The sequence below is a fragment of the Granulicella arctica genome (assembly GCF_025685605.1).
In the GTDB taxonomy this organism is placed as follows: Bacteria; Acidobacteriota; Terriglobia; order Terriglobales; family Acidobacteriaceae; genus Edaphobacter; species Edaphobacter arcticus.
On sequence record NZ_JAGTUT010000001.1, the window covers coordinates 1,959,984 to 2,190,669 of the forward strand.

Below are 230,686 nucleotides of genomic sequence, written 5' to 3' on the forward strand. Positions count from 1 at the left end.
GAAGCCGGGCCAGTCCTGACCCCATTGTGCGGGCTTCTGGGTACCCTGGGCGAAGACAGCACGGACTGTAGAGCGGCCAAATGCAGGTAGCCCATAGGAATCGCGAAGATAGTCGCGGAGCTGCTCCTTATGGGTTGGGTGCTTATATGGTCGGCCGTTGATGATAACGGCTGACTGGCTGGAAGGATGCTGAACAAGCGCGGGTGCCGGTGCCTCGGGCAGCGATTGCTGCCCAAAGGCGCGGAAACCACAAAGGACCAGGCTCAGGCATACGAGTCGTGAAGGGCACAATGCCCTGTGATGGTCCATTAAAGATTCTCCGCGATGACACTATCCTACGACAGGGTGAAATTGCTTGGTGAGTCGCGGTGAATTTACATCCAGGCTAATGCGAAGTACCTTCTGCGAGATAGATGGCCGTGTAGTCGAGGTAATTACGGGCGTACTGGAGGATGAGTTCTCGGTCGGCATCGCCCAGTGTTCGGCGAATTTTGCCTGGGACGCCGGCGACCAGCGAACGCGGCGGGATGATCATATGCTCTGGAATAACGGCTCCTGCGGCGATGATGGAACCTTCGCCGATACGGGCATTGTTGAGGATCGTTGCCCCGATGCCGACAAGAACCGTGTCTTCAAGGATGCATCCGTGGACGGTGGCATTGTGGCCGATGGTGACCATCTCGCCAACGATGACCGGGTAGAGATGGCGCATGCCGTGGAGAACGGCGCAATCCTGCACATTGCTGCGCGCGCCGATACGAATTGCGTTTACGTCGCCGCGGATCACGGCGTTCATCCAGACGCTGGCCTGTTCGCCGAGCATGACGTCGCCAATCACCTGGGCGGACGGGTCAACATAGCAGCCGGAGGCGACCGTGGGAGTGGTGCCCTGATAAGGACGGATCATAGCGTCATGATATTCGCAGCGAGGTCCAGAAACCGGTTACCGAACGGTTACGAAGATGATAGATGTTTGTTTTCTGCGGCCTACGGCAGCAACTGTGCGAAAAATAAAGCTATTTTTATGTATGATGCTGCGAACCGGGCGTATGCTTTAAGTATCCCGATTGGGAGTGTTTGGAGGTGTATTTCTTTTGGCAGAGGTTCGAGTTCAAGAAGGCGAACCCCTTGAGAATGCCCTGCGTCGCTTTAAGCGTAAAGTGCAGACTGAAGACATCATCAAGGAAGTCAAGCGTCACTCTTTTTATCTGAAACCAGGTGAGAAGAAGCGCGTGAAGGAAGCGTTAGCGCGCAAGCGTAACCGCAAGAAGATTCGTAAAGAGCAGGACTAGTTCCGCTCTTCCAACAGGCGAGAGCCGTCTTGTTTCACAACAATGACGGCTCTCCTCGACTACCGGTCGTACTTTAGATCGCTGGTATGGCATGACAGCAGCCGATCTCTCGATCGTTGGCTTCTGGTAATACGCAGCACTGTTTCAACTTTTTTTACTGCCGCAGCACAGCCACGGCACGGGCCCCCGAACATCAGTGAAGACAAAAGTGATCGCTTGTTATGCGATTGCTTGTTGCGCACGTACCTATCTTCTTCCCGTTGGAACGGAGAAGTGATATGAACTTTATGGACCGGCTCCTGACCTGTAGTGATTGCGGCGGTGAATTTATTTTCACCGCAGGCGAGCAGCTCTTTTTCTTCGACAAACAATTTAAGAACGATCCCAAACGCTGCAAACCATGCAAGAGCAAGCGCGCCGTGGGGCGTCCGGGAGCCGGCGCATCCGCTTCGGGCCTCTCGAGGACAGAGACACGGACGGAGTGTTCTGCCTGCGGGGTTGAAACTACTGTGCCATTCAAACCGACCCAAGGCCGACCGGTACTTTGCCGGCAATGCTTCCAGGGGCGGCCCGGTGTGCCCGGTACGATGCCGGAGATCTCGGCGGCTCGGGCAGAGCTCGAAGTCGCTACGGCGAAGCTAATCGCCGCTGCCTCGACCGGGGAGCATGGATCGGCGATTGATCTGTCTTCACGTCCTCCGCGCGCCTAGCCTTCCGCTGATTATGATGGTGCTCATAGCGGGTTGCAGCTGACCCGAGGAGACCCATGCATCCTGCTTCGCTGCCCTCAGACGCTGATCTTGTTCGCGCCAGAACTCAAGTTGGTGACTTCGAACTGACTGTCTGCACAGATGGAACCTATCTGCTCGATGGTGGAGCGATGTTTGGCGTTGTGCCCAAAACGCTATGGGAGAAGCGGATGCAGGCGGACGATGAAAACCGCATCCTTCTGGGGCTGAATACGGTTGTGGTGCGGACCGGCAGGCACACGGTCGTCATTGAGACAGGGATCGGCAACAAACAGCCGGCAAAGATGCGCGCCATTCATGAGAATCAGGAGCTGCTTCCGGCTTCCCTCACGGCAGCGGGCGTGCGACCGGAGGAGGTCGACATTGTCATCAACACTCATCTGCATTTTGACCATTGCGGCTGGAACACCACGCTCCAGCCTGACGGCTCCGTGACGCCAACCTTCCCAAATGCGCGATACTTCGCTCACCTGGGCGAAGTCCAGCATGGGCATCTCCAACTTGATCGTGATCGGGTGAGTTATCTCGCGCCTAACTACGATCCGCTGGTGCAATCGGGGCAGATGACCCTGCTCGACAATGAGCGGCTACGGTCCGATCCGAAGATCTGCCATGGGATCTCGGTAGAGTTGTTTCCCGGGCATACGGATCATATGATGGCCGTCCACATCGAGTCAGGCTCTGAGCACGCCTGTTACATCGGCGACCTGATCGCAACGAGTGCTCATCTCAATCCAACCTGGGTGATGGGCTACGATCTCGATCCGCTCGAATGCATCGCGCAGCGCAAACGGTTCTACGAGCGGGCGATCCCCGAGAAATGGCTGGTTCTGTTCACGCACGATCACCAAACGCCGATGGCGCGGATCGAGGTCAACGAGAAGGGTAAGCCGGTGGTGCAGTCGACAGAGTAGTGGAGACGCACGAAAGCCCCGCCGAAGCAGGGCTGTGCATGAAACTCCCGAAATCTAGGCAGGAACTGCGACAACATCGGCCGGATCGACGAGGACGAAGCGGCCCTTCTGGCCACGATCCTGAAAGCGGACGACGCCGCTGATCTTGGCGAAGAGGGTGTCGTCTTTGCCGCGACCGACGTTTGCGCCGGGCTTGAGCGGTGTTCCGCGCTGGCGAACGATAATGCCGCCGCCGAGAATTGCCTGACCGCCGAATACCTTGACTCCCAGTCGCTGGGCGTTTGAATCGCGACCGTTCTTAGAGGAGCCTAGACCTTTTTTATGTGCCATTTCTTTACCTCATCTGCACCGCACGCAGGCGGTCGAAAGTGATGGATCTAAACTTTTGCTGAAGCGTTTTTACGCCTTGAAGCTTTGGCCGTTTACCAGAATCTCGTTGATCTTGACTTCAACGTAGTTCTGCCGATGACCCTGCATCTTCTTGTACTGCTTCTTGCGCTTCAGTTTGAAGACGAGAATCTTGTCGCCGCGGCCTGTGCCTACGACCGAGGCAAGGACCTTTGCGCCGGTCAGTTCCTGCTCGAATTTGCCCTCTTCGCCGCTGAAGGCGAGGACATCGGAGAACTCGACGTTGCCGTCTTCGTGGGCGGTGGTCTCAATCTTCAACTTGTCGCCTGGGGCGACGCGATACTGCTTGCCACCGGTACGGATCACTGCATACATGGGTCAAACCTCAAGCGGGAAGCACCGGATAACCGGCCCGCTTTCTTCATAAAATATGTCGCGTTGGGGGCGAGAGACTCGCACCGGTTCCTTCAAAACGATTTGCGATCTCAAAAGTGTTCCCGATCGCCGCCTGAGTTCACCGGCCCTGCAGCCAGAGATCAGGCTGCAACGCCAAGCTCTGTAAGTGTACCGTGGCTGTCGGCTGGGGTCAATGATTCATCTGACCGAGATTGAAGCAGAATGGGAGATGATCCGAAATTTCGGCCTGGAAGGCTTACCGATGCTTAGAATCAAGGTCCTGAAACTCAATCCGGCAGCCCGGCTGCCCCGATACGCGCATACGGGAGCATGGGGCGATCTGGCCGCCGACCTGCACGCGATTGACGAAGCGACGCTGGCTCCGGGGCAGACGCTCGCTGTAGCGACTGGTATCGCCCTGGAGCTTCCGTCAGAGTACGGCGCGCTGGTCGAAGACCGCTCCGGGTTGGCTCTGCGCGGTTTGACGACGCTGGCGGGGGTCATCGATCCGGGGTATCGAGGGGAGATTAAAGTCGTCCTGACGAATCTGGGTAGTGAGCCTAAAGAGATCATCGCTGGAGATCGAATCGCGCAGCTCAGGCTGGTGCGGCGGTATGAGGCGGTCTTTGAAGAGGTCGATGAGTTGATCGAGGCACCGCGCGGAGTCGGTGGTTTCGGCAGCACAGGGCAATAATCGCCTTCGGCCGGAGTATGCTCTTGGCGAAGAGGGTGCATGATGACTGAGGAACTGAACGATAGCGGACCCTGGCCCGCGCTTCCATGGGCTGCATGGGAGGCAACAGCCGCGACGCTGCACATGTGGACGCAGATTGTCGGCAAGACACGGCTCGCCCTCACGCCTCTTCAAAACCATTGGTGGAATGTTCCGCTCTATGTCACTGCGCGCGGCCTGGGAACCTCAGCGATGCCTTGTGGCGATGGCCTGCTTGAAATCGAGTTTGATTTTGTGACCCATGCATTGCACCTGCGGCCAAGTTATGGTGACGCCCTCTCGCTTCCCCTGCGGGCACAATCCGTCGCGGCCTTCTACGGCGAATACGAAGATGCGCTGCGGTCGCTGGGGATCGTAGTTCCTATCAATCCGATGCCCGTCGAACTTGCTCGCCCTATCCGCTTCGACCTGGATACGGTGCATGCGAGCTATGATCCGGAATACGCTCACCGGTTTTGGCAGATTCTTGCCCGCGCCAACACGATCTTTCACCAGTTTGGGACGGAGTTTCTAGGCAAGGTGAGCCCAGTGCACTTCTTCTGGGGCAGCTTCGACCTTGCGGTCACGCGATTCTCTGGCCGCCCGGCGCCGCCTCGGGAGGGAGTTGACGGTATCCAGCGCGAGGCCTACTCGCACGAGGTGATCAGCGCTGGTTTCTGGCCTGGGAACGGAGGCTACGGAGCACCGGCTTTCTACTGCTACGCCGCGCCAGTTCCCGAGGGAATGTCGAAGGCGGTCATTCGCCCCGACATAGCGCATTTCGATACGGTACTGGGTGAGTTCCTGCTTCCGTATGAGGCGCTGCGGGAGCAGTCGGACCCGGATGCAGCGGTGCTCGAGTTTCTCCAGAGTGCATACTCCGCAGCCGCCGACCTCGCGGGATGGGATCGGGTCGCCCTCGAAAGGCATGCCGGATCGAGATGGGCTTGAGCGGATACCGGTCGCCTCGGCCTATCGACCATGCGACAATCGATACAGCGAGCCATGCCTATCCAGCAAGTTCAGCATCAAAGCTTAGTCCCTGTCCCCGCCTCCATCACACCGGCGCTGCTCAAGCAGCACAGCATTACAGCGGACGAGTACACGCGACTCGAAGCCGCGCTGGGACGCACGCCCTCACTGACTGAACTTGGAATCTTTTCGGTCATGTGGTCGGAGCACTGCTCCTACAAAAGCTCGCGCGTTCACCTGAAGCGGCTTCCGACCGAGTCCCCGCTCGTTGTGCAGGGACCGGGAGAGAACGCGGGCATCATTGATGTCGGTGATGGCTGGGCTTGTGCGTTCAAGATTGAGTCGCATAACCATCCTTCGTATATTGAGCCGTATCAGGGCGCAGCGACGGGTGTTGGCGGCATTCTCCGCGACATTTTCACCATGAATGCGCGTCCGCTTGCCGTGATGGACTCACTGCGCTTCGGCCCGCTCGATGAAGCCGAGAAGGACGCACAGCTTCGCCGTCGGAACCACGCTATCGTCAACGGCATCGTCGCTGGCGTTGCCGGCTATGGCAACTGTTTTGGCGTTCCGAACCTCGGTGGCGAGACACGTTTCGAGGAGTGCTATTCCGGTAATCCCCTGCTCAATGCGTTCGCGCTGGGCCTGGTTCGCATCGATGAAATCTTCTACGCGAAGGCTACCGGTGTGGGAAATCCTGTTATCTACGTTGGCGCCAAGACTGGTCGGGACGGCATCCATGGCGCGACGATGGCGTCTGAAGAGTTCACCGAAGGCTCTGAGCAGAAGCGTCCCAACGTGCAGATGGGCGATCCATTCCTCGAAAAATTGCTGCTTGAAGCCTGCCTCGAGGCAATGGCGACCGGCGCTGTTCTTGGTATTCAGGATATGGGTGCGGCTGGCCTTACCTGTTCCACCTGCGAGATGGGTGCGCGCGGCGAGCTTGGTCTGACGATTGAACTCGATCTCGTTCCGCAGCGCGAAACCGGTATGTCGAGCTACGAGATCATGCTGTCCGAGTCGCAGGAGCGGATGCTGCTCGTTGCCGACAAGGGCCGCGAGGGCGAGGTGCTGGATGTCTTTAAGAAGTGGGGCCTTGACGCGAGCATCGTTGGAATCGTTACCGCGGACGACACGATGCGCGTTACGCATCACGGAGAGCTGGTTTGCGAGATCCCCAATAAGGCGCTCACCGATAATGCCCCGGTCTACCATCGGCCCGTAGGGGTCTGGAATGCTCCTGTTCCGAGCGATCCAACACCAGAGATTCTGCAAGAGCTTGAGCATCTGCGCGATTACACGGCTGATTTAAAGACGCTGCTGACGAGCGCCAACATCTGCAGCAAGCGATGGGTCTTCGAGCAGTATGACTCGATGGTTCAGACGAACACCGTACAGGGTCCGGGCGGCGAAGCTGGCGTCATGCGCATCAAGGGCACAGGCGGTCTGCGGAAGAACTCCAGCAACGGTCCCAGCATCGTGAAGGAGGTTGCGGAGTTCTTCGCTGCCTCTACCCCGCGTGGCGAGGCAACGCTCGACGCGGATGCCCGGTCCACCAAGGGAGATCGTGGCCTTGCCATGGCGCTTGCTGGCAATGGCCGCTGGTGCTATCTCGATCCGAAGCTTGGCGCGATGCATGCCGTGGCAGAAGCAGCCCGCAAGGTCGCCTGTACGGGCGCAAAGCCTGTTGCGGCGACGAACTGCCTCAACTTCGGCAATCCGGAGAAGCCGGAGATCATGGCGCAGCTTTCGAATGCTATCGACGGCATTGCCGAGGCCTGCATCGCGCTCGGAACTCCTGTAACCGGTGGCAATGTCAGCCTCTACAACGAGACGCGCGGCGAAGGGATCTATCCCACCCCGGTTATCGGTATCGTCGGCATCATCGAAGATGTGACGAAGGCTACGCCCTCCGGCTTCCAAAAGGTTGGCGACAAGGTGATGCTCCTGCAATCGACCAACGGCTCGCCTGCTTCGCAGATTCAGGAGTTCGGCAGTTCGGATTACGCTAAATCCATTACCGGTAGTCTTTGGGGCACACCACCATGGATCGACCTTGCAGCCGAAGCATCTCTGCACAAGGCCCTGATTACGCTGGCTGAGCGCGGTCTCATCCATTCCGCAAAAGATATCTCTGACGGCGGACTTGCAGCAGCGCTGGCTTCGTCAAGCTTCGAGCGAAACATTGGTGTTCGCGCAACGCTTGGCGCGCTTTCGGAAGCGGAGTATTCGACTGCGCTCTTTGGGGAAAACGCTACTGAGGTGCTGATTACCTGCGCCTTTGAGGATTACGGGACCATCTGTACGCTCCTGGATGAGGAAGGCGCAATCTGGCCCCTCGATCTTGGAGAGACGATCGAGGACGACATAGAAATCTACGCAGGGGATGTGCCGCTGGTACAGGCAACAATCCTCGAACTAAAGCACGGTTGGACGCATGCTCTTGAATCGCAACTCGCTGCGGAGGTGCTGGTTTGATCGAGGAACTTACCCTGCCCTTGAATGCTGCCCTTGTAGACGAATCCCACGACGAAGCAGATGACGCCGACCCCTTCGACAAGCTTCGCGAAGAGTGTGGTGTGATGGCGGTCTACAACCACGCCGATGCAGCCCGGATGACGTACTGGGGTCTCTACTCACTCCAGCATCGCGGGCAGGAGTCTGCAGGCATTGCGTCTGCTGACGGCACCGAAGTCAACGATATCAAGGGCATGGGTCTAGTCTCCGAGATATTTACGGACGACGTGCTCGCCAAACTGCCAGGCCATATGGCTATCGGGCATACACGCTACTCGACCACAGGCGACTCCGCCCTGCTGAACGCTCAGCCTATTTCGGTCGAATCGACCAAGGGTCTCATCGCCATCGCGCACAATGGCAACCTCATCAATCTTGGAACGGCCAAGGAACGTCTCGAGCGCGATGGTGCAATCTTCCAGACGACCAGCGACTCCGAGATCATCATCCAGCTCATCGCGCACTGCACCAAGAACACCTTGATTGACTGCATGGCCGATGCCCTCCAGCAGGTTGACGGTGCTTTCTCGATCGTCATGATGACGCGCAACCGTATCTTCGCCGCGCGCGATCCGCACGGCTTCCGGCCACTCTCGATGGGTCGCATTGAAGGCAAGGACGGTGCGCCTGATACGTTTGTTTTTGCGTCCGAGACCTGCGCGTTTGACCTGCTGCATGCGAAGTATGAGCGCGACGTAAAACCCGGGGAGCTCGTCATGGTCTCCGAGGATGGCGTGACCAGTCGCTACTTCGATACCACCAAGGAGCAGTCGAGCTGCGTCTTTGAGCACGTGTACTTCGCGCGCCCGGACTCGAAGATCTTCGGTCGCTGGGTCCAGCAGAGCCGCGAGGAGATGGGCCGGCAACTAGCCCGCGAATCAGGTGTAGCGGCAGACCTTATCGTGCCTGTTCCTGACTCGGGCGTCACCGCAGCGATTGGCTACGCGGCGGAATCCGGCATACCTTTCAACTTTGGCCTTATTCGCAACCACTACGTTGGCCGCACTTTTATTCAGCCAGAGCAGCGCGTCCGCGACTTCGGCGTCCGCATGAAGCTCAATCCTGTCCGCAGCCTGCTCGAAGGTAAGCGCGTCATTCTGATTGATGACTCCATCATCCGCGGCACGACCTCGCGCAAGATCGTCCGTATGGTCCGCAACGCGGGTGCAGCCGAGGTTCACATGCGCATCTCGTGTCCTCCAACGATCTCTCCGTGTTTCTATGGCGTCGATACCCCTTCGAAGAAGGACCTGATCGCTGCGAACAAGACTGTCTCCGAGATCTGCGATTTCATCGAGGCAGACTCGCTGGCGTACCTCTCTCTTGTCGGCCTTACCCACTCCTGCACCAAGGGCGAAACCTCCGAAGGCCTCTCTCCAGCAAGTTTCTGCACCGCCTGTTACACCGGCGAATACCCCACCCAATGGGTCGATGTTGAAGAGATCCTGCCTGCTCCTGCACTCGCGCTTTAGATCGAGAGGGCAGAAAGCCAGCGATGCGTAGAGTCTATTGTTCTGCGCCTACTTATCTTCCGTGGCGGTAGGATGCTTTCCCATGAACGGCGAGCAGCAAGGTGTAGAACTCGGCTTGAACTCCATATATTCAATCCGCGTCTGATCGGGATCGAACAGGTTCAACTGCACCTTTCCGTCCACACCAACCTGGGTCTTGCTGCAGATTGGCTTTGTGCATTTGTTCGCTGCAAGCCCTGTCACTACCTGGTCCATCGTCTCCGTGCCTAGCGAGAAATGATTCATCATCCCGTAGGTATGCAGGTCGGGGATGGCGGGATTGTTCAGCATGTACTCCAGCCAGTCGCTTCCGTCCGGCACCTGAAGACTTACATAGTCTGTTCGCTCCGGTGTCTTGCCACCGTGCCAATATGGATGGAAGCCAAGCAGGTCCTTGTAGAAGCGATCCTCCGCAGCAGCATCGCGCACGATAAACCCGGCATGGATGATCCGATGGGAGGTCGCCCGCGGACTGGCTACAGACGAACCTGGGTGCTTCATGCCCTCCTGCACAAAGACGATGAGATTGCCCTCGGGATCTTTGACGGCGAAGCGTCCACGCTCAGCCTCCGGCAGGATCGACTGCCCGTGAGCACGCAGGTAGCGTTCCAGGCCAGCCTCATCCCGCGTTGTAAACCCGACCGCAGCAAGGTGAGAGGATACCTCTGGCACATGCAACGGAGCGATCTGAAACCATTGTGAGTCGCTGACCGAGTAGAAGTCTTCCGTGCCTATTTTTGTGCGTATGAAGCCCATGTCGTTGTCGTACAACTTCGCCGCGGCTTCCGGGTCCCCGGTGTACAGGCTAACGAACGCGATTCCCGTAATTGCAGGACGAGCCTGTGCCACGAGAAAGTGGCAGCAGGTGAGGAGGAGGGCGAAAGCGCTCAGTTTCTTCACGGGCTGCCACTTTAGGGTAGCGATCATACGAAAGTCAAACGCTTTAAACGATTTAGTACTTGGTTATGCCAGGTCGAAGAGAAGGAACTCGCCGCCCTCGGCGCTGCTGACCGTTACGGATGCCTCTCCTGTCAGGGCGAGTCCATCCCCAGCTTTCAGCAACTCTTCGCCTACCGACACCGCCCCGCGAGCTATCTGTAGATAGCCGTTGCCGAGCTTGAACTCATGCGTCACTGACGTCGCCGGATCAAGCTTCGCCGCCAGCAACTCCGCATCTGCATGAAGCTGGAACGAACCGTCGCGTGCATCCGTGCTCGCCAGAAGATGAAGCCGATTCGGCTCCGTCTGGACCGCGAACTTCTTCTGCTCGTACTTCGGCGGAATGCCCGTTTCGTTTGGCATCAGCCAGATCTGCAAGAGATGCAGTGTCTCCGTATCCGACGGATTCATCTCGCTGTGCTTCACGCCCGATCCCGCTGTCATGTGCTGTAACTCACCCGGAACAAGCGTCTCGCTTGCACCTGTCGTGTCCTCGTGATTCACGGCGCCTTCAAGCACGTAGGTGAGGATCTCCATGTCGCGATGAGGATGCTTGCCAAAGCCCATTGAAGGTGCGACAAAATCCTCGTTGATGACGCGGAGCGCACGGAATCCCATGTGCGCGGGATCGTAGTACTCGGCGAAGGAAAAGCTGAAGTTGGAGTCAAGCCATCCGTGGTTTGCATGCCCGCGACTCGCCGCGGGACGAAGAGTCATCATAAGATTTACCTCGATTCGTCCCTTTAGATGGAGCCGCCTTCAATTCGATTCAAGCCACCCTATAACGCGTGCCAGCCGATATCCCGGCGAAATTGCATACCGTCGAAGCGAATCTGATCGAGCGCCGCATAAGCCGCTGCAAGCGCTTCCTTCAGGCCACCGGAGGCCGTAGCTGTTACAGCGAGTACACGTCCGCCAGCCGTACGGAGTGAGCCCGACTTATCCAGCGCCGTACCCGAATGAAAGACCTTTAGCGCAGCGTTTGAGGTGGGAGATGGCACGCCCGTAACGACCTTGCCCATGTCGTATTTGCCTGGATAGCCACCGCTGGCAGCAATGACGCAGGCTGCCGCACCCGGTCGAAGCTTGATCGTCAGTCGGTCTGCGGTTCCATCGATGGCGGACTCGAACATCTCCAGCAGATCCGTCTCAAGCCGCATCACGATCGCCTGCGTCTCCGGATCGCCAAAGCGCGTGTTGAACTCCAGCACCATGGGCCGCACTGCACCGTGCCTCCCGAGTATTGGCCCACGCGCGTCGGGAACCATCATGATTCCGCAGAACAAGATGCCTGTAAACGGCGTACCCTCTCGATCCATTTCGCGGACGACTACCTGGGCAACATTTGCCGTCAGCCACTCCTGCATTGCTGGAGGCATCAGGGCGTCCGTCGAATACGCTCCCATACCCCCCGTATTGGGGCCAGTATCGCCTTCGCCGACGCGCTTGTGGTCCTGCGCCGCGGCCAACGGAACCGCCGTCTTTCCGTCGCACAATGCAAAGAACGAAAGCTCCTCACCCGTAAGGAACTCCTCCAGGACGATCTCGTCCACGGCGCTTCCGAGCAGCACGCCCGAGAACATCTGTGCTGCTGCCATCTCCGCCTCGCGGTGGGTCTCGCAGATTACGACGCCCTTACCCGCAGCCAGTCCATCTGCCTTGACTACGACGGGCACTGAAAAGCTCCGCAGCTGATCGCGAACCTCGTCGAGGCTCGTACAAAGCGCGTATGCCGCGGTTGGGATCCCTGTTCGCTGCATGAAGGACTTCGCGAACGACTTGCTGGATTCGAGGCGCGCAGCAGCCTTCGTCGGGCCAAACGCCCTGAGGCCAAGCGCATTGAGTCGGTCCACCAGACCGAGAGAGAGGGGAAGCTCCGGCCCAACAACGGTCAGGTCGGGTGACTCCGCCTGCACGAGGCGAATCATGGCCTCAAGATCGCCTAAATCGACACCAACGCACCTCGTCTCCTGGGAGATCCCGCCATTGCCGGGAGCGCACACAACCTCCGTCACGCGCGGACTTTGCAATAGCTTCCACACCACAGCATGCTCCCGTCCGCCACCGCCAAGTACCAGAACCTTCATCTCTGCTGCGCTCCTTGCAACGATCAACTTCTTGAAACCAGAAATCCTTTGCGGGTAAATCAATTGGCCTAGCGAGTCGCTACTAAGATAGCGTCCGCAAGGGATTCGCTTAGAAGAATAAGCGTGCTGGCTTTGCCAACGCGCACTTGAAATGCACCCTTGAAGGGAAGCTGTTCGCTCAGCGTAATTCGCACCCCGGGGCGAATGCCTTGCGTAGCGAGGTAGCGCAGCATCGCGGGATCCTTGTCGGAGACACTCGCAATCTTTGCCCCTTCACCCGGTTTGAGCTGCGAGAGCGCTTGCGGCTCCTGTCCTGGGATGGATCCATCGAGAGCGGGTATTGCATGGCCATGAGGGTCGAACTCCGGATGGCCAAGTTTCGCTGCGATCCGCTCTTCAAGCCGCTCCGAGATGAAGTGCTCGAGGCGCTCCGCCTCCTGGTGAACCTCGTCCCACGGGTAGCCAAGAACCTGAGTTAGAAACGTCTCAAGAAGTCGATGATGGCGGATGATTTCGAGCGCGCGTTTCTTGCCGCTCTTGGCTAACTTTACGCCGTGATGTTTCTTGTAAAGCACCATGGGCGGCTCGCCGGCGGAGAGCTTTTGCAGCATATTCGTCACGGAAGCAGCGGTGATGGAAAGGTGCGTGGCTATCTCGGTGCTGGTGACAAGACGCTCGTCCCGCCCGCTTAGCTGGAAGATTGCCTTGAGGTAATCATCAATTGCCTCACTGCCTGCAGTGGCGGTTCCGGCATCCCTGGTCGGTCGAGGTCTGTTTTGGAGCTTCGCCATAAAGATAACTTCATATTAGCTTAGCACTGCGTTATTATTTAGGCATGGCTAATATCCAGATTAGTGAACAGAAGATATTGCCGCGCACCAGAAAGCAGCAACTCTGGAGCTTCTTCGGTCCCGCCTTCGTGGCCTCGGTCGCCTATATTGATCCCGGTAACTTTGCTACTAACATCGCCGGGGGATCGCAATTCGGCTACCGCCTGCTGTGGGTTCTTCTGTGGTCGAACGCCATGGCCATCCTGATCCAGTATCTGTCGGCCAAACTCGGCATCGTTACTGGCCTCACGCTCCCTCAGAACTGCCGGAAGCACTTCGCGCGGCCCATTACCATCCTGCTTTGGGTCTGCGCAGAGATCGCTGCTATCGCTACCGATCTCGCTGAATTTCTGGGAGCCGCACTCGGACTCTACCTGCTCTGCGGACCCGCATTGCTCGCTCACGGATGGACCCGCACCGGTACCTTGTTAGCCTCTGCTCTCATCTCGGCTGTGGCGGTCTTCCTCATCCTTGCGCTCGACCTCAAAGGGTATCGCTGGCTTGAAGGCGGCATCATGGCCTTCGTCGGGGTCATCGGCCTTTGCTATGGATTCGAAGTTCTGCTGGTCCATCCTGACTGGCGGCTCGCGGCCTTCCATACACTGATGCCCACGCTCGATACAAGCAGCCAGAACAGCTTCTATGGCAGCATCTATTTAGCTGTCGGCATGTTAGGTGCCACGGTCATGCCGCACGTCATCTACCTGCACTCTGCCCTCGTACAGCCGCGTCTCAGGAAGATGGCCAGTGAAGGACTTACCCCGGTGGACGCGCCGGCAAACTCCAAGGCCCAGTCGACAAGTAACGGGCTTCGTCGTCTCTACCTCCGGTTCGAGCTTATCGACATCATCTTCGCCATGAACGGCGCCTGGCTCATCAACTCCGCCATGATCGTTATGGCCGCAGTCGCCTTTATCCACCTCGGCGCCCCAGTGACTGATGTCGAACAGGCCTATAAAACGCTCGGTCCGCTGCTAGGACCCGCCGCCGCAACGGTCTTTGCGGTTGCGCTCCTCTGCTCCGGTCTGTCGTCTTCGACCGTTGGAGTAATGGCCGGCCAGGTCATCATTGAGGGATTTCTTAACATTAAGTTCTCGATCTTTCTCCGCCGTCTCATCACGATTGTCCCGGCGATCCTTGTCATCGCCATCGGCCTCGATCCGCTCAGAATACTTATTCTTTCGCAGGTAGTTCTCAGCTTCACGCTGCCCTTCGCTCTGATCCCTCTCCTCATCCTGACCAACCGCCAAAGTGTCATGCGAAGCTTTACCAGCCCCCGACTCACGCGAGCCGCAGGCTGGACCTCCGTCACTATCATCGTCACCCTGAACGTGGTTCTGTTGGGTCAACTGGCACTCGGGCACTAAACATAGCCAGTGCAAAAAAAGAGGCGGTGCCGATGTGGCACCGCCTCTTTCTGTCTTACCCATTCTCTAGTGATGTTCGCCGTGCGGAGCTGGCGCCGGACGAGCTTCCTGCTGCGGAGCTGGGCGCGGCTGCTCTACCCGCTGCTGTGGTGGAGATTGCTGATGCTGTGGTTGCACCTGCTGCCGCTGCGGTTGCTGCACCTGCTGCCGTTGCTGCTGAACCTGCTGCTGTTGTTGCTGCTGATTTCTTTGCTGCTCCTGCTGTTGCGTCCGCTGCTGTTGCACCTGCTCATTGCGCTGCTGCAGTTGCTGTTGATTTTGCTGTTGCGTCCGCTGTTGCTGTACCTGCTCATTGCGCTGTTGAAGTTGCTGCTGATTCTGCTGTTGCGTCCGCTGCTGCTGTTGCACCTGCTCGTTACGTTGCTGCTGTTGTTGCTGGTTTTGTTGTTGGGTCCGCTGTTGCTGCTGTACCTGCTCATTGCGTTGTTGAAGTTGCTGTTGATTCTGTTGTTGCGTTCGCTGCTGTTGCGTCTGCTCGTTATGTTGCTGTAGCTGCTGCTGGGTCTGTTGCTGATTCCTCTGCTGTAACTCCTGCTGATTTCTCTGCTGCAACTGCTCCTGTCCGTTCCGTTGCTGTACTTGCTGCTGCTGATTCCTTTGTTGCAAGTTGTTATGTTGCTGCAGCTCTTGCTGGTTGCGTTGCTGGTCATTTCTCTGTTGTAGTTGCTGCTGCTGACCACTCCGCTGTAGTTGCTCGTTTCTTTGCTGGTTCTGCTGTTGGTTGAGGCCGCCCGGGGTTACAGCACCAGGACGATTTTGCTGATTGCCGAAGCCGCCTGTCGTGACGCCCGGACGATTCTGCTGTTGCTGTTGGAATCCACGCTGCGGCGCAACAACTCCGCGATCCGCTACAAGGCCACGTTGAGCCACGGCTGCGGCAGGACGTCCCTGGTTCGCGCTGAAGAACTGCTGGCGATTCTGCTGAGCTTGCTGGTGAAGCTCCCGCTGAGCGGCCATCGGCGGAGTGTGCTGCTCCCGCATAGCCGCGACCTCGAACGCAGCGGGTCGCGCCTGGATGCCACCGCGACCACCGTTATAGCTCACACGGTTATTGATCACCGTGTTGTTGATCGTCACATTGCGAACGTAGACGTTATGGAAGTTGTTTCCATTGATGCGGTTATAGGCACGGTTGTAGTAAAAGTTGTTGCCATTCCAATAACCACCCTCATAGCCGTGGCCGAGATATCCAAAACCATAGTTGATTCCACCGTAGAAGCCGATGTGCAGGCCCCAGTATCCGCGGTGAAAGCCATAGCGATTGCCATATACGCCCCAGTAACCCGGCGTCCAAAGTGCCCCACTGTACGGAGCCGCACACCATGCGCCCGGAACCCAGTAGTAGCCCTGCGGCGCATAGCCCCAGTAGCCCGGTGTCCAGAGGTAGTTTGGATCGGGAGCAGGCGGCTGCTCGTAAACAGGTAACGGCGGTGGTGCCTGCTCGGCATACTCATCGACCGTAGCATCGAAGTTCTCATCAGCTTGCTGGGAACCTTGGTCCTGCTGGACCCCATAACCCTGTTGACCCTGGATGCCCTGCTGATTCTGGTAGCCTCCGGGCGGCGTGTAGTTTTCGGGATCGGGAGCGTGCTGCTGACCCTGAGCGTTGTTCTGTTGGTATGTCTCAGACTGCTGCTGGGCGACCGTCTCCTGGGTCTGCCCGAGCACCCGTGTACGTGCAGGCTGGGTCGCGGCAGGGTAAGGTGCCATCTGTCCAGCGAACTGCTGTGCCTGATTCGGGTCGGTCGGAGCTTCATTCGCCGCTGCTGGATCAACTCCGGTCGATGCAACGTCAGCATTTTTCTTGCAACCAGAGACTCCTGCAAGTCCTGCAATTCCAAGTACAGCCCCGAGAAAGTAGGTACGCCCTGCGAATTGCTTGATGTCAATCATTGTCGTCTCCTGCTACTGCATACCCTTATTCAAAACACGTTCCATCGAAATAAGATGCGCCAGCGGCTATGGTACCGGCAAAACAGGACTTTATTTCTCCTCCCTGCAGCGATAGACTTGGTTCATGAGCCTGCGAACACCAGTGTGCTGCCCACCACCCGCTCCGGTGGTGAAGCGCTTTCGCCATGGCCGCCGCGATCGCGGTCGTTCCTAGTCGTCTCTAGTCTCCGCTTGTCCCCTCTGCTACGCTTCGTAACGTTACGCCCCGCCGCCCCGTGCTGCTCTGGGACATCCCGCGGCACAGCCATCGGTCAGACCGCGCATCGGCTCTGACCAAATTTAGGAGAGTTCTACCATGTCGACTCCGCATCCTGATTCTTTTCGCAGCCAGGCAGTCCTGACCAGCGGCAACGCCACGTACACCATCTTTCGCCTGCAGGCGTTAGCCGAGCAACAGGGAGGTGGAACGAGTGTGGACCTAGCCCGCCTGCCATTTTCTCTTCGCGTGCTTCTCGAAAACCTGCTCCGCCACGAAGATGGCCGGACCGTTACTGCTGACGACATCCGCTTTCTCGCCTCGTGGGACGCCAAGGCCGAGCCCTCGCGCGAGATCGCCTACATGCCCGCGCGCGTCCTCATGCAGGATTTCACCGGCGTTCCTGCCATTGTCGACCTCGCTGCCATGCGCGATGCCATGCGCTCCCTTGGTGGTGATCCCGAGAAGATCAACCCACTTCAGCCTGCCGAGCTGGTCATCGACCACTCCGTTCAGGTCGATGAGTTCGGCACGGTCAACTCCTATGACCTTAACGCTGCCCTCGAGTTTCAGCGCAATCGGGAGCGGTATGCCTTCCTCAAGTGGGGCCAGACGGCTTTCGATAATTTTTCAGCCGTTCCACCCGGCATGGGCATCTGCCACCAGGTCAACCTCGAGTTCCTAGCCCGCGTGGTGTTCACCACCTCGCCGGATGCAGAGGGCAAGCTCATGGCGTACCCCGACACGCTTGTCGGCACCGACTCCCACACCACGATGGTCAACGGTCTCGGCGTACTCGGCTGGGGCGTTGGCGGCATCGAGGCCGAGGCGGCCATGCTCGGCCAGCCGGTCTCCATGCTCATCCCGCAGGTTGTCGGCTATAAGCTTGTCGGCAAGCTGAAGGAAGGCACCACTGCCACTGATCTTGTTTTGACTGTGACCGAGCAACTCCGCAAACTTGGTGTTGTCGGCAAGTTCGTCGAGTTCTACGGCCCCGGCATCGCCGAGCTCCCCCTTGCCGATCGCGCCACCATCGCCAACATGGCCCCAGAGTACGGCGCCACCTGCGGCTTCTTCCCCGTCGACGCCGAAACCCTCCGCTACCTTGCCCTCACGGGTCGCCCCGCCGAGCAGATCGCTCTCGTCGAGGCCTACTATCGCGAACAGGGGATGTTCCACACCGCTGACGCTCCGGAAGCTGTCTATTCTGCCAGCATGACGCTCGATCTCGGCTCCGTCGAACCGAGCGTCGCCGGGCCCAAGCGCCCCCAGGATCGTGTTCTGCTCTCCGGGGCAGCGGCAAGTTTTGCCGAGCAACTCCCTGGTCTTCTCGGTCCAAAGGCGAACAAGGATGCAGTCCGGCAGATGGTTCGCTGGGAAGGTGAGGGCGGAAATCCCAGCGCCACTGGCGATGTAACCAGCGGTGTCGGCGCACCGAGCCCCATCGTTGAGGGAGACGAGATCGCCGTCGCTACTCTGCCTGTGAATACGCTCACCGTCGCTCCCACCAGTGTCGAAGGCCGCTTCGGCATCGACCCCGACAAGTACCTCGACCACGGCAGCATTGTTATCGCCGCCATCACCTCCTGCACGAACACCTCGAATCCTTACGTCATGGTTGCGGCTGGCTTGCTCGCCAAGAAGGCTGTGCAGAAGGGTCTCCGCACCCCACCCTGGGTCAAGACCTCGCTTGCTCCTGGTTCCCGCGTGGTTACGGACTACTACAAGAAATCCGGCCTTCTGAAGTATCTCGACCAGCTCCGTTTCCAGGTCGTCGGCTATGGCTGCACCACCTGCATCGGCAACTCCGGTCCTCTGCCCACAGACGTTTCCAAGTCCATTGAGGACCATGGTCTTGTCGCCGTATCCGTGCTCTCTGGCAATCGAAACTTTGAGGGCCGCATCTCTCCCGAGGTTCGCGCCAACTATCTTATGAGCCCACCGCTTGTCGTCGCGTATGCGCTCGCCGGGACGATCAACCACAACTTCGACACCGAACCCCTCAGCCACGGCAAGACCGGAGAGCCTGTCTTCCTGCGCGATATCTGGCCTACCCAGCAGGAGGTCAACGATACCGTCGCGAGCTGTATCGACTCCGAGATGTTCCGGACCCAATACTCCACAGTGACCGATGGCGATGCCAACTGGCAGCAACTCAAATTTCCCGAAGGCGACACCTACGGTTGGGAACCTGACTCCACCTACATCCGCAAAGCTCCCTACTTCGATGGGATGACGGCTAACCCCGCGCCCGTCGAGGACATCCACGCCGCCCGGTGTCTAGCTGTGCTTGGGGATTCGGTCACCACCGACCACATCTCCCCCGCCGGGTCGATCAAGCTCACCGGTCCCGCCGGCAAGTACCTCGTCGAGCATGGTGTGAAACCAGTCGACTTCAACAGCTACGGCTCCCGCCGTGGCAATCACGAGGTCATGGTTCGCGGCACCTTTGCCAACGTGCGCCTGCGCAACAGGATGGCGCCCGGCACTGAGGGTGGTGTCACCCGCCTTCTCCCCGAGGCCACCGAGATGTCGATCTATGACGCCTCAGTCGAGTACGCCCGTCGGGGTACGCCACTCTGCATCCTGGCTGGCAAGGAGTACGGCTCCGGCTCCTCTCGCGACTGGGCCGCCAAAGGGCCAAAGCTTCTGGGCATCCGCTTCGTGATTGCCGAGAGCTACGAGCGCATCCACCGTTCCAACCTCGTTGGCATGGGCATCCTCCCATTCCAGTTCGAGCCTGGCGAATCCGCCGAAACACTTGGGCTGACCGGTGAAGAGATCTTCCACATCGGTGACGAGCCCGGTCAGCTTCAAGCCATGCTCGACAGTAAGTTTGCCAATGGCAAGAACCTCACGATCGTCGCGGAGTCTGAACTGGGCATGACGAAATCTTTCCCTGCGACCCTCCGTATCGATACACCGCAGGAGATTCTCTACTACCAACATGGTGGGATCCTCCAGTATGTCCTGCGCTCCCTGATCGCTCAGTAACTGGCAAGCCGAGTGCCCCATTCTTTGCAGCTCAACCTGCAAAGGGTGGGGTAGTAAGCCAGCAGCGCTCTCCATTCATCCTCTGTCCATGTACGATCGTTACGCTTGAGGCTCACTCCAGGGCAAGGATCGACACTAATGAAGAAGCACGCGCTAGCACTCATGGCTATTGCCGCCACGGCATCCGCTCAGCAGGCATCGAATCCAACCATGAACCCCTTCCTCACCCTGATGACCAAGGCAGGCACGCACGCCGCAGCTCACGGCGCGAAGACTCCGCCCGTCCTTTCCCCGAACGATGCCACGCTCCTCGGCCCTAATCCCGCTGTCAATGTCGCTGAGCTTCACAAAGCTGGCTTCCGCGTGATCCCCTGGACTACCAATGACCCAGCCAAGATCCGCGCCCTCATTGCCCTTCGCGTGGACGGCATCATCTCCGATCGCCCCGACATTCTGCAGTCGGTCCTCAGAGAGGAGAAGGCCGCCGCCCCGGATGCCGCCGCCTACTTTGCCAGCTTCGACGTGGCCGCCCATCGTGGGGGCCGGGGCCTTCGTCCCGAAAACACGTTGCCCTCCTTCGAATCCGGCCTTGACCAACTCGCGACCACCCTTGAGACCGATACTGGCGTTACTACGGATGGCGTCTCGCTCATCTGGCACGACCAGTTCCTGAATCCGCAGTCCTGTCGCAAGTCGGACGGGTCGCCCTACACCCTTGAGAACAAGGTTTATACCCGAGACATCTCCTCAGTCGAAGCTCAGAAGACCTTCATCTGCGACAAGCTTCACTTTGGTGCTGATCAGAAGAACGACCTCACCCTGTCGCCAGTAGCTGTAGCTTTCGCGAAGCAGGAACACCTCATCAGCCCCTACGTCCCCACCTATGCGGAGCAGCTCTTCCGGTTCGTCGCTTTCTACACCCACTTCTATAAGGATGGTCCCGGTAAGGGCACTCCTGATGCTGAAGTCCGATGGCGCAACGCTGAGACAGTCCGCTTCAATCTCGAGACCAAGATTCTCCCCGAGCTTCCACCCGCCATGGCCAAGGCGGCCGGCGAACCCGATGGCAACCATACTGTCGGCCCAGAAGCCTTCGTCAAAGCACTATGCGGTGCCATCAAGCGCAACCGCATGGAGGGGCGCGCGGAGGTTCAGAGCTTCGACTACCGCACCCTCATCCTTGTCGAAGAGCAGTACCCGGAGATTCCTACCTACTACCTGACCGGCGATCCCAAAACGTTGAGCTCTGAGCTGGTCCCGTCGGCTTTACGACCGTAGCTGTCATGCGATCTAGAGGAGTGTCGCACCCGTCAGCTGTTCACACGTCGTCCAAAGCTGCTTCGCAGCATTCAGATCCAGCGCCTGCGAGGCCACCTTCGCTTCGCCCACATCGCCGCCGCGCATCTCCATAAAGCCCTGCGGCCCATAGTAGCCGCCACCCCTGGCTTCGAGTGCTGTCGCCGCGAATAGCGTAGGCAATGCTCCCGCCGCCTCGGAGTTCAGCAGCACCTCCATCAGTCGCCCCATTGCTTTGCGTGCTGTCCGCTCGAACGACGAGAACTCGCCTTTATGAAAGAGTTCTGTGTTCGCCACACCCGGGTGAGCCGCAACGCTCAGGATCGGAGATCCCGCCGACCGCAGCCGTCGGTCGAGCTCAAACGCCAGCATCAGATCGGCTAGCTTCGACTGATAGTAGGAGCCGTTCGGGTTGTAACTCCGTGTCGCCTGAAGGTCATCGAAATTTAGCTTGCCCTGCTTATGAGCGATGGAGGCAAGCGCCACAATGCGTGGAACACCCGCGGCCTTCTGCAGCGCTGGCATCAGGAGTGCCGTCAGCGCGAAGTGGCCCAGGACGTTTGTCCCAAACTGCATCTCGAAGCCATCCGCAGTCTCCAGCCGCTTCGGCGGGGCATACACGCCTGCATTATTGATGAGCACATCGAGCGGCTGCCCCTCTTCTACAAGCGTTGCCGCGACCTGTCGGATTGAAGCCAACGACGCGAGATCAAGCAAGAGCAGTTCCGCAGAAGCATGCGGTACCTCTGCGCGCAGCCTGTCCAGGGCGGTCTCACCACGCGTCTGATCGCGTACGGCAAACAGCAGATGTGCTCCGCGCCGTGCAAGCTCGAGTGCAGCGTAGTAGCCGACACCGCTATTCGCGCCAGTGATGAGAATGCGGCGCCCAGTCTGATCGGGCATGTTGGCAACAGTCCATTGGCTCATGCCTTTTGGATGCAAAGCTATTCTCCATTGGTACATTTCGTTGACGAAGCCATCGTCTTTGCTTATAGTTTCGCTACCGCCCGACGAAACATTACCATGGCTTTCCCGGGCGGAATCTAAAGCGGAGTGAGCCGCTCTTCCCTGTACACCCGCCGAAGCATCATGGTGAATGGTAGAGAGCGGCTCAAACCCGGCCCCCTGTCTATGCTGTCTCTCAGTAGGCAGGGGCTCGTCTTCACGTGGCAGCTACTAAGCCAATAAGCAGAATTCACCACTGTAGAACTTACCCGGGCCCTTGAACCGTCTCCTGCCATGTTGCTATCCATCCAGTTTCCGTTCGCCGACTTCCGAAGGTTCCTGCATGCTTCCACTGGCTGCATAAGCCAGCCCGGCTGGCCGTCCCCGGTCATCCATATCGAAGATGAGTCCAAGAAAAATCAACCCTTTGTGCGGGGTTTTGGCGAGGTCGAAAAGCGAGAGGATGGCGGCCTTAGCTTCTGGGGCGAGGACATCATCTGCAACGCCCAGCACGCGATCAAGTGGGAGCGGCAGGACACTTATACCGCTGGTAATGGTCACTCTCCCCTTCAGTTCGAAGTAGCTTTCCGGCGATTCCTCTCGGACGGGACCACCGCAGGTAAGTGCGAGCTCGGTATCGCCACGGTAGGTCGTCCAAACCTCCAACTCGACCTAACGCAGGTCGCCGGCATCTCCCAGTGGTTTCTTGGTCACGGCGTCACTGTTCCCGTCTACGGCGGAGAATCAAAAGCGATACGAAGGCAGCGCACCGCTCTCCGGGATATATCCCTGCCTCTCAAGCGTCACCTGCTACGCGCCACCACCCGCAGCCGCTGGATGCAGCAACAGCCTGTTCAGGATTGGTGGATTGGCAGCGGTTTGCCCATGTTGTTCCTACAGCTCCAGGCCCCTAATGAGAGCATCGACTTCGACGAGTTTCCAAACAGCCAGATCCAGCTTCCCGCACTTGGCGTCACGCTGAGCTGTCAGATCATTTCATCGAATGGTCTGGACATTCCCCTCTGGATTCTGAGGACGGAAGCGAAGTTCAACAGGACCTGGACCCGTCAGTTGCGGCTCAGCCTGCTCCGAAGGCATGCCGCTCATGAGTCGCTCCGCCTCGTTCTTGGCAACCTGAATTCCGGAAGAATCAAGGTTAAGCGCGATACGATTCCCACGAGTTTGCTGCAGGATTACCTTGAAGAGGCGAACGCGAACCTCGCTCGTACACAGATCAACCTGCAGCACATGTTCCAACCATCGACGCCTCAGGATCCCGACATTGCCGCGATCGCGATGGCTGCCTCAGAACAGATCTGGCCGGGAGAGATGGAGTCGCTTAAAGCTCTTATTCGCCAGATGAATCTCCGTAAGAACATCGGTATTGACCTCAAACGCTACACCGCCAACCAGGCACTCACGATCGGAGCACTCACCATGAACTCGATTACTGGCAGCACCATAGGCAATGTCATTCAGGGCCATGACATCCATGACGTTCAGCAGACGGTGGGGGCTCCGGCGACACCCATCGATCTCGACGCTCTGAAGAAGCAGTTGGAAGCTCTCACCAAGGAGCTATCGGAAGCTCTCGCCAAACTCCCGCCGGAGCGCGCCGAGGACAAGGAAGCGGTCGCGGATAAGGCTGCCGAGCTTAAGGCTCTCGCGGAAAAGGAAACGCCCAATAAGAAGTCGCTCAACATCACCGCAAGCGGCATGATGGAGGCGGCAAAGGGAATCGCCAGCGTCGTCCCGATCGCGCTCAAGATCTCAGGATTAGTAGCCAGCTTTATTGCTGGTGTCTGAAGCGTGCCTGGATGGTCAATCTACTCGCCGCCGGCGGTCGGAGGGCGAAGCGCGGCTTCGATACTGGAGTTCACCTCGGCCTGCGCATACTCAGCAGCCACGCGAATCCCGTTCATCACGGCTTTCTCGTTTGACGAGCCGTGTCCGATGATGCAGGCTCCTCGCACTCCGAGCAGCGGAGCGCCGCCGTATTCCGAGTAGTCCAGCCGCTTTTTGAAGTCGTTGAACGCCTTCCGGGAGAGCAGCGCCCCAACCTGCGAGGTCACCGTCGATTTCAGTGCATCCCGCAGCGAGACGCTCACGAGCTTTGCGACTCCTTCGGAGGTCTTCAGCGCGATATTACCGACAAACCCGTCGCAGACTGCAACGTCGGTCCGGCCGTTGTTCAGGTCGCGGCCTTCAACGTTGCCAATGAAGTTGATGCACGTCAGTGCTCGTAACAGCGGCAGCGTATCGCGTGTAAGCGCATTGCCCTTTGAATCCTCTTCGCCGATCGAGAGAAGCCCAACCCGTGGATTGTGTATCTTCAGTACGTTCTGCGCATAGATGCTTCCCATGACGGCAAATTGCACGAGGTTGTCCGGATCAGAATCGACGTTGGCGCCAACGTCCAGCAGGAAGGAGGGGCTGCCGGTAGTTGTCGGAAGAATGGTTGAGAGCGCCGGCCGATGAACGCCAGCCAGCATGCCCAGCACCATCTTCGCCGTGGCCATTGCTGCGCCAGTGTTTCCAGCCGTGAAGAAGGCGGCGGCGCGACCCTCGCGCACCATCTTCAGCCCGACGCGCATGGTCGAATCGCGCTTTGAGCGGACCGCCTGGGCAGCCTTGTCGTCCATGCTGATCCACTCGGACGCAGGAACGATGAAGATAGGAAGGTGCTGTCCGTTCAAGTGCTGCCGAAGTACCGGACGCAGAATATCTTCCGGTCCAACAATGTGGACGCGGACGTCAAGATGTTTGCATGCGAGGATGGCCCCGCGAATCTCAGATTCGGGGGCCTTATCAGAACCCATTCCATCGACAACGATGTCTATCGGCATCTAGTTCGGGTGCCTGCGTTGCTGATGATGGAGCTAGCTTGCTTCCTTGACCGCGAGTACTTCGCGGCCCTTGTACGTACCGCACTTGCGGCAAGCACGGTGAGGCAGCTTGCGCTCGTGGCAGTTGGGGCACTCGGAGAGGCCGACGGGGGTCAGGAAGTCATGGCTGCGGCGCTTGGCGGTGCGCTGTTTGGAATGGCGCCGTTTCGGATTAGGCATTGCGTTTACCTTTCAGAATCTTCAACATACCGCGGTACGCGCAGGTAGTGAAGGAGAACTTATACAACAAAACTTAGTGCTTCAGCTCAAGCTTGTCAGCTAAACCGGCAAGTGCGTTCCATCGCGGATCAGCTGGAGTGTCTTCACAGGAGCAACTTGCCTGGTTCAGATTCTGGCCACAGCGGGAACAAAGCCCCTTACAGTCCGGCTGACAGAGGGCTCGTCCAGGCAGGGAAAGTAACACCTGCTCACGCACGACATCCTCCAGCAGCAAGCCACTCTTTTCATAATACCCGATTTCGGTCTCGTCGACAGTAATTGCTCGCTCGCCGGAATCTGCATCGGCCTCCTGCGGACGAAAGATCAGGTCGAAGTTGCCCTTGAGCGGCATGCTGACTGGCTCGACGCAGCGAGCGCAGTCCATCTCAAAGTCGCCGGCGTAGTGAGCGCGGATGCGGATATCGGCAATCTGCTGATTTCCTTCGCGATGTTCGAGCAGCAGGTCTGCCTGCCCGTCGACCGGAAGCGAGCCAACCTGGACGATGCCTGTGGTGAAGTCGATGCTGCCGGGTGCGAAGGACTCGGCGATATGCAGCGGCTCATTTTCAAGTTGAAGCGGCGTGATGAGCATGTGTTAACGCTATGCGGGTATGGGGTGCAGGTCAACTGCATCCCCTCCAGCAGCGTAAACTTGCATCCGACAGCACGAGCGAGGTTTCATGGACTTCTCCCCAGCCAGCATCACCGCCCTGGTCATCGCCGCAAGCTTCGCCGCTGGCCTCAATATCTATGCGACTGTCCTGACGCTTGGCATCCTTGCCCGGACGCACTGGGTAGCGCTTCCGCCGGGCCTCGACTCGCTCGGACATACCTGGGTTCTCGTTGCCTGCGGCATCCTGTTCGCGGTCGAGTTTTTCGCCGACAAGATTCCAGCGTTTGACCTCGTATGGAATAGTCTCCACACGTTCGTCCGGATCCCGATCGCCGCGCTTGTCGCCTTCCACGCCAGCTCGCAGCTCACTCCGCAGATGCAGATGGTCGCTACGGCGCTCGGAGCAGCCGTCGCGCTGGCGGCACACAGCTCGAAGACTGGTCTTCGTGTCCTTGTTACGCCAAGCCCGGAGCCGATCTCGAACATCGCTCTTAGCACCAGCGAGGATGTGGTCGCCGTAGGCCTCACCTGGTTTGCGACACGTCATCCGGTTATTGGTGCTTCGGTAGCCGGAGCGCTGCTCGTCATCGCAGTCATCGTTGGCTGTTTCTTGTGGAAGACGCTGGCGCGGATCGTTAGAGGCCTCCGGCAAAATAGCCGACCATCTGGTCAGGCTCTTCCAGGCTCAAAAGCCAGCATGGAGATCTAAGCCACTCATCAGCGCAATATCCGCGTCATCCACATACGACCCATGCTCGATTGAATCCACCCCAGCCTCGGTAGCAAACAGAATTCCCTGTGCCCCATGCGCATGCGCCGCCACCTTGCGGCCCAGCCGATGCGCATCCGCCACCAGTGCCTGCAGTTCCTCCAGTGTGTACTGGCTCGCCTGCGGATCATCCCCCTTCGACAGCACGCCGCCCGTCGCGCACACCTTGATCAGGTCCGCCCCATACTTGATGTTCTGGCGAACCTTCTGCTGCACCGCCGCCACTCCATCCGCCACGCCCTCACCCTTCACGTGATACTCGTACGGCAGCAGGTTCTCATCGCAGTGCCCACCCGTTATCCCCAGCGGCGGCCCGGACACCTGCATATGCGGCCCCGGCACATGCCCCTCGTTGATCTCATCCCGCAGCGCCACATCCGCATAGTCATTCGCCCCGACGTTGCGCACCGACGTAAACCCGGCCTCAAGCGTCACCTTCGCATTCTCGACGCCAATGATCCCCTCCTTAGCCGGTGTCATCGTCAGCTCATAGTAAGGATCGAAGTTAGGCGCACCGGTAATGTGCGTATGCACGTCGATCAGCCCCGGCAGCACCGTGTACTTCGTCAGGTCGACCACCGTATCCCCGGCCTGCGTAGGAGTAGCTGCCGTAGCCGCAATCCCGCGCACCCGATCCCCCACTACGATCACCGTCTGCCCCGCGGCCTCCGCACCCGTCCGTACATCCAGCAGCTTGCCCACACGCACCAGCGTCCGCTTCGCTGCAACACTCGGCACCGGAGCCACCACCTGTGCCAAAACAAAAGTATGTAACCCAATCAGGCACAATAACAAACCAACCCTACGCAGCTTCGCCATCGACACTCTCCTCTGGATGGACAACATCATCTCACCCCTCAACATAAGAGCCTGTCGTTCTCAGCGAAGCAGCCTCCCACCCGCAGTTCAATCTCTACTCAAGCCGCTTGACCACCTCATAAAGCACCTCGGGCCCCGGACCAGTAATCGCCTGCCCTGGCCGATAGTTGGCCTGCATCCAAACCAGCAGAAACACCAGCGGGATCCAGCCGCCACGATCCTCGCTCACCTGCGCTCCAAGCTTGTATAGCAGCCTCGAAAGCTTAAGTGGAACCGGCACCCCCACCACTGGCATCGTCGAGGGGTCATCACAAAACTCAGGAGGCGACGTAACAAGGTACTCGCGGCAGGCAAACGGACGAATCGGGTGGATGCTGCACGACTCGTTCTCAAGGAACGGGCAGGGGATAGCCAGGCGCATGTAGTCGATCGCAAGCGCCTTTGCCTCTGCGTGGTCGACCTCCTTGCTGGCATCCATGCGCGCGATCATCCCTCCATCGCGGACGGCTGTCAGCGCAGTATGAAATCGCTGCGCAAGCACCGCCCTCTGCTCGATCGGCAGTGCAGCGACCCATGCACCAAGCGCCTCCGCTTCGAAGAGACTCAGCGGCACCATCTGTCGGCAGCACGCACCGCAGCCTGCCCGGCACGAGATGGAGTATCCCTCTGCCTCAACAATGCTCACCGTACTGGCGATCACATTGCTGCTCAACGTCTGCAGCGCAGGCAGTATCTGCGTAAGGGTCACCGTGCCCGCAGGAACGTCGAGCGAAGCGTCAAGGCGGCCGGCGCCGATCGCAAGGGTGAAATCAACCTGTACGGTTGCAAGGTCAGGCGCATCCATAATGCCGTCAGTATAGCGAGCGGCCACGGCAAAGCGTATGAAATGGATCCGGCAGCAGACAAAAGGGTCACGCCCAGTCAATCGGCGAACCCAACGAGCAAAAGGCCCCCGACCGACTCCGCTGGCCTACTCCCCGGCATCCCCATCGAGCGCCGTTAGAATCGCGTCAAAATCCGCCACCCCCGAGTACTCGATAATCACCCGCCCCTTACCCCGCTTGTCCTCAATCTGTACCTTCAACCCGAGCGCCCGCCGCAGCCGGTCCTCAGCGTCCCGCACATTCGGGTCCCGCACCTCCGCAGGCTTCTTATCCTTATCCTTCAGCTCAGGATTCAGCAGCCCCTGCACATAGCTCTCCGTCTGCCGCACCGACATCGACAGCGCAATCACCTTCTGGGCCGCAGCCGCAATCGCCGGCTCGTCCTCAAGCGCCAGCAGCGCCCGCGCATGGCCAAACGTCAACTCGCCAGACTCCACCTTGTCCTGGATCCCCTTCGGCAGCCGCAGCAGCCGCAGGAAGTTCGTGACGCTCGCCCGGTCCTTACCCGTCCGCACCGCCATCTGCTCCTGCGTCATCTGGAAGTCCCGCGCCAGCCGCTGATACGCCCGCGCCTGCTCCATCGGGTTCAGGTCCGCGCGCTGCAGGTTCTCGACGATCGTCATCTCCATCGCCTGCTCGTCCGAAGCCTCGCGCACAATCGCCGGAATCGTCGCCTTCCCAGCCTCCTGCGAAGCAAGCCAGCGCCGCTCCCCCATAATCAGCTGGTACATCCCGTCCGGCAGCGCCTTCACCACAATCGGCTGCACCACGCCGCTCGCCTTGATCGACGCCGCCAGCTCCTTCAACTTCACCGGATCGAACTGCGTCCGCGTCTGCTGGGGGTTCGGAACAATCTGGGTCAGCGCGATCTCAAGCGGCTTGCCCCACACCGTCACCTGCTCAGCAACCACCGGCGTTGGAGCCTCGACGACCGGCGGAGCCACGACCCGCGCAGGCGGAAGCAGAGACTCAAGACCCTTACCCAACGCCCGACGCTTCAAATTCTCATAGTTAGACATAGTATGTAACCCTCACAGCTACAATCTCTACACTCATGCCAAGACCTCTAAGCAGGTCTCGTCTCGTTAAGGACACGGCTTCAGCCGTGCCATAAGCTCAAATCTTGCAATCGGCTTTAGCCGCTGAGGTCCGCTTCCTCTTGTGTTGCGCCACAGATTACTTCGTATAAGGCCAGAACTTCATCTCTTTCTTCTGCTTAGGCTTCTTCGCCTCTTCTTCAGCAGCCGTAGCCCGCTTCTTCGCCTCAGGGCTCTCGATCTTGTTCCGCGTCAGCAACTCTTCTGCCAGCAAGCGGTAAGCCTCCGCGCCACGCGACCGCGGATCGTAGAGCGCCACCGGCTTTCCGTGGCTTGGAGCCTCAGCTAACCGAATGTTCCGGGGAATCGCCGTCTTGAACAGCTTGTCGCCGAAGAACGTTCCAAGGTTCTCCGTCACCTGCTGCGAAAGGTTCGTCCGATCGTCATACATCGTCAGCACCACGCCCTCAAGCGCCAGCTTTGTATTGAACGTCTGCGCCACGCGATCCAGCGTGCTCATCAACTCCGAAATACCTTCAAGAGCAAAATACTCTGCCTGCATCGGGACGAGGAGCCCATCCGCAGCAACTAATGAATTGAGAGTCAAGAGATCCAATGCAGGCGGACAATCCAGAAGAATGAAGGCAAAGTCCTTCCGAACCGGGTCAAGAATGTCTTTGAGCCTATATTCGCGCCGTTCCTGGGTGACCAACTCAAGATTTGCCCCAATCAGGTTCTTGCTTCCAGGGATCAGCTTCAGCCCGTCAATCTCGGTCGCGAGCATCGCCTCCGCAGCCGTCGATGTACCCATCAATAACTCATAGATGGTCGGCTTACCTTCCGTCTCGAGATCTTTTCGCGATACACCCATACCCCCGGTCGTATTTGCCTGGGGATCGCAGTCGATCAGCAGCACCTTCACTCCTTCGAGCGCGAGTGAAGCCGCAAGGTTGATTGCAGTGGTCGTCTTCCCGACTCCACCCTTCTGGTTGACGATTGCGAGGATCTTGGACGAATCGGGCTGGTTCACTATCTGAGGAAGCATGAGGTTTGAGACTAACCCCTGCAGCCGTCACTGGCAACAACGAGACAAGCGAATGTTCCACGTGGAACATTCCTTCTACATACTCACCAATCGCAGAACTGCAGAATCGCTGTTCGGCAACGGAATCTCATTCCCCACACCAGATCGGACAGTCAATATAGCCAGCATTCCATTAGTTTGAACGCGAGGTCTCGCCGCGATCAAAGCAGCGTCCATATCATCGACCGCTCTGAGGGTCACCACGTCGAAAAGCCGTTCTGCCGGCAAAGCCTCCACGCGTCCCGCCCAGACTTCCGTCTGCAGGCCCAGTGTACGAACAGCCTCGCGCAGGAAAGTGGCCTTCTTGTTTTGGGACTCGGCAAGCAAAACGTGAAGCTCAGGACGGAGTAACTGGATCGGAAGGCCAGGAAAGCCAGCACCACTTCCAAAGTCCAGTAACGTTCGAGCCTGCGGCAGATGGCGCCCGGCAAACAGGCTCTCCCCAAAGTGGCGCGTCACAATCTCCTCAGGGCTTCGGATCGCCGTCAGATTGGTACGAGCGTTCCACTTCAGGAGCAGGTCAAGGTAGGTCGAGAGCTGATCCAGCAGAAGATCAGTCGGATTCCCGAGGTATGGCGCAAGAAGACTGGATATCGCGGAGTTTGTCAGTGTCGGCATCAGGTGACCTCGAATTCGGAATGTTCCACGTGGAACATTGTTCAGGCGACCGAGGTGCTGATCGTCCGCGGAAGCCACTTTCTGGCCTCGTCCACGAAACGAGTGAAGATTGCGGCGCTCGCAGGGCTGGTGTCGTAGCTGCGTTCCGGGTGCCACTGCACTCCAAGGACAAAATGATCCTTGCCAAACTCGGGCGACTGTCCACCCTCCACCGCCTCGATAACGCCGTCCTGCGGGCATCGAGCCGCCACTTTAAGCCCGTCGCCGGGAATCCCAATTGCCTGGTGATGGCTGGAGTTGATTGGCAAGCGGAGGAAATCATCGACCTCTGGAGCCTCAACAGGTTGCGTCAGCGAGCCGAGGATTGATTGCGGGGCTACTGCGACAGAGTGCGCTATGGCCACAGAGCGACCGGCAGCATGGTTTACAGGGAGAACCGTCACATCCTGGATCAGCGTGCCGCCGCGCCACACGTTCAGGATCTGGGTTCCATAGCAGATACAGAGAAGCGGCTTATAGAGGTTGTGGGCCTCCTGCAGCAGCAGTTCGTCTACATTCTCCCGAGGAAGATCGGTCGGTGCCGTCGCAGGGTCGGCCTCCTGACCGTATTTCTGAGGATTTACGTCAGCGGGGCTACCTGGAAGCAGGATGCCCTGACAGGAGCTGACAAGGCGGGCGGTCTCCGCAGGGGTGGACGAGAGTGGAATCTCGATAGGCTCACCACCTGCGCGTTCTACAGCGACGGCGTACTCGGGCCATGACTGCTGGTTGTAGCTGAAATCGTTACTGGTCGGGATCGGTATGGCGATGCGAGGGCGTGTCATCTCTCTTGATGATAGAGCGTCACGAATGTTCCACGTGGAACATTGCTAGGCGTGCTCGCGATAAAGCGTCGAAATTGCCTCGTACAGGCGAGCCGTCAGCTCATCCGCATCGCGCGTCGTCAGGCCTTCAGTGATTAGCGGGTCGCCAACGATCAACTTCAGAGGGCGCGGGGACAGGTGGTAGGTATGGATGGGAAGAAGCTCGTAGGTGCCGATCAATGCGATCGGGATGAGGGGTACACCCGCCCGGATGGCCATGAAGGCACAGCCGGACATCATCTCCTGGATCGTTCCGAACTCGGAACGGCCGCCTTCAGGGAAAAGAACGAGTGGCAGGCCCGACTTGATGGTGGCGACTCCCTTGAGGAGCCCGGCAATCGCGGTACGGGAGCTCTTCTGATCGATGGGGACCTGTCCGGAGCGATTGAGGTACCAGCCGATGAACGGGATCTTCCAGAGCCCCGATTTCGCGAAGATGCGGAACTGGAATGGGAGCTTCGCGAAAAGTACGGGCGTGTCCATGTAACTAAGGTGGTTTGAGGCGAAGACGGCCTTCGGGTGGTTGCGAAGTTTTTCGCTGCCCGTCATGGTCACCGGCGAGAAGGTGATCGCCAGAAGTGATTTGCCCCAGATGCTTGCGATGGCGTGCTGCTGACGCCCTGATTTATCCCAGAGGCCACAGACGAGCGAAATGCAGCCAAAGAAGGTGGTTGATGCAGCCATCAGCGGGATAAAGAGCAGGTAGGTCAACCAGCGGAGTACGAAGCCGCGGTTATGGCTGGGTGGAGGTGGTGCTTCGTCCCCCGCCCGAATGTTTGGGTCCGAGGCACTCAGGATCTCGTCTGGTTGCACGTTGCTCATACGCTGAGGGCCAGGTGGCGGAGTTCGCCGATGAGGTACACGGAGCCGGTGGCGAGGATGAGGCCGTTCGGTGGGGTGATGGCTCGGGCCTGGGCGAGGGCTCCAGCCATGTGGGGTGCAGCGTGCGCAGGGATCGAGAGCGCGTGGGCGGCGGCGAGTAGATCGTCTACGGCGGCGGCGCGGGGATTGGAAATAGGGGCGAAGACGATGTGGTCGTGGCGTCGAGCGGGGTCGGCGTCGAGACTTGAGTCGAAGAGAGGAAAGAGGATGCGGGACATCTCTTCGAGGCTCTTGTCGCGGAGGCAGGAGAAGAGGAGGGTGCGGGGTCTGTCTTCGGGTAGCTGGGCGATGGCGGCGCGGAGGGTCCACGCGCCTGCGGGGTTGTGGGCTACGTCGAGGAGGAGGTCCGGGCCTTCGTTGAAGTGTAAAAGCTCGAGGCGACCGGGCCAGTTGGTGCTGCGAATTCCCGCTTCAATGGCGCCGTTTGTGATGTTGTAACTGTTTTGGTTACGTGTTGCTGATGGATTGTTACCTGTTGGGTTACGTAATTCGACTGCTGCGGCTATGGCGAGGGCTATGTTGCGCTGCTGGTGCTGGCCGGGCAGGGGTGAGTCTACTTCGAGGGGTTCATTGTTCAGGGTCAAGGGGTAATGGTTTGGGGTGAGCGGGCCTTGTGGATGGTTGAGAGAGGCAAAAGCAACCGCAGGTCCTTCGACTTCGCTCAGGATGACAGGGTTTTTCGGTGGTGTTTGAGGGAGGTAGGTGGCGGCGTTGATGGCGTGGAGGTGAAGCGTGGCGGCGGCTTCGCCGATGGCCTGATTGGCCTCGGGGTGCTGGGGGAGGGTGATGAGGGTGCCGTTGGGGCGGAGGATGCCGGCCTTTTCGCGGGTAATGGCGGCGATGGTGGTGCCGAGATAGTCCTGATGGTCGAGCGCGATGTCGGTGAGGATGGAGATAAGGGGTTCGACGATGTTGGTCGCGTCGAGGCGGCCGCCGAGGCCGACTTCGAGGACGGCGATGTCGACTTTCTGCTCGGCAAACCAGGTGAAGGCTACGGCCGTGAGGACTTCGAAGAAGCTGGGGGGGTGCGGGAGTGAGCCTTCTGCCACGAGGCTAGTGGCGGTGTCGTCTACGTGGAAGTAGAGGCGGGCGAAGTCTTCGTCGTCGATCTGAAGGCCGTTGAGCTGGAGGCGTTCGTTGACGCGGACGAGGTGGGGCGAGGTGTAGAGGCCGGTCCGGTAGCCTGCGGCGATGAGGATGCTCGCGAGGGTGGCGGCGGTGGAGCCTTTGCCGTTGGTTCCGGCGATGAGGACGGAGGGCCACTGGAGCTGGGGGTCGCCCAGGGCACGGACGAGGGTGCGCATGTGGGCGAGGTCCCACTTGCGGCGTTCGGGGATAGTTCCGTCGGCGTTCGGGGCCGGTGGGGCGAGTTCCTGGCCGAGGTTATAGAGGTGGTCGATTGCCGCGGCGTAGGTGGTTGTGGTCATCGAGATCATTCTAGGGGATGCGCTGCCGGGGGTCGAAATCACACGTAACGCAGGGAAGAGGACTTCCCTTGGCCGGGTTCGGGAGAATGCTAGTCCCCTTACGACACATTCGTATCGGTGCGACAATTCATTGTCTTTAGTAACCGTCCTTTGACGGGTATGAAATCTGTACAACACGGCACTCAGCGGAGATCCTATGCAACTCAAGTCGCGGACAGCGTTCCACAACACCCTATACCTTGCAGTTTCTCTCTTCGTTTTAGCAATGATCCCGGCTGTCGCGGCGTTTGCCCAGAAGGGTCCCCGCCCCTGCGATCTCTTTGCGTCTACGACGCCCTGTGTTGCCGCAATCAGCACAACACGAACGCTCTATAGCAGCTATGCGGGCCCGCTCTATCAGGTCACACGACAGTCGGATAAGGGTCACGCCGACATCGGTCTGCTCGCTGATGGCTATGCGAACGCCGCGATGCAGGACAAGTTCTGCGCTGGCACTGCGTGCACGATTACGAAGCTTTATGACCAGTCACCGAACCACAACGACCTTACCCCTGCACCTCCTGGCGGGGCCGCCAAGGGGCCTGGCACCGGCGGCTACGACATTCCTGCTGTCGCTGACTCGCTCCCGGCCACGATTGCCGGGCACAAGGTCTACGGGATAGCCATCACGCCCGGTATGGGCTACCGCAACGACACTCCAAAACAAACGGCAGTGAAGGGCCAGCCCGAAGGCGTCTACATGGTGACCTCTGCTCTCCACCTGAACGAGAAATGCTGCTTCGACTTCGGCAATGCCGAGACGAACGACCTCGACAACAAAGAGGGCCACATGGATGCCATCAACATCATGTATCGCGAGAAGACAGGCCAGCCCGACGCCGGGTTGATATGGAGGACGGGATCTACGGTCACCTCAAAGTTCCCGCGAACACTCCCTTTGTTACCGTGATGGGTGCCTGCGATGGGCAGCATAGCTACGTCATCTATCAAGGCAATGCCCAGTCCGGGGCCCTGACGAATACCGGTACGCTTGCCCTGCCGAAGGGCTATCAACCGATGCAGCAGGAGGGAGCCATCATCCTTGGCATCGGCGGCGACAACAGCAATTCGGCCAATGGCTATTTCTTCGAAGGGGTGATGACCCAGGGGATGCCGGCTGGGAAGATTATGGAATCCATCCAACACAATATCGTATCGGCTCGGTACGCAGGCCAACTGCGCTAAGGATCTGTAGATCTGTACGTTATTGCCAGGAGCGTCTGGGCGACATTGGCAAAGGTGGCTTTTGGAAACTGGTCCGGGATCAGGAGCGTGACGTGAATCGCTCCTGTGTCGCGGGCTTCGCCATGTTCGCTCCGGGAAGCTGTGACCTTTGCTGAAGCGCGATTTGGCTTGAAAGAAGGTGCCTCAGAATTCTGAATCGACTGTTTCTTTTACCTCATCTATTCGATGGTTGTCGAAGTGTAGAAGACAAATTCTGAGGAGTGTAGAGCGATGAGCAAGCTGACAGGTAAGGTTGCAGTGGTTACGGGAGCTTCGAAGGGTATCGGCGCTGGGATTGCGAAGGCGTTTGCCGCTGAGGGTGCTTCGGTTGTGGTGAACTATTCGTCGAGCCGCGAGGGAGCGGACAAGGTTGTGGCGGAGATTACGGCTGCGGGCGGTAAGGCGATTGCGGTGCAGGGATCGGTTTCGAAGGCTGAGGATGTAACGCGGCTGTTCGCGGAGACGAAGAAGGCGTACGGCAAGCTGGACGTGCTGGTGAACAACGCTGGCGTGTATGAGTTTGCACCGCTCGAGGCGATTACGGCAGAGCAGTTCCATCGGCAGTTCGATACGAACGTGCTGGGGCTGATCCAGGCGACGCAGGAGGCAGCGAAGTACTTCAACGGTCATGGCGGCAGCGTGATCAATATTGGTTCGACGATCAGCTCGATCAACTCGCCGCAATCGACGGTGTATACAGCGACCAAGCATGCGGTTGACGGCATCACGCGCGTGTTGTCGAAGGAGCTTGCAGCGCGGAAGATCCGTGTGAACTCGATCAACCCGGGACTTGTCGTGACGGAAGGAACGCATACGGCGGGCGTGATTGGTGGCGAGTTCGAACAGCAGTTGATCGAATTGACGCCGATGGGCCGTGTTGGCCAGGTGTCGGACATTACACCGGTTGCAGTGTTCCTGGCTTCGGATGATTCCGGCTGGATTACGGGTGAGCTGTTGCTGGCATCGGGCGGCGCGCGCTAAATATAGCTGCTGCAGTGGTGAATGATGGGGACCGTGGGTGCGGTCCCCATTCCTGTTTGTGAAAGGTCTGTCATGGTGCCGGTTTAGTATGAAGACTCCCCCGGACGGTGCCGATGGAGAGAGTATGTCCGGGCTTGGAGTGTACGTGAGGGTTCGTTTGTGTTGTTGTGGGATGTTGGCAGGCTTGCTGCTGCCTGGTTCGATGGGTGCGGCAGGACAGGCGCGGTCAACGGCGACGCAGACGTTACGGCTTTCGGCGTTCGGCGGGATCAATGGAACGTACACGGGACTGGAAAGTGGAAGGAACGTGGGGATCACCGCAGGCGCTGATCTGGGCTTTCGACCCTTCTTTGGGCTGCGGCCTTCAGTCGAAGTACGTGGGACTTACCCCATCCATGACGACGGTGTGGACAGCCAGCGGAACGTGCTGGCGGGCGGCAAGATCGAGCGAGCGTTTGGGCGGCTTCGGCCGTATGGGGATGTCCTGTTCGGGCGTGGCGCGATCGACTATCCGCACGGCTTTGAAGACCCGACGGGGGCGGTCACCTACTCGCGGACGGTATCGAGCGTGCCGGCGCTGGGTGGTGGGCTGGACTTCGATCTGACGCCGCACTTCGCTGTGAAGGCGGATGTGCAGGTGGAGCGGTATGTGACGCCGGTGACGGTCTCGGGCGATGTGTATGCGAAGTCCGGGACGTTGGGGGTTGTGTATCGGTTCGACTTCAACCATCATCCCCGGGGATTGCGCCGAAACTAATTGGGTTGCGGACTCGTCTTTCTGGAATCCTGATAATCTTCACGTCTCAGTACAAAGTTTTCTGGAGGAGTTCCTCGCATGTCATTCGTCCGTTCGTTTGTTCGCTGCTGCTCGTTGACGGCAGTTGTTGCCAGTTTTGTTGTTTCTGCCTTTGCTGCGGATAAGACTCCGAAGAAAGATGCGGAGGTGGTGCCGTCGTACTACGGGCCGCAGCCGGCGACAGAGAATGTCGACCTGACGATGTATGCGCGGATTCGTGAGGAGGGCTTCAAGCACTCGCACGTGATGCAGTTTGCGGGCGCACTGAACGATGGGATCGGGCCACGGCTTACGGGATCGCCGAACATGGCGAAGGCGAATGCGTGGACGCGGGATACGCTGACGACGATCGGGCTTGAGAATGCGCACCTTGAGGACTGGGGCGAGTTCGGGATGGGCTGGCAGCAGATCAACACCTGGGCGCGGATGGTTTCGCCTGATCCGGAGCCACTCTGGCTGCAGGCTGCGCCGTGGTCTCCGGCTACGAAGGGTCCTGTGTCGGGCGAGGTTGTCTACATCAACCCAGCGACTGCCGATGCAGACAAGCTGAAGGGAACGCTGGCGGGGAAGATCGTGATGCTTGGTGCGATGCGCCCTACGCCGGATATTACGGAGCCGTTGTTCCACCGCTACACGGACGCTGAGCTTGCGGAGATGACGACCTACCCGAACGGCCAGGGTCGGGGTGCGCTGCCTCCGGGGCAGTCGGCTGAGCAGGTGCGGGCTGATCGTGCGCGGCAGCAGGCGCAGCGGACGGCGCTGGTAAAGATGATCATGGGCGAGAACGTCGCAGCGATCATTACGCCTTCGCGCGATGGTGGGGATGGCGGCGGGACCGGCATCATCTACGACGACAACGGTGCGAACCTGATGCGGAACGCGCAGACGCGGGAAAACGCGGTCACGGTGCCGAATGCGGTAATGATGATCGAGCACTACAACCGGCTTGGACGGCTGATCGAGAACCATGTGCCGGTGACGCTCGAGGTGAACATCGATACGAAGTTCACGAGCGACCATGAGCATGGATTCGATACGGTGGCCGAGATTCCGGGGAACGATCCGAAGCTGAAGGACCAGGTGGTAATGGTCGGCGGACACCTCGATAGCTGGATCTCGGGTACGGGCGCGACGGATAACGGTGCTGGTTCGATTGTGGCAATGGAGTCGGTGCGCATCCTGAAGGCGCTTGGCTTGAAGCCGAAGCGTACGATCCGGATTGCGTTGTGGTCGGGCGAGGAGCAGGGCCTGTTTGGATCACTGGGCTATGTGAAGAAGCACTTCGGCACGTTTGCGGAGCCGGAGCATGCGGACGCGGCGACCCCGGCCTTCCTGCGGGAGCGCGGCAAGCTGACGACGACGAAGGAGTGGGAGACGCTGGACGCCTACTACAATCTCGACAACGGTACGGGCAAGGTGCGCGGCGTGTACACGCAGGAGAACTTCGCCATCGGACCGATCTTCAAGCAGTGGATTGCGCCGCTCGCGGACCTTGGAGTGACGACGATCAGCTACCGGAATACGGGTGGAACGGATCACCTGGCGTATGACGCGGTCGGGCTGCCGGGCTTCCAGTACATCCAGGACCCGATGGACTATGAGACGCGGACGCACCACTCGGATATGGACACTGTCGACCGGCTGCATGCGGCGGACCTTGAGCAGGCGGCGATTGTCGAGGCAATCTTCCTCTACAACACGAGCGAGCGCGAGGCGATGATGCCGCGCAAGCCGTTCCCGCATCCTGAGAACGAGAAGAAGGCTACAGCTCCGATTGCGGGGATTTACCCGGGAGCCGTTGAGAAGTAGTTTATTGTGATTACCGCCCGGCGGTCAGGTAGAGGGGTCGAATGATGGCCACTCACCTGGCTGGACGAGTGTTCCTCTAAATGCTTCGGACGATGGCCGGGTTAAACACTACGTTCGCAGGGCCCTGAGGGAAAAATCTGTTGAAGATCATGGGGCGGGCGACACCGCGGGTAGTTGTGACGGTTTTGTTCGAAAAGGTTTGCTTCTTGATCTTGGTGTAGATCACGGTAGCGTTCTGCTGCAGGTAGAACGCCCAATGACCATTGTCGCCACGGATTCCCATGACGCAGCCGAAGGGTGAAGTCATCTGAACGTTGAGATCCTGTGGGCCGTTAGCTTTCAGCCACGCCTCGTAGGCGTCGGATTCAGTCGTTCTCAACTGGCCCAGGCCGACTCCTGAACAATAGTCAGTCTTATTGACCTCGAAAAATGCACCGCCCTCGTGCGTTTGAACCATATCCCTCCAGAATTTCGCGCCTGCAACATTATCGTTACCGGTGCCGGTCTGGCCTCCTGCATGGTAGACGATGGGCTGCTGGGGAGTTCCGCGGACGAAGATGGAGCAACCGGTGATGCCTGCGGTGAAGAAGTATTTCACGTCATCGTGAGCAGCGGAAAAGCCAAGCGCCGGTATGTCGAGTTTAATGATGCCGCTGTCATACCAAGGGAGAAAGTAGGCTTTCACGCGGCCTGGTGTTGGCGTGTATGAGCCCCCTACAGAGATGGATTCGTCGGCGACGGCAGCGAATCCAGCGTTAAAGCTCGAGCCGCGTGGACGTTTGGCAAAGTCCAGATAGGTGATTTTGTAAGCATCCTCCATCTTGTTAATTGGATAGAGCTTATCGTTGCCGTTTATCTGCATGGGAATCTGCTTCTCGGGCCGACCTTGCTGGCCCTCGAGCAAGTCTGCTGGAAAGCAGGCGTATTTCTTCATAAAAGCGATTGGATCTGCCATAAACAGCTTGTTCTTGCCACCAGACATAAGATCACTCCATGAACTTATTTGAGATTTGGTTGGGGGCCCGTGGGTCGGACGATTCTACTCCGTGCGTGGCGATAATGCGAAGCTTTGTATGCGCCACTCATAGCCAGGCGGAGAGGAGGCGGCCGGCGGTCCCGACGAGGCGGAGTTTGTCGGGGCGGGTATCGAAGTAGAGGGCATTGATTTCGGGAGCGCCGAGGTCTTCCAGGTCATAGAAGGCGGCTAGTTCAGCGGCGGCTTCGCGGGGCGTGAAGAAGAGCTGGAAGGGCTCACCGGCGAGGATGACGCGGGCGGCGAGAGAGTCGTGCGCGAGCTGCTCCAGGAAGGGGAGAGCAGAGCGGGGCTGGCTGTAGTCGAAGATGAGGCCTGAGTTGGCAGGCTGGGCGGCGATAAAGGCTATGGTGGCGCGGAAGGCTTCACGGGTGAGATACGGGACGACGCCGAGCATCGCAAAGACTGTCGGGAGCGCTGGATTGTGGCCTGCTATTTGTAACTGCTGAGGTAGCGTATCGACCTCGAAGTCTACCGGGACGTAGGTGAGCGCGGCAGGATGGGGCAGCGTTGTAGTGGCGAGGAGGTCGCGCTTCCACTGCTGGGTCGCGGGATGATCGACCTCGAAGACGTGCAGGTTGGGGTGGGGGCTGCGATGGGCGAAGGTGTCGAGGCCTGCGCCGAGGAGGACATACTGCTGGACGTTGTTCTCGACTACTGCGCGGGCGAGCTGGTCTTCGGCGTAGCGGCTGCGGGCGACGAGATGCGCTCGCATGCCGAGGGAGAACGGCTTGTTGAGCTTGGTGGCTGATTTGTGAAGCTCGGAGAGGTATTCGGGGCCGAGGATCGGGATGGCGATGGGGTCGTCGAGGACGAGGGGCTTGGCGTCGTAGCGCTGATGCGCGGCGCGGCGGAGGGCTACGCGGAGAGCCGTGCGTGAGGGGATGGCGGCTTGCACTCTTCGAGTTTAGTGGCAGCGGTGGAAAAGGCTCTGCAGCGATTCGAGCGGCTGACGCTGATTCGCATGGGTGGTGCTGAACAACGAGCAGGAGCGAAAGGGGACGTTCGCGATTAGGATGGATGCGACTGCTTGAGGTTCGATGGGGTTGCAGATGGGGTTCCGTGTCTCGATTGTGCGGGCGATGCTACGGTGCGGCGCTTGCGTTCTGCTGGCGGGTGCGGCGTTCGCGCAGGACGAGCCGACGATGACGCTCCATGCGTATGCGGACCTGGTCCAGATGCCGGTGCTGGTGCTTGATTCCCAGCGGGGACGGCTGCCGACGGTCGATATGACGCGGTTTCGGATGACGCTGAACTCGGGGCCGCCGTTTCGGCCGACCCATGTGCGGCTTGAGGGAGACGATCCGATCGAGATGGCCATCCTGATCGATAGCGATCAGCGGCGTAATCGGCTGCTGTTGGAGATGGCACGAGGTGTCGCCTCGATGGTGACGGAGTCGCTTGGACCGCAGGATAAGGTCGTGGTGTACGTGCTGGATTGTGGGGGGATTCGCCACTCGATTCACCTTCCGGTTGAGCGAAAGCAGATCGAAGAGGCGATCAAGATGCTGCTGGTTCACCAGCCTCTTGCGGCCGATGCGAGGCAGGATGCGAAGGCCTGCAAGGCTCCTCCTCATCTGTGGAGCGCGATGGCGTACACGGTGCGGGAGCTTTCGACATCGCCGGGGCGGCGGGTGCTGCTCGCGGTGAGCGACGGGCAGGATGGGGGTAGCTCGGTCCCGTGGCAGGCGCTGAAGGATCTTGCGACGCGGGGTAGTGTTGCTGTCTTCAGCCTCGCGACGAATGAGCAGCAGCCGTTACGCTTTCTGGAAACGGACGACCATATGGCGATGGTTTGCGAGTTCAGCGGGGGGCTGCGCCTTTGGAGCACGGATTACGATCTTCAGCGCAAGTTGCGGGAGTTCGTGCGGATGCTTCGGGAGCGATACATCCTCGACTTTCCTCGACCGAAACGTAGTCCGGCGGGGACGGTCGGGGTACAGGTGACGCTGGGCGAGTCTCAGGTGTTTATTCGCGCATCCGGAGTTTCATTTCCGCTTGCGGATGACAAACTGCTGGCCGATCCGACGACTGTTCCCTCGGACCCGACGCGCGCGCCTGAGGTTGGGTCGCGGCGGGTGTTGAAGTCGCAATGATGGTCCTTGCGACGTTGTGCCGGGGCTGCATCGTATTTGCCCTGCTCCTCCTGATGGAGGTTGGTCTGGGCTTTGGGCAGAGTGAAGTGGCGAGCGGCACAACGAATGATGGCTTGATGACGCTACATGCGTATGTGGATCTCGTGCAGATTCCGGTGCTGGTGCTTACACCGCAGCGGAAGCCGATGCGGTCATTCGATCCTCGCAAGATTGTGGTCAGCCTGAACTCTGGCCGGCCGTTTGCGCCATCTCATGTGCGCCTGGAGGGAGACGATCCACTTACGGTGGCCATCCTGGTCGACACACATGAAGGGGATAACGAGCTGTTGCCGGGCCTTGCGGATGCGATTGATTCGCTGGTGCCGACGTCTTTGCGGCCACAGGATACGGTTGCAGTCTACGGAATTAACTGTGGACTGGTGCGGTATGCGAGGAGTCGAAGCGCCGAGGGAGATTGGCTCAGGCATGCAGTGGAGGATGCTGCGGCGCACAAAGGGGAAAAACCCATCCGTGCGATTGAGGCGCCACGGAGTCCGGGCGATTGTGAGCATTACGCGCATCTCTGGAACTCCATGGCGTATCTCGTGAAGGAGCTTTCGACGCTGCCTGGTCGGCGCGTCATCCTGGCTGTCAGCAAGGGAGGCGATGGCGGAAGCCCGATGGAATGGCCGGACCTGAGGATCTATGCGACGAGCCAGGGCGTAACCATCTTTGGGCTCGCTCCCTCAGACGGCAACCGCAACTTAGTGAAGGAGGCGCGTGAAACTCTTGCGGCTGTGAGCGAACTTAGCGGTGGGCTGACGATGCGGAGTTCGGCCAGCGAGCTTCCGGAGGTGCTCAAGGGGTTCGTGGGCATGCTTCGCGGTCGATACATTATCGATTTCCCGCGTCCGGTAAGCAGTGAGCCCGGAAGGATCGACATCCTGGTTTCATTGGCGAAGCAATCAGCATTCGTGCGCTCTTCGGGGATCTCATTTCCGATCGCTGATCCGAAGCTGCGAACTGACCCGAACACGGTACCCTCTGACCCGACGCGCGCGCCTGAGATTGGGTCGCGGCGGGTGCTGAAGGCGCAGTAGAAGAGGCTTAGGGGGTTGGCTGGTCGGTCATCCAGGTGAGGCTCTGGGCAAGATAGGACTTCATATCTTTGCGAAGGACGATGGCGTCGAGAAAGCCGTGGGCGAGGAGGAATTCGCTGCGCTGGAAGCCCTCGGGGAGCTTCTGGCGGATCGTCTGCTCGATGACGCGGGGGCCTGCAAAGCCGATCAGGGCACCGGGTTCGGCGATGTTGAGGTCACCCAGCATGGCGAAGCTGGCGGTGACGCCGCCGGTGGTGGGGTCGGTCATGACGGAGATGTAGGGAACCTTTGCATCGTCGAGTCGAGCCAGTCCGGAGGAGATCTTGGCGAGCTGCATGAGCGACGCGATGCCCTCCATCATGCGGGCTCCACCGGAGGCGGCGACGATGATGAGCGGGTGGCGCGTGGCGAGCGAGCGGTCGATGGCGCGGGCGATGGTTTCGCCCACGACGGCACCCATGCTGCCGCCGATGAAGGCGTACTCCATCACGCTGAGGACTACGGGATGAGGACCGAGGAGGCCGGTGGCATTGATGATGGCGTCGTTGAGGCCGGTCTTCTTTCGGGCTTCTTCGAGGCGGCGCTTGTAGGGTTTGAGGTCTGTGAACTTGAGGGGGTCGGTGGAGAGAAGTCCGAGATCGACGAGTTCGTAGCCGGGCTCGAGGAGATTATCGATGCGGCTGCGGGCGTCGAAGCGGAAGTGGTAGCCGCACTTGGGACAGACCTGGAGGTTGGCGGTGAGGTCAGCCTTGAAGATGGGCTGTCCGCAGGCTCCGCATTTCGTCCAGAGGCCTTCGGTGCGGACGGTCTTCTCGGCGTCATTGATGATCGCGTGATCTTCGCGCTTGAACCAGGTCATGCTTGGTGTGCCCTTCCCGACGTACTGGACCATTGTAATCGGGCGGAGGGCGGGAGGGGGCAACGCGTGCCATGGAAGGTAAAAAGTGGCTTGCTGTCATCCGCATGCAGCAAGCCACTGAGGCTAGATCGAATATTTCCCTAACTTCGCCTCACCTGGTTAACGACGGATACCTTCAGGTGGATTCGGCAGGGATTATGCGAGGGTGAGTTGAAGAGTGGTGACGCTGGCCGCGGGGAAGGTGTGCACGAGGCGGCCCTGCGTCGGGGCTCCAGTGGTGGCGGGGACGGGGTGAACGGCGTTGGGATGGTCGAAGACGTTATGGTCGTGGATGTTGGCGGAGACCAGAACGGTTGCCTTGACGTTGGCAATAGTCATGCCGCCGAGATTGATTTCGGTGGTCATGGGGCGGTCGAGGTGAGGATTGACGACGGAAAGGGTGACGGTTTTACCGTTCATCGAAGCGGAGCCGCTAAGACCGGCGAGGCGGGTGATGGGGGCGGTAGAGCCTACGGTGCTGTTACCGCCTACGGGCGAGAGGGTGGCGAGAGTATTGGTGATGGAGGGCGCGGCGAACTCGACCCGGAGAGCCTTCGCTCCGCGATGCGGCATATACATCTGGAAGACGTGGAAGGTGGGGGTGACGGTGAACTTGTCCTCGCGGGCGAGCATGAGGGAGTGGATGCAGTTGATGGACTGGGCGACGTTGGCCATGGCCATCTTGTCGGCATGGCGCTGGAAGATATCGAGCGTGATGCCGGTGAGGAGAGCGTCGCGCATGGTGGATTGCTGCGAGAGATTGTAGTTGGGGCCGATCTCGGTGGACTTGCCGTACCAGGCGCCCCACTCATCTACGACGAGCTTGACCTTGTGGCGGGTGTCGACCTCGCCGAGAGCCTCCCAGTGGTGGTTGATGACGTTCTCCATATAGCTGCCGCGGGTGAGGAGATCGTAGTGGGTGGCATCGTCGAACTGGAGGGCGTCGCCGTGGGCAAAGTGGATGGCGTCGCCGGAGGTGTAGTAGTGGACGGAGAGGCCGTAGGGGAGGTGGTCGGCGGTGATGGACTTCATGACGCCGCGGGTCCAGGCGATGTCGTCGCCGTTGGGGCCGCAGGCGATGAGCTTCAGTTCGGGGCGGGCGCTGGGCTCGGCTCCGGCGGCGGGCTGGTCGCCCTGGCGGGGGTACCAGGTGGTGAAGCGCCGCCAGGCTTCGCCATACTCCTCGGGGGTCTGGTTGCCACCGCAGCCCCAGCTTTCGTTGCCGACGCCCCAGAACTGGACGTTGTACGGCTCCTTGTCCCCGTTCGCAGCGCGCTCGTTCGCGAGAGCGTTGCCGATTCCGGGAGCGGAGTTGCAGTACTCGATCCACTGATAAAAGTCTTTTGCGGGCAGGGCGCGGAGGTCGCCGGCGAGATAGGGCGCACAGCCGATGGCGCGGCAGGTCTCCATAAATTCGTGGGTGCCGTAGCGGTTGGTGTCTTCCTGATCCCAGAAGGCGGCGCGCTGCGGGCGCTTTGAGGCGGGTCCGATGCCGTCGCGCCAGTCGTAGGATTCGGCAAAGCAGCCGCCGGGCCATCGAAGGACGGGGGCCTGGACGGCCTTCATGGCGTCGATGAAGGCTTTGCGGATGCCGTTGACGTTGGCGATCTTCGACTTCTCGCCTACCCAGACACCGTCGTAGATCACGCCGCCGAGCTGCTCAATGAAGTGAGAGTAGATCTCGGGAGCGATGGTGGCGATGGGTTCGGAGGGAAGGATCTCGATGTGGGCGTCGACCTGGGTGGCGGTCTGCGAGAGTAAGCGTTTTCCTGAAAGCGCCAGCGAGGTGGCGGTCAGCGTAGAGGTCTGGAGGAAGCGGCGGCGCGTGGTGCTCATGGGGAGGGATCTCCGAGGGGCAGAACCAGAGTATAGATTGTGGTTGTTGTTGGGAATGGCAGAGCGCGTTTCCGACAAGGCAGATGCGTTCTTCAGACTGTGAAAGGTCGGTAACAATCTTATTCTGCGTCGTTTAAAAACAATCCATTTACTTTGGAGATGCGTCAGAATAGCTATATGCAGCCCTATTCTTGTGTTTTCGGAGCCTGTCGAGGGCTTCTTGTCTGTCTGGTTTTGTGTGTCCTGGCTGGTTGCGGCGGAAACGTTGGTACCAGCTCTCAATTAGTGACCGCCACATCGGTGCCGACGAGCCCGAAGTGGGTGGGTGCCTGGGGAGTGGCTCCGACCAATTTGACGGACACGGGTGGCTCCGAACAGACCTACCGTTTTCTGATCTATCCAACAGTCGGCGGAACCAAGGAGAGGCTGAAGTTTTCAAATTTCTATGGAACTGCGCCCGTGACTATTGGAGCCGGTCGGCTTTCCATTGGCAAAGACGGTTCACCATCGATTGACGCCGCGAACGATGTAAAGCTGACCTTCAATGGAGGTTCCACGAGCGTAACGATTCAGCCGGGTCAGACGGTTGTCTCCGATACGGTCAATCTCACGTACAGCTATGGGCAGACGCTGGCAGTCTCGATGTATCTACGTGGAACGTTTCCATCGTTAAGCCGGCACAATGCCCTGTTTAATCAGAACTATCAAAATGCTTCAAGCGCTGGAGACGCAACCACCGACGTTACGGGAGCGGCATTTACGGAGAGCCAGGCGGACTGGCTGTTGCTGAGCGGCATGGATGTCTACGGTCCGTACCAGGGAACAGTGGTCCTGTTCGGGAGCTCGACGACGGATGGCTTCCACTCAAACTACGGTCACACCCAGTCCTACCCGGCGCAGAACGCGCCTGTGGTCGGACAGCACACCAGTCGCATTTCGGATTGGCTCGCCAAGGCACTGAACGCCAATGGCTACCAGATCGGCGTATTGAACGAGGGAATACCCGGCAACATGATTACGGACCCAAGCAGCACGAATACCAATCCTCTACCCTCCGGGGTCCGGCGCTTCAGCCGCGATGTGGTTGCGCAGTCCAACGTAATTGCTGTCGTCAGCTACTTTGGGGCGATCGATCTGCGGTCCTCGGACTGCACATCGGCCAACGCGATCGAAGCAGCTACTCAGAACCTGATTACGGCTGCAGGGGCGGCGAAGCTGCCACTATTCCTGGCAACGCTTCCCCCTTCCGCCTTCTGCACCAATCCGGCACAGCCTTACTATGGGCTGATACCAACCCCTGCCGATCCGTACGCCGGTGGCGAGACAGGTTCCGTCAACGGATCAGAGCAGCAGCGGATTGCCTTCAACCAGTGGATTCGCTCGACAGGCGCGGGGCTTGCTGGTGTGGCGGGGATCGCGGATATCGATAAGGCGCTCGCCGATCCGGCAAGACAGGATTTCATGCTACCCCTCTATAACTCTGGCGATAACTACCATCCGAATGGTGCCGGATATCAAGCGGCTGCGGGCGCAATTCCAACCCATTTGTTTATTCCACTCCCATAACGGAAAAACTGTCACGACGAAATCGTGAACTGACCCGCAACTTTCGACGGAACTTGCCGTCAATAGGTGAATGCCCACCCTCGCCGTTGATTCGTCCTGCCTGAAGCGTTCGTACTGCCTTACGATTCTGATCGGGTTTGCACTGCTGACTGGATGTACGAGCTACAGCAACTCTGTTGTCGTGCCGGTAACCACGGTGAAGGCTACACCGAAGTGGGTGGTCTCATGGGGGGCATCTCCTGAGAACAACCTGTCTTCAACGACGAACCAGGGAGGCTCGGAACAAAGTTATCGATGGCTCTTTTCGCCAACTGTTGCCGGCACCCAGGAGAGGGTTCACTTTTCGAACTTCTTTGGGACAACTCCCCTTACGATCGGTGCGGCGCGACTGGCGGTCAGCACAAACGATACAGCGGCAATTGATACAGCGCACGACTCAGCCCTGACCTTCGCGGGAGCGGCAAGCGTCACAATCCCGCCCGGCGGAGCGGTCGTCTCCGATCCCGTAAATGTGACGTATCTCTTCGGACAGAAGCTCGCAGTCTCCATGTACCTGACCGGAACCTATGGCCCGTTGACGCACCACAATGCTGAGTTTCAAACGAGCTATGTCTCTCCGTCCAACTCCGGAAATGTGACGGGTGATGCCTCGGGCGCGGCTTTCACGCAGACTACCGCAGAGTGGTTCCTCCTCAGCGAGGTGGATGTTTACGGTCCTTATCAAGGAACGGTTGTTCTGTTTGGCAGTTCTTCGATCGATGGGCATGCGTCGAACTACGGCAACGCGAATTCTTATCCGGTGCTGAACGCCCCAGTTGCGGGTCAAGATAGTGACCGGCCTTCAGATTGGCTGGCTCGTCAGCTAGTGTCGGCGGGGTACAACATGGGCGTCTCGAACGCTGGCGTATCCGCAGATCCGGCAGGTCCAAATAGCGGAGCTACGCCGGCCAAAGGTGTCGCGGATGGTATTGACCGTGAAGCGCGCGATGTCTTCTCCCAACCTGGAATTACGACAATGATCACCTACATTGGTGCTGTCGATATTAAGTCGTCCGACTGCAAGTCGGCTCCTGAGGTCGAAGCTTCGCTGATGCAGATCATCAGCGCGGCCGCGGCGCAAAATATTCGAGTCATTGTCGGAACATTGCCACCATCGACCTTCTGTCAGAACTCCGCAGCGGCGAACTTCGGACCCTCCCCTTCGACGGCTGCACCCTATGCGGGCGGAGCGACGCCGGGACCAATCAATCCGGGCGAGACACAACGCATGCTTGTGAATACGTGGATTCGTTCGACAGCGGTAAATCTACCAGGAGTGGTGGGGATTGCGGACTTTGCAAAGGTTCTGACAGACCCGGCGAATCCCAGCTTCCTCATTCCGAACATCAACTCGGGCGATAATAATCATCCTAATGGCCCTGGGTATAGCGTGCAGTCCTCGGCGATTCCGCTGAACCTGGTTCTGCCTCCCGCTACGAACTAAGAGTCCGGGACTCACTCGAATGAGAGAGCTCCTAAGAACTTAGTTGACAGATTTCTGAAGACTGGCGTAGTGTCCTAATCAGTTAGGAGACACGCTCATGGGTGATCAGGAAAAAGAGACGCTGACGAAGCTGGAGCTGCAGATTATGCAGGTGATCTGGCGGATGGGAACAAGCAGTGTCAGTGCGGTGCAGGAGGGGCTTGAGCAGCAGCTTGCCTACACAACTGTTCAGACAATGTTGAACATTCTGGCGCGTAAGGGCAAGTTGACGCGCTCGCTACGGGGGCGGGCGTTTGAGTACAGCGCAACCGTCACTGAGGCGAAGGCGTTGAGCCACGCGGTGCGCGACCTGGTGGACCGGATGTTCGGTGGGTCGAACGAAGAGCTCGTTATGAGCCTGATCAAGAGCAAGCAGATCGACGCGAAGCTGATTGCGAAGTTGAGCAAGCGGATGGACGAGGAAGGCGGCGGCGAATGACTCCCCTCTGGAACTGGGTGCTTGGCTATTTATTGAACTCGATCTGGGAGGTGCCCCTGCTGTTTGCTGCTGGCGCGTTGGCGGCGTGGCTGATCCGTCGACTGGCTCCGCAGCCCAGGGTGGAGCACCGGGTATGGGTCGGCGCGATGTTGCTCGAGGTGATTCTGCCGGCCTGTAATCTGCGCATTGGGCAGCTGACCCGTCAGCTCGGCTCGATCGTGTGGCGTCATCGGGCGGCAGGGGACGGAGTCGGAGCGTTTACCGCCTCCGGGACTGACGCGACCTTGAGGCATGTTTTGCTCAGGGTGCCAGCGCCGGTGATCGCGATCTTCCTGGGGGCCTATATCTGTAGCCTCGCTTACTTTGCGGGCCGCATGGCGTGGGGTCTGTGGCAGACGAGCCTGATGCAGCAGAGAGCCGAGCCAATCGAACTGTTGCGAGACTCGGAGCAGGCACTGGACCGATGCCGCGACCGATTCGGAGTGGCGGACGCGGTGATCAGGACGTCTTCCATAATCTCGGGACCGGTGACGGTCGGGATTCTCCGGAGAGTCTTGCTGGTGCCCCCCGCGTTTCTCGACCAGGTGGCTGGGGGCGACCTTGAGGCTGTCGTCGCGCATGAGTTTGCTCATATGCGGCGGCGCGACTTCGCGAAGAACGTGGCGTACGGGGTGCTGACGCTGCCTGCCTCGTACCATCCCATGCTGTGGTGGACACGGTCGCGGGTTGCCGAGAGCCGGGAGATGGTGTGCGACGCCCTGGCCGCAGAGGCTGTTGCAGGAAGGGAGCGGTATGCACGGTCGCTGCTGCGGCTGGCGGCGATGCTTGCGGATCGAACGCCAGCCAGAACACTTCACGCCATCGGAATCTTCGATGCCAACATATTCGAGAGGAGAATCATGAATCTGACTCAAAGGCGTGTGGAGATAAAGGGTGTACGACGGCTTGTGATGGCCGCCGTGTGTGTCACGGTTGGACTGGCTACCTGTGCATCCGCGCTGGCGCTCCGGGAGAATGTTGGTGTTCCCGTGGTCGCGAGCGGAGGCGGGAAAGCTGCTGCTGCCGACGAACCAAGACGCGTATCGGGTGGTGTGATGGCGGGGAATGTTCTGAGCCGCGTTACGCCGGTCTACCCCCAGGATGCAAAGGACGCCAAGATCTCTGGTGCAGTGGTTCTGCAGGCAATCATCAGCAAAGAGGGCGTGGTGGAGCATCTTGAGGTGGTCTCAGGACCGGAGAAGCTGCGGGCCTCTGCGCTTGATGCCGTACGACAGTGGACGTATAAGCCATACCTCCTGAACGGCAATCCTACCGATGTGGAGACGACAATTACGGTTAATTATTCCTTTAGTAAGTAGAGCGGCCTACGATCCCTTGCAGACTTATCAGGCTTACCCTGCAAGGGACACCGTCCCAAGCTCGAATGCCGAATTCGCGGCTAATGACCGGAGTGGTAGGGGTGTCCGGCGAGGATGGTGAGGGCGCGGTAGAGCTGCTCTGCCGCGATCACACGAGCGAGCTGGTGCGGGAGCGTGATGCGGCCGAACGAGAGCAGCAGGCTTGCGCGCGTACGGGCTTCGCTCGACCAGCCATCTGCAGGGCCGACAGCGAGGATGACGCGCTGAGTCCCGGAGTCGCGGAAGCTGCCAAGACGAGTGGCGAACTCCTCAGAAGAGAGCTGCTGGCCCCGGCTATCAAGCAGGATGACGGTAGCTGCGGTTCGGCCAGGCTGCTTGTCCAGCGAATCGAGAAATGCGGCTTCAGTGTCGTAGACGACGGACTCTGTCGGCAGGTAGCGACCGCATCGTTCCTGATAGTCCGTCAGCAGGCGGTCGGTTGGTTCCGTCTTCGTGCGTGAGCGACGCGGGAGAATGGCAGTCAGCGAAATCTTCATCTAGCTTGAATTGTCATAGAAAATACGTTAAATTTTATTCCAATTTTCATATAAATGGCGGTTTGCCTACTCAACAGGTCTGAATTTTCGCCTGATTTCACCTTTCCCAAATTGGCACGCTACGTGCATATACCTAGGTAATGCCCTTATCCCTCTCTTCGTTTTAGTGGAGAGACACCTGCCACCTAGTTTGCCTCCCTTGAGGGAGGTTTGTCTCATTCAGTTTTTGTCCAGGAGTAGGTTGCTTATGCGCTTCAGAGGTTTAGTTGCTGCTTTTGTCACTTCCACTGTGTTTGCCAGCATCGCAGCCTCGCAGACCAGTAAGGGTATTCTCGTTGGTGTTGCCAGAGACTCGTCTGGAGCGGTCATCCCCAATGCAAACGTAACGATTACGGGGGATGCTGACAAGGCAATCCGCAGCATCTCCACGAAGCCAGACGGCAGCTACCGTTTTGAAGCTCTCGATCCTGAGAGCTACACGGTTACAGTTCAGCAGGCCGGGTTCCAGGGCTTTTCAGCCAAGAAGGTCATTGTTCAGCCCTCCCTGGTTACAACTTACGACATCAAGCTTTCTGTCGGCTCTGCGAATGACACGGTAAACATCACGGCCGACTCGCAAGCAATTAATACGGAAAACGGCCAGTTGACCGGCATCATCAACACGACCGACATCACGAAGCTGCCGATCTTTTCGCTAAGCCCCTACGAGTTGACGACGACCGTTCCGGGAGTGCAGATTGTTGACCAGAGCGGTTTCAGCAACGGCATCAACATCCAGGTAAACGGCGCACGTCCTCGCGCAAACAACTTCCTACTTGATGGGCAAGAGATCAACGACGTATCCATCGGTGGCCAGGCTTTCCAGCCTTCTATTCCTGATATGTACGAGTCGGTTGCCGTCCTCACGAATTCGGCTTCGGCCGAATTTGGCCGCGCGGGTGGTGGTGTCGTCAACCTGGTGACCAAGTCCGGAACGAACCAATTTCATGGCGAAGCATACGAGCGCTACACAGGTTCAGGCCTGAATGCACTCGGCGGCCAGGAGCGTGGAACCGGCGCCGTGAAGGCCCGCTTCGACAATCATGTCTATGGCTTTACCGCTGGTGGACCAGTCATCAAGGACAAGCTGTTTGCTTTCGGTGGCCTAGAATTGTCACGCTTCTATGGCAGCGAGACGCCGTCCGTTCTTGAATTGCCTGATGCAAATGGCTATGCGCAGCTCCAGAAGATTGGCGGCCCGCAGGTCGCCCTGCTGGACTCTTACCTTAGCAATGGAAACTACCTCGCTTCTTACGTCAACGTGCAGGGCCGTACTCTTGTGAACACCAACGTAGGGCCACAGAATGGCTGCCCTACGACTGGCTGCATCATCACAGAGAATTTCTTTCAGCGGCCTAGTCAAGCGACCAGCAACCCCGACACCCAGTGGACCTACCGGATCGACTATAAGCCATGGGATAAGGATAGTTTCTCCTTCCGCTACCTCCACGATCGGAGCTCGTTGAGCCCTGACTTCGGCAACAATGGTTCTGCTCTTGTGGGTTTCGACACGCTCCAAGGTGGCCCTGGCGAACTCGGTGAAGGAACTTGGACACACATCTTCACGCCGAACTTTCTGAATGAGTTTCGTGTTTCTGAAACAAGGATCAACTTTCAGTTCGGTCCAACAGCAGAGACCTCTGCCAATCCTCTTTTCGCTCTTCAGTCAATCAGCATTCCCGGAATCATCAATGCTGCGGGGACCTCAGACCTCGGACCGAATCAGAACTTTCCACAAGGCCGCGGTGAGGACCTCTATCAGCTCCAAGATACCGTGGGAATCACGAAAGGCATTCAATCCTTTCGCATCGGTTTCGACATCGGTCGCCAACTTGAGAAGGACCTCGTCTCACAGAATGCAAAAGGAACGCTCAGTTTTGTCAAAGGTGGAACCAACGCAGCTGGAGTAAGTTACGTTACTGCTCTCGGCAACTTCCTCCAGAACCAGCTTGGACCTTCAGGCACGGCGACGAAGACATTCGGCAACACTCGGGTCGATCCACACGGGTGGCGCTCGGGTGTGTTCGCACAGGACGATATCAAGCTGACCTCGGACCTGACCGTCAATCTTGGTGTTCGGTTTGACTATCTGACCAATCCTGAGAACTCGCTTCAGTTCCCTGGCCTTGACCCAGCGAATCCGCTCGGCATCATTACCCTCGTATCGGGTGCGCCTACAGCACAGGTCTTCAAGATCAAGAACGATACGAATAACATCTCGCCTCGCTTCGGATTTGCATACTCACCGCACAACGGCAGCTTCATCGGAGATGGTAAGTCGGTTATTCGTGGCGGCTTCGGTATCTTCTATGACAGTGACTTCAGCAACTTTGTGATCAACGCGGCACAAAGCTCGCCGAACGCAGTCGCAGGGACCCTGGTCCAGACGACTGGAGCAGGTCTTGCAAATGCAACCTCACTCGTCCCGACAATTGCTCCGCAGTTGAAACTGAACTCCTCCGTCACAAGCGTCGTCAACAACATGGTCAACCCGGTGACCTACCAATACAACCTGGGCATTGAGCGTCAACTGCCAGGCAATCTGTTCTTAGCCGTTCGGTATGTCGGTACGTCCGCACACAAGCTATTTGCGAACCAGCAGTACAACTACTTCTCCGGTGCAACCGGTGCACGCTTGAATCCTGCATACGGAGCAGTTGTTGCTCGCGGCAACTTTGCGGACTCCAACTACAACAGTCTTGAGGTTGAGGGTTCTCACCTCTTCTCACATGGTTTCCAGATTCGCGGAACCTACACCTACTCGAAGACGCTTGATGATGGCTCGGAGATCTTCACGACCTTCAGCTCGCCGACTTCGTACACAGCAAACCTGGCACCCGGTGGCCGCGGTCAGGACTATGGAAATTCAGCGTATGACCATCGTCATTATGCTGTCATTTCGTATGTCTGGTCTCCTGCCGGTCTGCATGCAGAGAATGCGATCACTAACGCTGCGCTTGGCGCACTCACGCGGCATTGGACCCTGTCCGGCATTGAGCGCTTTCAGTCTGGACCGTACAGCACCTTCGCTGTCAACGGCCTTGACATCAATGGCGACGGCAGCACAGCGAATGATCGTCCTATCAACGGTAATCTCGCTGCACCGGCACAGTCGGCTGGCATCGATGGCCATTTCATCGGCGGAACCAACGGTGTGTATTACGATCTGGCGGCCAACAATTCGACTGGAGCGCTAACGCCAGTCTCCACATCGGCTGTTCGCTGGCTCGTTCCGTACGGTCCTGGCAATCAGTACCTGCGCCAGGAGATTGGCCGCAACAGCTACTCTAACCCTGGTCTGCAGTTCCATGATCTGGCGCTCGAGAAGGGCATTGGCCTCTCGTACCTGCACTTGGAGCGTGGTCAGTTGATCCTGCGTGGCGAAGTTCAGAACATCGGCAACCACAACAACATCGGACCTCTGGATACGAACGTGCTTGATATCGGGACAGGTAACTACTTCAACCGATTGAACGCACAGGAAGATGCAGGCCGCACGATGGTTCTCTGGGCTAAGGTCGCTTTCTAACAAAAGCTAGAAAAAAGAAAAGGCCAGATACCTTCATAGGTATCTGGCCTTTTCCTGTTTGTAGTTGGTAAATCAGGAAGCCTGATCGACAACGGCAAGCGCGGTGACAACTATTTTTTTGAGATCTTCTTCGCTGCCTTCGTAGGATTTTTCTTGGCTGAAGACTTTACAGGTGCTTTCACAGCCATCTTCTTAGCCGCCGCTTTCTTTGACTTTGGCGCGACAGGAGTGGCTGCGGTGGGTACAGTCGTTTTCTTAGCTGGTGCATCAGCTGAAATTGTCTTAGCTGCTGAAGACTTACTGCGGGTGGCGGCTATGGCTGATTTGATCTCGGCGTTCAGGTCGTCGATGCTGAGGGTGGTTGCGGTTTTGCGGAGGCGTTCGAGGCCGTAGAAGGCGCGCTTCTCGGCGGAGAAGACGTGGACGATGAAGTCGACGTAGTCCATAAGGATCCATTCGCCGTTGCGTCGGCCTTCGACGGAGTTCGGGTAGGTGCCAAAGTCGCGCTTGAGACGGATCTCGATCTCGTCGGTGATGGCGACGTTCTGGCGCTCGTTGGTGCCGTTGCAGATGAGGAAGTAGTCGGTAAGACCGCTCTCTGTGGGGTCGAGTGCGAGAATGCGAATGTCTTCGGCCTTCTTGTCTTCGCAGGCTGCGGCTGCAGCGGCGAGGAGCTGGTTGCTTTCAATGGACGGCATGATGCTCCTTCAACCTTTTATGGTAGCGGGTTGCGGGCGCCGAAGCTACTTTTTCATACGCTTCAATTGGGCAGAGCGGCTTTATCGCCGCAATTGAGCGAGCCTGTACCAGGCGATAAGTGGAAAGGGCAGCATGCAGAAGAGCGAGACCAGGAGACAGGCTTCGAGGATTGAAGCGGTGGGCCACGAGATTCCTGACGGATCTGTCATAGCGATCGGCAGCGCCGCAGAGCCATGCGCGGGAATAGCAAGCAGCAGATTCCCAAGAGCGCACACTATGTAGAAGAGAATCGCCAGTCGATCCCATGTTGCAGGTACTTCTGCTGGTGTTGGTTGACGCTGCAGGTAGAGGGTGAAGCAGAGATACACGGTGAACACGGTAAGGAACCAGCCGAAGTAATTGCTGATCGGCACACCAACCACGCTCCGCCATCGCGCCAGATCCAGGCTCGATTGATGGTCGCCCAGACGGGGTCCATCGCCAGGTCCCACGCGACCATCATGACACTGGCAAGCAGTGGAGGAAGAAGGATTCCGGCGATACTGGAAGGCTTATGACGGCTCCTCAACATACGTTGAGCTTCAGTCCACGAGATGTAGCCGATGCCCAGGTAGGCGAGGGCAAGCAGGATAGGAAGCTCGAAGAGCTTTGGACCCATCACCTTTGTAAAGGCGTAATGCCCGAAGGGAAAGCCTGTGCGGAGGCTGAGCGTCTCGAAGAAACTTGCAATACCAAGGCAGAGGACGGTAAAGGTAAGCATCCCCCTGGGTCCATAACGTTCGATGCCATGAATCAGAGCGAATGCTGCAGGTGGGATAACGTGCAGAACCACAACAAGGAGTAACGGCACCCATGCCGTGTAGAGCTGCAGGATGCGGGAGCCGGAGTATAGCAAGAGGAGGCTGCCGAGAAGGTAGGTTGTGCGCCGGCTTGTGGGAGTTGACAGCATGGCAGATGAGAGACGGCTGACTCAGCGATAAAGATGATGAGCGGCGATATAGCTGGAGACACTGGTGGGGATGAGGTCGAGGCACGGGTCGCCCAGCTTCAGCCGGGGGCGGAGATGGGTTGCGGCGACATCCTCGTGGACTGAGTCGAGGGGATGAATGCGGGCGCGCTGACTGAGACTCAAGCTGGCGGAGTCGAGTGTGAAGCCGGGGCGGCTGACGATGATCCACTCTACCAGCGCCATAAGACGTTCTGCCTCATGCCACCTTGGTAGACCAAGGAAGCTATCAATACCGACCAGATTGAAGAGCTTTGCCTCCGGCATCTGCGCGCCGAGTGCGGTAAGCACGTCGATCGAGTAGTTTGGCTTGCCGTCGATGCGAGGCGCATCCAGGGCGCAGGGGCTGAAGCGGGCGTCCGCAGTACAAGCGAGCGTGACCATGGCGAGACGATCTTCGAAGGAGGCCGTCGCACCTGACGGCTTGAGGGGCTGCCGACCTGTGGGAGCAAAGAGAACTGTATCCAGGGAAAAATGATTCGCGGCGGCGGTGGCAACTGCCAGATGGCCGCGATGGACCGGGTCGAAGCTGCCACCGAAGAAGGCTACGCGCATGAGATATTGTAGGGCGATCAGCGCGCCGACTCTGCCACATCTGGCTTTCTTAAGAGATCTCAAGTAAATGGGCAAGCAGTTCGGCTAGGCCGTGGCACAATGTCTGGGATCAAAGAATGACCACAGTGACAGCCGTATTCCTGTGCAAGTCTCCTGAGCTCCAATATCTTGCCAAGGAATTTCTATGACACCGCAGCAGCAGTTGAATGCGTTTCTTACCCATTGCAGTACCCTTCGCCAAGGGTATTTCTACAACTTCAAGAAGAAGACGAGCTCGATGCGGCACTTTGTTACGGCGCTGGAGCAGCAGATCGCGCAGAACAACGTCAAGGGTTTCCAGCAGGAAAAGTACGACGGCGCTCTGGCGACGTTGAAGCTGCAGAGCCCGAAAGATCATCTGAAGTACCTGGACTCGATCTTTTCGCTGACCATAGTTTGGGGAACGCAGAAGAACTATGTGGCCCTGGCGTCTGCTCCGTTGCCGGTCTCGACGTTGTTCTGGAACCAGGTGACGGGTGCGCTCGCGACGACGGCGCTCCCCATCTCCATCTCGTCGCGGTATCCGGGATATCACGAGGCGGTGGCGACTCACCTGACTGCGCTGGCAGGGACGACTCCCGGGGGGCTGATGCTTGCGGCATTGGCCGCTCATCCGACGTACACGACGAGCATCGTGGACCATCCGTTGAGCAATCAGTGCGGCTCGAACGGATCGCCGCATGGCATGAACCCCGTTGCACGCGAGCTGTATTCGGATATCGTAAGCTCTCTGGGCGCCGAGACGAAGGCGGCCCTGTTGCGGGCGCCCCTGATGGTAGGCATGACGCGAGCTGCATGGTTGGCGGACAAGATTAATAAGACGCCGAAGTATCATTTGAAGGGTGTTCCGCCCATAGCAGCGAGCAATATGGGCGTAACAGAAGGTATGGTGCAGGCGTGGGTGGGTGGCCAGTCGATCTGGACTGACTTCGGGAACGACCCTGATCTTGAGCAGATCAAGAATGCCATCATCGTGGCGCTCTATCCGTATTCGGGGACAGGCAATGGATGCAGCTCCATGGTGAACTACAGCCTGGGGTCGGCGAACCCGCTGAACGTAGAGCGGCCACCAGCGATCGGCCTGGCGCATGAGCTGGTGCATGCATACTTCAACATGAAAGGTAAGCAGCCGGGGTATGAAGTAGAGAATTCAACGACCGTGCTCTTTGAGTATCGCTGCGTCGGGCTGGGGCCGTGGCACGGCAAATCGATCTGCGAGAATGCGATCCGGACGGACTGGAACTCTGCACTGGCTGGCTTCGATGGAGACGATACGCGTAACCTTGTGAATGTGGCGACGCGAGACTTCTATTCAAAAGCCTGACCTTAACCGCGGCCTCGTGAGGAGGGTGCGGGCGGCGGATAGTGCGGCTTGAGCTTCGTGGCGGCTACCGGTTCTGGCTCCAGATTGATGGGTCGGTGGAGCGCTACCAGATCGGCGATAGCGTACTTAAGCGGCTCGATCCCCTCACCGGTGACGGCCGAGATCGTGTAGAGCGGAATCTTGCGGCGCTTCGCCATGGCTGTCAGCTTCTTCAGCTTGGCCGGGTCGGCAACATCGGCCTTGGCGGCTACGAGAACCGTCGGCTTCTTAGCGAGGGCGGGATCGAAGCTCTTTAGCTCTTCGGTGATGACCTTGAAGTCTTCTACCGGATCGAGACGGCCTGAGCCGTCCGATACGTCGACCAGATGAACGACGACGCTGGTGCGCTCAATATGCTTGAGAAACTGAATGCCAAGTCCGTGGCCGAGGTGAGCGCCTTCGATGAGGCCCGGAAGGTCGGCTACCGTAAAGGAGTTCACATGGGGCCAATCTCCCACAGAGACGACGCCGAGGTTCGGCTCGAGCGTGGTGAAGGCGTAGTTAGCGACCTTTGGGCGAGCGGCGGAGATGCGCGAGATCAGGGTCGACTTACCGACGTTTGGATAGCCAACCAGGCCGGCATCCGCGAGAAGACGGAGTTCGAGACGATAGTTGCGCTCTTCGCCGGAGCGGCCGAGTTCGTGCTCGCGTGGCGCCTGGTGGGTGCTGGTGGCGAAGTGCTGATTGCCGCGTCCGCCGCGTCCGCCGCGGGCGATGACGATGGTCTCGTCGACGCGGGCGAAGTCGTGGATCAGTTCGCCGGTATTGTCGTCGTAGAGGAGAGTGCCGACAGGAACCTTGAGGGTGGCAGGCTCGCCAGCAGCGCCGGACATGTTCGAGCCGAGGCCGTGGCCGCCGCGCTCTGACTTGTGCTCGGGATTGAAGCGAAAGTGGACGAGGGTGTTGTGGCTTAGCGAGGACGACATGAGGATGTCGCCACCGTGGCCACCATCGCCGCCCGAGGGTCCGCCACGCGGAACGAACTTCTCACGGCGAAATGCCATGCAGCCATTACCACCGTCGCCAGCTTTGATACGAATTCGTGCTTCATCGATAAACATTGCAATATCCAGTGTACCGGAAACCCGCTAGACTAAAGGCATACCAACTATGCAGAAGGCGTGTAAACGTCAGTCAGTGGCAATGACGCGCGCTCCACTTGAAGCCACGTTACGGACCGTAATCGTCTATTAACGCTTATCTGGCAGACTTCAGGTAATTCATAAAGATTCCGAATGTCGCAGGGGAGGAACGCAATCTCGCCGCGCCTCGGATGAATCAAGGACTTTCAGGAGACAGTAATGCTTAGCAAAGTAAGTCAATGGGCCATGTTTGCGGTCGCTTGTACAGCGGTCAGCGTAGGAGCTTATGGGCAGTCGGCAGTGGATGGGGCCATTGCTGGAACAGTGGAAGATGCCGGCGGAGCGGTTGTTCCCGGTGCCACCGTGGTCATTCATTCCAACAAAACAAACGCCGAGCAGACATTAACGTCCGATAGCTCGGGCTACTTCCGTGCGATCCATCTGCAGCCCTCCACCTATACGGTGACGATTACGGCTGCTGGATTCCAGAGCTACAAATCAAGCGACGTGACGGTCGATGTAGGCCTGCTCACAGATCTTTCCCCGAAGCTTCCCGTCGGTGCCTCCAGCGACACGGTCACGGTGACGAGCGAGACTCCGGCGATCAACACGACCTCTCCCGACTTCGCGGGTCTGGTGGATCAGCGCGTATTGCAGGACATTCCCGTCAACAACTATCGCTGGTCGGCCTACGCTGCGCTGACGCCTGGTGTTGTCTATGACTCCAGCGGATTTGGCCTGCTGAGCTTCCGCGGCCAGAGCACGCTGCTGAACAATGTGACGATCGACGGCGCGGACGATAATCAGGCCTACTTTTCCGAAGAGCGCGGACGGACACGTGCTGGTTATTCGACGGCGAAGGCATCGATCCAGGAGTTCCAGGTCAACACGTCGAACTACTCGGTTGAATATGGCCGCTCGGCTGGCGGCGTCGTGAACTCCATCACCAAGAGCGGCGGCAACCAGTTTCATGGCGAGTTGTACTTCGACGATCGCGATGCAGAGTGGGGCGCGGCGAATGCCTTCACGAAGAACAACGTGCAGAACGCCGCTGGTGCCTTCGTTTCGCAGAACATCAAGCCGAAGGATGTGCGCAAGCAGTACGGCGGAGCCATCGGCGGTCCGATCATCAAGGACAAGCTGTTCGGCTTCTTCGCAGGCGACCGCTTCCAGCGGAACTTTCCCGCAGTAGCTGTTGCCAGCAATCCGAGCAGCTTCTTTGCAAACCCGGATAGCGCTCTTCCGGCTGGCAAGGTCTGCGGCGGAACAGGCGCTGCTGCTCCCACAACGCTTGATGCGAGTGTTTGCACGTTGCAGACAAATCTGGGTCTCACCAGCTACGCCGCAGCGGTAACAAGCTACAACAATGGCCTCGGCGGCTTGAACTCCATGTTAGGAACTGTGCCACGTACCGGTTTGCAGGACATCTTCTTCCCGAAGCTAGACTGGCAGATCAACTCGCGCAATCACGCTTCATTTGAAGTGAACCGCCTGCGATGGGTTTCGCCTGCCGGTATCCAGACCGCCTCGACTGTGGCTGACGGTACCTCCAGCTTCGGTAACGACTACGTTCGCGACACCTTCGGCATTGCCAAGCTGGATACGGTGATCACGAATAACATCAGCAACGAGGTTCGCTACCAGTATGGCCGCGACTTTGAGTTTGAGTTCGGCCAGGCTCCTACGGCCTATGAGAAGCAGAACCTTGTGGGACCGACGGCGAACGGCTATGTCAACCCGCTGGGTCTGCCCCCGAGCGTCAGCATCACGAATGGCTTTACCTTCGGTACGCCGAACTTCCTCGAGCGGGCAGCGCTGCCGGATGAGCGCCGCTTTCAGATTGCCGATACGGCGAACTGGGTTCGTGGAAACCACAACCTGAAGTTCGGTATCGACTACGTCCACACCAACGACCTGATCAACAATCTGTTCTCAGGCTTCGGTGTCTATAGCTACAGCAACCTGACGAACTACTTTACGGACTTCTACGACGGCCAGAGCGCCAATCCGGCTACGGTCGCCAAGGCGAAGAACTACAGCAGCTATGTTCAGGGCTTTGGTCTACCGGGTCTCGAATTCCAGACCGGCGACTATGCAGGCTTCGTCGAAGACAATTGGAAGGTCAACAAGCGGCTAAGCCTGACGCTCGGTGTTCGCTACGAGTATGAGCAGCTTCCTTCGCCTGTCGCGAACCTGACGATTACCAACGATCCACGTCTGACCGCAACAACACAGATGCCGAACAACAAGACGAACATCGGTCCTCGTGTCGGCTTCGCGTATGACGTTTCAGGTAATGGCAAAACGGTCCTGCGAGGCGGCTACGGTGAGTTCTTTGCGCGCATCCTCAATGGCACAATCTACAACGCTCTGATCAACACCGGTTCGCTCAACGGTCAGTTCACGGTCAGCGACACGACCACCACACCGGGTGCGCCGACCTTTCCGCAGATCGTTGCAACTGCCGGTAAGGCTGGACCTCCAAATGCAGTCTTCTTCGATAGCAACTTCAAGGCACCCGAGATTCATCAGGCTGACTTGACGATTGAACAGGACCTCGGCTGGAACACCGTGATGAGCGTCACCTGGCTCGGATCGATGGGCCGCAGGCTGCCGAACTTCACCGATCTCAATCTGAACGCGCCGACGACGGTCAACTACACCGTCATCGACACCTCAGGTAAGGGGCCACTGCCGAATGGTTCGACCCTCACGTCGAAGTTCTACGCAAAGAGCGGAACGGCTGCTGCCTGCCCGAGCCAGCGTCCGGACTGCGCCTATGGTTCGCAGACGGATATCTTCAGCGGTACGACGTCGAACTACTCCGGCCTCGTGGGGCAGATCAATCATCGCTTCTCGAACCACCTGCAGTTCAGCGCAAACTACACCTGGTCGCATGCACTTGACTACGGTCAGAACAACCAGACCGCCACCACCGCGAACAACCTGCTCGATCCGCAGAACATCAAGGCTGAGTATGGTAACTCCAACCAGAACGTGCCGAACCGCCTTGTAGTCAACGGAGTGTTTACGGCTCCCTGGACCTATCATCGCTGGCTGGCTTACCTGCTGAACGACTATGAGCTTGCACCGAGCTATGCGCTGCAGAGTGGTCTCCCCTACTCCATCGGAAGCAGTGGAACTCTCTCGACCGCCTTCACTGGTACGGGTTCGCCCACGTTGAGTGCAATCGGTGGCGGTGTCAATGGTTCGAACGGTGTCTTCCGGATACCGGGGTTTGAGCGCAATGGCTTTGTGCAGCCGAAGACGAACGTCCTCGACCTGCGCATCTCCAAGCGCTTCACCGTCCACGAGGGAGTCAAGCTGGAGCTGCTGGCGGAGAGCTTCAATATCCTGAACAAGCAGAACGTGACCGCCGTCAACACGACCGGCTACTTCCTCGGCAACACCACCAACGCCACAACGAAGGCAGTAACCGGCAACACGTTGAGCTTCAACACCAGCAGCACGAACAGCGCATTGCCGCTCTTCGGCACGGTCACCAACTCCAACTCGAGCGGATTCTCGTTCTCACCTCGCCAGGTCCAACTGGCAGCTCGTGTGCAGTTCTAAGCAAAGCCGACCTACTGGCGTTGCAGGGCGGTGGCTTCGGCTGCCGCCCTTCTCTTTGTGAGGCCGGAGATGCTGCTTCCCAAGATGGGAATCTTTCGTTAGTCTCCGGGTATCACCTGTAGCAACTTGGCAATGTTCCATCCCGGACAGTTATGGGTCGGAATGAGCCGTATGCCTGCCTCTCCTATGTCTTACGTTCTGGTTCCTACTGCGACGGAGAGCTGATGTCAGTAGGGCGTTGCCGAAGATCTTTCGGCACGATGGTTCAGAGGTTCGCACAATTCCTTCTTCTGTCAGCTCTGGGGGCTGCAGGACTTGGTGCGTCTGCAGTGGCACAGTCCGAGGTGGATGGGGCAGTTTCCGGCCGGGTCGTCTCGGCTGAAGGCGCTGCGATCGCCGGTGCGGAGATCGTGCTGGACGGCGAACAAGGTGTGCAGCGGCTGGCTACGTCAGGACGCAAGGGTGAGTTCCTGATGATCCGCCTGCCGCCGGGCGCCTACCGGCTCCGCGCACGAGCGCCAGGCTATCGCGGAGCCGTGGAGATCGCCGTCACGATTGAACTGGGACGAACGACAGAGGTACAGGTCGGCAGGGCCGTGATCGCGCCGATCCGAAAGAGGCACAAGGGCGACGGCGGACGCATACGCCTGGTCGCTCCTTCAATCGCCGGCCTCAGCGGATTGGTGGGCACAAGGGCAGGCGTGTCGACGATCCAGTCAGCGACTCCTGCATCGACAGGTATTGTGCTCACAGGCCGCGATCTCGAACGATCGCCCATTGCTGGCAACGATTGGAACTCCCTCGCCCTCGAGTCGCCTGTGGCCCACGCGGATCCAGAAGCCGATGGGGCAACTCTGCTGACGCTGCGGGGACTCGATACAACACAGAACAGCAGTCAGATCGACGGGCTGAGCCATGACCAGAGCTTCGGCGCGGTGCCGGTGGGAACGGGTGCTTCGGTCGGGCTGGAGCAGGAAGATAGTAGTCAACAGACGCTTGCAGGTGGCTCGAGCGGCGAAGGCATCGGGCATGGGCGACACGCAGGAGCGGCGTATACATTCTCGCAAGCGGCGGTGCGGGAGTTTCGTCTGAGCGAGCAGAGCTACAGCGCGCTCTATGGCCGGGCAGTCGGCGGGGTTACGACCGCAGTGTCGAAGAGCGGCACGAACGCGCTGCATGGGACGGCCTTCCTCACGCTGCGCGAGAGTGCATGGGGAGCGGCCAATCCGTTCTCAGTACAGACAACATATGCAGATGGTTCCATCGCAAGCAGCGTCGTCAAGCCACAGGACCAGCGGCAGCAGTTTGGAGGCAGCGTTGGTGGGGCAGTGATACAGAATCGCCTCTTCTACTTCGCTGCATATGATCAGCAACGACGCGGCTTTCCTGCGATCTCCTCTCCTGCATTCGCAAGCTTTTATGCGCTTACAGCGGTACAAACGGGTCTATTGGGAACGCGCGGGGTGAAGCCTGCGCAGACGAATGCGGCGCTCGATTACCTATCGAGTCTCACGGGCTCTGTAGCAAGGCGTCAAGATCAGACGGTTGCCTTTGGCAAGACCGACCTGCGGGTCAATGGGAGTAATCACGTCAGCGCGCAATACAACCGGGTGCGATGGACCTCGCCCGCAGGCGCGACGACTGCCGCAGTAGTAGCCCGCGGGAGAGCAAGCCTCGGGAATAATGATGGCCAGGTGGACGAAGTTGTAGGGCGATGGACGGCATTCCTTGGCGCGCGCTTCAGCAATGAACTGCGGGTGCTGTACGGGCGCGACTTCCAATATGAGACCGCACAGACTCCGCTGCCGCAGGAGCCGGGGATAGGCCCAGGAGGCTTTGCGCCGGAGATCAACGTCGGGCCGCAGGGGCTGCTGTTTGGGACACCAGCCTCGCTCGGACGCAAGGCCTACCCGGATGAACGCCGACTTGAATTTGCCGACACGTTTGCCTGGACGAAGGGCCGGCACCTCCTTCGCATCGGCGGCGAGTTCAGTGCAGTTCATGACCTTGTGGACGCATTGAACAACCAGGAAGGAACTTTCAGCTACGACAGTGGCCTCACAAACGGACACGCCGGCGGGCTTGTCGACTGGATCACGGACTACACGTTCAACGTTCACGCCTATCCGAACGGGGCCTGCCCTTCGATCAATGCGAAGATCCATGACTTCTGCTTCCGCTCGTTCAGCCAGAGCTTCGGAGAACAGACGACAAGCTTCGACACGCAGGAGTGGTCAGGGTTTGTGCAGGATGACTGGCGTGTCCGGCCTGGGCTAACGGTGAACCTTGGGGTGCGATACGAGTACGAGCTGCTGCCCTTCCCACAGACTCCTAATGTCGCGCTCGACGCGGTCTTTGGGAAGATCGGTTCGACGAGCGTCTTCCCTGAGGATCGCAACAACTTTGGCCCTCGTGCCGGCCTTTCATGGCAGGCAGGATGGATGCACGGCGGCGTAGTCCACGCCGGGTATGGGCTGTACTTCGGACGGCTTCCCGGGCTAACAATCCGCAGTGCCCTGGTGGATTCAGCACTGGCGAGTTCGACGACGCATGTGCGCATTCTGCCGACGACCGAGACGGACTGTCCGCAGGTAGCAAACCAGGGCTTCGGGTACGCCTGCGCCTACGTGACTGCGCCGCCTGCGACGATCGCGGCGACTACTTCAGCGACGGTGTTCGATCGACACTTTCGGCTCCCCGCGGTCCAACAGGCGAGCGTGTCGTTCGAGCATGGTGTCGGCGCGGGGATCACGACAACGGCAAGCTTTGTAATGAATATGGATCGGCAGTTGCCGAATTCAGTCGATCTCAACATCGCTCCGTCTACGGCCATGGGAACGTTTCAGTTGAGCGGTGGCACCGGTGCGCTCGGCGTACAGACCGGGGAGAGGTTTGTCGTGCCCGTCTACACCTCGCGCGTGACGAACAGCCTTGGACCAGTGACGGATATCGTCTCCAACGCCAATGGAACGTACGACGGTCTGATCCTTGAAGCTCGGCGGCGTAGCCGGGGCGGGCTTGATCTGCGCGTGAACTGGACGTGGTCCAAGGCCATCGACTACGGGCAGGCCAGCGGTGGCATCCCGCGAACGAATGGGCAATTCGACCCGTTCGCGCTGGGTTACGACAAAGGCCTATCAAGCTTGAACTATCCGCACCGTTTTGTTGCAACTGCCATCTGGACGCCGACAGTACACAGCGAGACCCACTGGCTGAGAGCAGCGGCAAACGGTTGGGATGCTGCACCAATGCTGCTCGAAAGCAGCGGTCGAGCGTACAGCTACGAGATCTTCGGTGGAAGTCGTCTGACCGGGGGCTACGAGAGCATCAACGGCTCCGGCGGCGCAACGTACCTGCCGACGCTCGGGCGCAACACCCTTCGCTTGCCGCAGTCGATCCGCGTTAACCTGCGGGTGAGCCGGGCGATCACGCTGACAGAACACGTGCAGATGCGAGGAGTCGCAGAGATCTTCAATGTTTCGAATCGTGTGAACTACTCGGGCGTCACCCAACGAGCGTTTCTCACTGGAACAGAGGCCGCTGGCGTAACGCCCTTGATCTTTCAGGATGCTGCGACCGTCGCGTCGGAGGGGCTGAACGTGCGTCCCTTCGGTGCATTTACGTCTGCGGGCACAAGCGACGCACGGGAGCGGCAGGTGCAGTTGGGACTTCGGCTGGAGTTCTAAATCGTATCGTTGCAGCTGATTCCGTCAAGAGGTTCCTAGCCCCTGTTCCACCATCTCCAGAAGGCGTTTCGAGGTCTGGTGAAGGAACTGCTCCGGCGCGCTGTTCAGTGGGCCTTCGATGATCAGAAAGGCAAGACCATGCACCGCAGACCACGCAAGATATTCGGCCCCCGGGCGTCGATCTTCGGGGAGAACACCAGCCTCCACCATCATGTCCAGAGCCGAGGCGAGAAGCTGAAAAGGATTGAGACCACTCCTGCCGCCCTTCGCTGGATCGACATCTCCCTCTACCGGGTTCGCCGCAGAGAAGGCCGTTCGGAAGAGTCCCGTCTCCGTCGTCGCAAACCGTAGATAGCCTGTTCCCACGGCACGAAGCGTTGCGCGTGCCTTCTCCGCTGGAGCCTTTCTGCGCGGCACGGCAGCGATCTCTAGCTCAATCGCAATGGCCAGCGATGAGAGTGCGGCAGCCCGCACGGCTTGAAGCAGATCGCCCTGGCTGGAGAAGTGCCGGTACGCCGCGTTCGGTGCGACACCAGCCCGCCGCGTCACCTCCCGCAGCACAACGGCCTGCGGTCCGCCAGCCCGCGCAAGCTCGATTCCAGAGTTGATCAGAGCCCGGCGCAGATCGCCATGATGAAAGGTCCCACGGACCGGCGGCTTAATTTTGCGGATAACAGCCATGCTTAGTGTGGACAGTGTACAGTTCCTTTGGTAGCGTGTTGTGGACGGCGTACACATAGAAACGCGCATGCCAGCGAAGAGGTGCATTTATGGGCAAGGTACGACTGCTCGTCGGTACTCGTAAAGGTGCGTTCATCCTCACGAGTGATGGAACGCGGAAGGATTGGACCGTCTCCGGTCCTCACTTCGCAGGCTGGGAGATCTATCACCTGAAGGGCTCGCCGGTCGATCCCGATCGTCTCTATGCCTCGCAAAGCTCCGGTTGGTTTGGTCAGGTCGTTCAGCGTTCGAACGATGGCGGTCTCACCTGGGAGGCTGTGAGCAACAACTTCGTCTATGAGGGTGTAGCCGGTACACATCAGTGGTACGACGGCACGCCCCACCCATGGGAGTTCAAACGGGTCTGGCACCTCGAACCCTCACTTACCTGTCCCGATACCCTCTATGCAGGGGCGGAGGACGCAGCCCTGTTCCGTTCAGTCGACGCCGGTGCCTCGTGGACCGAGCTTGCCGGACTTCGCACCCACGGAACTGGCCCCGCATGGCAGCCCGGAGCTGGTGGTATGTGCCTGCACACCATCCTGCTCGACCCTTTGAATCCGCAGCGAATCTTTATTGCTATCTCGGCTGCCGGAGCCTTCCGAACCGATGATGGCGGCCAGTCCTGGAAGCCAATCAACCGGGGACTGCATTCGCTCTACATTCCAGACCCTGCGGCTGAGGTTGGCCACTGTGTTCATCACATGGCGCTTCATCCCTCCCGTCCCGAGACGCTGTACATGCAGAAGCACTGGGATGTCATGCGGTCCGATGATGCGGGTGATTCCTGGCGAGAGATCAGCGGCAACCTGCCCACTGATTTTGGGTTCGTGGTCGATGTCCACGCTCACGAGCCGGAGACGCTGTACGTCGTTCCCATCAAGAGCGACTCGGAGCATTTTCCCCTGGATGGTCAGCTTCGGGTCTACCGCAGTGTGAGCGGGGGCGACGAGTGGGAACCCCTGACGAAGGGACTTCCTCAAAGCAACTGCTATGTCAATGTTCTCCGCGATGCCATGGCAGTCGACACGCTGGACGATTGCGGGATCTACTTCGGCACCACGGGCGGCCAACTCTACGCGTCCGCTGACTCAGGTGACAACTGGCAGGCTATCGTGCGCGACCTTCCCGCAGTGCTCTCCGTCGAGGTACAGACTCTTCCATGACCTCATGCGTTCGGGTGGAACTGCCTGCCCATCTGCGCCTGCTCGCGGGGGTTGGTCAGGAGATCGTGGTTTCGCTTACAGGCCCTGTCACCCAGAGGACCGTCCTCGATGCGCTGGAGGCCGATCATCCCATGCTGAAGGGCACCATCCGAGACCGCACCAGTAAACTCCGGCGACCCTTTATCCGGTTCTTTGCCTGCGAAGAAGATCTGTCCCACCTGTCGCCGGACGACACCTTGCCGGTCGCGGTGATCGACGGCCAGGAGCCACTCTTGGTCGTCGGAGCTATCGCCGGAGGGTAGCGCCTGTGAGCTCTTATGGGGCGGGCTCGCCTTCCAAGGTGCGTGAGATGTCGCGATTCCTTTAGAGTGGACATATGACGAAATCGTCGAAGGTTGACCTTGTCGGTGTGGGATTGAACGCGACGGACACACTGATTCCGCTTGCGCAGTACCCGGAGGCCGGGTCGAAGACGGAGTACCGCACGGCCACCGTGCTTCCAGGGGGGCAGGTTGCCACTACGGTCATTGCCTGTCAGCGCTGGGGCATGCAGACTCGCTATGTAGGCAAGTTGGGCGATGACCTGGGAGCGATCCTCCACCACAAGGAGTTCGCGCATGCTGGTGTTGAAACCCAGATCAGGACGGTCGCCGGTGGGTCGAGTGCCCAGTCGCTCGTGCTGGTCGATGGCCAGGGAGAACGAACCATTCTGTGCACGCGGGATGAGCGGCTCGCGCTTGAGCCAGCCGACCTCGATCGCGAGTGGATTGTGAATGCCCGCGCCCTCCACGTGGACGGGTACGATACGGCCGCGGCGACCCTGGCAGCCCAGTGGGCACGCGATGCAGGAGTGCCCGTGATCGCCGATCTGGATGAGATTTACCCCGGTGTAGAAGCGCTGCTTGAGAACATCGACTACTTGATCGTCAGCCGCGACTTTCCCTGCAGATTGATGAACGAGGCGAACCTGGAGCACGCACTGGAGCAGATGCATCGGCGCTACGGAGGCCTGCTGACCGCGGCAACGCTTGGGCAGGATGGCGTCGTAGCCTGGGATGGCAAGCAGCATCACTACACGGCCGCCTACCGGGTTCCTGTGGTCGATACGACGGGAGCAGGGGACATCTTCCACGCAGGCTTTATCTACGGTCTGCTGCAGGGCTGGCCGCTGCATCGCCAACTGGACTTTGCCTGTGCCGCAGCAGCAATGAACTGCATGGGTGTAGGCGCCAGGGGTGGTATCCAGACCGTCGAGACGATTGAGGGGTTGATGCTGACCGGCCTCCGCTACCCGGTCCCGGTGGCCGCGGTCGCTGCAGACGCATAGCTGTCCGCTGACCCCTCTGGTAATTATCTCGGAACGCGTCGGCAGATTGTCGACCTAAGTCGTTTGTTATGAGGACTGTTGTACTTAAGCCACCTGAATACAATACCTTAGCTTGACCTGACGGCCTATCTGTTGCAAACAATAGGCTTAGCTGACTTAGGCAAATGAAATTAGTGGGGCTTCACAGGGGTCGGTTGTGCAGACTGCTGCCGTTCTGCAGTTTTCTGAATAGCCCGAAACACCTGGGCGATCTCCCGCTCCAGCGTCGCAAAGTCCAAGGTCAGCACGGTGCGGCGGGGATGAAGAATCACGTCGACAGGGATGCGCAGCAACGGCAGGTGCCTTCGAATTCCCTCGCGCATGCGCCGCTTGATGCGGTTCCTGTCGACCGCCTTACCCATCACCTTGCCAACAGTCAGGCCAACGCGCGGGGTGAGGTCCTCTCCCGGCGCAGCTGTTCGCACGGTGAAGAAGTAGGTCATCTGCTTCGCAAACTGCTTGCGGCTGGCCTTGTAGACGATCTGATAATCAGCGTGTTTGCGTAGGCGAAAGGTCTGGGCAATCATAGCGGCTCGAACGGGGTCTCTCTTGAGTTTACCTAGTCGCGAAGTGATGACAAGCTGTAGATAACCGATGCCGAAAGCGATTCATCTTATCGGGGGTTGGCTCTATGGCTACGACGCCGCCAATCAGTCGGGAAGGATAAGGACGGCTCTACACGATACGAGGGTAGCTATGAGTGACACTCCAAAGCTTGAAGTTGTAGAAGCAAGTCGACTGGAAAAAGGCGACCTCTTGATTACCTTCTCGAACGATACCGTGGTGCTTTACCACGCGAAGTTCCTCTATGATGTGCGCAACCATGACAGCAATATCGAGATCGTCGATCCGTTCGAAGAGTAAAGCTGCTTTGCCCACACACGTTGCGTTCCTGCGCGGCATCAACGTAGGAGGCAAAAACAAACTGCCCATGAAGGATCTGGCAGAGATCTTCGCTGTAGGGGGATGCACCGCCATCCAGACATACATTCAAAGCGGCAATGTCCTCTTTGCTGCTGATCCAGCCCAGGTAAACATCGACACGTTGCCCGAGCAGATTGCGGACGCTATACGCGACCGATTTGGACTACGTGTTCCGGTTGTCCTGCGAAGTGCAGCCGAGATGAAGAAGGCCTTGGCAAGAAACCCATTTGTACAAGCTGGCATTGCCGAAGATCTTCTGCATGTCTACTTCCTGGCTAACGCCGGTGCTTCGGACGCTATCAAGGCGCTGGACTGCGAGCGTTCTCCGGGCGACACCTTTGTTGTTGCAAGACGTGAGATCTATTTGCATCTGCCAAATGGGGTTGCGCGAACCAAGCTGACAAACGCCTACTTCGATAAGCAACTGGCAACAGTTAGCACGCTGCGAAACTGGCGGACGGTGCAAACGCTATGCAACCTGATGGAAGGACCAGTTCAGGTTGCTCTGGACTGATTGCGTCGCAGCGCACAGAATCCCATGCCCGCGTTGGAAAACCTTCGCATGCATGGAATCAGGCTCACTTCAGAGGGGATAAAACTAGTCGCGGAACCCTGCGCTGACGGCGATCTTGTGACGGCCCTTGGCGCGGCGGCGATTGAGAACAGCTGCTCCAGCCTTGGTCTTCATGCGGGTAAGAAACCCGTGGGTCTTCGCGCGATGGCGGCGGTTGGGTTGAAAGGTACGCTTGGGCATGGGAACAACTCCTGATTCTAATCTTGATGACGCACTTGCTTATTGCGTTTGGGCAGTAGCCACAAACCCCGAGTATACCTGACCGGTCCAGATTTTCACAGGTAATCTCGACCCGCCCTGTCAGTCAGCCTCGAGGTATTCGGGTTCCAGATCAGTGATGTCGTCTGCCTGAGGGAAGATCATGGACAGGAGTATTGCCGAGTAGACAGCGGACCGCCCGTCCTCGAACGAGATGATGACGGCGTTCTCGAGTCGTTCCGCTGACAAGATGCGAGGCGCAGACGGCAGGTCCATAGCCAATTCTTTCGCGAAGAAAAGTTATCGTCTGTGCCGTTTTGCTCACTTCTAAGTGTCGCCCGTTCATGGGGTGAATTTTAGAGAGAAGGCGATGGGAAGGCTTATGTTTCGGCTGTGTAGCGCATAGCACACTCCATCGCATACAGCACGTAATTACTCACGAAAACAGCATGTTTTTTGCAGCGGGAAGCGCTACTTTTGCGAACTTCACCATGGATGGTGCAAACGAATTTTTATCCGGCACAGGCATAAATAACGGCTGGTTTTCCGTGCTACGCTGGAATCCGTTTCGTAAGAAAAGTTTCGCGCACGTCCAGCTGTATTCGCACCTTGCGTATCTTGTATTGACTCTTCTCCGCTGGCTGTTCGGTTGCGTGTGCCAGTGGGAGATCTTCCTGCAGATAGGTCTGTTCCATCACCTGCCGCTTCTTAGCGGGGAGGGACTCCTGTTGCTTTGACCGTGCCTTGTGGGGGCGGCTGTTCCAAAGTGCCTACAGTCTGAATATGGGACAAGGAAAGTATCGATGTCATTCGTACCAACGGCGACCGCCGTCCTCAATCCGTGGACTCTCATACTTGGAGCCCTTGAAAAAAAGATCAACCGCCAGTCGTTTGAGACGTGGCTGAAGCCTACTCGTCACTCGCATGTAGCAGGAAAGACGCTCTTTGTGAGGATTCCCTCGGGCGAGTTCCAGCATATCGGCGACCGGTATGCCGACCTGATCCAGGAAGCGATCGATAACCTGGGGCTGGCGGAAGAGATCGAGACCGTAACCTTTACGACGCCGCAGCAGGAAGAGCCCAAGCGCCGCGAGGATGGTGGGTTCGCTCCCGTACCTACGCATGGCAGCAATGTGCCTCGTACGGGCAGCCTGAACCGCCAGAGCGCACCGGCAGCACCTACCGTCGAGCAGGCACGCTTCGACTGGAACTCGGCATCGCAGTTGAACCCGCGCTATCAGTTCGACGCGTTCGTGATCGGCAGCGGCAACCAGTTTGCGATGGCAGCGGCCCAGGCTGTTGGTGAGCGACCTTCGAAGGCGTATAACCCGCTGTTCCTCTACGGTGGCGTGGGCATGGGCAAGACGCACCTGATGCATGCGATTGGGCATGACGTGAAGCGCCGTCAGCCACATGCATCGATCAGCTATGTGAGTGGCGAGAAGTTCACGAACGAGATGATCAACTCGGTTCGGTATGACAAGATGACGAGCTTTCGGGACAAGTTCCGGAATGTGGACGTGCTGCTGATCGATGACATCCAGTTTCTGGCCGGGAAAGAGCGGACGCAGGAGGAGTTCTTCCATACCTTCAATGCGCTGCACGAGAGCATGAAGCAGATCGTGATTGCGAGTGACCGGCCTCCGAAAGAGCTTGCGGACTTCGAAGACCGGCTGCGGTCGCGCTTTGAGTGGGGCCTGATTGCGGACATTCAGCCACCGGATCTTGAGACGAAGGTCGCGATCCTCCAGAAGAAGGCGGAGAGCGAGCATACGCAGCTACCGACCGATGTGGCGCTCTTCATTGCGAGCAACGTGCGGACGAATGTGCGCGAGCTTGAGGGCGCGCTGGTGCGGTTGATCGCCTGGTGCGGGATGCATGGCGTCGAGATTACGCTGGCGGTGACGCAGCAGTGCCTGAAGCAGTTCATCGACACGCAGGTTCGCAAGATCTCGATCGAGGCGATTCAGCGTGCTGTCGCTGAGCAGTTCGGGATGCGGGTGGCGGAGCTGAAGCAGAAGAACAACTCTCGGCAGATCGTGGTGCCGCGGCAGATCGCGATGTACCTGGCGAAGCAGCTGACCGAGGCGTCGCTGCCGGAGATAGGACGCCAGTTTGGCGGTAAGCACCACACGACGGTGATGCATTCGATCTCGAAGATCGATGAACACCGGCGGACGGATAAGGATATGAATCGGACCATCAACAAGCTGATGGAGACGCTGGCTTAGGACTTATTTGTTTTTTCCCAGAAGTCCAAAGTCTTCGAAACAAAGTACTTAGGTCTGGACCTGTCACAAGGTCCAGACCTGCTTTTTGGCCAAGCTGCTGCCAGGGACCCCGTCGGCAGCTCGGTGATTGTCAAGTTGTTTCGGCTTTTGCAGTGAGACACCTCCAGCCTGTAAGTAATTTTCTCTGAGGTCCAAAGTCTTCTCAACTAAGCACTTAGGTCTGGACTTGGCTGCAACGGGTCCAGCCCGCATTGAGGAGCCGAGGCTACAAGGCACCCCTTCCCAGGCTCGAAGATTGTCAAGTTGTCCGACTTAACGGCTTGATTCCAGTAAGCGAAGGGCGCAAACGCGGGTTCTCTTCGGGAATGACAGAAAGAAAATGCAACGACAACAGGCTCCGCTTCGTGCAGAGCCTGTTGTCGTTATGGCATGTCATGCTGCGGGAGCTTTGTGGGTCTGGTGGGTGAAGCGGTCTTTGTAGGTGAGTAGGGGACCTTCCAGGAATCGATAGCTGAGCCATGCAATGGCCCATGATGCGGTGAACGCGAGAGCGATCGTGACGGGAGCGGCGTAGGCACCACACCAGCGGTTGCCGATGTAGCTGTAGAAGTCGTGCAGAAGGTCGTGGTAGACGTAGAAGCCGTAACTGATCTGGCCGAAGTGGCGAAGCCCTCTAAGGCTGAGGATGCGGCTGCATGCGCTGTTCGGATGAATGACCTCGAGGATCAGCGCGGCGGCGGCGAGGTCGATCAAGGTGAAGGCGAAGATGCCGGTATGGTTGACCGCTGCTCCTTTGAGCGGCATATGGAGAAGGCTGGACGACAGAGCAGCCGCCAGGGCGAGAAGCGTTACCGAGGCTGCGAGCAGGAGGTGACGGTAGCGGCTCAACCAATGCTGCTGCGGTCCACGGAGACAGAGGGCGAGCAGACCGCCGATCAGCAGGGCATCCATGCGTGTGGGCAGGCTGCGGTAGAGAAGTTCCATCTCGATCATGCGTGGCGTGACCGAGGAGGCGAGCACCCAGCGTAGCAATGGTACGGTGACGATTACGGCCACGCAGATCCGCATCAGGGTTGTGCGGCGGCGAAGCTGGTAGATGACCAGTGGCCAGAGGAGGTAGAACTGCTCCTCCACGCAGAGCGACCAGAGATGGCCGATGTAGAGGTGCATGGGGCTGCCGAACCATCGCTGCACAAGCGGACCGAAGGTGAGGCGGTCGAAGCGGTAGGGATCGCCTGAAATATTCAGGAAGAGGAATCGGGCATAGTTGCCGAGGTAGGCAGGCCAGAGGAGCATATGCCAGTCGTTTTGCCATTGTGCAATCGGGATGGCGATGAGCACGGCGAACCAGAGCGCGTAGTAGAGCGGAAAGATGCGCAGGGTGCGGCGCATGTAGAAGTCTCGGTAGCGATGGGGTTGATTCTGGCTGTCATAGAGGATGCCGGTGATGAGAAAGCCGGAGAGCACGAAGAAGAGGTCGACGCCGGTCCATCCCCAGCCAAAGATGGAGAAGTATCGCGACACATAGTGGTGCAGGAAGACCATGACGACGGCGATGGCGCGCAGGCCGTCCAGACCGGGATAGTAGCTTCGTTGCGGCATCTCCATAGGGGACTGCCGTAGCTTATACGCTTTTGGTGTTGATGTTGTACGACTCATCTCCTGGTAAGCACTTTGCCAGGGCAAACGGCGTTTGCGGGTGTGCATCTCAGAACTCAGAGGTGGTACAGCATGAGTGTTTTAGAGATGACGAAGGATCTATATACCCTTCAGGACCCGACCAAGCAGTATCCGCAGCCCAAGTTCAAGCATCAGCCACAATCGGTACCGGGACTCGATTCCGAGATGACCCCGAAGGCGGATCACGGCGAAACGAGCTATCGCGGCAGCGGTCGTCTGCGGGATCGTAAGGCGCTGGTGACTGGCGGCGACTCCGGAATTGGACGTGCGGCGGCGATTGCGTTTGCGCGTGAGGGAGCGGATGTTGTGATCAACTACCTGCCAAGCGAAGAGAAGGACGCCAAAGAGGTGATCGCGCTGATCGAGAAGGAAGGCCGGAAGGCGTTTGCGATGCCCGGCGACCTGAGCGATGAGAAATTCTGCGTGAAGCTTGTGACCGAAGCTCACAAGAAGCTGGGTGGGCTGGATATTCTGGCATGTGTTGCAGGCAAGCAGCACGCTGTCGAGAAGATTGCCGACGTGACGACTGAGCAGATGGAAGAGACCTACCGGGTGAACGTGTTTGCGCTCTTCTGGATCTGCAAGGCGGCGCTGCCGTTGATGCCTCCGGGTGGTTCGATCATTACGACTGCTTCGATCCAGGCGACGCATCCCAGTCCGAGCCTGGTGGACTATGCACCGACCAAGGCGGCGATCCTTGCATTCACGCGCTCGTTGGCGCGGCAGGTGGCTGAGGACGGGATTCGCGTGAACTGCGTGGCTCCGGGACCGGTGTGGACGCCGCTGCAGACGAGTGGTGGACAGCCGGACAAGAAGATTCCGGAGTTTGGCTCGGAGACGCCGATGAAGCGGCCGGGACAGCCGGTTGAGATGGCACCGCTGTATGTGCTGCTGGCTTCGCAGGAGTCGAGCTATGTGACGGGCGAGGTGTATGGAGCTACGGGCGGGCTTGAGGTTGGATAAAGGTACCGCGGATGATCGCGGAGACACGCGGATCAAGGCGGATAAGGCCAAGGATTTCGATCGATGCTTGTCCGTGTGATCCGCGGTCTCCTTTGTTTCAGGTGCGGGGGGCTTCGGCCCGGGTGAAGGTGTAGCCGTCGCGGAACTTGAACTCTTCGCCTGCTGGGCGGGTTTCTTTGCGGAGGGTGTAGAGGTTGCGGCGGAGGGTCAGGGTGAGGCGGACGTCCACGGGGTGGTCGTTCTCCTTGCCCTTGCCGGTTAAGACGAGGGTGCCTCGGTTGAGCTTCGTGAACTCGGCGAGACCCTGCACCTCGAAGGCTTCGCTGGTGTGATCCGTGTCGCTGGTCAGGGTCGCTTTCTGGGTGCCTGGCTGGAAGGTCAGGGTCGAGCTCTCGCGGACGGTTTTGGTGGGGCCGTCGTCGTAGGTGTAGGCGATTTTGACGGAGTTGCCATCGGGATCAGGGTTGAGGGTGAGCCAGGTTGGCAGGAAGACCTGCTGGTTGGACTGGAAGTCGCGGTACTCCAACTGGCCTACCCAATCACCATTGAAGTTGCTGTTGATGCTGGTTGAGGGCGAGGCGGCTGACGGCAGATACTTTGTCGGAATCGGCGTGGTCGGCGTCTCGGCACCCCAGAAGATGTTGACGACCCAGTACCGGTTGCCATCCTTGAGGAACTGGAAGCTGTTGATGCCGCGGGCAAAGGGCATTGGGTCGGCGAGCGTGTGGCGGCTCTCGTAGGTGCTCCAGATCTGGACGATGTTGCCGTACTGCTCGACCTCGTTGTGGATGCTGTGTTCGAAGAAGCCGACGGTGGCGGTGCGGGCGCGGCTGCGGGCGATGTAGCCGTCGATGGTGAGGATGATGGCGTCGGTGTTGGGACTGGCGGCATCGGGGCTGCCGGGCAGGATGGTGGCCGGAATGAGGCGGGCGTCGGGCAGGAAGAGCGAGCGCATGCGGTCCCAGTCGCGAGGCTGGCCGGCGGGGCCGGAGATGACATCGTAGACGGCGGCGAGGATTGCGTCGGGGGAACTCACGTCGGCTGGCTTTGGCTGGGGCCAGCCGGGGTGTCCGGCGATGGAGCCGACTGGTTGGGGCGGGACGGGTTGGGACAGGACGGCGGGCGGCGGAGTTGCAGCCGGCGTCTGGGCGGGCGATTGGGCCAGCGATGGGAGCGTTGCGACTAAAAGCAGGGCGATTGCGGACAGGCGGTGCTTCATCGGCGGGTTCTCGGCTTTCTGTGGAAGATGTGGATTACCAGCTAATGTAAACGCCTTTGCGGAGCCATTCGGTTGAAGTGAGCTGCTTCATCATGAAGTCTGCCACGTCGGTGCGGGAGATTCTGGCGCCGTTGCGGGGTAGCGCATCGCCGTCCATCCTGAAGGAGCCGTGGCCTGGACCGTTGGTGAGCATGGGCGGCATGACCATGGTCCAGTCGAGGTGGCTGGCGGAAAGGATGCGGAACTGGGCGATCTGCGAGGCTACGGGATATTTGAGGAAGGTGTTGTAGACGATGTTCTGGACGATCCAGGCTCGCCATGCCGGTTGTTTGTCGAGGGCGGTAGGCAGGGCTCCGGCTGAGCCGAGAGCGACGATTCGGCGGATGCCCGCCTGTTCCATTGCCGCCACGAGAAGCGGAATTGCCCGCTCGAGTACGTCTTCCTTCTTGAGGGAGCGCGCTCCCAGGGCGGAGAGGATGGCATCGGCGCCTATAAGGGTGTCGGCGATGGCAGCCCGGTCGAAGGCGTTTCCCTGGACGACGCGTACGCGATCGCGCTGCGGAAATTTTTCCGGTCTCCGCACGAGTGCTGTGACCTCGTGACCGGCTGCCAGGCAGCGGTCTGTGAGGAGCTGACCGGTCGCTCCACTGGCTCCGAAGATCGCGATTCGCATGAAGGCCTCGTTTTCTGATTGTGTCCGATTATCCTCTACGCGTTGCCGGATGTGTGAAGAATCAGACGCGGGTAAGGTTCTGTATTGAAGGGAGTTGTACGAAATTTGAACGGATCAAGCCTTGTCTTCTCAACTCCATGTGGACGAGCCTGTGGGGAACTTGGACAACCTGGGTCACGTCGCGAGGTTCAGGGCTTGTAGTACACCGCGTTGTTGCTGGCTATGGCGGGATTTCTAAATCGGGACAGCAGGGTAAGTTGATGACTTTGAAGCACCTTGCGCTGATATCCACTTTTCCAGTCACAACGGTTACTGCTACTAGTACTTGTTCTCCTTTTATGTAGTTTCTTAGGAGCAGTCTCGGCACGTGGAACAGTCGTGGCTCAGGGGAGGGTTTGGGTGGGTGGAAGAGAGCAGATCCGCCGCCCTCGGCTGGAGTGTTCCGAAAGGGGCCGACGTCGGCGTCCGCACACAAGTACGTGTGTTTCCCACAAAGAAAGCAGTCGCAGGGTGGACGGTTCCTCACTAGAATCGGAAGACTGGCTGGGATAGGGACGTGGATGCTCGCTGCGATTCGGTGGTAGAGTTTTCGCAGCGCCCCCCGGCACCATTTGCAACTTCAGGAGACACCCGTGACGACTGCTATCGAGGAATCTGACATGAGCACAACGACAGCACCCACTGGTAGTCCGGTTGGGAATCTCGAGATCACAGTCTCCCGTGCGGAGCTGCTGCGCGAGTTGACGGCGGCGCAGAGTGTGGTCGAGCGCAAGACGACGATTCCGATCCTGTCGAACTTCCTCTTTGAAGCCATGGACGACCGCCTGATGATTACGGCGACCGATCTGGACCAGAGCCTGCGGACGAGCTGCGCGGCGAAGGTGAAGAAGCCGGGCGCATGCACGATTCCTGCGAAGAAGCTGTACGACTACATCAAGCTGCTGCCCGAGGGCGAGATCAGCATCAAGCTGATGGATAACCACTGGGTCCAGATCCGCGCTGGCCGCTCGAACACAAAGATGGTTGGAATGGCCCGGGCGAACTTCCCGCAGGTAGCTGAGTTTCCGACCACGGGTGCGGTCAAGATCTCTGTTCCTTCGCTGAAGAACATGGTTTCGAAGACGATCTTTGCGATCTCGAACGAAGAATCTCGCTACACGCTGAACGGCGCGTTGCTGGTGTTGAAGGCCGAGTCGATGGCGATGGTGGCGACGGATGGCCACCGGCTGGCGCACATCGAAAAGCTGGGGGAGACCCTGGAGGGCGTGTCGGGTGAGAAGAAGACGCTGATTCCGCGGAAGGCGCTGGCGGAGCTTTCTTCCCTGCTTGGCTCGACGGATGCGGAGACGCTCGACTTTGCCGACGATGACCAGACATTGTTCTTCAAGGTTGGCGGTCGGGTGCTGACGAGTCGTAAGCTTACGGGCCAGTTCCCGAACTACGAAGCCGTGCTGCCGCGGGACAACAACAAGTTCGTGATTGTGCGCAGCGAAGACCTGATGAGTGCGATCCAGCGCGTGGCGCAGTTTGCGGATGAGCGCTCGGGCGCGATCAAGATTCGGCTGGAGCAGAACGAGCTGAAGCTTTCGTCTTCGTCGACCGACTCCGGTGAGTCGGAGGATACGATCGAGACGCCTTACAACTATGATCCGCTTGTGGTGGGCTTCAACAGCCAGTACCTGATCGACTTTTTGAAGGCGACGGGAAACCAGGGCGAGGTACGGCTCGAGTTCAAGGATGCCCAGTCTGCCGGGCAGATGCGTCCTGAGGATGGCAACGAGGATGTGAAGTACCGCTACATCCTGATGCCGATGCGTATCTGAGTGCTACGCGCATGGCAAAGAGCGGCTTTGCCGCAGAAACTTGAACTACATCAGCAAAGGCCTGGCTTGATGCCGGGCCGTTTTGTTTGTGTGCTGGTGTCGAGACTTGATCACGTGGATGTTGTGTAGCGGCGAGAGCAACCGTCGTCTCTGAAACCTGCTCTGAAGTGGAACAGGTTTGAATCATCAGTCCACGGGAGAGAGCATGAGTCTGCAGGATGTATTTATCGAAGAGTTGCGGGACCTTTATAGCGCGGAGAACCAACTGGTAAAGTCGCTGCCAAAGATGGCGAGAGCGGCGTCGGGCAGCGAGTTGAAGGATGGCATCAAGAACCACCTGGAAGAGACCAAGGGGCAGGTTGACCGGTTGAAGCAGATCTTCCAGATCCTTGGAAAGAAGCCAACCGGCCAGCATTGCAATGGCATGGAGGGTGTTGTCGCCGAGGGCAAAGAAGCTATTGAGAGCGACGAGGAAGGTGCCACGAAAGATGTGCAACTGATCGGTGCGTCCCTTCGCGTCGAGCACTATGAGATTGCCGGCTATACCGCAGCGATTGCAATCGCAAAGACGCTTGGCCAAAAGGAGATCGTCGGCCTGCTGACGGAGACTTTGAAGGAAGAGCAGGCTACTGGCAAGCTGCTGCTGAGTCAGGCGAAACCACTGCTCAAAGAGGCTGGCTCCGAAGATGATGCCGACGAGGAAGAAGATTCCGATGAGCCAGAGGACGGAGAAGAGGCTGAGTCCAAACGGAAGAGCGAAGAGGACGAGGCTGAGGCACAGAAGTCAGAGGGCGAGGAGCCCAAGGTTGCGCCAGCGAAGAAGACTGCAAAGTCCAAGAAGTAAGAGGACCAATAGACGAACCCCGCCCTGGTGCGGGGTTCGTTGCGTCCGGGCCCTGCTAGCATTTATGCATGACGTGGTTCGGGGCTGCCGTCCGGGTTGAGCGTTTTGACGATGCGGATGGGCTGCGCTTTCGCGTTACAAGTGAGCGGCGTCTTGCTGCCCTTATCTTGCCTATGCTGGTCGGTGTGATGTTGTTCGCCTTTGCGTGGGAGGAGGATGTGGGCGGCCTCCTGCTGCTTGGAGCGGCCGGACTGATTGGCTTGCCGGTCTGGCGGTGGATGCATGTGCGGGTGACTGAGTTGCGGGTTACGGCGATGGAGTTGGTTGTTGAAGGAGACGGCGGCAGGGCGAAGGGAATGATCTGGCTGCCGTGGTCGGAGGTCAGTGGGTTGCAGTTCCAGCGTGGGAGCGCCGAGCCGGACGGGCTCTATGCCCTGAAGGGGTTTGCAGACCGGGAGTGCCTCGTGCCTGATGTGAGCGATGGGCAGGCTGGTGAGATCGTTCGCGCGATCTATGCACGCTTTCCGTTGGTCGCTATGGCGGAGGCTGTGGAGACGAGTGCGCCCTGACGCCGGGCGGGCGCTACTTCGCAGGGTTTTGGGCGCATCGCGTGAAGGCTACTACAAACCTAGTGGACTGCTTCGCCTGCGGGTGCGCCCTGGCCGGGCCGATTCTTGCTGAGCAGGAAGGCACAGCAGACCATGCCGATCGACATCCAGCAGAGCATCCGGTACACGTCCTCATAGCCTAGAGCTGCTGCCTGCTGGTTGAGTTGCTGGTAGATGCTGGCGCGAGCCATCATGCCACCCTGTGCGCCGCCACCGAAGAATCCGCCAAGACCGTGCACGGTGCTGGCGTAGGCCGGGCTGCCGGGCTGCATGTGATCGACCAGTCGCGCTTGATGGAAGAGCGAGCGATTGGTGACGAGCGCGCCGGTGACTGCGATGAAGATACTGCCGCCGACATTCCGGACAAAGTTGATCAGGCCGGAGACCTGGTTAGAGGCTTCCTTCGGAAGGCCGACATACGCCGCGTTGGTGATCGCGATGAAGCAGAAGGGGATGGGAATCATCTGCAGGACGCGCAGCAGTGATGCCTCGCCGAAGCTCATATCGAGCGTGATGTGCGTGGACACGTAGTAGTACGCGGCAGCGAAGAAACCAAATCCAATTGCAGCGAGGTTGCGAGCGGGAAACTTGCCGGTGGCGACACCTGCGAGCGGCATCACGATGACGAGCGCGACTCCTCCGGCCGTCAGAGCCATGCCGGCATTGGTCGCGGTATACCCCAGTAGTTGCTGAAGGAATTGTGGCTGCAGTACGGTCGCCGCGTTGAGCACGCCGCCCACCAGCATCATCAACAGGCAGCAGATCGCGAAGTTCTTAAAGCGGAAGAGCTTCAGATTCATGATCGGATTCTTATGCCGCCACTCCCACCAGATGAGACCGGAGATACCGATTACGAAGAGGAAGGCGAAGAAGCGAATGAAGTTTGAGGCGAACCAGTCGTTCTCTTCGCCCTTGTCGAGGGCTATCTGCAGACCGCCCATCGCTACGGTGAGGAGGCCGAGACCGATGTAGTCGAGCTTGAAGAGATTCTTACGGTCTGCTTTGATCCATGGCGGATCCTGCACGAGACGCTGGGTAAGGACGAGAGCGAGGATGCCGACCGGGATGTTGATGTAAAAGATCCAGCGCCAGGAGTAGTTATCCGTGATCCAGCCGCCGATGGTCGGCCCGACCGACGGGGCCAGTACGGCGACGAGGCCGTAGAGGGCAAAGGCCTGTCCGCGCTTTTTCTCTTCAAAGGAGTCCGCCATGATGGCCTGCGCCATGGGCTGCAGACCACCACCGCCGATGCCCTGAAAGACTCGGCAGACCAGCAGAAGGGGCAGCGTTGGGGCGATGCCACACAGAAAGCTCGACACCGTGAAGATCACGATGCAGATCATGAAGAAGTTGCGGCGCCCAACGACGGAGGAGGCCCATCCGCCGATCGGGAGGATAATGGCGTTGGCTACGAGGTAGCTGGTGAGAACCCAGGTGCCCTGGTCGGTGCTCGCTCCAAGATTACCGGCGATATGGGGCAGCGCTACGTTTGCGATGGAGGTGTCGAGCACTTCCATGAACGCGGCGAGCGCGACGGTTGCAGCAATTAACCATGGATTCGCAATGGGCTTCCAACGCTCGCCCTGCGCGGTTTCAGCCGCCATTCAATCTCCAAAGAGGGTGAGTACCCTCTATAGAGATTGATTTCAGCATGCATCGGATGCTTTTTCTACAGATTTCGAAGATCAGGCGGTCTGCCCGCTGTTGCGCTCGATGGCCTGTCTGACGTGCTGCACGGCCTCTTCTTTAAAGTGGGTGAGGTTGTGTACGTCTGCTGCGTGCCTCTCGATGACGGGGAGCATCTCCTCTTCGCTGGTTCCTTCGAGGTGCCATTCGCAGTCATAGCCTACATCTTTGCAGTGAAATACCTTCTTGTTGTCCGTTGTGCTCATCAAATCCTCCGGTCTGGAACGTAGGATGCGGCGAGCGATGCGATGTCGGGGTGTCGTTTCGATACGATCAACGAACCTGGTTGGCTTAGCGGTGAACTCGAGGTTGTGGCACTCCTGGCACCGGCTTCGCGTCGAACTTGGTGCGGGCGCGCTCCACTTCCTGCCGATGTTTCTCGGCCCAGATCCACACCCCGCAGAAGGCGGCTCCGAGGCTCTCGCCGAGGCTGGTGAGCCGATAGTCGACGTGTGGTGGTATGACGGGATGGACGGTACGCTGCAGCAGACCGTCGCGCTCCATCTGGCGGAGCGTCTTGGTGAGCATCTTCTGGCTGATGCCTTCGAGCAGGTCGGCGATTCGGGTGAACCGGAGCTCGCCATGTTCTTCCAGAACTTCGAGGACGAGCATGGTCCACTTATCGGCGACGCGGCCGATGATCTCGGTTACGAGTCGATCGAGTTCGGGATCGGTATGCTCTGGCGGCTCAGGCAGCACCCGCTCGGCTAGATGAAGGAAGCTTTTGGTCGCCACGGGACACTCTCCTCATGGTTCGTATGAAACTTTGAAGTGCCTACTTCTAGTAAAAGCGAAGTGCGCTTAGTGTGGTGCAAGGCATCTGATCTGGCAGCACAGGAGACATGGTTCATGAAGACGACAGGCAATACGATTCTAATCACGGGCGGCGGCTCCGGCATTGGCCGCGGCCTGGCAGAGGCGTTTCACAAGCTGGACAACACGGTGATCATCGCCGGTCGACGCGAGAACGTCCTCCGCGAGACGGCCCAGGCGAACCCGGGTATGGAGTACATCACGCTCGATACCGCCGATTCAAAAAGCATCGCCAAAGCGACGGCAGATCTGAAGGAGCGCTTCCCAAAGCTGAACGTACTAATCAACAATGCAGGCATTGCAAGGCCGGAGAATCTGCTGGATGCGTCGTCGGATTTCGATGCCGTGGAGCAGATGGTCGCAACGAACCTGATCGCTCCTCTGCGATTGACAGCGGCGCTGCTGCCGCAGCTTGAAGCGCAGGATGCCGCCGTCGTGATGACCGTAACCTCGGGCCTCGCGTTCGCTCCTCTGGCGATGATGCCAACCTACTGTGCGACCAAGGCGGCCATCCATTCGTGGACGGAGTCGCTGCGGTTCCAACTGCGGCAGACGAAGGTCGAAGTGCTGGAGTTGATTCCGCCGTACGTGCAGACGGAGTTGGGGGGTGACCGCCAGCTTACCGATCCGCGCGCCATGCCACTCGATGAATTCATTAGCGAGGTGATGGAGATCCTGAAGACACAGCCCGAGGCGAAGGAGATCAACGTGGAGCGTGTGCAGGCAATGCGCTATGCGGCTGAAGGCGGTCAGAAGAAGTATCAGGAGTTTGTGAACGGCTTCAACGAACAGATGATGGCGGCTTCGCACTAGAAGGTTGACCGTAGTGTCTGTCGGGCTGAGGAGACACTGCGGTCGTCACCGACGCGGCGCGTAGTAGCCGGAGCGGACGGTGATGCTGTCGACACGCTCCGGGCCGGTCAGGTCAATGCGGTGATAGCTGCCGTCGCGCTTCAGGTCTGCAGGCTTGTAGATGATGCGGTACTGGTCGCGCAGATCTGCCTCCATGGTGCGAGATCGTCGTCTGTGCCTGTTGCAGAGCCGGTGTCGTGGAAGATGCGGCCGCCAGTCTCCTCAGCGAGCTTTGTCAGCGTTGCCGGTCCAGTTGAGCCGAAGGCAGATGGCCCATCGGCACGGAAGATATAGATGGCCGTGTTGGTGTGCTGGCATTCGGCTGCGGCGTCTTCCAGCGAGACGCTGCTTGTGTTGTCCTCGCCATCCGTGAAGAGCAGAATGAAGTTGCTGCTGGCGGCGTGATCGACATGGCCAAACTGGTTCAGGCATGCTCGGTAGATAGAGTCGAAGATCGCTGTTCCGCCAGCGTGAGTTCCACCACTTGCGGCGATCTTACGAAGACCAGTGATCAAGGCAGGCGGGTTGTTCGTCCATGGCTGTACGACCTGCGAGACGTGCCCGAAGTCCATCACGAATGCCTGGTCCGTTTGCTGACGCAATAAGCGCTGAGCATAGGCGTTGGCGATAGCGCGGTTCCCAGCGAGGAACGGGCCCATCGACTCGCTCGTGTCCATGAGGATGCCCGCACGGACGGGGCGATCCTGCAGAGCCTCGAAGGCGAGAACCTTGCGAGGTGACCTGCCGTTATCGAGAAAGCTTAGCTCAGTGAGCTTGAGGTCGCGGATCGGAAGACCGTGGCTGTCAGCTGCATGGAAGGTTACAACCACCTCGTCGACGACGACGTTAAGTCTGTACGAGGTTGGGCCTTGTGTTGTGGCAGAATCCGTCTGTGAAGCCACGTGATGCGCCTGCGCCACGAGCAATGGGAGCAGCAGGCTACAGAGGCTGGTCTTACGTAGAAACCGCATGTGTGAGAAGTATAGTTACCTGCTGACGCCACTTAGAAGCTCCGTGACGTGCCCTGTGCTTGCGTGTGCCCAGCGGGTGTTGGAGATCCAGCCAAGCAGCAGGACCGTGGCTCCGCAGCCCGTCATGACCCACCAGATGGGGTGCGTTGCATGCGTGAAGTCCGATCCCGCAGCGTGGCTTGCGCTGACGACTGTTCCGGCAATGGCTACGCCAAAGGCCGCGCCGACCTGTCTGCCTGTGGAGGCGATTGCTGCGGCTACACCTGCCTGCGCCAGCGGCATGCCTGCGACGGCGTTGTTGGTGATAGCAGGGTTGACCATGCCGAGTCCCACTCCGAACAACGCATAGGCCACGAGTAGCAGGGCTATCGGAGTAGCGGTCGTCAGGCCAGTGAGCATCAAGGTGCTGAGCAGGAAGCCTGCGCCCGCGATCAGCAGCGAGGGTCGCGTTCCGTAGCTACCGACCAATCGACCGGAGAGCGGCGCAGTGAGCATCATCATGACCGCAAGGGGTAGCGTGCACAGGCCGGTGTGCAGGGCGGATAATCCGCGTGCCTGTTGCAGATAAAGGGCATTAAGGAAGAGGAAGCCTGCGAAGGATGAGAAGGAGCATAGGGCTAGAAGCGTGGCGCTGCTGAAGGGCACGCTACGAAAGAAACGGAGGTCTACGAGTGGGTCCGTGCGGCGCGGTTCGTACAGGAGGAAGATGGCGAGCGCGATGGCTGCCGTAGCGATGAGGCCGAGGATCAGCGGAGAGGTCCAGCCTGCATGCGGTCCCTCGATCACCGCATAGGTCATGGTGGTCAGGCCGAGGAAGACCATGGCCTGCCCTACGGGATCGAAGGCTCGTGCTCGCGGTGCCTTTGACTCCGGAATGAATTTAGCCGCGAGGCCAAGCGCTGCGAGACCGACTGGGAGGTTGATCCAGAAGATCGAACGCCAGCCGACAGCCTGCGTCAGCGCGCCACCGAGCAGCGGACCGAGCGCCAGCGATGCGCCGCCAACCGCCCCCCAGACTCCTACGGCTCTACCGCGTTCCTTCGGCGACTTGAAGACATTAGCGATGATCGACAGCGCCACGGGATTGAGCATGGACGCGCCGAGACCCTGGAGAGCGCGGAAGGCGACAAGCTGACCGATGCCATGCGCCAGGCTGCAGAGTAGCGATCCGGAGATGAACAACACAAGGCCGATCTGGAAGACGCGCCGCCGTCCGAAACGATCGGACATGGACCCCGAGAGCATCAGCAGGCTGGCGACGACAAGCGTGTAGGCGTCGACAATCCATTGAAGCCCCGAAAGGCTCGCGTGAAGATCACGCTGAATCGCGGGTAGCGCAACATTGACGATCGTGACGTCCATACCAACTAGCAAGAGACTAAGGCAGCAGATGCCGAGTACGAGGTTCGGTCGAACAGAGACTTGTTCCATGACTCATTCTAGCTTAAAAGATGAGGGTATCCTCAACTTTACCTTTGGTCCTAGAATATGAGGGTGTCCTCAACTCCTGAATTGTCGCGCCGTACGCCCCAGCAAACGAGAGCTACGTTGCGACGTGCGAAGTTTCTGGAGGTCGCTGCCCGCCTGATTGGGGAACACGGATATGAGCCGGTGACGATGACGGCGATTGCCGAGCAATCCGAGGCGTCAATCGGAACGCTGTACGATTACTTTCCCGATAAACCGGCTCTTGCCCGGGCGCTTCTGGCTCAATATACGGACGAGTCTGACGCGCATTGGAAGGTACTCCTATCCAATCCATCGTCGCGTCTGACGAAGACCGGACTTGCCGATATCTTTGTTGAAGGAGCGCTCGACTTTGTACGGCAACGGCCTGCGTATCTGCCTCTTCTCAGGGCTCCGATCGCCTTTGTACGCACGCCAGCGACGCGGCTGCCACTACGAAGGACGATCGCTGACGCCCTCCAGATGATGCACAAAACGATGTCGGCGGATCGTGCTTTTGTCAGTGCTCAAGTGATTGTCGAACTGATCAAGGCGCTGCTATCGATCTACAAGCAGACGACTCCCAAGGATCGCGAGTTAGTCGCTGAGGAGTACAGAAAACTTCTCCGACTTTACCTGCTGGCGATGCCGGGCAAGAGCAGGGTCAAGTAGCTGACTCACTGCCGCAACTCAACCTCGGTAGCACCCTGACCGCCCTGGTTGTGCGCTGGCTCGGTGACCGTTGTGACATGCGGATGCTTGCGCAGGAACTCGCGGAGGGTGCGCCGGAGGACGCCCATGCCGGTGCCGTGAACGATACGGATGCGCGGCAGGCCGGCGAGGAAGGCGCGATCGAGGAAGCGCTCGACCTCATCCTGGGCCTCCTCTGCATTGCGGCCGATGACGTTGATCTCGGAGGCCATGTAGTCGGAGTCGCCGCTGGTGCTGGTCTGGATCGTGATGCCTCCACGCTTCCGCGCCGCCTCGAGCGGCGTGATCACCTTCACTGACTCCACCTCGGCTACGTCGGCGCGATCAATACGCATCTTCATCGGTCCGATCGACACCTCGTAGGTCTTCTCGTCGATCAGTCTATCGACCCGAGCCTGGCGTCCTAGTGACTTCAGCTTCACGAGATCGCCGACCTTGATGCCGCGCGGGATGTGCGGCTGTGCGGCGGGATCTTTCTTATCCGCGCCGGTGTTGTGGGCGACGACGGTGGAGTTGAATTGCTCGGAGAACTCGCGTCTGAGCCGGGTCATGCGCAGGGCAGAGTCGCGGGCGATCTTCTGCGAGACGGTCTTGTCGTCGATCGCCTTGACGGTCTCTTTGAGCTGGTACTCGAAGTCGCTGATGAGGGAGTTGAGCTTCACCTCCAACTCGCGCGTCCGGGCTTTCTGTTCGATGCGGCCTTCGACCTCAAGCTTGGCTCGCTCTCGCGACAGCTCGCGTTCTCTTTGCTGCAAGGTCTCGCGCGCAGTCGCTGCTGCCGAAAGCTGGGCGTGGAGTTGATCGAGAAACGCCCCAATGTCTGCTGTCTGAGTCGTCATGTTGGCGCGGGCGTTCTCGATGATGGTTGGGTCCATGCCGAGGCGCGCTGCGATGTTCAGGCCTGCGGACGCTCCGGGAACGCCGAGCCGCAGCTCGTAGGTGGGCGAGAGCGTGTACTGGTCGAAGCCGACGGCGGCGTTCAACACACCAGCATGGTTGGCGGCGTAGACCTTGAGCGAGGTGAGATGGGTCGTGATGGCGCACCAGGCGTTGAGCGCGAGGAAGTGACTTGCAACGGCTACGGCCAGCGCCGCGCCTTCCTCGGGGTCGGTGGCCGAACCGAGCTCGTCCAGCAGCACCAGCGATGCGGCGTCGGCGACGCGGGAGATGCGGTCGACGTTGACGACGTGCGCGGAGAAGCTGGAGAGATTGCGCTCGATCGACTGGGCGTCGCCAATATCCGCATAGATCGCGCTGAAGAGCGGCAGCTTCGCCTCCTCTGCCGGCACAGGGACGCCCGCCTGCGCCATCAGGGCGAGCAGACCGAGTGTCTTGAGCGAAACAGTTTTGCCGCCGGTGTTTGGCCCGCTGATGATGAGCTGCTTGGCGTCAGGCGGAAGCAGGATCGTGAGTGGCACAGGCGTGGGCGCTGGACCCTCCGCCTCGGCTTCGCGGTGTCCCGCCTTCATGCGCAGTTCGAGGAGGGGATGCCGCGCTGCCGTCAGGGCGATCTCTGCACCGAAGATGGGGCGGTTACAGTTCAGCTCCATGGCGAAGCGAGCGCGGGCGGTGTGGGCCTCCACCTCGGCGAGAATGGCAGACCCGAGATGGATCGCGGTCGCATTTTGCCCGAGCGCCCCTGTCATGACGACGAGGATGCGGTGAATCTCGGCCTGCTCTTCGTCGAGCAGACGTACCAGTTCATTATTCTGCTCGATGGTCTCCAGTGGCTCGACGTAGACCGTCTGGCCGGAGGAGCTTGAGCCGTGAATGACACCCGGCACCTTGCGCTTGAACTCTGCTTTCACCGGGATCACGAAACGCTCGCCGCGAATGGTGATCAGGTCTTCGGTGCTGGATTGCGTCGAGCCTTCTTCGCGAAACTGCCGGGCTGCACGGCGCAGGCTCTCCTCGATGGCGCGATGCTGCCGCTCCATCGCTTTGCGGATGCCGCGGAGCGCCGGGCTGGCGTCGTCCGAGAGGGATCCATCCGGCTCGATCTTGCCGCGAAGCAGCCGCAGGAGGGGAGCCAGGTCGTACTCCAGCAGCGGAGCAGAGAGGGCGCTGATGGACGGCCAGTTGTAGCGGGGGGCGTCGTGCGCTCCATCGATCAGGGTGTGCCACGCGGCGACACGCTCGACGACCGCGAGCAGACTGGCGATCTCAAGCCCTTCGAGTGCGGAGCCTTCAATCCGTGCCTTGTCGAGCAGCGTCGTTGGATCGAAGAGGCCGTGGAAGGTGAAGCTGCCGCCAGCCACCAGCATGGTGCGGATCTCCTGCGTGCGCTGGTGCTGCTGGTCGATCCAGCCGCGATCGCCGGAGGGTTCAAGCGCAGTTACCCAGGCGCGACCGAGCGGCGAGACGGTTTTACCGGCGAGATACTCACGCAGCCGCGACCACTCCAGGGCTACGGCGCTGGTCTCGGCAAGGGGAGACGGAATGACGGGGAGAAGACTCAGGACAGGCACAACTCCTATTTTAGTTGGGATGACTGTGAACCATTCTGCTGGCGCGCGCGTAGCTACAGTCAGAGCTTGAGGTGCAGTATGGTTTGCCAGGTCTGCGGTAGGGTCGTTGGGCATGAGCAGAGGTTCTGCTCGGCATGTGGAACGCGGATTGCGCTGGAGCCGCCGCCAATGGGGACCGCCGGTTATCCACCAGCCTATGCTCTTGCCGAACCGGCACGAGCGAACCGTGTCCAGCGACATCTGCAAACCCTGGGCGTCCTCTGGTGCGTTTATGGAGCATTCCGTCTTGTGCGCGGTCTCATTGGAATCGTGATTTTGCGGGCCATGACGCTCCATGGCTTTGGGGACGGTAGCTGGCCGTTCGGCGGCAGCTTTGGGACGATGGCTCCATCATGGCTCCACATCCTGCTGCCAATCATTGCCGTTGTTACAGTGGCTGGAACCATTCTCTCCTTCGTGACGGGCTATGGATTGTTGACCCGAAAGCGGTGGGGTAGAACCCTCGCTATGATCACTGCGATCCTGTCGCTGATCAAGTTTCCGGTCGGAACCGCAATGGGGATTTACACCCTGTGGGTACTAGCCCCGGCGGGGTCCGCACCTGACTACGAGGCCATCTCAGAGCCGTAGCGTAGCCCAACTCCACCCGTTACGGCTGCATCCTACGGTTTAGTCAACGCGCAATCGCGGCTCGGCCTGACGTTCAAGGTCGCTGGTCGCAGCAAGTCTGCGCGCTGTCCGGAGCTTGCTCACGGTTGCGAACGTCCCGACCTGATTTCTGCCCGCTACAGCGATGAACCTCACGCAGTTCGTTCGCGCCCATCGCCAACCCTCTCCGCATAACGCTGACGGTACGTCTCGCAGCAAAGGATATTCGCATGAAAGCTCTTGTTTACCACGGCCCCAAAAAGGTCTCCATTGACAACGTTCCTGACGCCAAGATTGAAAAGCTTACTGACGTTGTCATCAAGCTGACGACCACTAACATCTGTGGCTCCGATCTCCATATGTACGAAGGCCGCACCAACGTCGAGAAGGGCAAGATCCTCGGCCACGAGAATATGGGCGAGGTCGTCGAGGTTGGCAAGGCTGTCGACCGTATCAAAAAAGGGGACAAAGTATCGCTTCCGTTTAACATCGGTTGCGGCTTCTGCGCGAACTGCGAGAAAGGTCTGACGGGTTTCTGCCTTACCTGCTCGGATAAGTCCGTGATGCCCGGCATGGCTGGGGCAGCCTATGGCTTTGCGGGGATGGGACCCTACCAGGGCGGTCAGGCACAGTATCTCCGCGTCCCCTACGCAGACTTCAACTGCCTGGTGCTCCCTGAAGATGCGAATGAAAAAGAGAACGACTACACCATGCTTTCGGACATCTTTCCGACCGGCTGGCACTCCACGCGCCTTGCGAATCTCAAGCCGGGACAGTCGATCATCATCTATGGCGCGGGTCCTGTCGGTCTGATGGCTGCGATGTCCGCTCGTATTCAGGGCGCGAGCCAGATCTTCGTCGTCGACGGCAAGGCCGACCGTCTCGCCCTTGCGAAGAAGATTGGTGCCACGCCAATCGACGCGATGAACGGTGATATTGGCGACCAGATCCGTGAACTCACCAACGGTCTTGGTGCAGACTGTGGCTCAGAGTGTATCGGCTACCAATGCCACAACGCCAAGGGTAAGGAGGTGCCGAACCTCGTCATGAACTCGCTTGTCGACGCCGTCAAGGCAACGGGGAGCATCGGCGTGATTGGCGTCTTCATTCCGCAGGACCCTGGGGCATCGGACGACCTGGCGAAGAAGGGCCAGTTAGCGTTCGACTTCGGCAAGTTCTGGTTCAAGGGTCAGAAGATCGGCACAGGCCAGGCCAACGTCAAGGCCTACAACCGCGAACTTGCGAACCTGATTCACTTTGGCAAGGCAAATCCATCCATCATCATCTCGCACGAGTTGCCGCTGGCTGAAGCGCCCGATGCGTACAAGCACTTCGATAATCGCGATGAGGGTTGGACGAAGGTGATCCTTAAGCCCAACGCATAATTGCAACCAGCGATAGAGGATGGCCGCCGGCAATTCAGGCGGCCATCCTCTGTTCAAAAGTGAACGATCAGATCGGAAGCGACTGTGAACTGGTTTTGATGCTTGCCATTGCCATACGCCTGCCGGTCCCATGCACGATCGAAGCGAAGTTCCGGACGAAATTGTATGGTGCTGCCGATCCAATGGGTGAGCGAAAGGGTCTCTTCGGAGTAGCGTGTCTGGTACCCGGTGCGCTGCCCCTTCTTGTCGTTGAGAAAATCGGTGCGTAACGTGATGGAGTTATGCGGGTTGATCTCATACTGCAGGAAGTTGACTGCCGCATATTCCGGTGCGGTACAGCGCATAAGCCCTGTCGCACAGGCTGCACCGTTGGAGTTGGTCTCCAGCGCAATCGGACCACCGACAGCGGGAACACCCCGCTCGTACATGAACCATGCCTCCGTAGCCGAGTGAATCTTCTTCGAAAACTTGTGGTACCAGGTGAGGTCGTATTGCTGGATGTTGTTGTACGCGTACCTCGCCGTGTTGATGCCATTGGCGCAGAGATAGAAGTTATCCTTCACGGACTCCGTCGTATAGCTCAGACACGCTGTCCCGCTCGGCTTTGCATCGCTGGTGCTCCACGGTGCGGTGTCGTGACCTGCACTGATGCCAAGCTGAGCGAGCCACTTGTTCGAGAGCTTCACCGTCGCGAGAATACCCGTGTCCGTAAAGGGATCGACGGAGTACAGCAAGGAGTGCGAGAAGGTGTAGTTGTTCGGGGCGAGTTGCGCTTCAATGCCCGGGATGGAGATGTAGCGCCCGATGCGCAGGTTCATCCCCTGGGCAACCTTCGGAAAATAAAGGTCGAGATACTCGAGCGCCGGATCAAAGCCATACCGGTTATTGTGGTCGAGCAGCTGACTCGAGAGGATGCCCTTCGAGGTCGTGAAGCGGTAGTCGGCTCCGTAGAGCGCCGTCAGGTGGAAGCCCCAGTCAAAGTGATCCTGCTGTACCGTATCGGGCAGGCGCTCGGCATATAGGACAAGCTGATTGAGTTCCAGCCGGTTCGAGTTTTCATCGTTCGCTTCAGGCAGATTGGAGTCGCCCGAGGTGCTGCCGTTCACAGTCGGTTCAATCCAGCCATAGAGCTTGGTACGGCTCTTCGCGCCGTTGATCGCGTTCATCAGCGGGTAGCTCTGTCCATCCGGCTCGCCGATGACGGGCGACCCGCCATAGGACCAGTCGGTGCTCGGAAACGGCGGCGAATCGAGTGGAGAGGGCAGACCACGCCGCGCCGGGGTCGGTGAGGCAGGAAGGCTGCCGTGCCAGTCTTCGCGATAGAACTGAGCCCACCTGCCAAAGAAGGTAGTGGCCGTCGGCTCTGCGGGTGGAGGCGTCGTATCCTGGGCTGCAGCAACGAGTGTCATCAGTGCAAGTGCGACGGCAGTGCATACGTATTTCGGGAGCATGGTACCAACCGCCTCGATCGGTCTTTGTGAACAAACCATCAGATGCAGCCGCGGAGCACTACCACACGACCATCAGACCAATCAGATAGGCACCTCGGTCAACTACAAAGGCGTCTTATCAATGTGATCGTACCCTTCTTAGCCTTTGCGCCCGCGCCTGATTGGATGAATCTTCTCTCCTCCGAGTCGCGCCACCTCATTCTCTACACCTTCTTCAAGATTGGCCCTCTGCCTATTACGCCTCTTTTCCTCGCGAAGGCGGCGGTCTTCCTGGCCCTGCTGATCACGATCTCCCACATGGTGCAGCGTCTTCTTCTCGGCCGCCTCTTCCGCCACCTGCATATCTCTGAGGCGCAGAAGTTTGCCCTTGGCCGCTTCGCCACCTACCTGCTCTTCCTTGGCGGCCTCTTCATCGGTCTGCAATCCCTCGGTGTCAATCTCAGCTCGCTTGTCGTCTTCGGCGGAGCAGTCGGCGTTGGCGTTGGTCTGGGTTTGCAGAATGTCGTGTCGAACTTCGTGGCCGGTCTCATCCTGCTCATCGAACAGCCGATCCGCATCGGTGACCGCATCGAGACCAAGGACACCCAGGGCGACGTTATCAAGATCGCCGCCCGCTCCACCTGGGTTCGTACGAACGACAACGTCATCATCATCGTGCCGAACAATGAGTTCATCAACAACTCGGTGACCAACTGGACTGCGAACGATCCGAACGTCCGCATCAGCGTGCCCGTCGGCGTCGGCTATAACTCCGATCCTGAGCAGGTTCGAACGCTCTTACTGGAGGCCGCTCATAAGAATCCCGATGTGCTGGCCGATCCAAAGCCGGACGTCGTCTTCATCGGCTACGGCGACAACTCGCTCGACTTCGCCCTGCGTGTCTGGACCTGCACCCGCGCCCACGGCCCGGTCGTTCTCAAGTCCGATCTGTACTTCGCCCTGTTCAAACTCTTTACCGAGCACAAGATCGAGCTGCCGTTTCCGCAGCGCGACCTGCACATCCGCTCCTCCGACATCTCGCTTCCCTTCACCCCTCCCGTGCCGGAATCCTGAGGATTCCGTAGACTGGAGACATGAACTTCCCTGCTACGCGAATGCGTCGGTTGCGCCGTACGGAGGCGATGCGGTCGCTCGTACGCGAGACCCATCTGCACCCCGGCGCGTTGATCTACCCGCTCTTCATCTGTCCCGGCGAGGGCATCCGCAAAGAGATCAGCTCGATGCCCGGCGTCTTCAATCTCTCGATCGATGAGGCACTCAAAGAGGCGGCAGCCTCCGCAAGCCTCGGCCTCGGCGGACTTCTCCTCTTCGGTCTCCCAGCCGAGAAGGACGAGCAGGGGACGGGCGCATGGGCCGAGGACGGCATCGTCCAGCAGGCTCTACGGGCGATCAAGCAGGATCGCAAGCTCGACTCACTCGTCACCATTGCCGACGTCTGCCTCTGCGAATACACCTCCCACGGTCACTGCGGCATCGTCGCCCGAGACGGCGAGGAGTTCACCATCGAAAACGACTCCAGCGTCGCCCTACTTGCAAAGACTGCCGCCTCGCTCGCTGCCGCTGGTGCCGATATCGTCGCTCCCTCCGACATGATGGACGGCCGTGTCGAGGCTATCCGCGAAGCACTCGATGCGCGAGGCAAGCAGGACACGCCCGTCATGAGCTACGCCTCCAAATTCTCGTCAGCTTTCTATGGTCCCTTCCGCGAAGCAGCCGACTCTGCCCCGCAGTTCGGCGATCGCAAGAGCTACCAGATGGATGGCGCAAACCTCCGCGAAGCTATGCGCGAGATCGACCAGGATATCGCCGAGGGGGCCGACATGCTGCTGATGAAGCCTGCCATGCCCTACCTCGACGTTCTCCGCGAGGCGCGCAACCGCTACGACCTTCCGCTCGGCGCGTACCAGGTGTCGGGGGAGTATTCCATGCTCCAAGCAGCCTTCCAGCGCGGCTGGCTCGAGCCGGAGCGCGCCATGATGGAGTCGCTGCTTGGCATCCGGCGCGCCGGAGCCGACTTTATAGTGACGTACTTTGCGAAGGAAGCGGCGAAGGTCCTGAACTAGCGGAGGCCGGGTCGGACAGCGTCGTCGGGATCGTGACAGGAGGGACAGGCGCTACAGGTGCGACATAGAGCTGATCGAGGAAGTCATCGATCACTGTGTCCGCCGTCAGTCCAGTCCATTTGCAGACATTCACGATGTAGGCGTTCGTCTGATTTTCTACCGGCGGAGCCCAGCGATTCAACGCCTGCGCCACGGTGAGACCCTTGTAGCCGGGAGCCTGAAACAGCGCCATCATCGCCGCGAAGCCAAGGTCGGGCGTAGGAAAGACCGCAAACCGGGGATCGCCGCTGGTCGCTCCATGCGCCTGCGTAAACTTGCCGAATTCGATATCCCCCGGATTGTTATTACGGCACGAGCGTGTTCCTGTGGTGTAAAAGCCTTCTTCGCGTGCAATGGCCTGAAGAAACGTCATCGGTGTCGTCATACTTTCTCCTGCTCGGGTAAGTACGGGAAGTATAGGACTGTCGCCTGGTTGCGTACAGTCAAAATTTCGCGCTGCTCAACAAGCGGGCATGTGCGTCCGCTGAACATCAATTCGATCGGAACCAACCTGCTATTCGTCACTGCACATCCCCCTTCCATTCAGGCTGCATCGCAAGGCCATGCCCTGAGAACGCGCCTCAGGGGTGCTCTTCAAAGGCCCGGTGCAAAGCGTCTGCAACACTCCCCGGCGACGTGATCGCCACGTCAACCCGTCCCAGTAAACCCCCTACGATCAGAAAGGTCCTTCATGTTTTTTCGCTCTGAGAAATTGCTCATTCCCCTTGAAAAGCCCGCCAGCCCCGACCCAAACGGAGCCGCTGCCATCCAGGAACTGCTCGGCGGCAAGTTCGGCGAGATGTCGACGCTCAACAACTACCTGCACCAGTCCTTCGGCTTCAAAGAGAAGAAGAAGCTCAAGCCCTTCTACGATCTCGTCGCCAGCATCACCACCGAAGAGCTGGGCCACGTCGAGCTGATCTCAACCGCCATCAACCTGATGCTCGAGGACAGTGTACCTGCCGGTGAACCCGTCGACGCGCCACTCGGAGAGGCTAAGAACAATCGCAACACCCACCACACCATCGTGGGCGGCGGTGGGCACCAGGTGATGGACTCGATGGGCCACTTCTGGTCCGGCGAACATGTCTTCTCAAGCGGTAACCTCGTAGCCGATCTGCTGCACAATTTCTTCCTCGAGACGGGCGCACGCATGCACAAACATCGCTGCTACCAGATGACGACCAACCAGGCTGCCCGCGACGTGATCGGCTACCTGATGGTGCGCGGCGGTGTTCACCAGGCTGCCTATGCTCTGGCGCTCCGCAAGGTTACTGGCGTCGAAGTCACCAAGATGCTGCCGACCCCGAACATCGATGACGCGAAGATCCCCGAGGCTCGCAAGTGGCAGGCGATCGGCAGTCACCGCAAGCTCTACACCTTCTCCGAGGAGGACTACGGCGATGTCGCCGGTGTCTGGTCCGGCCCGGCTGATTGGGCGGACGGTGAGCCGCTTGAGGTCATCAAGGGTGCTCCGGAGTACGCCGCAGAGGGTCCGGTGATCGGGGAGTCCCGTTCGCTCTTCTCGCCGGATTATGCGCCTGAAGAGATCTACGAGATTGCAGCCCAGCTTATGAAGAAGGGTGGTATCTCGCCCCTCCAGCCCGGCGACGGCCTGCACTCCCGCTTCCAGGGCAGCACCCCCGACAGCCCCGGAGCCTCGGCCCAGGAGGGACGCAAGACGACCCCCAACAAGCCGAAGTCGAAGAAGAAGTAACAAGCCGTATATAGCTATGCAAGAAGAGGGTAGCCGAGGCTACCCTCTTCTTGCATAGCAGTAGCTCAACCGAAACTTCGTTTAGTTTTGCGTCCCGTTCTCATCAAGCTCTGCGAAGACTTCCGTGAGGGAGACGTAAATCGATGTTCCAGGAATAGAAAGGCTTTGGTCGAGGGGCTGCTCAAAGCCTCTCGACGATGCAACGTAGCCATGCCGCTTCCAAGGATCAAGGACCCAGATATGGCTGACCCCCATAGCTTGGTAGTCATCTACACGGTCCTGCACTTCTGAGAGAGAATCACCCTTCGAGAGGATTTCGATGCATAGCAAGGGTGGAACCCGGATGATGCTGTCCTGGGGTCAGAGCTGCGCAAGATACAAACATCGGCAATCCGACATGGCGCGCTATTTTAGAAGCGATTGTGTACAGCTTTGACCGCTACCAAACCGCTGTTCCAGCAGTCTTGGCAGCAGCATCTTGAAGAACGTATCCTCCTTCGGCTCCAGGCAAACCTGCGCGTTCACATCACCTGGCGTCACCCGCGTAAAGCCCTTGCCGTCCACTTCGATGTGCAGCGGTGTCGTCGGACACGCCGCAGGATCGACCGCATACGCCACAGCGACCGCGTCGAACATCGTCGGCGTAGCCTGCCCGGTCGACCGTTGCCACTCCGCTGTCAGCACCTGAAGCGTGTCCGTCATCGGCGTGCTCACCGTGGCCAGCAAGGCCCGCTTCACCTCGTCGAACTTCAATTGCGTTGCATCGAGCGGCATCATGTAGATGGGCACGCCGCTGCGAAAGAGCTTCTGCGCCGCTGCCGGGTCCATGGCGATGTTGTATTCGGCGTCGGGTCCGTGCGGCTTCGTATACCCAAGGTCGCCGTAGCCGCGATAGACCGAACCGCCCATCATCACCACCCGCTTCAGCTTGCGAAAGCTTGCCGGATCGCGATCGATCGCCGCACCGATCGTCGTCAGCGGAGCCAGCGCCAGCAGCGTAATCTCGCCCGGAGCCTGCCGAATCTGGTCCAGCAGAAACGTCACCGCATCCCCATGCGACCGAGCGATCCCCTGCCGTGCCCACGGTGCCTGCGTAAAGGTAGTTCCCGGCTTGGTCGAAGGCCCGACGTTAACCGCGATATCGGTCCGGCCCGTCTCGCACACCAGACGATCGAGCATCTGCCCTCGCAGCGCCGTATCGCCCCACGCCCCGGAGAGCCCAAGAATCTTCAGCTCCGGACTGACCATCGCCAGGTCTACCGCGAAGACATCGTCGATATCGTCCCCAATATCCGTATCGATGATCACCTTGGCCGCCGTCTTTGCGGGAGCCTGTGCCACACCAGTCAGCGTCGAAAGGAGCAACGCAATCGGCAGTCCGTAGCTGATCGTTCGTCGAAGCACGCTACACCTCTGGTACGAAATAGAAACCGGTAGACAAGCCTCCGAAGGATACCGCGAACCGATAACCGGGCAGGCCGCACTCCCGCAATCGCGAATTTCTGCGGGCAAAGGACTAAAATAAGCCGTTAGGCACATTCGCTCGAAACGGAGATTCTCTTGGCAGATACGATCTACGACCTTGTGGTACTTGGTGGCGGTCCGGCTGGCTACACCTGCGCGATTCGCGCCTCGCAATATGGCCTGAAGGCCGCGCTGATCGACGCCAACGAGCGTCTCGGCGGCACCTGCCTCCTCTGGGGCTGCATCCCGACCAAGTCCATGCTCTTCTCCGCCGAGCTTTGGGACCACCTCAAGCATGCCGACCGCTACGGCATCGACGTCGCTGCGCCCACCCTCAACTGGAAGAACGTCCTCGCCCGCAAGGACGACGTCATCATGCGCCACACCAAGGGCCTCGACTTCCTGATGAAGAAGAACAAGATCAACGCCATCAAGGGCTACGCCCGCCTCACCGGCCCGGCAAAGGACGGCGTCTTCTCGGTTGAAGTCAAAGGAGCCGACGGCAAGGTAAGCACCATCCAGGCGAAGAAAGTCGTGCTCGCCACCGGCTCCGACGCCCGCATGCTGCCCGGCTACACCGCCGACGACACCATCATGACCAACATCGAGATCCTCAAGACCGACCACATGCCGAAGTCGCTCGTCGTCGTCGGTTCGGGTGCGGTCGGGGTCGAGTTTGCCTCTGTCTTCAAGAGCTTCGGCTGCGAGGTCACGATCCTCGAAGCCCTGCCACGCATCGTCAACGCCGAGGATGAGGATATCTCGAAGGAGCTTCTCCGCCTCTACAAGAAGCGCGGCATCGACGTCCACGTTGGCGCCAAGGTCGACAAGATCGAGAAGAATAAGGACGGCGCCCTCGTCCACTTCACCAAGTCCGACGGCACTGGCGAGACGAAGCAGGCCGAGAAGGTTCTCGTCGCTGTAGGCCGCGCCCCGCGCACCTACGATTGCGGCCTCGACAAGACGAACATCCAGCTCGATCGCGGCTTCATCATGACCAACGAGTGGATGGAGACGACCGAGCCCGGCGTCTACGCGATCGGCGACATCGTCGGTGGCCTGCCGCAGCTCGCCCACGTCGGCAGCATGGCCGGCATGGTCGTCGCCGCAAAGATGGCCGGCAAGTATGCCAAGCCCGTCAACCGCACCCGCATCCCCGGCTGCACCTACTGTGACCCACAGATCGCCAGCGTCGGCTACACCGAGCGCCAGGCAAAGGAGAAGGGCTACAACGTCAAGGTTGGTAAGTTCCCCTTCGTCGGCAACTCCAAGGCCACCATCCTCGACGCGCACGACGGCTTCATCAAGGTAGTCTCCGATGCGAAGTACGGCGAAATCCTCGGCGTCCACATCATCGGTCCCTACGCCACCGAGATCATCGCCGAAGCCGTTACGGCCATCGAGCTCGAGGCCACGATCGAAGAGATGATGTTCACCATCCACGCTCACCCGACCGTAGCCGAAGCCCTGCTCGACGGCTTCTCCAGCGTCGAAGGCATGGCCGTCAACGTCTAATCCAGTCGATTCTTAAAGTACAAAGCCGAGCTAATCAAGCTCGGCTTTGTACTTTAAGACGCAGGCATAATCACCCGTAAGACGGCTTCGACTATCCCGTAACAATCCCCATCGCAAATACGGACAGCACGACCGCAAATACATCCTCAGAGACAGCCACCACCCAGTCGGGCCATCCCGTCCGTGTGACTAAATCCCGTCGCAGATGGTATCCCGCGAATGTACCAAAGAGCGCACCCAGCGCACCAAGGATCACTCCTTCGATCACCGAACCCTTCAACGCGGTAGCCGCAATCGCCCCCACCAGGCCGCCAAAGCTGAGCCGTGCGATCAATGGAAACGCGGCTGTCCTGTTCGGCGTATTCGGCAGCTTGTCCCCGATATATTCGCCCACGGCAAACACCGTAAAGACAATTACCGCGGCCACATGCGCCGTCCAGAACGCCCAGCCACGATGGATCGGCAGATAGCCGAGGTAAGCAAACCAGCACACCACCGCAATCGGCGTCATCGTCCGCAAACCCGTCGCGAATCCCAGTAACGGAATCGCCACCAACCAAGCAAGCATCGCGATTGCCATCAGTTCGTCCCCTCGCGCAGCCAGCCGTACAGCGGAAATTTCTCCGCAAGCTCCAGAACCTCACCGCGAATACTCGCGAGCTTGCCTGCATCGCTGCGATGCTCGAGCGCCTGTGCGATCCATCCAGCGATCACCCGCATCTCCGGCTCCTTCATCCCGCGCGTCGTCAGCGCCGGTGTGCCAATCCTGATCCCACTGGGCTTCATCGGAGGATTCGTATCGTACGGAATCGCATTCTTGTTCACCGTGATGCCAGCCTCGCCCAGCGCATGCTCCGCCTCGCTGCCCAGCAGGCCCTTCTGGAAGACGTCGATCAGCATCAGGTGCGTGTCCGTGCCGCCCGAGATCACACGGTAGCCTTCAGCCGCCATCGCCTCCGCAAGCACCTTCGCGTTGGTCACAATCTGCTGCGCATACGCCGCGAACTCCGGCTGCAGCGCCTCGCGAAACGCAGTCGCCTTCGCCGCCATCACATGCACCAGCGGACCACCCTGCTGCCCCGGAAACACGCTCCGATCAATCCCCGCCGCGAACTCCTGCTGGCAAAGAATCATGCCGGAACGCGGTCCGCGCAGCGTCTTATGCGTCGTCGTCGTCACCACGTGCGCATGCGGCACCGGCGAAGGATGCACACCGCCTGCAACCAGCCCCGCGAAGTGCGCCATATCCACCAGCAGGTACGCTCCCACCTTGTCCGCAATCGCGCGCATCCGCGCAAAGTCGAAGACTCGCGGGTACGCGCTGCCGCCGCCGATAATCATCTTTGGCTGCTCGCGCACGGCAATCGACTCGAGTTCGTCGTAGTCGATCGTCTCCGTATCCTTGCGAACCTGGTAGCCGACAACCCGGTACAACTTGCCCGAAAAATTGAGCTTATGCCCATGCGTCAGGTGTCCGCCATGCGCCAGGTCGAGTCCGAGAATCGCATCGCCCGGCGTAAGCAGCGTCATGTACGCGGCCGCGTTCGCCTGCGAGCCGGAGTGCGGCTGCACGTTCACATGCTGGGCTCCAAACAACTCCTTCGCCCGATCCCGCGCCAGGTTTTCGACGACATCCGCAAACTCGCACCCGCCGTAGTACCGCTTCCCCGGATAGCCCTCGGCATACTTGTTCGTAAACACGGAGCCCGCAGCCTCAAGTACAGCGCGGCTCACAAAGTTCTCAGAAGCAATCATCTCGAGGCCTTCGTGCTGACGGCGAACCTCGTTCTCTATCTGGGTGGCAATCTCAGGATCAGAAGCAGCAAGCGGTGCATTGAAGTCAATCGGCATACGAAGATTCTACCCTCCGTCATCCCGAGACGTTGACACAATCACAAGACCGGCAGACCCCTCATCGTCGCCACAACTGCAGATTGCGGCCGCAGCTCCAAGGTCAAACGTCCTCGAACTCATGGGTAGCACCGTCTGACAATCGGGAAAAGGCTTGCTCCCGGTCGTAAGCCTGTGGATAGATAGATCCATGAGCCTTCATCTCTGGATCTCCTTCGTCGCCGCGACAACTGTGCTGCTCCTGATCCCCGGACCGACCGTGCTTCAGTGCATCGGCGACGCTCTCGCCAATCGCGACCGCCAGAGCTGGAGCACCATTCTCGGTGTGGGCGTGGGCGATGCCATCGCCATGTCCCTCTCGCTCCTCGGCGCCGGGGCCCTCCTCAGGACCTCCGCAGCCGCATTCACGATCATGAAAACCATCGGCGGTGCCTACCTGATCTATCTCGGCCTGAGAGCCATCTGGGATGCCCGCAACACTCATGAGCCGGAGGCACCTTCGGCCGCCGCCGCCCCAGCAGCATCCGCATTCGTCCGCTTCGGTAAGGCGAGCACGATCACCATGCTCAACCCCAAGAGCATTCTCTTCTTCGTTGCCTTCGTTCCGCAGTTCATCTCGCCGCAGGGTCGCTTCTTCTCCCAGTGCGCTATTCTGCTGCTGACGTTCGTCAGCCTCGCCATGCTCAACGCCTGGCTCTATATGTCACTCGCCGGAGTCCTGAACAAGCGGCTCCAGACCAGGACCGCCCAGAAAAAAGTCGGCTACGCGACAGGCGGCGTCCTGTTCACCGCCGGAACCCTGACGCTTGCCCTCAAGAGAACCTAGAAGCTAAGCGACCTGTCCCAGCGCCAGCTGGTTGCGATTCTCCCGCAGCCGCTTGAACGCCTCATACACAAACGAGCCCAGATACCACCCGTCCATGTACTTGTACGGAGTCTCGCCGGTCGTATAGTGCCCGCACGGCAACACCTTCGACACGTAATCCACGCCCAGCCGGTCGAAGTTCGCCAGCACCTCCAGCGAAAACTCTCGCAGAAACGTCAGGTCGTACGTCGCATGCACCACCAGTGTGCGTTTCGGATGCGCCGCGAACTTATCCATGTACACATCCGGGCTACAGGCCTTGAAGATACTGCGCAGCTTGTCATGCGTCAGTCCCGCCTGCTCGAAGGCGGCCCGCACATGCCGCGTGCTCTGCCCCGTCCACACCACGTCTCCAAACGAGGTGGACGCATGGTTGAACGCACACACCTTCAGCCGCGGATCGTGCGCCGCCGCGATAAACGCATAGCACGACCCCAGGCTCGTCCCCAGCACGCCAAAGTCCTCATACCCCTGCGTCTCCAGCCAGTCGATGCAGCTCCGGATATCGACCACCGCCTGCTGACACGCCGCCATCGTCCGTCCAATATTCGAGCTCACCGCATAGTCCGACCGCTCCAGCTCCAGCGGCCGCCGCACATCGTGGTACGGCTTCGAGAGCCGCAGCGCCGACACCCCAAACCGGTTGAACATCGTACACAGCGCATTGTGGCTGAACGCATCCGCATTCCATTGCGGCATCACAATAATCGCCTGCTTGGGGCGTCCAGGCTCCTTGTGCGCCGGAGCCGGATACCACCGCGCGTTCACCACGTCGTTTTCGGGATACATCGTCCGCACCGGCGACGTAAACCGCAGAAACGGCGCCCGTTCCAGATCGCCCACCGCCGCCTGCCGCTTCAACTCGCGATCCTCCGCAAGCGTCTCCGGCCGCACGTTCGTCGGATACAGCATGGGGAAATGCTCCTCCAGCCGAAAGTCATCCGGCGTCACATATCCAAAGAACTCGTCCGACCGAGCCGTAATCGCCTCACTCGTAGCAATCATCGTCTCAAGCGCATGGGCACCATCCACAGCCTCACCACCACCAGGCACAAACCCCTCAAGCCAGTCGAAACCCCACTCCAACGGCCGCACAATACGATTCGTATCCCGAGTCGTAAGAGCCGTCTCCCACGCAAACATCCACTTCGCATACCACTTAGAGATCACACCTAAGTCTACCCGGCGAAGAATCCCAGCACCGCAACGAAGACGGAGATCGCTGAACAGATGAATAAATTCAAGCATTGCTATTGCTCCCACAGTGGGAGCACGCTACTATAGCCAGGTGAGAGTGATTGCACGTGGCACCCTGAACGGTTTCGTGCGGAACCGGGTGGACCGCAAGCTCCAAAAAGCCGTTAAGTCTCATCTGGATGCCTGGTACGCGGAAACCGCAAAAGCCGAATTGAAGACCTCTGCGGAACTGAAAAGCCAATACAGTTCCGCGAGCATCATCTCCGCTGAGCGAGTCGTATTCAACATTAAAGGGAATGACTACAGGCTTGTCGTCGCGATTAACTATCACTTCCAGGTACTTCTGATTAAGTGGCTCGGCACCCATAAGGAATACGACAGCATCAAGGTTGAAGAGGTGACGTATGACGAAGGTCGGTATGCAGATCCATCCCATTAGAACGGAACAGGATCATCGGGCTGCCGTAGCGCGGATCGAGAAGCTCATGGGCGCGACCCTGGACAGCCCCGAAGGCGATGAACTGGACGTACTTGCAACCCTGGTCGATGCCTACGAAGCAAAGCATCATGCAATCGACGCTCCTGACCCCATCACCGCAATTCAGTTCCGTATGGAGCAGCACCACCTGAGCCGCAAAGATCTGGAACCGATGATCGGCAGCCGCGCCCGCGTCTCCGAAGTGCTGACAGGCAAACGCCCCCTGACCCTTGAAATGGTTCGCCGCGTCCGGGGCGGATTGGGCATCTCTGCAGACCTGCTCATCTCCGCCCATCCTGCCTCTCGTATCGGCCTCACAAAAGCAGGTTCTCAAAAGAATTTTCCTAAAAGTGGCAGAGTCAAAAAAGCTGTTTCAGCAAGGGCATAGTCCCAATCTTGAGAGGGACGGTCGAATGCAGAACATCGTTTCGTCATTGATTTCGGTCGGATTTCTCCTCTTCATAGTCGGGGTACTGTCGAGGACGTACATGATCTTCGCCGTGAACGGTGCCCAAGCGCTTTATACCTTTCAAAGCGGACGCACTCCACGACGAGAATATGAGTTGCTAGTGGCGGAACATCGTGCCCCTGCATGGCCGCTCTTTATGAGTAGGAAGGGTTTGCTGCTGGGAGGGGGCATCTGTGCTGGTGCAATTCTTTTGTCCTACCTGTTCCCAACGCGTTGACCTCTCGGGCGGTGGCGGCTAGCCCCAATAACTCCGGCTGTCACGGCTAACGGCCACCACAACCCCTACAACTCCGACAGCAAAATACAAACCCGCCCCACAATATAATCCGACGGCGACTCCTCCGCTCCCACCGACATCAACTGGATCGGGAACGCCCGCGAGTACGGCCGCAGAATCATCCGCCCTTCTTCAAAATCCACAAATCGCAGCAGCAGTGCCGCCCCGCATCGTACCCCATACAGCGTCGGCTGGTGCGCCCGGTACGGTGCCAGCGAGTTGTAGTGCCGGTCCAGCACCGCAATCGTGCCCGCCCCCAGCATCGGCTCCATCGCTGACGCCTGCTGCGCATCCACCCGGATCGCCAGGAACCGCTGCCAGTGCAGCCGCTTCGGATTCGGCCGAGACCGATTATCCTGCAGCCGCGACGCCGACACCTGCATCGTCTCAATCACCGACGAAGCCGTCGCAAACGCGCTCTCCATCGCCGCCCGTGAGGACACCACCGGCACCGTCTCCATCGGGTCAGCATCATTCCCCGCATCGCCCGCATTCAAGTCCACCGGCAGCAACTGGTCCACGGTCAGATTCTGTGCTGCCAGCACACGGTCTAATCCTTCGAGCGAGAGCGACCGCTTCTTATTCAGGAAGTTAGAGATATGCGCTTGCTGGAACTTGGTCTGCTGTGCAAGCTTCGTTCCGGTTAGGATGCCCTGGTCGATACGGCGAAGAAGTTCCAGACGGAGTAATTCATGCAGGTGTTGAAAGTTCATAAGGGAAGGAAGTCTGAGCGCAACCATATCATCTAGCAATACGAACAACGAGCGAATATACATTCATCTCTTATCCAATCAGTGGAAAACCCTTCGTTTCGTATAATGATTACTCCTGATACAAACTTAGGATTAGCTGTTGACACAGGCATTGTCGAAAGCTATAACCGTAAAACTTTCCATTATGGGAATCGCCAGGGGGTCAAGAAAACGTTTGCGTTCCACGCAGACGCCGGACCCTTCAGGCATCCTCTGATGGAGGAAAAACGAAGGTGCCGTGAACCACTCTCTCGTATGCGGCGCCATTCGCACCACCCACAACGTGCGTTGACGTTGTGCTGACGGGGGCCCCCACGAAGCCCCGCAGCCCAGCCAAAGCGCTTCATAGCAACCTGAGTGAGCCCATTCGACCGCTGAAAAACACTGAGGCTCGCCGGGGGAGAACTATGCCGTACGAGGGATCCATGAACGACTTGCGCCTTAATCTAAAAGTATGTGAAGCATGTGGAACATTGTGGCTGCGCGGGGGAGTTCACGATGGCGTGTATTGCCGAGGCTGTGCGCATCGTCTGGCACAGTTTCCCGCACCGAAGGGAAAACACGCAGGTGGCCGTAAGCCGCAACTGGCAAGGGTTTCAGGTTGCGCCGCAGGGGGTGCCCGATGAGCACAGCACTTTACATCCTGCCAAGACTCTGGGCCTGCGAAGCACCTCAACCTGCCCGCAAACCAACCCTCGTAGCCAAGCCGAAACCGGTCGTCGAGAGGCCCGCAGAGCCTATCGCACCCCGTCTTGCCTTCTATCGCAAATACACAGAAGGTTTGCTCCGACGTTATCTTCGCTTCTCACTGGAGACCGGCCGTGTCCCCTCGCTACTCAGCCGGGAGATGTTCGGCGGCAAGGTCAGCCACTATCGCGTCCACAGCTTCGAGGATGTGGTCATCTTCGTGCACGACGTGGAGAAATGTCTGAGCCTCCTTACCCAGCAGCAGCAAACCCTGATTACGCGCATCGCTGTTCAGGGATACACCCAGGGTGAGGCCGTCTTGTTGTTGCGCATCCCCCTTCGAACCATCAAGCGAAACTATGGTCGGGCAATCGATGCGCTCACAGCAGTCTTCCTGCAAACGAAAATGCTGATACCGCTCGAAGTCTGTCAAGCAGACGACCTCTCGGAGGAGGCCTAAGTCACTCATTCTGTTCAATAATGAAGTTGAAAATAGTTGGCCTACTAGTTCTATGCAGAATGCTATTCTGTTAATAGAAGCAAAACGAAACGGGAGAGTGCCACTCAGGCACCTCCCGTTTTTCTTTGCCCAAAGCAACTTTGAGGAGGTGGTATGGGATTAGCGGAAGGACTGCATCGACGGAGCATGAATCCAGCACAACCCGGAGCGTCACACCAGCCGGCAACGCTGCGGACTCGCCCTGTGACAACAAACACAGCGGCAACCAGCACACCGGTGGCCCGCACGCATACGCCGCGCAGCTTCGGCACAGCGCGCGCGCTCCAGCTCCGTGCCATGGCAGTCGACTTTCCCGTAGTAGAAGGTCACCCCAACCGGCTCCCCTTCGAGGGCGTCCTTACCCTGATCGATGTGGCCAGCGATAAGGCGCCGAGCGGTTCGCGCGGCCATCGCGTCGTCCTTACCCGGGCTGCAGCGGAGGCGGCATTACCCAGCCTGCTCGGCATGGCCGTCGACTATAAAACCGGCTGGGATGGCCACGACGCCCGGCAGAAGTGCGGCATCATCACGTCGGCCCAGATCGACGGCAAACAGCTCACCGTAGCCGGCTTTCTCTTCGCCCGCGACTTCCCCGAACTGGAACAAAAGGTCCAGGTCGAGGGCGTCATGGGCATGAGCTACGAGCTCGCCGACGCCCACGTAGCCGACATGCGCGCCTCTGTCTGGATGCTCACCCGCGCCACCTTCACCGGTGCCGCCATCCTGCTCCGCGACAAGGCCGCGTACCGCAACACCAGCTTCCGCCTCAAGCGCGCCAACCACCACCGCTAAGCGCACCACCGCGATGCACTTCAGGTGGGAGCACAGGGCTTCAGCCCTGTGAATATGCACGCCTGAACAAAGGGGCTTCAGCCCCGGGCACCGAAAACGCACCACAACCAGCAAGGAGAACGAATGACCTTTACCGCAGTCCTTGAAGCGATCGGACAAGGCTTCACCAAGGGCCTCAAGTGGGCCGTCGAGTACGCCGTGCCAGCAGAAAAGCTCGCCGCCCTCCTCTTCCCCACCGCCGCTCCCGAGCTCGTCGCCGTAGCCGACGCGACGACGCTCCTCCAGAACGCCGTCATCATGGTCGAGCAGAAGTACGCCGCCACCGGCACTCAGAGCGGCACCGGCGCCCAGAAGCTCGCCGACGTCCTGCTCCTCGCCGGTCCCGCCGCGTCCTCGCTCCTCACCAGCGCCGGCATCATCACCAGCCCTGCCTACCTGCAGAAGCTCATCTCCGCCATCGTCGCCATCCTCAACGTACAGAACCTCTCGAGCACCGCAGCGATCAAGGCTTAGCAACACGCAATCCCAAGGAGAACCATGGACCTCGAAATGACGAATGAACTCAGCATCACCGTAGAACGCCTCGCCGCCGCCGCAGGCATGTTACAACTCGCAGCCGAGCGCCTCACCGAGCGCGAGAGCACCTTTGCGATCGAAGCCGAAGCCACCCTGGGCCGCGTCGTCGCCTCCATCGGCACACAGCGCGAGGCCGAGCTTGAGCAGAAGCTGGCAGCAGCCGAAGCCCGCATTGCCGAGCTCCGCGCCTCTGCTCCTGTCGCAGTTACACACTCCGGCCGCAAAACTCTGCCCACCGCAACCATCAACCTACTCGCGAAGCAGGGTCTCGCCGGTGACGCTGTAGCCAGCATGGAAGCAGGTACCCTCGACGCCGCGCTCAGCAGCCTCTCTCTCGAGCAGCGCATCGCCGTCAAAGCGCAGCTCATGCGAGCAGGCCTGCTCGGCTAATAACTGCCGCTCCTCGCCACAAAACTCGAAGCTTCATCCACACGACGCAGATCACCGCGTCCTTTTCTGTCTTAAGGAGACCACCCATGAACGCTAAATTCACAGAGATCCACGCCGCAGCAGACTACCTCGGACCCGGCGCAGTAGAAGTCCCGATGTACCAGTCCGAGATCACCGATCTCGTCCGCCGCCGTGGCCTCTTCGGGCAGCGCATCAAGCAGGTCCCGGCCACCGGCCACCCGTCGCGCTTCTTCGAGGAGGTCTCCATTCCCTCGCCAGCCGCGTCCAGCGGCTTCGTCGACCCGCGCAACATCGTCGCACCGCTCGTCAGCCCCACCCGCCTCGAACGCAGCGTGCCGTTGAAGGCGCTCGTCGCCCAGATCAACTACAACCTCTTCGACATTGAACTCGGCCAGCAGCAGAGCCAGTTCGCCTACCTCCAGGCGAAGGATCTCGCCGACACCGTAGACGGCGTACTCCGCACCCACGACGTCGCCCTGTGGAACGGTAACGACACCTCGCTCTCTGCGCCAACCACCGCACAGTACTTCGGCGCAGGGGCACAGATCGCCGCGGGCGGAAACACGGTCAGCATCCCCACCACAGGCTCGATCGTCGACGGCTTCAAATCGACCATCGCCCAGATGGTGGCGAACAGCTCCTACGGCGTGCGACCCACCGCAATCTATGCGAATCCAGTGCTCCTCGACCTCATCGACCGCGAGATGAAGAACGAGTTCAACGTCGTCCTCGGCACCCGCGAGATCACCGCCGGCTTCACCGTCAAGATGCTCTCGACCCAGGCCGGTGACATCCCCCTCATCCCGGAGTGGACGCTCAGCTACACCGGCACCCCCGGCTCCGGCTCAGCCGTCCTACCCGCCTACATCGTCACCGAAGACCTCATCGAGTACCACTGGCTCTCCGACCCAAATCCACGCATCTTCCAACTCGGCGTACCTGGCTCGCTCGCAAGCCAGTACGTCGTCGTGAAGTTCGGCGGCCTCGTAGTCAAGGGTGCCAACTACGCCCACTACCAGGTCCTCGTAGACCGCTAGAAAGATAGCAAGAGTCTCTTCGACTTCTAACCCGCCACACATCCACAGGGACCGCGCACAACACGTGCCGGTCCCTGTTGCTTTTTACCGAACACCAAAAAAGAAAGGACCGCAATGGGTTACATACTCCCCACCGAGTACACACAATACGGTCTCTCGGCCGACATCACCGACGACTGGATCACCATGGCCTCATCCCTCATGGACTCCTACTGCCGCCGCACCAGCCTGCTCGCGACGCAGTACGTGGAGCGCATGCGCCTCACCGCCGACGCGCAGAGCGTTCGTCTCAGCTACCTACCGCTCATCAGTGTGGACGGAGTCCGCGTCCGCTACGGCCATCCGCGCCGCGGCGAGCGAGCCGACCCCTTCCGCGAGCAGGTCGCGTGGGCCTTCAGCCTGCCCGGAAGCTGGAGCACGCTCGACCCCGCCACCGTCGACCTCAACCAGCCCACCGGCGAGCTGACGTTTCCTGAGAACTTCCTCGGCCTCAACTACAACGAGGTGGAGATTACCTACACCGCGGGCGTAGCTACGATCCCCGCAGCCATCAAGATCGCCTGCGCCCAGATCGTGCGCAACGCACAGGCCATGCCGTCCACCAACGTCAAGTCGAGCAGGATGGACACCTTGCAGATGGAGTACTTCTCCGGCGGCCTCATCGATCCACAGGTCCAGGCGATGCTGCGGCCGTATCTAGCCCAAAGGATCGGGTGACACCATGGCAGACGTCCTCCAATCCACCGCAGCCAGCCTCGCAGCAGACACCCTCCTGCGCACAGCCGGCGGCCGCAGTGTACTTCTCCGTACGCCTTCACCAGGCACACCCGGCGATGCCACAGAGCAGTTAGGCCTCATCACGCCGAGCTTTCAGGACGTCGAGCTTTCACCCGTCGTCCTCCGCAAAGCACAGGCCGCAACCGCAGCCGGGAAAGCTCCGCGCTGGGAGCTACTCGTCTCCGCCAGTGCCGTTCACGCGGTAGTCGGCACCTTCGCCTTCAACTCCGCGAGCGTCATCTTTGCCACCGCCTTCGGTGTGCTGGTCGACGACACGCTGATGGAGATCGAAGCTGCCACCTCGTCCTCCGCCTTCGGGTCACCCTATGTCTATCGGCTTGTTCTGCGCGCTCCACTCACCTCCGCAACCTGATCGTGACCAGAAAGGTTACATACAAATGATCAACGCAAAAGACACGTTCTACCTCATGCTCCGTGACCGTCTCGCCGCACTCAATCCGACCCGCACCATGGGTCTGCGCGGCATCATCCGGCCCGGCATCCTGGTCGAAGAGAATGAGCTCGCCACAGACGCAATCGTTCCCGACATCTTCCGCCTGCACTGGACCACGCTCTCAATGGGCGTCCTCGGACCACTGCCGCTAGCGACGATGACCTGCGAGATCCGCTACGCAACCACCGGCACCGCAAGCAATGGCGGCATGGATCGTGGCCGTCTGCTCACCGTGATGGATAGCGAGCTGACCGCCGCACTCCAGATCGTTCCGCACCAGATCCAGAAGCGCAACTATGCAGCCAGCAGCGTAGGTGTAGCCCCTGTCGCTATGCTGACGAACGTCTTCTGGAGCGACGCAAGCTTCAGCGAAACGGTCGCAACAGCCGAACGCCTGGAGCGCACGGCTACGGTCGAAGTCTTCTGCTACCAGGAGCCCGGCGAATGACCGTAACCCTCGCAGCGACGACACCCGTCACACGACGCATTCGAGCTTACTTCGCCCCCGTCAACCGAGCCGCCGTCGCACCAACGATCTTCGACGCGGCCCAGAGCGGCACCTTCGCTCTGAACACCCCGCCAGCGCCGTGGATCGACCTGGGCTGGTGCACGAACTTCGCGCGGAAGACCGGCACGAAGGTGAGCGCGCTGCAGTCCGGCACGCCCGCCATCGCGCAGGCGCAGATGCGCACCGAGATCGACGCCACCGTCTCGCTCCAGTTCGAAGCTTGGGGCAAGCTGCAACTCGCCCTCGCCGCAGGTTCGCAGCAGATGAACCTTCTTGCAACCGTGACAGGAGCAATCTCAAATGGCAGCGGTGGCACCGCCATCATTGCCACGCCGCTCTTACCGGATGGCAGCTCGACGGCCGCACAACTAAGCATCGGCGTGACAGCAGCAGCGGCCTTTGCGATCGGCAGCCTCATCGCCGTCGATATCGACTATACCGGCCAGACCGGCTTCGTCGGCAGCGGCATCAGCGCGGCCTACGTCCGGTCGAGCGGAGCGGTGAACGGCGATGCGAACTACATTCGTCGCGTCACGTTGAACGTAGCCCGCGTGACCGGCAACGTCGCAGGTGTGCTGCAACTCGCCTCCGAGCTACCGGCGGGTGTACCTGCTGCGGTGATGAAGGTCAGCCCGCTCACCGGCTTCGTCGATCGCGAAGGCGGCAGCTTCTTTCAGGAGTGGTCCGGCCTCTTCGTCTATGAGGGTGAACAGGGCGACCGCGTGATCTTCCATTATCCGCGGCTACAGGCCATGCAAGGCTCAGCCGAAAGCCTCGAAGCGCTCGCAGGCCCCTTCAACCAAGTGCGCCTCGCGGGAGCCTTTCGCGCGCTGCCGGTGAAGGACGCAAACGATGGCGAGATGGTGCTGTGTTTCCGCAGCTATCTCCCAGCCGCTTCACGCGCAATTTAGCAAACACATACAAAGGAGACGAACGATGCACTGTATATCCAGACGATGGACGCTCGTAGGAATGCTACTCGCGATAACGCTCACGATGCGGCCGGTGATGGCGCAGGTCGCCACCACGCAGGTCGCCGACACCATCTACCGTGCCGACGGCACCACCGCAACCGGAACGGTCATCATCAGCTGGCCACAATTTGTAACAGCGACCGGTCAGGCGGTTCCAGCAGGCAGTACCTCTGCGGTCATTGCGGCAGGCGGCGTGCTCTCACTCCAACTCGCGCCGAACGCCGGTTCGAACCCGATGGGCAGCTACTACACCGTCGTCTATCACCTGGACGATGGCAGCCAGAGCCGCCAGTATTGGGTCGTCCCGGTCAGCGGTTCGCCGGTTAAGATCGGCACAATCAGCAGCACCGTCATGCCGCTCTCGGTGGCCCAGCAGACGGCGAGTGTCAGCTATGTCAATCAGCAGATTGCTTCGCTGGTCGCCACGGGAACCGTGCCAACGGCAACCGGCGGCACCTTCGTCCAGGTCAGCGGCGACACCATGACCGGCCCGCTCGTCCTTCCCGGCGATCCTACGACGGCGACCCAGGCGGCGGATAAACACTATGTCGATACAGGTGTGCAGCAGGTCGCTGCCGGGGTTGCGCAGAAGGTTGCACTCACGCCACAGGGAACGCAGATTATCGCGCAGCCATCTGGTTCGCAGATGCAGGTCAACCTCCTCAACGGCGAAGAGTATGCGACGCAATACGTAAGTGGTCACGGCAACAACGGCATCGCCAATGCCGCGGCCAGCGCGGATTGCGTCAACGGCTGTGACATCCATGCGGAGGATACCTACAACTCGCTCGAGGGCTACGATGCCGCTAGCTGGAACAACCAGACGCATCTCGAGGATCATCGGCAGGGCTGGAAGCGCGATGTCTTTGTAAACCCGGGCAATCCGCTTTCGCCAGGCACGGTGCAGGGCCAGGTTATCGACCTTGTGACGACGCAGCAGAGCGCCGTCGTTGGATCGACCGTCATCTCCGAAGACCCGGTTGCGATTGCGTTCGAGGTCTCGAACTCCGCGCTCGCGGGCGGCTCGAATCAGTTCCCCGCATCGATTGAACCTACGGTGCCTTACTTCAAGAGCAACTACCTCGCACAGCAGATCACCGGCAACTACTACACGATGGGGCAGCACAGCCTGACCGCGCAGAACATCAACTGCTATGGCGTTGGCGACTGCCTGATCGGCTCCCAGGTGATGCTCGCCTCGGGCGGCTTCCGCGACGAAGCAGACGAAGGCGCTCATCCCTACGACCTGGAGTTCAGCGAGGACACGCGCGTCTTCACCGCCACCTGCGTCACCGGTTGCAGCACTGGTTCTACCTCCGTCATAACCTCGGCAACAGCGGCCGCGGGCACCCAGGGCGAGGGTCGTTTCCTCATCGATAAGAACCCATCGCGCATCATCAGCGCGGGCTTGCTGACGAGCGGCATCAGCGGCATTCCCTATCCCAGCGCGTTGTTCAGCGGTGTCACCTTCCCAATCAGCACGTTCTCTCGACCGCAGCTTTGGCACCTTCGCAGTCCAGCAAGACTGCACCAGGCACCATCGTCATGGCTATCCTGACCAGTGGCGTCACGGCAGGCTTTGCCACCAACACCGCTGCAGCACCGGCGACGAGCGGCGTTGCCTGTGTCGTCGACCAGAATCCTGCCGGCGGTTTTCTTCCCCATAACTACGAGATGGCGAACTACACCGTGGTCGACGGAACGCATCTCCGCCTGACGCTGAACAAGGTGCATGCAGCACAGTCGACTGTGGCCATTGGCGGCCTTTGCGGCTACGGCATCGAGCAGACGGTCGATACGGTTGCTGGTATCCGGCAACTCTTCCCGGTCGTCGGCTCCTGCTCCTCGACCGCGCTCTACTATGCGGGCGGACAGACAGCGATCGTCGGCATCACCGGACAGACCGGGGGATTCCTGAACCTGTCGGCGACCGTCGCGTCCATCGCACGCTCTGCAAATCTTGTGACGCTGACTGCGACGGGAAGATTTCCGCAGGATATCAACGGCCTCTCCATGACCATCGGCGGCGTGACCGACAGCAGCTATAACGGCACCTTCGTCGTTACCACGACCAGCGCAAACACGCTGACCTATGCGCAGGCCGGACCAGACAGCACCAGCACAAACGGGACGGCCTCCATCCTCACCGGCGGCTATGCGCTCTACCCGATGGCCGAGGTGCTGGGCGTGATGAACCCGGCGACCCGGCAGGTCGATGGACAGTTCACCCTCGCACCGAACACCATCGCCTTCGCCGCGAACGACGCGCTCGAGGAGCCGCACTACTACCAGGAGCGCATCGCTCCCGACTCCGAGTTGATCAGTCAGACCGTGCCGCGGGCGACGGGCATTCAGTACGGCGGCATCTCCTACCAGGGTACCAATGCCACGGGATTGATTGGCTGGCGCATCTCCAACGACAGCCCGGCACTGAGCTATCTTGGGGCCGGTGGCAATCACACCGCACCCTTCGATGCCCTCGTCACCACGGGCGTCTGGCAGCAGACGATGGAGCTCGATGCCGGGTTGAGCACCGTCTTCCAGATCCACTGCAACTATCACGGTTGCAACCGGTGGAACAGTGGCTACAACCTCTTCCTGCTGAACAGCGCAGTGGGTGTGGACCTGGTCGCATACGAGCCGCAGGACAGTACGATCAACATAAACCTTCGCGGAACCGGCTATCAGTTCACGCCGCAGGCCTTCTCTGCGACGACCATCAATGCGGGCACGATCAACGCAACGACGATCAACGGTCCGGTTAGCGGAAACAGCATCACCAGTGGGGCTGTGGCTGCGGCCTACCTCCCCCTGTTGGGAGCTTCGGGCGCCGCTCATGCAGCGGGGCTCGTCCCTGATCCTGGTATCGTCACCGGCAGCTCACGGTACCTGCGTGAGGATGGAACGTGGAGTGTTCCCGGTGGACAGAATGTAGGTGGCGGCAACCTGCTCGCCGGTGCGACGGCAGACTATAACTTCCTGCAGGGCACAGGCACCTCGGTGCTCGACACCTCGGGCAGCGGCAACAATGGGACCTTTGTAAGTGGGCAGGCACCCTCGTGGACGACCACTGGACTTGCCTTCCTGCCGGGCCAGGGAGTCAGTCTGCCAGCCGCACTCGACGGCACACAGACCTACTTCCTTGGCCTCTACATCAATCCAATCAGCGCCGGAGCCCAGATCGCCAATCAGTATCCCATCCTGATGTCGAGCAGCACGGGTGGCAATGGCTTCAACTTCATGTATGACTACTCGCCGAACACGCAGAATGGCTTTATCCCCAATGCGTATGCGCCGACTTTCTTTGTGAACGGCCATACGACGACGGTCACGCCCAACCTGATCTCCGGCTTCCATGTGTTGGCGGCGGTGCTGGGCACGGCTGGCAACAGCACACCCGACCGCATCTACATCGATGGTGTCGAGGTCGCGAGCTACACCGGGCAGGGTAGCTCCGCCGGTGTTCAGACCAGCGGCAACCTCTTTCTGGGCTCATCGGGCGTCAATCCGTGGACAGCCTCCGGCTTCCTCGGCACGATGTACCGGATGCGTACCTACGCAACCCCGCTAACCCCTGCGGCGGTGCTGTCGATCAGTGCTTCCATCACCAACGAAGTTGCCGGGCGCGGTGTGCCGGTAGTGCCGGTCAACATCCAGCTTGCGGCACCGCAGCTCCAGGCGATCGGCGACTCGATCACCTTTGGACTCGGCGTCTCGACTCCGTGGCCTTCGCTGCTGACTCTTACCAATCAGCCCGCCTATACCATCACGGACTGGGGCATCTCGGGGATCGAGCTGACGGCCATCAACGGCTCCGAACCCAATCGTGCTGCGTTGCGCTGCCACACCAGCGCAGGCCCTTCGATCGCCGTCATCTTCGCCGGGACGAACGACTTCGCCCTTGTGGCGACGGCTCCAACGGCGGTGCTGATGAGCCTGCTGGGTGAGGTGCAGACGATGAAGCAGGCAGGCTGCAAGGTCTTCGTCGGGACGATGCTCTCCCGCGGCGGCAACGATGTCGGCGGCACGCTGTACGACGCGAACAAGGATGCCTATGATGCGCTGATCCTGTCGCAGGCAAAGGCCGGTGGTGCGGATGGCATCATCGACTTCGCAGCCAACCCGCTGCTCGGTGCGGACGGTGCAAACCAGGGCAGCTACTTCCAAAGCGATAACATTCACCCCAACCAGGCTGGTCAGCAACTGCTGGCGAATGCCGCGAGCAACGTGCTGAACTACACCTTCGGCGCGAACGAAACCAGCCCACATGTGGTGACCACGCTCGGCTACTCGATGACGGCGGGCGATGGCTATATCAGCCTCGCCGGCCTGACCGGCGCGGGCACCCTGACGCTGCCGGACTGCACGGGGCAGAGCGGTGCCAGCTACCGCATCAACAATCCGCAGGCAGCCTTCGCGGTGGCGGTGGTGCCGTTCAACACCAGCCAGCTGGTCAACGGCCTCGGCAGCGCGACGGTTCCGGCAAACGCGACGCTTACGATGCGCGACACGCCGAACCCGAAGGCTGTCTCTGGCTGCCATTGGGAGATGTAATCGGAGTATGTAACCGTAGCGGGTTCGTTCTTGAGGAGCGAACCCGCGTTCACCGCAGGAATTGAGGATGTGCGATGGGAGATGACCTAAAGCAGGACATCAGCGTGGACGGCATGAGTGCATTAGGCAGAGAACTTGCAGCGAAACCTGCCGGGCTGGAAGCGAGCGCGGGGATTCTCCTGGCAAAGAGATTTCTCAAGGTGCGGGATCGCGAGGGCCTTGTGCGGCCGCTCGAGGCGAATAAGGCGCAGACGGAGTTCGAGCGCGCACGCGGGCAGCACAACATCATCCTGAAGGCACGGCAGATGGGCATGACGACGTGGGTCTCGGGCCGCTTCTTCCTGAAGACCATCACGACGCCCGGTGCCCTGACCGTCCAGGTGGCGCACACCCGTGAGGCGGCCGAGAGTATCTTCCGCATCGTGCAGCGCTTCTGGGACGAGATGCCCGAGGCGTATCGCACCGGGCCGCTGAAGCGTAGCCGCGCGAACGTTCGCCAGATGATCTTTCCGGCGCTCGACAGCGAGTTCCGCGTCGTGAGTGCGGCGGACGGAAACGCGGGGCGGGGGCTGACGATTCAGAACCTGCACTGCAGCGAGGTCTCACGCTGGAAGGGTGACGCGAAGGAGACGCTCGCCGGACTGCGGGCGGCGCTCGCACCCTCGGGCGAACTGGTGCTGGAATCGACGCCGAACGGAGCGTACGGCTGCTTCTACGACGAGTGGCAGGGCGCGAAGGAAAGTGGTCTCGCGCACCACTTCCTGCCGTGGTGGCTCGAAGCCGCATATGTAGCCAACCCGGTTACAGATCTGAGCGACGAGGAGATTGAGGCACGCGATCGCTATGGACTATCGCCGGAGCAGATGGGCTTTCGGCGCACGCTGGAGCGCAGCTATCGCGGCCTGCGCTCGCAGGAGTTCGCCGAAGATCCGGAGCGATGCTTCCGGGCGAGTGGCGACTGCTGCTTCGAGATCGAGGTGATCGAAAAGCGGCTGCTGGAGCTTGGTGATGCCGCGGTGAAGCGTCGGCACGGTGCGCTGCTGGTCTGGCTGTCCGTGCGGCCCGACAAGGAGTATCTTGTTGCCGTGGACCCCGCAGGCGGGGGCAGCGACGGTGACTACAGCGCCATCCAGGTGATCGAACTGGCAGGCGGTCTGCAGTGCGCAGAGCTGCGGGAGAAGGTAAGGCCAAGTGAGCTGAGCCGGATCGCCGCCGAGCTGGCGCGTGAGTACAACGATGCCATGATCGTCGTGGAGCGCAACAACCACGGCATCGGCGTGCACACGATCCTGAGCCTTACCGAACACTACGGCAACATCTACGAGTCCGACGGCCTCGAAGGTTTTCTAACGACAGCGACCTCGAAGCCGCGCATCATCAGCCGCTTCGGTGCGCTGCTGTTTGAGCAGCCGGGCCTCTTCCACAGCCGTCGCCTGCTGGGCGAGTGCCGCACCTTCGTGACCCAGGCGAACGGCAGCACCGGCGCCATCACAGGCGCACACGACGACTGCCTGATGGCCATGGCCATCGCGCAGGAGGTTCGAGCCGAGCGCATGGTGAAGGGCCGCCGCTAGAACAAAGACCTACCGCGGTTGGTACGGAGGAACGCGAATAAGAACGGATGAAGACTTAGAGCTTTTCTAGTGCTTCGTTCTTAAATCCGCGTTCCTCCGCGCCGATCCGCGGTAGCTTCTGGTTCTCCCTGTACGCTGTACCTGTGGCAGTCCTCGCGGTGCAGGCAATTCGACGGATGCGGGGCGGCGCGCAGAGCCAGTTAATGCTGGGCGCGGATGGCAAGCTGTGGGTGGTCAAGTTTCAGAACAATCCGCAGCACCTTCGGGTGCTTGCGAACGAGCTGATCGCAACCCGGCTTGCCGAGGCCGTCGGGCTCACGGTTCCGCTTACCGACGTGGTCGAGGTGACGGAGTGGCTGATCGCCAACACGCCTGACCTCGGCGTCGAGATGCCGCGTGGGTTGAGCCAGCGTTACAGCCCGGGGCTGCAGTTCGGCAGCCAGTTTGTCGGCGGCCTGATGCCCGGACAGGTGGTGGATTACCTGCCCGAGGCACAGCTTGACGAGGTCCGCAACCTGGCCGAGTTTGCAGGGATGCTGGCGATCGATAAGTGGACGGGAAACTGCAACGGGCGGCAGGCGGTCTTCGAACGCAAGCCACGCGAACGCAAGTACCGCGCCACCTTTATCGACCAGGGCTTCTGCTTCAACGCAGGCGAGTGGACCTTTCCGGATGCTCCGCTGCGCGGCATCTACGCGCGCAACAAGGTCTACGCGCGCGTGACCGGGTGGCCGAGCTTTGAGCCGTGGTTGAGCCGCATCGAGACGATGGACGCGAGCACACTCTGGCGCATCGCCGAGGCTGTACCGCCTGCCTGGTATGGCGGCGATACGACGCAGATCGAACGGTTGATGGAGCAGATGCTGGTACGTCGTGGGCGTGTTCGCGAACTGATTGCGTCATTTCGGGACTCGGACCGCGACCCGTTCCCACTTTGGAACCGCAACCAGGTGATCGCCGTACCGGGACAGTTTCCGGATCCGGCAAAGTTTGGCGTAGCCGGAAAGTTTGTGATGTGAACGCGATGGTGATCGGATTGCACGAGTATCGAACTGCGAGAGAGGAGAGAGTGTGAAGGAGCGGCTGCCATGCGAGTTCTTCCTCATCCGGTATGTGCCGGATGTAGTGAAGGGCGAGTTTGCGAACATCGGTGTGCTGCTGCGCGAGGCGATGCCATCGTCGGCTGGCCCGACCGCGCCGCTCATCCGCTTTACACGCGATTGGAGCCGGGTTCGCTGCATCGATGCCAGCGCCGACATTCCCTTGCTCGAGGCGCTCGAAGCGGAGATCGCGGAGCGGCTGGAGATGGTGGCGCGGGGGACGAATCCCGATACGAAGCCGATCCTGCAGGTGCTCGAAGATACGCTGGCAAACTCGCTCCAGATCACCGAAGCGCGGGCATGTCTCGCCGAGAGTCTGCCGGCGGAGCTTGAGCAGTTGATGCGGATGTATGTCGAACCGCTGAAGGTTGTGGCCGATAAATCATCGCGGCTGCGAACGGGTCGTGCGGCCATCACGGGCGCGATGCGGACGGAGTTTGAACGCGCCGGTGTGTGGGCATTGATGCGGAAGAGAATTGCCGCATCGATGTATACCGCTGCGGGCGATCCAATGAAGCTCGACTGCGGCTACCGGCCGAACGGCGTGATTCGCATCTTCCACGCTGTCTCGCTCGAGGGCGATGTGGAGGCGGCGAAGGTGCTGGCGTTTACGGCTCCGCAGCTTCGCGACGGGGTGGCGCGGGTCGAGCAGGCGAAGCTCGAAATGACCGCCATTGTTGAGCCGATCCGGCTGCTTGCGGGCGAGCCCGAGGATGAGGCAAGCGAGGCGTATCGGTTCGGCGTCGAGACGATGGAGCGCCAGGCGATCCGCGTGATGACAGTGAACGACCTGGCCCGCATCGCCGAGACGGCGCGGGTCGAGCTACGCGTTTGATGGATCTGTTGATCCGGCGATCGCAGCCATCGGAGCATGAAGCCGTAAAGGCGCTCGTGCAGATGGTGGTGGACGAGACGTATGCTGGTTTGTGGGCGGCGCCTCCGCTGCCGATTGGCGACGAGGATTGGTCGATGGCCTCCGTCGCGCTCCTGGAAGACGCCCTCCCAGGAGATGCTCTCGTCGGCATGGTGTTGACAAACGCTGCATGGATCGACGACCTATGGGTACTTCGTGAGTATCGCGGCCGAGGCATTGGCAAGCTGTTACTGGAACATGCTGAGGCCGAGATTGCGGCTCGCGGCAGCGACGTGATGCGACTGCGAGTTGTGAAATCGAACACGAATGCCGTGCGCTTTTACGAGCGATATGGCTGGCATGTCGAGAGAGAGCTTCTGCACGAGACCTTCTCTATCGCGATGCTTGAGATGCAGAAGGCTTGTCGAGCTGAATGAAGTCGGGACGATCGAATGGGATGCCTTCACCTCGCCGGACTGCGCATCGCGGTTAGTCGATCCAGCATCTCGCCTCGCCGGATCTTTGCGGCCTGGCGACGGAGATGCCGGACCGGATCGATGGGTAGGTCGGAGTCTGCATCGTCACCATCAGCCTCTTCGTCGAGCTGCTGCATGATGACATGCTGCACGCGCGGCTGACTGATGCGCTGTAGCTGGTGAAGCGCGTTTCCCAGCGAGGTGGTGGTCGGGTAGAAACCGAGATGCTTCGCGCCCCGACGCCTGCGGCGTTTGTAGCGGATGCGCTGGAAGAAGAACAGGACGAGGACGACGAAGAGAAACGCATAAAGTGCTGCGAAGAGAATGAGGTCCATACGGGTACCCTGGCGTGCGCAGACGGTTGATCAGGAACGGGGCCTCTCCGGCGCGGAGCTCCCGCCGGGGATGCGTCAACTCGGCTAGGCGAACGGCAGGGGTGGGGGTCGCTGGAAGAGTGACGGTCGTGCGGGTGGCGGGACGCTGTGATCGCTTGTCGTGGACGACGTGAGCCACACAAGCGGGAGCAGAACGACACTGCCAAAGAGAAAGATCGGCACCAGGACGAAGCAGAGGACCGGCGCGTTGTGAGCGCTGCCTGCATGGGCGAGCAGCAGGAACAAAAGACTGACGACGAGCACGATGAGGACGAGCATTCTCTGGCGGCGCGGCTGCTGATGCTGCATCTTCATGTCCCGCGATTATAGCGAGCCGGCTCAGCAGATGGATCGTAAGACAGGTGTACACAGAATTCTGGATAGTCGAGAGTCGAGGCGTGCGCAACAAGCGGCGCCTCTTTTACATGGAGATTCCTCACCATAAAGTACGGGAGACCTAATGACGATCAGGACGGCAGTGAGCAGAATTGTGCGGGTGTTGGCGGGTGCGGAGACTGTGGCCGTCACTGCAGCGACGGCAGGTGTGCGGAAGACGGCGGCGCTACCGTCGATCATGAATCCGCAGCGGGTGGGTCAGGCGATCACGCCGAAGCCGACGGCGGCGAATCTGCGCAGGTTCGCGGAGACGCCGATTGCGCGGCGGGCGATCAACGTCGTAAAGGACCGCATCGCCAGCATGGACTGGCAGATCAAGGTGCGCCGCGGCTATGCAGGCGTTGAGATTGAGGACGCGGCCGTGCGCATGAACATCCTGCGGCGATGCCTCGAAGAGCCGAATGCGAATGACAGCTTTCGCGTGTTGTGGGAGCAGGTGTTGGAGGATCTGCTGGTCGGCGGCTTTGGCGCGGTGGAGATGGAGCTGACCGACGATCCGGCGCAGCCCTTCAACCTTTTTCCGGTCGATGGAGCGACCATCCAGATCGACACGAACTGGAACGGCGATGCCTCCAAGCCTCGCTATGCCCAGGCTACGGGTCGAAGTGGCATGCAGAATCTTGTGCCGCTGCTCGATGACGAGTTGATGTATCTCCGGCTGAATCCACGCACGCATACGCCCTTCGGCCTCGGTCGGCTGGAGGTTGCGTTCGAGACGGTGAACCAGTTTCTTAGCGCGCATCGCTATGCGGGGCGGCTCGCTTCAAACTCCGTGGTGCAGTATGCGCTGTGGCTGAACGAGGCAACGCCGGAGCAGCATGACCGCCTGATTCGCTGGTGGCAGGACGAGATCGAAGGGACGGGCAAGGTTCCGCTGCTGAGCTGCGAGCAGAAGCCGGAGGTGTTGCGCTTCGCTGGCGGCACGGACGCGGACCTGCGGCTGCAGTGGCAGGAGTTCCTGATCCTGATGGTGGCGAACGCGTTTGAGCTACCGCCGATGCTGCTTGGGCTGCAGAAGGATGTGAACCGTTCGACGGCGAGCGAGATGGCCGATGAGGCCTTCCAGAGCGCGATTGTGCCGGTGGCGAAGCTGCTTGCGGAGCACATCACGCGGGACCTGTTTGCGAAGAAGCTGGGTTGGCGCGAGTTCGAGTTTTGCTTCAACGATCTCGAGAGCCGGAATGAGATTGAAGAGCTGACGATCCAGACAGAGCTGCTGAAGGCAGGCGTGCTCACCATCGCTGAGGTTCGCAAGGCACGCGGGCTTGAGGCCCTACCCACATTGCTGCCTGAGGAGGTGGCGCAGTGATCCTGACGATCGACAATCTCGACGGCCTTGGTGCGATCGACTACAGCGCGTGTCTCGAGGTGAGCACGCCGCTGACGATCGGGCGCACGCTGAATGCGCCCTCGCGGTGTGGCGGGATGCTGCTGCTGAACGGGCTTGCGATGCCGGTGCGACGCGGGCGTGTGATGGTGATTGCAGAGAACGGCACCATACTTTTTACAGGCTACATCGCCACGGAAGCCGTGCAGGAGTACGCCGGTGCAGGGTTCGCGGGGCCGATCTATCGGACGGCCTTCAACGCGATCAGCGACGAGTGGTTGCTGGACAAACAGGCGGCCTCGTTCGGTGGCGCAGGCTTTGCGCAGGCCAGTGGACTTGCATTGAAGACGCTGACGAACCGTGTGGACGGGAATGTCTTAACGACGGCCGGCGTGCTGGATGGTCGCGCTGTCGGGGTCTTTGAGCCGGGGTTAACGCAGAGCTGGTCCAGCAATGCTGCGACCATTGCGGCGACTACCTATGCGGCCTACCGTGCCGTAGATGGCGCGTTGACGCTGGCTCCCGCGGGGACGGTGACGCATACGTTCAGTGATGGGGATGGGACGCTGCAAGTTGCTGCAATGCGATCGGCATCGATCAAGGAGCTTGCGAATGATGTAACCGTGAGTGGAGCAATCGAACCTGCAGCTTACGTGAGCGAGGTCTTCGAGGGGGACGGAACGACGGCGATCTTCGCGCTGACCGACGCTCCGTTCGTTCCGGCGCGAACCAACGGCAGCGCGTACCTGGTGAATGACAGCTTCAACACGGGTGTGTTCAATCCCCAGGTGTGGACTGTAACTGATCCGGGTACACATATAGGATTTGGCGCGAATGGTTTGCAGATGTCGGGTGGCAATGGGCTTGATGGCCAGACGACGCTGGCGGCCATTGACGCGATTGAGATGGGCGGAACGCTGGTGGTTGAGGCGGGGAGCCTCCAGCTTGCGTCAGCCAGTGACGGCGTGATCTGCGGGCTTTATGAGGGAGCGATTACACGAGCGAGTTGCTTCGCGGGCTACAACGTGCGGCAGGGTGCTACGACGCCCATCGCGACTCCATTTCTCAATGGAGTGGAGGTGGGGACGAGCTACAGTATTCTGCCCGGTCATAGTTACATAGTGCGGATGCGATTGCATTGCACGGAGGTGCAGCGTGTATCGCAGAGTTACTATGCGATGGTCGACGGTGCGGTCGAATCGTTTGGAGGCGGCGTGGTTGGGGCGTCGATGCAGATTGTCTTTGAGCTTGTCGACACTGGTGTCTCCTCGAATACGCCCACTACAGTGCTCTATGACAGCGCTGTGGCGGGGTTCACGACGGGCACTCCGGCGACGTGCATCTTTGCGGCTGTGGATGCGGTGCAGTTGATCGGGTCGATGGGCTACTGCCGGATTACCCAGACTGGTTCGGCCTGGGTGACGGGAACGCAGCCGAGTGGGCTGGTGACGACGCGGCTGATCGGCGAGGCGGGCGAAGGTGTGGACTGTAAGGTTGCTACCGATGGGCTGATTACGTTTTATGCCGGGCGGATTCCGGCCGCGGGCGAGATTGTAACCGTGACGTATCGCGGACGGCAGCGTGCCGTGGCACGGCTTGAGGATGCGGCGAGTGTGGCCCGGGAGGCACTTGGAGATGCGTTGGGAACTGCGGCTTGGCTGGGCCGTGTGGAGCGCCCGGCAGCGCGCAGCACCATGGATTGCGAGAGCGCGGCGTTGGCGATCCTTAGTTTTTCTTCGAGTCGTGCGGCAGCGATTGCTGGGACGTATGTGGCGTTGAATCCGCAGAGCACGGCGGACATCTGGCCCGGTGATGTGCTGGCGCTGACCGCGAATGGGCAGACGGTGAGTGTGGTCGTTCGCAGCGTGACGGTGGAGGACGGGGCGAGTTCACCGGAGCTGCTGACGTACCGGATTGCGTTTGCGAACGACTGGGCCGAGGGGCTTGGGCTTACGCTCTCGGAGTCGATTGCGACGGATGCCTTGCTGCCGCAGACAGCGCTGCAGGGGCCGATGCAGGTGCTTGCGAATCTGCAGCAGATGACGGTGGTGAGTGTGTCGGGTACGGCGATCCAGGTGGACTCGGGAATTGCGCCTCCGGCGGGTGGCGGCTTCGAGGTGCGGCGCCGGGATGGGAATTTTGGGCCGATGGTGGACCAGGATCTTGTGTTGCGTAGCCCGGTGCGGAACTTTTCGATTCCGCGCGAGGGGCAGGCGGAGCGCTACTTCGTAAGGATGTATGACGGGGCGACTCCGCCGCTTTATTCCAGGGTTTCAAGCGCGGTATTTACCCATGTACCGGTGGCGTAGTTCGGTGCGAGGAGGATTGTGATGACGGATTTTGAGTCGCAGATATTGTCGGATTTGAGCGTGTTGAAGAGCCAGATGCAGAGTCTCATCGGGATCGGACAGCCGGGGAGATTGAACCAGTTGGAGGAGCGCGTCGCGCGGCATGAGCAGGCGGTGCAGCGAATGCGTGGGCTGGTGGCTGCGTTTGGAGGCGTGACTACGATGCTTCATCTGACGATCAGCTATTTTTCGGGCCGACGGTAGTTTGTGGCGTTGCCAAGCTGACCTGGTAAAGGGACGGCTTAGGTGGCGTGCGTGCGGTCGCTATAATCGGGCTCTATGGATCTCCGCGAAGCTGAGGACGGTAACAAGGATGCAGGTGCTGTGAAACCCGAAAGTGCACCGTTGGTGGGCGTTGTGATGGGGAGCCGCAGTGATTTTGCGGTGATGGAATCTGCGGTTGCGATGCTGCGGGAGTTTGGCGTGGCGCACGAGGTGCGGGTGGTGTCGGCGCATCGGACGCCGGAGCTGATGTTTGAGTATGCGGAGTCGGCTGTGGCGCGGGGGCTGCGAGTGATTATTGCGGGTGCGGGCGGCGCGGCGCATCTGCCTGGAATGATCGCGGCGAAGACGGTGGTGCCGGTGCTGGGGGTGCCCATCCCGGCGACGGCGCTGCAGGGAATGGATGCGCTGCTGTCGATTGTGCAGATGCCGAAGGGCGTGCCGGTGGGGACGCTGGCGATCGGTGCTCCGGGCGCGGCGAATGCAGGGCTGCTGGCAGTGGCGATCCTGGCGACGACGGACGCGGCGCTACAGGCGAAATTGATAGGATGGCGCGCGAGCCGGCGGGATGAGGTGTTGGGGCAGACGCTGGATGCGGGAGTGGGCGCATGAGCGGGACGTCTTCGAGAGCTACAGCCAAGCCGATTCTGCCGGGTGCGACGATTGGGATCTTTGGCGGCGGGCAGCTTGGGCGCATGACGGCGATGGCGGCGCGGGGCATGGGATATCGCATCCAGGTGCTCGATCCGGACCCAGCGTGCCCGGCGCGGTTTGTGGTGGACGGCTGCATCGAAGCCGGATGGGATGACACGCGCGAGGCGGCTAATCTTGCGCGGGGCTGCGATGTGGTGACACTCGAGATTGAGCAGATTTCGATTGCAAGTATGGATGCGGCGGGCAGTCTTGCGCCGGTGCGGCCGGGGTCGGCGATGCTGGCGATCATTCAGGACCGCATCGCGCAGAAGGACTGGCTGCATCGCAATGGGTTTCCGATTGGAGCGTATCGTGCGGTGCGATCGCTCGAGGAGTTGCGGACGGCGGTGGCGGAGCTGGGCGGGCGATGCTTCTGCAAGAGCGCGCAGGGTGGGTACGACGGGCGCGGGCAGGGCAAGGTCGGGTTCAAGGCTGGAGCGGTCGTCGAAGAAGAGATTCGCGGGGCATGGGAGGCGCTGGGCGAAGGGCCGGGAGTGGCCGAGCAGGCAATCGAACTGGAGCGGGAGATCTCGGTGCTGGTGGCGCGGTCGCCCTCGGGCGAGGTGCTGGTCTATCCGGCGGCGTGGAATCACCATGAGCACCAGATCCTGGCGTGGAGTGTGATTCCTGCGCCGATCCCTGCGGCGATGGAGGCGGAGGCGCGGAGGATCGCAGAGTCGATCGCCGACACCTTCCAGCTTGAGGGGATTCTTGCGGTCGAGTTGTTCGTGACGGTCGATAGCCGGCTGCTGGTGAACGAGCTTGCGCCGCGCCCCCATAACAGCTACCACGCGAGTGAGCGGGCGTGTGTGACGGGGCAGTTCGAGCAGCTTGTACGGGCTGTCTGCGACCTGCCGCTGGGGGCTGTGGAGGTGGTGCAGCCTGCGGCGATTGCGAATCTGCTGGGCGAGATCTGGCTTGGAGAGGATGGAACGGCGCGCGAGCCGCACTTCGATCGGGCGCTGGCGGTGCCAGGGGTGCGGCTGCATCTGTATGAGAAGCTGCGGCCTCGTAAGGGGCGGAAGATGGGGCATCTCTCGGCTGTGGGAGCCACGGCTGACGAGGCTGTCGAGCGGGTTCTACTGGCGATGAAGCAGCTGTGAGAACAAGCGAGGCTTAACACCGATCAAGGCGGATGAACGGATTTTAGAAGACGTTCTTGTTTCCAGATCCGTTTCATCCGCTCGATCCATACCAGTTTCTCTTCTGGATATACAATTTGTACTGTAGATCAATAGGTGTTTCATGCAGGTATCGAAATGGGGTAACAGTCTTGCAATTCGGCTTCCGGCAAGTGTTGTCGAGGCACTGGATCTCGTTGCGGGAGACCAGATCGAGGTGCATGTTACAGGCAGGCGGGAGTTTGCGATCAGCCGCGACCGGAGCCGCGAAGAGGCCTTGGAACGGCTTCGCAAACTGAGGCGTCCATTGCCTGCGGGCTTTCGCTTTGATCGGGCTGCGATGAATGAACGATGAGGCGTCGGGCAAGGTCTTCCTCGACACGACGATTCTCATCTATGCCATCTCTAGTGACGCTGAGCGAAGTCCGATTGCTGAAGCGCTGCTTGCGAAGGGTGGCAATCTTAGCGTGCAGGTACTCAACGAGTTTGTTGCGGTCGCACGGCGCAAGTTGAAGATGTCCTGGGAGGAGACGGCGGAGGCGTTAGCGTCGATTCGCGTCCTTTGCGAGATTCCTGTGCCGCTCACGCTTACGATCCACGATGCTGCTGTTGCGATTGCTCAGCGCTATGGATATCAGATCTCTGACGCTACGATTCTCGCAGCGGCACTGGATTCAGGGTGCGTAGTGTTGTACTCCAAGGATATGCAGCATGACCAGCGTATCGATTCGCTGATCATTCGCAATCCGTTTGCCGCAAAGGCATAAGGCGAATTGGACTGGTTTGTAGATCCGTTTCATCCGTCTTGATCGGTGTTAAGCTTTTGCCGTGTGCGTGGTATGTTTAGGGTGCGTGGCGCATCTAACACAGGGTGCTGTGGAAGATGAAGCTTTCGTAACGTTGAGGTGCTTTCGAGTGAATGGTCGCGAATTGGAGCATGTGCTCTCGTTGATCGAACAGAATGTAAGCGCGAACCAGGTGCTTCTACGATCGGAGATCTTCCGGTTTATTGAGAAGCATCAGGATGAGGTTGTGGCGCAGCTTCGGCATAGTGCGACGGCGCGGATTCCGACCTCGTATGGCGAGATGACGTTGAACCTGGCCGACCTTCGTAAAGCCGTTGCCTGATGTTGACGCTGGGGGTCACCTTCCTGGTGGCCGTTTACCTGCTTGGCCCCGATCTGATCTCGCGTTGGATTCTTGGGTTCGTTGTTCCCCGTAAAAATTTAGTGCAGAGCCGTGGCGAAGAGGTGACGCGCGCGGTGTTGTGGGCGGCGATTCCTCTGATCTTCGCTGTTCTGTGGGCTGTGTCGACTGGCTCGCTTACGCGCGATGGCCATGTGAGCGATGTCCAGACGGTGTTTTCGGGCCTGTACGACGACAAATTCTTTGAGGCGCATCGGGCGGAGTTTTTCGCGAGTCTGCGCCCGGTCTTCCTGATGAACCTGAGCCTGCTGACCCGGCTCTACGGCATTGTGGTGGGTGGGTCGATCCTGCTGGATGTGCTGATCCTGAACTACAACAGTCTGCGGAACGCGCTGAAGCCGCGCTGGATGAAGACGGTGCTGGCGACGATTGTGCTGCCGCGCGCGTCGGAGTGGCATGTGCTGCTCTCGGGGATGCTGCTGCCGTCGCGGGAGCAGGTGCTGCGGGCGGATGTGCTGACGCGGTCGAACGCGCTCTACCAGGGGCAGGTTGAGGACAAGATGCTGGGGGCGGATGGCGGGCTGCTGAGCCTGACGCTGTCGGAGCCGCGACGGTTCCTGCGGGAGGAGTTTCAGCGGGAGCAGGCGAAGGGGATTGAGGTGGGGACGGAGGATTTCTGGAAGGAGATTCCGGGGAACCTGTTCGTGATTCTGGGGTCGGATATTGCGAATATCAATCTGAAGTACGTCGAGGAGAAGCCGTTGGCGGACAAACCTTCGGTGGAAGAGATTGAGTTGCTGAAGCGGCTGCTGGATCGGCTGAAAGAGCCTGAGTAGGCGGGTTGTTCGCGGATCGAGAAGCAGACTCCTCCGCTTCGCTACGGAATGACAATAGAAGGCTATAGGGCTGGTTCTGTGCGCATCTGCTCTTCGGTGCGGCGGGCGGAGCGGTGGTCGCGGAGCTGCATGAAGGGGCGTTCGACCGAGAGATGCAGGAGCGCGGCGGCCAGCAGGCAGGTGACGGCGTAGAGCAGGGTGGCTTTGGCGTTGGGGTCGGCGGTGAGGTTGGGGAAGACGTGCTGGTCGAGGTGGACGATCTCTTTGTGGATGAGGTAGAGGCCGAAGGCGAGTGTGGCGACGGTCTGTGCGCCGGGGATACGGAGGCGGCTGAGATATCCGTTGCGGCTGACGCCTGAGGCGACCAGCAGGGCGAAGGCAAGCGAGAGGATGGGGAAGCCGATGACGGTTCCCCAGGCGGCGGCGCCGGTGAGCGAGCTGAAGCGATTGGCGAAGAGCCAGAGGGATAGAGCGAAGAGTGCGAGGCCTGCGCCGAAGGTGAGGTGTCCGCGACGCGTCACGGCGGACCACCATGCGGGGCGAAAGCTTTGCATCAGTGCGAGGATGACCCCGGCGAGGAGACCGTCGAGGCGCGTCCACGTTGGGTAGTAGATGTGCTCGATGTAGGCGAGCGAGAAGTTATCTTCCCCAAGCGGACGAAGGGTGTGGATGAGGCCGTAGCTGCGGGTGGCGATGCCGATGAGCAGGACGAAGGCCAGTGCCGCGGCGGTCTTCCAGAAGGACGGGCGGCGCATCAGGGCGATGACGAGCACGGGCAGGATGAGGTAGAAGTGCTCCTCCACACAGAGCGACCAGATGTGCGAGAAGGCCTGGTGGATGGAGTAGTCCACGAAGAGATTTTCGGTGAAGGTAAGGAACTGCCAGAGCGGCGAGATGCCTGGGCTCTCCCGCCAGAGGGGGACAAGGACGTAGAGGGTAACCACGACGAGATAGGCGGGCAGGATGCGGTAGGCGCGGCGACGGTAGAAGTCACGCAGGGAGGGCTGCTCGCCGCGTGTGACGGGCCGGAGGAGTTGAAGGCCGATGAGGTAGCCGCTGAGGACGAAGAAGAGATCGACACCCATCCAGCCGAAACGGGCGACGGGATGGAAGCTCTCCGGGAGGACGCCCTGCAGGTGGAAGAGCATGACGGCAAGGATCGCGAGGGAGCGCAGGGTGTCGAGGCCAGGGAGCCTTGGTGCGGTGGGCATGGCCGGGATAAGGATCGGGAGAAAGTCGCTGAGCAATCTCAGCATACAGGCGCGGGGCCGGTGGAAGGCTGCGGGGCTCTGCGTGATTAATAGTGCCGCGGTACACAGGCGAGGGACCTACGTGACGGGGATGATTTTGGAGTTGACGTGGGTCTTCTCGAAGTCGCGGTTTTGGGCGTCGATGATGATCTGGCGGCTGTAGAAGAAGAGCAGGTGCAGCTTGAACTCGGTGCCGAAGCTGGCGGGGAACCAGAGGCCTTCGGGCAACGGAGCGTAGACGACGGTGAAGCCGAGACCGGGCAGATTGGTCCCGAGGAGCGTCCGGACTGCGAAGGGAATTTTGCGTGCCATCGTCGTGCGGACGACGACGGGCTGGTAGGCGGTGGTGTCGATGTAGGCGTCGCCCTTCCAGCCGTAGTCGTCCTTATCCTTGGGGCTGAAGGTGATGTGGAAGACCTCGCGTCCGTTGAGGTGTTCGGTGCGGAGAAGTTGATAAACGTAGTCCGCCTGCGTCTTGGACGTGAGCGGAAAGAGGCCGGCGCTGATGCCATCCTTCGACTTGCCGTGGATGAGGCCGGAGCGCATGCTCTCGACGAGGTCACGATCGGTGTCGTCCCCGATATCGATGTTGACGTCATCCTTATCGTGATCGGTGGGTGCTGCCTTATCGTCTTGATGCAGGGCTTTGTCGTCGCCGTGTTTTGCCGGACGCATGGTGGTAAAGGGGATGTAGCCGTGCTTGCCGCGGAGGCGTCCGTCGAGCTTGAGCAGTTGCTCGTCGGAGCCGGTGGCGTTGGGTGTGATGCGGGAGTCGGTGGTCTCCTCGCACATGACGGTGTTGCCTTTGCGGGAGGTGACGTGGGCGTGCTGGAGGTAGACGTAGTGGCTGCGCTCGGCCTCGGCCTGATCCTGATTGGCGGCAACGCGGGCCATGATGGCGGCGGCGGTGGGCTGCTCCGGCTGCTGGGCTAGGGCAGGCGCGGCGAGGATGGCCAGAGCGAGAGGGAGCAGCTTGCGGTGTGGAGCGGGCATGGTGCTGGTACGGGCGGGGGTGAGGCGAAGTTCCCACGGAGGTTGTCACCCTGCAGTCGCGGGGAAGAGGCCGCGACTGCAGGGTGGCCTACTTGCCGCCTTCGGTCGATTTGATGAAGGCTGCTACATCGGCGTGGAACTGCTTGAGGATGTCTTCGCGGACGTAGATCATGTGACCCGCCTCGTAGTAGTGGTAGCTGATGTTGGACTGGAGCGCCTTCGGCATGGGCAGGTGGTGCATCTCGTAGATGCCCTCGAAGTAGGGGGTGGCGAGATCGTAGTAGCCACCGGCGAGCATGACCTTCATCTTCGGATTGAGCTTCATCCGGTAGGCGAGGTCGGGCATGACGTTGGCGCCGGTCTCAACCGTTCCTGCTGCGCTGCCGCCACCACCGCCGCGCTGGCCGGGAGGGTTGTGGGTCATGTTCCAGGAGAACTCGCCGCCGGCGCGGGCGGAGAGGAGATACGTGCTCTGTGTGGCGTACTTGAGGTCCTTGTGGAGGTACTCGTTGATGGCGGTATTCCAGGCGGAGGTGATGGCGTCGCTCTGGGGATCGTAGCTGGAGCCCTCGCTCATGGGATCGAGGTCGGGTCCTTGAAAGCGGGAGTCGAGGCGGCCCGTGGTGATGCCTTCGTCCAGTTTAAGTTCCTTCGAGAAGTTGCTGCCGATGACGCGCAGATCGGAGCGGAGGAGGTAGTCGACGGGCAGGCCGGTGTAGCCGTGGAGCTTCTCGGCGATGGCCTGTCGCTGGGCCTCGGGGAGTTCGCTGCCCTGGAGGAGCGCGGTCATGTAGTCCCCGAGTGCAAACTTTTCGACCTCGGCGAGGAAGGGCTTGAGCGCGGGTGCCTGGGTGGGCAGCTTGTGGTGATACCACGCGGTGGCGGCGTAGGTGGGCAGGGCAAGCGCGTAGGCCTGGTCGACGCCGGGGTTGGCGTTGGGGCCGTCCACGCTGTTGTCGAAGCTGAGGATCTGCGAGAGCAGGATGATGCCGTTGAGGTCGACGGTGCGGAGGTCGGCGGCGAGGACAGCGGAGCGCGGGGTGCCATAGCTCTCACCGAAGAGATACTTGGGCGAGTTCCAACGATCGTACTTCGAGAGGAAGCGGCGGATGAAGCGCTCGAAGGCGTGGCCGTCTCCGTCTACACCGTAGAAGGCTTCCGATTTGTTTTTGCCAAAGGTGCGGCTGAGACCCGTGCCGGGTGCGTCGATGAAGACGACATCACTGACGTCGAGCAGCGAATCCTCATTGTTGACGATGCTGTAGGGCGCGCCCTCCTGGTGCTGGACGTCGGGGACGACGATGCGCTTGGGGCCGAAGGTGCCCATGTGGAGCCACATGGTGGGGGAGCCGGGGCCGCCGTTGTAGATGAAGGTGACGGGGCGGTGGTCGGCGGCGGCATCCTTCTTGAAGTAGGCTGCGTAGAACATGCGAGCGGTGGGCGGCGCGTCCTCTGCCTTTTCTGGAAGCTTGATGCCGAGGTCGGGGAGCGGCTTGCCGTCGAAGCCGAGCGTGGCGTCCTGCGGGTCGGTGCCACCGACGGTGATGGTACCGGCGACTGCGCGGAAGGCGATGGTCTGGCCGCCAACGCTGACGGTGCCCTCGGTGATCGAATCCGGCGGGGAGCTGGGGTGCGGCATGGCGGCGGCAGGGCCGGAGACGACGACCTTCTCGTCCGGCTTCTCCTGCGCAAGCGCGGAAAAGGTGCTGACGGTGAGCAGTGCTGTTGCCGTGATGAGGGCCAACGAAATGGGACGACGGTGCCGGGCAACAACCATGGATTCACCTTTGACTTTGAAGCTTCGGATGAACCCGAGTATACCGTCAGACCAATCCGCGGGTCGCCTACTGGGCGTTGTTGGGGATGAGGCGGCCGACCGTGAGGCCACCGGCGATCTGGGTAAAGATCTGGTTGAGGCTGGAGACGGGCGAGGAGGCGGAGACGCAGGAGGACGATGCGCCCTTGGCGGTGTAGTCGGAGTAGAAGTCCTGCGGTGCGGAGGCGATCTGCTGCATGGTCTGGCATGGGGTGATGTAGAGCGTGTCAGTGGCGCAGCCGGTGTCGGTCGCGCCATACGCGATCGCGTAGACCCGGGTTCCTGCGGCGGTAGCAGCGGCAGCGGCGGTGATGGCCTGATGACATTGATTCCTGGTAGAGGGATAGACGCCCGAGGTGGTCGAGGCTCCCGGCATCGCGCTGGCCGGGGCGCTGGCGTCGCCGTCGCTGAGCAGGATGAGGATGTTCTTGGTGCCCGGGTTTGAGAGTGCCTGGGCGACGAGCGCTGCCTGGGCCGCGTAGATGACTCCGGCGTAGTAGGTTCCTTCGCCGCCGACGGCCTCGAGTCCCGTACAGTTGGCCTTGCCGCCGACGGACTTGACGAGGTTGGAGCCGCCAGCGAGCGAGCTTGCGGAGGATGAGGTGCGGTAGTCGCTTGAGAAGCCGACGATCTGGTAGACCGGCAGGACGGGGTACTGGTAGGGAGCGATCTGGGGGCTGGTGGTGCTGCAGTCAAAGTCGAGTTGCGCCTGCGAGACAGAGGCGACGGCGGGAAAGGTGTAGAGGCTGACGGTGTCGACGGCGTTTGAGACGTTGCCGTTGGTGGCTGCGCCGCAGGTGGTGAGGCCGGTGCCGCAGGGCGACAGGTTCTGGAGCAGCACCTGGACACCGGCCATGGCGCAGGCGAGCCGGGTGGAGTTGCAGTTACTGTCCGAATCGAGGGAGTTCATGGAGGCGGTGGAGTCGACGACGATGACGACGTTGTAGGGGCTGGGGGTGGAGCCGTTCATGGAGGCGGTCGCGGTCGCCGTAAGTGTCATCGTCTTGAAGCCGAGGACCGGCATGAGGAGGAGCGGCATGACGATCTGCTGCCGCACCATCATGGCGTTTCCATTGCCGGGCGCGGAGCAGGCCATGCCCTGGGCCATCAGGCTCGAGAGGCACTCGATCCTGGGATAGCCGCTGACCATGGTGACGTTGGGCAGATTCTGGTGGGCGTTCAGGTACCCGGTGACGGCGCTGTACTGGTTGGCGGTGGAGACGGCTGTGCTTGCGGGAAGGTTCTGCGCACCGGCCATGGCAGCGGCATCGGTCGAGGCCTGCAGGGCGCGCTGGTTGTAGAGGGCGCGGCCAAGATCCATGGTGAATCCGGCCATGCCGAGGAGAATGACCATCATGAGCGCCATGACGGGAAGCATCTGGCCGCGTTCATCGTCGAGAAAGGTCAGGAGGAAGGCTTTGACTCGCGGAGGGAGGGTGACCGTCACTGGACCAGCTCGGCGGTCTGGGCCTTGAGCGTGCAGGACGGCGCGTAGTTGATGCCGTAGACAGCGAGGTTGCAGGGATAGGTGACGGTGAGCCTTGCGGAGCTTCCCTGCACCATGTTGCCGGACGACCCGCTGGTGGCGCTGGTGCTGGCGCAGGAGTTGCCGGCGTAAGGTGTCCCGTTGAGCACGAAGCTGAAGGTGAGGCCGGAGGCGGTGAGGTTTGGAGCGGCGGCGTAGACGACCTTGGCGACGTTCGCGCAGGGGTCCAGATCCTGGCCGCGAATGATGGCAAGCTGACGCGCGCCGACGCTGGTGGCCTCCGTCAGCATGATGAAGTTGTTGATGCCGATGCCGAAGGTCATGATGCCGGTGACGATGAGGAGGAGCACCGGCAGGCAGACGGCGAACTCGATGAGGGACTGGCCTGAGTCCTCTTTGCCGCTCAGGAAGGCGCGCAGACGATCGAGGATGGTTTCCTGGGAAGGCGCGGGAGCGAGGTCGCGGTTGAGGGGCTGCACAGCCTTGTTATCGGCTGGGTTGAGAAGGACATGAGGTCCAAAGAAATGGCGGCAGACTCTTGAGAGCCTGCCGCCGGAAAGACAAAGACCTTGTTTATTTTTCTTTACCCGATGTCTTCGGACCAGTTCTCGAGGTAGGCCTTGAAATCCGACATGAACTTACCGGCGTCTGCGCCATCGACGATGCGGTGATCGAAGCCGAGGGTGAAGCGCTGGATGGAGCGGATGGCGATGACGTCGTTGCCATCCTTGTCGGTAAGGACTTCGGCTTCCTTGTTGAGGCCGCCGATGCCGAGGATTGCGGCCTGCGGCTGGTTGATGATCGGGGTGCCGAACTGCTCGCCGAAGATGCCTGCGTTGGTGAGGGTGAAGGTGCCGCCGGAGATCTCGTCCGGGGCGAGCTTCTTGCCGCGAGCGCGCTCGGCTACGTCGACGATGGCGCGGGCGATGCCGAGGAAGTTGCGCTCCTCGGTCTGCTTGATGACGGGGACGATGAGGCCCCAGTCGAGCGCGACGGCGATGCCGATGTTGATGTTCTTGTTGTAGCGGATGGCGTCGCCCTCGATCGCTCCGTTGACGATGGGGTGCTTGCGGAGCGCGTGGATGGCGGCGCGGGTGACGAACGGCATGTAGGTGAGCTTGACGCCGTTACGCTGCTCGTACTTGGCCTTCTCTTTCTCGCGAAGCTTGACGATGCGCGTCATGTCCACCTTGAAGACGGTGTGGACGTGCGGGCTGGTGCGCTTCGACTCGACCATGCGCGAGGCGATGATGGAGCGCATCTTGGTCATCGGGACGAGCTCGCCGGGCTGCGGGGAAGCGGCTACTGGCTTGGCTGGCGTCGCTGCGGGGGTTGGGGTTCCTGTCGGGGAGACCATGCCTGCGGGGATTGTGGCGGCTGCAGTAGCTGGTGCGGCGGCTGGCTTCGCTCCGCCTTCGAGGTGGCCGAGGATGTCGTCCTTGGTGATGCGGCCTGCGGAGCCGGAGCCGGAGACCTGGGCGAGGTCGACGTTGTTGTCCTTGGCGATCTTGCGGACAAGCGGCGAGGACTTCGGACGGTCACCTGCTTCAGCGGACGCCGTTGGTGTGGCGGAGCCGGGGGCAGCGGGCGGAACGGCCTTCGAGGTCGGCGCTGCGGGGGCGGGAGCGGCGGCTTTGGCTGCGCCTCCACCGATCACGGCGACGACGGTGTTGATCTGGACGGTCGAACCTTCGGGCACCTTGATCTCGGTGAGGATGCCAGCAGCGGGCGAGGGAATCTCAGCGTCTACCTTGTCGGTCGAGATCTCGAAGATCGGCTCGTCGCGGGCAACGGTATCGCCGACCTTCTTGAGCCACTTCGTGATGGTGCCCTCGGTGATGGACTCGCCCATCTGGGGCATGACGATGTCGGTGCCGCCCTCGCTCGTGGGAGCGGGTGCGGCGGCTTCAATGGTCGAGGCGGCATCGACGGCTGCGGGGGTTGCGGTGTCGGCTGCAGGTGCGGCGGCAGTCTCGGCCTTGGCTGGAGCGGCTGCAGCTGGTCCGGCGGCCGCGGCGCTGCCGGACTCTTCGATGGTGCAGACGACGGTATTGATCTGGACGGTGGTGCCTTCGGCGATCTTGATCTCGCCAAGGGTGCCGGCGGCGGGCGAGGGAATCTCGGCGTCTACCTTATCGGTCGAAATCTCAAACAGGGGCTCGTCGCGTGCAACCGTGTCGCCCGGCTTCTTGAGCCATTTGGTGATGGTGCCTTCGGTGATGGACTCGCCCATCTGGGGCATGACTACTTCGGTCGGCATAAAGTTCCTTCCAGAATTTGCTGCTCAGACTTGATCGGTTGGCGCCGTTGCGGAAAAGAGGCACGCAACTGTGGATTATAAAGCGGTCACACCAATTGATGCAGATGAGGCCAGCAGCTCATCGAGGCTCGTGTGCGCGAGGATCTGCCGGTTGAAGACGTGGCCGAAGCTGCGTGCGACGGAATTGACGGCTGTTTCCATGCTGAGAGAGGCGTCCGGGTCGGCTTCGAGGTCGAGGCTGGTCACCTCGCGGTCGGCGATTCCGCAGGGAACGATCCACTGATAATCGCGCAGGTCGGTGGTGACGTTGAGCGCGAAGCCGTGCGAGGTAACGCCCTGCGAGACATGGACGCCGATAGCGACGACCTTCTTCTCGAGGATGCTGCCGCCGCCGATGGTCCAGACGCCGGTGCGCTTGCAGACGCGCTGGGTGGGGACGCCGAAGTCCTTGCAGGTGCGGATGAGAGCCTCTTCCATGAGGCGGACGAAGTCTACCGGTCCCAGGTGCGGGCCCCTCTTGCCGGGCAGATCGCCGCGCAGGTCGAAGATGGGGTAGCCGACGAGTTGGCCGGGGCCATGGTAGGTGACGTCGCCGCCACGGTTGATCTCGTGGAGTTCCACGCCGCGCGCTGCAAGAAGCTCGTCGGTGGCGAGGATGTTGGAGCGGTGGGCGTTGCGGCCGAGGGTGAGGACCGGCGGGTGTTCCATTAAGAGGAGAGCGTCGCCAAGGGTCTGCGCCTTGCGGGCGGCGACGACCTGGGCCTGGATGGCGAGGCCGGAGGCATACGGGATGCGGCCGAGATGGAGGAGGTTGAGGTACATCTAGACTCGTTTGCGGCTCAGCATGTTGCCAACCTTAGTATCTCATTTGGGTACACGCCGGAATGCATTGGTGAAGGCGGTCTTCCCATCCGATGCACGGTGGCGGGCATCAGATGGAAAGGAGAAACTGTTCAATGGATTATGTGAATCTGGGTAAGACTGGCCTGAAGGTGTCGCGGATCTGCCTCGGCTGCATGACCTATGGCGAACCGGCGAAGGGTGAGCCCAAGGCCGGACGGCACGCATGGACGCTCGACGAGGCCGCCAGCCAGCCATTTATGAAGCAGGCACTCGATCTTGGGATCAACTTCTTCGACACGGCCAATGTGTATTCGAGTGGCGCGAGTGAAGAGGTGCTGGGGCGCTTTCTCAATGCAAACGTGAAGCGCGAAGACGTGGTGATCGCGACCAAGATCCATGGCGAGATGCGTGAGGGGCCGAACGGCAGGGGTCTTTCGCGCAAAGAGATCTTCTTCGAGCTGGATGAGAGTCTGCGGCGGCTTGGGACGGACTATGTCGACCTCTACCAGATCCATCGATGGGACCCGGAGACGCCGATCGAGGAGACGCTAGAAGCGCTGCACGATGTGGTGAAGGCGGGTAAGGTGCGGTATATCGGCGCGTCGTCCATGTATGCGTGGCAGTTTGCCAAGTCGCTTTACCTTGCGGACAAGCACGGGTGGACGCGGTTTATCTCGATGCAGAACCACTACAACCTGCTGTATCGCGAGGAAGAGCGCGAGATGATGGGGCTGTGCGCGGACCAGGGGATCGGCGTGCTGCCGTGGTCGCCGCTGGCGCGTGGGTTGCTGGCGAGGCCGTGGAAGTCGGAGAGCACGAGCCGGTCGGAGACGGACAGGTTCACCAAGGTGATGTACGCAAAGACCGAGGACGCCGATAAGGCGGTGGTCGATCGGCTGGAGCAGATGTCGAAGGATCGCGGTGTTCCGCAGGCGCAACTTGCGCTGGCGTGGATGCTGACGAAGCCGGTGGTCACGTCGCCGATCATTGGGGCGAGCAAGCCGGGTCATCTTGAGGATGCGGTGGGCGCGCTCACGGTGAAGCTGACGACGGAGGAGATCAAGGCGTTGGAAGAGCCGTACATCCCGCACCCGACGCTGGGCTTCAGCTAGGACGTACCGAACGCACGCGCAATGGTCGGATCAGGGACCGTGCGCGTGCGATACTTTTTCCAAGCCCAATGAGTTTGTTCGTTCGACCAGCAGCGGGATTACTCGCCTTCGTCATCATGTCCTGCGCGGTCTCCTCAGCAGTCGCACAGGAGAGTGACGTTCCCGAGGCAAACCCCGGGAGGCCGACGGTGTCGACCCCGGCGACGCTGACGCCGATCGGCTATCTCCAGTTTGAGAATGGCGGCATCTATGCGGCCCGGTCGCCGGAGTTTGATACTCGCTTCAGCCTGACGCAGGTGACGAAGCTGACGGTGGCACCGCGCCTCCAGTTCCTCGCCTTGACGGAGCCGCTGGTGGCGAGCCGGGTGGTCGAAGATAAGGAGCAGCAGCCAGGCGAGGTCTTCGCCGGAGTGCAGGCGGTGGCGCTGGCTGGATCCGGCCATCGTCCGACGGTTGCCGTGAGCTATATCCGCCGACTGTACGAAAGCCCTGCGCCGGAGCTGGATCTTGGGACCTTTCGCCAGAGCGCACTGGTGCTGGTGAGCGAAGATTTCCTCGGTTTCCACATGGACCTGAACGGGATCGTCAACGAGCAGGCAGGCACGAGGCCGCGCCGGGCACAGTTTGCGCAGACGCTGTCGATCTCGCACCCGATCGGCAAGTTCACCATCTCTGGCGAGCTGTGGCACTTCAGCCAGCCGCTCACCAACGGCAACGCGGTGGGGAACCTTTGGGCGGCATCGTACCCGCTGCGTAAGAACCTCGTGGTGGATGCCGGGTTCGATCATGGCTTTACGAGCACTTCGACCCATTGGGAAGGCTTTGCGGGGTTCACCTACGTGCTGCCTCATCGGCTGTGGTGAGGTCCGACCGGCGGCTGCATCTGCAAGCGGTATCCTCGTAGGACCACCTCATCTGTACAGGGAGAAGGCTTCCTCATGAATATTAATCGTCGTGATTTTATGCGCGTGGCTGTGCCCTCTGCGGCTGCCGTAGCTGCTCTTCGCTCTGTTGAACTACCGATGCTCGGGCAGGCTTACGGAGCGCGACCTGCAGCTGAACTGGTGATCACGGACAAGACGGTTGTATTGAGCGGCGATGGTCTTGCCATCTCCAACCAGCAGCGCGTGCAGGACTTGGCGCGGCTGATGACGAAGTATGAGAAGTTCGCCGACAGCTACCTTGTGGGTGGAGCGGTCGCTGAGCTGGAACAGAAGATGGCAGCGATGCTGGGCAAGGAAGATGCGGCATTTCTGCCGACCGGCACGCTAGCAAACAATGTGGCGGTACGGCTGCTCTGCGGGGAGCATCGTCATGCGATCGTCCAGCAGGAGAGCCATCTTTATCAGGATGAGAGCGATGCGGCGTCGCTTCTGAGCGGGCTTAACCTGGTGCCGCTCGGTGCGGGTAAGGCGTGTCCCAGCTATGAGGAGGTAGTGGCGGCGATCGATGTTGCGGAGAAGAGTCCGTACCCGATTGTTGTGGGAGCGATCTCGATTGAGAGCCCGGTGCGGCGGGCGGATGGGGCAAGTGTGCCGTACGCGCTGGCAGAGCGGATCTCGAAGCTGGCACGGTCCAAAGGCATTGGGATGCACCTGGATGGCGCTCGTTTGCTGCTGCTCTCAGGAACGGCGGAGTTCGATGTGAAGCGCTACAGTGCGCTCTTCGACACGGTGTATATATCGCTCTACAAGTATCTCGGTGCGCCGTTCGGAGCGATGCTGGCAGGAAAGAAGGACGTGATCGCGAAGGTTCGCGAGACGCGCCACGTGTACGGCGGCACGGTGTATCACGGCTGGATGGCGGCGCTGCCGGCGCTCGATGCAGTCGATGGCTTTCAGCAGCGGTTTGCGGAGGCGCATCGCGCAGGAGAACGGCTGCTCGCCGGTCTGCAGGCAGCTGGAGGGTTTGAGATTCTGCGCGTGGAGCATGGCAGCAACATCGCCTTCGCGCAACTTACACCGGCTCGGGCGGATGGACTTGTCGAGCGATTGGCGAAGCAGGACATCCATGTGCGGCCGCTGCATGAGGGGAGGCTGACGCTCATGGTGAACGAGACGATCCTGCGAAGAACGCCGGAGGAACTGGTGGCGGCGTTTGTCGGCAAGGCGTGATCTGCCGAAGCGAAGTGGCCCCGGGAATCCTTGCGGATTGCCGGGGCCATTGTGTTTGCAGACGGCCCGTAAGCCGAATTTTGTTTTAGACGATCATTCCTCTAGGCGACCCATTACTGAGCCGCTCCAGCAACCTACCCGCAGGTTTTGGCTTTTGCTTGCGCAAATCTCTCCGCCTGGGCGCATCGGGCCGATACGCGTTCGTCCGCCTGGAGAGGAGCGGGCGATTCCCTGCCTATTTGGTCTTGCTCCGTGTGGGGTTTACCCTGCCGTCCGACTTACGCCTGACGCGGTGCGCTCTTACCGCACCTTTTCACCCTTACCTCCTGCCGCGTACACGAAACCCTTGCGGGATTCGACAGCAAAAGGCGGTATATTCTCTGTTGCACTGGCCGTCCAGAGGGCTTGAACCCTCCGTCCCGGACGTTATCCGGCACACTGCCCTGCGGAGTTCGGACTTTCCTCCCCCGTCAAACACTCCTGCGAATGAAGACGGCAGCGATCATCCAGCCGCCTGCAGGTCCAGTGTAACGCACACGCCAGCGTGCCTCTGGAACGTCTTACGCCTGTTGACCGTATATAGCTGCACGACCTTTTTTCGCTTTTGTCGCAACGCGACTGCTACTCTCAACTCAAACGGTCTGGCAGCGGTCTCGGAAACGGAACGATGGAACTCAAAGAAGCGCTCAAGCTCGCAGTGTCGTCTCTCTGGTCGAACAAGATGCGTTCGATGCTCACGCTGCTGGGGATTGTGATCGGCGTTGCGAGTGTGATCGCCGTCGTCACGCTGGTCAACGGAGCGAACGCCTTCATCCTGACGAAGTTCTCGAGCTACGGCGCGAATGTCTTCACCATCTCGAAGATGCCGGCGATCATCACCAGCGCGGACGCTTACGTCCAGTTTGAGAAGCGGAAGAACATTCTTCTTCCGGACTACCGCTACATCCTCGAAAACTGCAAGCAGTGCACCGGCATGGGAGCCCAGCAGGCCGGGATCGGCAAGGTGGTGCATGGGCTTGAGTCGGTCACCGACTCGCAGATCCGTGGCTATACCTGGCAGATGCCCGCACTGCAGAATCTGAATATCGTGCAGGGTCGCGACTTCACCGACTCCGATGAGGAGCACGCTGCGCATGTCTGCATCGTCGGTACGGATATCGTCGATCATCTGCTGCCGGGCGTCGATCCGATCGGCCAGGAGCTTCGCGTCGATGGCGTGATGTACACCATCATCGGCGTCAGCGAGAAGCAGGGCAGCACCTTCGGGGCGAGTCAGGATAACTGGGTCGGCGTGCCGCTTACCACCTTCCAGAAGAGCTACGGGACGTCCAAGTCAGTCACGATCTACGTGAAGGCTGCAACCTCCGGGCCTCCGCTTGAGGCTGCTGCGGATGAGGTGCGGGTGCTGATGCGCTCGCGCCGGCACGATGCACCCGATGCGCCGCAGTCCTTTGAGCTAGACACAAATAACACGCTGGTCGGCTTTGCCAGTACGCTGACGAAGTCCTTCGGCCTCGTGGCCGGTGCGATTGCGCTGATCTCGCTGATTGTCGGCGGCATCGTCATCATGAACATCATGCTGGTCAGCGTAACGGAGCGGACCCGCGAGATCGGTATCCGCAAGGCTCTCGGCGCGCGCCCCAAGGACATCCTCATGCAGTTCCTTATCGAAGCCGGAACCATGGCGCTGATTGGCGGCGTCTTTGGCGTCATCGGCGGTGTTGGGGTGGCTGAGATCGTGACCCTTGCGATCGGCTTTCCCTCATCGATTGCCGTCTGGAGCGTGCTGATGGGACTGATCATGGCGACTGCGACCGGCCTCTTCTTCGGCGTCTATCCTGCTCGCCAGGCTGCGCGCCTCGATCCGATTGTGGCGTTACGGTCGGAGCTCTAACTACGTAGCACTCAGGACAGGATGACGGTATGCGATTAGGTGACTTGCAGGAGACGGTGAAGATGTCGCTCGACACACTGCGGGCGAACAAGCTGCGCAGCGGTCTCACGATCCTCGGCATCGTCATCGGTGTCATGACGGTCATCACCATCTCATCCGTCATTAACGGCCTGAACAGCAGCGTCGAGGACCTAGTGCAGTCGCTCGGCTCGAACGTCCTCTTCGTCTTCCGCTTCCCGGTCTTCGGCTCGCGTCCTACGACGGAGATGCTGACCCGTAAGCAGTTGACCTACGACGATGCCGTGGCGATGCAGGAGCTGCCGCACGTCGTCGCCGTCTCGCCCGTGCTGCAGTTTGTCGATAACACTGCTCCGGGTCGCGTCGGCACGACCGCCGTGAAGGCGAACGGTCACGCCGTACAAAGTACCAAGCTTGAGGGCGATACCCCTGCCGTGAAGGATGTGAATGGCCTCGATCTGGCGGAGGGTCGATTCTTTACCGATATGGACATGCAGCGCTCCGCAAACGTGACCGTGCTCGGCAGCGACACGGCGATCGCGCTCTTTCCCGGATTGGACCCGCTCGGCCGGGAGATTATGGCGGGCGGCATGCTCTTCACCGTCGTCGGCGTCCTCGAGAAGCAGAAGCAGGCGTTTGGCGGCGGCACGAACCCGGAAGACAACAAGGCAATCTTCCCCATCACGACCTACCACAAGCTCCATCCGGAGAGCCTGGACTACTGGATCTCGCTCAAGTATGACGATCCCAAGAATCGGCCACTCGTTGAAGATGAGCTGACGGAATTGCTGCGGCGACGGCGCAAGGTCCTCAATGCGGCACCCGATAACTTTGCCGTCTTTGGCACCGATTCGCTCACGCGGCTGTGGAACCAGGTCACCGGCGGCCTCTTCCTTTTGCTGTTCGCGCTCTCGAGCGTGGCCCTATTGGTGGGCGGTGTTGGCGTCATGAATATCATGTTGGTCTCCGTTACGGAGCGCACCCGGGAGATCGGCGTTCGCAAGGCCATCGGCGCGACCAAACGCACGATCCTCACCCAGTTCACGCTGGAGGCGATGACCCTGTGCGCTGTGGGCGGCATCGCCGGGGTCGTTGTGGGAAGCGTGATCTCGCTCGGCTTAAAGCTGGTTCTTCCGGCGATTTTGTCGTCATTGTGGATCGGAACGGCCTTTGCCAGCTCCTGCGCGATCGGTCTGCTCTTCGGAATTTATCCGGCGTGGAAGGCTGCAAACCTCAACCCGATCGAGGCCCTGCGGTACGAGTAGAATAGCCATCCGGTCTGCAATCAGTACGATCGGTGCTTTTCTTACGCTGCAATGTTACCTAAGTTCGGTAGACTAGGCAGATGGCGACCGCAATCGAGGTGATCACAACCCTGATAACGCTGTGCGGACTCGCCTACCTGGTGCTCGCACTCTGGTCGGCACGAGACTTCGGCAGGCGCTGGCGTAAGACCTTCGCAGCAAACCCTGCGGTCTTTGCCCCGGATGTATCCGTCCTTAAGCCCGTCAAGGGCGTCGATCCACGTATGTACGCAGGTTTCGTCACCCACTGCATGCAGGAGTACGCCGGCAACTTCGAGCTTGTCTTCGGCGTCAGCAGCATGGACGACCCGGCTGTTGCCGAGATCGAACGTCTTCGCACCGAGTTCCCCGCATGCGCCATCCGGCTCGTCGAGTGCCAGGAGCGCCTGGGGACGAGCGGCAAGGTCAGCAACCTGATCCAGATGCTGCGCGAGGCACGCTACAGCCACGTACTCGTTAACGACAGCGACATCTGCGTCTCTCCGCTCTATCTCTCCCGGGTCATGGCATCGTTCGTCGACCCGCTTGTCGGCATGGTCACCGCACCATACCTCGGGCGGTCCGTGTCGAACGGCACCGGGCCGACGGTCTGGTCGAAGCTGGAAGCTCTCGGCATCTCGACGGACTTTATGCCCGGTGTGCTGACGGCGCGGAAGCTTGAGGGCGGCCTGCACTTCGGCCTCGGCTCAACCCTTGCCATGCGGCGCTCCGCTCTTGAGAAGGCTGGCGGTCTCGAGCCGCTGGCCGACTTCCTGGCGGACGACTACGAGCTCGGCAAACGCATCGCCGCCTCCGGCTTTCGCGTTGAACTTTGTGCGGAGGTTGTCGAGACGACCGTGCCCGCATACGACTTCCGCGGCTTCTGGGACCATCAACTGCGCTGGGCGCGGTCGACCCGCGACTCCCGCAAGCTCGGCTACATCGGCCTCGGCATCACCTACGCTCTTCCCTGGGCCTTGATGACCTGCATCGCCAGCGGCTTTGAGCTGTGGAGCTTTACCCTGCTCAGCCTCGTTTTGCTGGCGCGCGTGGCCGTTGCGCTCACGGTCGGTGTGGGTATTCTGCGCGATCCGCAGGTCCTCCGCGACCTCTGGCTGCTGCCCGTCCGCGATGCCTGGGGGCTGATCTTCTGGGTCTGGAGCTTCGCCGGCGACACGGTCGTCTGGCGCGGCGAGCGCTTCCGCCTGCAGGAGGGCCACATCGCCCGCGTCCAGAGCGCCTGACGCCTCGATGTGTTTCCATGGAGTGCTGCGAGACGAGCCACTTGGCCCTCGTGTCAACCAAGGAGAAGACATGCGCGCTCTCAACTTCCTCATCATCGCCGGGCTGTTTGCGACAGGCAGCGTGGCACCCTTGGCGCAACAGACGGTGGTGCCGCTCTACGCCGGAGTAGCGCCGGGTTCAGAGGGTAAGACCGCAGCCGAGGCAGTCAGGATCACGCCCCAAGGCGAGCATGTGTACTCCTCCGTGCATCACCCCTCGATCACAGTGTATCTACCGGCTCCGGGCACAGCGACGGGCGTTGGAGTGCTGGTGATTCCGGGTGGCGGGCACAGTGAGATCTGGGCGGACCATGAAGGGTTCAACGTAGCGGCGTGGCTCAGCCAGCACGGCATCGCGGCGTTCGTGGTCAAGTATCGGCTCGCTCGCGAGGCTGGCTCCACATACACCGTGGAGGGGACGGAGCTGGACGATGTGCAGCGAGCCATGCGCGTCATTCGCAGCCGTGCTGTGGAGTGGAGCGTCGATCCGGCGCGGCTGGGTGTGATGGGGTTCTCGGCGGGTGGAGAGCTGGCCGCACTGGTCAGCACGCGGTCCGATGCAGGTTCGCCATCCAGTCAGGATCTGGTGGCGCGGCAGAGCAGCAGACCGGCGTTTCAGGCGCTGATCTATCCCGCAATCCCGAAAAACATGGCGCTCTCAAAGGACACACCGTCCGCCTTTCTTGCCTGCGGTGCCAACGATGAGGCCCGCATCTCGGAGGCACTGCCGGAGCTTTACCTGAGCATGAAGCATGCCGGAGTTCCAGCGGAGCTACACGTCTTCGCAGGGATCGGCCATGGCTTCGGCGTTCGCAAGACGAACCCGAGCAACGTGATCGACTGGCCGGACCTCTTCTACCGCTGGCTCGGTAGCTCCGGCTTCCTCAGAAAGTAATCAAGTGGCGACAAGTTCGAGGTGATCGACCAGAGTCTCTTCGACATCGTTATGAGCAGGTGAAACCGGAGCGAGGCCGCGGCTGTATTGTCGAGGCGAACATCCCATGACTCGCTTAAATGCCGTGCTGAACGCGCTCTCGGACTCATAGCCAAGCGACAGGGCGATGGCGGAGATCGGGTCGCTTGAGTTCACCAGCTTGTCCCCGGCGAGCAGCATGCGCCAGCGCGTCAGGTACTCCATGGGCGACGATCCAACCGTCTGCTTGAACTTCAGCGCGAAGATCGATCGCGACATACCAGCTCGCTCGGCCAACTCCTGCAGGCTCCAGCGATGGGCTGGATTTTCGTGCATCGCGGTGATGGCCACGCTCATGTTTGGGTCGGCGAGGGCGAAGAGCCAACCGACACCGCCGCCAAGGCCTTCCGCCAGATGTAATCGCAGAGCCTGCACCAGCATCATGTACGCGAGCTGCTGGGCAACGAGAACGCCTCCCGGTTGGCGCTCCCGCAGCTCCAGCATCATCCGCTCGAGTGACCAGCGCATGGCCTCCTTATCCGACTCCTTGCGGATGTGCACGATGGGTGGGAGCATCGCCAGCAGGATATCGGCGTGTTTGCCGGTGAGGGCGAAGTGGCCACCGACACCGAAGCAATCACCGCCACCATTAAGCACGCGGATCGCCCCATTGAGCGGCAGCTTGAAGAGTTCGAAGACGTCCACGGGGAGAAGGGCCAGATTATTGGTGAGGCAGAATGGAAGTCCACGCGGCAACAGGAAGCAGTCCCCCGGTTCAAGTCGTACCGGGTCGGGAACGCCCTCAACCGTCAGCCAGCCTCGGCCTGAGACGAGGGAGTAGCACTTGATCCCGTCGTGCCGGGGAAACTGAATGGACCATTCCCCGCCCATATCGAAGCCGCCGGACATGTAGCTGCGCGGCTTCAGCAGCGACAACACATCAGAGAGTGGATCCATTGTAGATACCTTCTTTTCGGACGATCGCAAAGATAAAACGGACTTTCCAGCATAGATTGTATCGTTTCCAGGGCCTATCGTTCTCATAATGGATCGCAAAACGCTGGTCCTGAGTGACGTACAAGGAGAGGTTGCTATGCGTGTCTTTCTTACAGGTGCAACAGGATTCATCGGTACGGCTCTCGTGCCGGAGCTGATCAACGCGGGCCACCAGGTGCTTGGTCTTTCCCGCTCGGATGCGGGTGCCAGGGCTCTTCTCGCCGCCGGTGCCGAGGTGCATCGCGGCGATATCGAAGATCTCGAAAGTCTGCGTAGCGGAGCAGCCGAGGCAGATGGCGTCATCCACACTGCCTTCAATCACGACTTTTCGAAGTTCGTCGAGAACTGCGAGGCAGATAGGAAGGCGATCGAGGCGATGGGCGACGTGCTCGTTGGATCTGACCGTCCGCTGATCATCACCTCCGGCACCGGGATGGGGAACGCGGCACCCGGTCAGCCCGCGACCGAAGATCATTTCGATCCCAACAACCCAAATCCCCGCAGAGCTTCAGAGCTGGCAGGCGCTTCCGTGGCAGAGCGCGGAGTCAATCTATCCGTGGTGCGGCTTCCGCAGGTTCACGATCAGTTCAAGCAGGGGCTGATTACCTACCTGGTCGCCGTTGCGCGTGAGAAGGGTGTTTCGGCGTATGTCGGCGAGGGGCTCAATCGCTGGCCGGCGGTGCCCCTGCTCGATGCTGCCCGGCTCTACCGGCTGGCGCTCGAAAAGGCCTCTGCGGGTGCTCGCTATCACGCGGTCGCCGAAGAGGGCGTGACAGCGCGGGCGATGGCGGAATCGATCGGTCGAGGATTGAAGATCCCCGTGGTTTCAAAGAGCGCTGAGGAAGCCGGTGCGCACTTCGGCTGGCTTGGCATGTTCGTCGGGTACGACATGCCAGCCTCAAGCGCGCTCACACAGGAGCGGCTCGGATGGCACCCGACTGGCCCGGGGCTGATCTCCGATATGGACGCAATGCAGTATTGAAGCAAATGAAGTGCGTAGCTGCGGCCAATGGATGCCGCAGCTACGCAGGGCATCGATCAGAAGGTAAAGGTCGCCCCAGTCAGGCGTTCGGTCTCGGTCCACAGACGATTCGCCAGGTTCAGGTCTTTGGCCGCAGGAGCGATCTTTGCCGGGACCGGATGACCCTTCAGTTCCTGAAACCCACTTGGCCCGTAGTAGCCGCCGGAGGTTGCCGCGGAAGAGGTCGCGGCGAACAGCGTGGGCAGCGCCCCGTGATGGGCATCCTGCGAGGCGAGCGGCTTCAGGATCATCTCCATAATGCGAAAACTGAGTGGGCTGGCGCCGGCAGGGCCGCTGGTCTGGAGATTGGTGATCGCATAACCGGGATGGGCACCTGTGCTGAGGATCGGCGAACCTGCAGCGGTAAGGCGGCGCTGGAGCTCAAGCTGAAAGATAAGATCGGCGAGCTTGGACTGCGAGTACGCTCCGAACATGGGCTTGTAGACGCGCTCTGACTGCAGGTTGTCGAACTCGATCTTGCCTTGGTTGGAAACTCCGCTCGCCACCGTAACGATGCGCGTGCCGCGCTCCTGCTTCATCTGCGGATAGAGGAGCGAGGTCAGCAGGAAAGGCCCAAGATAGTTCGTGGCAAACTGGCGCTCGTAGCCATCGACGGTCAGTTCGCGTTGCGGGACGGACATTACGCCGGCATTGTTGATGAGCAGGTCAAGCGACCGGCCGGGCAATCTCTCAGCGATCGAAGCGGCGAAGGCGCGGACACTGGCGAGAGATGCCAGGTCGAGGATGCCGGGTGTGAGCGATGCGCTGGGAACCTCGCGGCGGATCCGCTTGATTGCTTCGTTAGCTTTGTCGAGCGAGCGGGCCGGGAGGATGATCTCCGCGCCACGGCGTGCCAGTTCGAGAGCCGTCTCGTAGCCGATGCCGGAGTTCGCGCCGGTGATGAGAACACGCCGGCCCTGCTGGGAGGGAATGTCGTTTGCGGTGAAAGGAGAGTTCGTTTTCGTTGCCATAGATGCAGTATGCTTCCATTAGTATCCGTTGGCAATAAGGCACCTTTGTAGCGCGTACTTACCTTGAGGTAACTAATGAACAAGCGAATCGATTGGGTAGAGGCCAATGCGGCCTGTGAAGCACTGGACGAAAACGAAGACTCCCTTACCCGCGATATCGTGACCCGGCTTGCCGAGAAGTGGACGCTCTGGACTTTGGCTGAACTGGCAGCAGAAGAGGCTCCGCTTCGTTTTTCGCGCCTGCTGGAGCGGGTGGAAGGTGTAAGTCAGAAGTCGCTGACCAAGGTGCTGCGACAGCTGGAGCGTGACGGACTTGTGACGCGCGTCGTGTTTGCGGAGGTTCCCCCAAGGGTGGAGTACGCGATTACTGAGATCGCGCTCGAGATGCTCGAACTTGTGCATCCACTCTGGAAGTGGGCGGCGACGAATGTTGGAAAATTCAAGGCGGCCCAGGCAGGCTATGACTCGCGACAGACGGCAAAGACCACTTAGGACTTACTACTTCGATCTTTGATTGCTCAGGATCTCTTTGCCGCCCGATCGAACGATGACGTAGGCCTCGCCGGGGAGCTTCGGCAAGGGGCCGGGATCGTTGTTCAGGTCCTGCCAGAGGAAGATGCGCTGCGGCCCGGACCAGCGTGCAGCAAGGCTTTGCGGCGTCTCGAAGATCTTTGGGGCATCGGGAAAGAAGCTGCCGTACCAGAGGTTGGAGCTGCGGCCTTCGAGAATGTGCAGATCGTTGCGTCGCAGGTAGAAGCCGAGCGTGCTTGCGGCTTCGTACTCACCGTGGATGACGATCAGATCCTGTGGCTTCAGTTGGGGCGCGATAACCGTGGCAAGCTGGCGCGAACTGAGGACGGGTGCGAAGGTCTGAAGTCCAAGGTGCGCGGCGAGCAGAAAGCCGAAGCTGCCTGCGGCCAGTGCGAGGTTCGCCGCGTGAGGCTGACCCTTTCGCCGGAGGAGCAGGTTGGCCAGCGTGCTTCCGAAGAGAGCGACCGCCGTAAGCAGCAGCGGAACGCGGAAGACGCCCATGGCCCGCTTGTTCAGGTCGAGAAAGTGGCCAAAGGAGAGGGCGTAGTCGCCGGGATTCTGCTGAAGCAGGCTGGCTAGATCAACATCACCCTGCGGCTTGGCACCGGCGAAGGCAAAGAAGAGTGCGGCTGCGGAGGCGATTGAGCCAAGGATCAGGAGGAAGACGGCGATCCGGTTGGCTGACTGTGATGCTCTCTCAACTGCTCCGTCGCTTCGATCTTTTGTCGAAGCAGCCAGCCAGACTGCGATGAGGATAGCGAGTGCCGGGATCGTGGGAAGGACGTAGTATTCCTGTCGAGTAGAGAGGCTGAAAAACAGCATCGGGATCGCAGCCCAGAGTAAAAGTAGCAGCAGAGTACGGTCGGCAGGGTCAGACGTTCTGCGGAGTAGCCTTCGCCAGGGAAGCTGCTTGAGGCTGCTGAAGAGGAAGGCGCTCCACGGCATTAACCAGACCAGTAATAATCCCCAGAACAACAGCAGGGGGACTGTGTCGTAGTCACGTGGAACTCTCAGGTTGAGGTAACGCAGCACCTGTTCGTTGACGAAGTAGAACCACGCCCAGCCGTGGACGTTGCCATCGGTCGGCAGCGGTACCGTCCAGTGGCCGTGTACAAACGCTAACTCGCCGGGGTGACCTTGCGTGGGATTCGCAAGCGCGATGAGGATATGCCACGGTGCCGCAATCGCAAGAAAGACGCAGAGACTGGACCAGGGATGGAGTTGACGAATACGCCGCAGCGTTCCACGTGGAACATCTCTGGTTAACAGCAGGTAGACGAGCACGATGCCGACGGGGAAGACGATACCGATCAATCCCTTGGTGAGGATGTTGATCGCGCAGCAGACGGCGAAACCATAGCAGGCGGCGCGGCCGGGTGTCTCCTGCTGCTCCGTGCGCCAGAAGTAGAAGATGGCGAGGGTCAGCCAGAGGCAGACATCCACATCGGGGATGAGGATGCGGGAGAAGATGAAGATGCCGAAGCTCGAGAGCAGGATGAGTCCGGCGTAGAGCCCGGCGCGAACGCTTCGGAAGGCCTCGCGCGCGAAGCCTTCTGCCACGATGACGAGGCCAAGGACGGTGAGCGCGAGGGGCAGGCGGGCGGCGGCGGTGGTGACGCCGAAGAGCTTGAAGCTGATCGCCATCGACCAGTAGAGGATCGGCGCTTTTTCAAGATAGCGGATGCCGTTCGCGTAGAGGGTGACCCAGTCGTGGCGGAGCAGCATCTCGCGGGCGACCTCGGCGTGGACCGAGTCGGCGTCATCGAGCAGGGCGGGGACGAAGAGGGTGAAGCTGCCGTAGAAGACGAACCAGAGGAGCAGCAGGAGGAGCCGATTGCGGGTGGCGCTCTGGCTGGATGGGGGCTGGGTCATGGCCGGTGTGCCCAGTCTACGCGACCAGCTTTGAAGGTCTTCTATGATGGCAGGGTGAGGTCTGGTTTGGACGATCGCAGCACAGGGATACTCGGCCCACCAACGGAGCTGCTCTTCGGCGATTGGTACCCTGCTGTCCGGGCGCAGACGCTGCGAGCGGGGAAGATGACGACGACGACCCTGCTCGGTATTCCGGTGCTGCTGGGACGGAAGTCGGACGGGCGAGTCTTCGCGATGCGCGACCTCTGTCCGCATCGGGGTATTCCGCTATCGGCTGGATGGTTCGATGGAGAGACAGTGCAGTGCAAGTACCATGGCTGGCGATTCGAGCCATGTGGCGGGCAGTGCGTTGAGATTCCGTCGCTGACGCAGATTCAAAATGAGTCGCTCGATGTGACGAAGATTTATGCGGCTGCGTTCCCTTGTGAGGAGCGCGATGGGTACGCCTGGGTGTACATTCCCCCGGTTGGTGCGGGCCGCATCATGAGCAATCTGCCGCCGGTGCCGGAGCTGCCGAAGTTCTCAGCGAAGTTTCGCGGTGCGCATCTTGTCGCTGATCTGCCGTGCAACGTGGATCACGGCATCATCGGGCTGATGGACCCGGCGCACGGACCGTTTGTGCACCAGGCGTGGTGGTGGCGGTCGAAGGCGAGCATCCACGAGAAAGAGAAGCATTTCGAGCCGATTCCTGAAGGTTTCAGGATGTCAGCGCATGCTCCTTCGGGCAACAGTGCGCCGTACAAGCTGCTTGGTGTCTACGGTGAGCCAATCACGACGACGATTGATTTTCTCCTGCCGAATCGACGGATTGAGACGATCCGTTGCGGCGAGAAATGGTTCTCCAGCCTGACGACGGTGACGCCGGTGACGGCTTCTACGTGTCGCATTGATGTCGTGGCAGCATGGAATGTTTTCTATGCTGTTCCATTTGTAACGTCCATCGCTACATTTTTTGGAGGGCGATTTGTCCGGCAGGATCAGGAGACGATGATCGAGCAGGCGCAGGGTCTGCGGTCGAACCCTTCGCTGATGTTGATCGACGATGCAGACAAGCCGGCGAAGTGGTATTTCGCGCTGAAGCAGGCGCGGCTTAAAGGCTCAGGGGAGCATCCGCTGAGTGGGCCAGTGGTGCTGCGCTGGCGAAGCTAGCGGGCGAGGCGAGCGGCGTGTCTTAGAGCGGTTTTGAGGGTATCGAGCCCGCCGTTGCGGACCTGGCCGTGGCCGCAGGCAAAGCGCTCGATGGGGAGTTCGGCGAGGCGTTTCGCACTAGCGTATGCGGTGGGTTTGTGCCATGTGGCAAGGTTCGGGAAGGGGAAGAACCACGGTGCGTCACCGGCGACACGAACTTCACTGATACTGGCGAGGGCGTCGCCAGTAATGAGGGAGCCGTCGCGTTCATCGAAGAAAGACATGTGCCCGGGCGTATGGCCGGGGGTCGCGATGACGCGGAGTGAGCCGTAGAGTTCGCCGTCTTCAACGAAGTGTGTCGGACGAGTCTTCGCGCCGGGAGTAGAGCCTCTGATCTTTGTCTTCGGTTCGCCGGGGTCAAGGGAGAGATCTTTGGCAAGGATGCGCGCATCGCGACGACTGATGACGACATCCACCTTCCCGAGCTTCATGGCGAGGTCGTCCAGTGAGCCAATGTGGTCGCCATGGGCGTGGGTGAGGAGGATGCGGTTGATTTCACCACCAAATTCGCGGGCACATGCGAGGATGTCGTCGCCCGATCCTGGGAGTCCTGTATCGATGAGGGTGAGGCCGTCGCTCTCTTTAACGCAATAGCAATTGACGAGGCCGAATCGGGTAAGTTGTACCAGATTTTCGGTAATTCGGGTCAGCTTCATTCGAAACGGGTCTCCGGTGTACGTGTGATGACAGACATAGCACGATGGATGCCAACCGGGATGACGTACTTAGAACGCGCTGACACCCTCTTCGATGACCAGGCGATCGACGGAGATATTCATGGCTTCGCCGAGCTTTTTGAAGCCTTCCTTCCACTCCGGCTCCCAGTAGTCGCTGTCGCTGCGGCGCAAGAGATCGTTCCAGATGTTCTGGGATTGCCAGAGGTTGACTTCGAGCGGCATGGTGCGGAGGGCGATGGCGATGGCAGTGGCGCTGTTGAGGGCGTTGGTCGCAGAGGATTCGCCCGCTGCCGCAGCTTCGAGGCGAACCATGGCACGCTTCATCCGCATGCCTGCCGCGAAGTTGAGCAGGTGCGTGTCGAGGGGGATCTGATCTGAGGCGGCGCGATGGAAGAGGTCTTCGATCTCGACCGCGTCAAACACCTCGGCCTCGATGGCGTGGCGAAGGCTGGCGTTGATGGCGAAGCCTGCTGCGAGCGCGAGGGCCGGTGGCGCGGCCATGCCGGACTCCGTGAGGTAGTGCAGGAGCGAGGCGTGGTCTTCGTAGATCTTGCGGAGCGAGTCTTCCATCTCGGAGACGGTGCGGTCGAGGATGGTGCGCAGGATGCGGTGCTGCTCGTCGGCGAAGAGCGAGGCGAGCGAGTAGGCGATGGGGGATTTTTCGGGGACATCTCCATGCTCGAAAAAGTGGTCGATGAGCCGGATGACCTCGGGCAGATTCGCGCGACTGATGGCGGCGCGGACTTCTGTGGAGAAGGTGGTGAACGGCTCTTCGTCGGCGGCGGCGGTATAGCGCTTGACGGCAGCGGAGAGGTTCTGGTCGCCGAGGTGCAGGACGGCAAAGCAGATCTCTTCGGTCTCCTCGGTGATGCGGGAGCGAATCTGCGCACGGCCGAGAGCGACCTTGCCGCGGCCTGAGGCGAAGACCTCGTAGGCGTCACGATGGAGGTCGAAGCAGAAGAGTTCGCCATCTTCGGGGTAGTTGCGAAAGATGGAGCTGATGGCGTAGTGGGCGCCGACCTGCTCCAACCCGATCTTCATGCCGGTGACGTAACGGCGATAGACCTCGGCACCGTCGCGCAGGTCGGGAACGTTGCTCTTCGCGGTGCTGAGGATGCGAAGGAACTCGGGTTCGAGGGCGGCTCCGGGAGCACCGAACAACTCGGATGCAAGCTGGAGGACGCGGCCGGCATAGGCGATAATCTGCACGGTTTCGATGCCGGAGATCTCATCGAAGAACCAGCCACAGGAGGTGTACATGAGCTGGGCGTGGCGCTCGAGTTCAAGGAGAGAGAGGACGGTGATGCGCTCTACCGGGTTGAGAACGCGCGTCTCATGTTCGATGAAAAAGCGATCGATGGTGCCACGGGAGCGGTCGAGGACGACCTCGATGTAGGCGTCGCGAGCGGCCCAGAGATCCTTGAGGAGATCGGTGGCGAGTGCTTCGGCGAGTGGAGCGGTAGCGTCGCGGAGATAGTCGAGAGCCTCGCGGAGTGGCTTGCGCCACTCCTGATTCCAGTCCTGCTTGCCGCCGTTGCAGCCACAGTTGGAGCGCCAGCGCTCGACACCGTGGACACAACTCCACGAGGTGTTCTCCTCGACCTCGGCCTCCCAGGTTGGCGGGAATTTGTCGAGAAATTCGCCATAGTTGGTGAGGGTGGCGGTGCTCTTCTCGTCGATCCAGTGCATGGCGTAGGAGAGAGCCATCTCGCCATGCTTATGGTGATGGCCGTAGCTTTCGCCGTCGGTCGCGACGTGGGAGAGCTGGGCGACAGCGGGGTCTGGAGAGTTCGGGTGGAGTCCGCCGAGGAGACGACGGCCAAACTCGTCTCCGCTATTGAGGAGGCCTTCGAAGGCGATGGCGCGTGAGCCGGGGCCGTCGTAGAAGAAGACGGCGATGGATCGGCCTTCGTCCAGCTTGACGAGGTAGGGGTGCGTTGGGTCGACGGTGGCGTCGGTTGTCGAGGTCCACGGCTCCGAGGCTGTCTCGGTTGGGGCGGAGGTCGCAGGAGGGAGCTTGCGGACGCGGGCGCACTGGTTGGGTGCGAGGATGGTGAACTTGATCCCCTCGCGAGCCATCAGGTCGAGGACGGCGCGATTGACGGCGGTCTCGGCGAGCCACATGCCCTCGGGCTTTCGATCAAAGCGATGAACGAAGTCGGCGATGCCCCAGCGGATCTGGGTGATGGCATCGCGCTCGCTGGCAAGCGGCATGATGATGTGGTTGTAGACCTGGGCGATGGCGGAGCCGTGTCCGCTATACCGGGCGGCGCTGAACTTATCGGCGTCGAGGATCATGCGATACGTGCGGGGCGCTTTGTCGTTGAGCCAGCTCAGAAGTGTCGGGCCGAAGTTGAAGCTCATACGGGCGTAGTTGTTGACGATCCGGACGATCTCATTCTGGGCATCGGTGATGCGAGATGCGCCATTGGGGGCGTAGCACTCGGCGGTGATGCGGTCGTTCCAGTCGTGGTAGGGGGCGGCGGAGTCCTGCACCTCTACGGTTTCGAGCCAGGGATTCTCTCGCGGCGGCTGATAAAAGTGGCCGTGGATACAAATGTAGCGAGGAGCCTGCTCGACCGCAGGTGGCGTCGTTGGAGCAGGCTGCGGCTGACGGCGGGCTGCTTTCTGCTTCAGTACGGTCTCAAGTGTCACCTACTCAGGATAACTGGTTCTCAGCGGAAACCTTAACCAGTTATAACTAGAGTTATAATAATTTTATGGAACTCAAGATTCGTAAGATTGGCAATGGGTATGGCGTTCTCTTCCCGAAGCAGTTGATGGAGGAGATGAAGGTGACTGAAAACTCCGTTGTACAGGTGGAGAAAGTCGGCGAGATACACCAAATGAAGCCACTGGATGAGCAATTCAGGCAGCAAGTCGAGTCCTTTTTGCGCACGGAACAGAAACATCGGAACACATATCGCGAGCTGGCTAAGTGACCTTTGAGTTTCCCCGACCAGATGTTGTGATCAATATCCAAAGTCGCTTGATCGAACGGTATGGGGGATTACCGGGTGTCCGGGACCTTGGTGCTTTCGAATCGGCCGTCGCTCGACCGGCGAACATGGTTGCCTATGGTGCGATTGATTCCATTGCTGAGCTTGCGGCAGCGCTCGCGTGGGCTCTGCTGCGGAATCATCCCTTCCTTGACGGAAATAAACGAGCAGCTTTTGCTGGGCTCAATTTGCTCCTCGATCTGAACGGATATGAGTTGACGTGCTCCGAGGTAGAGGAGACGGCGATGGTGCTGCGTGCAGCGGCGAGTGAGATCGATGATGCGGAGTGGACGGCGTGGGTGGTCCGGAGTATCGGCCCGCTCTAAGGGGTTATCGCTCAGTCGTCGCCGGGCCGTGGGATCTTTCCGGCCGCAAGATCGCAGGCGCGCCAGAGATACCAGCTTGCGACGGAGCGCCAGGGTTTCCAGCGTTCGGCGCGCTTGAGCATGACGTCGGCTTTGGGAAGGAGGTCCGGCGTGACCTTTTGGGTGGGTTTGAGGCCGAGAAAGGTGAGGGCGAAGCCTTTGCGGACGCCGTAGTCATCGACGGGCAGAATGTCGGGGCGGCCGAGACGAAACATCAGGAACATCTCGACAGTCCACTTGCCGATGCCTCGGACCTGGGTGAGGTGCTCAATGATGGCGTCGTCGGACATGCGTCGGATGCGTGCGAGGCTCGGGACGGTGCCGTCGATGGTTTTAGCCGCCAGATCGCGCAGTGCCAGGGATTTGTTGTGGGAGAGGCCTGCGGAGCGAAGTTGCTCATTTGGGCAGTCGAGAAGGTGTTCGGGATCAGGATGCCTGCCTAGCCCGCAAACCGGCGCAAAGCTTTCGATCAGGCGCAGGTGAATCGCTGCGGCGGCTTTGCCGTGGAGCTGCTGGTAGATGATGCTCTCCACGAGCGCCTGAAACGGCGATTGCGTGCTGGAGACGCGAAGCTTGTAGGGTCCGGCGAGAGCCATGAGTCGTTTTAGCTTCGGGTCGGCAAGGGCAAGCGCTTCGCAGGCGGACTCGGCATCATAGCGGGGAGGTCGGGGACTCTTCAGTGGCTTCGGCATGGGTTATAAAACTGCTTAACTATATATAGGACTAGTTTGGTGGGTATTCCTCTCGCGTCGAACTTGATTGGAAGCGCTATCCTGCTCACACGAATATCGCACAAAGCTGCTGACCTGCTTGGGGAGGATGAACCATTTCGAGCACAGCGCGTTAATCGCAGGGAATGTGATGAGGGTTCAGGAACACACGAGATGTTGTGCCTTGGTCCTGGAGCGATTTCGATAACCGACCTAGCGATGTGAAATCCCGGTAGGTCAATGGCCCGCAGGCTTGGAAAGTTTTACCGACTGCTATACTCTGAGTTTCTAAGAGCAAGACTTATGTAAGGCAGGTTTTCCACTGCCCTACGACCGGCGAAGGAACCAAACCGGGCAGAACTCCACAGCTTCGTAACCACTGGAAGCACCTTCTCAACCTTTACCGGTATTGCAGAGGAAGCAGGACGCACTCATGGCGCAAGTTTTTGACCGCAGTTCGAACGCGCTGGCTCGAGCGAGCCTTGTCTTGACGGGTTTGATCGTCATCGCGCTCGGCGTAGCCCTCGACTCATTGCAACGCTCCCCCTGGGTGACGCGGCAGGGTCAGCGGCCGGACCAGCCAATTCCGTTCAGCCACAAGCACCACGTCGAAGGTCTCGGCCTGCAGTGCCAGTACTGTCATACGTCTGTCGAGAAGTCGAGCTACGCGGGAATTCCGCCCACGAAGACTTGTATCAACTGCCATGCGCAGATCTGGACAAATGCTGAATTGCTCGCGCCGGCTCGTCAGAGTTGGGCTACGGGAGCATCGATCCAGTGGATCAAGGTGCACGATCTTCCGGACTACGTGTACTTCAACCATGAGATTCATGTGAATAAGGGCATTGGCTGCGCGAGCTGCCACGGCCGCGTCGACGAGATGCCGCTGATGTATCAGCAGAACACGCTGCAGATGGAATGGTGCCTGAACTGCCATCGCAATCCTGCTGTCAATCTTCGCCCGACGAGCGAGATCTACAACATGGCCTGGGCGGGCGCTTCGAGCGACAAGCCGGTGTGGTGTGGACAAACGGGCAAGAGCGGACCGACGGCGCAGGCTGTGAACTGCACCACCAAGGATCCGAACAACAGCAATCCTGAGATCGCGATGTTACAGGTTGCGCCTGGCAGCGGTCGCGGTCAGCCACAGCCGAATTCTGGAACAAGCATGCAGCCGATTCCGACAAGCGGATCGGGACAGACTGTAAGCGACGGTTCGCCGAATGCGCTTCTGGTGCCTGTCAATTATCAGAAGTTCACCAGCCAGATCGAACTCGGTAAGTATCTCACCACGCAATATCACATCCGTGGTGCCAACGAGCTATCCAGTTGCGAGACGTGCCACCGATGAAGACGACACCAGAAGAGATGGTCACGATGGGAATGGACGACGCGATGTCGCAAGAGAGTATGAATCCGAAGAACGAGCAGGCTAAGGCAGGGCCCGTTGTGGTGACGCAGATCACCAAGGCGAAGATGACCCTCGCCCAGGTGCAGGGCAAGCTCGATGGTAAGACCGGCCGTCGTTTTTGGAAGAATCTTGACGAGCTTTCTGACGATCCGGAGTTCCATGAGTTGATGGCTGAAGAGTTCCCTCGCCAATCGACCGAGTGGGTCGACCCGATCAGCCGACGCGGCTTCATGAAGGTGATGGGCGCTTCGCTGGCCCTGGCTGGACTTGCCGGATGCACCAAGCAGCCCGATGAGACGATCTATCCTTACATCAAGCAGCCTGAGGACCTGGTTCTAGGCAAGCCGATGTACTTCGCTACTGCTTATCCCTTCCCGACGGGTGCGATTCCGGTGCTGGTAAAGTCAGACTCTTTCCGCCCAATCAAGGTGGACGGTAATCCTGACCATCCGATGTCGAAGGGCAAGTCTGATGCGTTTACGCAGGGGACCCTGCTCGATCTTTATGATCCTGATCGTTCGCAGCATGTGCTGTATCGCGGCCAGAATGAAAGCTGGGGCAATTTTCAGCAGGCGTTTGCTGCAGCCGCCAATAAGACCTCTGGCGGTCAGGGAATTTACTTCCTGAGCGAGACGATCACGTCGCCAACACTGGCTGCCCAGTGGAAACAGCTACAGCAGAAGTATCCGCAGGCAAAGCTTGTTCAGTGGGAGCCGGTAAATCAGGACTCCTCCCGTGCTGCCTCGAAGGCCGCCTTCGGTTCGTACACCGACGCGCAGTACAAGCTTGAAGATGCGGACATCATCCTTTCGCTTGACGCTGACTTTCTCGGTGGCATCGCTCATCCCGGCTTTCTGCCTCTTGCAGGGGCGTATGCTGAACGGCATCGTTACGAAGAAGGCAAGACGCCGAATCGTCTCTACGTCGTCGAGACGATGTCAACAGTTACCGGGTTCAAAGCAGAGCATCGGCTGGCATTGAAGCCGAGTGAAATTCCAGCGTTCGCGGCAGCTTTAGCGAATGGCTCTGGTCAGGCATCCGCAAATCCAGATGCCCAGAAGTTTTTTACTGCTGTCCTCGATGACCTAAAGAAGAGTTCCGGACGCTGCGTTGTCATTCCTGGCGAACAGGCATCAGCCTCGGTTCATGCTGCCGCGTACGCACTGAACTCGATGTTTGGGGCAATTGGCAAGACAGTTATCTACACTGAGACGGTCAATCCGCTCCCATCGGAGCAGGTGGCTGACCTCAAGGCGCTCGTCGCTGACATGAACTCCGGCAAGGTGCAGTGGCTGGTGATGATGGGCGTGAACCCGCTCTACTCCGCGCCTGCCGATCTTAAGTTTATTGAGGCCTTCAACAAGGTTCCGATGACCGTGCATCTTGGATCTCACCTTGATGAGACAGGTGTGCTGTCGAATTGGCACATCAATAAGTCGCACTATCTTGAGAGCTGGTCGGACGCCCGCGCTTACGACGGAACGATCTCAATCATTCAGCCGATGATCGATCCGCTCTATGCGGGAAAGAGTGGCCACGACATCTTTCAGGCGCTCCTTGACGATCCCCAGGCAAGTGCGTTCGATGTGGTTCAGGCCAATGCAAAGACATACCTGAAGGGTGATTCGGCAGCAGCCTGGCGTAAGTCTCTCCATGATGGCTGGGTTGAGGGCACGGCATTTACTACTGCCAAGTCGGGTTCTCCCGCGAAGACAGGCGTTGCTCCTTCTCTCGCTGCCAATGCGGACAAGGATGCGATCGAGATCTCGTTCCGCCCTGATCCGTCCCTCTACGACGGACGCTTTTCAAATGTAGGCTGGCTACAGGAGCTTCCGAAGCAGGTCACGAATCTCAGCTGGGATAACGCCGCCCTGATGAGCATGGACACGATCGGCCGCCTCAATCTCGAAGAGAATCATCCCGTCGAAATCGAACTGAATGGCCGGACGGTAATTGCGCCGGTTCTTATGGTTCCTGGTCATCCGGATGGTGTTGTTACGGTGCATTTGGGTCTCGGCCGCAGGATCGAAGCGGGCCGCGTCGGTGCCGGTGTTGGCTTCAACGCCTATCTGCTTCGTACAGCGGATCAGCCGCTCTCGATGACTGGAGCCAAGCTGAAGAAGATGCCGGGTACCTATGACCTTTGCGTCACGAAGGTCCACTCGATCGAGCATCGCGGCAGCTTCGCTCAGCACGACCTCCAGAAGCCACTTTCGGACAAGGAGGGCGCCTACTCGCTTCCTGGCCATGAGGCCATGGAGCGCGCGATCATTCGCTATGCGACGCTGGATGAGGTCAAGAAAAATCCTGGTTACGCGCATGAGGGTGGCACCCACTCCCTTACCGACAAGGTTGGCTATGGTGTTCAAGGCGAGGACCCGAAGCATGAAGACAGCTTCTTTCCTGACGCGTGGCGCTATGACAAGAAGGATGTCTCTTCCGGCAAGCTGCAGAATGCCTGGGGCATGTCCATCGATCTCAATAGCTGCATCGGCTGCAATGCCTGCATCGTAAGCTGCTACGCGGAGAACAATATTCCCGTGGTGGGGCGTGAGCAGGTCAAGGTCGGGCGCATTATGCAGTGGCTGCGCATCGACACGTACTTTGAAGGCGATCTCAACACTCCGCGTGCGCACTTCCAGCCTATGGCGTGCCAACATTGCGAGAACGCTGGTTGCGAGCAGGTCTGCCCGGTTGGCGCCACGGTCCATACGCCCGAAGGCCTGAACACGATGGTGTACAACCGTTGCGTAGGCACGCGGTACTGCTCCAACAACTGCCCGTATAAGGTCCGTCGCTTCAACTTCCTCCTGTACTCGGACTACGATACGGAGAGCCTGAAGTTCATGCGCAATCCTGATGTGACCGTTCGTTCACGCGGTGTCATGGAGAAGTGCAGCTACTGCGTACAGCGCATCGAAGCAGCGAAGATTACGGCTGACAAGGAAAATCGTGAGGTTCGCGATGGTGAGATTGTCACGGCGTGCCAGCAGGCTTGCCCGACGGACGCAATCATCTTCGGCAACATCAACGACCCGGCAAGCCGTGTCGGAAAACGCAAAGCAGAAGAGCGCAATTACCCGGTGCTGGCCGACTTGAACTTCCGTCCGCGCACCACTTACACGGCTGGTGTGATCAACCCGAATCCGGAGCTCGCATAAGATGGCAACCAAAGGCCCCCTTCACGATCCGGTTGTAGACCCGATGATTGATCCGCGTACCGGAGAGTACGCGGTCATCGCGCCGGGCCACAACTTCAAATCGGTAACGCAGAAGATCGCTGGTATCGTCCTTACTTCAAATACGCCGCTAGGCTGGTTCTTCGGTCTCATGGTCGGTGCGGGCATCGCCACAGGCGTGGTGATTGGCTGCACCTGGCTATTCCTGAAAGGCGTCGGCATCTGGGGCGTAACGATTCCTGGAGCCTGGGGCTTCGCCATCATCAACTTTGTATGGTGGATTGGAATCGGTCATGCCGGCACTTTGATCTCAGCCATCTTGTTGCTGTTCAAGCAGACCTGGCGTAACTCCATCAATCGATTTGCTGAAGCAATGACGATCTTCGCCGTAGTTTGCGCGGGAACGTTCCCGCTCATCCACGTTGGTCGTCCGTGGCTGGCTTATTGGCTGTTTCCCTACCCGAATACGATGAACGTCTGGCCACAATTCCGCAGCCCGCTGGCCTGGGACGTGTTCGCAGTTTCGACCTACGCAACGATCTCAATCGTGTTCTGGTACATCGGCATGATCCCCGACTTTGGGACACTGCGCGATCGGGCGACACTGCCATTTGCCAAGTGGTCCTATGGAATCCTATCGCTCGGCTGGCGTGGCTCCACCCGGCATTGGATTCGGTATGAGACGGCATCGCTCTTGCTCGCGGGCTTATCAACGCCGCTCGTGCTCTCCGTACACACGGTCATCAGCTTCGACTTCGCCGTAGCCGCTTTGGCTGGTTGGCATACGACCATCTTCCCACCTTACTTTGTGGCTGGCGCTGTGTACTCAGGCTTCGCGATGGTATTGACGCTAGCTATTCCGCTGCGGAAGTTCTATCACCTGGAAGATTTAGTGACTCTTCGCCATCTGGATAATATGGCAAAGGTCATGATCGGTACTGGCGGGATCGTCGCCTATGGCTACGGTATGGAAGTCTTCATGTCGTGGTATTCGGCGAGCCATTGGGAGTTCTTCATGATGTGGAATCGTATGTTCGGGCCGATGGGCTGGGCGTACTGGATCCTCATTCTGACGAATATCGCAATTCCGCTCACGACGCTCTGGTCTCGTAAGCTTCGTGTCAACGTCGTCTATCTCTTTATCCTGTCGCTCATTGTCAATACTGGAATGTGGTTCGAACGCTTCGTCATCGTTGTGACGAGCCTCTATCGTGATTACCTGCCGTCCAGTTGGGGAACGTATCGCGCCACGAAGTGGGATTACATGATCTACGTGGGCACGATGGGCTTGTTCACCTGCTTGTTCCTGCTGTTTGTTCGGCTGCTTCCCATGATTCCTATGTCGGAAATTCGAATGATGTTGCCGCAGACCAAGATCACGCCGGGTGGCGCAACCGCTGAGATTATTGACCAGGAGACCGCCTGATGCCGCCGCGCGAAGGAATTTATGGTTTGATCGCCGAGTTCAACACCCCGGCTGAGTTGGTTCACGCAACCCAGCAGGCGCGTCGCGCCGGGTACCGCCGGATGGAATGCTACACACCTTATCCAGTCGAAGAGGCTGCGGAAGCCTTGGACTTTCATAGAACGCGCGTTCCCCTGGTCTGCCTCCTCGGAGGGTTGATGGGACTAACAACGGCCTATTTGATGGAGACATGGATCAACGTGTGGGGCTATCCGTTGAACATCGCGGGACGTCCGCTGTTCTCCTGGCCGGCGTTCATTATTCCTGCATACGAATGGACGATTCTCTTCGCGGGCCTTTCTGCCGGATTTGGCATGATCGGTCTCAATGGCTTGCCGCAGCTCTACCATCCCGTTTTCAATGCGCCGAATTTTCGGAATGGCGCAACGAGCGATAAATTCTTTCTCTGCCTCGAGGCGGCTGATCCCAAGTTTTCAATTGGTGAGACGCGCGCGTTCCTTGAGCAGTTCCCCGCGATATCCGTGGTGGAGGTGGATCATTAATACGCGACGAGCCAAGACACCTGAACAGAAGACCTTCGTACGTGGTTTATGCGCGTCCGCATCGGTCGCGGTTCTCTTCACGGCAGGGTGCCGTCAGGACATGCACGATCAGCCCAAATTTATTCCGCAGCGTGGCACTTCCTTCTATGCTGATGGCCGTTCAGCCCGTCCGCAGGTTGAGAACACGGTGGGCAGAGGACAGCTTCACGAGGATAGCTACTTCTATACCGGCTTCGTAGGTGGAAAAGAAGGCGACGCAATGCCCTTTCCCGTCACGATGGACGTTCTCGAACGCGGCCAAGAGCGTTACAACATCTATTGCACGCCGTGCCACTCGCGCGTGGGCAACGGAGCTGGCATGATCGTTCAGCGTGGATATGCGCAAGCCGGTAATCTGCACACGCCGCGAATGCAGGCGGCTCCGCTGGGCCACTTCTACAACGTGATCAGCAATGGCTATGGCGCGATGCCGGATTACTCGGCACAGGTCACAGTCGCAGATCGCTGGGCTATCGTCGCCTACATCAAGGCCCTGCAGCTGAGCCAGAATGCCTCAGCAGGCGATGTTCCCGCGGGCGCTCATGTTGACCCTCTTTCCTCAATCGCGGAACGAGAGGGCCTACCTTCTACCTCCGCCGATGAGTGGACGGTACCGACGACCGCAGTCACCGGCACGCCGGACAATCAACCTTTTGTTCTTCCGGGGGCTGGCTCTGCCACTGTCGGTGGAACTTCCAAAGACACAACACCTGTGGCCAAAGGGCTGCCGTCATCCGCAACAAAGAACTGAAGCACTCTGGCAGTAACACCGGAAGCTTCCGGACAAAGGTTTGAAACGCATGTCATCTGGACACGAACAATACGGGGAAGCTGGCTCCCACCACTTGGTTGCGCATCATGGACTGCGGGTGCTTCCGAGCACGCTGGGATCGCCGGAGCTTATTTCGGCGTGGCGCTTGCGTGCGCTCATCATCAGCGGCGTCTTCACCCTGATTTCGCTCCTGTTTCTTCTGACGACTGGCGGTGCCGCTCATCTTCTGCGCGCCTATCTTATGGGATACATGACGTGCTTCGGCTTCGCCGGCGGCGGGCTTGTCATGCTGATGCTTCAGTATGTCTCAGGTGGTAAATGGGGCTTGCTGCTACGACGTCCTCTCGAAGCCATGTCACGCACGCTTCCCCTAATTGCGTTGATGTTCATTCCAATCGGTCTCTTGGCGAAGCACCTTTATCTTTGGGCGCGGTACCCGACGGCCGCCACAACTGCACAGGCGTATTCCGATCATCTGATCAGTCGCGAAGAAGCGCTTGTGATGAACGCAAAGCGCACTATGCTTAGTCCTTCGAGCGTATGGATTCAGACGATCATCATCTTCGGTGTTCTGATTCTGTTTATGTATCTGCTCAACAAATGGTCCCTGCAACGCGATGCAGATCCTGAAGCAGGTACGCAGCGTAGCTATGATCGCTGGCGTGTCCGGTTCGAAAATCTGAGCGGTCCCGGTATCTTCATTTATGTTGTTCTTCTCACTGCGGGTGCGATCGATTGGATCAAGTCCCTTGATGTAACCTGGTACTCGTCGATTTGGGGTCTGCAGTTTCTCGTAGGCCAAGGCTACGCTGTTCTTGCCCTTGGAATCTTGACGGTCATCCTCCTGTCGCGCGTTGAACCGATGAAGACTCTTCTGCGCACAACGGAGCAGCATGATCTTGGCAAGTTTGCGTTTGCCTTTGTCATGTTGAACATCTATCTGACCTTTGCAGAGTTTCTGATTATCTGGTCAGGTAATGTGCCAGATGAAATTCCCTGGTACCTCAATCGAATTCATGGCGGCTGGTGGTACATCTGCACTGCCGATTTCATTTGTCACTGGGTCATTCCTTTCTGCCTCCTTCTATCTCGTGATTTGAAGCGCGACAAGGTTCGCATGATCTGGCTGACCACCTTCATGATCTTTGCTCGCCTCTTGGATATGTTCTGGCTGATCGAACCGAACTTCAAAAATGCAGCTGGCAACTTACATATCAGCGGTAATATCAGCATCCTTGCCTACATCACGGTTCCCGTAGCCGTCCTCTCCCTCTGGGCTGCGTATTACCTGACGCAATTGAACGCGCGGCCTCTGGTGAACGTGAACGATCCGCATCTCGAAGAAATGTTGGAGCCTGAACATGCCCACTAACGAAAATGACAAGCTGCACGGCCGCAGCGATGAGCAGCCCGGATATGAAACGACTGACGTAAACGTCAGTGGTGTTGTAGTCTTTCTCGGCGGTCTAAGCGGTTTCGTTCTTATTTTCTTTCTTTTCTGCTTCGGTATGGGAAAGGTGATCAACAACGCGCTCGAAAAGAACGATGGGCCTGTCACGAAATGGAACGAGCGTTCGTCTTTTGCCGGGGCGGCCACGACCGGGGGTAAGCGCCAGGATCTGGCCACTGATCCTGAGATTCGCCAAAAAGCGCTCCAGCAGATGACCTCTACATTTCCCACGCCCCGTCTGGACATCGATGATGGCAACCAAGCAACCGCGGATCTACACGCGCGCGAAGATCTGCTCCTGGATCACTACAGCTCTGCAGGACAGCAACGAACCATCCGTATTCCGATCGAACAGGCGATGGAAGCTATTGCGAAGAAAGGTTTACCTGTAGCGACACAATCTTCCGCCCAACAGAGGCAGCTTGCCGAAGACGTGAAGCCTGAAGTGCAAGTGCCGCTGACAACCGGTTTCGCTCGAACTGGATATGAACTCGATGTGATGGAAGCACGGGCTCAGAAGATGAACTACGGCAAAGCAGAAGGCGCTGAGCACGCTGAGTTGAAGGGCGAGAAGTAGGCGCGCAACTGGTATGGATATTGAGGGACTGAAGATGCTGAAGAGGCGCACAATTCGGACAGGCTGGCTGGCAATCGCTCTTTTTGCGATGCTTGGAGCGGCACGTGCGCAGGTCTCCAGCTACGGCGACAAGCAGACCGGAGAAAATACAGGTGATCAACTTCCCCAGGTCCTCCAAAAGGTCGGCGTCTCCCAACATCTAAACCAGACTTTACCGCTCGACTCGATTTTCGTGGACGATACAGGCAAGACTGTCCGTCTCGGTGACTATTTTGGTAAGCATCCTGCGATCTTCTCGCTTGTGTACTACAACTGCCCGATGCTGTGTTCGGAAGAGCTTGACGGACTAACCAGCGCACTTGAAATGGTTCGCCTCGTGCCGGGCAAGGATTTCGAGATCGTTGTGGTCAGTATCGATCCCAGCGAAACTCCAGCAGATGCTGCGAAGAAGAAGCAGTTCTACCTGAAGCGCTACGGGCATCCAGAGACTGCAAGTGGTTGGCATTTCCTCACTGGACAACTCCCCGCGATTGATGCTGTGACAAACGCTGTTGGATTTGGTTATGTTCGCGTTCCTGGACCGGACGGAAGGCTGACCCAGTTTGCGCACGCCAGCTCGATCGAGTTGGTTACAGCGGATGGCAAGATGGCGCAGTACTATCTCGGGGTGGAGTACTCGCCGAAGGATATTCTGTTGGGGCTGATCGACGCGTCCGGCAACAAGATCGGTTCGCCCGTAGCAAATATTTTGACTTACTGCTATCACTACGATCCGCAAACGAATAAGCACTCCCTCATCGTTGCCCGTGTCGTTCAATTCGGCGGCATGGTGACGATGGCAGGGTTGGGCGGATTTATCTTTTTGATGTTTCGGCGCGATTTGAAGCTCGGGCGCGAACACGACCTGACTAAGAAAAAGAACGGCTAAAGGGTAACGATGCATATCAGTCCAGTACTGTGGCAATTTCTGGTGAAGTGGCTTAACGCATCCGCGCTGTTTCCGCGCGAAGCGTCGACCATTGCTCCTTATGCGGATGAGCTCTATTTCTTCCTGATCCTGATCACGATCCTCGGCCTTCTGCTTGTCGGCGCGCTGCTCCTCGTGTTCTCGGTCATGTACCGGAAGGAAAAACATCCCGTCGCGACCCAGATCGAAGGCTCTACGCTTCTTGAAGCGACGTGGACGATTATCCCGTTGGCAATTTTCCTTGTTTGCTTCGTATGGGGAGCGTTGCTGTACTTCCGCATCTACAATCCCCCAACAAATGCGATGAATATCTATGTGGTCGGCAAGCAGTGGATGTGGAAGGCAGAGCATCCGGGTGGCCAACATGAGATTAATGCGCTGCACGTTCCAATGGGTCGTCCCGTGCAGCTGACGATGATCTCGCAGGATGTTTTCCATAGCTTCTCGATCCCAGACTTCCGCGTCAAGCGCGAAGTGATTCCGGGCCGCTACACGACAGTATGGTTCGAGGCGACGGCAGTTGGAACGTACCACATCTTCTGCACCCAATATTGTGGAACGAAGCACTCCGCAATGATTGGCGAGGTGACCGTCCTTACGCCCGAGGATTATCAAAAGTGGACTCAGCAGTCGACTAGCGGTATGTCGCTCGCTCAAAACGGCGAACGCCTTTTCGCAAGCATGGGTTGCAACGCATGTCATTCCGGCAATGCTGCAGCACGCGGTCCTAACCTCGCAGGCGTATACGGATCGAAGCTGCAACTTGCGAACGGCTCCCAGGTTCTCGTGAATGACGCTTATCTGAGAGATGCCATTCTCAATCCGTCCCAGCACGTTACCGCGGGATATTCACCAATCATGCCCACCTACCAGGGGCAGATCAGTGAAGACGGCCTTATCGACCTAGTCGAGTACGTGAAGAATCTACAAACCAACTATCGTGTGCAGCAGACGCTGACCACGTCGCAGTCTGATCAGACGGCACCGATCACGCCGGAAATGGTGAAACCATGAGCGCTACGTCATCGACGATTTTGAACCTTCCTGACCAGAGCACTGCAACTCTGCCCAAGAAGAATTACATCAATGCTGAGCACGGATTATTGAGCTGGCTGTTTACGGGTGACCATAAACGCATCGCCATGCTGTACCTGATCTCGATCACCTTCTTCTTCTTTATCGGAGGAGCGTTCGCCGGCTTGATCCGCCTTGAGTTGCTGACGCCGCAGCCTGATCTTGTTGCGTCGGATACGTACAACAAGTTCTTTACCATGCATGGAATTATCATGATCTTCCTCTTTCTGGTGCCTTCCGTGCCGGCGACATTGGGGAACTTCCTGATTCCGATCATGCTTGGCGCCAAGGACCTTGCCTTTCCGAAGATCAATCTACTCAGCTGGTACCTCTATATGGCTGGCGGCACGTTTACGCTCGCAGCGCTCGTGCTGGGTGGTGTAGATACCGGATGGACATTTACCACGCCCCTCTCGACGCACTATCTCAATACGCATGTGATTACCGCAGCGACGGCGATATTTATTGCAGGGTTTAGCTCGATCTTTACCGGCCTGAACTTCATTGTGACCATTCACCGGATGCGGGCACCAGGTATGACCTGGTTCAGGATGCCGCTCTTCGTATGGTCTAACTATGCCGCCTCGCTTTTGATGGTTCTGGGAACTCCTGTTCTTGCGATCGCGATTGTTCTGGTTGCCCTTGAGCGTACCTTTGGTATCGGCGTCTTCGATCCTACAAAAGGTGGCGATCCACTTCTCTTCCAACATCTCTTCTGGTTTTACTCGCATCCGGCTGTGTACATCATGATTCTGCCGGGTATGGGAGTCATTTCTGAGGTAATCAGCACCTTCAGCCGAAAGCGTGTCTTCGGATACACAGCAGTCGCGTTTTCTTCAGTTGCAATCGCGCTCTTCGGCTTCTTTGTTTGGGAACATCACATGTTCATCATGGGAGTCTCCAACTACTCAGCCCTGGTCTTTTCCCTCCTGACGATGCTTGTCGCCGTACCTTCAGCGATCAAGATCTTCAACTGGGCATTCACCCTTCAGCAGGGCTCCATTACATTTGAGACGCCGATGCTCTACGCGTTCGGTTTCCTAGGCCTGTTTACGATCGGTGGACTCACCGGCGTATTTTTAGGATCTCTCGGCATGGATATCCATCTCACGGAAACATACTTCATCGTGGCGCACTTCCACTTCGTTATGGTGGGCGGTATGTTGATGGCATTTCTTTCAGGCATTCACTTCTGGTGGCCGAAGATGACGGGCCGCATGTATCCCGAATCGCTGTCGAAACTAGCGGCGGTCGTGACCTTCATCGGGTTCAACCTTACATTCCTACCGCAATTTATCCTTGGGTATCTCGGAATGCCTCGCCGCTATCATGCCTATCCGCCAGAGTTTCAGGTGCTGAATGTCCTGTCGACGGCCGGAGCTACTGTTCTCGGCGTCGGGTACCTCCTTCCAATGCTTTACCTCGCATGGTCTCTCAAATATGGAGCGATAGCCGGTAACAATCCCTGGCAGGCCACCGGTCTTGAGTGGCAGATTCAGTCGCCTCCGCTGACCGAGAACTTCATCGAGGTTCCCATCGTCGATCACGAAGCATACGACTACGAATGGCTAGCCCACAAGACGCAGCACGAGGTGACTACCGTTGGATAACGTAATCACACATCCTCACACGCATGAGACGGCTGTCGCGGCGGAGCACCATCATCAGGCCCTTCCTCAGCACCGCCATCATTTCGAGACAGAGGAGCAACAGCGCGAGGCTGCAAGCTTCGGCATGTGGCTGTTCCTCCTTACAGAAATAATGTTCTTCGGAGGCATGTTCTTTGCCTACCTGCTTTACCGTAACTGGTACTACGACGCCTTCGTTGCTGCCTCGAACCAGCTGAGTATTCCGCTGGGCGCTTTCAACACCGTGGTGTTGATTGGTTCCGGGTTTTTCATGGCGCTTGGAGTGTGGGCGGCTGAAGTCAAGAAGAAGGGTCTGCTTGTTCTGTTTCTTGTCATCACGACTATTCTGGGAGCGATCTTCCTTGGCGTGAAGGCGGACGAGTACCACGAAAAGTGGGAAAAGCACCACATTCCTGGAGCACATTTCGATGTCTCTGAATTTGTTAACCCTCATGCTTTCGGCCTGAAGGAAACGCCTCTTGCTCCTGACATGGCGCAAAGAACACAGGTGTTCTTCTTCCTCTATTTTGCGATGACTGGGATGCATGCGCTCCACATGATTATCGGAATTGGCATCCTGTTCTGGCTGACGTGGAGGGCTCACTTCGGGGAGTTCACGAGCGGGTATGTGGCACCGATAGAAAACTTCGGGCTTTACTGGCACTTTGTGGATATCGTCTGGCTCTTCTTGTTTCCTCTGCTTTATCTGATCAACCGTCACCCGGTGTAGTTAGTTTGCTTTACCCGGAGAGATAACTTCAAGGAGCAGACCATGTCTGACGCGCACGATGCAACAAATGTAACAAACCCGGAACACAGCGAACATCACATCCTGACGCCTCTGAACTACGCGGTGGTATTTGGAACACTGCTGATTTTCACCGGCATAACAGTTGGTGCCGCTTATATCGATCTTGGCGTCTTAAATCCGATCATCGCACTTGGAATTGCCAGCTTCAAGGCTGTGGTCGTCATCCTGTTCTTTATGCACGTGAAGTATCAGTCGCGGTTGATCAAGATGACTGTCGGAGCAGGCTTCTTCACATTCCTGGTCCTCATCACAATGACTTTGAGTGACTACATGAGCCGCGCATGGGGTCTCTGGTAAGGCAATTTGTGTAGCAAAAGAGGCGGCCCACGGGCCGTCTCTTTCACGTTTGAACCTCAATCCAGCCCGGCAAGTTTGCCGTCATACCAAAGGTTTTTCGTTTTCCCCACTTTGATTCTGACGTGCAGCATCGAAGAGGTATGAGCATTGCGTTGAGTGAGGAACTGCCGCACGGGATCAAGAGCCTGATGTCAAACCCTCGGGTCACCGTCCGACGAGAGGGCCGGTTGAGTCCGGAAGGTAAATGTGTCGTGTACTGGATGCAGCGTGCGCAGCGTGGGATCGATAATCATGGGGTCAACATCGCCGTGGAAGTCGCGAATGAACTTGAGCTTCCACTCGTCGTCTACTTTGCCGGCATCTCGAACTTTCCCCATGCGAACCTCCGACATTACGTGTTCCTCAATCAAGGGCTTCCGGATATAGAAGAGGATCTCGCCAAACGGAATATTACGTTCGTGATGCGTAAGGCCCCTGGGGAATCACACGAAAAACTGCTGGCTGATGTTGGCGCGGCTTTCCTGATCGGTGATGAGAACCCGATGCGTGAGCCGGAGCGGTGGCGTCAACAGCTCGCTTCAAAGATCAAGATTCCTTTCTGGACTGTAGATACGGATGTGATCGTACCGTCCAAGCTGATGGAGAAGGCACAGTATGGTGCGTATACGATCCGACCCCGCCTGTACCGCCTGCTGCCAGAGTTCCTTGTGCCCTATGAGAACCCGCATGCGAAGCATGCATGGAAGCGGCCTCACAGCTTCAGGTCAGACTCGGTCCATGAGGATATGACAAAGAACTGGAAAGACTTTGACCGTTCAGTCCCTCCGGTAGAAGCATGGAAGGGCGGAACTCGGGCCGGCTTGAATCATTTAAGGCATTTCACCGGAAAGCTATTGGCTGACTACGAAGTTCAACGGAATCACCCGGAAAAAGACGGAACCTCGTCGATGTCACCCTACCTGCATTATGGTCACGTTGGTCCGCAGACGATTGCTCTTGCGGTTGACGCAGCGGTAAAGAGTAATCCGACGCTTAAGTCGGCTCGTGACAGCTATTTCAATGAACTCATTGCATGGCGTGAGCTCGCCATCAATTTCGTCCGCTATCAGCCCAACTATGACTCAGCAGATTGTGCCGAGACCTGGGCGAAGAGGACGATCGCGGAGCACGAGCGAGATGAGCGGGATATCCTCTACACATTGGAGCAGCTCGAAGGTGCACAAACCTACGATGATCTTTGGAATGCAGCCCAAGTGCAGATGGTGCGACACGGATGGATGCACAACTATCTTCGTATGTACTGGGGCAAGAAAATCCTCGAGTGGACTCCCGATGCGGCAACTGCGATGAAGTACGCGATCTATCTAAATGACAAGTATTTTCTCGATGGGCGAGACCCTAATGGCTATGCTGGCATTGCGTGGGCAATTGTCGGTAAGTTTGATCGTGCGTGGAGCTCGCGTCCCGTGTTTGGGAAGATCCGTTATATGTCAGGTGCCTCTACGGGAAGAAAATTCAACTCCAAGGCTTACATCCAGAAGATGTACGCACTCCCAGGCGAGACAGCTGCCGTCGACCTTCAACTCAAAGCCTGACGCTGCTATCCTAACTTCTTGGCTCTTTATCTCATTACCGGCGCTGCTGGCTTCATTGGATCGCACCTCGTACATACCCTCATCCAACGTGGCGATGATGTTCGAGCTTTAGATAATTTTTCGACAGGGCGCAGAGAGAATTTAGCAAATCTAGAAAAGCAGCTCGATCTTCGCGAGGTGGACCTGCGCGATTCTATAGGCGTGCTCAATGCATGCGTAGGTGTGGATTTCATCCTGCATCAGGGTGCGCTACCAAGCGTGCCGCGCTCGGTTTCGGAGCCACGGCCAAGCCATGAGACCAATATCGATGGTACTTTCAACCTCTTAGAAGGAGCGCGCGCTGCTGGAGTCAAGCGGATCGTTTATGCGGCATCGTCGTCTGCATACGGAAACCAGCCTGGGTTTCCGCGCGTCGAAAGTATGAAGCCGCAGCCCATTGCCCCGTACCCAGTGCAGAAGTTAGCGGGCGAGTTGTATATGCAGTCGTACTGGCAGGTTTACGGACTTGAGACTGTCTGCCTTCGTTACTTCAATATCTTTGGTCCACGGCAGGTTGCCGATTCACCCTATTCCGGTGTGATGGCGCGTTTCATCCTGCAAATGATGCGGGGTGAGCAGCCTGTAATCAACGGGGACGGTGAGCAGGGCCGGGACTTCACCTATGTTGAAAATGCGGTTCAGGCAAATCTTAGAGCTTGTGCTGCATCGGCGGAGAAGGTGGCAGGTCGGGTCTTTAACGTCGCCTGTGGTGAGCGGCACACCTTGAATGAAACATACGAGATACTGGCGAGACTCCTTGGCTACCCTCACCCACCGCAATACGGGCCCGATCGAGCAGGCGACGTTCGCGATTCGCTGGCGGACATCTCTGCGGCCCATAAGGCAATGAACTACGTCCCGCACATCGGCTTTGAAGAAGGTCTCAGACGCACCGTTGAATGGTACCAAGCAGAGTTTTCGGCGTCTTTCCATAAGCAGGACGGAGCGACATAAACGATGAGCACCTCTCAGACCGAGACCTTACGCCTCCAGGCGTGGATAGAACGTGTTCAGGATCGAAGTGTCCGAGTAGGAATAGTTGGTCTCGGCTACGTGGGTCTTCCACTTACGCTGCTCTTCAGTGACGAACGATTCCGGGTCACCGGATTCGACATTGATCCATCCAAGGTCGAGACGCTCAATAGCGGTCAAAGCTACATTCATCGCATTGAGCCTGACCATATCCGAGCGGCCCAGACCAGTGGTTTTCACGCTACAACGGATTTCGCAGAGATAGGCAACGTTGATGCTGTGCTCATCTGTGTCCCGACTCCGCTCCACGAGGATCACACGCCGGATATGAGCTACGTCGTCTCGACTGTGGAAGCTCTTGCGCCGTACCTTCGAGAAGGTCAGCTCGTCGTGCTGGAGAGTACGACTTATCCCGGCACCACGGAAGAGATTGTAGTTGAGACCATCAATCGACACGGTCAGCCACGTGGCGTCAGCGTGCTCCGTAAGTCCGTAAGCTCCGACGCGAGCGAACCTATGCTTTGCGGCGTCATGGTTGCGTTTTCACCAGAACGGGAAGACCCTGGCAACGTCACAACACCGCGCCGCGACATCCCTAAGGTGATTGGTGGCGTGGATTCACGGGCGGGCGCCGCGGCCTCCGCTCTCTACGGCTCGGTGTTCCATCGAACGGTGTTGATGTCGAGCCCAGCGGCTGCCGAAATGACGAAGTTGCTGGAAAACATATATCGATGCGTCAATATCGCGCTCATCAATGAGTTGAAGCAGCTGTGTATCCACATGGGACTCGATATCTGGGAGATCGTTGCCGCCGCCGCTACGAAACCTTTTGGCTTCCAGGCCTTCTATCCAGGGCCAGGTGTAGGTGGTCACTGCATTCCGGTCGACCCTTTTTATCTGAGTTGGAAGGCAAAGCAGTTTGGCTTCCCTACTCGCTTTATAGAACTCGCTGGTGAAGTCAACGAAGCCATGCCGGCCTATGTCGTCGAGTCGACCACGCGTGCGCTCAAGCGCAATGGCATCCTCCTGTCGGGAGCAAGAATCCTTGTGCTCGGTGTCGCCTATAAGCGCGATGTCGATGATCTCCGTGAGTCGCCTGCACTCAGTATCATCGAGCTGCTACAGCAGGGTGGCGCGGAGGTTAGCTACAACGATCCATTCTTCGCAACCGTGGGACAAGGGAGAAAGTATGACCTGCGGATGAAGTCTGCGCCCTTGGATGATCTTGCGTCCTTTCACGGCGTTGTCATTGTGACGGATCATTCCAGCTATGATTACGGACAAATCGTGGCGAACGCTCGGCTAGTGATAGATTCTAGAAACGCGACCAAGGGAATCGACTCGGCGAAGATCGTTCGCTGCTAGAAGCTTTGTGCACGTGGCCTGTAGAACCACAGTTGCTGTAGTTAGAGCTCTCTTATCCCTTTCTGGCACTTGAGGCCAGACTCCATGCGGTCCAGCGTTGACTCCTACGTTGTCAGCTTGCAGCATCGAGTTCAGATGCTCGCACTGCTGCGATTGCCATGCGCTTGATTCCCTATTCTCGAAGTATTCGTCGTTTGCAATTGGAGTACATTCCCACCGGCTGTCGAAGGCTGAGCACACTGGCGGGACTATGCTTCCTCGTTGCTCTAACGAGTGGAGCATCAGCGCAGCTCCTGAATCACGCCGAGATCCCCATTGCGGGTGCTCAAGCGATGCGCGCTCGACGTTTTTTTGAGGGCCGTGTTCAAGGTGCCGCGACATCAGGCGCCTCCCCCATCGCCTTCGCGCGACAGCAGCATGTTGCAATGCAGGCAGAGCGGGCTAACACCGTCGGTAACTCACTCAATGCAAGCTGGCAGGCAGTTGGTCCCAACCAGATTACGAGCGCTTCCTATGGTCAGGTAACGGGTCGTGTGACGGCGATCGCCATTGATCCAGCGGATCTCACCGGCAATACGGTGTATCTCGGCACGTCCGGTGGTGGCGTGTGGAAGTCAACGAATGCAGCAGGTGCGAGCAGTGCTGTGACGTTTGCGCCGCTCACGGATACAATCTCTGTTTTCAGCGCTAACGCTGGAACGCCGGTGATTCCTTCGTTGAGCATCGGTGCGATCAGCGTTCAGCCCGGTATCGCGGACGGCGTGATTCTTGCTGGAACCGGTGACCCTAACTCGGCTACAGACTCCTTCTACGGGAGTGGACTGCTTCGATCGGCGGACAGTGGGGTTTCGTGGACGTTGATCCAGAACGCCCACGACATTGTCAGTACGGCACCTGCGGATCACTACTTCACTGGCCTTGGGGTAGCGGGATTTGCGTGGAGTGGCACCTCCACTGGCCTCGTCGTTGCGGCACTCTCCGACTCCGTTGAGGGAGACCTTGTGAACGCCACCGGTGTAACGAACAGTGTGCGCGGGTTGTACTACTCGCTTGATGCCGGTGCGAGTTGGAAGATGTCGGTTGTCATGGATGGTGCCCAGACTGTCCAGGCGCCGCAGATCATCGGAGCGAATGCCGGTGGTAATGCAGCGACCGCCGTTGTCTGGAATCCTGTGCGTCACAGCTTTTACGCGGCAATTCGTTATCACGGCTACTACCAGTCCGCAGACGGCGTTACCTGGACACGGCTTCTTCAGCAACCCGCTAGCTCGCTTTCGCTTACTACTTGCCCGACGAACCCGGGAACGACCGGTAACCCGACCTGTCCCATCTTTCGCGGCGTTCTCGCGGTGCAGCCAGTGAGTGGAGATACCTTCGCTTTTACCGTAGATAGCAGCAATCAGGACCAGGGGTTGTGGCAGGACATCTGTGCCCTCTCGGGCTCTGCATGTAGCAACCCCATGACCTTTGGTCAGCGCTTGATCTCCTCACCGCTCGAGGTAGGAGGCGGAAGCACAGTCGTTCCCCAAGCCGCTTACACCATGGCTCTTGCTGCTATGCCTCTCGGAGTGGGAACCTCAAATCCGGACACTTCTCTCCTCGTGGGCACGGCGGACCTTTACCGATGCACTTTGGGCCAGGGCTGCACCTTGCGTAACACTACGAATGCCACGAACGGTTGCGCAGCCCCTGCGGGCGTTGCCGGTGCACAGCACGCTCTCGCCGTCATAACGGTTGCGGCGCAGCCTTGGGTCTATATCGGAAATGACGGGGGCCTGTGGCGATCTACAGATGGTGTGAACGAGCAGGCAGCACCGTGCTCGTTAGACGACGCCAACCATTTTCAAAACTTAAATGGAGGACTCGGATCGCTTGCTGAGGTTGTCAGCTTCGCGCAGTCGCCCGTAGACGCAGATACCTTGCTTGTAGGTGTTGGGGCAAACGGCAGTGCGGGAAGTTCGGCCGCGAGAACAAGTACCTCATGGAGCCAACTCGCCGCCGGTGAAGGAAGCACAGTTGCGATCGATCCAGTCAATCCACAGAACTGGTACATCACAACAGCCGCCGGTGTGAGCGTTCGTTACTGCGGCAGCGGTGGGGCATGCACTTCCGCCAGCTTTGCGGGAGCGCCAACCATCGGCTTGCCGCAGATTGAGAACGATGCCTCGCTTATCGATCCACCGTGGCTGCTTGATCCTGCGATGCCCTCAGACATCATGATCGGTACATGCCGGGTCTGGCGCGGACCAGCCGAAAACGGATCCGTCTGGAGTTCGGCCAACGCTATAAGCACCCTGCTGGGGGGTCCGCAGAACAGTGCGTGCAACAGCACGAACCCCGTACTCCGCTCCCTCGCTGCGGCTGGTCCTGCAAGTAGTGCAACAGCAGCGCAAGATGCCGGTTCGACCATTCTCTACGCGGGTATGTCCGGCACGCAGGACGGGGGCGGAAGTGCAGGCGGCCATCTCTTTTCAACCAAACTCGGCGGCACTGCAGGAAGCAGCACGACTTGGACCGATCTGACTGGCTCAAACGTCTCGAACGGAGGAGGTCACTTCAATCCTAATGGTTTTGGTGTCTCGTCGCTCGCCGCCGACCCGCATGATGCAACCGGCAAGACGATCTACGCGACCATCATGGGATTCGGCGTGGCGCATCTCTATCGCTCCGTCGATGCAGGGGCAACCTGGGCCAATATTAGTAGCAATCTGCCAAACGCTCCTGCCAACAGCGTGGTGGTCGACCCGAACGATGCCAACACTCTCTATATCGCACTCGACACGGGTGTTTATGTGACATCGAGCGTTACAACCTGCACCAGCGCGAACTGCTGGAGCGTCTATGGAGTTGGCCTGCCTAATGCACCTGTAATGCAGCTTGCTGCAGCCGCGGCGATGCCGACTGATGACGGGCGGCTGGGTGAACTGCGCGTAGGAACCTATGGTCGCGGCATCTGGCAGATTCCGCTCCTCACGGCCGCGTCGGCACAAGCTGCAATGACCCTCAACCCCACTTCTCTCACCTTCGCTACACAGGCAGTGGGGACGGCCAGCACCGCCCAAACGATCGTTGTCACCAACACAGGAAACTCCCTACTCACGGTGTCGTCCGTTGCGCTCACGGGGGACTTCAATGAGACGGACACGTGCACCGCCGCATCCGTTGCGATCAATGCAAGCTGCTCCATCCAAATCACCTTCCTTCCTACTGTGACAGGCAATCGCTCTGGCACATTGACCGTCTTCGGCAATGTGGCTGGAGGTCAGGCAACGGCTCCTCTTAGTGGTTCAGCAACTCCACCCGCATCAATCGTGCTGAATCCAATCGCATTGACTTTCCCAGCTACGCCAGTTGCCACAACGGCTATGGCGGAGAATATTACCGTCTCGAACCTGGGAGGAACGTCAGCTACGCTCAGTGTGCCGACCATCACCGGCGACTTCAAGATCTCCGTCAATACCTGTAGCACAACATTGGCCCCAGGCAGTGGTTGTACCGTGGCAGTTACCTTTACTCCTACAGCTTCTGGTACACGAGCGGGAGTATTGACACTCACTGACTCAGCAGGCGCCCAGACCGTATCCCTGCAAGGATCGGGAACATCACCCGCGACTGATGCTCTCACGCCCGCAAGCCTTACCTTCGGCTCGCAGCAATTGAATTCGGTAAGCCCGGCTCAGCAGGTGACGCTGACTAACTCGGGCGACGTGGCTCTCACGCTGATTGCCGCGACCATCACCAGCGGCGACTTCACCGCTGTCAATGCCTGTGGCAACTCTCTCAATGCTCACGCTACGTGTTCCATCGCCGTCTCGTATGTGCCGAGGAATGTCGGAAACGAGATAGGCACCATGACCGTCTCGGACCAGTATCGAAGCCAGACGGTTTCGCTATTCGGCTTCGGGGTAGCGCCACTCGGGGTTTCGCTGGCGCCAAGCTCCGGGCTCAGCTTTGCCCCCCTCGGCGTGGGGATCGTAAGTGCAGGGCAGATGGTCACCCTGACCAACAACGGCGGCCTTCCACTTTCCATCACCGGCTTTCAAGTGTCCGGCGATTTCGTCATCCTGCCCGGCAGCAATACCTGCGGCAGTTCCATTCCAGCCAACTCCGCATGCACCCTGCAGGTAGCTTTTGCGCCGGTAGCACCCGCTTCACGAGCTGGCAGTCTTACGGTAGCTACGAACGCAACAGCGCCTCCAGCACCGCTCGGCCTCGCAGGTGTAGGTGTGGACTTCACGCTTGTGCCTGGCAGCACTACATCGGCAATCACTAGCGGTCAATCTGCCGTGTACCCTCTGCTCCTTACCTCGGTGAGCGGCGTTCCTGGAGCAGCAGTGTTCACCTGTAGTGGCGCTCCGGTCCATGCGACCTGCCTGGTTGTACCGAGCTCCGTTGCACTCGGAACCGGAACTGTCCTGGTCACGGTCACGATTGCAACAGGCGTAGCAAACGCAGCACTCTCGTTGAGAGAACCGACGATGTGGTTTGTTCTGCTACTGCCGTGCCTTGGCATGTTGGGCGGGAGGCGTCGGCAGTTGCTACCCCTTCGCGGTTTGATAGCGGTCATCTTTATGGGTGGCCTGTTCCTTACAACAAGTTGTGGAACTTCGCGGATCATCCCACCGACCACTACAACTTCACCACCAGGTGGGTCGAATCCGAGTCCATCCGGGACATCGACCATCGTGGTATCTGCTGCGAGTGCTGGACTCGTACGAACAGTCGATCTCAGCCTGACGATTCAATAGGGTCAGACTGCTTGTCCAGCGCTCACACCCGACGCCCAGGCCCACTGGAAGTTATATCCGCCTAGCCAGCCAGTCACATCGACGACCTCTCCGATGAAGAACAGGCCGGGTACCTTGCGGCTTTGCATCGTCTTTGCATCGAGTTCAGCTGTATCGACTCCCCCCGCTGTCACCTCGGCCTTTTCATAGCCTTCTGTTCCTGCTGGAGTTAGTTGCCAGTCATGAATCTGCTCTTCCATCGCGGTGAGCGCTACATTCGTCCAGGCGGTAGGCGGATACTCTTCCAGCCAGCGATCGGCGAGGCGTCCTGGGAACGTAGTGTGCAGGAGTTGCCGAATGGCTCCGGGGTCGCGGCGAGCGTTGCGTTCGACCATTGGCGTGATCACCTTACGGTCCGGAGCCAGATCGAGCCGGAGCACCTCGCCCGGCTTCCAATACGAGGAGATCTGCAGCATCGCCGGTCCGCTTAGCCCGCGATGAGTGATCAACATCTTCTCGCGAAAGGTGGAGGCACGCTTACCAGTACCTGCCGTTGCCATCACCTCGATCGAAAGACCAGTAAGGTCGCACCATCGGTCCCGGTCCACATCGCTAAAGACCAGCGGCACCAGGCCTGGCCGGCACTCCACAATTCGCAGACCGAATTGCTTTGCAATGCCATATCCGAAGCCAGTCGCCCCCATCTTCGGGATCGACAGACCACCGGTTGCAATCACCAGGGATTCGGCTTGGTAAGTGCCCTTTGAGGTCTCAATCGTAAATTGCTCGGCCTTCGCGACAGACACAACAGAGGTGCCCATGAGCGCGACGACGCTGGCTGCCGTGCACTCTCGTTCCAGCATCGTGACCACGTCCTGCGCTGAACGGTCGCAAAAGAGTTGGCCAAGCGTCTTCTCGTGATAGCGAATGCCATGCTTTTCCACGAGCGCAATCATGTCCTCTGGCGTGAAGCGTGCAAGGGCAGACTTGGCGAAGTGGGGGTTCTCGGAGATGAAGTTTTCAGGAAGCGAATGCAGGTTGGTGAAGTTACAGCGACCGCCACCCGAGATCAGAATCTTCTTTCCGGCACGATCTGCATGATCGATAAGGGCGACGCGACGACCAAGTTTACCTGCTTCGATGGCGCACATGAGCCCGGCAGCCCCTGCTCCAAGGATCACAACGTCAAAGCTTTGAACAGGATCCATCCATCCATTCTACGAGGCCCAGCCGAACGTCTGTTGCGATGGCCAAGCTCAATGCCTGTGCGACCATAGAACGATGGTCAAGACAGTGACAGAACGCCCTTTACGCATCGGACAACCGCAGGCTCTCGGCCCGGCAGCCGTCATTCAGCGCCGTGCAGCAGATCGCCTGCGAGCGGGGCATCTTTGGGTCTACAAGTCCGATATCGATGAGCTAATTCCGGCTCTTGAAGAGAAGGCAGTTGAGGGTGGTTCGCTCCTGACGGTCTTGGACGCACGAGGATTTCCGCTGGGGACTGCTTTGTACAGCTCCTCTTCGCAGATCGCTCTCCGACTCATTTCGCCACAGCCGTCCCTGACGCGTGGGCAATACCTTCAACTTCTGCGCGAACGGCTGAACGCCGCGTTGACGCTACGGGAAGAGCTTGTCCCGCAGACTCTTGAGACGAATGCCTGCCGGCTCATCTTTTCAGAGGCCGACGGAATGCCCGGCATCGTGGCGGACAAGTACAACGACCTCGTTATCGTGCAACTGCTCACGCAGGGCACAGCGCAGGACGATGTCCGCACGCTTGTGACCGAGATACTCAAGGAGCGGCTCCAGCTCGAAACGGTGATCGAACGGCCCGATGCGCGCGTGCGGGAGTTGGAGCAACTAGCCGCTCCCCCGGCGGCGCCCCTCTATGCGAAGGGCGAAGCGAAGCTGGCGACGATCTTTACCATCAACGGTATCCAGTTCCATTTCGACGCGGGCACGGGACAAAAAACCGGGGCATTCCTCGATCAGCGGCTGAACTACGCTGCCGCAGCACGGTATGCCAAAGGTACAGCCCTCGACGTGTGCACCTACCAAGGCGGGTTCGCCCTGCACCTGGCGCAAAACTGCACTCGCGTTACTGGAGTGGATGCAAGCCGAGCAGCCCTTGAAGTGGCCGACCGAAATCGTGAACTGAATCCACCGCTCACGGGCAAACTCGACTGGATTCAGGCTGATGCCTTTGATCTTTTACGGGAGTTTGAGAGCAGCGGGAAACAGTACGATACCGTCGTGCTCGACCCACCCGCATTTGCCAAGTCGAAGCGCGCTGCTGAGGGAGCCATCCGCGGCTATAAAGAACTTAATCTCAGAGCGATGAAGATGTTGCGTCCAGGCGGAACACTCGTTACCTGCTCCTGCTCACACCATGTGTCATTGTATGAATTCTCTGAGGTCATCACCGCAGCCGCGTCTGATGCAGGACGCCGGGTTCAATTGCTTGAGACGCGTGGAGCAGCGCCCGATCATCCCACCGTTTTGACTTTGGCAGAGACAAGCTACCTCAAATGCCTGATCTGCCGAGTGGGCTAAGAGCAGACGTCCATTGCGGATCAGGATTTTGGTTTGCAGTCATGACAGAAGGCTTTGTGGCTAAGCCAGTTGGCGAAGCTTTCAAGATATCGCTGCTTGGCCGCCAAAAACTCTTTTTCAGACGTGTTTGGAGTGCCAGTCGACGGAAGTCTTCTCCCGTTGCTCGCGATCTTTTCCTTCTCAGCAGTCTCGTACTGATGGTAAAGCTCATAGCCAGTGGCGCAATGCATAGGTATATCTCCTGAGGGATGATGGGGTGGACGCTTCGCTTAGAGCGAAGGTGCAGCGCCGTCTGTCATCAGGTTGTGGATCGTTGCTACCAACTTACGCGGACCTTCTATCGCAGGAAAAATGGCTTCGGCTGAATCGACCTCAAAAGCAGCGCCGGCCGGTGTCAACGTCAGGCGCTTCGCGTTTGGCCACTTTAAGCCGGTCAGACTCAATGCTTGACGACGTACGATTGGCGTCAAAGAGTCGCACAGCACAAACATGTCGATCTGCTTCCATGGACCAATCTCGTCTAAGTCACTGAGATGCAGAATTGTGTTCACGTTGAAACCAGCTCGTTCGAGCACCCATGCCCTCGTCTGAACGAGACGTTGATCTTGACCAAAAAGAAGTACGGAACGCTTTGTTATGAGTTGTTTAGACATGCACCGACGCCCTGCAGTTGGACTCTATCACTCCGAATCCAGTAAATCTGTCATTCATCCGACACGATGCGGAGATTTTCGGAGGATTGAAACTTCTATCCAGTTCGTGTAGTGAGCTTCCGCTTTCTTTCCGCCGGTGTAGTCCGCCAGAGAAGCGTCGGGCTGGACTGAGATCCCTCGTAAAAAACATGAGCATGGAATAGTCATATTTTATGAAACTTTATTGTCAGGTTTTGATCAAATTATAAAGATAAGAAGCCTAGCGAAGCTCGATTTGAAGCAGGATGTCACTCAGATTTGATCTTCGTTTCGAAGGCTACGGTGAGCAGCACCACGATCAGGAGCGGTTCAGCAAACCAGAGTGTGTGGTCGGCAAACCGAGGTGCTCCCCACGCCCCGAGCATGGCGCCGAGCAGGAAGAAAATGCAGATGGTTCCAAGTTTGCGAGATTTGGCGAGGGTTTTAAGTCGATCATCTCGATCGGACTCGATGAAACCAGTTACGAAGCTCTCGGACATGTCTCGCAGGTTGCCGGTGACGAAGGTGGAGTTGTAGGTGAATCGACCGACCGTGCGAAAGGTCGAGACCTGAAACGCGGAGACGAACGAGATGGTTGCAGTGAAGAGTAGATCCGGAAATGAGCGCGGGAGAGAACCTGCCGCAAGGAGTACGGCTATCTCCAGGGTGAGTACGGAGATCGCCGCGTAGTTCGCTGGGAGAGTACGGAGAAGTCGCGACGCGGCCACTCCAGCAAGGAAAGCGACGAGCGGTGCCAGATGTCGAGTGACCTGCATCCAGTCACGCGAAAGAGCACTGATGCCAAGAAGAATGACATTGCCTGTCATCGCATTGGCAAAGACGTGGCCATGATCAAGGTAGACGACAGCATCAAGCAGGCCACCGGTCGCTGCGAGAAAAATGGCCGCAACAAGCGTGTCGGACTTAGGCGTAGGGTTGAGCTTTGGCACGGTAGGTCTAGCGCTAGTAGAGCATGCGCAACATGGGGCCAAGCAAGACAAGATCAGGATCGAAACAGAATTCAAGGAGTAGAAGATGGCAATCAAATGGGAAAAGCTGACAGTAAAAGCACAAGAAGCGCTACAGGGTGCCGGCTCGCACGCGGCGGAGAACGGTAACCCGGAGGTCTTACCGCTTCACCTGCTTGCGGCGCTGCTCGAAGACCGCGAGGGCGTGGTCATCCCAGTACTGGAGAAGATTGGTGTTCCGGTAGAGCAGTTGCTTAGCGGAGTGAACGCGGCAATTGCCAAGCTGCCGAAGGTGCAGGGTGGCGGACAGCCGGGCATGTCGGCCGTGTTGCAAAAGGTCGTGGAGCGAGGATTTAAAGAGGCGGAGAACTTCAAGGACGATTATTGTTCGACCGAGCATCTGCTTCTAGCCCTGGCCGAAGCAAAAGGCGATGCCGTGCAGACAGCACTGGCCGCGCTTGGCGGAACGCATGAGGCAATTCTGCGCGCTCTGAGCGCCGTTCGCGGATCACAGCGTGTGACCGATCCGAATCCCGAGGGCAAGTTTCAGGCATTGGAGAAGTATGCGAAGGACCTGACAGAGCTGGCACGACGCGGCAAGCTCGATCCAGTTATCGGTCGCGATGAAGAGATCCGCCGCGTGGTGCAGGTGTTGTCGCGACGGACGAAGAACAATCCAGTTCTGATCGGTGAGCCGGGTGTCGGCAAGACAGCGATCGTCGAAGGGCTTGCCCGCAGAATCTTTCTGGGCGATGTGCCGGAGATCCTCCGGAACAGGCGCGTCTGCTCACTCGACCTTGGCGCGATGATCGCCGGAGCGAAATTTCGCGGTGAGTTCGAGGAGCGGTTGAAAGCAGTTCTGAAGGAGATTGAGGAGTCGCACGGTGAGGTCATCCTTTTCATTGACGAGCTGCATACGCTCGTTGGTGCGGGTGCGGCCGAGGGCACCATGGACGCCAGCAACATGCTGAAGCCGGCGCTTGCTCGCGGCGAACTACGAGCCATCGGGGCCACGACGCTCAATGAGTACAAGAAATACATCGAGAAGGATGCCGCTCTCGAGCGGCGCTTTCAGATCGTCTACGTCGGCGAGCCGAACGTCGAGGATACGGTCGCGATCCTGCGTGGCTTGAAGGAGCGATACGAGTCGCATCACAAGATCCGCATCAAGGATTCAGCAATAGTCGCGGCAGCCACGCTCTCACATCGCTACATCTCCGATCGTTTTCTGCCGGATAAGGCGATCGATCTCGTGGATGAGGCTGCAGCGGCGCTGGCTATACAGATCGGATCAGTCCCGGTGGAGATCGATGACCTGGAGCGCCGCGCTACGTCGCTGGAGATCGAGCGGCAGGCGCTCAAGCGTGAGACGGATCCTGCGTCCCGTGAACGTATGGAGATCGTTGAGCGTGAGCTTGCCGGCGTCAAGGAGACGGCTGCCGGCCTACGTGCTCGCTGGCAGACGGAGCGTGGAGCGATTGGCCGCGTTGCTGAACTGAAGGAGCGGCTGGAGACCTTGCGCTTTCAGGCGGATGACGAGACCCGTAAGGGCAATCTACAGCGGGCTGCAGAGTTGCAGTACGGGGAGATTCCGAAGCTCGAAGCCGAGCTAAAGACCCTCACCGACCTGCAAGACTCTGGCTCCGGCGACTCACAGCGCATGCTCAAGGAAGAAGTCGACGAGGAGGACATTGCCCGCGTCGTCTCAAAATGGACCGGCATTCCTGTCTCGAAGATGCTTGAAGGCGATATGCAGAAGCTGGTCCAGATGGAGGACCGTCTGCGCGATCGCGTCGTTGGACAGGACGAAGCACTTGAGGCTGTCGCGAATGCGATTCGTCGCTCCCGTGCGGGCTTGTCTGATCCGAAGCGGCCGATCGGCAGCTTTATCTTCCTTGGCCCGACCGGCGTAGGTAAGACAGAGACTGCGCGTGCGCTGGCTGAGTTTCTGTTCGACGATGAGGCTGCCATGGTGCGCATCGATATGAGCGAATACATGGAAAAACACGCTGTCGCTCGCCTGATCGGTGCACCTCCGGGATACGTTGGATACGACGAGGGCGGTCAACTGACGGAGGCAGTACGTCGGCGCCCTTACGCAGTTATCCTCTTCGACGAGATCGAGAAGGCGCATCAGGATGTCTTCAACGTCCTGCTCCAGGTGCTTGATGATGGTCGCCTCACAGACTCCAAGGGTCGCACGGTGGACTTCAAGAATACGGTCCTCATCATGACCTCGAACATTGGAGCGAACATTCTGTCGACCGCCTGGGCTGATGGCGAGGAGGGCTTCAAGGATGCGACCGGCCGCGTGATGATCGCTTTACGTGAGCACTTCCGGCCGGAGTTCCTGAACCGCGTGGACGATATCGTAGTCTTCCATCCGCTGGGCGAAGAGCAGTTGGAGCACATCATCGATCTGCGACTGGCCGACCTCACCAAGCTGCTGGCTGACCGGAAGATCACGCTCGAGATGACTCCTGAGGCTCGGAAGGCCATCTTCAAGGCCGGGTACGATCGCGCCTATGGCGCACGGCCGCTGAAGCGAGCGATCCAGCGGATGGTCCAGGACAAGCTGGCCGTCAAGATCCTCGATGGCAGCGTGCTCCACGGCGACAGCGTGCTGGTAACCGCCGCAACGGATGGCAGTCTGGACTTTGCGGTCATGAATCGTGAACCCGTTGCCGTCTAGATGATGCTCGGCAACATCGACCTGACCGTCAGCGGAACAATGCTGACGGTTTTTCGCTTGCTTCTACGCAGGTGGCGGCTCCAAGTTGGCACCCTGCAGGGTATCTCGACGACGCGAGGAGCGGCCGCCAGAAAGCAACGGACTGAGTCTTTGGACCGGTTATTTCGTCTAAGGTCCTAGGGCGGACCCGTATACTCGGGGATTGGATGGACACCAACGCGTGCTCTATCGATATAGATACGAGGCGAGTTGAGCAAGAAAGCAATCATCATTGGAGCCGGTCCTGCAGGACTGACCGCAGCGCTCGAACTTTTACGGCGCAGCGACGTTCAGCCCATCATCCTTGAAGCAAGCGAGGAGATCGGCGGCATCTCGCGAACGATCCGCTACAAGGGAAATCGGATGGACATCGGCGGCCACCGCTTCTTCTCGAAGAGTGACCGGGTCATGCAATGGTGGATCGACCTGATGCCGCCGGTTGATGACAGCGAGACGATCGCTGAGATCAGCTACCAGGGAAAACGTCGCATTGTGACGGTTCCGGCACGTCTTGAGGAAGAACCGGTTCTGCGCGGCATGGGCCCGCTCCTGGCAATCGAAACGGACACGGAAGAGACCGACGGAGCCGATGAGCCACACCCCGGTGAGCACGGGCACACCGAGACGGTCGTCGCGGCAGAGCCTGCCAATCCCGACCTGGTGATGCTGATTCGCCCGCGGAAGAGCCGTATCTACTACCTGCGCAAGTTCTTCGCCTACCCCATTACGTTGACGGCCGAGACACTTGGCAATCTTGGAGTAGCACGGACGTTTCGAGTCGGCACCAGCTATCTCAAGTCGCGGATTAGCCAGATTGCCCCGGAAAAGAGTCTTGAAGACTTCCTCATCAATCGCTTTGGACGCCAGCTCTACCTCACCTTTTTCAAGAGCTACACCGAAAAGGTTTGGGGAACGCCATGTGACCAGATCTCGGCAGAATGGGGAGCACAGCGAATCAAGGGCCTCAGCCTGACAACGGCGGTCAAGCACTTCGTCAAAAAGACGTTCGCGAAGAAGCGCAAGCAGGATCTCTCACAAAAAGGCACGGACACTAGCCTGATTGAGCGGTTTATGTACCCCAAGTTCGGCCCTGGCCAACTTTGGGAGCATGTCGCCGAGGAGATTGTCAGACTTGGTGGTGAGATTCACATGGGGCTCAAGGTCGATGCGATCCGTTGCGAGGGCAAGCAGGTTGTTTCACTCGACGCCGTCAATGATCTCGACCAGCGCCAGACCTTCGCCGGGGATTACTTCTTCTCTACGATGCCGATGAAGGACCTCATCCGGGCCATCGATGCGCCCGTCCCGCTTCCCGTACGTGAGGTGGCGGAAGGCCTGCAGTATCGGGACTTCATCACTGTAGGCATCCTCGCAAACCGGTTGAGCGTGACGGAACCGGATGGCGGTCTGTTGAAAGATACGTGGATCTACATTCAGGAGCCCGATGTGCTGCTCGGACGCCTGCAGGTCTTTAATAATTGGAGCCCCTACATGGTGGCTGACCCAACCAAGGTGTGGCTCGGGCTCGAGTATTTCTGCTACGAGAGTGATCCGCTGTGGACGATGCCGGATAAGGAGTTGAAGGCCTTTGCCGCCGCCGAGCTTCAGAAGATCGGCATCCTCAAGGTCTCCGAGGTGCTCGACGGACACGTTGTGCGCGTGCCCAAGACCTACCCTGCCTATTTCGGCACCTACGACCGCTTCGACGAACTGCGAGCCTTTACCGATAGTTTCGAAAACCTTTTTCTCGTAGGTCGAAATGGGATGCACAAGTACAACAATCAGGATCACAGTATGCTGACTGCGATGACCGCCGTCGACGGAATCATCGCTGGTCACGTCGATAAGGATGCCCTGTGGGGCATCAATACAGAGCAGGAATACCACGAGGAGAAGAAATAGATGAAGAAGCTACTTCTGCTGCTCACGCTCATACTGGTCGTCTTCATCGCTCTGAATCGCCAGCGCATCTACCTGCGTGATCCACTCGCTACCGTCTACCGCAACGATGTCAAGCAGGAGGGTGCCTGGGTGTTCATCAATTATTCGAACGACGTATTGGTGCAATCCGGCGATATCACCGCAGTGAAGCAATATCTTGTTCAAGGCTGGAACAGCACCCCAGGTACGCCGACAGAGTTGAAATGCCTGCTTGCGGTAGCATGCCTTGCCCAGGAGGATCATGCGCCGATGATTTCCCTCTCGGGAGCGACCAAGGCCGTTATGACCAATCGGCAGGTCTCCTTCACCGATGCTGGAACAGCTGTCCGGATCACTCTGCGTTAATCCACAAAAAAAGATTGCCTAAGCTGTAACCAAAGCGCAGGATTTGACTCAAAGGTGCGTGACGATGCCAGACGAGCCGCGCGAAAGACCCGACACGCCAGATCCTGAAGAAGCTATGGCCGCTCCAGAGACAGCGTCCGTTCCTTTGCCTTCTTTAGAACCTATCGCACAACCGACGGAAAAACCTGCCCTCGTAGAGGAGCCAGCTCCGGAACTGATCGGGCCGATAGCCGAGGAGCCAGAGCCTGAAGAGATCGAACCGCCCGTAGCGAAGGCATCTGAGCCAACGATCCGCCTTGAGCGAAAACATCCGCTGGCGATTCGCTGGATGCACTGGATCAACTTTCCTATTCTCTTCACGATGATCTGGAGCGGTCTGCTCATCTACTGGACTGACTCTGATCCGATCCACGGCAACGCACATCAGATCTACCGCGTCGGCATCGGCTCGTTTACTCTCTTTCGCTTCTTTCCGGACTGGTTCTGGACCTCGATCAACGCGCAATACCGCGTGACGACCGGCCTCGCCTATCACTTCTTCTTCATGTGGCTCTTCGCGATCAACGGCGTGCTCTACGTCTCGTTTCTTGCCATCTCGAAGGAGTGGAAGTTCATGGTGCCCGATCGCAAGTCGATCGTTGAGGCGATCCAGGTGACGCTGGTCGACCTTCACATTCGCAAAGGCCTGCCGCTTCAGAAGAAGTACAACGGCGCGCAGAAGATCGCTTACACCTCCGTCATCCTGATGGGCGCAGGGAGTCTTGTCACCGGGATCTCGATCTACAAGCCGGCACAACTTCACCTGCTTACCACGCTGCTGGGTGGCTACCAGATGGCCCGGTGGGAGCACTTCCTGCTGACCCTCGGCTTCTCGTCCTTTTTCGTTGTCCACGTTGGACAGGTAATTCTCGCGGGTTGGAACAACTTTCGATCCATGGTCACTGGGTATGAGATAAAGCGCGTCGAGGAGCCTTCACTCGAGGCGGAACGGAGGTCGTGGTGAGCAATCCTACAGAGGAGCAGATGGAGCTCGATCAACAGGTCAAGCGAGCTTCCGGGAAGCGGACGCGGCGCAGCTTTCTTGCTGCCGCACTCGCGGCTACGGGCGGGTACGAACTCTATCGCTGGATCGATCAGAGCAACGGCGATCAGCGGATTCCGAAACCGTTGCGGAAGGCTATCAACTTCGACACAGATGTTGCGAAAGCGGTTTTTGACGATCGAGGTTTATCCCCAACCTATCCCAGGTCGCAGGCGATACCACTTCGCACCAACGGCGACTTCGGCTTGAAAACGTTAATCGAGCCAGAAAATTACCGGCTTCAGGTCGCGGGCGTCGCCAATCCCAAGAAGTACGCGCAATATATGAACGACGTAACGGCATGGGACTACAAGTTCGCCGAGCCCAAGCCGGGTGGACCGGGCGTGGGCGCAAGCAACAAGGAAGCACCCAAGGCGCCTATGCCCAAGGCCTTTGAGGATGCACTTGCCGCGATGAAGAAGGCGCAGGGTGGCAAGCGGCCCCGAGGTCAGGAGGAATCCGGCGAAAGCGATACAGGCCTTGATCCCGGAACGCCCGGCCTCCTGCTCACGATGGACGACGTGCTCAAGCTACCGCGCCACGAGTTAATTACCGAGTTCAAGTGCATCGAAGGCTGGAGCCAGATTACGCAATGGGCCGGGCTGCGCCTCAAGGATTTCATCGAAGCCTACCCACCAGAGCGCAATGAGAAGGGTGAGCTGCCAAAGTACGTCTATATGGAAACCCCTGACGGGGACTATTACTGCGGCTTCGACCTGCGCGTCTGCCAGCATCCGCAGAGTCTGCTCGCGACCGAGATGATGGGACAGCCGCTGTCCCACTATCAGGGCGCTCCGCTACGGCTGCACATGCCGATCAAATACGGGTACAAACAGATCAAGCGGATTGGCCTGATCGCTTACACCGACGATAAGCCGGACGATTACTGGACAAAGCTGGGCTACGACTGGTATGCCGGCCTCTAGCATTTTTGAGAGCTCATAAATCACAATGCCCTTCGGTTATCCGAAGGGCATTGTGATTTATGAACGGAATGTCTCTTAGCGACGAGCTTGGATGACCTTGCCGCCGCCCGTATTGCCGCTCTTGCGACGAGCGCGTTTTGCGGCAATCTCGCGCATCTCGCGGCCAAGTGAGGTTCGGTTCATGACGGCCTGGGTAGCTATGCCGATCAGATTGCCGACCGCCCAATAGAGGGCGAGGCCAGAGGCGTAGTTCCAGGTGATGTAGCCGGAGAAGACTGGCATCATGAACGCCATCATCTTCTGCTGCTGCGGGTCGACGCCGGGAGAGGGTGTGTAGAACTGCACCAGGAACTGGCTGAGCACCATGACGATAGGGAGGATATGATACGGGTCGGCTGACGAAAGATCGGGCAGCCAGAGCCAGTGCGCCTGGCGAAGCTCAACGACTTTGGGCAGCATGTAGAGGAAGGCGAACAGCAGCGGCATTTGGATGAGCGTCGGGATGCAGCCGCCGAACATATTGACGCCGTTATCCTTCTGAAGCTGCATGATCTCGGCGTTCATCTCATTACGCTTCGGATCGGTGACCTTGAGGCTTTTGTACCGGGCCTTAATCGCGTCCATCTGGGGCTGTATGCGCTGCATCTTCAGGCCGGAGTGCATGGTCTTAATGCGGAGCGGCAGCAGGAGAGCGTTGATCAGAACGGTGAGGATGACAATTGACCAGCCCCAGTTCGAGGAGACGTGCGACTGAATGAACTGGAGGGCAACGAAAAGAATCTTACCGATGGCTCCGAAGAAGCCGAAGTCCAGCAGCGGCTCGAGAGTCGCGGTTGAACCAGTGGGGTGGATCGCTTTAAGAACGTTGGACGCCTTGGGTCCGGCATAGATGCGGGTCTGGGTATGGCCGCTGACGTCGCCAAAGGCTGTGCCGAGGATCGGCATGACCATCGCGCCTTTAGCGGGTACTCCCTGGCCGAGACCGTTATTGCGCTTCGCCTTGGCGACGTCAATATCATTGTGAAGATTGACGAGGGTCGCGGTGTCGGGCTGGTCGGGAAGGAAGATCGCTGCGAAGTAGAGATCGCTGACACCGGCCCAATCGAACGGACCATTATGGGTGGCTCCTCCGGAGACACCCTTGACGGCATGATGTTCTACCTTGCCGTTGGTGCTGAGATCGACCTGAGCGCTCTGGTAGGAGCGGGCGTCTTCTTCGTCGCCGAAGCCGCCGGGCCAGCTAATGAGGGCGCGGATGGGAGCGCCATTGCGGGTGACCTGTACGTCCGCGTGGACCAGATAGGTCTCATCGAAGGAGAAGGTCTTCGTGACCTCGAGGCCGTTCGCGGCGTACTTGAAGGTCAGTGAGCCAGGAACCTGTAGATTGCCGGTGGCCGAGGGGACGTACAGAGCCTGTGTGAGTGCAGTGGTCGTCGCCGGATCGTAGGTGTAGAGCGAGAGCGGGTAGCCGAACTTCTGGGCTGCCTGGTCGTGGACGAGGTCCAGCGGCTTGCCGTAATTATCCTTGTATTTTTTGAGCTGCCAGGATTGGACCTGTGCTCCGCGATTGGTGAAGCGGATGCTGTAGAGCTCGTTTTCGATGGTGGTGGTAGCCTCAGCGGTGGCGACTACCGCCGCAGACGTGGAGACAGCGCCGGATGAGACGGCCTGGCTCATCGCAGGGGTAGAGGACTCGGTCTGACCGACGCTCGAGGGGGCGGCCTGGCTGGACAAGACGGACTGATTTGGCGAAGCGGTTTGGGGGTTGTGCTTCGACCGGTAGAACTGAAGGCCGAAGAAGACCGCGACCATGACGAGCGCCATTACGAGGAGCGACTTATTGTCTTGCCCGCCGGATTGCGTGGGATTTTTGAACTCTGCCAAGAGACTTCCTATTCTTTGTGGAGCTTGAGACTGCAGCCGCGCGGACGCAGGCGCATCTCCTATGATAAATGGTCTGTGGAAATTCAGGGGTAGGGTACGGGGTCCAAACCACCTTTCGCAAACGGGTGGCAGCGGCCAATCCGACGAATCGCCAGCCAACTGCCCTTCAGCGGCCCAAATCGGGCCAAGGCAACGTAGGCGTATTCCGAGCAGGTTGGGAGGTACTTGCACTGCGCTGGTCCGAAGGCATGCAGTATCGGCGAAAGAACGGACTTGTAGAAGCCGAACATAAGGCGAGCGGTGCGGGTCGGTTCTGGCGGTGATTCCATGATGGACTGGCCTGTATTGATTCTGTCATGACCCCACAATGTACAGTGTGCTCAAAATGAAGCTACAAGTACCATGCCAGCCACTTAGGAGGCTGCATCTAAATAACTAATTACCCCGGGGAAATCGATGGACCTGATCGGCATAATCACCCAGCATGGATATGCCGTCACGGCTACCGTTCTGTTTCTCGCGGCAGTCGGTGTTCCGGTGCCCATGTCGATTACGCTGCTGGCGGCGGGCGCAGCGGCCCACGGGAATCTTCACCTCGGTATTGTGCTGCTGGTTGCTACGCTGGCTGCCCTCCTGGGAGATACGTTTCTTTACTTTGGCGGCCGATATACGGGTTGGTGGCTGCTGGCGTGGATGTGCCGAGTCTCAGTCAATCCCGAAGGCTGCATCTTCACTTCGGCTGGGTACTTCTACCGGCGTGGACCGAAGACGCTTCTCTTTGCGAAGTTCGTACCCGGACTTGGAGCCATGGCTGCTCCACTGGCTGGTAGCTTGAACATGCGGTTCATGCGATTTTTTCGGCTGGACGCTTCGGGGACTGTCCTTTACTGTTCGGCGTGGCTTGCAATAGGGTATGTCTTCAGCCACTTCATTCGCGAGATTGCGGCCTGGACTGCTAGGGCTGGCCATATGCTGCTCGCTGCTGTGCTGGTTCTAGTGCTTGGCTATGCCGGGGCGCTGATCGTCTTCACCATGCGCGCACGACGTTATAAAACGATCGAGAAGATCACGGCTGAAGGATTGTATGAGCGGCTACAGGCGCTGACGCCGGACCGGCTAGTCATCATCGCCGACGTGCGAAGTCATGGCTACTATGATCCGGGAATGCAGCGCATCAAGAACTCTATCCGGGTAGAGCCAAATCGTTTGAAGGAAGAGTTGATTGCGCTGCGAGAGTTCATGGCTCCGGAGTGCGAGGTCTATCTCTACTGCAGTTGTATACGGGACACTACCAGCGTTCGTGTCGCGCACATGCTGCAACAGGAGAACTGCCACGCCCAGGTGATCGATGGTGGGATCAAGGCGTGGATTAAAGCTGGCGGTGACCTGGAGCTCGTACCTGAGTCCGATATCCATCACTTACCGCGTTTCGAATAGGCAGTATGGGTGAGTGTAGTGTTCTTTCGATTGCTAAGTACCCGAAAGAGGTTACCTAAGATAGCTTGACCGTGACAGCTGCTTTCATTCTTATTGTGACGGAAGTAGCTCCAATACTTACTTATACTGAACCGCCGGTACTTGCTGCACGCCTGCCTGCCATCTAGGGCCTACTCATCATTTCGTATGTAGAGAACAGGAGCGGACTAGGTCGCTACCTCGGAAAGCTATCCAAGTTCTATTTCAAACATATTTTCTGGAGACCCCATGTTTCTGTTCAATCCAGTTTCGCGCATCCGCTACTCAGCGGCTATGCTACCCGCGTGCATCGCCATGCTCACGATCTTCACCGGCTCCGCACTTGCCGTGGTTAGTCCCACGGTAACAACACTGACGTTGCTTCCTGCAAATCCTGTTGTTGGGAATCCAGTACTGCTGACTGCTTCCGTCACAACAGCTGGAGCTAACATCACGAGCAACGGACTTGTATCGTTCTATGACAATCCAGCCAACACCTTGAATCCTTCGATCAATTCGCTGATTGGGACCGTAGAGGTTAACGGTGCCGCAAAGGCGAGACTTCGCTTCGTGCCTGGCGTGGGACCACACCAGCTTATCGCTGTATTTCAACCGACAACCACTCTTAGTGGATCGTCCTCGAACCTGGCCTCACCCGTCGCGTTTACGATCGCCGGGAAAAAAACCTACGTTACCGCCAGCAAGCTAACGGCTGCCAGCAGTGCCGGTTTTTACGGTCTACTCGACATTCTCACGTTTTACGGCAGCCCTGCCCCCAACGGGAAGCTCACTCTGACAGACACTACGAACGGCACAGTCTCGAAGGCTATTCCCGTGGTTGCGACGACTCAGGGATTTGCACCAACTGTCAGCAGCAGCTCCGGCTCAACTCACGCAGTGGGAGTACAGATTTCAGCAACGGGTGATTTCAACGAGGATGGAGTTCCTGACCTCGCTGTGAGCAACCTGTTCGACGGAAACGTCGGAATTCTAATTGGAAATGGCAACGGTACCTTCCAGCCTGCAGTGACCTACACTACGAGCGCTGGCCCTTACGGCATCGGCGTTGGTGACTTCAACGGAGACGGACACCAGGACCTCGCTGTCACCAACGTTGGAGCTGGAACGGTGAGTATCCTTACCGGTGATGGAACAGGTGTTTTCACTGCACAGACTCCAGTTGCAGTCGGATACCAGCCTTACGAGATCACGGTTGGAGACTTCAATAATGACGGTGCATTAGATTTGGCTGTCACTAACTTCGGCGCTAACAATACGACGCCCGGGCAGATTGTTGTCCTGCTGAACAATGGACGAGGCGGCTTCCCTGTGGCCAAGCAGGTGGTGACGCCAGTCGGTCTGGACCCGATCGCTTTGGTTACTGGCAACTTTGGTGTAGATGGAAATCTAGGGCTAGTTGTCGCCAACTCCTATGAGGGAAGCGTCGGTCTACTTCTCGGAAATGGCGATGGAAGCTTTCAGCCTCAAGTGGTTTATAGCACCAATACTGGCAGTCAGACGCAGGGCAACAATGGATCAATTCCCTACGCCGCTGCCGTGGGAGACTTCAACAACGATGGCTTTCCAGATGTGGTAGTGGCTACTCTCAACAGCAGCAGCGTCACCATCCTGCAGAATACTGGCGCTGGAACATTTACCGTGCAGCCTCCCATAGCAACGGATCTGAATCCTATCTCTGTTGCAGCCTTCAACGCGGATGGATCGGGAAATGCAAGCATCGCAGTTGCTACGTATGGGGCGAACACCATCGACATTCTTACGAATGATGGCTCAGGTACGTTCCCCGCTTCCTCACTGACGAGTATCCCCTCTACACCTGGAGCGGCAGGCGTTTACTACGGCCTGACGATTGCCGACCTCAACGGAGATGGTAAGCCCGACATCGCCACTACCAACTTCAATGGAACAGGCTTTGGTATCCAACTCGGTACCCAGACTGTTGCTGCATTTACGACGGTAAAGGGAACGTTCACCGGCACGCTTGAGGCTGACTACATTCCCGCAGCTGGGGACGCGTATCAGAAGACGGCGAGTTCGGTTACGCTACCAGCGGCCTCCGCGACAAAGAAGAAGTAAGTACTGGTCTCACAGTCTGAAGTATCGAAGTAAATGGGAGCCGCTCTTAGTGGCTCCCATTTACTTTGCGATAGTCATTCAGAGTAAAGAGGCTAAGACGGCTGACCGTTAAATGTGTCAGCCATCGGATTAGTGGATTGAGCGGAAAAGCGAGTCGTGGGAAATGCATTGGGGTATTGCCGCTGAACGAACGCTGTCATCTGCTCGCGAACCAGACAGCGAAGATCGAAGTTCATGCTGGAGTTATGGCTGCTCATGAGGCAGCGTAGTTCCATGGTCTTCTCTGAGAGATTCGTTACCTGCAGACCGCAGACCTTCTTATCCCAAAGTGGTGAGAGTTGGACGATGCGATCTAACTCGGCGCGTAACTCCTCGACAGGAATGGAGTAGTCGACGTAAAGGAAAGCCGTGCCCATGATGTCGGTGTCCTGGCGAGACCAGTTTTGAAATGAATTCTCGATGAAGTAACTCAGCGGGACGATGAGTCGGCGCAGATCCCAGATCTTGATGACGACGTAGGCGGAGTTGATCTCTTCGACGCGACCCCATTCTCCTTGGACGACGACTACATCATCGATGCGAATTGGTTCGGTGAGCGCAATCTGGAGGCCGGCTAGAAAATTGGCTGCAGTGGACTTGGCAGCGGTCGCAAGAATCAGGGAGGCTACGCCAGCGGAGGCGAGCAGGCCTGTTCCATAGTGCCAGATGCGCGGGTCATGGAAGCTCCAAAGTAAGGCACCGGCAGTGACCACGATGATGAAGCTGATCACCATCCGGCGAAAGAGCTGAAATTGGGTGTGGACGCGGCGAGCCCGGATGTTGTTCTCGGCTGCTAGATCGTAGCGGCGAAGAAAGGCGTTCTGCACGACGTAAACACAGCCGACGACGAACCAGCCGAGTGCGCCGATCAGGGCCATGACGAAGCCTTGGCGGAGGATGTCCTCGACGCGGTCCGGAAGACGCGGGACGGCCGGAAGGACCGCTAACAGGCAGGTGATAAAGAAGATGGCGCGGGCTGGAGCACCCAGATTGCGTTGCAGCCCCCAGCCGAGGGTGTGGCCTTCAATCTCCTTGCGGCGGAGTAGGCGGAAGAGAACGTAGTGAACCAGGTTCGCAAAGACCAGCGCGGCGCAGAAGAGGAAGATGGCAAAGAACCAGCGGTGCTCCTGTAAATGAAAGACCTCGTTCATCGACGCGCTGCTCCTTTGCTCATCTCTCCATTCTATGGAAGCTGTCGCTACTGGGGCTTGAGGTGGCTGAGGCTGTCGAGCACAGCTGTTTCGAGGGCGATACGGCGATCGGAGTAGGAATGATCCGTTGCGATGTGGATCGCTGTGACCTGTTTGTCACCAGCCTTCTCGAGGCCCATCACGAGCACATCGTTCGAAGGGGCGAGGCCATCATCGGAGGTGACGACGAGGATCGGGCGCGAAGCGAGCTTCAACGCTTGATTGGCGAGCGACCACTCCTTCGCATGCGCGATAAGATCGCGAGCGAGGCTTTCGGGGGTACAGCCTGCGAGCGGGGCAATGCCTTCTGCGGCGAGCTTCTTGCCGATCGGGCCGACCGCTTCCTCCTGCTTGCCTGCAAGAACGGCAGGAAGGGCGAACCCGGCCATATCGGCGGCGGAGATGAGACCGATGGCTTTGACTGCCGGATCGGTAGCTCCGACGTTTGCGGCAATCATGCCGCCCATGCTGTGGCCGATGAGGACGAGGTACTTCGGGTCGGCGTGGAATTTGGCTGCGTTGGCAGGATCGCGGAGGTAGGCGAGCGCGGCGTGCGTGTCCTCGATGGAGTGCGTAAAGGAAAAGTCACCAGGCGTTCCCCAGGAGCCACGATAGTCGAAGAAGAGGACGTCCCAACCGGCACGGCGGATGGTTTGCGCGAGGTCGAGATTGCGCTCATTGCCGGGGAAGCCGTGGAGCAGCAGCACGACAGGATGCGGACCGGAACCCGCAGCGATGTAGACCAGGCCATTCAATAACGCGCCATGGCTAGGAATCTGGATGGACTGCATGGCAGCGGGCGCGGCTTTGTCGAGCGCGGGATCGTCGCTGATGGCGGCAAGTTGCTGAGCGTACAGGGACGGCACAAACAGGAGGGCAGATGACAGGAGAAGTTTGCGCAGGAGCATGGGGCGATTGTAGTGGACACTCCCGTAGAGAGAGAATGGCTACCATGTTTCATGCTCCATTCTCAGAATGGAGGCATCGAAAGAGTACAGTCGGAACGAAGAGAGATCTTCCAAGGAGAGCATGATGAATCGCAGTGCGAGCGCAGTGTGGCATGGTGGATTGAAAGACGGTAAGGGAACGATTTCGACCCAGAGCGGCGCGGTCAAGGACCTGCAATATAGCTTTGGATCACGCTTCGAGAGTGGCGTTGGAACCAATCCTGAGGAGTTGCTGGGTGCGGCCCATGCGGGCTGTTTCTCGATGGCGCTGAGCGCACAGTTTACCGAGGCTGGTCTTAAGCCGGACACGATTGAGACGACGGCCGTCGTGACGCTCGATATGCTTCCAGAGGGACCGACGATCACGAAGATTCACCTGACGACGAAGGTGACGGCTCCCGGCGTAGACAAGGCAAAGTTCGATGAGCTTGCGAACAACGCAAAGCTTGGCTGCCCTCTGTCGAAGGTGTTGAAGGCTGCAGAGATTACCCTCGACGCTCAATTGGTTTCGTAGGTTTTCAGCTTTTGCTTGAAGAGCCCAAGGCTTATGCTCTGGGCTCTTTTCGTTGGCAGTGGAATGCAAACAAGGGTTAGTGCGCGTGACTGTGACCGTGATGGTGGTGGCCATGCGCGCCTACTGCTTCAAGCGGTGGTGGCGCGCTGCAGCCATGCGTTGTCTCGCAGCCAATCGTTTCGAACTGGATCGTGGTGTGGTGAATGTGGAAGCGATCGCGTAGCGCGCAGTTGATGCTGTCGAGGATTGTGCCGCACTCGGACATCGGCATCTCGGGAATGGTGATGTGGCTGGCCAGCGCGTGGGAGGACGATCCAAGGCTCCAGACGTGCAGGTCGTGAACGTCAAGCACGCCGTCTACACCTGCCATCGCACTGCGGATGTCCTCGAGGCGTAAGGTCTTCGGTGTTCCTTCGAGCAGGATATTCAGAGTCTCGCGCACGATGCCTACCGAGCTGTAGAGGATCATGCCCGCGATGATGATGGAGAGCAGCGGATCGATCCAGGTAAGCCCGGTGAAGAGGATTGCGGCACCACCTGCGATGACGGCGGCGGTTGAGAGGGTGTCGCCGAGCATGTGCAGGAAGACGCTGCGGATGTTGACGTCGCCTGAGAACTTCCAGAGCAGGCTTGCGATGGCGCCGTTCATCAGCACACCGGCAGCGGCGACGATCATCATGAGGCGGGGCTGCACGGCGATTGGCTCGCTGAAGCGATGAATGGCGGCGAAGGCGATCCATGCAGAGAGGACGATCAGCGTCAGCGCGTTGACAAAGGCCGCGAGCACACCGGCCCGCTGGTAGCCAAAGGTCTTCTCCTCGGTTGCAGGGCGGGACTGGAAGTAGACAGCTACGAAGGAGAGAAGAATCGCGAGGAGGTCGCTGACGTTGTGGCCAGCCTCCGAGATGAGCGCAAGGGAGTGGGCACGGACGCCGAAATAGAACGTCGCGACAACGTAGAGGAAGGTAGCGGCCATGGAGCACTGCAGCACACGCTGCATCTTGCGGTTCGGGCTGGCGACCATGTGCATAGCTAAAGTGTAGCCCCGCACGGCAAGGCCATCAATCGCGAGAGGGTGATTCGTGGACCTGCTCAACATAAAGCGGGTCGTGCTCAGGGGCATCCAGGCGCACGCCGTTCCAATCCTCCGCGACAACGATACTGTTGCCGGGATTGCGGGGATCATAGCGCACCTGCACCGGAAGGTCGATGCGCAGATGGCGTACGTGGTCTGCGAGGCTGGTGACATCCTGCGCACATTCGTAGGTAACACCGGCGATGCGGTAGCGGTAGATCAGTACATGAGGCGAGAGAAGGTAGTCCGGCGGCACGTCCAGGGAGCCGTCCTCGCTGTTGTCTTCCGTCGTGCCGTCGATGCCGACGATGCTTCCGTCGATAATGCGGCCTTCATGGGCGAGCAGGGTGCGGCGCTGTAGCTCGATTTCGTCGGGAGACTCGCGTTTGCGGAGTTTGGAGTAGAGAAAGATGCCGCCCAGGGCAAGCAACGTAGCTGCGACGGCGCCCACCTGTTGCCGGGTGATGCGGTCGAGGTGAAGAGAGGATGGAAGATGCGGGAGCACAGAGCCTTTTGCACAGGATAGACCATTGCGCGCGGTTGCGGAGAACGATAGCTGTTAGCAGCAAAGGTGACGTCTGCCGATTGACGATATACTGAAACGTGCCAATGAAGCCGTCTTTTTCCAGCTCTGCCCTCACCTCTTCGGACTTATCCACTCGCCTCAAGACCACGTCTGGTCATTCGAGGACCACATCCATTCCGCTGCAAGCAGCACACCCACTGGATCTGGGCGACGGACGCCGTATTCGATCGACCACGGTAATCTGTGTTCGCCGGGGCGACTCGGTCGTCATGGCAGCAGACGGGCAGGTCTCTCTCGGCTCAACTGTTATGAAGTCCTCGGCGAAAAAAATTCGCCGCCTCTACCAGGACAAAGTATTGGCTGGTTTTGCGGGATCGACAGCGGATGCGTTCTCACTCTTCGCGCGCTTCGAGACCAAGCTAGAGCAGTATGCTGGCAATCTTGGCCGCGCAGCCGTTGAGCTTGCGAAGGATTGGCGGACGGACAAGATGCTGCGCCAGTTAGAGGCGCTGCTCATTGTGGCTGACCCGAAGCAGACGTTCCTGCTGAGCGGGACCGGCGACGTAATCGATCCAGATGAGGGGATTGCGACGATCGGCTCGGGCGGCAGCTATGCGCTGGCGTCGGCACGGGCTTTGATGGAGAACACGGACCTTTCCGCCCGCGATATAGCCGAGAAGAGCCTCCGTATCGCGGGACAGATCTGCATCTACACCAACGACCACATCATGATCGAAGAGTTGAAGGCCGAGTAGCAGAGGTTCATCGCTACCAAACTCGAAACAAAATCTTGCAGTCAGGAGCACCGCATCATGGCAATTTTTCTTCCTGGAACAGCCGACGATCAGGCGCTCTCTCTCGATGAGATGACACCGCGGGAGATCGTCGCGGAGCTGGACAAGTACGTCGTCGGACAACATGCAGCCAAGCGGGCCGTAGCCATTGCGTTGCGCAACCGCTCCCGCCGGCAGAAGCTTCCGCCAGATCTGGCCGAAGACATCATGCCGAAGAACATCATCATGATAGGGCCCACAGGCGTCGGCAAGACGGAGATTGCTCGGCGGCTTGCGAAGCTGACCAACTCGCCGTTTCTCAAGGTCGAAGCCTCGAAGTTTACAGAGGTTGGCTACGTTGGGCGTGATGTTGAGTCGATCGTTCGCGATCTCGTTGAGATTGCAGTCGATATGGTGCGCGAGGAAAAGCTGGAGGATGTCGAAGACAAGGCCGAACTGAATGCCGAAGACCGGCTACTTGACCTGCTCTTACCGCCTTCTCCGGTGGCGGCGACTCCTGCGGCTACGACCGCGGCAGCAGCTACGAGCGAGCCCGGCAGCAACGTGATTCAGCTTCCTGCCTCGGCACTCGTTGATGACGTAACCCATGTTGAAGCCGAGGGCGAAGATGAAAAGCCGGGTGACCGGCATCAGAGGACGCGTGAGAAGCTACGCCAGCAGTTCCGCGAGGGCAAGCTCGACGACCGAATGGTGGAGCTGGATGTACGTGATCGCAATCAGCCCAGCTTCGAATTTGTGACGAACCAAGGTCCGGATGACTCCGACATGAACCTCAAAGACATGCTGCCCGGCCTGTTCGGTCAGCGGACCAAGAAGCGCAAGATGAAGGTGTCGGAAGCCTTCGAATACCTGGTCTCCGAAGAGGAGAGCCGCCTCATCGATATGGACCAGGTGACGCGGCTAGCCGTCGATCGGGTTGAGGACTCAGGCATTGTGTTTCTCGACGAGATCGACAAGATCGCCGGTAGGGAAGGTGGGCATGGTCCTGATGTGTCGCGTGAGGGTGTCCAGCGGGACATTCTGCCCATCGTTGAAGGCACGACCGTAAACACGAAGTACGGCATGGTCTCGACGGACCACATCCTCTTTATCGCGGCTGGCGCCTTCCACGTCTCGAAGCCAAGCGACCTGATTCCCGAGTTGCAGGGGCGCTTTCCCATTCGCGTGGAATTGCACTCGCTCACGGTCAATGACTTTATCCGCATCCTGACGGAACCGAAGTCGTCGCTCGTGAAGCAATCCACCGCGCTGCTTGAGACTGAGGGGTTGAAGCTTGAATTCACGCCTGAGGCCCTGGCCGAGATGGCTCAGTTTGCATTTCGGGTGAATGAGACGACTGAGAACATCGGAGCGCGTCGCCTTCATACCATCATGGAGCGGGTGCTCGATGAGATCAGCTTCCAGGCACCGGATCTCTTCAAGAGTCCGCGCGCCGAGGCTACCGACGAAGGCGTAATCGCCGAGATTGGCGCATCGGCTTCACTTACCGGTGAGGTTCAGCCGCCTTCGCCTCCACTGCCGGTCATCGAACGCCAGACTGCAACTGGTGTTGAGAAGGTGATCGTGGTCGATCCTGAGTACGTTCGTCAGCAGGTCGCCAGCATCGTGAAGGATCAGGACCTGAGCCGCTACATTCTGTAAAAGACATGAGCCTGCAAACAGGAAAGGCGGCCGCAATGGCCGCCTTTCCTGTTGTACTTAGAGCAAGTTATGCGTTCGCAGGCTGGCTGATCTCGCTGAGGCGCTTTGCAAGCAGCTTCTCGAGATCTTCGAGTGCCTTGGAAAAGCCCTCGATGCCTTCCTTCAGTTTGTCGTGGGCCATGCGATCTTCGGCGTGCATCTTCTCGAAGGTTTCTTTGTCCATGGGAATCTTCTTGATGTCGAGATCCTTGGCTTTGGAGGCGTCGAGCTTGAGAGGCAGATCACCCTCGGTCGAGTCCAGTTCGGCGAGCAGCTTGGGCGCGATAGTCAGCAGGTCGCAGCCCGCGAGTTCTGTAATCTCGCTGATGTTGCGGAAGCTGGCTCCCATGACGACCGTCTTGTAGTTGAAGTGCTTGTAATACTTGTAGATCGTTGTCACAGATTGAACACCAGGGTCATCTGCGCCTTGGTAATCCTTGCCCGTATCCTTTTTGTACCAATCGAGAATACGACCTACGAATGGGGAGATGAGCGTGACCTTGGCTTCGGCACAGGCAACGGCCTGGTGTATGCCAAAGAGGAGCGTCAGGTTGCAGTGAATGCCCTCTCGCTCCAGGATCTCGGCGGCTTTAATGCCCTCCCAGGTCGAGGCGATCTTGACGAGGACGCGCTTGCGATCGATGCCGGCCTTGTCGTACTGGCTGATAATGTCGCGAGCCTGCTCGAGAGTCTTTTCCGTATCGTAGCTGAGGCGGGCGTCCACTTCGGTCGAAACGCGGCCGGGAACGATGTCAAGAATCTTGCGCCCGAAGGCTACGGCGAGCGTTTTGAACGCGAATGCAGCGACATCCTTGTCGGAGGCGCTATCGCCAGCCTGCTTGCGTGCCTCTTTCAGAACGTCATCAACGATCGACTGGTACTCGCTCTTCTCGGCGGCGGCGGCGATGAGGGATGGGTTGGTGGTCGAATCGGTCGGCTTGAACTTCTCGATCGAATTGATATCGCCGGTGTCGGCGACCACGGTTGTCACTTTTTTCAGTTGTTCCAGTAGTGTTGCCATAGCTCGAAACTCCTTCGGAGTACGCCACTAGCTTACCAAGAATGTCTTTGTACAGCGTGGCGATCCAGTAAAACGGCGTGAATTGACGACTCGCCTTCTTTTAGTTGGATGCGTCGTGTGGATTTTCGAACGTAGTGGTCAGGGGTGTATCTCTTCGCGAGAAGGAGCACCGGGAGAGCTTTCGTTGCCGGTATTGTCGACGGCTGTAACGGTATAGCTGTAGATGTGACCTGGAATTACGCTGGCATCCTTGAAGCCGGGCTCTTGAACAGGAGTCGGAGTGAGTCGCGCTGCGGAGCCGATAGCGGCTCCGTTGGCGTCAAGGTCCTGACGATAAACGATATAGCCGGCGAGATCTACCTCCGTGTTTGGTCTCCAGGAGAGATCGATGGTGGGTCCAGCGCCAATAGGTGCGCTGGCGATTGTCTCTAGTCCACTCGGGGCTCGGGGCGGGAACGAATCGCGCATCAGCACCTGTACCGGTGCGGAGGGTGCACTGCGAATCTCCAGCGCTTTCCCTCCAAGAACGACCTTTCTGACACGCTGTGCAGTGTAGGTGTACGTCACTCCACGGCGGGCGGTTGCATCGAGCGTGCCACCGGCATCTTGCAGAAATGGGGCGTCCGCAGAAGTAGCTTTACGGGCCCGTAGATGCAACCCTGCAGGTTCGTTTGCGGCCTTGGCCGCCGTCTGCTTACCCGAAGCTAAAGTCACAGGACTATCGATACGAAGGCGGCTAAGTTCAATCGCATCAGTAGCATCCCTCGGCTCCCACTGGAGCAGCGCACCCTCTGCGGTCGTGCGCACACGGATGTGTGTGACCGTCGGCGGTGCAGACCCTGCAGCGGCGAAGGCGGGGGCTGACAGCCCCGCAGAGCGCTCCTGATCGTTGACGAGCGTGACCTGGTACTGAATCAACCGCTGCGGGTCAGCGACGAGATCAGGCGAAAGCAGATCTGTCGTCTCGGAAGAACCGGGGCGCACTGCCAGGCGACGGGTCAGCGAGCAGTGTGCTGTCGGAGCGATGGTGCGGCAGATCTCCGCTATGGTCGCTCCCTTGATGGTCAGTTCGTCTGTGGTCTTTGCAGGCGTTGTCCAGTGAAGCTTTACCTCATCGCCTACTCTTTCGGCATTCAAGTCAGTGACGATCTTTGGCAGATGCAGCGAGGGAGGCCGCGGCGGACCCGGATTTGCGCATCCTAATAGCAGGACTGAACCCAGGAACAAGAGGCGTTTAGCCGGATTTGAGCATAGGTTAGCCGGCAGAGTCATCCATCACAGGCTAGCATCCCGACCCGAAGACTTGCCCTATGTCGACTGCTGCAGGTGGAATCTAAAGTCCGCGATCGACCGTACATCTTTTGACCGGATTTAAACATCTGTTTGCGAGACGAATACTATTTCCGATGCCGACAAAAACCATGATAAAGCCCAGCGAAATGTCTACTTCCATCGAAGTTACGCCCATGCCTCCAACCCTTCCCAACGAAGGCTTACTTCAGGTCGATGGAGAGGCCGCCGAGGCTTTTATCGCGGAAAAGCGTATCGGGGAACGCATTAAGTACTTGCGCCTCAAGAAATCAATGGGTCTGGTTGAATTAGGAAGGCATACCGGACTCTCGGCAAGCTTTTTGTCTCAGTTGGAGACAGGCCGCGTTGTTCCGACGCTGCGGAATCTGGCACGTATTGCCATGGTGTTCTCGAAGGATTTAAGTTACTTCTTCGATCCTGAACCGCAAACGCTCTTTCGAGTGCATCGGACGAAGGATCGCCTGCGTCTCCCGCAGACTGGTGTCGACGATCCCACGTACTTCTTCGAAAGCCTTGGTTATCTGGTTCCCGATCGCCAACTCGATCCTTACTTTGCAGAATTCCTGCCGGGCAAGGCCGGTCGCGGATCGCGCGCCCATCAGCATGTCGGCTGCGAGTTTCTCTATGTACTCAGTGGTGCGCTCGACATCCAGCATGGTGATGGTCGCTATCACCTGGAGGCAGGCGACGCGGTTTATTTTGACGCCAATACGATCCATAGCTACGCCTGCGCAGGCGATGTATCGGCTACGGTGGTGATTGTGACCCTGCAGCAGCCAGTTGCCATACAGGCGGCGAGCCGTGGCCACGGCCCGAGACTTGCGAACGGCGGCAGTAAGGTGCGCAACATCAATGCTGCAGAGATGCGTTCCCCAGTGGATAGTACGACGAGTGGCAAGAAGGCGACTGTCTCGCACTGATGGGGCACGTCGAAGTTCTGTAGACCGAACTTGTTGCATGGGCTATCGTGTTGGGATGCCTTTGAAGACCCTGATCGCCTCCTGCTTTGTAGTACTTAGCGCCTCTAACCTGTCAGCGCAGGGTCCCCTGGCCGCCAACCCCCCTATGGGCTGGAATAGCTGGGACTCATATGGCTTGACGATCACCGAGGCGCAGTTCGGTGTGAACGTCGACGTCCTCAGCAGCCGTCTGAAGCCATTCGGCTGGAAGTATGTCGTGATCGACGAGGGCTGGTACCTGAAGAATCCTTCAGCGCAGAAGCCTGAGGAATTTCAGTACACCTTGAACGAGCGCGGACAGTACTCGCCCGCGCTTAATCGCTTTCCTTCAGCCGACAAGGGAGCAGGGCTAAAGCTTGTAGGTGACTCGGTCCATGCGAAGGGGCTACTGTTCGGAATTCACATCATTCGTGGCATTCCGAAAGAGACGGTCCATTCGAATAGCGTGATGATTGCCGGCGGCTTCCATCCGGCTGATGCGGCGGATACGACCGATACCTGTTCTTGGAATTCCGACAACTTTGGCGTGCGAGATAACGCTGCTGGACAGGCCTGGTATGACGGCCTGATTCGCCAGTATGCCTCGTGGGGCGTCGACTATCTGAAGGTCGATTGCATCGCCTCGCACCCGTACAAAGCCGACGAGATTCGCATGATCCATCGGGCGATTGTGAAATCCGGAAGACCGATCGTGCTCAGCCTTTCCCCCGGTCCGACGGCGCTTGAGAATGCTGCTGAGGTTGGCCAGAATGCTCAGCTCTGGCGTATCTCCGACGACGTCTGGGACTATTGGGATCGGCCAGCGGGCAAGGAGTTTCCGAAGCCGCTCAAGCGGCAATTTGCCACAATCGCCAGTTGGGCAAAGTATACGAAGCCGGGTAACTGGCCGGATGCAGACATGCTTCCACTCGGCGAACTGCGCCCTGTTCCGGGCTACGAAGCGCCTAGAACTTCGAGGCTGACGCATGTCGAGCAGCAGACGATGCTGACGCTCTGGTCGATCTCGCGGTCTCCACTCTTCATGGGTGGCAATCTAACGATGCTCGATGAAGCTACGGCAGCGCTGTTGACTAATGCGGAGGTACTTGCGGTCGATCAGCATGGGCACGATCAGCGAGTCGCCATGCAGGATGGCGACCTGATCGCGTGGACCTCGAAGGGGGTTGGCGATCGGCAGTACCTTGCACTCTTCAACCTTGGCGACAGCGCTGCGACGGTGAACACTTCTTTCGATCGCTATGGACTTGCGGGTACGAGCTACAAGCTGCGCGACCTGTGGGCAAAGAAGGATCTTGGTCAGGCGAAGGGGATTGCGCAGAGTCTGCCTGCGCATGGCTCGATGCTGCTGGAGCTGCGACCTTGATGCTGGTTGCTTCGCAGCGGGTTTCGCCTTAGCATCGCCTGAGTGGAGAATCCCAAACCCAAGGCGAAGGTTGACCTCAATCGTAAAGCTTCTGCCGATGCGGAGCGGCTGGTCTCGGCTGGGCGAGCGGATGACGACGACGCCTTTGAGCTGAAGCTGCGGCCGCACCGGCTCGCCGAGTTTATCGGTCAGACGAAGGCTAAGGAGCAGCTTGCCATCGCGCTCGAGGCTGCTAAGTCTCGCGGCGAGGCGCTCGATCATGTGCTGCTCTTCGGCCCTCCCGGGCTTGGAAAGACGACGCTGGCCACGATTATTGCCAATGAGCTTGAGGTCGGCTACCAGCAGACCTCGGGACCGGCGCTGCAGATTCAGGGCGACCTTACGGCGATTCTGACGAATCTGCGTGAGCGGCAGGTGCTCTTTCTGGACGAGATCCATCGGTTGCAGCCTGTGCTTGAGGAGAAGCTTTACACGGCCCTTGAGGACTACAAGCTCGACATCATCATCGGCCAGGGTCCGGCCGCGCGGACGCATGTGATGGAGATCAAGCCATTTACCTTTGTGGCGGCGACGACGCGGCCTGGCCTGCTCTCTTCGCCGCTGCGGTCGCGGTTCGGCATCCTGCTGCGGCTGGAGTTCTATACGGATGATGAGCTGCGCTTTGTGGTGACTCGCTCGGCCGAGGTGCTTGGCGTGCCGATTGATCAGGATGGCGCTGCAGAGATCGCGATGCGGTCGCGCGGGACGCCGCGTATCGCCAATCGGTTGCTGCGGCGTGTGCGCGACTATGCCCAGGTGCGCGCGCACGGAAGCATCGATCGGCCTACGGCGCAGGCTGCGCTGGCTATGCTGGAGGTCGATGCGCATGGCTTTGACGAGCTGGATCGGCGGCTTTTGCGGACGATCATTGAGAAGTACGACGGCGGCCCGGTCGGGCTGAACACGCTGGCGGCAGCGCTGGCTGAGGAGCAGGATGCGCTCGAAGAGGTCTACGAGCCGTTTCTGATCCAGATCGGGTTTTTGGACCGGACGCCGCGGGGGCGTGTGGCGACGCGGCTTGCGTATGAGCATCTTGGGATCGAGATGCCGCGAAAGCTTAGTCTGTTCTAGGAATTTATTTTTCCAAGAAGTCCTAAAGTCTTCATTCGAGATAGTTTAAGTCTGGACTTTGTTTTGGACTCATGAGGTCTGGGGCCGCTTAGGCACCCTGTTGGAGAGGTGCTTTTGTCAAGTTGCGTGGTTTGAAAAGGACGCAGCGATGATGTGCGGGACCAGGACGAAAAAATAACGCAGATTTCCCCCGGAAATGATAATTAGAGAGGCAAGACTGGTGTATGCCATCCCGGGATTTATATTTCTTTCAAAGTCCTAAAATCTTCATTCAAAATAGTTTAAGTCTGGACTTAGTTTTGGACTCATGAGGTCTGGGGGCGCTTAGGCACCTTGTTGGAGAGGTGCGTTTGTCAAACTGCACGGTTTAAATAGGACGCAATGATGAAGTGTGAGTGACGACGTAAGCGAATGCGGTCCCCTTTGGGAATGACGACTGGGAAACCAACGGCCAGAGCTTCTATGCAGGCGGATTAATGGCGTGGCGGAGGTTGCCGTGAGTGGTCGTGAGTCTGGCTTCGGCGGAGGGTCTGTCGAGGTGGAGTTTGCCCATGACGATGGCCAGCTTGACGTTGCCTGCTTCGGTGAGCAGGCGGGTGGCGGTGGTCTGGTCGCAGCCGGTGGCCTGCATAATGATGCGGTGGCCCCGGTCGACGAGCTTCTGGTTGGTCGTCTGGACGTTGACCATGAGGTTGCCGTAGACGGCTCCCGTGCGGATCATAAGTCCTGTTGAAATCATGTTGAGAACAAGCTTGGTGGCGGTTCCGGCTTTGAGGCGGGTGCTGCCCGTAATGACTTCGGGGCCGGTCGCGGGGGTGATGGCGATCTCGGCGGCCTGGGCCAGCGGCGAGGCTGGGACACACGAGAGGCCGACGGTGAGGGCTCCGAGTGCCTTCGCATGGGCGATTGCGCCGAGGACATACGGTGTGCGGCCGCTGGCAGCGATGCCGATGAGGGTGTCGTGGTCGAAGACGCCGGGCTGGGCGAAGTGGCGGACGGCGAGGTCGGTCTCACCCTCCTCGAAGGAGTCCTCAGACTGCTCGCTGGAGCGGCGAAGGGCTTTATCACCGCCAGCGATGATGCCCTGGAAGAGTGTGGGCGGGACGGAGAAGGTGGGTGGGCACTCGGACGCATCGAGGACGCCGAGGCGGCCACTGGTACCGGCACCGATGTAGAAGAGGCGGCCTCCCAGGGCGAAGCGCGCGGCAATGGCGTCGACGGCTCGGGCGATCTGTGGGAGTTCCTCGGCTACGGCGGCGGCTACGGCGGCATCCTGCCGATTGATGAGGGTGAGCATGTCGAGGGTGGAAAGCTCGTCGATGTGCTCAGAGGCGGGATTGCGGGACTCGGTGAGGAGATGAGCGAGGTCGGTCATGAGAGTTCCATGATGGGGGATGGGGCGGGCGAGGGCAAGGGGCGGCTTGATGGGGGACCGTGCCTCGAATGGATGAAGGAGTTTGCTCAGGACCTGCCGACAAGTCCTGAGCAATGCCGTTACTTCGTTTGGATTGCTGAACGTATCGACTGGGCGAGGGCAGTGGTGGATCGTCCCAGCAGGGAGCGAAGGTCTCGGGAGGCGCTCTCCAGTTCTCCCTTTGCCGCACCAGCATCTGAATCGGCCAGCATTGCCGCAACGGGTGCAGGCAGACCAAAGCCCAGAAGAGCCTTCTCGTACTCGGCTGGCGGAAGGTTCTGGTAGGCCACGGCAGTTCCGGCGGTCTTTGAGACCTCGGCAGCAAGTTCTGAGAGGGTGTAGGCTTCGTCACCGACGAGTTCATACACCTTGTTCTCGTGGCCTTGTCCTGACAGAACGGCTGCGGCTGCGGCTGCATAGTCCGCTCGCGTCGCCGCTGCGAACTTACCGTCGCCTGCCGCTCCCAGAATTGCGCCGTGTTGCAGCGCGGGACCAAGTGCTTCCGTGTGGTTCTCCTGATACCAGCCGTTACGCAGGAAGACGAACGGCAGACCAGAGCTTCGTATGGCCTGCTCGGTTGCGAGATGGTCACTCGCAAGCGACAGGGTTGAGGTATCTGCCCGCAGGAGGCTTGTGTAGGCCAGCAGCTTCACGTTTGCGGCTACGCAGGCATTGATGACTGCCTGATGCTGCGCGACACGTTCGCCAAGTTCGTTCGAAGAGATAAGCAAGACCTTTTCCGCACCGGCGAAGGCGGCGGCGAGGGTGGCTGGCTTTGCGTAATCCGCCTGACGAAGATGGATTCCGAGTTTCGCCAGATCTCCAGCCTTCTCTACATTGCGAACGGTGGCGATGATCTTTGCAGCCGGCACCTTCTCCAGCAGGCTTGCAATGACGTGACCACCTAGGTTTCCTGATGCTCCAGTTACTACGATCATGGGTTCTCCTTATGCGCCTGCGGCCGTTTGGATGGGCTTTGCAGCGCTTTTGCAAGCATAACGAAGAAGCTTACTTAACGTAAGTACGTACCTTCAGGTAAGCTACTTACATGGAGACAGCAGCAAAGGTTCTAGCCAGTCGACAGGAGCGCCGCCGTGGGAATGTGTACGACGCCAACTGCCCCTCCCGCAACGTACTCGACCATGTGACCTCCCGATGGGGATCGCTGGTGCTGCTTGTTCTTCTCGATGGCAAACTTCGATTTAGTGAGCTGGCGCGACGGATCGGAGGGGTAAGTGAGAAGATGCTGGCTCAATCGCTGCGCACTCTCGAAACGGATGGTTTCCTCTTGAGAACGGTGTACCCCACAATACCGCCCAAGGTTGAGTATTGCCTGACGCCGCGGGGGCGTGAGGCCGGGATGCATATAAAAACACTGACCGATTGGATAGAAGACAACGTCTCCGACGTGCTTCAAGATCATTCCAAGCGAGCTGAGGTCCAGCAATCGCTTCTATGAACCAACGTTCCCATGGGAGATTTCTGCTTTCGCGGAGGAGGATGTCGGCGGCTGCAGGGTGCGGGGTTTGATGCCAGCACGTAAAATAGAGGTCGACACGCAAAAAGGATACGAGCAGATGAGCATTGAGACACAGACGGCGTTGGCCGCACAGGTAGAGTCGGCGGCACGGGCGGCGGGTTTGACGATTGCAGCGACTGCAGCGGGAGCTGATTTTTCGGGTAACCCGACCTCACGATTTACGTTGGCCCTTGCCAGCGATGCCACGAAGACCCAGGTTCTGGAGCTGAGCGACAGCTTCGACTTCAGCCGCGCTGCCTTGCTGGCGGAGGTGCAGGTGTACCTGGGAGAGGCTGCGAAGCGCCTGAAGAATCCGCGTCCTGACTGCTATTTGAGCCTGCATGGGCTTCCGCTGAGCTTTGGCAAGTTTGCGTGGCCGTTCCACCACTCGACCTCGGGTGCGGATACGGAGGTGGTGCATGGCGAAATTCGTCTGGAGACGAGCGAGGAGAGCGTACTGCACTCGAAGATCTCGGCAGCGATGACGGTTACCTTCCGCGAGATCGTTGCCGCTCCGGAGCAGCCGTTTGCCGAGGCATTTATCTATAACGCAATCCGCAAGACGATGGACCAGGGCCAACTGGAGCTGGTGAAGAGCGGCAATCGCCAGCCGGTGCCGGTGACGACGCGCTACTACAGCACCAAGCAGAAGAAGTTCATCTTTAATGACACGACCGAGGAGCAGCGACGGGCTTGGCTTGCGGCGAAGACTTATTGGCTATCCGGTGTTCTGGGTGGCGGCGCGCCGGTGTGGCTGGTCGATCCGCGGGATGCGCAGTATCTGAATACGACCGTGGCGGACCTGAAGCAGTCCGCTGAAAAGCTGGTGGCGGCCGGCGATATTCTGCTGAGCGATGGCGGCGAATATGCGGCTCCAACCGAGGCGTTGATGGCTCGCAAGGAGCAGTACAACGAAGAGGTTGTGCAGGCCTTGATCTTCATCAAGCCGACGTTCAACGAGGAAATGCGCGGCGGCCACACGAATATGTAAGTGGTGCTTCATCTGATGTTCATGTAAACTTGCAAACCGTGTCGTGATGGGTATACATTCCTTGTCGGCCTACAGGTGCAACTCGACCTGTGCGCAATGAGGAATATATGAAGAACCTAATTCGATTCGCAGCACCCGTAATGGCAGTAGCACTTCTTAGCGGCGCTCCCTTTTTCGCGCACGCACAGATGCAGAACTCCGCAGCAACGCAGGACTGGAATACGCCTCCCGCAGGTACTGAGCAGGCGCAGCAGGGCTACCGTGACGGTATCGAAGCAGCCCAGTTGGATCGCGCAGCAAAGCGTCCAATCGATCCAAAGGTGTCGCATCTGTATGTCCACCCGCCCGTCAAGGGAGCTGCTCGCGATGCATATCGCACCAGCTTCGAGGCCGGCTACCAGGCAGCAGTGCAGCACACACAGACGGGTGCGATGTAATTGCCCGTTGAACCTTAACCCTCCCCTGACGAAAACTGCTTGACAGAAAGGCTCCCGTACGGGGGCCTTTCTGCTGCTATGCGCATGGTGCAGAGCCCCATAAGTCGCAGGAAACAAGGGCTCAATCTGGTAGGCTGTAGACGTGCCTACCGACCTTCCAGACGCCCCAAAAGTTGCAGTTCTCATCCCGTGTTACCACGAAGAGGCTGCAATTACGAAGGTTGTGACCGACTTTCGGGCAGCGTTGCCGATGGCGACGATCTACGTCTACGACAACAATTCCCGCGACAGAACGGTCGAACTGGCTCGGCTTGCCGGTGCCCGTGTGTACAGCGAAACGCTCCAGGGTAAGGGGCATGTGGTGCGACGGATGTTCTCGGACATTGAGGCAGACGTCTATGTGCTGGTGGATGGCGACGATACCTATGAGGCGAAATCTGCGCCGGAGATGATTGAGAAGTTGCTGGCGGAACGGCTTGATATGCTGAACGGCACGCGGATCACCGAGATTGCCGCTGCCTATCGGCGCGGCCACCAGCTCGGGAACACGATGCTGAGCGGACTGGTTCGGCGGATCTTCGGGAGCCGGATCAAGGACATGCTGTCCGGTTACCGGATCTTCAGCCGGAGATTCGTCAAGTCATTTCCGGCACTCTCTTCGGGGTTTGAGATCGAGACAGAGCTGACGATCCACGCGCTTGAGCTGTCGATGCCGCTGGGCGAAGTCGACACACCGTACAAGGACCGGCCGGAGGGTAGCACCTCGAAGCTGCGGACTTACTCGGACGGGCTGCGCATCCTGCGGACGATTATGCTGCTGGTGAAGGATGAGCGGCCGCTGATCTTCTTCGCGAGCGCCGGCCTGGTGCTGTTTCTGCTGGGTTTTGGGCTGAGTGTGCCGATCTTTATCGAGTTCCACGAGACGCACCTGGTGCCCCGCTTTCCGACGGCGATCCTGTCGTTGGGCCTGGTGCTGATGTCGTTTCTCTCGCTGGTGTGCGGTCTGGTGCTGGATTCAGTGGCGCGCGGCCGCAAGGAGAACAAGCGGATGACGTACCTCTCGATTGCAATCTGGCAGGGCTAAGCGCTACCTACAGCGGGTAGGCGTAGAAGTTGCTGGCGCCCAGTTGATGCCAGCCTTCTGGGACCTGCTCCGAGGTCTCGAAGCTGCCTACGATGGCCTTGATGTTGCGGGCGCGGAGTGCGTCTACGACGGCCTGCTTGTCGGCTACATGCTTCCAGAAGGCCCCGGGATCGGAGCCGTCCGGCACCTCTATCTCAGCCCGGATGGGTGTACCGGCGATGCGTGCCCAGTAGTGATCGACGTAGCAGGCTACATCGCCGAAGCAGGCGATATCGCTGCCCGGGGTAATGCCGAGGCCGGTGATGCCCTTTGCGGCGGGATAGATTTGCTTGCTGTAGGCGCCGCGGGGGTAGCCGGTGACGCTTTCGGTGCGGCGGCGGTCGCCGAGATCGCTGGCGGCGGTGGCGAAGACGAGACCGGCGAAGAGCAGGGCCATGCCGGTGGCAATCTCACCCTGGTAGCCGTTCTTCGGGCGGCGCAGCATTGCGAGGACAGGGATGGCGACGAATAGAAATGCCGGGGTTAGATAGCGATCCTGCAGATCGATGGGGAAGTAGATGCCGAGCATCAGCAGGCCCCAGAGGGCGACTGGCGCTAATGGCAGCCATGAGGCGCGCCTGCGTCCGATAAAGCAGCCCAGCAGCAGCAGGGTGCCGAGGATGACGAAGGATTCCAAGTGGCCCACGAGGTAGCGGAGGAGGAGGACTGTCGTGCGCTTGAGGCGAAGGATATGGCCGTGGAGGTAGACCTGCGGCTTGATGGTATCGGTCCAGTAGGACGGATCGAACCAGAGGGGATAGGTGCCGACCGGGTGCCGGGCGAAGGAGTAGACGGGGGGCGCGTTCACGATCAGCTCTTCGTGATGTTTGAAATCGGCCTTGGCGTGGCCGAGATCGCCCGTGTGCCACTCGTGCCAGCGACCCGTCTCGTCGACGAAGTAGGCGTAGTTCAGCCGGGCTGACTCGCCGGTGGTGAATCGCCCGCGCTGCTTTGAGATCGCGAGGATGTATGGACCGGCGATGCAGGCGAAGACGACGCCCGCGAGCAGAATGCCGCTGACGATCCGCGTACGGCGCTGGCCCTTGCGGGTGATGCCGAAGACGAACAGGGCAGCCAGAAGGATGCCGGACGGCAGGAAGGCGAATGATTTCGTCAGGTAAGCCAGGCCAAGCGCCAGGCCAAGGAGCGGGTAGTAGATGAAACGGCCAGTGCTCTGCAGGCGGAGCAGGAAGGCGGCAGCGATAAAGAAGAAGAAGAGCAGGAGGGCATCCGCTCGGACGGCACCGATGGCGAGTTCACGCTGGAAGCCGAGGAAGAGCAGGCCAAGCGAGACGAGGAGAAGCGCGGGCTGCGAGAAGGCAGGGAGTGAATCTGCATCCGTAACGAACTTCTCGCGAACGCGCAGGAGCGACAGAACGAGGTAGAGGCTGGCTCCAATGCAAGCGACGAAGATGAAGAAATTGACCCAGAAGTAAGTCTGCAGCTCGTTCCAGCGCGAAGGATGCGCGACGATCTGGCCTACGGCGAGGGTCGCTGCATAGGCAGGGTTCCAGTAGCCATTGATGGCGACAGGCCAGTTGTGGGTGTGGATCGCGTCGGCGATATCCATGAAGGAGACCGCATCGCCATCCAACTGGTAGTTGTCGTACTTGGCATACCCGATGCCGCAAAGGATCATGAGCAGTGCGTACAGAACAACGATCTTACGGAGGCGCGCTGGGTTTGCTGGAGTCATAGAGGAGCGTTACAGGAAGTTCGCCCAAGTATCTCACGACAGCTGGTTACAAAAGGAATGGGCCACGCTTTGGAAGCGTGGCCTATTCCTTGAAAGCATAGGTACTTACATCTCTTTGACGCCGTCTACGAAGGCCTTCAGCTTGCGGCTGCGGCTTGGGTGACGGAGCTTGCGGAGGGCCTTGGCCTCGATCTGCCGGATGCGCTCACGCGTCACCTGAAAGCTCTGGCCTACCTCTTCAAGCGTGTGTTCGGAGCCATCTTCGAGGCCGAAGCGCATCTTGATGACACGCTCTTCGCGCGGCGTCAGGGTGCGGAGAACCTGCGAGGTGTACTCCTTCAGATTAACCGAAATGACGGCATCGGACGGGCTGACTGCCATACGATCTTCGATGAAGTCGCCGAGGTGCGAGTCTTCCTCTTCGCCGATTGGCGTTTCGAGGGAGATAGGCTCCTGGGCAATCTTGAGGACCTTCCGGACCTTTGCGACCGGAATATCCATGCGCCGGGCGATCTCTTCGGAGGAGGCTTCACGGCCCAACTCCTGCACGAGCTGACGTGAGGTGCGAATCAGCTTGTTGATCGTCTCGATCATGTGGACCGGGATGCGGATGGTGCGGGCCTGGTCGGCGATCGCTCGCGTAATGGCCTGACGAATCCACCAGGTCGCGTACGTCGAGAACTTGTAGCCACGACGGTACTCGAACTTGTCGACGGCCTTCATCAGGCCGATGTTGCCTTCCTGGATCAGGTCGAGGAACTGGAGACCGCGATTGGTGTACTTCTTCGCGATCGAGACGACGAGGCGAAGATTGGCTTCGATCAGCTCGCGCTTGGCCTTTTCGGCGTCCATATCGCCCTGGATCATCTCGCGCTGGGTGCGCTTGAGATCGACGATAGAGATACCGGCATCGGTTTCGACGCGCTCGAGATCGACGCGGCAGTTCTTCTGCTGGCGCTTGTACTCCTTGCGGAGCTCCTCGCTCTTGCTGGCCTCGTGCTTGACGTCGAGAGCCTTGATCTGGCGCTCAAGAGTGCGCATGGCGTCGACAGTCTTGTTGACCTTGTCGAGCAGGCGCTTCTTCTCGGCGTTCGTGTACTTCAGTTCGCGGATGACGCGATTGATGTAGACGTGCTCACGGCCCATGAGCCAGCGGGTCTTGCGCTGGTCCTTAGCCTTGGCCTTCGAATCCTTGCCCTGCGGTGCCTCGTACTTTTCATCGAGAGCAGTCAGCTTCTTCTGGTGCTTGACGATGACGTCGATGCGGCTGACGGTGGCGCGGACGCGGGACTGAAGGATCTCTTCGGTGAGTTCTTCCTCGTCGAAGGTGACCACTTCCTTAATATTGCGGACGCCGCGACGCAGGTCTTCGCCGAGGCCGACAATCTCGCGGATCACGATAGGCGATCGGGAGATGGCCTTCATGACGCGGATCTGGCCGCGCTCGATGCGCTTGGCAATCTCTACTTCGCCCTCACGGGTGAGGAGCGGGACGGTACCCATCTCGCGGAGGTACATGCGGACGGGGTCGTTGGTCTTTTCGAGGGTGCCGGGGGAGAGATCGAGTTCGACGTCGTCGGACTCCTCACCTGCCTCTGGCTCGTACTTGTCTCGATCGCTGCCGAACTTCGACTCGCCTGACAGGACGTCAATACCCTGGGTATTGATCGTAGTCATCAGGTCGTCGAGGTCGTCCGGGGTGGTGATGTCACCGGGCAGAAGGTCATTGACCTCGCCATAGGTGAGGTATCCCTTTTCCTTGCCGGTATCGATCAGCTTATCTATGTCGTCTTCGTACTTGTCTATGTCTTCAGCCACGGCGGAACGCGCTCCTGCTTGGAGTAATTTTGCGGAATAGTACAGCTCGTGTGAGGCGGAGCTATTCCTGGGTTGTTACGGGATCGTTGGGGATAACTTGCGGCTAAACCGCGGTGGCAAACCCGATGACCTCGGATGGGTCGGGGTATTCGAAGGCACACGTCCCCAGCGAACCACAGAATATCATATGTTTAGACGTTCTCTACATCGAAAAGACTCAAGCCGCTCCAGACCACCATGAACATTGGGTGCTCGCGATGCAGTGCTAGATCTTCCCCGGTTCGGGAGTAGCGAATCTGCCGGAAAACTGACTCATAATCCTGCGGATGACGTCACGAACGCCGAAGAGTTGCCAGGCGATGGCGGCGATCACGCCTCCAGCGCTTACGGCGATGACCACCTGCCAGATGAGATGGAATGTAGCTGTCTTTTGAAGCAGCAGGAGGGCGATCAGGAGAGCTGGTACGCAGATCGCGATCAGCCTGCGCAGGAAGGTGAGCTCGAGGGGTTCGATGGCGGCGAAGAGCTTGATGTTGAGGCGCATGATGAAGATCATCTGGAAGACCTCGGCGGAGAGCCAGATCCACAGGAAGCCTGTGACGCCGGCGCGCGGCACGAGCAGCAGCGAGAGTACGGTCATGACGATGTAGCTGCCGAGCATGATCTTCGATAGTTCTTCATGAGTATTGGTCGAGAACTGGAACTGGAATTTGTGTTCCTTGAGGCTGATGACCATCGAGATTGCGGCGGCGAGCATGTAGGGATAAGGAGAAAAGAGCTCGGCCTTCTTGTGCATCCAGACGGTGATGAGCACGGGCGAGATCATCAGCACGCCGGTGTTGACGAGCGGGATGAGGAAGAAGATGAAGCGCTCGGAGTAGTCGTAGAGCAGGACCAGCGCGGGCCAGTCGCTGCGACCGAAGAGCGTCGTGATCTCAGCGCCCATCGATTGCGTGAACATTGCGAGAATTTGCCGACACATGGAGAAGACAAGCCGCATGACGATGAATCCGGCTACGGCTACCGGCCCGAGGGAGCGCTGAAGGACGATCAATGGAGCCTGATAGGTCAGGAAGTTGGCTATGGTGATCAGGCCGAAGTAGCCGCTCGGCTTGAGGATGGCTGCGACGGCTGCTTGATCCCAGTAGCGGATGTGGGGGAAGAGTGAAGGAGCGATGCGGCGGATGTCGACCAGCACACAGACGATCGAGATCAGCATCGTGATGACCTGAACACCGGCCAGGATGGGAAAAGGCAGCTTGAGCGAAACGCAGGCCAACAGGCTGAGGGAGGTCAGCAGCGTCTGGAAGTTACCCCAATGGGCGCCGCGATGCGCCAGCGCTACTCCCATAAAGAGGCCGGTGAGGTACCCGTAGAGGATGTTCAACAAGACCTGGCAGGCGAGGAGGTATGCCGCCAGTTGCGTGGCGCGACGACCGATATCCAGCCTGAGATAGCTATCGAGCGGCAGCGCGAATACGACGAGGCAGACCACCATTGCGCTTAGGATGATGCCAAGCAGAAGGCGCAGGGCGGTCGATTGCCGGACCTGGTAGTCCTCCATGTCGCCGCGGTTGTAGCGGACGGCAAGATCCTGATTCATATAGGTTTGCACGCCGAAGTTGAGCATCCCGATGGCGGCGACCGCGCCCGAAAGGACGCCCCATTCCCCGAATCCCGAGGTCGAGTAGCGTGCGATAAAGATCGGAGGCACGATGACCTGCTGAATAACCGTCAGCAGGCGTCCCGTAAACATAGCGCCCAGGTTCTTAAGAATGCGTGTAAAGCCAGCCATCAGGGGTGTGCAGTCTCTCCTGCGAGTACCGTCTAAGTGATTCTACCGTGTGAGATGCATTCGACTGGCCCAGTTCGGGAACGGCTCGCCCCTCCACCGCCTAGTGGAGGCGGAGTGCGCGGTCGATCTGCAGTTTCTCGGTCGTGAGTTGGGCGAGCATCTCCTGATCGTTCCGGCGGTCGGCTTCGGCGATCATGGTCCGCAGTTCTCGCTGGCGACGCTCGAGCCGGCGATGCTCCAGGGTGTGTAGCGCGTTTTCGACGCGCTCCGGCATGGTGAGCTGCTCGCCGTCGCCGGGCTCGTCGGCGTGCATCAGAACGCGAGCGAGCGTGGCCCGGCTTTCTTGATCCTGGGCGATGTCGAGAGGATTTTCCGGAGCAGGGGCGTTCGACAGTGCTTCGAGCAGCGTGGCGGTAGGCAGGCTCTCGTACCACTCGGGGTGCTGGAGCAACTGGTCGGCTGCCATCGTGCGGGCAGGATCGGACTCGGGCAGAACCAGTGCGCGGAGCAGGATGCGCTCTGTTTCGGTAGCAGGTTCGTGGCTGTGGGAGCGGACGCTCTCCTTGCGCTGCGCCGCCGCCTGCTTCAGCTCCTCGCGCATGACGGAAGAGTCGATGCCGAGCTTCTGGGCGGCGTCGGCGGCAAACTCGTCGCGATGGATGCGATTCGGCATGCGGCGGATGTGCGGCAGCAGGAAGTTGAGGGCTTTTACCTTGGCGTCGGGCGAGCGCGAGGGGAACATCTGCCGGGCGCGCTCGATGAGGTAATCGGAGTGGCGCTGGGCACCGCGGAGGGCTGCCATGTACGCCTTGATGCCGTGCTCGCGGACGTAACGGTCGGGATCGAGACCGCCTTCAAGGGCGACAACTTTGACGGTGAAGTCCTCCTCTGTGAGCATCGCGATGGATTTTTCAGCGGCGTTGGCCCCTGCGGTGTCGGGGTCGAAGTTGACGATGACCTGCTTGGTGAAGCGGCTAAGGAGGCGCACCTGCATCTCCGTGAACGCCGTGCCCGAGGTGGCGAGGACGTTCTTGACCCCGGCCATGTAGACCGAGATGCAGTCCATCTGGCCCTCGACCAGCAGGGCGAAGTCGAGCGTACGCATGTCGGCCTTGGCCTTGTCGAGATTGAAGAGCACCTGACCCTTGGAGTAGAGCGGAGTCTCGGGGGAGTTCATGTACTTCGGGCCGGACTTCTCGTCAGAGTCGAGCGCGCGGGCGGTGAAAGCGATCACCTTGCCCTGCTCGTTCGCGATGGGAAAGGTAATTCGCTTGCGGAAGCGGGCGTACATGGGACCGCCGGAGCCATCGGCCTGCTCCTTGGAGCTGAATAGACCGCTGGCGCGCATCACCTCCTCCGAGAAGTGGGCCTTGAGGCGGTCACGCATGTCGTTGAAGTCGTCGGGCGCGTAGCCCATTCGGAACTTGGCGACAGTCTCGGGGGCGATCTGGCGACCGGTCAGGTACTCGCGGGCGCGAGCCGCCTCGGGCGACTTGAGCTGCGCCTCGAAGTACTGGGTTGCCGCCTCGTGGATGTTGATGAGTTGGCCGCGTAGACCGGCTTCGCGGGCCTCTTCGGGCGAGCTGAACTCGCGCTTCGGCATCGCTACGCCTGCTTTGGTGGCGACCGAGCGGACGGCCTCGGGGAAGCTGACGTTCTCAAGCTTCATCACGAAGGTGAAGACGTCCCCCTTTTCGTGGCAGCCGAAGCAGTAGAAGTAGCCGTGGGCGGCGTTGACCGAAAAGGAGCCGGTTTTCTCTTTGTGGAAGGGACACAGGCCGGTGTAGTTCTGCGCGCCGCTCTTCTTCAGCCGCACGTAGTCGCCGATGATGCGGACGATGTCCACCTGCGCTTTTAGAGTCTGTGCGAAGTTATCTGCCATGGCCAAACCTAGTTTAGAGGAACAGGCCTCAGCTCTTTCGGAGTCGTAAGATAACGAGACGAGGAAATATGATTGCTTCGGTCAATTTGAACACCGCCCTGGAGGGGCTGATCGATCACTGGTCGCCAAAGGTTGTCGGTCGCGTCAACGATCAATACGTCAAGGTGGCGAAACTGATCGGCGAGTTTACCTGGCATAAGCATGTGGATGAGGATGAGCTCTTTCAGGTGATCCGGGGATCCATGCGAATCCAGATTGAGGGCCAGCCCGATGTCAGGCTGAACGCCGGAGACTTCTGCGTGGTTCCACGGGGCACGATGCACAATCCGATCGCTGAGCAGGAGTGCTGGATCATGCTGATCGAGACCGTCACGACGAAACATACGGGCGATGTGGAGACGCCGAGGACACGTTCGATCGAAGAGCAACTCGCCTGACTTCGGTGTTCTGTGGGCTTGTGTGTGAGTCTGAGTGACCGCTCTTGATACACTCCGACCCATGAAGCCCACATTTCTTCTTCTGTTCCTTTTGATCGGCCCTATCCTCGCGCCAGCCCAGCAGCCTGACCGTACCGAGCAGTTGCTGCAGCGTCTCGCCGATGCGCCAGGGCCGCCGGGATTTGAGGAGCCGGTTCGTGCCCTGATGGCCGCTGAGTTGAAGCCATTTGTGACCGTGCCGATCCGCTATGACGGCATGGGTTCCCTTGTCGCGCAGCAGGGAGCGACCGGCCCGCGCATCATGATCGACGCCCATATGGATGAGCTTGGCGGCATGATCCGGCGGGTTACGCCGAATGGCTTTCTGACCATGCAGATGCTCGGCGGCTGGCTCGATCAGGCGCTGGTCGATCAGCGTTGGATCATCATCGGCAGCAAGGGGCCGGTGCACGCCGTCACCGGGATTCGGGATATTCACGTGGTTCCGGCGGAGGAGCGGACGCGCGTCTTCTCGCGCGATCAGATGTACCTCGATGTGGGGGCGAAGGACGCGCAGGCAGTTGCGGCGCTGGGCATCTCCGCTGGCGATCCTGTCGTTCCTGATTCACCGTTCCTCAACCTCAATGGCACCGGCAACTATCTTGCCAAGGCGTGGGACGACCGGATCGGGCTCGCTGTACTCTGCGAGGCGATGCGTCGCACTGCTTCGCTGCCCCATGCGAATCAGCTCTTCTATGTCGCTACGACGCAGGAGGAGGTTGGGCTACGAGGGGCGCGAACCGCAGCACAGGCCGTGAAACCGGATATCGGCATCGCGATCGAGGGCGGCATTGCGGGCGATACCTTCGGCGGTCATCCTGAGGAGACGCAGGCGAAGCAGGGTGCCGGACCCGGCCTCTTCCTCTACGACTCGAGCACAATTGCCAACCGTAAGATGGTTGCCTTTGTGCGCAAGACAGCAGCGGACAAGTCGCTTCCACTGCAAACAGACGTTGTGCAGGGCTATGGGGATGACTCGGCCGAGTTGCAGACCGCCGCAGGGGGCGCACCTACGGTCAATCTCGTCGTCCCGATCCGCTACACACATGCTCATAACGGCATTGTCAATCGCAAAGACTTCGACCAGACAGTTGATCTTGTCGTTGCGATGCTGCTTCAACTCGATGCGAAGACGGTCGAGGAGTTGCGCGACTTCACACCCAAGCCTTAAACGACGAATAGCCCAGAGCGGCGGATTCACAACTGCGCTCTGGGCTATTCAAGATATTGGAGACTTACTCGTGCTCGACCTTGATCTCGTGCTCCTGGTCAAATGCCCGTGCCCGCTCTGACTTTAACTCAGCATCGGCCTTCGAAGCGCGTGCCTGATCGATCAAGTTGTTGCCCGCATCTTTCACGTTGCCCCATGCTTCGCGAGCACCTCCTTTAAGCTGATCTTCCTTGCCGGCGATCTTGAGCCCTTCGTCGCCAACCAACGTGCCTGCAGCCTCCTCGATTCGGCCACCGATCTTCTGCAAAACGCCCTTTACCTGGTCACCATTCATAGCTCACTCCTCATACTTCATTTTGTAGGGTGCAGCAAAAAGACACGAGGTTGGCTGGAGAAAATTGCTCGAATTCGGAACTTACCTGTTGAGCCTGTGTTGGTATGAAGCGAGCAGACAATCGAAGGAGCTAAACTCCACGGATTGCAATTACATACAAGCACGATCTAAGGACGATTATGAAACTCAACCCAATTCGCAAACTTGCTATCGCCGCGGCACTTGCACTCTCCCCGCTCGCCTCCTTTGCCGGTGTGTTTATCGGCATCTCGGTCAATATTGCGCCACCCGCGTTGCCCATATACGTGCAACCGCCGCTTCCTGCGCCCGGCTACCTGTGGACGCCTGGCTACTGGGCCTACGGCGAGGCTGGCTACTACTGGGTCCCCGGAGTCTGGGTGCAGCCGCCGTCGGTCGGTGTCCTGTGGACGCCTGGCTATTGGGGATTTGCGGGCGGCTCTTATGGCTGGCATGGAGGCTACTGGGGCCCGCACGTCGGCTTCTACGGCGGTGTGAATTACGGCTTCGGCTTCGGCGGGATCGGCTTCGCCGGTGGCGAATGGCGTGGCGGAGCGTTTGCCTACAATGGCGCTGTCAATAACTTCGGCAGTGTCCACGTCACGAACGTCTATCGCAACACCACGATCGTGCAGCAGAACACCATCATCAACAACAATCACACCAGCTTCAATGGACCGGGTGGCGTCGTTCGCCAGGCCAGCCCGCAGGAGTCGCAGTTCGCGAACGAGCACCACTTCCAGCCTACGGCGAACCAGATGTCGCACCAGACCTTTGCCAGCCAGGATCGTGGACAGCTCGCCTCAGTGAACCAGGGACGACCGGCGACGATGGCCGCTGCAAATCCTAACTCCTATCACCAGGTGGCGCAGCAGCATGCACAGGCGCAGCCTATCTCCGCGGCTGATCGCACCGCAGGCAAGGCTTACCAGCCGAACCAGCGTGCTGCCAACCAGGACCAACGCGTAGCGAATGGTTTGCGCAGTGGGCAGATGACCTCCGGTGAAGCGGCGCGCGCCGATCAGCGCCAGTCGAACATCGACAGCCAGGTGAAAAACGATCGTGCGGCAAACGGCGGCACGCTTACCGGCCAGGAGCGTCAGCAGGTCAATAAGGAGCAGAACGGGGCGAGCCGGCAGATCTACAACGAGAACCATAACGGCAACACGATTGCACCTAACGCAGTCGATAACCGTGAGGCTAATCAACAGCAGCGGACAGCCAATGGTCTCCGCAGCGGTCAGACGACTGCCGGCGAGGCAGGTCGCACGAACCAGCGCCAGGCGAACGTCGCCCAGCAGGTGCATAACGATCGCACAGCGAACGGCGGCGCTCTGAATCAGCAGCAGAAACAGCAGGTCAATCGCGAGCAGAACAACAACAGCCGCCAGATCAACAACCAGAAGCATAACGAGAATACTCATCCCGAACCGCGCGGCGAGAGGAAGTAGTACGTCAACACAGTGTTAATAAGAAGGGCTGCCATGAACGTGGCAGCCCTTCTTTCTTGCCGCTCACGTCTGCATTGCTTGGGGAACGAAGCCGCCCGCAGCCTAGAATGAAGCTGCATGCTTACACAGGATCAACTGGATCGCGTCGCTGTCGTCCTTATCCGTGCCCGCAATCCAAATAACATCGGTGCCGTCGCAAGAGCGATGCACGACTTTGGCTTTCGCGATCTGCGAATCGTAAATGAGTACACGGTTGCCTTTCAGGATGCCCGCTCTGCAGTCGATGCGTCTGAGGTGATTGCTGCGGCACGGGAGTTCGCTAGTGTTGCTGAAGCTGTTGCGGACTGTAGCCTGGTGGCCGGGACCACCGCCGTCGGCGAGCGCGACCTCGACCATCCCCTCCATGAGCTACCCCATGCGGCATCGTTGCTCCGTGCTGCACTGGCCACTCCTGACGCACGCATTGCACTTCTCTTCGGCTCGGAGAAGACAGGTCTCTCGAACGAGGAGTTGAGCCATTGCAACTGGCTGATGACGATTCCCATGCATCGGAGGGAGGGCACGCGGCATCCATCGATGAACCTTGGTCAGGCTGCGGCGGTCTGCCTCTTCGAGCTTGTTCGCGACGCGAGCACGTCCGCTCAAGCGATTGCCCAACAACCCACCGCAGGCGATCTTGAGCGGCTCACCACCCTGCTTACGGAGGTGCTCGAGCGTACCGGCTACAGCCGACGTCACCCAGCTAACTGTGATCCTGCACAGCTTCGCAGGCTCACCCGCAGGATGGTACTCGACCCGCGCGATGCGGCGGTATGGACAGGAATTCTGCGCCAGGTGGTCTGGAAGCTGAATCGCAGCACAGATGCCAGCGAATGAAGCGGGCTGCTAGACTGGCCTCACGCCGAAGTAGACAGATTGTCTGACCACGTAGCAATGGAGACGAAGAATGTTTGTGCACAAAGGTTTAGCAGTGGCGGCCCTCGTAGCATCATGCCTTACATCACTCAGCGGTGCGGCCCAGGCAGGAAAACAACTGACGAATGAGGATTATGCACAGGCAGAGAAGTTTATGTCTTACAACGTGAACCCCCTTGTCTACCATACGGTCAGCAACCCGACCTGGCTTCCGGATGGTCGCTTCTGGTTTAAGGACTCCGCTGCGGATCGCGTCACCATCACCGTCGTTGATCCGGTCAAAGGCGTGCGAGCACCAGCGTTTGATCACACAAAATTAGCTGCAGCGCTCACAACAGCGCAGCCCACCAGCAGACCGGTGACCTTCGATCCGCATCATCTGGCAATCTCCGATCTTTCGCTCGCCGGCCAGACCGTCACCGTAACCGTCAAGAGTGGACAATACCGCTGCGACCTCTCCGGTGTCGGTACCTGTAACAGCATCACCGATCCCGCGGCTACTCCGCGGGGCCGTGGCAAGCCGAAGAACGCGCTCGATATCTCGCCCGACAAAACCAAGGGCGCCTTCATTCGCGATAACAACCTCTGGTTGCGTGACCTCGCCACCAGCAAAGAGACGCAGCTCACCACCGATGGTGAGAAGGACTACGGCTACGCGACGGACAATGCAGGCTGGACGCACAGCGACAATCCGATCCTCGTCTGGTCGCCCGATTCAAAGCACATCGCTACCTTCCAGCAGGATCAGCGCAAGACCGGCGATATGTACCTTGTCAGCACGAACAACGGGCACCCCACGCTGAAGGCCTGGAAGTATCCGCTCGTTGGCGATAAGGATGTCACGATGATCGAGCGCGTCATCATCGATGTCGACACACCGAAGGTGATCCGGCTGAAGATGCCACCGGACCAGCACCGGTCTACCCTGTGCGACGACATCAGCTGCCGTGGCGGTAGCGGATGGGACGATGTGCAGTGGAGCGATGATGCCAAGCACCTCGCCTTCGTCTCCACCTCACGCGATCACAAGCAGGAGTGGCTGCGTGTCGCAGATGCTGCGACCGGCGAGATTCGCGAGGTGATGGGCGAGACCACGCCGAAGTTCTACGAGAGCGGCAACGGCAAGGTGAACTGGAAGTATCTGCCAAAGTCGAACGAGATTCTCTGGTTCTCGGAGCGCGACAACTGGGGCCAACTTTACCTGTACGACCTGACGACCGGCCAGCTGAAGAGCCAGATCACGCATGGCGACGGCAACGTGACGCAGGTGCTTCACATCGATGAAAAGGCCCGCGTTATCTACTTCCTCGCAGTGGGCAAGGAGAAGGGCAGCGACCCCTACTTCTCCTACTACTACAGCATCCGCTTCGACGGAAAAGGCATGAAGCTGCTGACGCCGGAGAATGCGGATCACTCGGTCACGCCATCGGACGATGGGCGCTACTTTGTCGACGTCTATTCGACCGCCACGCAGCCGCAGACCACCGTCGTTCGGGATTTCAGGGGCAAGATCGCTGCAGAAGTGGCGCGGCAGGACATCACTAAACTCCTTGCTGCCGGTTGGGTTCCCCCAGTTTCGATCATCGTCAAGGGGCGTGATGGAACAACGGACCTCTACGGTTACATGTTCAAGCCGACAAAGCTTGATCCTGCTGCGAAGTACCCGATTGTGAACAATGTCTACCCCGGACCACAGACGGGCTCCTGCGGTGGGCGCGGCTTCAGCGCAGCGCATGGTGATCATCAGGCGCTCGCGGAGCTAGGCTTCATCGTTGTGTGCATCGACGGTATGGGCACACCGTGGCGCTCGAAAGCCTTCCACGAGTTCTACTTCGGCGATCTTGGCGACGACACCATCCCCGATCAGATCGCCGGTATGAAGGATCTCGCGGCGAAGTATCCCTTCATCGATCTCGACCGTGCAGGCATCTACGGCCACTCGGGCGGCGGCAATGCGACAGCTTCTGCGATGTTTCACTTTCCTGACTTCTTCAAGGTCGGGATCGCCGAGAGCGGCAATCACGACAACCGCGAGTACGAGGATGACTGGGCAGAGAAGTGGGCTGGTCTGGAGATAAAGAACGCTGACGGAACCAGCAACTACGACAGCCAGGCCAACCAGAACTACGCGAAGAACCTGAAGGGTCACCTGCTGCTCGCGCACGGCACATTTGACGACAACGTTCCGCCAAA

General features: G+C 59.2%; 210 protein-coding genes, 1 other RNA gene and 1 pseudogene (2 of these 212 only partly in view). 125 read left to right on the forward strand and 87 right to left on the reverse strand.

The window, feature by feature from the left end; all coding sequences use genetic code 11:
- On the reverse strand, positions 1-309 hold the 5' portion of the coding sequence (locus OHL20_RS08025) for a hypothetical protein (protein ID WP_263382676.1). Its footprint begins 375 nt before the window's first position; only the first 309 of its 684 coding nucleotides appear in the window; its start codon is at positions 307-309; the stop codon falls past the left edge of the window.
- Positions 310-385: 76 nt separating this feature from the next.
- Positions 386-907, reverse strand: coding sequence for a gamma carbonic anhydrase family protein (locus OHL20_RS08030; RefSeq protein WP_263382677.1), 522 nt, complete (start codon positions 905-907; stop codon positions 386-388).
- A gap of 187 nt (positions 908-1,094) precedes the next feature.
- On the opposite strand from OHL20_RS08030, the gene rpsU reads away from it, so the two are divergent.
- Positions 1,095-1,292 carry a 30S ribosomal protein S21 gene (gene rpsU, locus OHL20_RS08035; protein ID WP_174304888.1) on the forward strand — a complete coding sequence of 66 codons (198 nt, stop codon included), beginning with the start codon at positions 1,095-1,097 and terminating at the stop codon, positions 1,290-1,292.
- A 59-nt stretch (positions 1,293-1,351) separates the two neighbouring features.
- On the opposite strand, the gene OHL20_RS08040 is transcribed toward rpsU, so the two are convergent.
- Entirely contained in the window at positions 1,352-1,663 is a 312-nt protein-coding gene (locus OHL20_RS08040) for a hypothetical protein (protein WP_263385068.1), read from the reverse strand.
- Between OHL20_RS08040 and OHL20_RS08045 the strand changes: the two are divergent.
- From OHL20_RS08045 to OHL20_RS08055, 3 genes and pseudogenes are all read left to right on the forward strand, one after another.
- Positions 1,580-1,810 (forward strand): annotated as a pseudogene (locus OHL20_RS08045) (zinc-ribbon domain-containing protein); the annotation flags it as partial. The gene OHL20_RS08040 and the pseudogene OHL20_RS08045 sit on opposite strands and share 84 nt — an antisense overlap.
- A gap of 57 nt (positions 1,811-1,867) precedes the next feature.
- Positions 1,868-2,002 carry a hypothetical protein gene (locus tag OHL20_RS08050; protein ID WP_263385069.1) on the forward strand — a complete coding sequence of 45 codons (135 nt, stop codon included), beginning with the start codon at positions 1,868-1,870 and terminating at the stop codon, positions 2,000-2,002.
- Between the two features lie 56 nt (positions 2,003-2,058).
- Positions 2,059-2,955, forward strand: a complete 897-nt coding sequence (locus OHL20_RS08055; protein ID WP_263382678.1) for an MBL fold metallo-hydrolase — start codon at positions 2,059-2,061, stop codon at positions 2,953-2,955.
- A 54-nt stretch (positions 2,956-3,009) separates the two neighbouring features.
- On the opposite strand, the gene rpmA is transcribed toward OHL20_RS08055, so the two are convergent.
- Together rpmA and rplU are read right to left on the reverse strand one after the other, a co-directional pair.
- Complete coding sequence (gene rpmA / locus OHL20_RS08060) at positions 3,010-3,285, reverse strand: 50S ribosomal protein L27 (RefSeq protein ID WP_263382679.1); 276 nt, start codon at positions 3,283-3,285, stop codon at positions 3,010-3,012.
- Between the two features lie 69 nt (positions 3,286-3,354).
- Entirely contained in the window at positions 3,355-3,678 is a 324-nt protein-coding gene (gene rplU, locus OHL20_RS08065) for a 50S ribosomal protein L21 (protein ID WP_263382680.1), read from the reverse strand.
- A gap of 214 nt (positions 3,679-3,892) precedes the next feature.
- Here rplU and dut point away from each other — a divergent pair, with 214 nt between their 5' ends.
- The 4 genes from dut (at position 3,893) to purF (ending at position 9,375) form a co-directional block, all read left to right on the forward strand.
- A complete protein-coding gene (gene dut / locus OHL20_RS08070; protein ID WP_263382681.1) occupies positions 3,893-4,393 on the forward strand; it encodes a dUTP diphosphatase in 501 nt (166 codons plus the stop codon).
- A 39-nt stretch (positions 4,394-4,432) separates the two neighbouring features.
- The gene (locus OHL20_RS08075; protein ID WP_263382682.1) at positions 4,433-5,362 is read left to right on the forward strand and encodes a DUF5996 family protein; all 930 of its coding nucleotides are present in this window, start codon (positions 4,433-4,435) and stop codon (positions 5,360-5,362) included.
- A gap of 54 nt (positions 5,363-5,416) precedes the next feature.
- A complete protein-coding gene (gene purL / locus OHL20_RS08080) occupies positions 5,417-7,864 on the forward strand; it encodes a phosphoribosylformylglycinamidine synthase subunit PurL (protein WP_263382683.1) in 2,448 nt (815 codons plus the stop codon).
- Positions 7,865-7,968: 104 nt separating this feature from the next.
- Positions 7,969-9,375, forward strand: a complete 1,407-nt coding sequence (gene purF / locus OHL20_RS08085) for an amidophosphoribosyltransferase (protein ID WP_263384972.1) — start codon at positions 7,969-7,971, stop codon at positions 9,373-9,375.
- A 48-nt stretch (positions 9,376-9,423) separates the two neighbouring features.
- Here purF and OHL20_RS08090 read toward each other — a convergent pair whose 3' ends face one another.
- From OHL20_RS08090 to OHL20_RS08105, 4 genes are all read right to left on the reverse strand, one after another.
- Positions 9,424-10,314 carry a VOC family protein gene (locus tag OHL20_RS08090; RefSeq protein WP_263382684.1) on the reverse strand — a complete coding sequence of 297 codons (891 nt, stop codon included), beginning with the start codon at positions 10,312-10,314 and terminating at the stop codon, positions 9,424-9,426.
- Between the two features lie 63 nt (positions 10,315-10,377).
- Positions 10,378-11,073: a pirin family protein gene (locus OHL20_RS08095; protein ID WP_263382685.1), complete on the reverse strand. Its 696-nt coding sequence runs from the start codon at positions 11,071-11,073 to the stop codon at positions 10,378-10,380.
- A gap of 59 nt (positions 11,074-11,132) precedes the next feature.
- Positions 11,133-12,440 carry a phosphoribosylamine--glycine ligase gene (gene purD / locus OHL20_RS08100; RefSeq protein ID WP_263382686.1) on the reverse strand — a complete coding sequence of 436 codons (1,308 nt, stop codon included), beginning with the start codon at positions 12,438-12,440 and terminating at the stop codon, positions 11,133-11,135.
- A 68-nt stretch (positions 12,441-12,508) separates the two neighbouring features.
- Positions 12,509-13,231: a metal-dependent transcriptional regulator gene (locus OHL20_RS08105; RefSeq protein WP_263382687.1), complete on the reverse strand. Its 723-nt coding sequence runs from the start codon at positions 13,229-13,231 to the stop codon at positions 12,509-12,511.
- 44 nt (positions 13,232-13,275) lie between these two features.
- Here OHL20_RS08105 and OHL20_RS08110 point away from each other — a divergent pair, with 44 nt between their 5' ends.
- Positions 13,276-14,637: an Nramp family divalent metal transporter gene (locus OHL20_RS08110; protein ID WP_396271803.1), complete on the forward strand. Its 1,362-nt coding sequence runs from the start codon at positions 13,276-13,278 to the stop codon at positions 14,635-14,637.
- Positions 14,638-14,703: 66 nt separating this feature from the next.
- Here OHL20_RS08110 and OHL20_RS08115 read toward each other — a convergent pair whose 3' ends face one another.
- Positions 14,704-16,590, reverse strand: a complete 1,887-nt coding sequence (locus OHL20_RS08115; protein WP_263382689.1) for a YXWGXW repeat-containing protein — start codon at positions 16,588-16,590, stop codon at positions 14,704-14,706.
- Positions 16,591-16,945: 355 nt separating this feature from the next.
- Between OHL20_RS08115 and acnA the strand changes: the two genes are divergently transcribed.
- Positions 16,946-19,840, forward strand: a complete 2,895-nt coding sequence (gene acnA, locus OHL20_RS08120; protein WP_263382690.1) for an aconitate hydratase — start codon at positions 16,946-16,948, stop codon at positions 19,838-19,840.
- Positions 19,841-19,978: 138 nt separating this feature from the next.
- Positions 19,979-21,118 (forward strand): glycerophosphodiester phosphodiesterase family protein, encoded by a 1,140-nt coding sequence (locus OHL20_RS08125; RefSeq protein WP_263382691.1) that lies wholly within the window; start codon positions 19,979-19,981, stop codon positions 21,116-21,118.
- Between the two features lie 12 nt (positions 21,119-21,130).
- On the opposite strand, the gene OHL20_RS08130 is transcribed toward OHL20_RS08125, so the two are convergent.
- Positions 21,131-22,099, reverse strand: a complete 969-nt coding sequence (locus OHL20_RS08130; protein ID WP_317890942.1) for an oxidoreductase — start codon at positions 22,097-22,099, stop codon at positions 21,131-21,133.
- A 276-nt stretch (positions 22,100-22,375) separates the two neighbouring features.
- Here OHL20_RS08130 and OHL20_RS08135 point away from each other — a divergent pair, with 276 nt between their 5' ends.
- On the forward strand, positions 22,376-23,887 hold the full coding sequence (locus tag OHL20_RS08135; RefSeq protein ID WP_263382693.1) for a hypothetical protein: 1,512 nt from the start codon (positions 22,376-22,378) through the stop codon (positions 23,885-23,887).
- 20 nt (positions 23,888-23,907) lie between these two features.
- Here the strand turns inward: OHL20_RS08135 and plsX are convergent, their stop codons facing one another.
- From plsX to OHL20_RS08150, 3 genes are all read right to left on the reverse strand, one after another.
- Positions 23,908-24,927, reverse strand: coding sequence for a phosphate acyltransferase PlsX (gene plsX / locus OHL20_RS08140; RefSeq protein ID WP_263382694.1), 1,020 nt, complete (start codon positions 24,925-24,927; stop codon positions 23,908-23,910).
- A 33-nt stretch (positions 24,928-24,960) separates the two neighbouring features.
- Positions 24,961-25,146, reverse strand: coding sequence for a 50S ribosomal protein L32 (gene rpmF, locus OHL20_RS08145; RefSeq protein ID WP_263382695.1), 186 nt, complete (start codon positions 25,144-25,146; stop codon positions 24,961-24,963).
- 73 nt (positions 25,147-25,219) lie between these two features.
- A complete protein-coding gene (locus tag OHL20_RS08150) occupies positions 25,220-25,777 on the reverse strand; it encodes a YceD family protein (protein ID WP_263382696.1) in 558 nt (185 codons plus the stop codon).
- Between the two features lie 88 nt (positions 25,778-25,865).
- On the opposite strand from OHL20_RS08150, the gene OHL20_RS08155 reads away from it, so the two are divergent.
- Complete coding sequence (locus OHL20_RS08155; protein ID WP_263382697.1) at positions 25,866-26,507, forward strand: DUF4126 domain-containing protein; 642 nt, start codon at positions 25,866-25,868, stop codon at positions 26,505-26,507.
- Here OHL20_RS08155 and OHL20_RS08160 read toward each other — a convergent pair.
- From OHL20_RS08160 to OHL20_RS08195, 8 genes are all read right to left on the reverse strand, one after another.
- Positions 26,484-27,386 (reverse strand): amidohydrolase family protein, encoded by a 903-nt coding sequence (locus tag OHL20_RS08160; protein WP_263382698.1) that lies wholly within the window; start codon positions 27,384-27,386, stop codon positions 26,484-26,486. The two genes, OHL20_RS08155 and OHL20_RS08160, sit on opposite strands and share 24 nt — an antisense overlap.
- Positions 27,387-27,480: 94 nt before the next feature.
- Positions 27,481-28,257 carry a YkgJ family cysteine cluster protein gene (locus OHL20_RS08165; protein WP_263382699.1) on the reverse strand — a complete coding sequence of 259 codons (777 nt, stop codon included), beginning with the start codon at positions 28,255-28,257 and terminating at the stop codon, positions 27,481-27,483.
- 99 nt (positions 28,258-28,356) lie between these two features.
- On the reverse strand, positions 28,357-29,289 hold the full coding sequence (locus OHL20_RS08170) for a ParB/RepB/Spo0J family partition protein (RefSeq protein WP_263382700.1): 933 nt from the start codon (positions 29,287-29,289) through the stop codon (positions 28,357-28,359).
- A gap of 157 nt (positions 29,290-29,446) precedes the next feature.
- Positions 29,447-30,352, reverse strand: coding sequence for a ParA family protein (locus tag OHL20_RS08175; RefSeq protein WP_263382701.1), 906 nt, complete (start codon positions 30,350-30,352; stop codon positions 29,447-29,449).
- A 75-nt stretch (positions 30,353-30,427) separates the two neighbouring features.
- Positions 30,428-31,009: a 16S rRNA (guanine(527)-N(7))-methyltransferase RsmG gene (gene rsmG / locus OHL20_RS08180; RefSeq protein WP_263382702.1), complete on the reverse strand. Its 582-nt coding sequence runs from the start codon at positions 31,007-31,009 to the stop codon at positions 30,428-30,430.
- A 41-nt stretch (positions 31,010-31,050) separates the two neighbouring features.
- The gene (locus OHL20_RS08185) at positions 31,051-31,833 is read right to left on the reverse strand and encodes a gamma-glutamyl-gamma-aminobutyrate hydrolase family protein (RefSeq protein ID WP_263382703.1); all 783 of its coding nucleotides are present in this window, start codon (positions 31,831-31,833) and stop codon (positions 31,051-31,053) included.
- Between the two features lie 45 nt (positions 31,834-31,878).
- Entirely contained in the window at positions 31,879-32,685 is an 807-nt protein-coding gene (locus OHL20_RS08190; protein ID WP_263382704.1) for a lysophospholipid acyltransferase family protein, read from the reverse strand.
- A 5-nt stretch (positions 32,686-32,690) separates the two neighbouring features.
- Positions 32,691-34,181 (reverse strand): bifunctional folylpolyglutamate synthase/dihydrofolate synthase, encoded by a 1,491-nt coding sequence (locus OHL20_RS08195; RefSeq protein ID WP_263382705.1) that lies wholly within the window; start codon positions 34,179-34,181, stop codon positions 32,691-32,693.
- A gap of 196 nt (positions 34,182-34,377) precedes the next feature.
- Here OHL20_RS08195 and OHL20_RS08200 point away from each other — a divergent pair, with 196 nt between their 5' ends.
- The 5 genes from OHL20_RS08200 to OHL20_RS08220 all read left to right on the forward strand — a co-directional run bounded on the left by OHL20_RS08200 (position 34,378) and on the right by OHL20_RS08220 (position 39,030).
- Positions 34,378-35,130, forward strand: a complete 753-nt coding sequence (locus OHL20_RS08200; protein ID WP_263382706.1) for an arabinofuranosidase catalytic domain-containing protein — start codon at positions 34,378-34,380, stop codon at positions 35,128-35,130.
- Positions 35,070-35,405 (forward strand): arabinofuranosidase catalytic domain-containing protein, encoded by a 336-nt coding sequence (locus tag OHL20_RS08205; protein WP_263382707.1) that lies wholly within the window; start codon positions 35,070-35,072, stop codon positions 35,403-35,405. Before OHL20_RS08200 ends, OHL20_RS08205 begins: the two co-directional genes overlap by 61 nt.
- Before the next feature lie 270 nt (positions 35,406-35,675).
- Positions 35,676-36,425 (forward strand): SDR family NAD(P)-dependent oxidoreductase, encoded by a 750-nt coding sequence (locus OHL20_RS08210; RefSeq protein ID WP_263382708.1) that lies wholly within the window; start codon positions 35,676-35,678, stop codon positions 36,423-36,425.
- A gap of 124 nt (positions 36,426-36,549) precedes the next feature.
- The gene (locus OHL20_RS08215) at positions 36,550-37,182 is read left to right on the forward strand and encodes an outer membrane protein (protein ID WP_263382709.1); all 633 of its coding nucleotides are present in this window, start codon (positions 36,550-36,552) and stop codon (positions 37,180-37,182) included.
- Positions 37,183-37,260: 78 nt separating this feature from the next.
- Positions 37,261-39,030: a M20/M25/M40 family metallo-hydrolase gene (locus tag OHL20_RS08220; RefSeq protein WP_263382710.1), complete on the forward strand. Its 1,770-nt coding sequence runs from the start codon at positions 37,261-37,263 to the stop codon at positions 39,028-39,030.
- Positions 39,031-39,106: 76 nt separating this feature from the next.
- Here the strand turns inward: OHL20_RS08220 and OHL20_RS08225 are convergent, their stop codons facing one another.
- Positions 39,107-40,012 (reverse strand): hypothetical protein, encoded by a 906-nt coding sequence (locus tag OHL20_RS08225; protein ID WP_263382711.1) that lies wholly within the window; start codon positions 40,010-40,012, stop codon positions 39,107-39,109.
- 100 nt (positions 40,013-40,112) lie between these two features.
- Positions 40,113-40,961: a class I SAM-dependent methyltransferase gene (locus OHL20_RS08230; RefSeq protein ID WP_263382712.1), complete on the reverse strand. Its 849-nt coding sequence runs from the start codon at positions 40,959-40,961 to the stop codon at positions 40,113-40,115.
- 142 nt (positions 40,962-41,103) lie between these two features.
- On the opposite strand from OHL20_RS08230, the gene OHL20_RS08235 reads away from it, so the two are divergent.
- Positions 41,104-42,159, forward strand: a complete 1,056-nt coding sequence (locus OHL20_RS08235) for a vWA domain-containing protein (RefSeq protein WP_263382713.1) — start codon at positions 41,104-41,106, stop codon at positions 42,157-42,159.
- The gene (locus tag OHL20_RS08240) at positions 42,156-43,238 is read left to right on the forward strand and encodes a vWA domain-containing protein (protein WP_263382714.1); all 1,083 of its coding nucleotides are present in this window, start codon (positions 42,156-42,158) and stop codon (positions 43,236-43,238) included. Before OHL20_RS08235 ends, OHL20_RS08240 begins: the two co-directional genes overlap by 4 nt.
- 7 nt (positions 43,239-43,245) lie before the next feature.
- On the opposite strand, the gene accD is transcribed toward OHL20_RS08240, so the two are convergent.
- Both accD and OHL20_RS08250 read right to left on the reverse strand, forming a co-directional pair.
- The gene (gene accD, locus OHL20_RS08245) at positions 43,246-44,097 is read right to left on the reverse strand and encodes an acetyl-CoA carboxylase, carboxyltransferase subunit beta (RefSeq protein WP_263382715.1); all 852 of its coding nucleotides are present in this window, start codon (positions 44,095-44,097) and stop codon (positions 43,246-43,248) included.
- Between the two features lie 195 nt (positions 44,098-44,292).
- A complete protein-coding gene (locus OHL20_RS08250) occupies positions 44,293-45,972 on the reverse strand; it encodes an alpha-N-arabinofuranosidase (RefSeq protein ID WP_263382716.1) in 1,680 nt (559 codons plus the stop codon).
- A 285-nt stretch (positions 45,973-46,257) separates the two neighbouring features.
- Here OHL20_RS08250 and OHL20_RS08255 point away from each other — a divergent pair, with 285 nt between their 5' ends.
- From OHL20_RS08255 to OHL20_RS08270, 4 genes are all read left to right on the forward strand, one after another.
- A complete protein-coding gene (locus tag OHL20_RS08255) occupies positions 46,258-47,538 on the forward strand; it encodes a GDSL-type esterase/lipase family protein (protein ID WP_263382717.1) in 1,281 nt (426 codons plus the stop codon).
- Positions 47,539-47,608: 70 nt separating this feature from the next.
- The gene (locus OHL20_RS08260; protein ID WP_263382718.1) at positions 47,609-49,021 is read left to right on the forward strand and encodes an SGNH/GDSL hydrolase family protein; all 1,413 of its coding nucleotides are present in this window, start codon (positions 47,609-47,611) and stop codon (positions 49,019-49,021) included.
- Between the two features lie 97 nt (positions 49,022-49,118).
- Positions 49,119-49,499, forward strand: coding sequence for a BlaI/MecI/CopY family transcriptional regulator (locus tag OHL20_RS08265; RefSeq protein ID WP_263382719.1), 381 nt, complete (start codon positions 49,119-49,121; stop codon positions 49,497-49,499).
- On the forward strand, positions 49,496-50,857 hold the full coding sequence (locus tag OHL20_RS08270; RefSeq protein ID WP_263382720.1) for a M56 family metallopeptidase: 1,362 nt from the start codon (positions 49,496-49,498) through the stop codon (positions 50,855-50,857). Before OHL20_RS08265 ends, OHL20_RS08270 begins: the two co-directional genes overlap by 4 nt.
- Positions 50,858-50,937: 80 nt before the next feature.
- On the opposite strand, the gene OHL20_RS08275 is transcribed toward OHL20_RS08270, so the two are convergent.
- Positions 50,938-51,393, reverse strand: a complete 456-nt coding sequence (locus tag OHL20_RS08275; RefSeq protein WP_263382721.1) for a 23S rRNA (pseudouridine(1915)-N(3))-methyltransferase RlmH — start codon at positions 51,391-51,393, stop codon at positions 50,938-50,940.
- A 247-nt stretch (positions 51,394-51,640) separates the two neighbouring features.
- On the opposite strand from OHL20_RS08275, the gene OHL20_RS08280 reads away from it, so the two are divergent.
- Complete coding sequence (locus tag OHL20_RS08280; RefSeq protein ID WP_263382722.1) at positions 51,641-54,961, forward strand: TonB-dependent receptor; 3,321 nt, start codon at positions 51,641-51,643, stop codon at positions 54,959-54,961.
- A gap of 110 nt (positions 54,962-55,071) precedes the next feature.
- Here the strand turns inward: OHL20_RS08280 and rsfS are convergent, their stop codons facing one another.
- From rsfS to nadD, 3 genes are all read right to left on the reverse strand, one after another.
- The gene (gene rsfS / locus OHL20_RS08285; RefSeq protein ID WP_263382723.1) at positions 55,072-55,659 is read right to left on the reverse strand and encodes a ribosome silencing factor; all 588 of its coding nucleotides are present in this window, start codon (positions 55,657-55,659) and stop codon (positions 55,072-55,074) included.
- 275 nt (positions 55,660-55,934) lie between these two features.
- Positions 55,935-56,609: a carotenoid biosynthesis protein gene (locus tag OHL20_RS08290; RefSeq protein ID WP_263382724.1), complete on the reverse strand. Its 675-nt coding sequence runs from the start codon at positions 56,607-56,609 to the stop codon at positions 55,935-55,937.
- Positions 56,610-56,630: 21 nt separating this feature from the next.
- The gene (gene nadD, locus OHL20_RS08295) at positions 56,631-57,221 is read right to left on the reverse strand and encodes a nicotinate (nicotinamide) nucleotide adenylyltransferase (protein ID WP_263382725.1); all 591 of its coding nucleotides are present in this window, start codon (positions 57,219-57,221) and stop codon (positions 56,631-56,633) included.
- 184 nt (positions 57,222-57,405) lie between these two features.
- Here nadD and OHL20_RS08300 point away from each other — a divergent pair, with 184 nt between their 5' ends.
- On the forward strand, positions 57,406-58,584 hold the full coding sequence (locus OHL20_RS08300) for a type III secretion system effector protein (RefSeq protein ID WP_263382726.1): 1,179 nt from the start codon (positions 57,406-57,408) through the stop codon (positions 58,582-58,584).
- 2 nt (positions 58,585-58,586) lie between these two features.
- On the opposite strand, the gene obgE is transcribed toward OHL20_RS08300, so the two are convergent.
- Complete coding sequence (gene obgE, locus OHL20_RS08305) at positions 58,587-59,684, reverse strand: GTPase ObgE (protein ID WP_263382727.1); 1,098 nt, start codon at positions 59,682-59,684, stop codon at positions 58,587-58,589.
- A gap of 240 nt (positions 59,685-59,924) precedes the next feature.
- Between obgE and OHL20_RS08310 the strand changes: the two genes are divergently transcribed.
- Together OHL20_RS08310 and OHL20_RS08315 are read left to right on the forward strand one after the other, a co-directional pair.
- The gene (locus OHL20_RS08310; protein ID WP_263382728.1) at positions 59,925-63,278 is read left to right on the forward strand and encodes a TonB-dependent receptor; all 3,354 of its coding nucleotides are present in this window, start codon (positions 59,925-59,927) and stop codon (positions 63,276-63,278) included.
- Positions 63,279-63,607: 329 nt separating this feature from the next.
- The gene (locus OHL20_RS08315; protein ID WP_263382729.1) at positions 63,608-66,964 is read left to right on the forward strand and encodes a TonB-dependent receptor; all 3,357 of its coding nucleotides are present in this window, start codon (positions 63,608-63,610) and stop codon (positions 66,962-66,964) included.
- 24 nt (positions 66,965-66,988) lie between these two features.
- On the opposite strand, the gene OHL20_RS08320 is transcribed toward OHL20_RS08315, so the two are convergent.
- Positions 66,989-67,645: a TetR/AcrR family transcriptional regulator gene (locus OHL20_RS08320; RefSeq protein WP_263382730.1), complete on the reverse strand. Its 657-nt coding sequence runs from the start codon at positions 67,643-67,645 to the stop codon at positions 66,989-66,991.
- Positions 67,646-67,734: 89 nt separating this feature from the next.
- Between OHL20_RS08320 and OHL20_RS08325 the strand changes: the two genes are divergently transcribed.
- The 3 genes from OHL20_RS08325 to OHL20_RS08335 all read left to right on the forward strand — a co-directional run bounded on the left by OHL20_RS08325 (position 67,735) and on the right by OHL20_RS08335 (position 70,177).
- Entirely contained in the window at positions 67,735-68,850 is a 1,116-nt protein-coding gene (locus tag OHL20_RS08325) for a WD40/YVTN/BNR-like repeat-containing protein (protein ID WP_263382731.1), read from the forward strand.
- Complete coding sequence (locus OHL20_RS08330; RefSeq protein WP_263382732.1) at positions 68,847-69,152, forward strand: MoaD/ThiS family protein; 306 nt, start codon at positions 68,847-68,849, stop codon at positions 69,150-69,152. Before OHL20_RS08325 ends, OHL20_RS08330 begins: the two co-directional genes overlap by 4 nt.
- A 74-nt stretch (positions 69,153-69,226) precedes the next feature.
- A complete protein-coding gene (locus OHL20_RS08335) occupies positions 69,227-70,177 on the forward strand; it encodes a carbohydrate kinase family protein (RefSeq protein ID WP_263382733.1) in 951 nt (316 codons plus the stop codon).
- A 170-nt stretch (positions 70,178-70,347) separates the two neighbouring features.
- Here the strand turns inward: OHL20_RS08335 and rnpA are convergent, their stop codons facing one another.
- Positions 70,348-70,743 (reverse strand): ribonuclease P protein component, encoded by a 396-nt coding sequence (rnpA, locus tag OHL20_RS08340; protein ID WP_263382734.1) that lies wholly within the window; start codon positions 70,741-70,743, stop codon positions 70,348-70,350.
- A gap of 67 nt (positions 70,744-70,810) precedes the next feature.
- Here rnpA and OHL20_RS08345 point away from each other — a divergent pair, with 67 nt between their 5' ends.
- On the forward strand, positions 70,811-71,080 hold the full coding sequence (locus tag OHL20_RS08345) for a hypothetical protein (RefSeq protein WP_263382735.1): 270 nt from the start codon (positions 70,811-70,813) through the stop codon (positions 71,078-71,080).
- A gap of 7 nt (positions 71,081-71,087) precedes the next feature.
- Positions 71,088-71,654, forward strand: coding sequence for a DUF1697 domain-containing protein (locus tag OHL20_RS08350; protein WP_263382736.1), 567 nt, complete (start codon positions 71,088-71,090; stop codon positions 71,652-71,654).
- Positions 71,655-71,738: 84 nt separating this feature from the next.
- Here the strand turns inward: OHL20_RS08350 and rpmH are convergent, their stop codons facing one another.
- Together rpmH and OHL20_RS08360 are read right to left on the reverse strand one after the other, a co-directional pair.
- Positions 71,739-71,894 (reverse strand): 50S ribosomal protein L34, encoded by a 156-nt coding sequence (rpmH, locus tag OHL20_RS08355; RefSeq protein ID WP_013582097.1) that lies wholly within the window; start codon positions 71,892-71,894, stop codon positions 71,739-71,741.
- 120 nt (positions 71,895-72,014) lie between these two features.
- Positions 72,015-72,188 (reverse strand): hypothetical protein, encoded by a 174-nt coding sequence (locus OHL20_RS08360; protein WP_263382737.1) that lies wholly within the window; start codon positions 72,186-72,188, stop codon positions 72,015-72,017.
- Between the two features lie 173 nt (positions 72,189-72,361).
- On the opposite strand from OHL20_RS08360, the gene OHL20_RS08365 reads away from it, so the two are divergent.
- Positions 72,362-72,649, forward strand: a complete 288-nt coding sequence (locus OHL20_RS08365) for a hypothetical protein (RefSeq protein ID WP_263382738.1) — start codon at positions 72,362-72,364, stop codon at positions 72,647-72,649.
- 66 nt (positions 72,650-72,715) lie between these two features.
- Entirely contained in the window at positions 72,716-74,143 is a 1,428-nt protein-coding gene (dnaA, locus tag OHL20_RS08370; protein ID WP_263382739.1) for a chromosomal replication initiator protein DnaA, read from the forward strand.
- Positions 74,144-74,575: 432 nt separating this feature from the next.
- Here the strand turns inward: dnaA and OHL20_RS08375 are convergent, their stop codons facing one another.
- The gene (locus OHL20_RS08375) at positions 74,576-75,802 is read right to left on the reverse strand and encodes an acyltransferase family protein (RefSeq protein ID WP_263382740.1); all 1,227 of its coding nucleotides are present in this window, start codon (positions 75,800-75,802) and stop codon (positions 74,576-74,578) included.
- A gap of 72 nt (positions 75,803-75,874) precedes the next feature.
- Between OHL20_RS08375 and OHL20_RS08380 the strand changes: the two genes are divergently transcribed.
- Entirely contained in the window at positions 75,875-76,786 is a 912-nt protein-coding gene (locus tag OHL20_RS08380) for an SDR family oxidoreductase (RefSeq protein WP_317890943.1), read from the forward strand.
- Between the two features lie 97 nt (positions 76,787-76,883).
- Here the strand turns inward: OHL20_RS08380 and OHL20_RS08385 are convergent, their stop codons facing one another.
- Both OHL20_RS08385 and OHL20_RS08390 read right to left on the reverse strand, forming a co-directional pair.
- Positions 76,884-78,005 (reverse strand): hypothetical protein, encoded by a 1,122-nt coding sequence (locus OHL20_RS08385; protein WP_263382741.1) that lies wholly within the window; start codon positions 78,003-78,005, stop codon positions 76,884-76,886.
- Positions 78,006-78,039: 34 nt separating this feature from the next.
- A complete protein-coding gene (locus tag OHL20_RS08390; protein ID WP_263382742.1) occupies positions 78,040-78,678 on the reverse strand; it encodes an NAD(P)-dependent oxidoreductase in 639 nt (212 codons plus the stop codon).
- A gap of 659 nt (positions 78,679-79,337) precedes the next feature.
- On the opposite strand from OHL20_RS08390, the gene dnaN reads away from it, so the two are divergent.
- The 3 genes from dnaN to OHL20_RS08405 all read left to right on the forward strand — a co-directional run bounded on the left by dnaN (position 79,338) and on the right by OHL20_RS08405 (position 81,914).
- The gene (dnaN, locus tag OHL20_RS08395; protein WP_263382743.1) at positions 79,338-80,501 is read left to right on the forward strand and encodes a DNA polymerase III subunit beta; all 1,164 of its coding nucleotides are present in this window, start codon (positions 79,338-79,340) and stop codon (positions 80,499-80,501) included.
- A 205-nt stretch (positions 80,502-80,706) separates the two neighbouring features.
- The gene (locus OHL20_RS08400; RefSeq protein WP_263382744.1) at positions 80,707-81,345 is read left to right on the forward strand and encodes a YciE/YciF ferroxidase family protein; all 639 of its coding nucleotides are present in this window, start codon (positions 80,707-80,709) and stop codon (positions 81,343-81,345) included.
- Between the two features lie 68 nt (positions 81,346-81,413).
- A complete protein-coding gene (locus OHL20_RS08405) occupies positions 81,414-81,914 on the forward strand; it encodes a hypothetical protein (RefSeq protein ID WP_263382745.1) in 501 nt (166 codons plus the stop codon).
- 59 nt (positions 81,915-81,973) lie between these two features.
- On the opposite strand, the gene OHL20_RS08410 is transcribed toward OHL20_RS08405, so the two are convergent.
- From OHL20_RS08410 to OHL20_RS08420, 3 genes are all read right to left on the reverse strand, one after another.
- Positions 81,974-83,557, reverse strand: coding sequence for a DHA2 family efflux MFS transporter permease subunit (locus tag OHL20_RS08410; protein ID WP_263382746.1), 1,584 nt, complete (start codon positions 83,555-83,557; stop codon positions 81,974-81,976).
- Positions 83,558-83,638: 81 nt separating this feature from the next.
- The gene (locus OHL20_RS08415) at positions 83,639-83,845 is read right to left on the reverse strand and encodes a DUF1059 domain-containing protein (protein ID WP_263382747.1); all 207 of its coding nucleotides are present in this window, start codon (positions 83,843-83,845) and stop codon (positions 83,639-83,641) included.
- Between the two features lie 85 nt (positions 83,846-83,930).
- On the reverse strand, positions 83,931-84,374 hold the full coding sequence (locus OHL20_RS08420) for a winged helix-turn-helix transcriptional regulator (RefSeq protein WP_263382748.1): 444 nt from the start codon (positions 84,372-84,374) through the stop codon (positions 83,931-83,933).
- 114 nt (positions 84,375-84,488) lie between these two features.
- Here OHL20_RS08420 and OHL20_RS08425 point away from each other — a divergent pair, with 114 nt between their 5' ends.
- On the forward strand, positions 84,489-85,265 hold the full coding sequence (locus tag OHL20_RS08425) for an SDR family oxidoreductase (protein WP_263382749.1): 777 nt from the start codon (positions 84,489-84,491) through the stop codon (positions 85,263-85,265).
- Between the two features lie 45 nt (positions 85,266-85,310).
- Here the strand turns inward: OHL20_RS08425 and OHL20_RS08430 are convergent, their stop codons facing one another.
- From OHL20_RS08430 to OHL20_RS08440, 3 genes are read right to left on the reverse strand one after another with little or no spacing between them, the layout of a single operon-like run.
- Positions 85,311-85,460: a hypothetical protein gene (locus tag OHL20_RS08430; RefSeq protein ID WP_263382750.1), complete on the reverse strand. Its 150-nt coding sequence runs from the start codon at positions 85,458-85,460 to the stop codon at positions 85,311-85,313.
- The gene (locus tag OHL20_RS08435; RefSeq protein WP_263382751.1) at positions 85,406-86,275 is read right to left on the reverse strand and encodes a VWA domain-containing protein; all 870 of its coding nucleotides are present in this window, start codon (positions 86,273-86,275) and stop codon (positions 85,406-85,408) included. The genes OHL20_RS08430 and OHL20_RS08435 overlap by 55 nt, the downstream gene beginning before the upstream one ends.
- A 15-nt stretch (positions 86,276-86,290) precedes the next feature.
- The gene (locus OHL20_RS08440; protein ID WP_263382752.1) at positions 86,291-87,706 is read right to left on the reverse strand and encodes an MFS transporter; all 1,416 of its coding nucleotides are present in this window, start codon (positions 87,704-87,706) and stop codon (positions 86,291-86,293) included.
- A gap of 117 nt (positions 87,707-87,823) precedes the next feature.
- On the opposite strand from OHL20_RS08440, the gene OHL20_RS08445 reads away from it, so the two are divergent.
- Positions 87,824-88,393 (forward strand): TetR/AcrR family transcriptional regulator, encoded by a 570-nt coding sequence (locus OHL20_RS08445; protein WP_263382753.1) that lies wholly within the window; start codon positions 87,824-87,826, stop codon positions 88,391-88,393.
- Between the two features lie 5 nt (positions 88,394-88,398).
- Here OHL20_RS08445 and OHL20_RS08450 read toward each other — a convergent pair whose 3' ends face one another.
- Positions 88,399-91,014 (reverse strand): endonuclease MutS2, encoded by a 2,616-nt coding sequence (locus OHL20_RS08450; protein WP_263382754.1) that lies wholly within the window; start codon positions 91,012-91,014, stop codon positions 88,399-88,401.
- Positions 91,015-91,068: 54 nt separating this feature from the next.
- Here OHL20_RS08450 and OHL20_RS08455 point away from each other — a divergent pair, with 54 nt between their 5' ends.
- Both OHL20_RS08455 and OHL20_RS08460 read left to right on the forward strand, forming a co-directional pair.
- Positions 91,069-91,530, forward strand: a complete 462-nt coding sequence (locus tag OHL20_RS08455) for a hypothetical protein (RefSeq protein WP_263382755.1) — start codon at positions 91,069-91,071, stop codon at positions 91,528-91,530.
- A 248-nt stretch (positions 91,531-91,778) separates the two neighbouring features.
- A complete protein-coding gene (locus OHL20_RS08460) occupies positions 91,779-92,933 on the forward strand; it encodes a glutathione-independent formaldehyde dehydrogenase (RefSeq protein WP_263382756.1) in 1,155 nt (384 codons plus the stop codon).
- A gap of 53 nt (positions 92,934-92,986) precedes the next feature.
- Here OHL20_RS08460 and OHL20_RS08465 read toward each other — a convergent pair whose 3' ends face one another.
- A complete protein-coding gene (locus tag OHL20_RS08465; RefSeq protein WP_263382757.1) occupies positions 92,987-94,384 on the reverse strand; it encodes a porin in 1,398 nt (465 codons plus the stop codon).
- A 123-nt stretch (positions 94,385-94,507) separates the two neighbouring features.
- On the opposite strand from OHL20_RS08465, the gene OHL20_RS08470 reads away from it, so the two are divergent.
- On the forward strand, positions 94,508-95,437 hold the full coding sequence (locus OHL20_RS08470) for a mechanosensitive ion channel family protein (protein ID WP_263382758.1): 930 nt from the start codon (positions 94,508-94,510) through the stop codon (positions 95,435-95,437).
- Positions 95,438-95,457: 20 nt separating this feature from the next.
- Complete coding sequence (hemB, locus tag OHL20_RS08475; RefSeq protein ID WP_263382759.1) at positions 95,458-96,447, forward strand: porphobilinogen synthase; 990 nt, start codon at positions 95,458-95,460, stop codon at positions 96,445-96,447.
- Here the strand turns inward: hemB and OHL20_RS08480 are convergent.
- Positions 96,401-96,871, reverse strand: a complete 471-nt coding sequence (locus tag OHL20_RS08480; RefSeq protein WP_263382760.1) for a hypothetical protein — start codon at positions 96,869-96,871, stop codon at positions 96,401-96,403. The two genes, hemB and OHL20_RS08480, sit on opposite strands and share 47 nt — an antisense overlap.
- 306 nt (positions 96,872-97,177) lie before the next feature.
- Between OHL20_RS08480 and OHL20_RS08485 the strand changes: the two genes are divergently transcribed.
- The gene (locus tag OHL20_RS08485; RefSeq protein WP_263382761.1) at positions 97,178-98,203 is read left to right on the forward strand and encodes a manganese catalase family protein; all 1,026 of its coding nucleotides are present in this window, start codon (positions 97,178-97,180) and stop codon (positions 98,201-98,203) included.
- A gap of 81 nt (positions 98,204-98,284) precedes the next feature.
- On the opposite strand, the gene OHL20_RS25195 is transcribed toward OHL20_RS08485, so the two are convergent.
- Both OHL20_RS25195 and OHL20_RS08490 read right to left on the reverse strand, forming a co-directional pair.
- Positions 98,285-98,488, reverse strand: a complete 204-nt coding sequence (locus OHL20_RS25195) for a hypothetical protein (RefSeq protein ID WP_396271823.1) — start codon at positions 98,486-98,488, stop codon at positions 98,285-98,287.
- Positions 98,489-98,608: 120 nt separating this feature from the next.
- Positions 98,609-99,607: a nucleoside hydrolase gene (locus tag OHL20_RS08490; RefSeq protein ID WP_263382762.1), complete on the reverse strand. Its 999-nt coding sequence runs from the start codon at positions 99,605-99,607 to the stop codon at positions 98,609-98,611.
- A 156-nt stretch (positions 99,608-99,763) separates the two neighbouring features.
- Between OHL20_RS08490 and lpdA the strand changes: the two genes are divergently transcribed.
- Positions 99,764-101,182 (forward strand): dihydrolipoyl dehydrogenase, encoded by a 1,419-nt coding sequence (gene lpdA, locus OHL20_RS08495; RefSeq protein ID WP_263382763.1) that lies wholly within the window; start codon positions 99,764-99,766, stop codon positions 101,180-101,182.
- 91 nt (positions 101,183-101,273) lie between these two features.
- On the opposite strand, the gene OHL20_RS08500 is transcribed toward lpdA, so the two are convergent.
- Both OHL20_RS08500 and OHL20_RS08505 read right to left on the reverse strand, forming a co-directional pair.
- Positions 101,274-101,762, reverse strand: a complete 489-nt coding sequence (locus OHL20_RS08500; protein WP_263382764.1) for a DUF4126 family protein — start codon at positions 101,760-101,762, stop codon at positions 101,274-101,276.
- Positions 101,762-103,033, reverse strand: coding sequence for a serine hydroxymethyltransferase (locus OHL20_RS08505; protein ID WP_263382765.1), 1,272 nt, complete (start codon positions 103,031-103,033; stop codon positions 101,762-101,764). The genes OHL20_RS08500 and OHL20_RS08505 overlap by 1 nt, the downstream gene beginning before the upstream one ends.
- A gap of 190 nt (positions 103,034-103,223) precedes the next feature.
- On the opposite strand from OHL20_RS08505, the gene OHL20_RS08510 reads away from it, so the two are divergent.
- Positions 103,224-103,859, forward strand: coding sequence for a LysE family translocator (locus OHL20_RS08510; protein ID WP_263382766.1), 636 nt, complete (start codon positions 103,224-103,226; stop codon positions 103,857-103,859).
- Positions 103,860-103,862: 3 nt separating this feature from the next.
- Here OHL20_RS08510 and OHL20_RS08515 read toward each other — a convergent pair whose 3' ends face one another.
- Entirely contained in the window at positions 103,863-105,041 is a 1,179-nt protein-coding gene (locus OHL20_RS08515; protein WP_396272545.1) for an alpha/beta hydrolase family protein, read from the reverse strand.
- Positions 105,042-105,192: 151 nt separating this feature from the next.
- Between OHL20_RS08515 and OHL20_RS08520 the strand changes: the two genes are divergently transcribed.
- Positions 105,193-105,534 carry a type II toxin-antitoxin system HigB family toxin gene (locus tag OHL20_RS08520; RefSeq protein WP_263382767.1) on the forward strand — a complete coding sequence of 114 codons (342 nt, stop codon included), beginning with the start codon at positions 105,193-105,195 and terminating at the stop codon, positions 105,532-105,534.
- Positions 105,500-105,961: a helix-turn-helix domain-containing protein gene (locus OHL20_RS08525; RefSeq protein WP_263382768.1), complete on the forward strand. Its 462-nt coding sequence runs from the start codon at positions 105,500-105,502 to the stop codon at positions 105,959-105,961. The genes OHL20_RS08520 and OHL20_RS08525 overlap by 35 nt, the downstream gene beginning before the upstream one ends.
- 363 nt (positions 105,962-106,324) lie before the next feature.
- On the opposite strand, the gene OHL20_RS08530 is transcribed toward OHL20_RS08525, so the two are convergent.
- On the reverse strand, positions 106,325-107,032 hold the full coding sequence (locus OHL20_RS08530) for a helix-turn-helix domain-containing protein (RefSeq protein WP_263382769.1): 708 nt from the start codon (positions 107,030-107,032) through the stop codon (positions 106,325-106,327).
- 661 nt (positions 107,033-107,693) lie between these two features.
- Here OHL20_RS08530 and OHL20_RS08535 point away from each other — a divergent pair.
- The 15 genes from OHL20_RS08535 to OHL20_RS08605 all read left to right on the forward strand — a co-directional run bounded on the left by OHL20_RS08535 (position 107,694) and on the right by OHL20_RS08605 (position 122,304).
- The gene (locus OHL20_RS08535) at positions 107,694-108,218 is read left to right on the forward strand and encodes a sigma-70 RNA polymerase sigma factor region 4 domain-containing protein (protein ID WP_263382770.1); all 525 of its coding nucleotides are present in this window, start codon (positions 107,694-107,696) and stop codon (positions 108,216-108,218) included.
- Between the two features lie 153 nt (positions 108,219-108,371).
- Positions 108,372-109,049, forward strand: a complete 678-nt coding sequence (locus OHL20_RS08540) for a hypothetical protein (RefSeq protein WP_263382771.1) — start codon at positions 108,372-108,374, stop codon at positions 109,047-109,049.
- 123 nt (positions 109,050-109,172) lie between these two features.
- Entirely contained in the window at positions 109,173-109,562 is a 390-nt protein-coding gene (locus OHL20_RS08545; protein WP_263382772.1) for a hypothetical protein, read from the forward strand.
- A gap of 24 nt (positions 109,563-109,586) precedes the next feature.
- Positions 109,587-110,015, forward strand: a complete 429-nt coding sequence (locus tag OHL20_RS08550) for a hypothetical protein (protein WP_263382773.1) — start codon at positions 109,587-109,589, stop codon at positions 110,013-110,015.
- Positions 110,016-110,101: 86 nt separating this feature from the next.
- Positions 110,102-111,073 carry a hypothetical protein gene (locus OHL20_RS08555; RefSeq protein WP_263382774.1) on the forward strand — a complete coding sequence of 324 codons (972 nt, stop codon included), beginning with the start codon at positions 110,102-110,104 and terminating at the stop codon, positions 111,071-111,073.
- Positions 111,074-111,187: 114 nt separating this feature from the next.
- Entirely contained in the window at positions 111,188-111,790 is a 603-nt protein-coding gene (locus OHL20_RS08560) for a hypothetical protein (RefSeq protein WP_263382775.1), read from the forward strand.
- 4 nt (positions 111,791-111,794) lie between these two features.
- Positions 111,795-112,223, forward strand: coding sequence for a hypothetical protein (locus OHL20_RS08565; RefSeq protein ID WP_263382776.1), 429 nt, complete (start codon positions 111,795-111,797; stop codon positions 112,221-112,223).
- 25 nt (positions 112,224-112,248) lie between these two features.
- Positions 112,249-112,752, forward strand: a complete 504-nt coding sequence (locus tag OHL20_RS08570) for a hypothetical protein (RefSeq protein WP_263382777.1) — start codon at positions 112,249-112,251, stop codon at positions 112,750-112,752.
- Complete coding sequence (locus tag OHL20_RS08575; RefSeq protein WP_263382778.1) at positions 112,749-113,723, forward strand: hypothetical protein; 975 nt, start codon at positions 112,749-112,751, stop codon at positions 113,721-113,723. Before OHL20_RS08570 ends, OHL20_RS08575 begins: the two co-directional genes overlap by 4 nt.
- Positions 113,724-113,748: 25 nt before the next feature.
- The gene (locus tag OHL20_RS08580) at positions 113,749-115,344 is read left to right on the forward strand and encodes a hypothetical protein (protein ID WP_263382779.1); all 1,596 of its coding nucleotides are present in this window, start codon (positions 113,749-113,751) and stop codon (positions 115,342-115,344) included.
- Positions 115,332-118,340, forward strand: coding sequence for a GDSL-type esterase/lipase family protein (locus OHL20_RS08585; RefSeq protein ID WP_263382780.1), 3,009 nt, complete (start codon positions 115,332-115,334; stop codon positions 118,338-118,340). The genes OHL20_RS08580 and OHL20_RS08585 overlap by 13 nt, the downstream gene beginning before the upstream one ends.
- Positions 118,341-118,414: 74 nt before the next feature.
- Complete coding sequence (locus OHL20_RS08590; RefSeq protein WP_263382781.1) at positions 118,415-119,914, forward strand: phage terminase large subunit family protein; 1,500 nt, start codon at positions 118,415-118,417, stop codon at positions 119,912-119,914.
- Positions 119,915-120,057: 143 nt separating this feature from the next.
- Complete coding sequence (locus OHL20_RS08595) at positions 120,058-120,933, forward strand: HipA family kinase (RefSeq protein WP_263382782.1); 876 nt, start codon at positions 120,058-120,060, stop codon at positions 120,931-120,933.
- A 52-nt stretch (positions 120,934-120,985) separates the two neighbouring features.
- Positions 120,986-121,849, forward strand: coding sequence for a DUF3037 domain-containing protein (locus OHL20_RS08600; protein ID WP_263382783.1), 864 nt, complete (start codon positions 120,986-120,988; stop codon positions 121,847-121,849).
- Positions 121,849-122,304, forward strand: a complete 456-nt coding sequence (locus OHL20_RS08605; protein WP_263382784.1) for a GNAT family N-acetyltransferase — start codon at positions 121,849-121,851, stop codon at positions 122,302-122,304. The genes OHL20_RS08600 and OHL20_RS08605 overlap by 1 nt, the downstream gene beginning before the upstream one ends.
- 26 nt (positions 122,305-122,330) lie before the next feature.
- On the opposite strand, the gene OHL20_RS08610 is transcribed toward OHL20_RS08605, so the two are convergent.
- Positions 122,331-122,678, reverse strand: a complete 348-nt coding sequence (locus OHL20_RS08610) for a hypothetical protein (RefSeq protein WP_263382785.1) — start codon at positions 122,676-122,678, stop codon at positions 122,331-122,333.
- A gap of 84 nt (positions 122,679-122,762) precedes the next feature.
- Positions 122,763-123,032: a hypothetical protein gene (locus tag OHL20_RS08615; protein ID WP_263382786.1), complete on the reverse strand. Its 270-nt coding sequence runs from the start codon at positions 123,030-123,032 to the stop codon at positions 122,763-122,765.
- 145 nt (positions 123,033-123,177) lie between these two features.
- Between OHL20_RS08615 and OHL20_RS08620 the strand changes: the two genes are divergently transcribed.
- The 9 genes from OHL20_RS08620 to OHL20_RS08660 all read left to right on the forward strand — a co-directional run bounded on the left by OHL20_RS08620 (position 123,178) and on the right by OHL20_RS08660 (position 130,806).
- The gene (locus tag OHL20_RS08620) at positions 123,178-124,422 is read left to right on the forward strand and encodes a phage portal protein (protein ID WP_263382787.1); all 1,245 of its coding nucleotides are present in this window, start codon (positions 123,178-123,180) and stop codon (positions 124,420-124,422) included.
- Entirely contained in the window at positions 124,419-126,749 is a 2,331-nt protein-coding gene (locus OHL20_RS08625) for a hypothetical protein (RefSeq protein ID WP_263382788.1), read from the forward strand. The genes OHL20_RS08620 and OHL20_RS08625 overlap by 4 nt, the downstream gene beginning before the upstream one ends.
- A 21-nt stretch (positions 126,750-126,770) precedes the next feature.
- Complete coding sequence (locus tag OHL20_RS08630; protein ID WP_263382789.1) at positions 126,771-126,992, forward strand: hypothetical protein; 222 nt, start codon at positions 126,771-126,773, stop codon at positions 126,990-126,992.
- Positions 126,993-127,148: 156 nt separating this feature from the next.
- Positions 127,149-127,622: a 5-(carboxyamino)imidazole ribonucleotide mutase gene (gene purE, locus OHL20_RS08635; RefSeq protein WP_263384975.1), complete on the forward strand. Its 474-nt coding sequence runs from the start codon at positions 127,149-127,151 to the stop codon at positions 127,620-127,622.
- Complete coding sequence (purK, locus tag OHL20_RS08640; RefSeq protein ID WP_263382790.1) at positions 127,619-128,806, forward strand: 5-(carboxyamino)imidazole ribonucleotide synthase; 1,188 nt, start codon at positions 127,619-127,621, stop codon at positions 128,804-128,806. The genes purE and purK overlap by 4 nt, the downstream gene beginning before the upstream one ends.
- 142 nt (positions 128,807-128,948) lie before the next feature.
- Positions 128,949-129,179: an AbrB/MazE/SpoVT family DNA-binding domain-containing protein gene (locus tag OHL20_RS08645; RefSeq protein WP_263382791.1), complete on the forward strand. Its 231-nt coding sequence runs from the start codon at positions 128,949-128,951 to the stop codon at positions 129,177-129,179.
- On the forward strand, positions 129,169-129,591 hold the full coding sequence (locus OHL20_RS08650) for a PIN domain-containing protein (protein ID WP_263382792.1): 423 nt from the start codon (positions 129,169-129,171) through the stop codon (positions 129,589-129,591). The genes OHL20_RS08645 and OHL20_RS08650 overlap by 11 nt, the downstream gene beginning before the upstream one ends.
- 148 nt (positions 129,592-129,739) lie before the next feature.
- Positions 129,740-129,952 (forward strand): hypothetical protein, encoded by a 213-nt coding sequence (locus OHL20_RS08655; protein WP_263382793.1) that lies wholly within the window; start codon positions 129,740-129,742, stop codon positions 129,950-129,952.
- Positions 129,952-130,806, forward strand: coding sequence for a hypothetical protein (locus tag OHL20_RS08660; protein WP_263382794.1), 855 nt, complete (start codon positions 129,952-129,954; stop codon positions 130,804-130,806). Before OHL20_RS08655 ends, OHL20_RS08660 begins: the two co-directional genes overlap by 1 nt.
- A 62-nt stretch (positions 130,807-130,868) precedes the next feature.
- Here OHL20_RS08660 and OHL20_RS08665 read toward each other — a convergent pair whose 3' ends face one another.
- The 7 genes from OHL20_RS08665 to lipB form a co-directional block, all read right to left on the reverse strand.
- Positions 130,869-132,062 carry an acyltransferase family protein gene (locus OHL20_RS08665; RefSeq protein WP_263382795.1) on the reverse strand — a complete coding sequence of 398 codons (1,194 nt, stop codon included), beginning with the start codon at positions 132,060-132,062 and terminating at the stop codon, positions 130,869-130,871.
- A gap of 72 nt (positions 132,063-132,134) precedes the next feature.
- Complete coding sequence (locus tag OHL20_RS08670) at positions 132,135-133,049, reverse strand: LolA-like protein (RefSeq protein WP_263382796.1); 915 nt, start codon at positions 133,047-133,049, stop codon at positions 132,135-132,137.
- Between the two features lie 88 nt (positions 133,050-133,137).
- Entirely contained in the window at positions 133,138-134,826 is a 1,689-nt protein-coding gene (locus tag OHL20_RS08675; RefSeq protein ID WP_263382797.1) for a S10 family peptidase, read from the reverse strand.
- A gap of 67 nt (positions 134,827-134,893) precedes the next feature.
- Positions 134,894-136,312, reverse strand: a complete 1,419-nt coding sequence (locus OHL20_RS08680; protein ID WP_263382798.1) for a Tad domain-containing protein — start codon at positions 136,310-136,312, stop codon at positions 134,894-134,896.
- Positions 136,309-136,830 (reverse strand): TadE/TadG family type IV pilus assembly protein, encoded by a 522-nt coding sequence (locus OHL20_RS08685; protein WP_263382799.1) that lies wholly within the window; start codon positions 136,828-136,830, stop codon positions 136,309-136,311. The genes OHL20_RS08680 and OHL20_RS08685 overlap by 4 nt, the downstream gene beginning before the upstream one ends.
- A 104-nt stretch (positions 136,831-136,934) precedes the next feature.
- Complete coding sequence (gene sucB / locus OHL20_RS08690) at positions 136,935-138,611, reverse strand: 2-oxoglutarate dehydrogenase, E2 component, dihydrolipoamide succinyltransferase (RefSeq protein ID WP_263382800.1); 1,677 nt, start codon at positions 138,609-138,611, stop codon at positions 136,935-136,937.
- A 75-nt stretch (positions 138,612-138,686) separates the two neighbouring features.
- On the reverse strand, positions 138,687-139,433 hold the full coding sequence (gene lipB, locus OHL20_RS08695; RefSeq protein WP_263382801.1) for a lipoyl(octanoyl) transferase LipB: 747 nt from the start codon (positions 139,431-139,433) through the stop codon (positions 138,687-138,689).
- 134 nt (positions 139,434-139,567) lie between these two features.
- Between lipB and OHL20_RS08700 the strand changes: the two genes are divergently transcribed.
- The 3 genes from OHL20_RS08700 to OHL20_RS08710 all read left to right on the forward strand — a co-directional run bounded on the left by OHL20_RS08700 (position 139,568) and on the right by OHL20_RS08710 (position 142,680).
- On the forward strand, positions 139,568-140,566 hold the full coding sequence (locus tag OHL20_RS08700) for an aldo/keto reductase (protein ID WP_263382802.1): 999 nt from the start codon (positions 139,568-139,570) through the stop codon (positions 140,564-140,566).
- A 68-nt stretch (positions 140,567-140,634) separates the two neighbouring features.
- Positions 140,635-141,429: a hypothetical protein gene (locus tag OHL20_RS08705; protein ID WP_263382803.1), complete on the forward strand. Its 795-nt coding sequence runs from the start codon at positions 140,635-140,637 to the stop codon at positions 141,427-141,429.
- Positions 141,430-141,504: 75 nt separating this feature from the next.
- Positions 141,505-142,680, forward strand: a complete 1,176-nt coding sequence (locus tag OHL20_RS08710; RefSeq protein ID WP_263382804.1) for a threonine aldolase family protein — start codon at positions 141,505-141,507, stop codon at positions 142,678-142,680.
- Between the two features lie 53 nt (positions 142,681-142,733).
- Here OHL20_RS08710 and rnpB read toward each other — a convergent pair.
- Positions 142,734-143,198: RNase P RNA component class A (gene rnpB, locus OHL20_RS08715), an RNA gene on the reverse strand.
- Between the two features lie 149 nt (positions 143,199-143,347).
- On the opposite strand from rnpB, the gene OHL20_RS08720 reads away from it, so the two are divergent.
- The 4 genes from OHL20_RS08720 to OHL20_RS08735 all read left to right on the forward strand — a co-directional run bounded on the left by OHL20_RS08720 (position 143,348) and on the right by OHL20_RS08735 (position 148,053).
- On the forward strand, positions 143,348-144,574 hold the full coding sequence (locus tag OHL20_RS08720) for an ABC transporter permease (protein ID WP_263382805.1): 1,227 nt from the start codon (positions 143,348-143,350) through the stop codon (positions 144,572-144,574).
- A 29-nt stretch (positions 144,575-144,603) separates the two neighbouring features.
- Positions 144,604-145,857 (forward strand): ABC transporter permease, encoded by a 1,254-nt coding sequence (locus OHL20_RS08725; protein WP_263382806.1) that lies wholly within the window; start codon positions 144,604-144,606, stop codon positions 145,855-145,857.
- An 80-nt stretch (positions 145,858-145,937) separates the two neighbouring features.
- Complete coding sequence (gene hpnI, locus OHL20_RS08730) at positions 145,938-147,119, forward strand: bacteriohopanetetrol glucosamine biosynthesis glycosyltransferase HpnI (RefSeq protein WP_263382807.1); 1,182 nt, start codon at positions 145,938-145,940, stop codon at positions 147,117-147,119.
- A gap of 70 nt (positions 147,120-147,189) precedes the next feature.
- Positions 147,190-148,053 carry an alpha/beta hydrolase gene (locus OHL20_RS08735; RefSeq protein ID WP_263382808.1) on the forward strand — a complete coding sequence of 288 codons (864 nt, stop codon included), beginning with the start codon at positions 147,190-147,192 and terminating at the stop codon, positions 148,051-148,053.
- Here the strand turns inward: OHL20_RS08735 and OHL20_RS08740 are convergent, their stop codons facing one another.
- Entirely contained in the window at positions 148,054-149,028 is a 975-nt protein-coding gene (locus tag OHL20_RS08740) for an AraC family transcriptional regulator (protein ID WP_263382809.1), read from the reverse strand.
- A 136-nt stretch (positions 149,029-149,164) separates the two neighbouring features.
- Between OHL20_RS08740 and OHL20_RS08745 the strand changes: the two genes are divergently transcribed.
- On the forward strand, positions 149,165-150,049 hold the full coding sequence (locus OHL20_RS08745; RefSeq protein ID WP_263382810.1) for an SDR family oxidoreductase: 885 nt from the start codon (positions 149,165-149,167) through the stop codon (positions 150,047-150,049).
- 56 nt (positions 150,050-150,105) lie between these two features.
- Here OHL20_RS08745 and OHL20_RS08750 read toward each other — a convergent pair whose 3' ends face one another.
- On the reverse strand, positions 150,106-151,059 hold the full coding sequence (locus OHL20_RS08750; protein WP_263382811.1) for an oxidoreductase: 954 nt from the start codon (positions 151,057-151,059) through the stop codon (positions 150,106-150,108).
- A 75-nt stretch (positions 151,060-151,134) separates the two neighbouring features.
- Between OHL20_RS08750 and OHL20_RS08755 the strand changes: the two genes are divergently transcribed.
- Positions 151,135-151,551 carry a winged helix-turn-helix transcriptional regulator gene (locus tag OHL20_RS08755; RefSeq protein WP_263382812.1) on the forward strand — a complete coding sequence of 139 codons (417 nt, stop codon included), beginning with the start codon at positions 151,135-151,137 and terminating at the stop codon, positions 151,549-151,551.
- A gap of 6 nt (positions 151,552-151,557) precedes the next feature.
- Here OHL20_RS08755 and OHL20_RS08760 read toward each other — a convergent pair whose 3' ends face one another.
- The gene (locus tag OHL20_RS08760; RefSeq protein WP_263382813.1) at positions 151,558-153,462 is read right to left on the reverse strand and encodes an ArnT family glycosyltransferase; all 1,905 of its coding nucleotides are present in this window, start codon (positions 153,460-153,462) and stop codon (positions 151,558-151,560) included.
- A gap of 66 nt (positions 153,463-153,528) precedes the next feature.
- Between OHL20_RS08760 and OHL20_RS08765 the strand changes: the two genes are divergently transcribed.
- Entirely contained in the window at positions 153,529-154,611 is a 1,083-nt protein-coding gene (locus tag OHL20_RS08765) for a Rieske 2Fe-2S domain-containing protein (protein ID WP_263382814.1), read from the forward strand.
- On the opposite strand, the gene OHL20_RS08770 is transcribed toward OHL20_RS08765, so the two are convergent.
- Together OHL20_RS08770 and OHL20_RS08775 are read right to left on the reverse strand one after the other, a co-directional pair.
- Positions 154,608-155,306, reverse strand: coding sequence for an MBL fold metallo-hydrolase (locus OHL20_RS08770; RefSeq protein ID WP_263382815.1), 699 nt, complete (start codon positions 155,304-155,306; stop codon positions 154,608-154,610). The two genes, OHL20_RS08765 and OHL20_RS08770, sit on opposite strands and share 4 nt — an antisense overlap.
- Before the next feature lie 69 nt (positions 155,307-155,375).
- On the reverse strand, positions 155,376-157,982 hold the full coding sequence (locus OHL20_RS08775; RefSeq protein WP_317890944.1) for a DUF3536 domain-containing protein: 2,607 nt from the start codon (positions 157,980-157,982) through the stop codon (positions 155,376-155,378).
- Between the two features lie 65 nt (positions 157,983-158,047).
- Here OHL20_RS08775 and OHL20_RS08780 point away from each other — a divergent pair, with 65 nt between their 5' ends.
- Positions 158,048-158,269, forward strand: coding sequence for an AbrB/MazE/SpoVT family DNA-binding domain-containing protein (locus tag OHL20_RS08780; RefSeq protein ID WP_263382816.1), 222 nt, complete (start codon positions 158,048-158,050; stop codon positions 158,267-158,269).
- A 26-nt stretch (positions 158,270-158,295) separates the two neighbouring features.
- Positions 158,296-158,652 (forward strand): type II toxin-antitoxin system death-on-curing family toxin, encoded by a 357-nt coding sequence (locus OHL20_RS08785; protein WP_263382817.1) that lies wholly within the window; start codon positions 158,296-158,298, stop codon positions 158,650-158,652.
- A gap of 11 nt (positions 158,653-158,663) precedes the next feature.
- Here the strand turns inward: OHL20_RS08785 and OHL20_RS08790 are convergent, their stop codons facing one another.
- On the reverse strand, positions 158,664-159,383 hold the full coding sequence (locus OHL20_RS08790; protein ID WP_263382818.1) for a DNA-3-methyladenine glycosylase family protein: 720 nt from the start codon (positions 159,381-159,383) through the stop codon (positions 158,664-158,666).
- Between the two features lie 451 nt (positions 159,384-159,834).
- On the opposite strand from OHL20_RS08790, the gene OHL20_RS08795 reads away from it, so the two are divergent.
- From OHL20_RS08795 to OHL20_RS08870, 16 genes are all read left to right on the forward strand, one after another.
- A complete protein-coding gene (locus OHL20_RS08795) occupies positions 159,835-160,752 on the forward strand; it encodes a cytochrome c3 family protein (RefSeq protein WP_263382819.1) in 918 nt (305 codons plus the stop codon).
- Positions 160,749-163,973: a TAT-variant-translocated molybdopterin oxidoreductase gene (locus OHL20_RS08800; RefSeq protein WP_396271839.1), complete on the forward strand. Its 3,225-nt coding sequence runs from the start codon at positions 160,749-160,751 to the stop codon at positions 163,971-163,973. The genes OHL20_RS08795 and OHL20_RS08800 overlap by 4 nt, the downstream gene beginning before the upstream one ends.
- 1 nt (position 163,974) lies before the next feature.
- Positions 163,975-165,417: an NrfD/PsrC family molybdoenzyme membrane anchor subunit gene (gene nrfD / locus OHL20_RS08805; protein WP_263382820.1), complete on the forward strand. Its 1,443-nt coding sequence runs from the start codon at positions 163,975-163,977 to the stop codon at positions 165,415-165,417.
- Positions 165,417-165,959 (forward strand): DUF3341 domain-containing protein, encoded by a 543-nt coding sequence (locus OHL20_RS08810; RefSeq protein WP_263382821.1) that lies wholly within the window; start codon positions 165,417-165,419, stop codon positions 165,957-165,959. The genes nrfD and OHL20_RS08810 overlap by 1 nt, the downstream gene beginning before the upstream one ends.
- A gap of 100 nt (positions 165,960-166,059) precedes the next feature.
- Complete coding sequence (locus OHL20_RS08815; RefSeq protein WP_263382822.1) at positions 166,060-166,749, forward strand: c-type cytochrome; 690 nt, start codon at positions 166,060-166,062, stop codon at positions 166,747-166,749.
- A gap of 49 nt (positions 166,750-166,798) precedes the next feature.
- Positions 166,799-168,142, forward strand: a complete 1,344-nt coding sequence (locus OHL20_RS08820) for a hypothetical protein (RefSeq protein ID WP_263382823.1) — start codon at positions 166,799-166,801, stop codon at positions 168,140-168,142.
- Positions 168,132-168,797, forward strand: coding sequence for a hypothetical protein (locus OHL20_RS08825; RefSeq protein ID WP_263382824.1), 666 nt, complete (start codon positions 168,132-168,134; stop codon positions 168,795-168,797). Before OHL20_RS08820 ends, OHL20_RS08825 begins: the two co-directional genes overlap by 11 nt.
- Positions 168,798-168,810: 13 nt before the next feature.
- Positions 168,811-169,725 carry an SCO family protein gene (locus OHL20_RS08830; protein ID WP_263382825.1) on the forward strand — a complete coding sequence of 305 codons (915 nt, stop codon included), beginning with the start codon at positions 168,811-168,813 and terminating at the stop codon, positions 169,723-169,725.
- 9 nt (positions 169,726-169,734) lie between these two features.
- Positions 169,735-170,778 (forward strand): cytochrome c oxidase subunit II, encoded by a 1,044-nt coding sequence (gene coxB / locus OHL20_RS08835; protein ID WP_263382826.1) that lies wholly within the window; start codon positions 169,735-169,737, stop codon positions 170,776-170,778.
- On the forward strand, positions 170,775-172,448 hold the full coding sequence (locus OHL20_RS08840) for a cytochrome c oxidase subunit I (protein WP_263382827.1): 1,674 nt from the start codon (positions 170,775-170,777) through the stop codon (positions 172,446-172,448). Before coxB ends, OHL20_RS08840 begins: the two co-directional genes overlap by 4 nt.
- Positions 172,441-173,196, forward strand: coding sequence for a cytochrome c oxidase subunit 3 family protein (locus OHL20_RS08845; RefSeq protein WP_263382828.1), 756 nt, complete (start codon positions 172,441-172,443; stop codon positions 173,194-173,196). Before OHL20_RS08840 ends, OHL20_RS08845 begins: the two co-directional genes overlap by 8 nt.
- A gap of 42 nt (positions 173,197-173,238) precedes the next feature.
- On the forward strand, positions 173,239-173,574 hold the full coding sequence (locus tag OHL20_RS08850; protein WP_263382829.1) for a cytochrome C oxidase subunit IV family protein: 336 nt from the start codon (positions 173,239-173,241) through the stop codon (positions 173,572-173,574).
- Between the two features lie 140 nt (positions 173,575-173,714).
- On the forward strand, positions 173,715-175,169 hold the full coding sequence (locus OHL20_RS08855; protein ID WP_263382830.1) for a deoxyribodipyrimidine photo-lyase: 1,455 nt from the start codon (positions 173,715-173,717) through the stop codon (positions 175,167-175,169).
- 18 nt (positions 175,170-175,187) lie between these two features.
- A complete protein-coding gene (locus tag OHL20_RS08860) occupies positions 175,188-176,162 on the forward strand; it encodes an SDR family oxidoreductase (RefSeq protein WP_263382831.1) in 975 nt (324 codons plus the stop codon).
- A 3-nt stretch (positions 176,163-176,165) separates the two neighbouring features.
- Positions 176,166-177,545, forward strand: a complete 1,380-nt coding sequence (locus OHL20_RS08865) for a nucleotide sugar dehydrogenase (protein WP_263382832.1) — start codon at positions 176,166-176,168, stop codon at positions 177,543-177,545.
- A gap of 194 nt (positions 177,546-177,739) precedes the next feature.
- Positions 177,740-182,293, forward strand: coding sequence for a choice-of-anchor D domain-containing protein (locus OHL20_RS08870; RefSeq protein WP_263382833.1), 4,554 nt, complete (start codon positions 177,740-177,742; stop codon positions 182,291-182,293).
- Positions 182,294-182,295: 2 nt separating this feature from the next.
- On the opposite strand, the gene OHL20_RS08875 is transcribed toward OHL20_RS08870, so the two are convergent.
- A complete protein-coding gene (locus OHL20_RS08875; RefSeq protein WP_263382834.1) occupies positions 182,296-183,480 on the reverse strand; it encodes a BaiN/RdsA family NAD(P)/FAD-dependent oxidoreductase in 1,185 nt (394 codons plus the stop codon).
- A gap of 85 nt (positions 183,481-183,565) precedes the next feature.
- Here OHL20_RS08875 and OHL20_RS08880 point away from each other — a divergent pair, with 85 nt between their 5' ends.
- A complete protein-coding gene (locus tag OHL20_RS08880) occupies positions 183,566-184,825 on the forward strand; it encodes a class I SAM-dependent rRNA methyltransferase (protein WP_263382835.1) in 1,260 nt (419 codons plus the stop codon).
- Between the two features lie 269 nt (positions 184,826-185,094).
- Here the strand turns inward: OHL20_RS08880 and OHL20_RS08885 are convergent, their stop codons facing one another.
- Both OHL20_RS08885 and OHL20_RS08890 read right to left on the reverse strand, forming a co-directional pair.
- Positions 185,095-185,478, reverse strand: a complete 384-nt coding sequence (locus OHL20_RS08885) for a hypothetical protein (RefSeq protein ID WP_263382836.1) — start codon at positions 185,476-185,478, stop codon at positions 185,095-185,097.
- 287 nt (positions 185,479-185,765) lie between these two features.
- The gene (locus OHL20_RS08890) at positions 185,766-186,446 is read right to left on the reverse strand and encodes a YoaK family protein (RefSeq protein ID WP_263382837.1); all 681 of its coding nucleotides are present in this window, start codon (positions 186,444-186,446) and stop codon (positions 185,766-185,768) included.
- A gap of 85 nt (positions 186,447-186,531) precedes the next feature.
- On the opposite strand from OHL20_RS08890, the gene clpB reads away from it, so the two are divergent.
- The 5 genes from clpB to OHL20_RS08915 all read left to right on the forward strand — a co-directional run bounded on the left by clpB (position 186,532) and on the right by OHL20_RS08915 (position 193,488).
- Positions 186,532-189,156: an ATP-dependent chaperone ClpB gene (gene clpB, locus OHL20_RS08895; protein WP_263382838.1), complete on the forward strand. Its 2,625-nt coding sequence runs from the start codon at positions 186,532-186,534 to the stop codon at positions 189,154-189,156.
- 249 nt (positions 189,157-189,405) lie between these two features.
- Complete coding sequence (locus OHL20_RS08900; RefSeq protein WP_263382839.1) at positions 189,406-191,097, forward strand: NAD(P)/FAD-dependent oxidoreductase; 1,692 nt, start codon at positions 189,406-189,408, stop codon at positions 191,095-191,097.
- Positions 191,098-191,481 (forward strand): hypothetical protein, encoded by a 384-nt coding sequence (locus tag OHL20_RS08905; protein ID WP_263382840.1) that lies wholly within the window; start codon positions 191,098-191,100, stop codon positions 191,479-191,481.
- Between the two features lie 64 nt (positions 191,482-191,545).
- On the forward strand, positions 191,546-192,484 hold the full coding sequence (locus OHL20_RS08910; protein WP_263382841.1) for a cytochrome b/b6 domain-containing protein: 939 nt from the start codon (positions 191,546-191,548) through the stop codon (positions 192,482-192,484).
- Positions 192,481-193,488, forward strand: coding sequence for a molybdopterin-dependent oxidoreductase (locus tag OHL20_RS08915; protein ID WP_263382842.1), 1,008 nt, complete (start codon positions 192,481-192,483; stop codon positions 193,486-193,488). The genes OHL20_RS08910 and OHL20_RS08915 overlap by 4 nt, the downstream gene beginning before the upstream one ends.
- 75 nt (positions 193,489-193,563) lie before the next feature.
- Here the strand turns inward: OHL20_RS08915 and yidC are convergent, their stop codons facing one another.
- Positions 193,564-195,372 (reverse strand): membrane protein insertase YidC, encoded by a 1,809-nt coding sequence (gene yidC, locus OHL20_RS08920; RefSeq protein WP_263382843.1) that lies wholly within the window; start codon positions 195,370-195,372, stop codon positions 193,564-193,566.
- A gap of 83 nt (positions 195,373-195,455) precedes the next feature.
- Positions 195,456-195,701: a membrane protein insertion efficiency factor YidD gene (yidD, locus tag OHL20_RS08925; protein ID WP_263382844.1), complete on the reverse strand. Its 246-nt coding sequence runs from the start codon at positions 195,699-195,701 to the stop codon at positions 195,456-195,458.
- A 127-nt stretch (positions 195,702-195,828) separates the two neighbouring features.
- Between yidD and OHL20_RS08930 the strand changes: the two genes are divergently transcribed.
- Positions 195,829-196,809: a VTT domain-containing protein gene (locus OHL20_RS08930; RefSeq protein ID WP_263382845.1), complete on the forward strand. Its 981-nt coding sequence runs from the start codon at positions 195,829-195,831 to the stop codon at positions 196,807-196,809.
- A 267-nt stretch (positions 196,810-197,076) separates the two neighbouring features.
- A complete protein-coding gene (locus OHL20_RS08935; RefSeq protein ID WP_263382846.1) occupies positions 197,077-198,924 on the forward strand; it encodes an FG-GAP repeat domain-containing protein in 1,848 nt (615 codons plus the stop codon).
- Between the two features lie 92 nt (positions 198,925-199,016).
- Here the strand turns inward: OHL20_RS08935 and OHL20_RS08940 are convergent, their stop codons facing one another.
- Entirely contained in the window at positions 199,017-200,114 is a 1,098-nt protein-coding gene (locus OHL20_RS08940; RefSeq protein ID WP_263382847.1) for a mechanosensitive ion channel family protein, read from the reverse strand.
- A 47-nt stretch (positions 200,115-200,161) separates the two neighbouring features.
- The gene (locus tag OHL20_RS08945; RefSeq protein WP_263382848.1) at positions 200,162-201,061 is read right to left on the reverse strand and encodes an alpha/beta hydrolase; all 900 of its coding nucleotides are present in this window, start codon (positions 201,059-201,061) and stop codon (positions 200,162-200,164) included.
- A gap of 124 nt (positions 201,062-201,185) precedes the next feature.
- Here OHL20_RS08945 and OHL20_RS08950 point away from each other — a divergent pair, with 124 nt between their 5' ends.
- The gene (locus OHL20_RS08950) at positions 201,186-201,614 is read left to right on the forward strand and encodes an OsmC family protein (protein ID WP_263384978.1); all 429 of its coding nucleotides are present in this window, start codon (positions 201,186-201,188) and stop codon (positions 201,612-201,614) included.
- A 76-nt stretch (positions 201,615-201,690) separates the two neighbouring features.
- Here OHL20_RS08950 and OHL20_RS08955 read toward each other — a convergent pair whose 3' ends face one another.
- Together OHL20_RS08955 and OHL20_RS08960 are read right to left on the reverse strand one after the other, a co-directional pair.
- Positions 201,691-202,644 (reverse strand): cation diffusion facilitator family transporter, encoded by a 954-nt coding sequence (locus OHL20_RS08955; RefSeq protein ID WP_263384979.1) that lies wholly within the window; start codon positions 202,642-202,644, stop codon positions 201,691-201,693.
- A gap of 31 nt (positions 202,645-202,675) precedes the next feature.
- On the reverse strand, positions 202,676-203,194 hold the full coding sequence (locus OHL20_RS08960; protein WP_263382849.1) for a DUF3592 domain-containing protein: 519 nt from the start codon (positions 203,192-203,194) through the stop codon (positions 202,676-202,678).
- 104 nt (positions 203,195-203,298) lie between these two features.
- Between OHL20_RS08960 and hslV the strand changes: the two genes are divergently transcribed.
- On the forward strand, positions 203,299-203,970 hold the full coding sequence (gene hslV, locus OHL20_RS08965; protein ID WP_449555755.1) for an ATP-dependent protease subunit HslV: 672 nt from the start codon (positions 203,299-203,301) through the stop codon (positions 203,968-203,970).
- Between the two features lie 57 nt (positions 203,971-204,027).
- Complete coding sequence (gene hslU / locus OHL20_RS08970; protein WP_263382850.1) at positions 204,028-205,650, forward strand: ATP-dependent protease ATPase subunit HslU; 1,623 nt, start codon at positions 204,028-204,030, stop codon at positions 205,648-205,650.
- Between the two features lie 67 nt (positions 205,651-205,717).
- Here the strand turns inward: hslU and OHL20_RS08975 are convergent, their stop codons facing one another.
- Positions 205,718-206,710, reverse strand: a complete 993-nt coding sequence (locus OHL20_RS08975) for a transaldolase (protein WP_263382851.1) — start codon at positions 206,708-206,710, stop codon at positions 205,718-205,720.
- A gap of 138 nt (positions 206,711-206,848) precedes the next feature.
- Complete coding sequence (locus tag OHL20_RS08980) at positions 206,849-207,847, reverse strand: fibronectin type III domain-containing protein (RefSeq protein ID WP_263382852.1); 999 nt, start codon at positions 207,845-207,847, stop codon at positions 206,849-206,851.
- Between the two features lie 329 nt (positions 207,848-208,176).
- On the opposite strand from OHL20_RS08980, the gene OHL20_RS08985 reads away from it, so the two are divergent.
- From OHL20_RS08985 to ruvB, 3 genes are read left to right on the forward strand one after another with little or no spacing between them, the layout of a single operon-like run.
- Positions 208,177-208,941: a helix-turn-helix domain-containing protein gene (locus OHL20_RS08985; protein ID WP_263382853.1), complete on the forward strand. Its 765-nt coding sequence runs from the start codon at positions 208,177-208,179 to the stop codon at positions 208,939-208,941.
- A 55-nt stretch (positions 208,942-208,996) separates the two neighbouring features.
- Positions 208,997-210,343, forward strand: coding sequence for a glycoside hydrolase family 27 protein (locus tag OHL20_RS08990; RefSeq protein WP_263382854.1), 1,347 nt, complete (start codon positions 208,997-208,999; stop codon positions 210,341-210,343).
- A gap of 42 nt (positions 210,344-210,385) precedes the next feature.
- Positions 210,386-211,453 (forward strand): Holliday junction branch migration DNA helicase RuvB, encoded by a 1,068-nt coding sequence (gene ruvB, locus OHL20_RS08995; protein ID WP_263382855.1) that lies wholly within the window; start codon positions 210,386-210,388, stop codon positions 211,451-211,453.
- Positions 211,454-211,913: 460 nt separating this feature from the next.
- Here ruvB and murQ read toward each other — a convergent pair whose 3' ends face one another.
- Both murQ and OHL20_RS09005 read right to left on the reverse strand, forming a co-directional pair.
- Positions 211,914-212,828 (reverse strand): N-acetylmuramic acid 6-phosphate etherase, encoded by a 915-nt coding sequence (gene murQ, locus OHL20_RS09000; RefSeq protein WP_263382856.1) that lies wholly within the window; start codon positions 212,826-212,828, stop codon positions 211,914-211,916.
- A gap of 119 nt (positions 212,829-212,947) precedes the next feature.
- Positions 212,948-213,805 carry an SDR family oxidoreductase gene (locus OHL20_RS09005; RefSeq protein ID WP_263382857.1) on the reverse strand — a complete coding sequence of 286 codons (858 nt, stop codon included), beginning with the start codon at positions 213,803-213,805 and terminating at the stop codon, positions 212,948-212,950.
- A 110-nt stretch (positions 213,806-213,915) separates the two neighbouring features.
- Here OHL20_RS09005 and OHL20_RS09010 point away from each other — a divergent pair, with 110 nt between their 5' ends.
- The 4 genes from OHL20_RS09010 (at position 213,916) to OHL20_RS09025 (ending at position 216,898) form a co-directional block, all read left to right on the forward strand.
- Positions 213,916-214,326: a winged helix-turn-helix transcriptional regulator gene (locus tag OHL20_RS09010; protein WP_263382858.1), complete on the forward strand. Its 411-nt coding sequence runs from the start codon at positions 213,916-213,918 to the stop codon at positions 214,324-214,326.
- Between the two features lie 118 nt (positions 214,327-214,444).
- On the forward strand, positions 214,445-215,377 hold the full coding sequence (locus OHL20_RS09015) for a hypothetical protein (protein WP_263382859.1): 933 nt from the start codon (positions 214,445-214,447) through the stop codon (positions 215,375-215,377).
- Positions 215,378-215,484: 107 nt separating this feature from the next.
- Entirely contained in the window at positions 215,485-215,814 is a 330-nt protein-coding gene (locus OHL20_RS09020; RefSeq protein WP_263382860.1) for a hypothetical protein, read from the forward strand.
- Between the two features lie 142 nt (positions 215,815-215,956).
- Positions 215,957-216,898, forward strand: a complete 942-nt coding sequence (locus OHL20_RS09025; RefSeq protein ID WP_263382861.1) for a glycosyltransferase family 2 protein — start codon at positions 215,957-215,959, stop codon at positions 216,896-216,898.
- 7 nt (positions 216,899-216,905) lie between these two features.
- Here OHL20_RS09025 and OHL20_RS09030 read toward each other — a convergent pair whose 3' ends face one another.
- The 4 genes from OHL20_RS09030 to dnaG all read right to left on the reverse strand — a co-directional run bounded on the left by OHL20_RS09030 (position 216,906) and on the right by dnaG (position 224,128).
- Positions 216,906-218,633, reverse strand: coding sequence for a hypothetical protein (locus OHL20_RS09030; protein ID WP_263382862.1), 1,728 nt, complete (start codon positions 218,631-218,633; stop codon positions 216,906-216,908).
- Positions 218,634-218,738: 105 nt separating this feature from the next.
- The gene (gene rpoD, locus OHL20_RS09035; RefSeq protein WP_263382863.1) at positions 218,739-220,451 is read right to left on the reverse strand and encodes an RNA polymerase sigma factor RpoD; all 1,713 of its coding nucleotides are present in this window, start codon (positions 220,449-220,451) and stop codon (positions 218,739-218,741) included.
- Positions 220,452-220,716: 265 nt separating this feature from the next.
- Positions 220,717-222,246: a lipopolysaccharide biosynthesis protein gene (locus OHL20_RS09040; RefSeq protein WP_263382864.1), complete on the reverse strand. Its 1,530-nt coding sequence runs from the start codon at positions 222,244-222,246 to the stop codon at positions 220,717-220,719.
- Between the two features lie 100 nt (positions 222,247-222,346).
- Entirely contained in the window at positions 222,347-224,128 is a 1,782-nt protein-coding gene (dnaG, locus tag OHL20_RS09045; protein WP_263382865.1) for a DNA primase, read from the reverse strand.
- Between the two features lie 68 nt (positions 224,129-224,196).
- Here dnaG and OHL20_RS09050 point away from each other — a divergent pair, with 68 nt between their 5' ends.
- Both OHL20_RS09050 and OHL20_RS09055 read left to right on the forward strand, forming a co-directional pair.
- Positions 224,197-224,565 carry a cupin domain-containing protein gene (locus OHL20_RS09050; protein WP_263382866.1) on the forward strand — a complete coding sequence of 123 codons (369 nt, stop codon included), beginning with the start codon at positions 224,197-224,199 and terminating at the stop codon, positions 224,563-224,565.
- Positions 224,566-224,626: 61 nt separating this feature from the next.
- The gene (locus OHL20_RS09055) at positions 224,627-225,775 is read left to right on the forward strand and encodes a M42 family metallopeptidase (protein WP_263382867.1); all 1,149 of its coding nucleotides are present in this window, start codon (positions 224,627-224,629) and stop codon (positions 225,773-225,775) included.
- 64 nt (positions 225,776-225,839) lie between these two features.
- Here the strand turns inward: OHL20_RS09055 and OHL20_RS09060 are convergent, their stop codons facing one another.
- On the reverse strand, positions 225,840-226,109 hold the full coding sequence (locus OHL20_RS09060; RefSeq protein ID WP_263382868.1) for a CsbD family protein: 270 nt from the start codon (positions 226,107-226,109) through the stop codon (positions 225,840-225,842).
- A gap of 179 nt (positions 226,110-226,288) precedes the next feature.
- On the opposite strand from OHL20_RS09060, the gene OHL20_RS09065 reads away from it, so the two are divergent.
- The 3 genes from OHL20_RS09065 to OHL20_RS09075 form a co-directional block, all read left to right on the forward strand.
- Positions 226,289-227,578, forward strand: a complete 1,290-nt coding sequence (locus OHL20_RS09065) for a hypothetical protein (protein WP_263382869.1) — start codon at positions 226,289-226,291, stop codon at positions 227,576-227,578.
- 117 nt (positions 227,579-227,695) lie between these two features.
- Positions 227,696-228,454, forward strand: coding sequence for an RNA methyltransferase (locus tag OHL20_RS09070; RefSeq protein WP_263382870.1), 759 nt, complete (start codon positions 227,696-227,698; stop codon positions 228,452-228,454).
- 70 nt (positions 228,455-228,524) lie between these two features.
- On the forward strand, positions 228,525-230,686 hold the 5' portion of the coding sequence (locus OHL20_RS09075) for a S9 family peptidase (protein WP_263382871.1). It continues 232 nt past the right edge of the window; only the first 2,162 of its 2,394 coding nucleotides appear in the window; it begins with the start codon at positions 228,525-228,527; its stop codon lies off the right edge, out of view.

Coding starts and splice junctions, on each gene's coding strand:
- OHL20_RS08030 (WP_263382677.1), bottom strand. CDS start 907: ATGATCCGTCCTTATCAGGGCACCACTCCCACGGTCGCCTCCGGCTGC.
- OHL20_RS08055 (WP_263382678.1), top strand. CDS start 2,059: ATGCATCCTGCTTCGCTGCCCTCAGACGCTGATCTTGTTCGCGCCAGA.
- rpmA (WP_263382679.1), bottom strand. CDS start 3,285: ATGGCACATAAAAAAGGTCTAGGCTCCTCTAAGAACGGTCGCGATTCA.
- rplU (WP_263382680.1), bottom strand. CDS start 3,678: ATGTATGCAGTGATCCGTACCGGTGGCAAGCAGTATCGCGTCGCCCCA.
- dut (WP_263382681.1), top strand. CDS start 3,893: ATGATTCATCTGACCGAGATTGAAGCAGAATGGGAGATGATCCGAAAT.
- OHL20_RS08075 (WP_263382682.1), top strand. CDS start 4,433: ATGATGACTGAGGAACTGAACGATAGCGGACCCTGGCCCGCGCTTCCA.
- purL (WP_263382683.1), top strand. CDS start 5,417: ATGCCTATCCAGCAAGTTCAGCATCAAAGCTTAGTCCCTGTCCCCGCC.
- purF (WP_263384972.1), top strand. CDS start 7,969: ATGGCGGTCTACAACCACGCCGATGCAGCCCGGATGACGTACTGGGGT.
- OHL20_RS08095 (WP_263382685.1), bottom strand. CDS start 11,073: ATGATGACTCTTCGTCCCGCGGCGAGTCGCGGGCATGCAAACCACGGA.
- purD (WP_263382686.1), bottom strand. CDS start 12,440: ATGAAGGTTCTGGTACTTGGCGGTGGCGGACGGGAGCATGCTGTGGTG.
- OHL20_RS08105 (WP_263382687.1), bottom strand. CDS start 13,231: ATGGCGAAGCTCCAAAACAGACCTCGACCGACCAGGGATGCCGGAACC.
- OHL20_RS08110 (WP_396271803.1), top strand. CDS start 13,276: ATGGCTAATATCCAGATTAGTGAACAGAAGATATTGCCGCGCACCAGA.
- OHL20_RS08115 (WP_263382689.1), bottom strand. CDS start 16,590: ATGATTGACATCAAGCAATTCGCAGGGCGTACCTACTTTCTCGGGGCT.
- acnA (WP_263382690.1), top strand. CDS start 16,946: ATGTCGACTCCGCATCCTGATTCTTTTCGCAGCCAGGCAGTCCTGACC.
- OHL20_RS08125 (WP_263382691.1), top strand. CDS start 19,979: ATGAAGAAGCACGCGCTAGCACTCATGGCTATTGCCGCCACGGCATCC.
- OHL20_RS08130 (WP_317890942.1), bottom strand. CDS start 22,099: ATGTACCAATGGAGAATAGCTTTGCATCCAAAAGGCATGAGCCAATGG.
- OHL20_RS08135 (WP_263382693.1), top strand. CDS start 22,376: ATGTTGCTATCCATCCAGTTTCCGTTCGCCGACTTCCGAAGGTTCCTG.
- plsX (WP_263382694.1), bottom strand. CDS start 24,927: ATGCCGATAGACATCGTTGTCGATGGAATGGGTTCTGATAAGGCCCCC.
- rpmF (WP_263382695.1), bottom strand. CDS start 25,146: ATGCCTAATCCGAAACGGCGCCATTCCAAACAGCGCACCGCCAAGCGC.
- OHL20_RS08150 (WP_263382696.1), bottom strand. CDS start 25,777: ATGCTCATCACGCCGCTTCAACTTGAAAATGAGCCGCTGCATATCGCC.
- OHL20_RS08155 (WP_263382697.1), top strand. CDS start 25,866: ATGGACTTCTCCCCAGCCAGCATCACCGCCCTGGTCATCGCCGCAAGC.
- OHL20_RS08160 (WP_263382698.1), bottom strand. CDS start 27,386: ATGGCGAAGCTGCGTAGGGTTGGTTTGTTATTGTGCCTGATTGGGTTA.
- OHL20_RS08170 (WP_263382700.1), bottom strand. CDS start 29,289: ATGTCTAACTATGAGAATTTGAAGCGTCGGGCGTTGGGTAAGGGTCTT.
- OHL20_RS08175 (WP_263382701.1), bottom strand. CDS start 30,352: ATGCTTCCTCAGATAGTGAACCAGCCCGATTCGTCCAAGATCCTCGCA.
- rsmG (WP_263382702.1), bottom strand. CDS start 31,009: ATGCCGACACTGACAAACTCCGCGATATCCAGTCTTCTTGCGCCATAC.
- OHL20_RS08185 (WP_263382703.1), bottom strand. CDS start 31,833: ATGACACGCCCTCGCATCGCCATACCGATCCCGACCAGTAACGATTTC.
- OHL20_RS08195 (WP_263382705.1), bottom strand. CDS start 34,181: ATGACCACAACCACCTACGCCGCGGCAATCGACCACCTCTATAACCTC.
- OHL20_RS08200 (WP_263382706.1), top strand. CDS start 34,378: ATGCAACTCAAGTCGCGGACAGCGTTCCACAACACCCTATACCTTGCA.
- OHL20_RS08205 (WP_263382707.1), top strand. CDS start 35,070: ATGGAGGACGGGATCTACGGTCACCTCAAAGTTCCCGCGAACACTCCC.
- OHL20_RS08210 (WP_263382708.1), top strand. CDS start 35,676: ATGAGCAAGCTGACAGGTAAGGTTGCAGTGGTTACGGGAGCTTCGAAG.
- OHL20_RS08215 (WP_263382709.1), top strand. CDS start 36,550: ATGTCCGGGCTTGGAGTGTACGTGAGGGTTCGTTTGTGTTGTTGTGGG.
- OHL20_RS08220 (WP_263382710.1), top strand. CDS start 37,261: ATGTCATTCGTCCGTTCGTTTGTTCGCTGCTGCTCGTTGACGGCAGTT.
- OHL20_RS08225 (WP_263382711.1), bottom strand. CDS start 40,012: ATGTCTGGTGGCAAGAACAAGCTGTTTATGGCAGATCCAATCGCTTTT.
- OHL20_RS08235 (WP_263382713.1), top strand. CDS start 41,104: ATGGGGTTGCAGATGGGGTTCCGTGTCTCGATTGTGCGGGCGATGCTA.
- OHL20_RS08240 (WP_263382714.1), top strand. CDS start 42,156: ATGATGGTCCTTGCGACGTTGTGCCGGGGCTGCATCGTATTTGCCCTG.
- accD (WP_263382715.1), bottom strand. CDS start 44,097: ATGACCTGGTTCAAGCGCGAAGATCACGCGATCATCAATGACGCCGAG.
- OHL20_RS08250 (WP_263382716.1), bottom strand. CDS start 45,972: ATGAGCACCACGCGCCGCCGCTTCCTCCAGACCTCTACGCTGACCGCC.
- OHL20_RS08260 (WP_263382718.1), top strand. CDS start 47,609: ATGCCCACCCTCGCCGTTGATTCGTCCTGCCTGAAGCGTTCGTACTGC.
- OHL20_RS08265 (WP_263382719.1), top strand. CDS start 49,119: ATGGGTGATCAGGAAAAAGAGACGCTGACGAAGCTGGAGCTGCAGATT.
- OHL20_RS08270 (WP_263382720.1), top strand. CDS start 49,496: ATGACTCCCCTCTGGAACTGGGTGCTTGGCTATTTATTGAACTCGATC.
- OHL20_RS08275 (WP_263382721.1), bottom strand. CDS start 51,393: ATGAAGATTTCGCTGACTGCCATTCTCCCGCGTCGCTCACGCACGAAG.
- OHL20_RS08280 (WP_263382722.1), top strand. CDS start 51,641: ATGCGCTTCAGAGGTTTAGTTGCTGCTTTTGTCACTTCCACTGTGTTT.
- rsfS (WP_263382723.1), bottom strand. CDS start 55,659: ATGCCGTCCATTGAAAGCAACCAGCTCCTCGCCGCTGCAGCCGCAGCC.
- OHL20_RS08290 (WP_263382724.1), bottom strand. CDS start 56,609: ATGCTGTCAACTCCCACAAGCCGGCGCACAACCTACCTTCTCGGCAGC.
- nadD (WP_263382725.1), bottom strand. CDS start 57,221: ATGCGCGTAGCCTTCTTCGGTGGCAGCTTCGACCCGGTCCATCGCGGC.
- OHL20_RS08300 (WP_263382726.1), top strand. CDS start 57,406: ATGACACCGCAGCAGCAGTTGAATGCGTTTCTTACCCATTGCAGTACC.
- obgE (WP_263382727.1), bottom strand. CDS start 59,684: ATGTTTATCGATGAAGCACGAATTCGTATCAAAGCTGGCGACGGTGGT.
- OHL20_RS08310 (WP_263382728.1), top strand. CDS start 59,925: ATGCTTAGCAAAGTAAGTCAATGGGCCATGTTTGCGGTCGCTTGTACA.
- OHL20_RS08320 (WP_263382730.1), bottom strand. CDS start 67,645: ATGGCTGTTATCCGCAAAATTAAGCCGCCGGTCCGTGGGACCTTTCAT.
- OHL20_RS08325 (WP_263382731.1), top strand. CDS start 67,735: ATGGGCAAGGTACGACTGCTCGTCGGTACTCGTAAAGGTGCGTTCATC.
- OHL20_RS08330 (WP_263382732.1), top strand. CDS start 68,847: ATGACCTCATGCGTTCGGGTGGAACTGCCTGCCCATCTGCGCCTGCTC.
- OHL20_RS08335 (WP_263382733.1), top strand. CDS start 69,227: ATGACGAAATCGTCGAAGGTTGACCTTGTCGGTGTGGGATTGAACGCG.
- rnpA (WP_263382734.1), bottom strand. CDS start 70,743: ATGATTGCCCAGACCTTTCGCCTACGCAAACACGCTGATTATCAGATC.
- OHL20_RS08345 (WP_263382735.1), top strand. CDS start 70,811: ATGCCGAAAGCGATTCATCTTATCGGGGGTTGGCTCTATGGCTACGAC.
- rpmH (WP_013582097.1), bottom strand. CDS start 71,894: ATGCCCAAGCGTACCTTTCAACCCAACCGCCGCCATCGCGCGAAGACC.
- OHL20_RS08360 (WP_263382737.1), bottom strand. CDS start 72,188: ATGGACCTGCCGTCTGCGCCTCGCATCTTGTCAGCGGAACGACTCGAG.
- OHL20_RS08365 (WP_263382738.1), top strand. CDS start 72,362: ATGTTTTTTGCAGCGGGAAGCGCTACTTTTGCGAACTTCACCATGGAT.
- dnaA (WP_263382739.1), top strand. CDS start 72,716: ATGTCATTCGTACCAACGGCGACCGCCGTCCTCAATCCGTGGACTCTC.
- OHL20_RS08375 (WP_263382740.1), bottom strand. CDS start 75,802: ATGAGTCGTACAACATCAACACCAAAAGCGTATAAGCTACGGCAGTCC.
- OHL20_RS08380 (WP_317890943.1), top strand. CDS start 75,875: ATGAGTGTTTTAGAGATGACGAAGGATCTATATACCCTTCAGGACCCG.
- OHL20_RS08385 (WP_263382741.1), bottom strand. CDS start 78,005: ATGAAGCACCGCCTGTCCGCAATCGCCCTGCTTTTAGTCGCAACGCTC.
- OHL20_RS08390 (WP_263382742.1), bottom strand. CDS start 78,678: ATGCGAATCGCGATCTTCGGAGCCAGTGGAGCGACCGGTCAGCTCCTC.
- dnaN (WP_263382743.1), top strand. CDS start 79,338: ATGAGCACAACGACAGCACCCACTGGTAGTCCGGTTGGGAATCTCGAG.
- OHL20_RS08400 (WP_263382744.1), top strand. CDS start 80,707: ATGAGTCTGCAGGATGTATTTATCGAAGAGTTGCGGGACCTTTATAGC.
- OHL20_RS08405 (WP_263382745.1), top strand. CDS start 81,414: ATGACGTGGTTCGGGGCTGCCGTCCGGGTTGAGCGTTTTGACGATGCG.
- OHL20_RS08410 (WP_263382746.1), bottom strand. CDS start 83,557: ATGGCGGCTGAAACCGCGCAGGGCGAGCGTTGGAAGCCCATTGCGAAT.
- OHL20_RS08415 (WP_263382747.1), bottom strand. CDS start 83,845: ATGAGCACAACGGACAACAAGAAGGTATTTCACTGCAAAGATGTAGGC.
- OHL20_RS08425 (WP_263382749.1), top strand. CDS start 84,489: ATGAAGACGACAGGCAATACGATTCTAATCACGGGCGGCGGCTCCGGC.
- OHL20_RS08430 (WP_263382750.1), bottom strand. CDS start 85,460: ATGGAGGCAGATCTGCGCGACCAGTACCGCATCATCTACAAGCCTGCA.
- OHL20_RS08435 (WP_263382751.1), bottom strand. CDS start 86,275: ATGCGGTTTCTACGTAAGACCAGCCTCTGTAGCCTGCTGCTCCCATTG.
- OHL20_RS08440 (WP_263382752.1), bottom strand. CDS start 87,706: ATGGAACAAGTCTCTGTTCGACCGAACCTCGTACTCGGCATCTGCTGC.
- OHL20_RS08450 (WP_263382754.1), bottom strand. CDS start 91,014: ATGCCCAACGACCCTACCGCAGACCTGGCAAACCATACTGCACCTCAA.
- OHL20_RS08455 (WP_263382755.1), top strand. CDS start 91,069: ATGGGGACCGCCGGTTATCCACCAGCCTATGCTCTTGCCGAACCGGCA.
- OHL20_RS08460 (WP_263382756.1), top strand. CDS start 91,779: ATGAAAGCTCTTGTTTACCACGGCCCCAAAAAGGTCTCCATTGACAAC.
- OHL20_RS08465 (WP_263382757.1), bottom strand. CDS start 94,384: ATGCTCCCGAAATACGTATGCACTGCCGTCGCACTTGCACTGATGACA.
- hemB (WP_263382759.1), top strand. CDS start 95,458: ATGAACTTCCCTGCTACGCGAATGCGTCGGTTGCGCCGTACGGAGGCG.
- OHL20_RS08480 (WP_263382760.1), bottom strand. CDS start 96,871: ATGACGACACCGATGACGTTTCTTCAGGCCATTGCACGCGAAGAAGGC.
- OHL20_RS08485 (WP_263382761.1), top strand. CDS start 97,178: ATGTTTTTTCGCTCTGAGAAATTGCTCATTCCCCTTGAAAAGCCCGCC.
- OHL20_RS08500 (WP_263382764.1), bottom strand. CDS start 101,762: ATGGCAATCGCGATGCTTGCTTGGTTGGTGGCGATTCCGTTACTGGGA.
- OHL20_RS08505 (WP_263382765.1), bottom strand. CDS start 103,033: ATGCCGATTGACTTCAATGCACCGCTTGCTGCTTCTGATCCTGAGATT.
- OHL20_RS08510 (WP_263382766.1), top strand. CDS start 103,224: ATGAGCCTTCATCTCTGGATCTCCTTCGTCGCCGCGACAACTGTGCTG.
- OHL20_RS08515 (WP_396272545.1), bottom strand. CDS start 105,041: ATGTTTGCGTGGGAGACGGCTCTTACGACTCGGGATACGAATCGTATT.
- OHL20_RS08525 (WP_263382768.1), top strand. CDS start 105,500: ATGACGAAGGTCGGTATGCAGATCCATCCCATTAGAACGGAACAGGAT.
- OHL20_RS08530 (WP_263382769.1), bottom strand. CDS start 107,032: ATGAACTTTCAACACCTGCATGAATTACTCCGTCTGGAACTTCTTCGC.
- OHL20_RS08535 (WP_263382770.1), top strand. CDS start 107,694: ATGAGCACAGCACTTTACATCCTGCCAAGACTCTGGGCCTGCGAAGCA.
- OHL20_RS08540 (WP_263382771.1), top strand. CDS start 108,372: ATGGGATTAGCGGAAGGACTGCATCGACGGAGCATGAATCCAGCACAA.
- OHL20_RS08545 (WP_263382772.1), top strand. CDS start 109,173: ATGACCTTTACCGCAGTCCTTGAAGCGATCGGACAAGGCTTCACCAAG.
- OHL20_RS08550 (WP_263382773.1), top strand. CDS start 109,587: ATGGACCTCGAAATGACGAATGAACTCAGCATCACCGTAGAACGCCTC.
- OHL20_RS08555 (WP_263382774.1), top strand. CDS start 110,102: ATGAACGCTAAATTCACAGAGATCCACGCCGCAGCAGACTACCTCGGA.
- OHL20_RS08560 (WP_263382775.1), top strand. CDS start 111,188: ATGGGTTACATACTCCCCACCGAGTACACACAATACGGTCTCTCGGCC.
- OHL20_RS08565 (WP_263382776.1), top strand. CDS start 111,795: ATGGCAGACGTCCTCCAATCCACCGCAGCCAGCCTCGCAGCAGACACC.
- OHL20_RS08570 (WP_263382777.1), top strand. CDS start 112,249: ATGATCAACGCAAAAGACACGTTCTACCTCATGCTCCGTGACCGTCTC.
- OHL20_RS08575 (WP_263382778.1), top strand. CDS start 112,749: ATGACCGTAACCCTCGCAGCGACGACACCCGTCACACGACGCATTCGA.
- OHL20_RS08580 (WP_263382779.1), top strand. CDS start 113,749: ATGCACTGTATATCCAGACGATGGACGCTCGTAGGAATGCTACTCGCG.
- OHL20_RS08585 (WP_263382780.1), top strand. CDS start 115,332: ATGGCTATCCTGACCAGTGGCGTCACGGCAGGCTTTGCCACCAACACC.
- OHL20_RS08590 (WP_263382781.1), top strand. CDS start 118,415: ATGGGAGATGACCTAAAGCAGGACATCAGCGTGGACGGCATGAGTGCA.
- OHL20_RS08605 (WP_263382784.1), top strand. CDS start 121,849: ATGGATCTGTTGATCCGGCGATCGCAGCCATCGGAGCATGAAGCCGTA.
- OHL20_RS08610 (WP_263382785.1), bottom strand. CDS start 122,678: ATGGACCTCATTCTCTTCGCAGCACTTTATGCGTTTCTCTTCGTCGTC.
- OHL20_RS08615 (WP_263382786.1), bottom strand. CDS start 123,032: ATGAAGATGCAGCATCAGCAGCCGCGCCGCCAGAGAATGCTCGTCCTC.
- OHL20_RS08620 (WP_263382787.1), top strand. CDS start 123,178: ATGACGATCAGGACGGCAGTGAGCAGAATTGTGCGGGTGTTGGCGGGT.
- OHL20_RS08630 (WP_263382789.1), top strand. CDS start 126,771: ATGACGGATTTTGAGTCGCAGATATTGTCGGATTTGAGCGTGTTGAAG.
- purE (WP_263384975.1), top strand. CDS start 127,149: ATGGGGAGCCGCAGTGATTTTGCGGTGATGGAATCTGCGGTTGCGATG.
- purK (WP_263382790.1), top strand. CDS start 127,619: ATGAGCGGGACGTCTTCGAGAGCTACAGCCAAGCCGATTCTGCCGGGT.
- OHL20_RS08645 (WP_263382791.1), top strand. CDS start 128,949: ATGCAGGTATCGAAATGGGGTAACAGTCTTGCAATTCGGCTTCCGGCA.
- OHL20_RS08650 (WP_263382792.1), top strand. CDS start 129,169: ATGAACGATGAGGCGTCGGGCAAGGTCTTCCTCGACACGACGATTCTC.
- OHL20_RS08660 (WP_263382794.1), top strand. CDS start 129,952: ATGTTGACGCTGGGGGTCACCTTCCTGGTGGCCGTTTACCTGCTTGGC.
- OHL20_RS08665 (WP_263382795.1), bottom strand. CDS start 132,062: ATGCTGAGATTGCTCAGCGACTTTCTCCCGATCCTTATCCCGGCCATG.
- OHL20_RS08670 (WP_263382796.1), bottom strand. CDS start 133,049: ATGCCCGCTCCACACCGCAAGCTGCTCCCTCTCGCTCTGGCCATCCTC.
- OHL20_RS08675 (WP_263382797.1), bottom strand. CDS start 134,826: ATGGTTGTTGCCCGGCACCGTCGTCCCATTTCGTTGGCCCTCATCACG.
- sucB (WP_263382800.1), bottom strand. CDS start 138,611: ATGCCGACCGAAGTAGTCATGCCCCAGATGGGCGAGTCCATCACCGAA.
- lipB (WP_263382801.1), bottom strand. CDS start 139,433: ATGTACCTCAACCTCCTCCATCTCGGCCGCATCCCGTATGCCTCCGGC.
- OHL20_RS08700 (WP_263382802.1), top strand. CDS start 139,568: ATGGATTATGTGAATCTGGGTAAGACTGGCCTGAAGGTGTCGCGGATC.
- OHL20_RS08705 (WP_263382803.1), top strand. CDS start 140,635: ATGAGTTTGTTCGTTCGACCAGCAGCGGGATTACTCGCCTTCGTCATC.
- OHL20_RS08710 (WP_263382804.1), top strand. CDS start 141,505: ATGAATATTAATCGTCGTGATTTTATGCGCGTGGCTGTGCCCTCTGCG.
- OHL20_RS08720 (WP_263382805.1), top strand. CDS start 143,348: ATGGAACTCAAAGAAGCGCTCAAGCTCGCAGTGTCGTCTCTCTGGTCG.
- OHL20_RS08725 (WP_263382806.1), top strand. CDS start 144,604: ATGCGATTAGGTGACTTGCAGGAGACGGTGAAGATGTCGCTCGACACA.
- hpnI (WP_263382807.1), top strand. CDS start 145,938: ATGGCGACCGCAATCGAGGTGATCACAACCCTGATAACGCTGTGCGGA.
- OHL20_RS08735 (WP_263382808.1), top strand. CDS start 147,190: ATGCGCGCTCTCAACTTCCTCATCATCGCCGGGCTGTTTGCGACAGGC.
- OHL20_RS08740 (WP_263382809.1), bottom strand. CDS start 149,028: ATGGATCCACTCTCTGATGTGTTGTCGCTGCTGAAGCCGCGCAGCTAC.
- OHL20_RS08745 (WP_263382810.1), top strand. CDS start 149,165: ATGCGTGTCTTTCTTACAGGTGCAACAGGATTCATCGGTACGGCTCTC.
- OHL20_RS08750 (WP_263382811.1), bottom strand. CDS start 151,059: ATGGCAACGAAAACGAACTCTCCTTTCACCGCAAACGACATTCCCTCC.
- OHL20_RS08755 (WP_263382812.1), top strand. CDS start 151,135: ATGAACAAGCGAATCGATTGGGTAGAGGCCAATGCGGCCTGTGAAGCA.
- OHL20_RS08760 (WP_263382813.1), bottom strand. CDS start 153,462: ATGACCCAGCCCCCATCCAGCCAGAGCGCCACCCGCAATCGGCTCCTC.
- OHL20_RS08770 (WP_263382815.1), bottom strand. CDS start 155,306: ATGAAGCTGACCCGAATTACCGAAAATCTGGTACAACTTACCCGATTC.
- OHL20_RS08780 (WP_263382816.1), top strand. CDS start 158,048: ATGGAACTCAAGATTCGTAAGATTGGCAATGGGTATGGCGTTCTCTTC.
- OHL20_RS08790 (WP_263382818.1), bottom strand. CDS start 159,383: ATGCCGAAGCCACTGAAGAGTCCCCGACCTCCCCGCTATGATGCCGAG.
- OHL20_RS08795 (WP_263382819.1), top strand. CDS start 159,835: ATGGCGCAAGTTTTTGACCGCAGTTCGAACGCGCTGGCTCGAGCGAGC.
- OHL20_RS08800 (WP_396271839.1), top strand. CDS start 160,749: ATGAAGACGACACCAGAAGAGATGGTCACGATGGGAATGGACGACGCG.
- nrfD (WP_263382820.1), top strand. CDS start 163,975: ATGGCAACCAAAGGCCCCCTTCACGATCCGGTTGTAGACCCGATGATT.
- OHL20_RS08810 (WP_263382821.1), top strand. CDS start 165,417: ATGCCGCCGCGCGAAGGAATTTATGGTTTGATCGCCGAGTTCAACACC.
- OHL20_RS08815 (WP_263382822.1), top strand. CDS start 166,060: ATGCACGATCAGCCCAAATTTATTCCGCAGCGTGGCACTTCCTTCTAT.
- OHL20_RS08820 (WP_263382823.1), top strand. CDS start 166,799: ATGTCATCTGGACACGAACAATACGGGGAAGCTGGCTCCCACCACTTG.
- OHL20_RS08825 (WP_263382824.1), top strand. CDS start 168,132: ATGCCCACTAACGAAAATGACAAGCTGCACGGCCGCAGCGATGAGCAG.
- OHL20_RS08830 (WP_263382825.1), top strand. CDS start 168,811: ATGGATATTGAGGGACTGAAGATGCTGAAGAGGCGCACAATTCGGACA.
- coxB (WP_263382826.1), top strand. CDS start 169,735: ATGCATATCAGTCCAGTACTGTGGCAATTTCTGGTGAAGTGGCTTAAC.
- OHL20_RS08840 (WP_263382827.1), top strand. CDS start 170,775: ATGAGCGCTACGTCATCGACGATTTTGAACCTTCCTGACCAGAGCACT.
- OHL20_RS08850 (WP_263382829.1), top strand. CDS start 173,239: ATGTCTGACGCGCACGATGCAACAAATGTAACAAACCCGGAACACAGC.
- OHL20_RS08855 (WP_263382830.1), top strand. CDS start 173,715: ATGAGCATTGCGTTGAGTGAGGAACTGCCGCACGGGATCAAGAGCCTG.
- OHL20_RS08865 (WP_263382832.1), top strand. CDS start 176,166: ATGAGCACCTCTCAGACCGAGACCTTACGCCTCCAGGCGTGGATAGAA.
- OHL20_RS08875 (WP_263382834.1), bottom strand. CDS start 183,480: ATGGATCCTGTTCAAAGCTTTGACGTTGTGATCCTTGGAGCAGGGGCT.
- OHL20_RS08885 (WP_263382836.1), bottom strand. CDS start 185,478: ATGTCTAAACAACTCATAACAAAGCGTTCCGTACTTCTTTTTGGTCAA.
- clpB (WP_263382838.1), top strand. CDS start 186,532: ATGGCAATCAAATGGGAAAAGCTGACAGTAAAAGCACAAGAAGCGCTA.
- OHL20_RS08905 (WP_263382840.1), top strand. CDS start 191,098: ATGAAGAAGCTACTTCTGCTGCTCACGCTCATACTGGTCGTCTTCATC.
- OHL20_RS08910 (WP_263382841.1), top strand. CDS start 191,546: ATGCCAGACGAGCCGCGCGAAAGACCCGACACGCCAGATCCTGAAGAA.
- yidD (WP_263382844.1), bottom strand. CDS start 195,701: ATGGAATCACCGCCAGAACCGACCCGCACCGCTCGCCTTATGTTCGGC.
- OHL20_RS08930 (WP_263382845.1), top strand. CDS start 195,829: ATGGACCTGATCGGCATAATCACCCAGCATGGATATGCCGTCACGGCT.
- OHL20_RS08935 (WP_263382846.1), top strand. CDS start 197,077: ATGTTTCTGTTCAATCCAGTTTCGCGCATCCGCTACTCAGCGGCTATG.
- OHL20_RS08940 (WP_263382847.1), bottom strand. CDS start 200,114: ATGAACGAGGTCTTTCATTTACAGGAGCACCGCTGGTTCTTTGCCATC.
- OHL20_RS08945 (WP_263382848.1), bottom strand. CDS start 201,061: ATGCTCCTGCGCAAACTTCTCCTGTCATCTGCCCTCCTGTTTGTGCCG.
- OHL20_RS08950 (WP_263384978.1), top strand. CDS start 201,186: ATGAATCGCAGTGCGAGCGCAGTGTGGCATGGTGGATTGAAAGACGGT.
- OHL20_RS08955 (WP_263384979.1), bottom strand. CDS start 202,644: ATGCACATGGTCGCCAGCCCGAACCGCAAGATGCAGCGTGTGCTGCAG.
- hslV (WP_449555755.1), top strand. CDS start 203,299: ATGAAGCCGTCTTTTTCCAGCTCTGCCCTCACCTCTTCGGACTTATCC.
- hslU (WP_263382850.1), top strand. CDS start 204,028: ATGGCAATTTTTCTTCCTGGAACAGCCGACGATCAGGCGCTCTCTCTC.
- OHL20_RS08975 (WP_263382851.1), bottom strand. CDS start 206,710: ATGGCAACACTACTGGAACAACTGAAAAAAGTGACAACCGTGGTCGCC.
- OHL20_RS08985 (WP_263382853.1), top strand. CDS start 208,177: ATGCCTCCAACCCTTCCCAACGAAGGCTTACTTCAGGTCGATGGAGAG.
- OHL20_RS08990 (WP_263382854.1), top strand. CDS start 208,997: ATGCCTTTGAAGACCCTGATCGCCTCCTGCTTTGTAGTACTTAGCGCC.
- murQ (WP_263382856.1), bottom strand. CDS start 212,828: ATGACCGACCTCGCTCATCTCCTCACCGAGTCCCGCAATCCCGCCTCT.
- OHL20_RS09005 (WP_263382857.1), bottom strand. CDS start 213,805: ATGATCGTAGTAACTGGAGCATCAGGAAACCTAGGTGGTCACGTCATT.
- OHL20_RS09010 (WP_263382858.1), top strand. CDS start 213,916: ATGGAGACAGCAGCAAAGGTTCTAGCCAGTCGACAGGAGCGCCGCCGT.
- OHL20_RS09015 (WP_263382859.1), top strand. CDS start 214,445: ATGAGCATTGAGACACAGACGGCGTTGGCCGCACAGGTAGAGTCGGCG.
- OHL20_RS09020 (WP_263382860.1), top strand. CDS start 215,485: ATGAAGAACCTAATTCGATTCGCAGCACCCGTAATGGCAGTAGCACTT.
- OHL20_RS09030 (WP_263382862.1), bottom strand. CDS start 218,633: ATGACTCCAGCAAACCCAGCGCGCCTCCGTAAGATCGTTGTTCTGTAC.
- OHL20_RS09040 (WP_263382864.1), bottom strand. CDS start 222,246: ATGGCTGGCTTTACACGCATTCTTAAGAACCTGGGCGCTATGTTTACG.
- dnaG (WP_263382865.1), bottom strand. CDS start 224,128: ATGGCAGATAACTTCGCACAGACTCTAAAAGCGCAGGTGGACATCGTC.
- OHL20_RS09050 (WP_263382866.1), top strand. CDS start 224,197: ATGATTGCTTCGGTCAATTTGAACACCGCCCTGGAGGGGCTGATCGAT.
- OHL20_RS09055 (WP_263382867.1), top strand. CDS start 224,627: ATGAAGCCCACATTTCTTCTTCTGTTCCTTTTGATCGGCCCTATCCTC.
- OHL20_RS09060 (WP_263382868.1), bottom strand. CDS start 226,109: ATGAATGGTGACCAGGTAAAGGGCGTTTTGCAGAAGATCGGTGGCCGA.
- OHL20_RS09065 (WP_263382869.1), top strand. CDS start 226,289: ATGAAACTCAACCCAATTCGCAAACTTGCTATCGCCGCGGCACTTGCA.
- OHL20_RS09070 (WP_263382870.1), top strand. CDS start 227,696: ATGCTTACACAGGATCAACTGGATCGCGTCGCTGTCGTCCTTATCCGT.